The following is a 227,034-nucleotide window of genomic DNA, read 5'->3' as shown; positions in this document are numbered from 1 at the left end:
TGTTCGGTCTCTCCATCGGCCTTGGCAACGAGATCATCATCGGCCATCTGGCGGGGGCCCGTCGCTTCGAGCAGGCCTATCGCCAGCTCATCAAGAGCCTCAAGCTCGGCCTCATCGTCACCAGCCTGATTGCCATCGCCGCGGCCCTGAACGGACGCGCCATCATCAGCCTATTCACCGACGACGCCGACATCATCACCCAGGTGGCGCAGCTGTTCCTCATCAGCCTCATCCTCGAACCCGGCCGCACCTTCAACCTGGTGGTGATCAACGCCCTGCGCGCCACCGGGGATGCCCGTTTCCCGCTCTACATGGCGCTCGTCTCCATGTGGGGCATTGCCGTTCCCCTCGCCTATTTCCTTGGTATCATGCAGGGCTATGGCCTGGTAGGCATCTGGTTGGCGCTGGCCTGCGACGAGTGGGTTCGCGGTCTGGCCATGTTCTGGCGCTGGCGCAGTCGTCGCTGGCAAAACAAAATTCTTGTCGAAACATAAGCGGAATCACAATGAAGAAAATCGGACTCTTGTTGGCGGCCATCCTGCTCAGCCCGCTCGCCATGGCACAAACCGCTCCGGCGGCCCCCAAGGCGCAAGCCCCCCAGACCTGGTACGTGGCCCCCATCGTCATCGACCAGACCAGCGAGGCGCAGAAGGCCCTGACCAAGGACTTCATGGCCCAGATGATCAAGACCATCAAGATCAACGAGTACCAGACCGGCAAGGCGGTGGGCAAGCACAAGGATCCCAAGTGGCTGATCCGCACCAAGCTGGTGCCCGCAAGCACCGAACCCCTGGTCGGCAAGAAGCATGCCCAGGGCCTGACCTACGGCAAGGGCATCCCCACCCAGGAGATAGTCGGCGAACTCATCATGAACGGTACCCTGGTGGCCCATGTGGGCCAGGGCTGGCGTGAGCCCATAGTGCCGGGCACCCCGGTGGCCGAGAAGATCACCATAGCCAACTACCAGTACGCCATCGGCAACGAGGCCAAGGCCCCGGATCTGGAAGAGCTGGCGGCCCAGATAGGCTTCGAGGTGGGCAAGGTGATTGCCCGAGGCGGTCAGCCCCTGCCCGAGAAGAAAAAGAAAAAAGAGTAAACGCCACACCTGTTACCAAGAAGGGGCCCTGCGCCCCTTCTTGCTGCCCGCCTGCCGTCATCAAAGGGGCACAACTGTGAACGGGATCCCGATTCCCGCCTCTCTGCCCTCCTTATAAATCACTTATCTGCTTGTGATTCAATAAGTTAAAAATCATCCGCCAGATGCAGCAAACCCATTGCCCCAAATTGGATCGGGATCACATTTATCTCCCGGGGTAAGGGGTAGTTTGAAGGTCAAGGCACAATCAAACGACACCAAGGAGGCTTCATTACATGTTCCCGGAGTACAGAGATCTCATCTCGAAACTGAAGAGCAGTGATGTCCATTTCCAAAAGAAGTTTGACTTGCACAACGACCTGGATGCGGAGATCAGGAAGCTGGAAAAACATCACGCCAGCGATTACAGCTCCGAGGTGAAGGATCTGAAAAAACAGAAACTTAAACTGAAAGAGGAGATATACGACATCCTCAAACAACATCCACACTAGACGCCTCGACGAATACCCGGATAAGCAACTTATCCTGCCAGCCCGGCCCGACGCCGGGCTTTTTATTGCGCTTTTACGACGATGTAGTGTAGAAGTCTATAGATCCTGCGAATCGCAGGTTAAAATCGATATGACTCTGGAAAACTGTATAGATAATTACCATCCACGTTTCATTATTTCGTTGTCATTCATTAGTCATACTTTCCCTAACTCTATTTTTCCTAACACATCTAACCATATGCTATATGTACGCCAGTAGAATAAACATCACTGACCTTTCTCATGATGGAATAAACTTTAGCTAAGAGGAACTTAATACTTAATTATATGCCTCACTCATGAAACACTAATTATTCCAAGATAAGGATAACACCCCCTTACAAAAACAGAGAATTCCTTGCGTGCACAGAACTTGTTTGAAATCACATCACAATATAGACTTTAAATAATTAATAATTAAACCCATAAAATTTTTGTATTGACCGTAAAAAGTTAAAAATAGAATTGACAGTGCTAACACCCCTACCCCTTCAAAACGCGTTTTCATTTTCCATTTTTTTATATCTTCGATATACTCCGGCCTTTCATTTAGCCCTCCCCAATATAAATATTTTAGGCAAAATACGACCTCAATTAAAAACATTGCCGGATATATTGATATAATTATATATTTCAATGCTATGGACCAACCATCAAAAATAAGTGCCGGAAAAGAAATCCCTATCATTAACCCAAGCCATGCGATTGCGAGCAATGATCCAAAACTTACAAGGCTATATATCATTCCATTTTTATCTGGTCTACTATCGATTACTCCAAATAAAATTCTATGAAGTGCTGATAAGAAAAATGAAAAAACTAGGATTAGCGTTAATGAATTTGGAGCTAAGTGCTCCGAAAGTAAACTGCCACCAAAATCACTATAATCAACATTGATGTTGACGAATTTGAGATAGCTGCTTAGCCACTCACAACTTTCTAATGTACTTTTAGCACCAATAATAAAACCTGATAAAGAACCAATAATTATGAAAGCACCAATGTTCGACATCACCCTATCTAACTGCTCTTTCCATATTTCTTTCAAACTCATCTTCATCTCCTGTGGCATACATTAGTTCAAAAGTTGTTAAAAAACACTGGATTATCTACTAGTCATCTTAAAAATAATAAGTCGTCGATAAAGAAACACCTCGAAAAAATAATATAAATCTATTTTATTTCACTTTCACATTTAAAACCTCAGCAATAAAATGTAAATCATCTTCAGTGAAACCTGTGAATGCTCCATTGTTTTTAGAAAAAAGTGCATCCTTAGTAATTTCATGAGTACGTTCTATAAGCTTTTCTAGACACTCCTCGGCATTTTCACAGTTCAGATGAAACATACTCATAAGGTCAGTAGTAAATGCTAAAGATGTGTTCTTGCCAACTTTGAAATCATCTTTAATAGATACACTATCCAACCTATCAATTGGATTTACAGAAATCACAGGCTCATTGATATCCCCACACCATCTAACCTCCCCATAATACCCAGGGATTGGATTTTCCATAATTGACAAGAATAAACTCCCTACAAACTCCCTTGTAGGTTCTTGAGCTTTTAACTTCGCTAGCGCCCCGACTAGAAATGGAAAAGTCAGACCATAATGACCTCTGCCACTGTCCTTCCATTGCTTTATTAATCTGAACCAAGCCTCATTATTCAATTTTCACCTCAACATATAAATAGCACATTAGAGCCCCATGAAAACACTCACAATAAAAAATATCACATCCTATATATCACGCCAAATTTAATATGAAAAGGCATCTGTTTTTCACTTGCCCTTGCTGAATAAATCTGCATGTTAATTTTCTTAAATATAGGATTCCCCTTCTATACATACCTAAACAGAGAAGCGGGCCAATGGCCCGCTTTGTCTTACCTGTTTCATCCCATGATCACACCGGCGGATGGAAATGGCTGGCCTCGCGGGTCGCCATCTCCTCGTAGGTGCTCCACCTCTGCCAGACCACCTGCTGCGCCACCTGCATCAGCCGCTCCGCCTCCTCGGGATGACTCTGAGCCAGCACCTGGTAGCGGTTCTCCTCTTGGCGGTATGTCGCAAGGGGAATGGAGGGGCGCAGGCTGTCGAGGCTGAAGGGGTTCTGCCCCGCACTGCGCAGTACCGGGTTGTAGCGCATCAGCGGCCAGTGACCGGAGGCCACCGCCCGTTTCTGCTGGGTCAGCCCAAACTCCATATCGATGCCGTGGGCGATACAGTGGCTGTAGGCGATGATAAGCGATGGCCCCGGATAGGCCTCAGCCTCACGTAACGCTTGCAGCGCCTGCTGCGGGTTGGCACCAAAGGCGATGCGGGCAACATAGACGTTGCCGTAGGAGATGGCCTGCAAGGCCACATCCTTCTTGGCCAACGTCTTGCCCCCCGCCGCAAACTTGGCAACGGCACCGAGCGGCGTCGATTTCGACATCTGGCCGCCGGTGTTGGAGTAGACCTCGGTATCCATCACCAGCACGTTCACATCGCGCCCGGAGGCGAGCACGTGATCGAGCCCCGCCGAGCCGATGTCATAGGCCCAGCCATCGCCGCCGATGATCCAGACCGAGCGGCGCACCAGCTGATCGATGAGTGACAACAGCTCGCGAGCCTTGCCGGATTTCACCTCTTCCAACCGCTCGCGCACTTGTGCCACCCGGGTGCGCTGGGCGCGGATCTCCGACTCCAGCCGCTGCGGAGCATTGATCAGGGTATCGACCAGCGCCTCCCCCAGCTCCCCCTTCATCGCTTCGAGGGCCGCCACCGCCTGACCGTGATGCTGATCGGCGGTGAGACGAAAACCAAAGCCGAACTCGGCGTTGTCCTCGAACAAGGAGTTGGACCAGGCCGGCCCCTTCCCTTCGCCGTTCTTGGCCCAGGGGGTGGTCGGCAGGTTGCCGCCATAGATGGAGGAGCAGCCGGTGGCGTTGGCCACCAGCATGCGATCGCCAAACAGCTGGGTCAGCAGCTTGAGGTAGGGGGTCTCGCCACAGCCGGCGCAGGCACCGGAGAACTCGAACAGGGGTTCGAGGAACTGGGCACCGCGCACGGTGGAGAAATCCACCCGCTCGCGGGCCGGCCAGGGCAGGCTCTCGAACCAGCGCAGCGCCTGTTTCTGGCCAGCCAGGTGCGGTGCCTTGTCCATCATGGCGATGGCGCGCTCGCCCTCGTGTTCCTCATCAGCCCCGGCCCGCACCGGACAGGCCTGCACGCACTGGCCGCAGCCGGTGCAATCCTCCGGATAGAGTTGCAAGGTGTAGCGGCTGTCGGGGAAGCCCTTGGCGGTGACGGGCACCGACTGGGCCGCCTCGGGGGCGGTCGCCAGCCAGTCCTGATGGTAGAACTTGGCCCGCAGCGCCGCGTGGGGGCAGACGAAGACGCAGTTGCCGCACTGGATGCAGATATCGGAGTGCCAAATCGGGATCTCGCGGGCGATATCCCGCTTCTCGAAGCGGCTGGTGGCGGTGGGGTAAGTGCCATCCACCGGCAGCATGGAGACAGGGATCAAATCGCCGCGCCCTGCCAGCATCTCGCCAGTGACCCGCTGGACAAACTCGCTGCCGCCCGGCGCCAATGGCAGCGGATAGTCGCTGATCTGCTCGTCACCGGCCGGGATCGCCACCTTGCAGAGGTGAGCCAGGGTATCGTCCACCGCCGCGAAGTTGCGCGCCACCACCTCGGGCCCCTTGCGGGCATAACTCTTCTCGATGCTCTCCTTGATCAGCGCGATCGCCTCATCCCGTGGCAACACCCCGGCCAGCGCGAAGAAGCAGGTCTGCATAATGGTGTTGATGCGATTGCCCATGCCGTTTTGCACGGCCACCCGATCGCCGTCGATGCAGTAGAGCTGGATATCGAGGGCGCGGATGCGGGCGCGCAGCCGCTCGGGCAGCTGGTCCCACACCTTGTCTGCTTCATAGGGGGCATTGAGCAACAGGGTCGCCCCTTCCGCGGCGTGCTCCAGCAGATCGACCGATAGGGCAAAGCCCCACTGGTGACAGCCGATAAAGCTCGCCTGCTCGATAAGCCAGGGGGCGTCTATGGGCTCGGGGCCAAAGCGCAGGTGGGAGACGGTGCGCGAGCCCGACTTCTTGGAGTCGTAGACGAAGTAGCCCTGGGCGTGGAACCCCTCCAGCTCGCCGATGATCTTGATGCTGTTCTTATTGGCGCCCACCGTGCCGTCTGCACCCAGGCCGAAGAACAGCGCCCGCACCCGGCTAGGAGGCTCCAGATCGCCGATGGGGTGCCATGCCAGACTGAGGCCCGACACGTCATCAACAATCCCTATGGTAAAGCGCGGGCGCGGCGCATCGGATGAGAGCTCCTCAAACACGGCGGCGCACATGGCGGGGGTGAACTCCTTGGAGGAGAGACCGTAGCGACCGCCACTGAGCCAGGGCAGGCGCTTGATAAGACCGCGCTGCAAGCCGTCGATCAGCGCACTCTGCACATCCAGCAGCAGCGGCTCGCCGCCCGCCCCCGGCTCCTTGGTGCGATCCAGCACCGCCATGCGCCGCACGCTCGCGGGAAGCGCATCGAGCAGCGCCTGTACCGGGAAGGGGCGATAGAGGCGCACCACCAGCACCCCTGTCTTGCGATCCTGCCGGTTGAGCCAATCGACCGTGGCGCGGGCAGTGGCCGCTCCCGAGCCCATCAGCACGATGACATCGGTGGCATCGGGCGCGCCGTGGTACTCCACCAGCTGGTAGTGGCGACCGGTCAGCTTGCCGAGGCTCTCCATGCACTGCTGCACCCGCGCCGGCACCGCTTCGTAGAAGGGGTTGACGCTCTCGCGGGACTGGAAATAGGTATCCGGGTTCTGGGCGGTGCCACGCATCACGGGGTGATCCGGGTTGAGCGCCCGCGCACGGTGAGCCCGCACCCAGTCGTTGTCGATAAGAGCGCGGATCTCGTCCCTATGCAGGGCGGTGATCTTGTTCACCTCATGGGAGGTGCGAAAGCCGTCGAAGAAGTGGATAAAGGGCACCCGGCACTGCAGGGTGACGCTGTGGGCGACCAAGGCCAAGTCCTGCGCCTCCTGCACCGAGCCGGAGGCGAGCATGGCAAAGCCGGTGCTGCGCGCCGCCATCACGTCCTGATGGTCGCCAAAAATCGACAGCCCCTGGGCCGCCAGCGAACGGGCCGCCACATGGAACACCGCAGCGGTCAATTCCCCGGCGATCTTGTACATGTTGGGCAGCATCAGCATCAGCCCCTGACTGGCGGTGAAGGTGGTGGCGAGCGCCCCCGCCTGCAGGGCGCCGTGTACAGTACCGGCCGCCCCCCCTTCGCTCTGCATCTCCACCACTGTGGGGATATTGCCCCACAGGTTGGTCAGCCCCAGTGCCGCCCAGGCGTCGGCCAGCTCCGCCATGGTCGAGCTCGGGGTGATGGGGTAGATGGCACAGACTTCGCTCAGCTGGTACGCCACCCGGGCCGCGGCTTCGTTGCCATCGACCATGATCAGTTCATGTTTCATTGGGACACCTCCGGTTGGCGCAGCAGGATGGCGTGGCAGGGGCACTGGTCGTGGCAGGCACCGCAGCCGGTGCAGCGCTCTGCATCCACCTGATACCCCAGACCCGGCCCCAGCTTGGCGATGGCCTGCTCGGGGCAACTGCCATAGCAGCCGTCGCACTCGAAGCAGTTGCCGCAGGAGTAGCAGCGCGCCGCCTCGTAGCGGGCGGCCACCTCATCCAGCCCACCTATGATCTCGCCAAAGTCATCCCGCGCCCACGCCGGTTTGACCGGCTGACTGCTGGCCGGGGCGTGGGTCTGGAACCAGAGTTGCAACTGCTGTGGCCCCACCAGCGGGTAGGAGATCGGTTTGTGGTAGTGACGCCCGCGCAGCCAGGCATCCATATGGCGCGCCGCCTTCTTGCCATGGCCGGTGGCTATGGTGACTGTGCGCTCGGAGGGCACCATGTCGCCACCGGCAAACAGACCCGGTACATCCGTCATCAGGTTTTCGCCAACCTGCACCACCCCCTCCTTGTTGACCCGCACGCCGGGAATGCTCTCCAGCACCGAGAGGTCGACCTCCTGACCGAGCGCCAGGATGAGGGAGTCCGCTTCAAGGGTTTCAAACTGGCCGGTGGGCACCGGCTTGCCCTCTGCATCCAGCGCCATCACCTCCACTTCGATGCTGGTGTTGTCGAGCTGGCGGATGCTGCGCAGCCAGTTGATCTTGATCCCCTCCTCCTCGGCTTCAAGGGCTTCGAAGGCGTGGGCGGGCATATGGTCCCGGTCGCGGCGGTAGATGATCATCGCCTCTTCCACACCGAGGCGGCGGGCGGTGCGAGCCGCGTCCATGGCGGTGTTGCCGCCGCCGTAGATGGCCACCCGCCGTCCCAGTCTGGGGGGCGGCAGGCCCTGCTCTTCGGCGAGGCTCGCCTGCTCGAGAAAACTCACCGCATCGAGGATCTTGCCCGCCTCCCGGGCCGGAATATCGACCCGCTTGGCCAGATGGGCGCCGATGGCCATAAAGACGGCGTCAAAGCCCCCCTCGTCACGCTCGCGCAGCACATCCTCCACCTTGTGGTTGAGAGTCAGCGTCACCCCGGCCGCCAGGATGCGGGCCACCTCCCGATCCAGCACGTCGCGGGGCAGACGGTAGGCGGGAATACCGAAGCGCAGCATGCCGCCCGCCAGTGGCCCCGCCTCGCGGATCTCCACCCGATGGCCGAGCCGGTTGAGGTGCCAGGCGCAAGAGAGGCCGGAGGGCCCGGCGCCGATCACCAGCACCTTCTTGCCGCTGGCGGGCGCAGGTGGCGCAGGCTGCCAGCCACGGGCCAGCGCCTCGTCACCGAGGAAGCGTTCGATGGCGTGGATGGAGACGGCCTCGTCCACCTGGGCCCGGTTGCAGGCGCTCTCGCAGGGGTGATAGCAGACCCGGCCGTGGACGGCGGGCAGGGGATTTTCTTCGATGAGTCGCTGCCAGGCCGCCTCGAAGCGGCCCGCTTCGGCCAGGGCAAGCCAGGCCTGGATGTTCTCGCCGGCCGGGCAGGCGTGGTTGCAAGGTGGCAGGGCCGGCTGCCAGACGGGCAGCCGGGTGCGGACCGGGCCTGTTCCCGTCTTCTGGGAGAGATCCGGCTGTGGGGTCATATCCAGTTGTTTGCTCATACATTGCTTTCTTCTTGTTGGGTAACAGGCCCGCTCCGATGGCGCTTGATACCGTGTAGCCTGGGCAGACGGTGGCCGGAGAGGGAAGAAGCGAAAGCGTCAGAAACTGGAAGCTGGCTCGATGATGGGCCGTTTTTTGTACGACATGGTGGATCAGGATCAATAAATGTTGCGCTTTATGGGGTGTTTCCCCCGGGATACGACCCCGATCACATGGCGCCGTTGGCCTGCACCGATCAGGCGCCTCCTCGCCTGCCCCCCATGATGGGGGGCAAGAGAGGATTGCCGCACGGGGCAGGAATCGTTATCTTGCCCTCTTCACTGGAATCGCCACAGCACAAGGACCCTGACATGCCCAGCCTCGCCAGCATACATCTCTACCCCATCAAATCGACGGCGGGCATGCCGCTGACCCGTGCCCGGGTGACCGAGGAGGGGCTGCTGGGGGATCGCCGCTACATGGTGGTCAAGCCGGACGGCAGCTTCATCACAGCCCGCACCCATCCCCAGCTGCAACTGGTGACGGCCACCCCGGTGGAGGGCGGCCTGCAACTGCGTTACCCCGGAATGGCACAGCTCAGGCTGCAGGAAGCGGACTTCAGCCGCGCCCCCCAGGCCACAGGCGTCTGGGGCGACAGCTTCCATGCCCTGCACACCCAGTCCCAGGCCGATGAGTGGCTGAGCCGGGTGGCGGGGGAGCCGGTTCGCCTGCTCTGGCTCGGCGAAACCTCTGACCGCTTTCGGGAGAAGACCGGCACCCGGGTCAGCTTTGCCGACGGTTATCCCCTGCTGCTGATCAGCCAGAGTTCGCTGGATGACCTCAACCTGAGATCCGATGCCCTGCACCAGATGAGCCAGTTTCGCACCAACCTGGTGGCGAGCGGCACCCGCCCCTTCGAGGAGGATGGCTGGAAGCGGATCCGCATCGGCGAGGTGGAGTTTCTGGTGGCCAAGCCGTGCAGCCGCTGCATCATGACCACGGTGGAGGCGGGCACGGATCGCTTCAACGCGCTGAAAGAGCCGCTCGCCACCCTCACCCGCTACCGTCGTGGCGAGGATGGGGATGTCTATTTCGGCCAGAATCTGGTGGCGCTGAACGAAGGCTGGATTGAGGCAGGGAGCGAGATCCAGGTGCTGGAAACCGCCCGTCCCCCCGTCTACCCCAATGCGGCGCCGAAGAAGCGGGAGCTGGTCTGCGTCGCCCGCGAGCCCCTGGCACGGGATCTGGAGACCTTCTGGTTCGAGGCAGCCGACGGCGAGCCCCTGCCCGACTACCTGCCGGGTCAGCACCTGCCCATCAGCCTCGACATCAAGGGGGAACGGCAACAGCGCCGCTACACCCTGAGCTCCACCCCGGAGAGGCCCGAGCGTTACAGCATCAGCGTCAAGAAGCTGGCCGATGGCCGCATCTCCCCCTGGCTTCACCATGAGCTGCGCGTGGGCGATCACCTGCTGGCCGCCCCCCCGGCCGGCGAGTTTCACTTAGGCACAGAGCGCAAGCTGCTGCTGCTCTCGGCGGGCTCAGGCGTCACCCCCATGCTGTCCATTGCCCGCACTCTGGCCTTGCGCGGGGAGCTGGAAGATGTTCACTTTATGCACCTGTGCCGCAGCGAGGCGGACATTCCCGCCGCCAGCGAACTGCACGCCCTGGCGCAGCAGGGGATGACCCTCACCCTGATCCTGAGCCAGCCCGATACGCACTGGCAGGGGCTCAAGGGACGGCTCGGCGATGAGCACCTCAAACAGGTCAAGCAGCTTGCCGAACGGGAGGTGTTTATCTGCGGCCCTCACGGCTTTATGGCCGATGCGGTCACCAGACTGACCGCCCTTGGCGTGCCCGTCGAGCGGATCCGCCAGGAGAGCTTTGGCGGCGCCATCCTCTCGGTGGCGCGCCCCCACAAGGCGGTGCAACTGCGCATCGGCAAGCAGAGTTTTGCCGGCAACAATCAGGGCACCGTGCTGGATCAGGCCCACAAGCAAGGGGTGGAGCTGCCCTGGAGCTGCCGCGCCGGCATCTGCGGCAGCTGCAAGCAGACCCTGCTCGCGGGCGAGGTGGATCACCCCGATGCCCCGGCCATCACAGCCGCCGAGCGAGCCGCGGGCAAGATCCTCACCTGCTGCGCCGTGCCCCTCTCCGATCTGGTGATCAAATAGGATGATGGCGCCGCCACGGGTCGGCGCCATCATCGCAAAGCAAAACGGCTGCCCTGAGGCAGCCGTTTTCTTATCGTGTCTGGCAATCAGCCACGCAGGGCGGCGATGCGCTGCTCGATGGGCGGGTGGCTCATGAACAGCTCGCTCATGGAGCGCTTGCCGTTGATGCCGAAGGCCATCATGGTGCCTTCCATCTGCGGCTCGGCGCCACGGGAGAGGCGCTGCAGCGCGGCTATCATCTTGTCGCGACCGGCCAGCTTGGCGGCACCGGCATCGGCGCGGAACTCACGCTGACGGCTGAACCACATGACGATCATGGAGGCCAGCACGCCGAACAGCATCTCCAGCACGAACACGGTGATCATGTAGGCAAACCCACCCGAGCTGCTGCTCTCCTCGTCGTTGTTGGAGCTGAAGAAGTTGCTGATGACGCCGGCCACGATGCGGGCGAAGAACATCACGAAGGTGTTCACCACCCCCTGGATCAGGGTCAGGGTCACCATGTCGCCGTTGGCCACGTGGCTCACCTCGTGGGCCAGCACGGCTTCCGCCTCGTCGCGGCTCATGCTGTAGAGCAGGCCGGACGACACGGCAACGAGGGAGTCGTCGCGGCGGGCGCCGGTGGCGAAGGCGTTCATCTCGGGGGAGTCGTAGATCCCCACTTCCGGCATCTTGATGCCAGCCTCACGGGCCTGACGGGCGACTGTGCTCACCAGCCAGTGCTCTGTCTCGTTGCGGGGCTGCTCGATGACCTGGACGCCATAGCTGCGCTTGGCCATCCACTTGGACATCAGCAAGGAGATAAAGGAACCCCCAAAACCGAACACGGCACAGAACACCAACAGACCGGAAATGCTGGACTTGTTGATCCCCAGAACCGAGAACAGGATATTGAGTACCACCCCCAGCACCAGCATGACGGCCAGGTTGGTCACCAGGAATAGCATAATTCGCTTCATATTGACTCCTTGTGAGATATAGATGCATGGTTCGGGCCAATTCACAATCGACCCGATACCACACCTGCCCCCGATCATAGACAGACTCGATGAATGTTTGCTGAATGTTGGGCCTCAGAGCAGGGACGAGATGTCGAGACAATCGCGCAGATCCGCCTCGAGCGGCTGGTCTACGAAGGGGATCTCCCCCAGAAATGGGGCCGGCAACATGGCTTTCAAGGTGGCCAGGTTCTCTTGGTAGCGACTCATGTACGGATCCACCCGATTGACTACCCAGCCTGCCAGGGTCAGCCCCTGATGGCGGATGGCGGCGCAGGTGAGCAGGGCATGATTGAGGCAACCCAGCTTGGCCCCCACCACCAGGATCACCGGCAGGCGCTCAAGGGCAACCCAGTCGGAGAGCAGATGCTGGTGATCCAGCGGCAAAAACCAGCCCCCCGCCCCCTCGACGATCACCCGTTCGGCCCCCGCCCGCTCAATCTCCCGCAACCCGGCAGACAGGCCCGCCAGGGGAATGCTCGCCCCCACCTCCCGGGCGGCTATGTGGGGGGCTATGGGGGGTTCGAAGGCGTAGGGGTTGACCGAGTCGATGGGCAGCGGGAGGCTGGCGGCCGCTTGCAGCTGCTGGGCATCGAGGTTGCGAAGCCCCTCCGGGGTGCGGGCACAGCCGGCGGAGATCGGCTTGTAGCCGGCGCAGGGGATGCCCCGGGCGGCGAACGCCTGCAGCAGGGTACGGGCGACCAGGGTCTTGCCCACGTCGGTGTCGGTGCCCGTGATGAAATAGGATCTGACCATGATGATTCCTCAGCGCAGTTCAAGGTGGCGCTATGGCACCACCTGGGTATCAATGATGGGCTTGTGCCGGGCGGCTAACCTCGCCCGGCCCAAGGCAAAAACGCGTGTTCCCGCAGCCGGTCAGCGGCGGACAAGGCGCCCGAGACAGACCTCATAGCTGGCGGCCAGCAGGCCGTCGGGCTGGCGGTGGCGCTCATAGGCTTCCCCGAGACGCCTCAGGCGCTGGCGGTTGCCCAGCCCCGCGGCCCTGTCGTCATTGACCTGGCTGGCCCCTATGCCCTTGAGATCCCGCAGCAAGTCGTTGAGCTCCAGATAGGCGAGGGACCAGGTGACAGAGGTCAGCTCAGGCGCCTGAAAACCCGCGGCGCCAATGGCCTGCTGCAACTGGGGCAGGGCGAGGAAGCGGTTGACGTGGGCATGCCCGTCGACGGCGCCCCAGGCCTCGCGCAACTGCCAAAGCGACCCGGCCAGCAGGGTCGAGAAGAAGATCTGACCGCCGGGCTTGAGCACCCGGTGGATCTCGGCAAACGCCTGGGCCGGGCGCTCGCACCACTGCAGGGCCAGGCTGGAGAAGACCCAGTCCAGGCTCTGATCCGCGAAGGGCAGCGCCTCCGCATCGCCGCACACCAGCCGGGCGCCGCTGCCACGCAGGGCGGCCTGCGCCAGCATGCCGGGGGCGAGATCCAGCCCGTGCAACTGCTGGCAACGACCCGCCAGCGCGGGCAGGAAGAAGCCGGTGCCGCAGCCCAGATCCAGCCCGGCCCCCGGGCGCATCTCTGTCATACTCCCTTCGCCCATGCGCGCCAGCAGCGCCTGCCCCACCTCCTGCTGGAAGCGGGCGTGGGCGTCGTAGTGACGGGCGGCGGCCCCGAAGCGACGGGCGAGCTGGGCCTTGTCGACCTGCTGGAAACGCTCATGCAGCATGGGCGCCTCCTCTCTGATCACTGGATGGGCAGGGACCCAGGGCCTCGAGCAGGCGATCCACATCCTGCTCGCGGTGGGCGGCACAGAGGGTGATGCGAAGGCGCGCCGTGCCGACCGGCACAGTGGGCGGGCGAATGGCGCTCACCCAGACACCGCGCTCCCGCAGCCGCTCGGCCAGTTGCAGGGCGGCACTGCTCTCCCCCACCAGCAGGGGCTGGATCGGGGTCTCGCTTGCACCCAGCGTCCAGCCGAGCGCCTGTGCCCCCTGCCGGAACCGGGTGATCAGCTGACCAAGATGGGCACGGGCCTCGTCGGCGGCGCGCACCAGCTCGATACTCTGGCTCACCGCGCACGCCTGGGCGGCCGGCATATGGGTGCTGTAGACATAGTGGCGGGCAAAGTTGACCAGGTAGTCCACCAGCTCGCGGCTGCCCCCCACGAAGGCCCCGGCCACCCCGAGCGCCTTGCCAAAGGTGCCCATCTGGATATGCACGCTGGCGGGGGCAACCCCCTGCGCCGCCAGGGTCCCGCGCCCTTGTGGCCCCAGCACCCCGAGGCCGTGGGCATCGTCGATCATCAGCCAGTTGCCGCTCTGGGCTGCCAGGGCAGCAAGTTCAGCCCAGGGCGCCTGATCCCCGTCCATGCTGAACACCCCCTCCGAGACGATCAGGCCCCGTTTTGGCTCAAGTTGAGACGCGAGCGCGGCCATGTCGTTGTGGCCAAAGCGCTTCATCCTGCAGGGCAGCTGGCTGCCCATCTCCTGCAGGGAGGCGTGGTTGAGCCTGTCCTGCCACAGCAGGTGCTCCTTGCCGAGCAGGGCCTTGAGCACCGCCTGATTGGCAGAAAAACCGCAGTTGAACAGCAGCACGGCCTCCACCCCGAGCCACTCTGCCAGGGTCTCTTCCAGCTCTTGGTGGGCACGGCTGTAGCCTGTCACCAGGGGCGAGGCGCCGGCACCAGCGCCATAGCGGTCGATCCCCTCGCAGAAGGCGCCCTTGATGGCGGGATGATCGGCGAGCCCCAGGTAGTCGTTGGCAGAGAGGTTGAGGTAGTCGCGTCCCGCCACCCTGAGCCGCCCGCCACTCGCCACATCCACAGGGGTGCGTCGGCGCAGCAGGGCCGCCTGCTCACGTTCGGCCAGGGCCTCACCCAGCGCAAAGGGGCTGGTGACAACAGGGGAAGTCATGGACGGACGGCACCTGCGCGGGAACGGGTGGCATCGTAGAAGAGCTCGCTCGGCTCGCTCTGGCGGCTCACCTCGGCCAGCAGCTCCTCTTCCTGCACCTGATCCGGCTTCTGGGCCCGCTGGGCGGGGCGGATGCCGAGGCGCTTGAACAGCTGCATGTCGCTGTTCTCGTCCGGGTTCGGGGTGGTCAGCAGCTTGCAGCCGTAGAAGATGGAGTTGGCACCCGCCATAAAGCACATGGCCTGCATCTGCTCGTTCATCTTCTCCCGCCCGGCGGAGAGACGCACGTGGGAGGCGGGCATCATGATGCGCGCCACGGCTATGGTGCGGATAAATTCGAACGGGTCCAGATTCTCCTGGTTTTCCATGGGCGTCCCCTTCACCTTGACCAGCATGTTGATGGGCACGCTCTCCGGGTGGCGGGGCAGGTTGGCCAGCGCCATCAGGAGGCCCGCCCGATCCTTTGCCTGCTCCCCCATGCCGACGATGCCGCCGGAGCAGACCTTCATGCCAGCGCCGCGCACGTGCTCCAGGGTGTCCAGGCGGTCCTGATAGGTGCGGGTGGTGATGATGTCGCCGTAGAACTCCGGCGAGGTGTCGAGGTTGTGGTTGTAGTAATCAAGCCCGGCGGCCCCCAGGCGCGCCGCCTGATCGGCGGTCAGCATCCCTAGCGTCATGCAGGTCTCCATCCCCAGCCCGCGCACCTCCTCGACCATGCGCAGGATATAGGGCATGTCCCTCTCTTTGGGATTGCGCCAGGCGGCCCCCATGCAGAAGCGCGACGAGCCGTTGGCCTTGGCCTCGCGGGCCCGCTCCAGCACCTTTTCCACCTCCATCAGCCGCTCGGTCTCGAGCCCGGTGTGGTAGCGGGCGCTCTGGGGGCAGTATTTGCAATCCTCCGGGCAGGCGCCGGTCTTGATGGAGAGCAGGGTGCTCACCTGCACCTCGTTCGGGTCGAAATGGGCACGGTGTACCGTCTGGGCCTGGAACAGCAGATCGTTGAATGGCAGGGCAAACAGGGCCTGGACCTCGGCGAGGGTCCAGTCGTGACGAAGGGCGTGGCCGCCCAGGGTGAGAGCATTCATACATGGCTTCCAGTTGTTATAAGTGGGATCCTGCGCCGCCATCCTGGGATGAAGGACCGCAAAAGCCGCCACCGGCCGACCTACTCGCTGTGAGGACTGGCGCCAAGTGGCTGAAATTGTTGGCTAGTGTAGAGAGCGCGCGTAGACTGTCAACACCGACCAGATCAAACCAATTGACAACAGAACACAAAATGACCAACCAAGAATTCGACCTGCACCACATCTGGCACCCCTATACCTCCCTCACCCATCCCCTGCCCTGCTATGAAGTGGCCAGCGCCAGGGGGGTGACCCTCACCCTCAGCGACGGCCGCGAGCTGGTGGATGGCATGAGCTCCTGGTGGGCCTGCGTCCACGGTTATCAGGTGCCGGAGCTCGACGCGGCCGCCACCGCCCAACTCGGCAAGATGTCCCACGTGATGTTTGGCGGCCTGACCCACGCCCCTGCGGTGGCGCTGTGCCGCAAGCTGGTGGAGATCACCCCGGCCGGTCTGGATCGGGTCTTTCTGGCGGATTCCGGCTCGGTGGCGGTGGAGGTGGCGCTCAAGATGGCCCAGCAGTACTGGCACGCCAGGGGAACGCCCCGCGCCAGGTTCGTCTCCTTGCGGGGCGGCTATCACGGGGACACCTTCGGCGCCATGAGCGTCTGCGACCCGGACGGCGGCATGCACGAGCTCTACAAGGGCTTCCTGCCGGAGCACCATTTCGTGACCGCCCCCAGCTGCCGCTTCCACGCCGAGTGGGACGAGAGCTGCGTGGTGGAGCTGGCAACCCTGGTGGCGGACCACCATGAGGAAATCGCTGCCATCGTGCTGGAGCCCATAGTGCAGGGGGCGGGTGGCATGCGCTTCTATCACCCCCGCTACCTGCAGTGGGTACGCGCCCTGTGCGACGAGTTCGGTTTGCTGCTGATCGCCGACGAGATCGCCACCGGCTTTGGCCGCACCGGCCAGCTGTTTGCCTGCGACTGGGCGGGGATCAGCCCCGACATCATGTGCCTTGGCAAGGCGCTCACCGGCGGCTACCTGACGCTGTCGGCCACCCTGACTACCGAGCAGGTCGCCCGCACCATCTGTGACGGCAAGGCCGGCGTCTTTATGCACGGCCCCACCTTTATGGGCAATCCGCTGGCCTGCGCGGTGGCCAACGCCTCCATCGAACTGCTGCTGGCCTCACCCTGGCAGGAACGGGTGCGGGCCATCGAACACCAGCTGCGCACCGAACTGGTACAGCTGACCCTGCATCCGGCGGTGGCCGACGTGCGGGTACTCGGCGCCATCGGTGTGGTGGAGATGAAGGAGCGGGTGGACGTGGCGCGCATCCAGCGCAAGTTCGTGTCGCTGGGGGCCTGGATCCGCCCGTTCGGCAAGCTCATCTACCTGATGCCCCCCTTCGTCATCAGCCCCGAGGAGCTGCGGGTGCTGACCCGCGCCATCCATGAGGCCATCACCAGCGGCGAATTCTGAGTCTCGATGAATAGGCCCTGCATGAGAACGCAGGGCCTTTTGGCTCTTTTTCATCAGAATGTGAGCGAGACACCAGAACCCGCCAGGCGAGGGGAGTAGACTGCGCGGGTTTTACCCAACAGATGTACCTTTCCCATGCGCCTCTCCATCACTGCCAAGATCAATTTCTTCCTGCTCTTCATCTTCTCCATGGTATTGGTGTTTTCCGCGGCCTATCAGGCGGTGCGCGAGCGCGACCTCATCCTGACCCTCATCAAGGAGCAGAGCCGCGAGCAGACCGAGGCCTATTTCGACGGCCTCAACATGCTGATGCTGACCGGCAAGATGGAGGCCCGCGACACCCTGCGTGCCAAGTTTCTCGATCACGCCCACGTGGAAGATGCCCGCATAGTGCGCGGGGCGCCGGTCAACAAGCAGTATGGGCCTAGCCGCGACAGCGAGGCCCCCAAGGACAGATTCGATGCCCTGGCCCTGGCGGGCAAGGGGAGCCTGGAGGTGGTGCACGACGGCACCCACAGCAAGCTGGTGGTGACTCGCCCCCTGCTGGCCAAGAAGGATTTTCGCGGCACCGACTGCACCAGCTGTCACCAGGTGCCGGAGAACACTGTGCTGGGGGCGGTGCGCTTTGACTACTCCCTCGACACCCTCTTTACCCGGGTCGAGCAGAACATACTCACCTCGGCCCTGAGCCTCACCCTCATCTTCGGGCTGGGGCTGCTGCTCACCCTCTGGGTCATCCGTACCTGGATAGTCCGCCCCCTCAACCAGCTGACCCGCTCCATGGAGGAGGCCACCGATCTGCACGACTTCGGCCACCGGCTGGAGGGCGATGAAGGGGACGAGATAGGCCGGGTGGCCCTCGCCTACAACCAGATGCTCGACAGCGTGGAGCGCCAGCTCGGCAAGCGCCCTGCCCCCTCGTCCCAGGACGAGAAGCCGGCGGATCACGCCAGGTAATAAAACAGCAGGCTGGCGGCCAGGATCAGCAGCAGAAGGAACAGATTGACGTGCAGGGCATCCTCTTGCCGTCGGCTGCGCCTGTGCTCCAGCGCTCTCGTCCCAGGAGGAGAAGCCGGCGGATCACGCCAGGTAGTAAAACAGCAGGCTGGCGGCCAGGATCAGCAGCAGGATGAATAGATTGACTGCAGCCCATCCTCTTGCGGTCGGCTGCGCCAGCGCTCCAGCGCGCTCGTCCCAGGAGGAGAAGCCGGCGGATCACGCCAGGTAGTAAAACAGCAGGCTGACGGCCAGGATCAGCAGCAGGATGAATAGATTGACGTGCAGGGCATCCTCTTGCCGTCGGCTGCGCCTGTGCTCCAGCGCCAAGACCACCAGGGTCAGCAGGCAGCAACCCCAGAGTCCGTGCACCAGCCAGGGGGTGAGGGCGGGATCCCACTCCTGGCGTACCTTGACCCCGCCATAGACCAGAAAACCGTAGGCCGTCTGCGGCCTGGCGAAGTGGTAAAGGGAGAGCAGGACGATAAAGCCGCTCCAGCAGAGGATCACCAGCCCCTGGAGAACCCGTATCCAGCCATCCGGCCCCCGCCTGCGTTCCTTCACTCTCACCCCCTGCCCAACCGACCGGATCCATGCAAGATTCATGGGGAAAACCCCGCAAGGGTCCGACATTTTTGCTTGTTTATCAAACCCGCGCGGGTAAGATTAACGGCTTAGTCTGCCATGGTGGGCCACTCATGCCCGGGCCAGACCCCAAGTGTTGCAAATAGCGCTGCAAGAACAAGCTGGAGACAATATTTCGATGACGCACGCATCCGTAGTAGATGTGCTGACCGGTAAGTATGCGGTTGGCACCACCCAGACAGTGAAAGGGTGGATCCGGACCCGCCGCGATTCCAAGGCGGGGATCTCATTTTTGGCCATATCCGATGGCTCCTGTTTCCATCCGGTACAGGCCGTCGTTCCCAATACCCTGGCCAATTACGAGAATGAAGTGCTGCGTCTGACCACCGCCTGCTCAGTGGAAGTGACCGGTGTGGTCGTGGCTTCCCAGGGCAGCGGCCAGGCCTACGAGCTGCAGGCCTCCGACGTCAAGGTCGTGGGCTGGGTCGAAGACCCGGACACCTACCCCATGTCTGCCAAGCGCCACAGCATCGAATACCTGCGCGAGCAGGGTCACCTGCGTGCCCGTACCAACGTGGTCGGCGCCGTGACCCGGGTGCGCAACTGCCTGGCCCAGGCCATTCACCGCTTCTTCCATGAAGAGGGTTATCTGTGGATTGCCGCGCCGCTCATCACCGCCTCCGACACCGAAGGGGCTGGCGAGATGTTCCGCGTCTCCACCCTGGACATGGAAAACCTGCCGCGCACCCCCGAAGGCAAGGTGGATTACGACAAGGACTTCTTCGGCAAGGAGACCTTCCTGACCGTCTCCGGCCAGCTCAACGTCGAGACCTATGCCTGCGCGCTGTCCAAGGTCTACACCTTCGGCCCGACCTTCCGCGCCGAAAACTCCAACACCAGCCGCCATCTTGCCGAGTTCTGGATGGTGGAGCCGGAAGTGGCCTTCGCCAACCTGGAAGACAACGCCGCCCTAGCCGAAGCCATGCTGAAGTACGTCTTCAACGCCGTGCTGACCGAGCGCCGCGACGATCTGGAGTTCTTCGCCCAGCACATCGACAAGGATGCCATCGACCGTCTGGAGCGCTTCGTCGCCTCCGACTTCGCCCAGATTGACTACACCGACGCCATCGAAGTGCTGAAGAACTGCGGCAAGAAGTTCGAGTTCCCGGTCTCCTGGGGTATCGATCTCTCCTCCGAGCACGAGCGCTATCTGGCCGAAGAGCACTTCAAGTCCCCTGTGGTGGTGAAGAACTACCCGAAAGACATCAAGGCCTTCTACATGCGCCTCAACGACGACGGCAAGACTGTCGCCGCCATGGACGTGCTGGCCCCGGGGATCGGCGAGATCATCGGTGGCTCCCAGCGTGAGGAGCGTCTCGAGGTGCTGGATGCCCGTCTGGCCGAGATGGGTCTGAACAAGGAAGATTACTGGTGGTATCGCGACCTGCGTCGCTACGGCACAGTGCCGCACTCCGGCTTCGGCCTGGGCTTCGAGCGCCTGGTGGTCTATGTGACCGGCATGGGCAACGTGCGCGACGTCATCCCCTTCCCGCGCACCCCTCGCACCGCCGAGTTCTAATCGCGGACAGCACGCGAATCGCAAAAAGCCGACCCTTGGGTCGGCTTTTTTATTTCCTGCTCTCCCGGCAGGGATGATCTCCTCCTCTCATCCTGATCCTCGAATAAATCCCCCCCTTCCCCTGCCTGTCATTCCCCGATCCCCCCTGTTCAAGGGCATATCCATAGTTTTTATGCACTTAAATCGGAAAAGGGTCTGTTATTGAACCACCTCAATTTTTTACCCCTTTAGGGGTGCCAGAATACCCACTAACCCTTTAGGGGCAAATAACCACAACAGATGCTCCCGGGCCCCAGGGCCAGTGCGGACATGGATTCAATCACACGAGGTAATGGAATGATCTTGATGGAATTTTTGGTGGTGCTCGGCTGCTTGCTGCTGGGTACCCGCTTTGGGGGCATGGGACTGGGTCTCATCAGTGGCATAGGTCTGTTCCTGCTGACCTTCGTGTTCGGCCTGGTGCCAGGGGAGCCGCCGGTGCAGGTGATGCTGACCATACTGGCGGTGATCGGCTGCGCCGCCACCCTGCAGACCGCCGGTGGCCTCAACCTGATGATGCAGGTGGCCGAGCGCCTGCTGCGCCGTCACCCGCAATACATCACCATACTGGCGCCGCTCACCACCTGGACCCTCACCTTCCTGTGCGGTACCGGCCACGTGGTCTACACCATGTTCCCCATCATCGCCGACATAGCACTGCAGAAGAACATCCGTCCCGAGCGCCCGATGGCGGTGGCATCCGTTGCCTCCCAGATGGCGATCTGCGCCTCCCCGGTCTCCGTTGCCGTGGTCTCCATGGTCTCCATTCTGGCGGCCGGTCACGGTATAGGTCAGGCTTACGGCCTGCTCGACATCCTGATGATCGCCATCCCCTCCTCTCTCACGGGTGTGATCATGGCGGCCCTGTGGAGCCTGCGCCGCGGCAAGGATCTGGACAAGGACGAGGAGTTCCAGGCCAAGATCCAGGATCCGGAGCAGCGCGCCTTCGTCTACGGCGGCGGTGAAACCCTGCTCAACACCAAGTTCCCGAAAGAGGCCTACTGGTCTACCTGGATCTTCTTCGCCGCCATCGCCGCCGTGGTCTTGCTCGGTGCCAACGAAGGTCTGCGTCCTGTGTTCACCATCAAGGACAAGACGGGCCCCCTCTCCATGAACCTGGTGATCCAGATGATGATGCTGATCGCCGGCGCCATCATCCTGATGCGCTGCAAGGTCAAGCCGGGCGACATCTCCAACGGTGCCGTGTTCAAGGCGGGCATGGTCGCCATCTTCTCCGTGTTCGGGGTTGCCTGGATGAGCGAGACCTTCTTCCAGGCCCACATGCCGCTGCTCAAAGAGACCCTGGCCCACGTGGTACAGGCCCAGCCCTGGACCTATGCCCTGGTGCTCTTCCTCATCTCCAAGCTGGTGAACAGCCAGGCCGCCGCGCTCACCGCCATCGCCCCCATGGGTCTGGCGCTCGGGGTGGAGCCGAAACTGCTGATCGCCTTCCTGCCGGCGAGCTACGGCTACTTCGTGCTGCCGACCTACCCGAGCGATCTGGCCTGTATCGGTTTCGACCGCTCCGGCACCACCCGCATCGGCAAGTTCATCATCAACCACAGCTTCATCATTCCTGGGCTGATCGGGGTCAGCAGCTCCTGCGCCCTGGGGTATGTGCTGACCACCATCTTGCTGTGATCCAGACGGCGTTCGCCGCGTCATCCCCAACGGGCCCCTTCGCGGGCCCGTTGCCTTTCCCGCCCTCCCGCTTTGCCAAGCGCCCGCCGGCTCGGTAGCATGCCTCATCTTTCATGATTGGAATCAACCCCATGTCTCGCGTCATCCTGCTCTGGAGCGGTGGCAAAGATGCCATGCTGGCTCTCTGTCATGCCCGCGATGCGGGTCATCAGGTGGTGGCCCTGGCCACCTTCGCGCCCCCAGAGCCCCGCTTTCTCGCTCACCCCTTGCCGCTGGTGCGCCGTCAGGCGGCGGCTCTCGGGCTGCCCCATCTGCTGGTCACCATAGAGGCGCCGTTCGAGCAGAGCTATGAGACGGCGCTGAGCCGCCTGCGGCAGGAGTGGAAACTCGACGGAGTAGTGACCGGCGATATCGACAGCGTGGGGGGCGCACCGAACTGGATCCGCGAGCGCAGCCAGCCGCTCGGGCTCGCCGTCCACACCCCGCTCTGGCAGCAATCTCGCGAGGCGCTGCTGGCGGATATGCTGGCCCGTGGCATAGTCGCCCACCTCTCCTGCGTCGATACCCGGGTGCTGGCGCCGGATTGGGCCGGACGTATCCTGGATGCCGCCACCCTGACCGAGTTGCAGCAACTGGCCGAGCGTGAGGGCTTCGATGCCTGCGGCGAGCAGGGGGAGTACCACACCATGGTGACCGACGGCCCAGGCTTTGCCGCCCCGCTGCGCCTCGATGGCTGGCAGGTGGCGCACCAGGATCATCTGGCCTATCTGCTGGAGGACGAGGGGTGACGCCTCACTAAGGCGGCACATAAAAAACGGGAGGCGATGGCCTCCCGTTTTGCTTGCCTTTCACACCGACCTATCTGGCCAGCTTGCCCAGCACCCGCTGCAGCAGGCGGATGCGCGGTTCGATGCTGTCGAGCATCAGGAATTCGGCCTCCGAGTGGAAGCCGCCCCCCATGGGGCCGAAGCCATCCAGGGACGGCACGCCGGCGGCGGCGGTGAAGTTGGCGTCGGAGCCGCCCCCCGCCTCCAGCCAGTTGAAGGGGATCCCCTCCTGCGCTGCGGCCGCCTCCACCAGCGCCATCAGGCCCCGGGTGTCCTCACTCGGGCGCATCGCCGGCTTGAAGCTCTGGCGATCCACCTCGACCCGGCAACCGGCAAGGAAAGGATTCTTGGCCATGAAGCTGAGCCGGTTGTGCACCGCCTGCGCCTCCTCGTTACTCCAGAAGCGCAGGTCGACGATGGCCTCGGCGAAGTCCGGCACCACGTTGACGCCGGTGCCCCCCTGCACCACCCCCACGTTCATGGTGGTGCCCGTCTCCAGGTTCACCTGCTCGTTGATGGCCAGCACCCAATGGGCGAGCTCGGTAATGGCGGAGATACCCTCGGCCAGGGCCGAGCCCGCGTGGGAGGCCTTGCCGTGGAAGCGGATGCGGTACTTGGCGTTGCCCTTGCGGGCGCTGATGAGATCCCCGCTCGGACGGGCCGCCTCGGCCACCAGCACGCAGCCACTCTGCTTAGCTCGCTCGACCAGCCAATCCTTCGACCAGGGGGAGCCAATCTCCTCGTCGCAGTTGCAGCAGACCAGCACCTTGAGCTTGGCCAGCACGGCCGGGTCCATCCCCTTCAAGGCATACCAGGTGGAGAGCAGGCCGCTCTTCATGTCAGAGACGCCGGGGCCGAAGGCCTGATTGCCTTCGACTGTCAGCGGGCGTTTGGCCGCCGTCCCCTCGGGGAAGACGGTGTCCATGTGGCCCACCAGCATGACGTCGTAGTGATCCGCCCCCGGGGCATTGGTTGCCTCGAGGCAGGGGCCGCACTCGGCGGCAAACTGGTGGCGGCTCACCTGCCAGCCGATGGCCTCGTATTTTTCGGCCATGATGTCGGCCACCCGAGCCACCCCGGCCGGGGTACGGGTGCCGCAATCCAGGTTGATGAGGGGGGCCAGATCCGCCAGATAGGCGTCCAGGGAAAAAGCGTTGCGAGGATCTGTCATCATCGTCTCCAAAGGGCAAAAGGTCGGGCCTCGCCCTTGCGCAGAGTGAATGGAGCGGGCAGCCTGGCCACCCGCCCCGCCATTACATAAACAGCAGATAGTTGAGCAGCAGCGCCGTCACCAGGGCACCTGCCATGGGTACGCAGGTGCGCTTGACCACCACGAAGGGGGAGACCTTGGCGATCCCCGCGCAGGCGATGAGCACAGCCGCTATGGGGGAGACGGTGCGACCTATGCTGGAGGCGAGCTGCATCGGCAGCAGCATGGTCACCGCCGGCACGCCGAACTTGGCCGCCACCGCGGGGGCCAGGGTGGAGAAGCTCAGGAAGGCCGCGTTGCCGGAGCCCATGATGACGGCCGCCACCATGATGAGCCCCACCATCACCAGCGTCATCAGACCGCTGCCGATCCCGGCATTGCTGGCAGAGTGCAGCAGGGTGTCGATGGCGCCTATGGCCTTGAGGGACTCGGCAAACAGCTCGGCACAGACGATGAGCGCCACCACCGGGCCAAACACCTTGCCCATGCCGTCGAGGAAGCTCGACAGCCCGGCCATGGCGGTGCGCACCGAGCGGGTACGCAGCAGCTCGCACAGCATGCCGATGAAGACCGACAGCAGCATGGCCACCTCCACGCTGACGCTGATGGTGGTCACCAGGAGCTTGGAGAAGGTCATCATCAGCACGAAGGGGATGATGGGCAGCAGGGCATACCAGGTCGGCGCCGGCACCTCCTCCTTCCCCTGCTCGTCCAGCTCGGCCGGATCGCCCCGGTGCAGGGCGGGATCCCAGCCATCCTGGCGATCGCAGTGACGCTGCCAGAAGAAGTGCAGCACCATGGTCACCAGCAGCATGGGGGCCACCAGCCAGATCTGGTAGTCGACGAAGTAGCTGGTGGGATCCATGCCGGACTGACCGGCGGAGAAGATGGCGTTGGTCTGGGTCGGACCGATCTCAAACGCCTGGGAGGTGGCGATGACGCCGCAGGCCGACGCCGGGCTGATGCCGAGGTTGCGCATCACAGGGTACATGGTGACCATCAAGAGCAGGCCGAGGCCGGTGGCGGAGGTGACGAACAGCGACACGAACACCGCCACCAGGTAGCAGATGGCCAGCATCAGGTAGCTGGACCGGATGCCCGCCACCGGCTTGACCGCCACCCGCACCAGGGACTGGGAGGCGCCGATATGGGACATGTAGGTGGCAAAGCCCGCCACCGCCATGATGGTGAGGCCGAGCCCCGCCGCCCGGTAGGAGAAGATCCCCTTGAACACCTCGAACAGGTCGAACAGGGCGAACCCCGTGCTCTTGTCGGCAGGCAGAATGGGGTGCAACCCCAGCCAGTAGGCCACCGCGAAGATGGCCATGCCTGCCAGCGCCAGCACCGCCTGCGGGTTGTAATCCTTGACGATGCCGTAGACCACGGCCATCAGCACGAGCAAGACGAATAAGAGTTCCAAAGTGCGCTCCTGATAAGATTATCGAGGATCGAAATCTAGTGGCGAGCCCCTCCTTTCCCCTTGATCCCTATCAATAAAAGTGGCTTGAATGACAAAAAGCAGCATTAAATTTTGATAAATCAAATAAAATTGGTACATCAATCCAGTCCCGACGCACTAGAATGCCCTGCATGAGATCCTGGCCAACAACCTCCACTTTTTTTGCGTTGGATCAACGCCCGTCAGGGGTGAACTGGCCAAGATGCCCGTCGATACAGAGCGACCATTTCGCACCGGAGAGAGTTATGACAAGCCAAGCCACCGCAGGTGTCTCTACCTGCGACTACAAGCTGTGGGACATCCTCGTCGAGTCTGCAAAGGAACGCACCACCATTCGTTATTCCAAGCTGGCCAGGCAGGCCGGGCTGGAACAGTGCCAGGATGAGCTGCGCACCCTGCTGCAACGCATCCGCATGTACTGCACCGAAAACAACCTGCCGATCCTCTCCGCCATCGTGGTGGACGACGTGGGCAAATACACCGGCCTCTCCTCCAGCCTGCCGGATGCGCCCTGGGAGCGGGCCCGGGTCTTCGACCACGAATGGACCACCCTGCACTGATAGCCCCCTTCCCCCAAGACGCGCCCCAGGCGCGTTTTGGCTATCTGGCCCCTCGCTTTTTCTCCCCCTCCCCGCTGGTAAAACCAGCCAGCCCGGCCATGAGCGTTGCCATGGCTGGGCCACAATGCCAGAATCGGGCCCTTGCATGATTTCACGTTCGGATTTCAGGGCCCCGGGCCCGCAGACATAGGATCTCCCATGGCCACCACCCTCTATGGCATCAAGAACTGCGACACCATCAAGAAGGCCCGCAAGTGGCTGGACGAGGCTGGCATCGACTATCGCTTTCACGATCACAGGGCCGACGGCCTCGAGCCTGCCCGGCTGGACGGCTGGCTGGCCCAGCTGGGCTGGGAAGCCCTGCTCAACACCCGAGGCACCACCTTCCGCGCCCTGCCGGAGGAGGCCAAGCAAGGGCTGGACGGCGCCAAAGCCCGCGCCCTGCTGCTGGAGCACCCCGCCATGATCAAGCGCCCGTTGCTGGACCGCGATGGCGAGCTGACCCTGGGGTTCAAGGCAGACCACTACCAATCCCTCTTCTCTCGTTAAACATTTCTGTTAAGGAACGCCGATGTCGGATGTCATCGCACTGGCCAAGGATCTGATCCGCCGCCCCTCAGTTACCCCGCTGGACGAAGGGTGCCAGACCCTGATGGCGGAGCGCCTCGCGCGCCTCGGGTTCGTCATCGAGCCCATGGTGTTCGAAGACACCACCAACCTCTGGGCTCGCCGTGGCAGCGAGGGGCCGCTGTTCTGCTTCGCTGGCCACACCGACGTGGTGCCCGCCGGCCCGCTGGAGAAGTGGCACACGCCGCCATTCGAGCCGACCATCAAGGACGGCATGCTCCATGGCCGCGGCGCCGCCGACATGAAGGGGTCCCTCGCCGCCATGGTGGTGGCCACCGAGCGCTTCGTGGCCCAGCATCCGGACCACAAGGGCTCCATCGCCTTCCTCATCACCTCGGATGAAGAGGGTCCCTTCATCAACGGCACGGTGCGCGTCATCGACACCCTGGAGGCCCGCCACGAGAAGATCCGCTGGTGCATCGTCGGCGAGCCCTCCTCCACCAACCTGGTGGGGGACGTGGTGAAGAACGGCCGCCGCGGCTCCATCACTGGCGATCTGCTGGTGCGCGGGGTACAGGGTCACGTGGCTTACCCTCACCTGGCGGACAACCCCATCCACAAGGCGGCGCCGGCCCTGGCGGAACTCGCCGCCACCGTCTGGGACGAGGGCAACGCCTACTTCCCCCCCACCAGCTTCCAGATAGCCAACATCCAGGCCGGCACCGGTGCCTCCAACGTCATTCCGGGCGAGCTGCAGGTGCAGTTCAACTTCCGTTTCAGCACAGAGCTCACCGATCTCGACATCCGCGAGCGGGTCGAGGCGCTGCTGACCCGTCACGGTCTGGACTTCGAGCTGAAGTGGACCCTCTCAGGCCAGCCCTTCCTGACCGACACCGGCGCCCTGCTGGAGGCCACAGTCGCCGCCGTGGCGGCGGTCAACGGTCAGCAACCGGCCCTGCTCACCACGGGGGGAACGTCCGATGGGCGCTTTATCGCCCCCACCGGGGCCGAGGTGATCGAGCTGGGCCCGGTCAACGCCACCATCCACAAGGTGAACGAGTGCGTGAAGGCGGAGGATCTGGATCTGCTGGCGGACATGTACCAAGGGGTGCTGGAGCACTTGCTGGCATGACCCAGGATCAACTGCTTGGGCTCGACGAGAGCCACCTCATCCTGGTGGGGCGCGGGCCCCACCGTCTGACCGCCGCCACCGCGGCGGCCTTCAACGACATGCAGGTGGCGGCCGCCCATGAGGGGTTCAACCTGCAGGCCGCCTCCAGCTGGCGCAGCTTCGAGCGCCAGCTCGCCATCTGGAATGGCAAGTGGCGCGGGGAGCGGCCCCTGCTGGATGCGAACAACCAGCCTCTGGATGCGCTGCAACTGGGCGAGACCGAACGGTTGCACGCCATACTGCGCTGGAGCGCCCTGCCGGGCACCAGCCGCCACCACTGGGGCACGGATCTCGACATCTATGATCCCGACTGCCTGCCCGCAGGTACCAGGCTGGCGCTGGAGCCCTGGGAGTACGAGGCGGGCGGCTGGTTTGCCGATCTCGGCGAGTGGCTCGGGGATCACATGAACGACTTCGGCTTCTTCCTGCCCTATGCCAAACCACTGGAGGCGGCTCAGGGGGTCGCCTACGAGCCCTGGCACATCAGCTTCGCCCTGGAGTCCGCTGAACAGCGGCTGGATCCGGATGCGCTGGCGCTTTGCCTGCAACAGGCGGATATTGAAGGCAAGGCGTGCATACTGTCCCATCTCGACGAGATCCTGGCCCGTTATGTCACTGCCGGTCACACCGAAAGGAGAATCTGATGAGTCTGTGGTTATGGATAGGCCTGCCGCTGCTGTTTCTGCTCGGCCTGTTTCTCAATGCCATCAAGGACATGAAACAGCTCGAAAAGCAGTTGCCGAAATACAGGGACAAGATCCGGGAAGTCAAGGACGACGAGGACGACTGACCTCCCCCGCAGGAGCCCGATGGCGCTCCTGCTCCCCCTTGCCGGGCTCGATGCCAGCCAGCAGCCACCCCGGCCCCAGCCCCTGAAAATGGGCACCGATTGCCACTCCCGCCCCCCTCTTTCTCGCCCCTCTTTAGCCTCGCGCCTGCTGCTTAAAAACAGCACAACAACCGTAAAAAACTGCAAATCGATGCACAATTAAGCCACACAAAGGGGTGCAATCTGCATATAATGTGCCTGTTTTGCCGTCCGCTATAAGGAGTTCGCCATTGGATGCCACCACCATCAACAGTTTCTTTTTTATCGGTGCCTTGTTGGTGGGAGCCAGTGTCCTGTTAAGTGCGCTCTCGTCCCGGGTCGGCATCCCCATCCTGGTCATCTTCCTCGCCGTCGGCATGCTGGCCGGTGAGGATGGCCCCGGTGGCATCCACTTCGCCGACTACTCTGTCGCCTACCTGGTGGGCAACCTGGCGCTCGCCATCATATTGCTGGATGGCGGCATGCGCACCCGGGTCTCCTCCTTTCGGGTCGCACTCTGGCCCGCCCTGTCGCTCGCCACCGTCGGGGTGGCCATCACTACCGGCCTGACCGGGCTGGCCGCCGCCTGGCTGTTTGATCTGAACCTGATGCAGGGGATGCTGATCGGCGCCATCGTCGGCTCCACCGATGCGGCGGCTGTGTTCTCCCTGCTCGGCGGGCGCAGCCTCAACGAGCGGGTCAGCGCCACCCTGGAGATAGAGTCCGGCAGCAACGATCCCATGGCGGTCTTTCTCACCGTCACCCTGATAGAGGTGCTGGCCACCGCCCAGCAGGGGCTGGACGCCGGCTTCCTGCTGCTGCAACTCATCAAGCAGTTTGGCCTGGGCGCCGGCATAGGCCTAGCCGGGGGCTGGCTGCTGTGGCGGCTCATCAACACGGCCCGCCTGGCCCCCGGGCTCTATCCGCTGCTCACCGTCAGCGGCGGCCTGCTCATCTTCGCCCTCACCACGGCCGTGGGGGGCAGCGGCATCCTCGCCATCTACCTCACCGGCCTGTTGCTCGGCAACCTCTCCCTGCGCAGCCGCAGCACCACCTTGTCGGTGCTGGACGGCCTGACCTGGCTCAGCCAGATCGGCATGTTCCTGGTGCTGGGGCTGCTCGCCACCCCGAGCAATCTGCTGCCCATCGCCGTGCCGGCGCTGGCGCTGGCCATGTGGATGATACTCTTTGCCCGCCCGGTATCGGTCTGGATAGGCCTGCTGCCGTTCAAGAACTTCGCCCCCCGGGAGCGCTGGTTCATCTCCTGGGTCGGCCTGCGTGGCGCCGTGCCCATTATACTGGCGGTCTTCCCCATGATGGCGGGGCTGCCCAACGCCCAGCTCTACTTCAATGTCGCCTTCTTCGTGGTGCTGGTCTCCCTCATCCTGCAGGGCAGCTCGCTGCCGCTGGCCTCCAGGCTGGCGCGGGTGGAGGTGCCGGCGCCGCCGTCCCCCATCAACCGCTCCGGGCTCGAGATCGATCTCGACAGCCAGTGGGAGACCTTCGTCTATCGCCTGAGCGCCGAGAAGTGGTGCATCGGCTCGCCCCTGCGGGAGCTGCGCATGCCCCAGGGCACCCGCATCTGCGCCCTGTTCCGCGGTCAGGAGCTGCTGCACCCCTCGGGCAGTACCTGCCTGCAGTCGGACGACATCCTCTGCGTCATCGGCCACGAGCGCGATCTGCCCGCCCTCGGCCAGCTGTTCAGCCAGGCGCCTGAGCAGGATCTGGGCCCGCGCTTCTTCGGTGACTTCCTGCTGGAGGCGACCGCCAGGCTGGTGGATCTCGCCCCGCTCTACGGGCTGGATGTGAGCGAGGTGGCGGATCAGACTCTGGGCGATTTCATTGCCCATCAGTTGGGCGATAATCTGGTAGTGGGTGACCACGTCGCCTGGCAGGGCCTGCTCTGGACGGTGGCGGAGATGGAAGAGGGTGAGCCTCGCAAGATAGGGGTACGCTTCCTGGAAGAAGATCCGGTCTAGGACGCAAGCCGGACCCTGTTCAATACACATACTCGGCGCCCGTTCCCGCCAAGACGGTGAACCGGCGCCCGGCGAGAAGGGAGTGACCCATGCCTTATCAAACCCAGTTGTCTGGTCTCTATCCTCCCTCCCCCCGGCTGGGGCTGATCGAGGGCTTCTTCGGCAAGGGCTGGAGCTGGGAGGCCCGCGCCCGCTACGCCCAGTGGCTGCCCCGCCATGGCTACGGCTTCTACCTCTATGCCCCCAAGGAAGACGGCTACCTGCGCAAGCACTGGGCCGAGCCCTGGCCGAGGGAGCAGCTCGACCACCTGCGCCAGCTAGCCCGGCAGTGCCGGGAGAACGGCCTCGCCTTCGGTGTGGGGTTGAGCCCCATGGGCGCCCATCACGACTACGCCCACAAGCGCTCGGCCCTGCTCGAGAAGGTGCGCCTCATCGAGGAGGCGCTCCAGCCCGACATATTGGCGGTGCTGTTTGACGACATGAAGGGGGATACCCCGGATCTCGCCCACTGGCAGCTCACCATAGCCCACGACATCGCGGCCCACACCAGTGCCAGCCGTCTCATCTTCTGCCCCAGCTACTACTCGACGGATCCCGTGCTGGAGAAGGTGTTCGGCGCCATGCCCCCCCACTATCTGACGGATCTGGGTCAGGGGCTGGACAAGCGCTTCGACATCTTCTGGACCGGCCCCAGGGTCTGCTCCACCGAGTACCCGGCGGCCCACCTCAGGCAGGCCGCCGACTGGCTGCACCGCAAGCCGTTCCTGTGGGACAACTACCCGGTCAATGACGGCAGCAAGGCGAGCAGCTTCCTGCACCTGCGCGCCTTCGAGCACCGCCCGGCAGAGCTCGCGGATCTCACCGCCGGTCACGCGGTCAATCCCATGAAGCAGGCGGCGCTCTCTGTGCTGCCGCTCGCCACCCTGCCCATGAGTTACCGGCTCGGCCGCCAGTACGATCCGGATCAGGCGCTGCACGCCTCCCTCAACGCCACCTGCGGGCCGCAGATCTCCGCCATGATAGAGGCCGACCTGCCACTGTTTCAGGACATAGGGCTGGCCCAGCTGACACCTGAGCAGGTGACCCACCTCAAGGCCCGCTACCTGCCATTCCAGGATCAGGGCTGCGTCGCCGAGATCCTGCGCTGGCTGGACGGCGAATACGTGTTCGATCCCGACTGCCTCACCGACTGACCCCGGCCGTCAGCCGCCCACAAAAAAGGCCACCTCCCCGGCAGGGAGGTGGCCTTTTCATTCCGATCCCCTCAGCCGAAGGCCAGCCAGACGCCGACAAACAGCATGAGCGAGCCGGCGATGCGGTTCATCAGGGTGACGTTGCCGCTCTTGGCGAGGAAGTGGCGCAGGGTGCGGCCACCGCTCGCATAGAGCAGCAGGCAGGAGAACTCGATGACCAGGATGAGCACCACCAGGGCGCTGATCTGGGGGGCCATCGGCTTGGCCGCATTGATGAAGGGGGGCAGCAGGGAGACCATGAAGGCCCACCCCTTGGGATTGGCGATGGCGGTGACAAAACCCTGCAGCGCCAACCCGAACGGCTTGGTCTCCTGGCCGGCCGAGAGATCCGCCGGAATCGCCATCTTGCCCTTGGCCTGCCACATCTGGATGCCGAGCCAGACCAGATAGGCGCCGCCCACGTACTTGAAGGCCGAGAACAGGGCCGGATAGTTGAGCATGACGGCCGCCACCCCGACCACAGAGAGCACGGAGACCAGGCCGACGCCGATGAGCTCCCCCCACATCATGTGCAGGGTGCGGCGCACCCCCAGACTCATGCCCAGGGTCATCGCCAGCGTCATGCACATGCCGGGGGTCACGGAGACAAAGAAAAACGTGGGAATAAAGAGCGCCAAGATGGCGGGATCAATCCAGTGAGACACACTACACCTCCAGGTAACAAGCAGTCGATCTTGCCTATCACACTCTTTTAACACAAGAAAAACCTTTTCGTTCAGCAAGAATTCAGCATTAAAAACCCTGTGACAAGAGTTGTCGCGCCTGTGTAAGATGCCGCCTCACTCCTCTTTTGGGTTAGGATCTTTCATGTCTTTGAATAATCTGTCCATTCGTCTGCAAGTTCTCATTCCACTACTGCTCGCCAGCCTGCTGATGCTGCTCATGGCCGTGATCAGCAAGCAGGAGATAGACGGTGCCATCAAGGACATGAACGACACCACCGCCAGCGTCACCCGCCACAAGGACGACATCGCCGCCCTGATCCACGCCACCTACCGGCTGCGCACCAACGCCATCTACGGCCTCTACGATCAGGCGCGCTTCGCCCAGTTGCCGAGCCAGCTCTCCGCCGCCGAGCAGGAGATAGCCACCATATTGTCGCGGCTGGTGATCCCGGGGGCCGAGCAGGACAACGGCCAGGTGGCCGCGGCCCTGCAGGCCTATCTCGGCCATACCCGCAGCAACATGCTGCCGCTGCTGGCCGCCAAGCACGCAGGCAGTGGCGAGCCCGCCGGCTATGAGCAGTCCCGGCTGCGCTTTCGCGAGCTGGGGGAGCAGCTCATCAAGCAGATTGACACCCTCTCTGCCCACATCAATCAGCTGATCCAGCAGGAGATAGCCCAGGAGCAGGCCCACTACCATGCCACCCTGCTGCAGACCCTGCTGCTGATGGGGGCCACCCTGATCGCGGCGCTCTGCGGCGGCTGGTGGCTCTCCGGTCGCATCGTCCAGCCCATAGGCCAATTGCAGGAGGTGATGCACGCCGTCGCCCTCGGTCGCTTCAACGTGCGCGCCAAGGCCGAAGGCAACAACGAGCTGGGCCAGCTGGCCAAGGACATCAACCAGACCCTGAGCCAGCTTGGCAGCACTATCCATGCCCTGACCGGCATCAGCGGCAACGTGGCCTCCGCCGCCACCGAGCTGGCCGCCGTCATGACCCAGTCCGAGGCCAACGCCCAGCAGCAGCGCAGCGAGACCGAGCAGGTGGCCTCCGCCGTCACCGAGCTGGCCAGCACAGCGAACAATGTCAACCACAATGCCGCCCTGGCCGATGAGCTGGCGCGGGACGCCAACCGCCGGGTCGAGCAGGGACTGGCGCTGTTTGCCGAGAGCATCCAGGCCAACGGTCGCATGACGGGCAGCCTGGAGAACGCCGCCACCGTGGTCGCGCGGCTCAAGTCCCAGTCCGAGCAGATCGGCAAGGTGATAGAGGTGATCCAGAGCATCTCGGAGCAGACCAACCTGCTGGCGCTCAACGCCGCCATCGAGGCCGCCCGCGCCGGTGAAACCGGCCGAGGCTTTGCTGTGGTGGCCGACGAGGTGCGCCTGCTGGCGGCGCGGACCCAGGACTCCACCAAGGAGATCCAGGTCATCATAGAGCAGTTGCAGAGCCAGTCCCTCTCCGCCAACAGCGGCGTGCAGGAGACCCTGGAGATCCTCGGCCACAACCAGCGTCTCTCCGCCGAGGTGCAGGCGCTGCTGGGGGGCATCACGGAGGCGGTCAACCAGATCAATGGCGCCAATGCCCAGGTGGCCACCGCCGCCGAGGAGCAATCCTGTGTCACCGCCGACATCAGCCGCAACATCACCAACATCCACGAGATAGTGAACCAGAACGTGGCCGGCATCAGCCAGAGCGCCGCCGCCAGTCACGAACTGTCACAGCTCGCCGAGCAGCAGCGCAGGCAGCTCGCCCAGTTCCAGCTGTAATACTCCCCTCTCGTTGACAGACTCCGGGCCCCGTCCCGGGGTCTGTCCCCTCGTGTTTAAAACGGCTTTTTGCCCACAAGGCGCCATTAGGGGCTGGGCTGCATCCGCAAATATGGGTATGGTAGAGGCACGTCATTCCCCCTCACCCAGAGAACACCATGAGCCTGAAGTTCAAGAAACCCGCTTTTATCACGCTGGGCCTCGTCGCCCTGCTCTCCGCGCTCTGGCTCGATTTCTATCTGCCGGAACACACCATAGCCACCATCACGGGGGTCGAGGTGAAGCGAACCGACAAGGATGGTCCCATCAGCCAGAAGAACCCGGCCGACGGCCCCATCACCGACGTCTATTACATCTACACCGAGCGTCCCGGCGAGAAGATCCGGGTGTTCCGCAATGAAGATACCGGCTGGGGCTGGCCCTTCTACTTCAAGTTCAATGCCGCCGACGTCCAGGCCAAGGCCAAATCCATGGAGTTCGAGAAGCGCCTGGCCATCATCACCTCCTACGGCTGGCGGGTGAACATGTTCTCCCTCTTCCCCAACGTCACCAAGATAGAGAGCACCCAGCCCGATGCCTCCACCTGGAGCTTCTTCCGCTGGTTCTGGTTCGGCGTCTGGGCGCTGGTGATGGGCAAGGCCGCCATCGCCACCTGGCGCTACTTCGACCGTCTCGAGGACGAGATATGAGGAGCACACCGGCATCAGGCGGAGACGGGCAATGAGTGAACCGAGCAAGACCCGCACCAGCTTCTATCGCCGCCTCTACGTGGCTCACCTCATCAGCCAGGGCACGGATACGGTGCCCGCCATCATGGCCGCCACCGGCATGCCCAGGCGCACCGCCCAGGATACCCTGAGCGCCCTGGCCGAACTCGATATCAGCTGCGCCTTCGAGCAGACCGAGGGGGCTCGCCACCTGCAGGGTCACTACCGCATCAGCGACTGGGGGCCCATCAATCCTGACTGGATCAAGGCCCAATTGCCGGTCATCAAGGGGACGTTGGGATATCCCTGAACAGGGATACCCCCTCAGCGACCAGGGGATCAACCAATCCGGTGTGGATTGCCGCCCAGTTGGCTGTCATCAAGCAGACCCTGGGTTATCCCTGAGGGCTAGCCGGCAACAGATAAAAAGAGAGGGGAGCCCAGGCTCCCCTCTCTCATGGTCATCAGAATGTCCTTCCCTACTCCGGGAAGGACTCTTCCGGCAGCGGCTCCGCCGACTCTCCCCGGGTGCAGTCGATGATGGAGCGCTTGGGATTGCCCGGATCGCGCAGCAGCAGGGGGGCCTCCCCCCTGTCGTGCTTCTGCTCGTCGGCAAACTCGCTGCCGTAGGCGTTGTGGGTCAGCCTGCGCGCATTGGCGATGGGGGTATCCACAAACAGGGCGTGCACCTCGAAGGTCGAGGCAGGGATCAGAAAGCCCGTGATGGGCAGGCCATGAAGCTCCTGGTGGGTCTTGTACCAGGCAAAGCCGTCTGACGTCTTGTCGGGGGTGAAGCTCTTGAGCAGCGGGTGGGACGGCTCACCGCTCTCGCTGTCGAGATGGAGATCGTCCAGATCGCAGGTCGCCAGTCCCTGCCACATCCTCTCGAAGGGGGTGGCACAGGCCGTCAATTGCATACATGTCAGCAGTGCCAACGTCCCTTTCCACATGCCCAACCCCTTATCCGATGTCGAAGAACTTAGTCAAATGCCCTTAGGCGCCCCACCAGCAGATCGATGAAGCCGACCCTGTCCAGCCCCAGCAGCACCCGCGCATTGGCCGGTTTGCCGGTGAGCCCGTAGCGATCCACCACCGTCATCCCCACAGTATGCCTGCCCTGGGTCTCTATGCCGACCCAGCAATCCTGCCCATGGAACAGCGACGGCGCCAGCAACCAGGCGATGGTACAGGGGTCATGGAGCGGCGCGCCAGCAAATCCCCACTTGGGATCCCGATGGTAGATCATGAAGAAGTCGAGCAGGTCCGCCACGCACTGGGCCACCGGGTTGGGGATGGCACGCACCCGCGCTATATCCTCGTCCATCACCTGGGCCTCGTGGGTCACATCCAGCCCGCACAGGGTGATGGGAATGCCGGCGCTGAACACCATATCGGCGGCTTCCGGGTCCACATAAATATTGAATTCCGCCGCCGGGGTCCAGTTGCCCGCCCCCGCCGCGCCGCCCATCAAGACGATGCGGCCAATCCTGGATTTCAACTCGGGGTGGGCCGCCAGCAGCAGGGCGATATTGGTGAGGGGACCGGTCGGCACCAGGGTGACAGGCTCCGGGCTCTCGCGCAGGCACTTGGCCATCAGCTCGAGACCCGTCATGGCCTGGGGCGCAAAGGCGGGATCCGGCAGTGTGGGGCCGTCGAGGCCCGACTCCCCGTGCACGTTATCGGCGATGATAAGCTCGCGCATCAGCGGCTTGGGCGCCCCCGCCGCCACCGGAATGTCGTGGCGACCGAGCAGGGTGAGGATGCGCAGGGCGTTGTTGAGGGTCTTGTCCGGGGTCTGGTTGCCCGCGCTGGTGGTCACCGCCAGCACCTTGAGTTCTGGGCTCGCCAGCGCCAGGATGAGGGCGATGGCATCATCGTGGCCGGGATCGCAATCGAGAATAACGGGCAACGCCATGGAGAGGCTCCTTACGACATGACAGGGAGCCATACCTTAGCAAGCCAGCGCCGAATGAACTCGGGAAGGGGTCACAAAACGGCATCGTCCTGCATTATCAATCACTTGCCACCAGACACCCCAGGCAGGACCTGGCCAGCTCACGCCGATTCGCCCCGCGCCACCGCTTGGAGTATGATCGCCCCCCGTTTCCAGCCCGTGCGCCCCATGTCTGTTATCGTCGATACCTTTATCGCCCCCCCTTGCAATGCCCAAATAGAGGTCCTGTTCGAGGATGAACACCTGCTGCTCATCAACAAGCCGAGCGGCCTGCTCAGCCTCTCGGGCAAGAACCCGCAGAACCTCGACTCGGTGCATTATCGGCTGGTGCAGGATTACCCCGGCTGCACCCTGGTGCACCGCCTCGACTTTGGCACCTCGGGTCTCATGGTGGTGGCCAGAGACAAGGGCATCAACGGGATGCTCTGCCAGCAGTTCAGCCAGCGCACCGTGAGCAAGGCCTACAGCGCCCTGCTGTGCGGTCACCTGGCCAAAGAGGAAGGGGTGATCGACGCCCCCATCGCCAAGGATCCGGCGATCTTCCCGCTGATGAAGATCTGCGCCAGCGGCAAGCCCGCCCGCTCCCACTATCGGGTGGTGGAACGACTGGTGCGCGAGGGCGCGAGGGGCGAGCCCTTGCCATTGACCCGGGTCAGCCTGGTGCCGGAGACAGGCCGCACCCATCAGCTGCGCATCCACAGCCAGTGGCTGGGTCACCCCATACTCGGCTGCGATCTCTACGGCGGTCTGGTGCTGCCGGGTTGCGAGCAGGCACCACGGCTGATGCTGCATGCCAGCGCGCTGGATTTCGTGCATCCGGTGAGCGGCGAGCCGATGGCCGTCAAGTGTGCCGCCCCCTTCTAGGGACGTTGGCCGACATCAAACGCATTGGGAGTAAAAACAGAGAGGCAAAGGGGAACAGGGCAAACGGCGGATAAAGATAGGGGCCGCGCTTTCGCAACGGCCCCCACCCCCCACTCGTGGTGGTGCTATCAGATCAGCTTGCGGGCGGCGCCCAGCACGATCTTGATGGCATCAGATTCGGTTCTCGCCATGGTTTCGGCGTTCGGGATTTCCTGCTGGGTACGGTTCACGATGACACCGGCTACCATGCCGGCGCGCAGGCCCTGGCTGGAGCACATGGTCAGCAGGGTGGCGGACTCCATCTCGTAGTTCAGCACGCCCATGGCTTGCCACTCTTTCATGGAACCCTGGAAACGGCTCACTACGCGGCCGGATACGGTGTCGTAACGCTCCTGACCCGGATAGAAGGTATCGGAAGAGGCAGTCACACCCACGTGCAGGGTGGAGCCCAGCTCCTTGGCGGTGTTGACCAGCGCAGTGGTGCAGTCGAAGTCGGCCACGGCCGGGAACTCCATGGGTGCAAAGTGCAGGCTGGCACCGTCGAGGCGCACCGAGCCTGTGGTGACGATGACGTCGCCCACGTTCAGGTGCGGCTGGATGGCGCCTGTGGTGCCGATGCGCAGGAAGGTGCGGATACCCAGCTGGGCCAGCTCTTCCACCGCGATGGAGGTGGACGGGCCGCCGATGCCGGTGGAGCAGATGATCACGGCCTTGCCGTCCATCTCGCCGCGCCAGGTAGTGAACTCACGATGGCTGGCCAGGTGCACAGGGTTGTCCAACAGCTCTGCGATGCGCTTCACGCGCTCGGGGTCACCGGGAACGATCGCCAGGGTGGCGCCTTGCAGATCCGCTTTCTTCAAACCCAAGTGAAATACATCAGACATAGTGGACTCCTGGTTGCATCCCGCCGCCTCGCAGCCGAGCGCAGTTAAGGTGATTCTTTATGGTATTTTCGAGCCTGTTTCCCTCCATCGGGGAAGGCGCCAACTATGGTCGAAAGCGCTTTCCAATTCCTTGACGCGCTTCACACTTCCGCGCATCCGAGGCGCTAAAAAACCGGCAAAACGTTTGCTAACTTGATGAATTTCTTGAAAAACGTTTTTACATCGAACAAGAGGCAAGCGCCCTTGTCAATCCCCGTCTGGCCCCGGTTTTTCGGTCCGTGATCGAGTCCATAAAGTTGCCAATCAGATACCATTGACCCCTTTTCATCCCCTCTGACGCTGTTATGTTGACGCCCATATACCACTTAATGGCTAATCAAACGGAGTCCACCATGGCGACATTCAAGTTCTACATTCCCGCGGTCAACCTGATGGGGGCGGGCTGCCTGCAAGAAGCGGCGGCCGACATCCAGGGTCATGGCTTTCGCAAGGCGCTGATGTAGCCCGCCGCGAAAAATGAAAAATTCTTGCGGGGAAAATGACCATCGACTGGAACATGGGATTTATCATTCTCGGCGATGCAGATTCCGCCGAGAATGAAAGATGCTATTGGCAGATGAGTGCTTGGGTTTCTTGACGTGTACGACCGCCGGGAGGTATCACGAGGTTGACCTGTGCATTGCCTGGAGTGCAGAGACTGATGATATGGTCATCTTCGTCGTCTAGATTTCGAGTGCCATCTGGGCTGAAAGTGCTAGAGGTAATGCTGTTAACGGCAGTCAGTGAACTTGGAAAATCTGAACTTTTTAACAAGACCTGCTCCCCATTGTTCAGAACGTCATTTGTATTGTCGTCAATGAACACCAAGAAATGTGAGGGGTCCACTGTTACACAATTATCGTTGGCATCAGCCAGGCATACTGTCACTGGAACCTGATTATCAATTGCCTGATTACGAGCAAACCGCAGATTTTTTAGTATGTTACGAGACTCAAATCGCAGGGCGTTCTCACTGAGTAAGCTCGACATTGCTGGCGCTCCAATGCCGAGTAAAATGACACCCAAACTGACCGCAATCATCAGCTCAAGCAATGTGAATCCTTTCACATTATCAATCATGGCAATGCCCTCCGTGTTCAAATACAGCCTAATCACTGATTTCCATAACGCCAGAAAACACCGGCGATTAACAGAGGCTTAAACCTCGATTTCATAGGTCGGTAAATCAGGTGCAGACCCAATGATGGCGCCCCCCTGATAGAACGCCTTCTGGCCGATGGCCACCCCTCCCCCTCGCACAATCACTACGCCCCCGCCCGGGGTTTCCAGCGTGGTACTGGTGCCCGTCGTTGCGGTGACGGTACCGACCAGCAGCGGGTCGGCACCGGGGATCAGCGCCTGGAACTGCTTGAACAGGTTCATACAAATCGCTCCACACTCAGTTGCTGGCGTACCGTCATGGCCCGGCCCTGCAATTCAACCGCGACCCTGACGCCTCGGTTAAACCCTTTCCAGCCATCCACCGCGAGCAACGCCCCGGGCAGGATGAGACCCGTATCGGCAGACAACGGCAGTTGGATGGTCTGGGTGCGCCTCGGCATGGTCTTGGCCAGCCCCACCACACCCTGGGCATGGGCCGCCACCACATCACACACCAACGGGTGGGTGATGGCCGGTGCCTGTCGCTCCCCTGCTGTGCCTTGGCGCAGCACCCGGGCACTGATGCCCTGATGACCACCGCTGACATAGATGCCGTTCGCCGCCTGCCCCGGCTGGAAGTCGCTGCCCAGCGTCGTGATGATGGCGCGGGGGATGGCCACGTCGGCTAGCGCTCCGTCGAGCTGCCAGGGCACGGTCGGATAGCGCGGCTTGATGACCAGGTGCCGATCGCGCTGGTGCGGCAGCACGAACCCGCCCGCCGCCTCGGCCAGGTACTTGATCGCCTCGATGGGGGTCTGACTGTCCAGGCTGAAAAAGCCGCCAGGTACCAGCCAATCCGGCGCCTGCCAGTCCAGGGTCCAGCCGAACGGCAGCAGGGCCTGCGCCAACTGGGCCATGGTGGCCGCCGAGCTCTCGCTCACCGATTGCGCCAATACATGGGTTGGCGACAGGTAGGCGGTGCGAGAGCGCCCGGTGAGGGTGGCCGACTCGCGGGCGAAGCTCTGGCTCGACTGCCAGCCATCGCACACACAGTCCCACTGCTGGCCGTTGACATGGATGCTCACCTCCTCCTCGTCCGTCATTTCGGCCGCCGCGATGCGCGGGATCTGGGCCGTGAACTGCCAAGCCCAGGAGTCGGTATCGAGCTCGATGCTCAGCGAGGTGGCCGGAATGTCGATCCCGTCCCTGACCCGCACAATGCTTGCTGCGTTGCTCACCAGGTAAACCCTCCGGGTTGGAATAACGATATGGGCCTGCCCGAACCAGACAAACTCCAGGGAGGCATCCCCCCGGTGCCGGCCAAACACCAGCGCCTTGGTGCGCTTGTCCGGTCGCTCCGGCTTGATGGGCGGCTTGGGTGGCGGGCTGGTCCCCCAGGGGGGCTGCATCGCCTCCTCCCACCGCTCCAGCCAGCCCTTGTGCAGGGGCAGACCCAGCTGCCACTGCTGGCCGCTCAGGGTGGTCCCTTGCGGGGCGCCCTGCTGCCAGCGGTCGGCCTGCCACACCTTGTCCTGGCGCGGCGGGTTGCGATACCCGCTCACCTGCCATCGGCTGACCGGCGCTCCCTCTACCCAGAGCGAGCGGGTGACGGCATGACCTGGCGGCAGGCTGTCGAACCCCTGGCCATGGCTCGCGTTAAGCGGCAGGGCCTCGTCAAACAGCCCCCGCACCGGCTCATGGTGGCGGGGCAGCTGCTCACTGAGATCCACCACCACCGCCATCAAGGCACCGGCCTCCTGCCAGTCACCCTGGCAGGTCGCGGGGGTCAGGGCCGGGCGTTGCCAGTCGCTGGCCACCGCCGTGGTCACCAGAGCGGCCCTGTCCCAATCCCCGGCGCTGGTGTGGCTCGGCCCCCTGTACACGTTGATGTCATAACCGGCCTCGATGTCGTGCAGCACCGCCCTGGTGGTGCTGGCCAGGGTGGCCTCGATGACCACGGTGGCGCTGACGACGGCCACCGGCGCCGCCAGTTCGGCGCTCAGGTGACCGGGATGAACCAGCCCGGCAGAGGTAGCCAGCACCGGCACGGCGCTCTGCCCTTGCAGCAGGGCGGGCAACACCAGCCCAGGCGAACAGGCCAGGCTGGGCGGCTGGCTGGTGCCCTGCAATACGGCCTCATAGCGCACCACAAGGAGCGGGTTCAGCTCCAGGGCGGCGGTGGCCTTGCGGGCCTTGCGCAGTTCAAGCCGGGCATCTGTTCTGGCCATGCTGACCTCGGGGCTCAGGAGGAGCGGTTAGGGTTCGGTGCTTATGGTTCTGTGATAGTGGCGCTGTTGATGCGCACCATGGCGCCGGTAAACAGCTCGGTGGCGGGGATCTCGATGTCTGCACCGAGGCCAGGCGGCCCCACCTCCAGATCCGCCACAAAGTCGCCGTCCCGGTTAGCGATGCGCCCCCAGGCATGGATCCCGCTGGCGGTCGCCATCTGCTCGGCCAGGGGCTTGAGGGTCAGCACCCCACCCGTCACGCTCTGGGCGCAGGGGTGAGGGAACTGCAGCGCCACCAATAGCACCTGGGTGGTGATGGCCGCCCCGGGGGCGGGTCTGGGGCCGGTGTAGATCTTGAGGGTCGCGGCGCCCTCGCTGCCATCGTCGATGGCAGCCGCCAGCAGCTGGGCGCGGCTGGTGCGCAGGGCATCAGAGAAAACGAGCATATCAACCTCCGCAGGTCATGCAGCCCGGTCAGACCAGGCCGACCCCCTCACCGGGGGCGTAGGGGGTGGGGAGCTGGTAGTCAGCCGCCACGGCGTTGTAATCGGCGGGGCCGAAGGCGGGATCGTCCTGGGCGACCAGCATGTAACGGCGGTTGAGCCAGAGCAGATCGAACCGGTACTTGCCGTCACTGGCCCGGCTGTAGGTCTCGGCCACCAGGTCACCATCCTGGGTGAAGCAGAGCACCCGGCGGGCCACACCCTCACCGTCGATGGTCACCGTGCTCTCGATGTAGCCCTGCTCCACATTGCGCACCCCATCCCGCAGCCAGAAATAGTCCCGCCCTTTTATCATCGGGAACGGGGTCAGTTTCGGAGCCTGCACTGGCCCGGCAAACAATGGCGGACTGCCACGCCAGGCCACGTCCTGCGGCTCAAATAGGGCTCTGGGCTCTTGGTTAGCGGGGATGGGCTTGATGGGTTGCCGTTTGTACCCATAAGCCAATTGCGCATCCAGCGGGTATATCTGTGCCCAGATGGTGGCCAAACTCTCCCCCGGCTGCACTTCAATCCATGGGCGAAGAGTCGCCATCGTAATCCAACCTGTTGCAGTAAACCGCTCGGATTTAACCACCACACCTTGGATGTCGTAGGCAATGACTTGGCCGTTGATAGCTGTCAGGCAGAGAGCAGCTGAGGTGCTGGGGGCACTTGTGGTGACGCCATCCACGGTCAGGCTGGCGATGCCGCCAAGGTAGCTAAGGCGCGCCATCACCTGGTTGTTGCTGTCTAACAATACCCCGGTCTGCCCCGGCAAAACCCCGCGACTCAACACATAGCTGGGCGCCGTGCCCGAGGCTGTCAAGCCAACCCCCTCTTGGTGACCAATGGCAGCACCGCTTGGCAGGTAAAGGTCTGGGTTGAGGGCTGTGTACTGCGCGGCCGTCAGGGCGGCAAAGTCACCACTAAAACCGGGTGGGGCACTCAGGATGCTGAACTGAACTTTCGCACCTGAGCTGTTGTTGTTGGTGTAGTTGCTTTGTGCCCGCACATTGGTAAACCGCAGGCTGGCGATGTTGGCCGTATTACAGGGGATGCTGAATGAGTTGTTGCGGCCAACCACTGCCCCATCCCAAGTGTCAGAGGTATAGACGATGGCGCCAGCGGTAAAACTCAGGGTGCCCTGGGTCTGCGGGTAGGTTCCGACCGAACTGGTCAGGGTTAGGCTGGTCAAGCTGGGGCCATAGGATAAACCCTGGCTCAGTGACTTGGAATAACGGTTGCGGATAGCCCCGAGCACGGCGCCTCCGGCGTCCAGAAACTCCAGGTCAAAGTCACAGTAATCGGGGGTCCAGTTGTTGTTGTAACAGCTGACCTTGATTACGAAATCCTTGAGCTGGTTCAAGGTGATCGTCTTGGACAACAGCGGGGTGGTAAACACCCCGCCCGGGTTCATTACATGGTAAAACAGGCCAAGATCGCTGGTGACCCCAAAATTTTCAAACCACTTTGGTCCGTTTGCGGTTACATCTAAGTCCTGATTGTAATAACTAGGGGTCAGGGCCAACACCTGAACCAGAAAGCCGTGACCCGGAAGAAATGTCGCCATGATCTACCTCCAGGGTCCGGTCAGATCGAATCCCAACATGGTGGGGCCACCATTAACACTACTCTCCACGTAAGTAGCAGAGACAAAACGCACGATCTTGTCTGGCAAGGCGGGGAGATTGGAAAAATTCTTACGATACCAGGCGCTGACACTGGCGAAAGGACAAATTATCCCTGGCAGGAAACCACGCAAGTGGTTCCCTGTCTCCATCACCATGATGGGGTCAGCACTCATATAGAATGCGTTGTCGGCAGCATTAGGCACGCTCATTCCGGTGCCAAAACGGCTGAACAACCCCTTAAACCAGCACCCTGATGTTCCAAACAGCTGGCTATGAGGCCGAGCTAGATGACGATAGCTGGTGTCATCGAACGATAGGGCGAAGGTGCCATAGCTGGTGTTGGTTTGACCAGCGGTGAGAGACCAACGGCGGGATGCGTCATCTGCACTGTTCGAACTGTAATTCATCATGATCGCATGGTAGCGATCCCCCGGGCGCACTGACTTGATATAGCCAAAGGCAAACATCGACTGATAATTGGAGGCTGCATAGGCAGGCAGAAAATAGAACAACTGAGGATCACCGATCAGATCCCAGCGCTTGTCGCTATAACGGCCGGTAGCTGGCCAGCGCACATCCGAAATCAAGGTGTAGGTGTTGATGTCCACCACATCCTCGACCAGTTGCATCTTGGCGAGGTAGCCGAAATTGCTGGCTCCCGCCCAACCGCTGTATGCGGTGTTGTCGATGCGTAAGGAAACGTTCCCCGACTCGCTGACGTTGGCAGGCCGATAGATGGCCACCATGCCGTCACCGCTCTCAAAGGTCTGGGTCCAGCCGAGGGGGGCCACCTTCATGCTCATGGTGCCGCTGGCGGCACCGCCAGGATTGCCGCCATCCAGCATGAACCAGACCTCGGTGCTGCTCACCTTCTTGACCCTGTGCTCGCCGTTGTAGGCCGCAGGGCTGGCGCCGCCCACCTCGACCACGGAATCCTGCAGGTAGGCATGGCCGCCCGCGATGGTGGCCTTGGCGGCCCCCTCGGTGGCATCCCACACCAGGCTGTTGATGGTGAGGGTGCCGAACCCGGTCACCAGCACCGCCTTGAGCAGGGCCGCCAACGCCCCGGCGCTGGTATCCCCCAGACTGGGCGCACCCTGCATCGCATTGCTATACCATTTCACCGGAAAAGCCATGGTGTTCTCCTGATTGGTTTTGGCGGGGCAGATTGCCCCGCCCTGTTAACGGTTGACGTTGCCGCGCAGCTGCAGCTCGAACTTGTCAGTCTCTTGCGCCGCCACCGACTGCAGGATGGTGCGGATCACCCAGAGCGGATAGGCCGCCGCCTGGGTGGTGAAGCGCAGCACGTTGCCGCTCGACCAGCCCGCCCCCCAGCCCCGGTGATCCAGCCGGAAATAGGGCTGGCCGTTGTTGGGGTTGATGGGGGCCAGATCGGTGTTCACGTCCCCCACCGCAATCTGGCCCACATGCTCCCCGACCAGCACAAAGTTGGTGCTGGAGTTGAAGATGATGGCCCAGCGCTCCTGCATGCTGGCGCGGTTGGTGACCTGGATCGGGTAGTCGGTGTCGTTGTACTGCGCCGTGGACTGGTCGCCGATGAGGTAATCAGACCAGACATTGGTCCAACTCTTCTGATCGAACAGCCCGGTATAGCGCGCCCACAAGTCGCCGATGATGAGCGCGCTGGACACATAGGTGTCAGCGGCGTCATAGGCGTGAGACAGCGGTCTGGCCAGGGTGAGCCTGCCCGAGATCTCCACGTCGCTGACCAGGCTCATGTCCTCGATGCGGTGCACCACGTAGAGGGGTTCGGCGTAACCGGTCAGGTTCAGGGGGCTGGCCAAGGTGACCACGCCGCTGTCCAAGTTGACGCTGTAGAGCGCCTGGGCGAGCTGCTTGCCGTCCTTGTCCTCCACATGGGCATGGGCCAGCCGTTCGCGGCCGGTGTTGAGCTGCTGCCCGGCACTGACCCCCAGGGGGAAAGCGGACTTGCGGGTGCTGTGCACCACCACTATGTTGCCGGTGCGAATGAACGGCACCCGGCCATCGGACGGCAGCCGCACCGGATCCAGCCCTATGATGTCGGCATCGAGCGGCAGATAGCTGAACACCACGCAGTTAAAGCGGATGGTGTCGGCCACCACGCTGAGCGGGCGCCAGATCTTGCCATCCTCCCCCACTGCCTCAGCGTCATACCAGGGCTGCCCCTCGTTGCCGGCGGCCGTGACCTTGCGGCCAAAGCGCACCCACACCACCCCGGTCTGGTAGTTCACCCGGCCGTCCATGTCGGTGGTGGTGAAATAGCCGTCGCCGTCCGCCGTCGCCTCGATGCGGCGCCCGCTCGCGGTGTTGGCCGCGAGATAGAGGCTGCCCGGGGCCACCGGGGCGCCCGGGGTGCGGAAGGTGACCGCATCCACCGACTGGGCGCTGAACGAAGTGGCCAGGGACTGCAGCGCCGGCTGGGCAGCCTGTCCCGCTGCCCAGTCGGCCAGCACCGCCAGCCCGTTGCTGTAGTCGATGGTGCCCGCCTGAATGCCGGCGCCCGTCTCCGGGTCCGGGTTGCGGTAGAGCAGCCCTTGGCGGTCCACGTAGGTCGAACCGCCCAGGGTGAAGCGCATCGAGCCCTCCAGGATCGCCTCGGCAAACCCGGGGGTCACGTCGATACGCAGCGCCTGGGCAGTCAGGGTCGCGTTTTGCGCCTGGGCCGAGTTGTTGTTGCGGTAGGTCACATCGACCCAGCCCCCCTCGCCATCGGGGAAGGTGTAGGCGGTGTTGTGGTAGTGGATCCCGGTCATGGTCCAGCGCTGCACCGCGATCTGGTTGCTGCCCTCCCAGCGGGTGCCCACGGTCACCCAGGCGTAGGTCGGCTTGGGCAAGGGCGCGCTGCCGTCTGGCATGAAGTGCAGGGTGCCGGCGCTGTAGTCGATGGCCCCCAAGACGTTGCCGCTGGCGTCGATAAGCTGGCCCTGACCGTCATCGCGCAGGGTGATGATGGGGTCGCGGGTCTCGATCACCAGCTGTTGATCGTCCACATCAAACTTGTGGTAGAGCGCGTTGAACTTGACGTGCACCGAGCCCGGGGTGAGGTTGGTGGCCCCGCCCCCCGCCCCATCCAGGGTGATGGAGAGGTGCCCCACCTGACCAGGGGTGGAAAGGCGCCCCGGCTCAACGTGGCGCTCGGTCACCGGCTCCCCGTACTGGTACTGGGCCACGTACTCCTGGCCCAGTGCCGGCAGGGTGATGTGCTCCAGGTCGATGATGCCCTCGGCGTAATTGATGGTGCCGGTGATGTCGCCCCGGATCCGCCCATCCCCCACCGCATCGTTGGCGGTCAGGCCCGCGCCCCAGGTCAGGATCAGGCTCTTGGGGGTGATGCCGGTGTGGGGCAGTTGCCAGGCGCTCTTGCTGATGCTGATGGGCTGGTTGCTGCGGTTGGTGTAGTTGACCGGGGTGGCCCAGCTGAACAGGATGGAGGTGTCCACGTCAGGCAGCGCCCCCAGGGTCAGCATGACCGAGCCGGTGGCCAGATTGACCACACCGGACCCATAGGATCTGTCCGCCCCGAACAACTCGCCCTTGCCGTTGTCCTTCAAGTCGTACCATTTCCCTTGCGCCATGAACGACACCGTCAGGGTGCCCGGCGCCGGGGTCGGCATCAGGGTGATGGTGTAGGCATAGCCCCGGTTGTTGGCCTTGATCTCGATCTGGGCCGTGTCGGCGATGCGCGACGGGCGGGCCGCCGGCCAGAAACTGACGCTTTTGCTGGCGCCGCCGTAGTTCGGGCACTGGGCGTTGAACTCCAGCTGGCCACGGCCATAGTCGATGGAGCCGATGACCGACCCCGCCACCACCAACTCGCCCCCCTTGTCGGTGATGGTGGCGGCCCCGATGACGATGGTCAGGCTGCCCGGCTTGGCGCCGCTGCCGAGGAACAGGCCCCGGCTCGGGGCGATGCTGGCCACGGTCGAGAAGCTGACCAGACCCTGGCCGGAATCCACCAGGCTGGCCAGCTCACCGGCCGCCGTCAGATCCACCGCCGGGGTTTCGCTCCTGGCCGCTGGCACCAGCTGGGTGAAGATGGTCTTGGCCTTCACCTGCATGGCCCCAAAGGCCGCATTTTCCGCCAGCTTGGTGGTGGCGAAGTAGTTGGCGGCATCGGCCACCACTGTCTCGCGCAGGGCGGTCTTGGCGTTGGTCACCACGTCATAGGGGGTCGGCTGCTCCCCCTCGAAGGTGTAGCGCAGCGGATCCGCCAGTTTGCAGGTCACCACGTTGCGGGTGAACTCGGCCACCCCGGGGATCTGGAACTTGGCCAGTTGCTGGGTCACTTCCAGCACCCGCACATACTGCTCGAACTCCCCCGCCTTGCCCTCGTTGCCGACCAGCACCAGGGTCTCCCCCACTTCCGGCAGGCGCACCTCGACCCGCTGGAAGAAGCGGATCGCCCGCTGCCCTTCCAGCTGGGTGTCGTACAGAAAGCCGCGCCACTTGGGCCCACGGGCCAGGTAGCGCTCCAGCACATCGCGGGCAGCGTCCCGGGTATCGTGGTGGTCTTTGGTGCTCATCAGGCACAGGCCCACGTTGGGGTCGCTCGGCGGCAGCAGCACTGTGGTGTTGGCACCGTAATAGGTGTCGGTGTCGTCGGTCTGCACCGCCAGAAAGGCCTTGCGCAGGTTGACCACCCCATAGGCGCGGTCGAGATCGCTGACATCGGGAAACAGACTGTTGTGCTCGCCGCTGACGATCTCGTGGCCGGTGACCCGGCCGCCGCCATCGGGGGTATCCGTCAGCCGTTGGCTGGCCAGCAGCTTGATGTCGCCGGAAAGAATGGTCATCGGATCACCTCGGTGAAGTTAAGGGTCAAGGCATAGGGCTCACCCGCCTCGGGGTCGGCCATCTCGATCAACGGGGTGGCTACCACGCCGGGCCGGCGCCAGAACACCTCCCGCTGCAGCCCATCCAGCAAGGTCAGCGTCAGGAGTTGGGCCACCTGGGCCTCCAGCGCCTTGAGTGCGAGCACGGTGGCGCGGGGGCAATGACCCACCAGGGTGATGGGGCGTCCCTCCGGTTTGGGCGTCTCCTCGACCAGGAGGGCCCCCGTGAGGGTTGGCGTGACCACTTGCTCGACGGGGGCCCAGTCGAACTCGTCGCGCCAGATGAGATCATCGGGCAGGTGCAGCCCGTTTAAGGTGACGTTCATGAGCGCAGTCCCTGCTGTTTAAGGAGGTTGATAAAGGCGGCGGCATTGGCCTCATCGGCCTGCACCTCGGCCTTGGCACCGTTCGGTGTACGCAGCTCGATGATGATCCGCTGGGGTTGCCCCGGGTTGAACGAGGTTTGAGGGAGGCTGGATGGTTCGACTTGGCTTGAGGTCGATGCGGGGGCTTGCGCCTTCTCTGCCTCTTTCGCCTGGGCCTTGTTCAGCTCCTGCTGGAGCTTGGTGCGCATGGCCTCCATCTCTTTCTGGAACTTCTCACCGTAATACTTGCTCCACTCGCTATAGGCCGGAATGTCTTTGACCTTCTGGCTGTAGCGGGCCAGTTCTTCCTCCACGCCAGCGAGAGTGTTGGCCAGGGCATCGGCATTGCCACGCAAGTTGTTGATGTCCACTGTCTTGTAAAAGAAAGAGCCGCCACCCACGCTGCGGGTCACCTCTCCCCGGCCACTGCCGGCACCGCCCCCGCCTCCTGCTGATGCTACGGCGTTGCCGGTCTGCTGCGCCTCATCCTGTACGCCACGAAGGCCCGAGCGCATGGCATCGGTGGCACTCTTGGCCTTGGCGGCCGCCGTGTCGAAGCCATCGCCGATCGCCGCCACTGCGGTCTTGGCATCACCGCTGCCCCCCTTCACCTTGTCCATGGCAGCAGCGGCGATAGCCATGGAGCGGGTGATACCGTCCCCGGTAAGCTGGCCCTGCTTGGTCATCGCCTGCATCCGCTCGATCACCGCATCGATCTCGGCCTTGTTCTTTGCCTGGTTGAATGCGGCCGCCAGGTACTCTTCACAGGCCGCCGAGCTGGATCCGCTGTGCTGCACCAGGGTGTCGAGCGCCCCCAAGGTCTCCTTGAAACTCTCGCCGATACGGCCATTGGCCCGCTCGAAGTCCAGCCCCAGGGTCTCGGCTGCCTTGCCAAGGGTGGCGGGGATCTCTGCCGCCGTTTTCCTGGCCACGACATTGATTTCATCCATGTAATCGCGGGTCTGCTTGGCCTCGGTACCGATCTCCTTGACGGCGGCGGCCCCAGCTCGCCAGCTACCGGTCGCCTCGTCGTAATGCACCTTGCCCTCGGCGACCAGGCGGTCGAGATCCGCCATGCTGGTAATGGCCACACCCAGTTCGGCAGAGAGGGCTGCCAACTGGCCATTGAGCTGGGCCTGGGTTTGCGAGCGCAAGCCCTGCGCCTCTCTAAGGGCTAGCTCGGCTTGCACCAATTGACGCAGGGCGTTGGCGAACTGGGTGATCTGGATGATGGATTCCACCGTCACTGCGGCCAGCACAGCCTTGAGGGCCATGCCCAGCGCCCGCACTCCGATGGCAGCACCGGCCGCCGCCGTACCTGCTGTGGTCATGCCGCCAGCAGCGGTCGCCGTGGCCACTGGCAGCGCGACAAACTGGCCATAGAGGCCGCGCAGATCGGCAATCCAGCCCGCGATTTTCAGGCCATACCAGGCCTGTGCCATCACCAGCAGGGCATCCCGCCAGGCATAGACGGTCTGGATAAAGGCCTTGATGGACTCCCCAAGCCCGACGATGCCATCGGAGAGGCGCTTGGCCCACGCCTGCAGGCGGCCATCCTTGGCCATCGCGTCAAACTCGGCGTTGAGCTGGGCCAGCTGGTTCTTGAGCCAGGTCAGCGCCCCGTTCTCCGCCACCATGCGGTAGAACTTGGCCAGGTTGTCCTGGGCGTTGGAGATAAGCCCCGAGAGCAGGCTCATGTTGTTGGCGGCCGCCCCGCTCGACTGGGCCGCGATCTCGTTCATCAGGGCCTGGATGGTGTCACGGCCAAGCTTGCCGGCTTCCGAGAGCTTCTGCAGCTCGGCGGTGTTCTTGCCGGTGACTTGCTCCAGCAGTTGCCACACCGGCACCCCGCGCTCGATAAGCTGCAGGATCTCCTCCCCCTGCAGTTTCTGCTTGGCCCAGGCCTGGCCGAGGGCCAGGGAGATACCCTGCACCTCCTCAAATCCGCCGCCCAGTTTGAACGCCTGATCGACGATGCCCTGCATGGCACCATTCATGGGGTCGATGCCAAAGGCTTTCAGACGCACGAAGACCTGGGTCACCTCGTCAAGCTGCAGCGGGGTGTTCTTGGCAAAGTCCTGGATCCAGGCGCTGGCCTGCTGGCCTCCTTCAATGGAGCCCATCACCGCCTTGAGCTGAACGCTGAGGCGTTCGGCCTGATCGCCGGTCTGGAACATGGCCATCAGCTGGGTGGTAAGGGTCTGGATCCCGAACCAGGTACCGGCCATGGCCACCAGGCGGCCGGTCAGGCTACCGATGGCCCCCTGGAAGCCGCCAGCGCCTTGCGCTCCCTGCACCAGGGAACGCCCCAGCCGTTCGGTCTGGGCCGCACTCTCGCGCAGCTCCCGCTGCAGGCGTTGCTGTTCCTGGGCAAGGTTGCGGGTATCGAGCCCGGCTTGGGTGAGCCCGACGTGCAGGCGGGTATGGGCGGCGGATTGGGAAATCAGCTGGCGCTCCAGCTGCTTGACCTCGGATGCCAGCAGCCGTTCCTGGTCGGTGAGCACACGGGCCTGACCAGCACTGGTCTGCTGCTCGGCCCGTAATTGTGCCAGCTTGTCGCGGGACAGTACGCTGGCCTGCTCAAGCTGAGTCAGGGCCTCGGCGGATTGGTTGAACTGCGCGATCAGTTCTTGCTGCTGGCTCAGGGTTTCCAGCGTCTGCGCCAGCCGCTCGGTCTCGGCGGCCGTCTCGTCTGAGATAGGGCCCAGCTCCTGCACCTCACCCGCCAGCGCAGCCAGGTCCTCGCGGCCGGTGACCTTGGCCGCCAGCTCTAGGGCAAGTTTGAGGGTGGAAGAGGTGGACATGAGGCATTCCTGAGAGATTCAGATATGCCCCATGGTAAAGGGATGGCAAAATAGGTGGGTTTATGATGAGTTACAACTACAGGGGGGAATATGCACACGCTAGATCACTTTAAAGCATCATTTAATTCCGTGGGATGGTTTATTCCTCCATATGTAATGCTAGGTTTTCTTGGTCGCCTTGCTAATGACATTTCGGTAAAAGGTAGCAATTTTACTCAAGGTGACTTAGAAGCTTGGTTGTCGCAAGTCTATTCACCAGACCACCTTGCAGCAATGGTTTCTGAACGCTACTCAGTAACACCTTATATCAATGAATATCAGGGGATCATTGCCCAAGCTGTTGAGGCACATTTTCTTGGATTGGATCATGTGGCTGTATCAGGGTTGATGCCCGTTATCGAAGGTGCAGGAAAAAAACTTGCCAAGAGTAGAGGCGTGCCTTGGAACAAGTCAAGCGTCAACGTTTTCATTGGACTTGCTGACGATTGCAAAACTGATGCTATTAGAAATAACCTTGGGGCCGTTGGTGAGGTTGTTTCGATGATAGATTCTTTTTCTGACTTTGCAAAAAACCATTTATACATCAGCTCAGACAAATACCCATTGTCGGACAACACAAATAGACATGGAATTCTTCATGGTGCCTTTTCTGATGTTGACTACGGGAAACCTATAAACTTTTACAAAGCAATCTCGGCCATAGATTTCCTGTGTTTTCTATCAGCCTTCAGAGCTAATATTTCATGGCTATGCCCCAATTATACCGAACACGCACGCTCTATTAGCAGATACTATAATGCGTGTATCTCTCTATCTAAGAGAAAACTCTCAATTGTTAACACCCCCCTAAATTATCAACAGAAGCAATACTAATAACTCACGAATATTATGAAAACGGCGGGTTTCCCCGCCGTTTCTATTTCCCCATCATCACACCGTCTCCGGTCGATCCACATAGAAAGGCGCAGTCTCACCATCCAGGGCAAGCAGCTCCCCTTCCAGCTCGATCTCGATGGGCTTGTCGCTGAGGAAGTCCACCGCCTTCTTGGGGGCCAGCGAGGCGCGGGGCACCGTCAGGATGATGGACTCCCCACCGATCACGCTGCGTCCATCCAGGGTGAGTTTCGCCTTCACCTCCGGCTGCACGTTGCCGGCAATGCGCGAACCGGTGACGGCGTTATAGCTGGCGCTGACGGTCACGGGGCCGCCATCGGCCACCGCACCTGTCTTGGTGGCCCGCAGCAGCCCCAGGGCATAGTTGATCTCGAAGTCGGTACCGAGCACCAAGGAGGTGGCACCTTCCTTCACCACCAGGCCGGTGGCCGAGAGGTTGGTCTTGCCGAGCGACAACCATTTCGGATGGGCGGGCAGGGTCAGCGGCACCTCGGTCAGCGTCCCAGCCCCCTGGTTGATGGGGCTCTCCAGCCCCATAAAGGCGGCGGCCAGCAGCACCGGCGGGATCTCGCTGGTCTTGATGGTGACCGTGGCCGGCTTGGGCACGAAATAGGTCTCCCGCGCCTGACCCAGCTTGCCTTTGCGCTTGCTCGGGATGCTGATCTTATCGCTGTCCGGTTTGACCTCCAGGCTGTTGACGTCCACCGGGCCAATCACCCCGTTCGAGACGTTGTTGGTGAAGGTCTCGATATAGAGATCCCCTTCCAGGTGCAGTGTTTCGCTCATGACCGTTCTCCCTTGAATTTCACTGTCGTCTTGAAGGCAAGGGGCAGATAGACCACCCCACCCTTGTAACTCGGCTTGACCGGTGCGCTTTCACGCCGAAAGGTACTGTCACCGCAGGCCCGACCGGCCACAGCCTGCAACATGCGCCCCAACCACACCCCGGCGCTGACCTCCTTGGGGGTGGCACGGTGCACCAACACCAGCAGCCAAACCTGATCGAACGCGCTTTGCCGCCCGCTTTGGGTGGTCTCGTTCTCTCGTTCCCCCTGGTAAATCACATGAATGGCCGGGGTGTGCTGCCCCAGGTTGGCCATCGCCTCCAGATCGGTGGCCACAAACACCTCCTTGAGCCCCTGGGCTTTCAAGGGCAGCAGCAGCTCGCGCAGCCGCTCCCCCGCCGCCAGGTAGTCAAGTTCAGGCGTGGGCCCGTTCATAGGAAGCCCCCACTGCCCCGGCCAAAGACCCGGCCATCGGACTGCAGTTGGGCCAGGTTCTGGCTCTCCACCTGCTCCCCGTCAGCCGCCAGCCCCAGCGCCAGCTCCCCCTTGCCCACCGACTTGAGGAAGGCCAGGGCCGCCTCATTGCGCTTGGCTATCTGCTCCGGCGCCTGTTCGCCATAGAGGCGGTGACGGGCGATATCGGCGCAGATGGGCACCAGGGCGCTCGGGACATGGGCCAGCGGCAACGGGTAGCGCCCCGCCAGGTAGCCGTCGATCAAGGCGCCGGCGTCCTGCAGTGCGATGGTGATGGCCGCGCTATCCAGCTCGCCGGCCGGGTTCATGGCCAGGCGCAACAGCTCCGCCTCGCCAAAGCGGATCACCATGTCGTTGACGCTGGCGTAGCTCATTTGCCTTTGCCCTTGCTGCTGACGGGTGCTACCGCAGGCTCTGCCGCATCAGGGGCCGGGCTCAGGCCGCCCACTGCTGCGTCCAGATCCCGGTCCGTCTGCGGTGTATCAGCCGGCGCGAGGGCGACGCCTTCAAGCAGCAGGCGAGTGACCACCAGGCGCGGATCGGCCTCCAGGGTCTCGCACTGCACAGACGACACATCCAGCTCAGACTTGCCAGGTGCAATCGCCAGGCCCGCGCGAAAATAGACCTGACGAACCGTTGATGTGATGCCAACTCGAATAGCCTGTTCCATCTCGTGTTCCATCTCATGTTTCCCTCTGTCTCGTTCAATCCAGGATCCGGTTTAAACGGGGGTTAAACGCCCACACTGCGCTCGTTTAACCTCGCCGTTAAACAGCTCGGTGTCGCTTACAGGTAGTCAGCCACCACCAGTTCCAGCTTGCCCTTGAGCTCGTTGCTGGAGCTCTCGGAGAGCTCGCGCTCCAGCATCTGGGTCGCTAGCTTCTCAAGCGACGCCGGCACCACCAGCAGGGTCGGCTTGATGCCGAGCTTACGGCCGCCATCCGCCTCGAAGGCACGCATCCTGGAGAAGGCATCCCACAAGTTGTCAGGGGTCAGCGCCCGCTTGTTGGCAAAGGCCAGTTGCCAGAAGCCGAAGCCTGCGGCATCGCGGCAGTCCACCCCGTAGCGGAACTCCTTGCGGGTGAACACCGCCTCGTCGTCGATCTTGGTCATGGCGATCAGCTGCGGGGCCTTGCGATCCTGGAAAATCACAGGCTTGAGGGCGCGGCTGGTGTCGAGCAGGAACCAGGGCTCGCCACTGTAGCCAGCATCCACCACCAGGTTGGCCACCAGCGCCGGGGAGCCAGTGCCATCGACCTTGGGGTAGACCGGGTGATCGGTATCGAAGAAATACTGGGCGTCGTAGCAAGGGGTCGTGAAGCCAGCGCCGAGCAGGCCGAAACAAAGCTCGTCAGGATGTACCCCGGCCGAACGCCCCATCTCGGCAAACAGTGGGGCGTAGATGCCCAGCTCGTCGTCCTCGATATCGTTGCGATCGACCCCCACGGTGGCTTCGAAGTCTTCGTTGACGATCTGGTAACCGTGCGCCTTCATCGACTCGATCACCCGATCCCCTATCCACTTGCGCAGGGACGGGAACTTGCCGAGCCAGCCATAGGTGTTGGACTTGGTGGTTGATTTGATCACGGTGGCGATCTTGGTGTACTGACTCGGCGCCTCGCTCTTGGCGTCTTCAAAGTTCTTCTTGAAGCCGGTGAAGAGGGCCGTCAGCAGTGCGGGTGTAACAATGGCCATGGTCTATTCCTTCTCTGGTTAAATGGAACTACCTTCGCGTGAAACGGGGGGCTTGCTCAGTCCTTGGCCTTGGCAAAGTCCTCGTGGCTGATGCCGAGCTGGTCGGCGGCGTACTTGTCCTCGGCCGAGAGCACGGCCTCGCCTGATCGAGCCGGCAGGGTGACGGCGGCGGTCTGGCTCGCCGTGAGCGCGGCGATGGCCGGGCGCGGCTCCAGCAGCGCCTTGAGGGCGGCCACCCCCTTCTGAGCGGCGTAGGCGGTCAGGTACTCCTCTTCGGCCGCCACCACCTTGCCCGCGGTGCGGGCCTCCTTGATGAGGGTCGCGGCGTCGGTGGTGTCCACCTGGGCGGTCAATGCCGCCACCTGGGTGACCAGGGCGTTATAGGTCGCCACCGGCACGAATTGCGCCAGGTCAACCTGGCCACCCGGCTGCGCCTTGAGCGCGGCCAGCGAGGCCTTTTCAGCCGAGAGCGCAGCCTCCAGCTCCGGCGCCTTCTTGGCACTGGCCTGCAGGCTGTCGAGCTCGGTGAGCGCCTTCTGCAGTTGCTCGTCGGTCGGGTCACCGGTCAGCTCGATACCGAGCTTGGCCAGCAGCTTTTTCAGCAGTTCATTCATGGGAGTCTCCTTGTGTACCGCATGGGCGGGGGTGGCCGGCTGGCCGGGTTGAATCAGTTGGGCACTCAAGGCCGCCAGCGCCTGCATACCCACCACCCCGGGGTCGTTGGTGATGGCAGTCATGCGCAGCTCCAGGGGGCGGCCCTGAGCGTCATAGGGGAAGACGGCAGACAGGAAGCGATACTCTTTGGCAGCGACCAGGGCAGCGGCCCGCTCGGTCCAGCGAGGCTTGATAAAGAGGCCTTGGCCCTCGCGCCACTCAATTTCGTCGCCGTTGTACCAACCGGCCGCCGGGGCTTCCTTGCCCGTCTTTTCGACATTGAGGGTCTGGTGGTCGTAGTCGATCAGGATGTCTTGACCGAGCGCCTTGGCCCGGTTGATCAGGGTGGTGGCGATGGTCTTGTCGAGCTGCCAGTGGCCACCAGGCACATCGAAGGGGCGGCCATCACGGGCCTTGAAGGGGCCGACCGGCAGCAGTTGATACCAGCCATCCTCTTGCTGGGTCAGCTGCGCATCGAGCACGGCCAATCCCAGGGTGGTGGGTCTGGCATTCAAGATGGCCACGGCAATAGCAGATGGGGGCATCACTCTCACTCCGGCTGGACACAGCAAAAATCACTGGTGCCAGTGTCAGGGAGGAGAGCGAGGGGTGGGGTTTATGGTGGGTTACTGCAACAGCAGGGGGTGCCGGTACTGTTTAATGGTGTTTAAACACCGTGTTGCTGTGCGAAGAGTGGACGGGCCATGTCATCGCACCGGCCCTATCCCCGTAAACGCACTCAGAGGCTTAGGGCGCGTCCGCCGTCAGATAGCCTTCCAGCGTCTCCAGCACGCTCTGCTGGTCTGCTTCTGACAGCCCCAGATAGGGGCGCTCGGGCAGATTGATCTCGGGACGGCCAAACTGGTGGGCGGCACCGTATTCTAGCGGGGTGCCGAAGTAGAGGGTCTGGGGATCGGCCTGATAGTTGAGGGTGTCGCGCAGATCGTCGTTGAGGCGCAGCACCTCGTCGGCATGGCGTGGCTTGCGGGCGCGGTACTTGTCCGAGAGGGGGGCCCAGGGCTCCCCTTCCGGGGTCTCCTGCGCATCCCAGCGATCCCGGTGGGAGAGCGCCAGCCCCTCACCTATATCCGCCAGGGGCTCGCTCAAGTCGCCGGTGCGCTGATAGAGCCGGACCAGCAGCTCATGGGCATCGGCCACCCCGTGGTGGCTGATGGCGATAAAGCTGCCCGCCATCAGATCTCATCCTCAAAGGTGGTCATAAAGTGCAGGGCCTCCTCATCGGCCGACAACATAGCGGCCTCCCAGAGATCCCCCAACATATCCGCCTCTTCGCCCCGGGCTTGTTCGCACAAAGCATCCAGCGCCTTGGCCTGTGCCAGGGTAAAGGGGCCATCTTCTGCCAGCAGGGCGCTGGCTTGCTCCAACAGGGTCATCCTTTCTCTCCTTTGCGGCTGGCGGTCGTGGCCTGGGCCAGCATGGCCTCCACCCGTTTGGCCAGTTCGGGGAAATGCGCCACCATGGCATCCCTCGCCAAGACCCAGGCGGCAAACGCCTCGGCGGCGGCTTCCATCCTGGTCTTGCCGGCATACTCCGTCAGCAGCCCCACTCCCGTCAGGTCAGGCTCCCCGGCCCAGAAGTGAACCTGGTGACCGAGTTCGTGCAACCAGGTTGAGAGCCGCTGGGCTGATTCTCCCTGCTGGCCGCCGACGTTGGCGGAGATGCTCCAGTGACGGCGCAGTGACTCGCCGCTGGTGCCCCTTGGCTGCCACTGACGGGGCCCGGTGTTGGCATGGGCATCGGTCACCACCTCGGCCGCCGCCGCTTGCACCGCCTGCATATTCACCGCTTTGAGTGTATCACCCGCCTTGACCTTGATAACCAGATGGCCCCAGTTTTTAGCCGTAAAGCCATTGGTCGCGCTGGCACGGCGCGAGTGATAGAAGGCCCGCACCAGGTAAGGGTCTGCGCCCAGGTACTCGGCAATGGCCGGCGCGACCTTGAGCCCCGCAGCCCCCTTCCCCATCTCGGTTTGCTTGATAAACAGGGTCTTGACCGGGTGCGCCTTGAGGAAGGCCGCCAAGGGCTCGCGCTGGGGTGCGGGTAGCTGGGCCAGCAGATCGCTGACCCCCTGCGCCGTCACCCCCTTGGCCGTCGAAAACGCGCTCTCCACCATCCGTTCCGGCAGGCGCTCGGCCAGCGCGGGTTTCGCCGCCTCCCGCTTGGCCACGGCCTCGGTCAGGGCGGCCGGGGTCTTCGGCCGGTAGTCAAAACCGGGGTCGATGCCACGGGGGATCCTGTGTATCTCCCCGGTCGCCTTGTCCACCCACTCATAATCGCCGTCATCCGGTGCCTGGCCCACCATCAACCCCCGACGCTTGAGATCCGCCTCGGAGAGCAGGAACTTCTTGCACTTGCAGCCATAGCCGTTGCTGGGGCTGTGAGTATCCCACCAGGGATGGTCCACCGGCAGCACCAGGTTGTTCCACTTGAGGTGCAGTTCCCTGGGGTGCTCGGAGTCGCCGTGGCGATAGAGCGCATAGGGGCGCTTGTGCTTGATGCGCTCAATCTGGTCATCACGCCCGGCGTTGTAGCTCTGGCGCAGGTTGGTCTCGAAGATGACGCGAGAGCGCCAGGAGGCTGGGCCGGTGTGCTCCCAACCGTGGCGAGCCACGATCTCCTTGAACGCCTTCTGAAACGCACCGAGGGATTGCCCCTCGCTGATCGCCTTGTCCACCGCGCCGCGCAGGTCCGCCAGCAAGTCCGTCTTGGTCGCCCCCGCCACCATAAAGGCGCGGTTATGGGCATCCCGCCACACATCGGCCCAGCGCTCACTCGGCATATCGAGCTTCTGGCGGAAGAAGGCGATCGCCTCCTTGAACGGCAGACTGCCGTAACGAACGGGCATCAGTTGCCCTCCTCCATCTCCAGCATGCCGAGCAGTTCGCTGGCGGCGATGGCCTGGGCCAGCAGGGCCCCCAGCTCGTCATGACTGAGGTTGGGTTCCAGCGCCAGCAAGCCATCCCGGATCTCCTCCAGGGTGGTGGCCTGCATCACCAGTGCCTGGACGGCATCTGTCATGCTGGCAAGCAACGGGGCAACCTCCGCTTGCAGGCGGGCAAGCTGGGCGTCGTTGTTATCACCCTGGACAGGGGACTTTGCCGCCAGCGCCGCCAACCCTTGCGCCCTGAGAGCCGCCTCCCCGGCCCCTGCCTGCTTATCGACGATGACCAGCACCTCTTCCCCTTCCTTGGGCGCAGGGATCTGCAGTTTGTCCCGCACCCACTGCGCCGGGATCTGCATCCCCATGCCCACCAGGGCCCGCAGCGGATAGGCCAGATCGCGCATGTCCTCTGGCTCGGTCACGTCAAACTCCAGGCGCGGGCAGCGGTGCGGCCCCTGGAAGCTCTTGCCGTTCAAGGCAAACAGCGGATAGACCAGATCCCGGGTCAGGGTCGCGGCGAGCTGGCGAAGGTCCGCATCCCGCACCTCCTGGCGCACCTCGTTATGCACGTTGCCGAGCGCATTGGTCGAGCTCTTGCCGTCGGCCTGGCTGGTCAAGGTGCCCCCCAGGATGGCTTTGCTCATGGAGCGCTCGCACCAGTCCATCATCACAACAAAGGGATCGGCCTGGCCATTGGCCGCGTTCTGGAACTCGATCTCCATCCCCCGGGGGATGATGCCGCCCGCATTGTGGCCGATGGAGAGCACCGCCTGCAGCAGGGTCGCCTTCTCCTTCTCGGTGGCCCCTTCCGGGTATTTGCCCAGACGCACCGGCAAGCCATAGATCTCCAGGAACTCGGCCAAATCCCGCACGCTGTAGTTCTTGAACAGGAAGGGCCAGACCAGGGTGCGGATAAGGCCGGTGCGGGCCAGATAGCCGGATTTCGACTTGGCCTTGTGCATGATCCAGCCGAACGGATTGAGGGCAGCCCCCTCCTTGCTGCCGTCCCGCAGCCGTAACTGGTTCCAGTCATCCGGGTGGGTCTGGAACCAGGCGGGATCGCGCCAGACGATGCCCTTGGGGAGCTGCAGCCCCTCCACCATTTCCCAGCCGCTGAACTCCTGGGCACTGAACCCCTTGAGCACCGCATCGGTGGCGTCAAAGATGGCATCATCCAACCAGGTGAAGTCCTCCAGCAGCTCGCGGATCATCTCGCAGTCGCGCTGCTCGGCGGGGGTCGCATTGCGGGGCGGCTCTATGGTCCAGCTCACCCCGAGCAGGGACCGGCGCCGTTTGCCGAGCTCGCTCTGCAGGTGGGCGTCCTTCTCCTCCATGTCTTCGGCCAGCTCGCACTGGGCGATGAGGCTCCCCTCCTCCGCCTCTTTCAGCGCTGCTGCAGCCTTGCCCGGAGTGAGCCCCACCGTGGGGTGCTCGCTGTAGTGACGACGCAGTTGGGCCAGCTTGGCGTCGTTCTCGGTCTGCGGCTCCTTCTGCAGGCGCAGCGAGTTGCCATGAATGTCGATGAGTCCGGTCATTACCAACCCCCTCTCTCATATCGGTGATAGTCGTCGTTGCGGTCGCGCCCGTGTTTACCTGGTAAGGGGGTGAACTCGATGGCGCCCCCCTCCATCCAACTGGCTCGCACGGCCATGGCCAACGCCACCGCAAAGTCGCCGTGGCGCTGCTGGCCGCCTTGGCCGGTGTTCTTGCCCTTGTCGATCTTGGGCACCCCGTTGATGACCTGGATCTTGCCGAGGTCGTCCTGCACGTCCGCATGGCGCGGGATCACCAGGTTGTCGTCCTCGAACTCGGCCTTGAGCTTGGGCATCCACTCCCGGTACCAAGGGTCGCTCAGCATCACGCACTCGATCATGCTGGCGCCCCAGCGCAGCCGGGCAGCTTCAGCCAGATAGCCGCCGTTGCCGGTGGCATCGAAGGCCGCCGCCGTGAAGCGGTGTAGCCCCTGCAGCAGGTAGAACAGGATCTGGCGCTGGGTCTCATAGGGGGCATTGACCAGCTCAACCACGAAGGGCACGGTCTTGCGCAGGCTGGTCGCGATGGAAAGCGGGACAAACACCGAGAGATCCCCCTTGCGGGCGAAGTCCTCCCCCAGTACATGGCGGCAGGTGTGATCGAGTGCCTCCAGGCAGGGCTTGAGATTCTCCTCGCACCAGAGCTCCGCCACCGCCTTGCGGGTCTCCTCGCTTTGCAGCTCGAAGTCCTTGGGCGCCGTGAAGCGCAAGATGGGGATATCCGGCTGCATGGCCCGCTCTATCAGGGTGCGCTTGATGTAGACGCCGCTGCTTTGCTTGGGTACGCAGAAATACTCTTCCAGTGCGTCCTCTTCGGTGGCTGTGTCCTTGAGCAAGCCCGCCTTCCAAGCATCCTCTGCCTCTTGGGACCAGGACATACCTTTGACCTGGCAAATGCGGCGATAGAGCCCTTGGCGGCAGGCGTCATCGAGTGTGATGGTGTGGATGGAGTAGCGTTTCTTGCCCGCCCGGCTGTCGTTGATGAGCTGGTTAAACAGGTTATCGACGCCGTTATGGGTGCTGATAAGGCGCACCTTGGCGCCCCACATGGTCAGCGCCAGCGCCGCTTTCAGCACCTCGGCCAATCGGTCGTGGAAGGCGGCCTCGTCGATGGTCACATTACCCTGCATCCCCCGCAGGTTGGAGGGGTTGCTGGAGAGCGCCTGCACCTTGAAGCCCGAGGCGAAATAGACCACGAAGGTGAGGATCGCCTTGTCCTCGTCGTCGGTGAACACCTCCTCCTGGATCTCACCGGCAGCCTTATTGAACGCCTTGGCCCACATGGCTACGGCGTCGATAAACTCGCGGGCCATCTCCTTGTTGCTGCCCACATAGAAGTGATGGCCACCGCCAGCCGCCTTGGCCTTGGAGGCCGTCAGGGTAGCGTCGGCCGCCTCCGCCCAGGTGATACCGGTTCGGCGGCTCTTCTCGGCGATTTTGAGTGGCCTCTCGTCGGCAATCCAAATCTTCTGATACGGCAGCAGCACCTCGTCGGGGCTGTATTCGATACCGAGTGTCTGGGCCAACTGTTGGGCGATCGTGCTCATCAGGCGATCCCTAGGATTTCACGGCGGATAGCGGCGGCAGCTTCGCCACTCAGCCCGGCCTGGGTGACGATGGCCTCGGTCTTGGCAGCCACCTCCTCGGCAAACGCCTGGCGGATCTCCTTCTCCCGCTTGTGGCTCTGCATGGCCGTGGATTCAAGGCGCTGCGCCGCCAGCATGGCGTTTTTCAGCATGTCGATATCCACCGCCTCCTCCGGGTTCTGCACCTGGGCCAGCATCGCCTTGAACAACTGGGAGCGGCCCAGTTCCAGGATGAGCTTGGTGGTCTCCCCCATCGGCTTGTCACCAAGCTGGGAGGTCAGTGCCGCTGTAGTCTCCCGCAAGTCCCGCAGGTGCTGGCCCACCTGCTCCACCTGGCTGGCGTGGCGACTCAAGCCCGAGCGGGAGATCTTGAGGTCATCGGGTAACCCCGCCCCCTCGATAAGGCCGTTGATCTCGTCCAGGATGGCGGCCTGGCTGTTGGCCCGATCCCGCAGCATGGCGTTGAGGGCATCGCGGATAGTCTCGGGCAGCAGCCAGATCTTGTTGGGGCGGCCCCGGGTCGGTTTCTCGGCCATGGTCAATCCTCCGCCCTGGGCTTCTTGACGCCGGGCACGCTGGACCGCCCCTCGGCCACATCTTGACCCCGACCGGTGAGATGGGCCACCTGCACCTGGGCGAGGCGTTCGATGCGCACCAGCCCCTGCTCTTCCAGCCAGGCCAGCAGGGTCTTGACCTTGTCCCGGGACACCCGGCCGGTGCCCAACTGATCGAGGCAATCGTTGAGGATCGACTCGTTGGCCGCCCCACCGATATCGAGCAGCGAGCGCAGGATCACCAGGCGTTGCTGGGCGTCCAATATCCCTTGAATGCTCATGCCTTCTCCTTGAGTTCATTTTCCAGCAGCAGCTCGGCAAGGCGACGGTTTTGCCGCAGGTCCGGCTTCATCTCCCGCAGCTCGCCGCGAAGTTCGCTGATCTCCAGCTGCAGTTTGTGCAGCTCCCGCTCGCTCGGCAGATCGGTCAGCACCTGCTCCACCCGCTGCACCCGCTCTGTCAGACCGGTGAGGTCTTCGCGTTTGGCGTAGGTCTTGGAGAGCAGAATGATGACCACCAGGCCCACTAGGCTGGCCAACGCATAAAGCGGGCCCCAGTTCTTAACGATGAATTCCCACACGGACAGCCTCCTTGCGCTCGAATAGGGTCTGGCACTCGATGCAGCGCTCGGCACCAGGTTCTGCTGCAAGGCGCAAGGGCGGGATGGCGTCATCGCAATCGCAGCAGATGCCATCCCCATGGGGCCTTGCCCTTGTTTGATGGGACTGAATAAGGCGCCCGGTTCGCTCGGCATCGAGCTGCTGGGCGCGGTCTATGGGGTCGCTCAAGGGAGTCTCCTGGCCTACTTGATGACATGGGTCGCCTTGAGACGCCCCCAGATGGCCAGCAGGCCACCGATGGCACTGGCCAGATCCACGATGATGGTGGCCAGGCTGGCTTGGGTACCGGCATCGACCGGCACGCCGAACAGGCCGGCGATACCGGCCCCCACGGCGATGACGCCCCCGATGACGGCGCGGCTCCTGAGCGCAGGCTTTGCTTGGGGTAACAGGGAATCAGGCATGATGGGCTTCCTTCTGTTGAGATGGGGTAAGACGGGCACGGGCCCGCAGGCGATCCAGCTCCCCTACCGACCGCCAGCCCTGCTCGTACAGGGATTGGCGAGTGGCGTGATGGCTATAGAGCGGGATCGTCTCCAGGTCCGTGGGGGCGGGTTCGGTCAGATAGGCCTTCAGATGGGCGCGGCGCCCATCCTTGAAACAGGCGAGGTAACGGGGGTTCTTGAGTTCGGGGATGCCGAAATAGCCAGCGGCCTGGATCCCTTGCAACGCCTGACGACGCTTGTTGATAAGGCTAGGTTTGCTCATGCAGCCCCCTCCCTGAACCGGGTAGAGAGCAGGTAGCTCTGCAGGCGCAGCAGGCGGTTGCTCCAGCCATGGGCATTGGCCCACTGGCTCGGGTCTTTGCGCACTATGCCGAGCATGAAGCCGGCGCGGATCTCCAGCAGCGCAAGCAACAGGGCGCGGCCACCGTCTTGCCCCGTCTTGGCGGCCAGCACCCGCAGGGTCTGGGAGCCGAGTACCCCATCGGCCATGACGCCGAGCGCCTGCTGCAACTGGCGTACCGAGCGGCCAGGTCCGTGATGCACGGCGCCGTCGAACAGGGCGATGGCCATCAGCGGGCAGACGCTATCGACCCGGTCGCAACGGGCGGGCAGCCAGTAGTTCGCGCGGTAAAACAGCTTGGCGTGGGCAGGGGTCGCATCGCCGACGGCAATATCCGGCCGGCCATCGCGATCGAGATCGAGCATGCCGTCTTTATTGCCGTCGGCAGCATCAGCCATACCGAACTTGGTATGGCCGCCCCGGTCGGCCGGATGGTTGACTTCGCCCCCTTCCACATCGGGACGAAGCAACCAGGCGAGTGCAATAGGAAAGGTATCAGGCAACATAAAAGGCCCCTCGATTAACTGCGTTATCGCAGCGTACCGAGGGGCCTTATGGGCGGGGGTTTATGGTGGGTTAGTTATAAAATCAGAGGGTGACTCAAGCTACGTTCCAAAACATCCCACGCCCAGAGTGATTCTCTATGGACTTAACAACATTAGAGCTACCAATCGCATGCATATATGCATGGTGCACTGTCAAAACTAAATCCTGCAAAATTTGGTCATCTTCCAAACGCACAATTTTTAACCCCAACTCGAGGGCTTTATCCATATGGATATGCCTAGCGTGGGCAAAAGTATCCGTATGGTTGTTTAGCTCAGCAACAACCCTTGCGGCCGCAGCACTTGGGTTTTCCTCTGCAGCAAACATTCCAGACTCCAGCCAAGCCTGAACAATCTGGCCTGCCCACTGGATCGCCTTCTCGCATTGCCCGATAAAGGTTGGGTGGTACTTAGAAATAATGAATTGCCAATAGTTGGCGGCTCGAGGATCAGCCAGAATCTCAGCCTTGGCTTTTTCGAACTCCTCAAGCACACCATATGCAGGGATACCGCCAAACTGGGGGTCAAACGGACCAAGATTAGACTGCTTGCCCATGATTATTTCTTTGCAAGAGCAGGCAATCATTGTTCCTGCTGACATAGCTGATAGAGGGACAATTGCTCTTATGTTGGTGCCAAATTTTGCTCTTAAATAAGCAACTATTGACTCCGCAGCAGCAATGTCACCTCCAGGAGTGTGCAGAATGAGATCTAACCCAAGATCGGGGTTCATCTCGTGAATCACACTCATAAAACCATTCTTATCATCATCATTAACAGCACCCAAGGCGGCTGCTTCTGGTGATTTCTTCTGCATAAAACCAGAATAATAGGCAATTACGTTCCTACCAGTATGTTCATGCAACTGATTCAAATAGTTCCTACGAATCTGGTCAATTGGAGCGCGACGAGTTTCTTGATCAATTTCAGCTAAGACAGCATTCCAGTTTGGCATAGTCTTTTCGCCACAGCTTTTAGTAGGTATATAGGGAAGTTTGCTGGCCAGTGGCCAGTCGAGCCTGCTCTAAGTCTTGACCAGTTGAATATGAGTATCTCGCTTTAGCAGGCGCATGCAGAGTCACGATATCAAAGGTCACAACCTTCGCGTACTGCTCGGGGGTTACACCTTTTGGAAGTTCTTGGTGCTTGATGGCAAAAGTTTGATAGAGATCATGCGGCGTCATAACTCCTCTCCTTGCATCAACACTATATATGCCAAATAAAAGACAACAGGGCACTATATGTTGTGGTTTGTTAATTATTAGATACAACAAACCCCGCTAGGGCGGGGTTTTGGGGTGAGGTACATAAGCCAAAAGGTCCTCGTCCTCTGTTACCGACTATAGGCTAGTTCATCTTTTTTAAGCAAGACTTTTACCTTTTTCAGTATCCAAACAGGTCAGGCTGATTCCGGCGCCTCGTCAACACCCGCTGTTCAGCTACCACCGCATAGGTCTGGGGCACCGACAGACCGTGCTTGCGGGCCAGCTGGTCGATATTACGGCCGTTGAACTCATCCCAGATGGCCCGGTCACGCAAGGCTGCCTTAAGGTGCTCCCCGGTCGGTATGTAGTAGGCCCGCCCACCCATATAGTGAGCCTGCACCAGCGCCAGCTTACGGGCTTGGGCACGGGCCAACTCGGGCACCATACCACCTCGGCCCAGCTCGCAAGCCAGCACATCGACCAGCTCGGCCAGTGCTTTGGGCCATTTGGCAGTCAGCTCGGCCGCCGGGATCTGATCCAATCGGTCCACCAACTGCCCCAGCGACTCATGATCGTCGGCAAACAAGTCGAGGTTCTTATCCATGTGGCATCTCCGCTTGCATCTGCTCAAAGGCCCCGAGAACGGCCTGATAGCCTGCCACCCGCCCGGTCTTCTCATTAATGGGGATAGTTTTCTTGGCCGCCTGCAACGCCTTGACCATCTCCCGCTTATGCCAGTTCTTGAGGGGCTCCAGCACCGGATAAACCAGCGCCTCGCTAAGCCAGGCCACCTCGGCCACACCAACCCCGTTGTTGATCCGCACCGTCTGACGCTCCACATAGTGATTGAGCGCCGTTTCGCTGCCATCACGCAGCAGGCCATGGCGGTGCATGGTGATCCAGATAGCCCGGATCACGCCTATCTCGGCGGTCCGAACCGGGGTACCGCTGACCGGGCTTAAACGCTTCTGTTTACCCCCCTGTACAGGACGTTTAAGGGTCGGTTTAAACCCTGCTCCCTTCATGGCCAGCAGCACTTTGTCCAACTCCTGGAGCGTCAGTTCTGCCGCCGAGCGCTTGCCACTCTGCTGGGCTAGCAGCTCCCGATAGGTTTCGTCATCCAGCCCCAGGGAGCGGCGGCCCACCTGTACCAACCGGATCAAGCGGGTACGCTCATTGATTGCTGTCATGATTTCTCCCCACTTTTGTCACCCAGATCTGGCTGGCGGCCACGTCGCTCCCACTACGCCATTGCGGACAATGACGATCGAGCCACTGCTCGGCCCCTTGCTGGCTCAATGGGCCGAACTTCATCACATAGGCCAGCAGGCCCTGCCAATTAGACTCCGCCATGACTGACCTCTGCTGCTCTGGCTTGCTGCAGCTCTGCCACGAGTTGCCAGCGCATCTGGCTGGCCTCCCCTGCCAGGGCAAACAGCCCTTGGGCACGAGCTTCTCTATCAAACTGCTTGAGCTGTCTGCACACAGCCCGTTTATCAGGGGTCGCCTGTGCAATGGCGGCCGCGCTGAATATCTTGGTAAGCCGAATATCCATCTCTGTTTTGGTCATCGCCGTGCTCCTTATTCGAGGCGGTGAAGACCTGGGCCCAGGTCGGCTGCTCATCAGTATCCAGCCACCACGCTGGATAGACGGGGGCAAGCCCCCGTTTCGCTTAGTGGGATAGTGCTTTTCTCGCCTTGCTGACGATGGTGCGCAGCATGGCGCGGCGAGACTTGTGCACCGCCCCGGTGACTTCTTGCGAATCCATAAAATCCAGAGCGAGCTGCGCATCGCTCAGGGCAAGGCGCGGATTACTGCGCAGCTGGCACTCTAGGGAGCTCTTGGCATCGGCCACGCTGGTGTTCAATAGAGCCTTTACGTTTTCCATCTCGCATCTCTCCTTACAACTTGGCTAGATCCAGGCTCATCTGGACGTAACGGCCCTGACCGTCACGCTCGTAGAGCCGCAGGTATTGGCTGGTGCCGGTCACCTGGATGGCATCGGCGATCGCCTGCATGGCCTGCTCCCAGTCGGCGTCTTCGATGTTGAGCTGACGCAGGGAGAGCACCTGGTTGACGTCGATATGACCGGCCTTGGAAACCCGAAAGGCGTGGTCCACTAAGGCCCGCAACTTGGCGTCGGCACCGTCGCTCCAGCGCTCGATGCAGCTATCGATCAGCACCTTGGCCGCCTGGATCCGTTCATCAAATTTGCGGTGTTCCCCCACCGCTCGAATGAGCTTGTAGCGGCCGTCGAAGCTGAGCAGGGTGACGTTGCCCTTGGTGCCACCCCAGGCCACCCCGTACTGCTCAGCCGAGAGGTCCACAAAGTCGGCGATCTGCTGCATGGCGCCGATCTTGAAGGCGGCCAGGCGGGAGCGCTCTTCCTTGGCTGCCGCGATGATGCCCATCACCACCTCATCGCGCAGCTTGTCCGCTGGGGTGATTAAGGTTTCCGGTACCCAGTGCCCCTGGGCGTTCTGCCGCATCGGCGTCGTCTCTTTGGTCTGTGCTTCTTGCATAAGGCTCTCCTTGATTTATCCCGTTGTGGTTAGGTGGTCGCTTACTGACGCCAGTGCAGCAGGCAGCCACCGAAACGCACTATGGCGACATCCCGCACCACACCCGCGAGGCACTCCCGCCCCCACACAGCCCGCTTGGTCATCGCTTCAGGCAAGGGGCCAGTCACCGCCAGCAAGGGGGTGTGGCACACCCGGCTGGTACTCACTTTGCACCCCTTCGCCGTCAGCCAGATCCGCAACTGCTCGGCGGTCTTCTGCAGATTTCTGTTCATCCCGTTCTCCTTGTGATGTCAATCACTGGGCCCACTGCACACCCCGAGCCCGCTGGTTTACTGGCCGTGCTTCTCAACCTTGTCGAGCAGCCGGTTGTATTTGATGCCCAGGATCTTGAGCTCCTCGGCCAGCAGCTCAGCCAAGATGCGCAAGCTGCTGCTGGCGTTTTCGCCATCGCTTTTCGCTTGGCGGCGCAACCTGGAGAGGGTGGCCTCGGCGTCATAGCGGGCGCCCTTCTCCACGCCTCTGCCAACCTGTTCGACGGCCAGCCGCATCGGCCGACGCAGTTGCTGATCCTCACTGAGCTGGCTATGGGGGCAGCCGCTGTGACAGGCTTTCCAGAGCTTGATGTCCATCGGTCTGGTCCCGACCTCATCCGCTCTTCGGCGCTGAAACGCCAGGCACTGATGCACCGGGATCTCCCCCAAAATGGGACAGGTCACCTTGTGTCCCATCAGGTTGCCTTCCACCAGCTTCTGCACCCGGGCCAGATCTCCTGGGTACTTCTCGTTGCAGACCTGGCTTATCGTGGTGCGGGACAGACCGAGCTTCTCGGCCACCACGGACAACGAGCTGGCCCCGACCTCGGCTTGCAATACCTCAAGCCACGTGTCCATGTTTCTCCTCCTCAACTAGGAACGGATAGAGCCGCTGCTGATTCTGATCCCAGCAACCGTTTTGGCGGACAATGGGGGCAAAGCGACCTGTATCTCTCAGCAACTGGTACTTGGCGACCTCTCCACGATGTGGCATGGCTTTGGCCTGAACTTTTACGTAACCAGCCTTAGCCAACGCCTTTGCATAGACGCCTGCATGGTTACTGGTTGAATTCGAGGTCATCGCTAATTCCGTCAACGTGAACACCCGACTGATTTTCATGGTGTTCCACATCTTTTGTTGGCTGGTCTTGCGCCGGCTTTTCCGTTTCTTCCGAGAGATGCAAGTTCCTTGATTGGTGCCAAATTTGGGTGGTTCATTCACATCCGAAACTTGATACCGATTGCAGCCAAACACCTCTCTTTGGCGCAATGGCCCTTCTACAACGCAACTGAGATGACCGCTCGCTAACCAACGACGCATCAGCGCATATAAATTTGCTTGCTTAACGTCTGTCGCTGCGAGTAACTCACTCATATCGAACGAGTCCTGTTTACACATCCACAACCAAGCCTCTTCCGTCTTGGACTTATCGTTGATATCAACCACTGGTATCCCTCCCGTGCTTTGTTGTTATTTGCTAGTCCTCGCGGCTACCGGCTGCGGCGCACGTCATGCAGCAGTTCGCTGGCGTCCACGTCCTCCAGCCGGATAATCCGGGCATCAGAGGCCATGGCCATCTTCTCTATCTTGTCCAGGGCCGAGACGATGGTGCGCACCACCCCGTTGGAGCGTTTGCGAATGAGGTCCAGCAGGGCGTCGTCAATCTCCACGTCCACCTCCAGCATTTCGTTGGCGATGAGGGAGACGTCTTCCAGGTCGGCGGGTTTGAATTCGATCCACTGAGAGATGCGGTTAAACAGCTGCTTGCGCTGGCTGATGCGACGGGCAATCTCCTCCATCCCCACCAGGATCAGCGGCTGTTCGGTGGCGTCATAGATATCGCGCAGGGTCTCCATGATGCGGGCATTCCCGACCACGTAATCCGCCTCGTCCACGAAGATGGCCAGCTCCTCGGCCCGCACCGCTTCGACGATGCTATCGACCTGGGCCCGCAGGTTGTGGCGCTGGGGAATGCCGATCTCCTTGGCGATCTGCTCCAGCAAGCTGGTCACGGTGTCGGCCTTGTAGCAGCGCACATAGATGCCGTTCACCTCGTCCTGGTTGAACAGCCACTCCACGGCGGTGGTCTTGCCAAAGCCGGAAGGACCGTGGATCAACCCGATGCCCGGCACGATGCTGGAACGGTTGAGCAGGTTGTCGAGCAACTGCTCGGTCTTGATCATGTTTTTGACTTCGACGATCTTGTGTTTCATAGTCTTCTTGTCCTTATGTTCATGGTTCTACAGGGCCGCTCGTTAACCTTTTGCGTGGGTGCTACGAGTGGCCCTGATACTTTCCAGATGGCGGATAATCCGTTTCGCCATCAGCTTGTGGCTGTAGAGGTACTTGGTCAGCCACTCCTTCTCCCGCTCGCCGAGCGGGGTATCCAACTCCTTCTCGGCCAGATACATGGCCTGTTCGTACTCGGTCTTGAGCGCCCTGGATTCCTGCCCGGCAGTCGCCTGGGCACGGGCTGCTTTCTCTTCGCGGCGGGCTTCTATCGCAGCCAGCTCTGCCGCGCTGAATTGGGCCGGTTCACTGGGTGCGGCAATGCCTGAGAGCGCCGCCAATGCCGGGTTATCGAGCCCTATATCACTGCGTTGGAACTGGGCAACATCACGCGCCTGGTCAACGAAGTGGCGCACCACATCCTGATGCAGTTCGTTGATGCCGAAGGTCTTGGCGAGGCTGCGCATCTCACGGCGAAAACTCGCCAGCGCCTTGGCATCGGCACGCTTGGCGGCGCGGAAGGCATCCGGGCTCACCCCGTTCCCCAGCAGGTCGAGGTTCACGGCCTCGATCCGCTCGTTCCAGTCGCCAGTGCGATACAAGATGGCCCGGCCCACATCGCTCGGGTCGAGGAACACGCTGACCCGCTGGCTCTTCCAACTGTTCTCCAGTAACTCCGGGGCGCTGTACTTGAGGCCGCCGGCCTTGATGAAGCCCTTGGAGACAGTGGCCTCACCGATATGGTTGAGCAGCAGATCCAGCGCCGACTCATCGACGATGGCGCGGCGCTGATAGCGGGCGCTTTGGTACTTCTCGTTGGGGGTCATCCCGAGCGAACTGTGTTTGCGGTTGTGATAACGGGCATCGAGCCAGTCATCGAGCAGGGTCTGTAACTGGCCGGCTGTCATGGCAAGTTCGTAGATCTCTTTTTCCGCATCCGGCTTGCGCTTCTCCTCCAGCCGCTGGGCAAAGCTCTTGCGAGCCTCGATCACTTGGCGATCGGCCACACAGTGCCCGATATAGGCGGGCAGCAACTCGATCAGACCGTGGGAAAGAGTGCGGAAGAAGCGCTCGATATGCGGCTTCTCCCATCCCGAATAGGCGTTGGATCGGCTGACGTTCATGCCGAGCAGGGTGCAGATGGACATGACCCGCTGGCTCACGTAATCGGAACCGTTGTCGGTACGCATCACCCCGTTGTCGTTGAGAGTGCCCCAGGTCAGCAGGGTCTTGCGCAGCAGCAGGCAGATCCCCTCGCTCGATGAGGTCTTGGCCACCAGCAACCGCACCCGACGGGTGAACACATCGATCACCGCGATAATGCTGTGGCGGCCTTCCACCAACATGGCATCGACAGGGGTACTGTCGAACTCCCAGACGTCGTTGGGCTGGCCCATCCAGGGGTACATCTCCTCGATGGCGGTGCGGTACTTGTTGTTGTAGGCATCGGGGTTGGTGGCATAAGTGAAGGCCACCTTGTTGTCGCTCAGCCACTTGACCAGCCAACGGCGCAAGGAGGACTGGCTGGGGATCTGCCAGCCAAGCTGGTTCATCTCGCTGTACTGGGTCGCCAACTCATGCAGCGCCCCCCACTTGTTGGCCAAGTGCGGTTTGGCGGTGATTAATGCCGTGAGGAACCGGGCCAGATCCGGGCTTTGCTCGACGCTGGATGGCCGCTCCCGCTGGTAGTTGCCTGCCAGTGCCGCCGGGCCGGCATCGGCCAGGGTGCCTTGCCAGCGCCGCAAGGTGATCAGGCTGAACGGCTTTTGTTGCTCATAGACGCTCACAGGTAGTGACAGGCTGCGGGTGCGGTATGCCTCGATAAAAGCGCGGCGCCCCACCTCCCCTTGCTGGCATGCTTGATAAGGAGCCAGGAAGAGATCGGCGGCCTGCAGGATCAACAGCCGGGCATCTACCTTCTTGCGGGCGGCAGCGCCCAGGGTCAGCAATTTGCGGCCCGCATCCGGCTTCACTGGCACTTCACGAGCAAGCAGCTTGGCCATCGCCTTGCCGCCGGCCGCATGATCAGTCACCGCTTGTCCCTGCAGGGCAACAGCCTGCTCTGCCAGGTAGCGCCGGGTTTCTGCGGGTAATGAGCTGATGTGGTACTCGCTGCCTTTGCCATCCGAACATTTGCGCGAATTGAACTGCTCAGATCTTGCGCGGTATCGAACTCCCTGTACCGTAGTAGGCATGCCCGGCAAACTGACAAGTTCCATAGATGTGAACCACTCTTTCATTTGCCATCTCCATACAGAGCTACGCCAAGGGTTTCACTCAATCCCGCCATGATCCTCGATGAGACAGTGCCATCGGCTGGCTGCCGGTGCTTGCAAGGGGCATAAGTGTGAATACACTCCTGTACGGTGCGGGGGCTGAAACCACGTTCAATGGCCCAGTTCCTTACGGAGTAACCACGCTTCCTAAGCTCTCCGTAGATGTGGTTGGCTGTACTTATGCTCATGGGGTCACCGTGATACAATTTGAGAAATCTTTCGCGCATTGCGCGAACAATTGAGAGTATTGATCAACTCAAAAACTCTTGCAATGGAAAGATTCACTCTTTTCTTTTCCCACATTCACTCATTTGAGGTGATTTTATTTTTGTCTCATTTATCAATGAGTTAAACAATGGAAAGTGCTCATACCAAAAGAAAGCACGCTTTCCTTCTTGAGGGATTTTATGGAAAGTGAATTCAAGAACAGACTTGAATCGATTATCGGGACGGAAAGCGCGCGCTCATTTGCGTTAAGGGCAGGGATGGCTGATACCACTTTGCGCCAGTATCTGAATGGTCGTTCTGAGCCAAACATGAGTCAGCTCATCAAGATCGCAGACACCGCAGGGGTGAGAATTGATTGGCTCGCAACTGGCCGTGGCCCAAAGGAAGATGTACAAGATGAGAGCCTTAACCCTGATGGGTTGGATAAGGCTCTGTTCGAAGAGGAATATGCGCTAATCGACGGCTACCACATCGCAGTCAGTGCGGGGCACGGAGCGTTCAATGACCAGCATGAGGTTAAACGCAAGCTGGCCTTTCGACGCAAGTGGCTCAAGTTCCGCCAGTTGAACCCGGACAACCTGGCAGTCGTCTTCGCCAAGGGTGACAGCATGGAGCCAACGATTCATTCCGGCGATTCCATCCTGGTAGACCTAAGCCGCAACCAGATCCAGGATGGTGGCCTGTTCGTGCTGCGCCTGGGGGATGAGCTCTATGCCAAGCGGCTGCAGAAGCGGGTCGATGGTGGGGTAAACATCATCAGCGATAACAAGGCCGGGTATGAGACGCTTTCCGTGCTCCCCAATGAGCTGGAGTCATTGAGCATCATCGGCAAGGTAGTCTGGCTGGGGCACGATTTTTTTTAACCAGGAACATCCTAACCCCATTTTCTAACAGCCATTGTGATGGCTGTTTAACCCGCCATTAAACATCTAGGATTCCGTTCTGAAGAGGCCAATCTGATCTTTCATTCTTGGCGCATTCATTCCTGATTGGGTGCGCTGACTTTCATTTTGGCGCCGCCCGCACCTGGCACCTCCCGATCCCCCTCTGAGCCTTGTCAGCCTTGAGTTTGTCCCACGAGATCCCACTTACTTTCGGCTGCTCCCGGTTTTTTCATTCTCAGTGGTCGGTTACAGCTGATCGTCACCGACAAGATCCTGAGCCAGATAGGGGTGGTCGCCAGGCTCACCAGCCTGCTGGCAGAACATGGCATTGAGAGCGCTGTTTTCGACGACACCAGGCCGAACCCCACCATGAGCAACGTGGAATCGGGTCTGGCCATGATCAAGGCCCATGGCTGCGACTGCGTCATCTCGCTGGGTGGCGGCTCCCCCCATGACTGCGCCAAGGGCATCGCCCTGGTGGCCACCAACGGGGGCAGCATCCAGGATTACGAAGGGGTGGACTGCTCCACCAGGCCACAGCTGCCGCTCATCGCCATCAACACCACGGCCGGTACCGCCTCCGAGATGACCCGCTTCTGCATCATCACCGACGAGACCCGTCAGGTGAAGATGGCCATCATCGACAAGCACGTCACCCCACTGATGTCGGTCAACGATCCCGAGCTGATGCTGGCCAAACCCGCCGGTCTCACCGCCGCCACCGGCATGGATGCCCTGACCCACGCCATCGAGGCCTATGTCTCCACCGCCGCCACCCCGGTCACCGATGCCAGCGCCGTGATGGCCATCGAGCTGATTGCCAGACACCTGCGCACTGCCGTCAACCAGGGGGACGACCTGCAGGCCCGCGAGCAGATGGCCTACGCCCAGTTCCTGGCCGGCATGGCGTTCAACAACGCCAGCCTCGGCTATGTACACGCCATGGCCCACCAGCTCGGCGGTTTCTATGATCTGCCCCACGGGGTCTGCAACGCCGTGCTGCTGCCCCATGTGCAGGCCTACAACGCCCGGGTGAGCGCCGCTCGCCTCAAGGAGGTGGCCCGCCACATGGGGGTGGACGTGAGCGCCATGAGCGACGCGCAGGGGGCCGAGGCGGCGATTACTGCCATCAAGCAGCTGGCGCTGGATGTGAAGATCCCGGCCGGGCTGGAGCAGCTCGGGGTCAGGGCCGATGACTTCGACGTGCTGGCCAGCAACGCCCTGAAAGATGCCTGCGGCTTCACCAACCCCAGGCAGGCAAGCCACGAGGAGATAGTCGCCATCTTCCGCACCGCCATGTGAGACGCGCCGTTGTGTGTCAGGGCCGTCACGCGGCCCTTTTTATTGGCAGGAGGATCAATGGCTTTTTACTTCCGCACGGGGAGTGGGTATGATTTGCCGAGCTAAAAAAGACTGTATGGATGATCTGAACCCGATATGCGGATGAAACACCTGATTGCCGCGGCCCTGACCGCCCTCACCCTGTCCGGTTGCAGCCTGGTCTATCGCATCGATATTCCTCAGGGCAACTATGTGGAACAAAAGCAGGTCGACAAGCTGCGCCAGGGCATGACCCGCGAGCAGGTCGAGTTCGTGCTGGGTTCTCCCATGCTGCGCGACGGCTTTGACCCCAACACCTGGTACTATCTCTATGAGTTCCAGCCAGGTCGTGGTGACAAGGAGCGCAAGGAGCTGACCCTGAACTTCGTGGGCGACAGACTCGCCACCGCCACGGGTGACTTCCCCCTCCCCGCCGCCTTCACCACCCCGCTCTGACAGCATCATAAAACCGGCCAAGGCCGGTTTTCTCTTGTCTGGCCTCCGATCGGGTTTCGCAGGGGCGCTCCCTGAACCATGATCAAGGACGTCAACGCCCCTCATCATCCCCTAAAGGAGATCACATGAGCCAGATCCTGATCGCCGGGGCAACCGGCCTGGTCGGCCAGGCCCTCATCCGCCAGCTCGGCCCCGAGCACCAGCTGACCCTGCTCTGCCGCCAGCCGGGCGAGGCCGCCCCCAACCGGCACTGGCTGCCGGTGAACTTCGAACACCTCGACGAGGTGGCGCTGCCCGGCCCCGTCGAGATGGCCTTCTGCTGCCTCGGCACCACCCGCAAGGACGCCGGCTCTGATGAGGCCTTTCGCCGGGTCGATCTCGACTATGTGCTGGCCTTTGCCGCCCTCGCCCGCCGCCACGGCTGCCGGCGCCTGCTGGTCGTCTCCAGCCTGGGGGCCAATCCGCGCTCTCCCGCCCTCTATCCCCGCACCAAGGGCGAGATGGAGCAGGCCTTGCTGGCGCAGGCGTGGCAGCGACTCGTCATACTGCGCCCCGCCATGCTGCTCGGCCATCGCCAGCCTTCGCGCCGCTCCGAGCAGCTAGTTCAGGCCATCTATCCCTGCATAAAGCCCCTGCTGCAGGGGCCCCTCAGGCGCTGGCGTGCCATAGAGGCGAGCCAGGTGGCCCATGCCATGACGGTGCTCGCCAACCAGGCTCAGGGGGTAGAGATAGTGCAGAACGAGCGACTGCTCACCCTGTAAGGCCCAGGCCAGTGCAGCCCCTGTGGTAAAACATCCAATAGAAAAGAGGCGCCATGGCGCCTCTTTTCATTGCTCGTCTTCCCCGCATCAGGTCGATTCGCCGTCGTCCCGCTTGCGGTGCACGTCGGGGCGCCCGCCGGTGACCACATCGGCCCGACCCTCTTCCTTGGCCTTCTCGGCCCGCTTCTTGCGCATCTCCTTGGGATCGGCGATGAGGGGGCGGTAGATCTCGATGCGATCCCCGTCCTGCACCGGCTCGCTCCCCTTGACCGGACGGCTGTAGATGCCGAACTTGTTGACCGAGAGATCGATATCCGGGTGCTTCTGCACTATGCCGGACTGTTCGATGGCAGCCAGCACGCTGGTGCCCGGGGCAACCCGGATGCACAGCACGGTTTGTCGCTCGGGCAGCGCATAGGCGACTTCGATATTGAGCAGATCAGACACCGTAGACCACCTTGGCGCGGTTGGAGAAGGCGAGCACCATGGAACTCACCAGGTCACGGAAGATCTGGCCAAAGGCCAGCTCGATCAGCTTGGAGGTAAATTCAAAGTCGAGATCGAATTCCACCTTGCAGGCATCCACATCCAGCGGCGTGAAGGTCCACCAGCCCGCCAGCTTGCTGAAGGGGCCTTCCACCAGTTCCATCTTGATGGCGCGGTTGGCATCGAGCAGGTTGCGGGTGGTAAAAGTCTTGGCGATGCCCGCCTTGGCCACATCCACCGAGGCCGTCATGTAGTCCTCACCCGTCTCGTGAACGCGGCTGCCGACACAACCGGGCAGAAACTCGGGATAAGCGTGAACATCATTGACCAGACGGAACATCTGTTCCGCGCTGAACATCACCAGGGCACTGCGAGTAATACGGGGCATGGGCTTTCCTCATCCAATCAGGCCGATTTTATCACCTTGCCAGCCAAAATCACCGCCGAAACTGCTCACCTGGCCGCCACGCGCCCAATTGCCGCCCCTGATGACCAGCTTTACACCACCTTGCCAGCCAAAAACATCACCGAACTGCTCACAAAGCCGCCACTCGAGTGGTTGCGCGTTTTACAGCCGCCGCCACCCACGTATAATGCGCCTTCCTAAACATTGCCGAAGGCCCCCGTCATGAGCAAAAAGAACAGTAAAAACAAAGCCGGGTCCAGCACCATTGCACTCAACAGAACCGCCCGCCACGAGTACTTCATCGAAGAGCGCGTGGAAGCCGGTCTGTCCCTGCAAGGGTGGGAAGTCAAATCCCTGCGGGCGGGCAAGGCCAACATCAGCGAAGCCTATGTCATCTTCCTGCAGGGCGAAGCCTTCCTGTTCGGCTCCAGCTTCCTGCCGCTGAACGCCGCCTCCAGCCACGTGGTGTGTGACCCGACCCGCACCCGCAAGCTGCTGCTGAGCCGCCGTGAGCTCGACAAGCTCGAGAGCCTGGTTGCCCGCCAGGGCTACACCATAGTGCCGCTGGCGCTCTACTGGAAAGAGTGCTGGGTCAAGGTCGAGATCGGCCTGGTGAAGGGCAAGAAAGAGCACGACAAGCGGGAAGACACCAAGGCCCGGGAATGGGACCGGGAGAAGGCCCGCATCATGAAGAACAAGAACCGCGGTTGATTGTGCGCCGCCAGCCCCCGTGCGGCGACCAATAAACCAGCAATCGACCGGCCCGTGCCGGTCGATTGCCATCAACGCCTTGCCATGGCAGGATTTTTGCGTACAATCGCTTTTGACAACTTGGGGCTGATTCTGGATTCGACAAGATTCACGAAACCCAAGGTGCATGCCGAGGTGCGGTAGGCCTCGTTAACAAACCGCAAAAAAATAGTCGCAAACGACGAAAACTACGCACTCGCAGCTTAATAACCTGCGCTGAGCCCTTCTCCCCTAGCTTGCCTGTGTCCTAGGGAATTGGAAGGTCATCCTTCACAGGATCGTGTGGAAGTCCTGCTCGGGGCGGAAGCATTAAAACCAATCGAGCTAGTCAATGCGTGGCGTGTCTCTCCGCAGCGTGTTGGCGAATGTAAAGAGTGACTAAGCATGTAGTACCGAGGATGTAGTAATTTTGGACGGGGGTTCAAATCCCCCCAGCTCCACCAAATACCGGTCCAACAGTGACCAACGAAGTCCAAGAAACCCGCATAGCATAAGGCTTTGCGGGTTTTTTGTTGTCTTATGCTGTCCAATGGGGTGCGTTGCCATCCAGCCATTTTAGGCATATCGTTAGGCATATCGTTTTGTATGCCTTCCGGAGCGTATGCCTATGCCTCGTATCACCCGCCCATTGTCCCCAACCGAGATCAAAGCAGCCAAGCCCAAAGAGAAGGAATACACCCTCTGTGACGGGGCTGGTCTGGAGCTCGTCATCAAGCCCAATGGCTCCAAGTTGTGGCGCCTGCGTTACTACCGTCCCCTAACTAAACAGCGAAACATGATCAGCTTTGGCTCCTGGCCGGAGATGTCGTTGGCTGACGCGAGAGAGAAGCGCTCCGAAGCTAAAACGTTGCTGCAACAAAACATCGATCCCCAACACCATCGTGACGAGCAGGCATCCGCCGCGTTATCGCTGAGCGAGCATACTTTTGAGGCTGTCGCCAAGCGCTGGTTTGATGTCAAACGCCCTTCCGTCACCCCAGCCTATGCCGAAGATCTCTGGCGTTCGCTCGAAATGTATCTGTTCCCCGAGATCGGCACTGTACCCGTGATGGAGATAAAGGCGCAGAGAGCTATCAAGATCATCGAGCCAATCGCTGCTGCTGGAAAACTTGAAACAGTGCGTCGCCTCACCCAGCGGATGAACGAGATCATGACCTTTGCCGTTAACTCCGGCCTGATCGATGCCAACCCTTGCTCGGGGATCAGCAAGGTGTTTCAACGGCCAGCCAAACAGCACATGCCCAGTATTAACCCCAACCAGTTACCAGAGCTGATGAACCGACTTTCCAAGGCCAGCATCAATTTGCAGACCCGCTGCCTAATCGAATGGAGCCTGCACACCTTGGCTCGCCCCAGCGAGGCGGCCGGAGCAAGGTGGGCAGAGATCGATATAGAAAAGAAACTCTGGCGGATCCCACCAGAGCGAATGAAGAAGCGCAGGGGTCATGACGTGCCCTTGACGCCACAGACACTTTCCTACCTGGAGCTCATGCGCCCCATCAGCGGCCATCGTGAATTTATCTTCCCTGGTATCCGTAATCCTAAAACACACACCAACGAACAAACAGCCAATGCGGCCTTGAAACGAATGGGGTATGAAGGGACCTTGGTCGCTCACGGCCTGCGAGCCTTGGGCAGCACTACCCTTAACGAGAGAGGATTTGATCGAGACGTTATCGAAGCCGCTTTGGCGCACTCTGACAAAGATGAGGTGCGTAGCGCATATAACCGTACGGATTATCTGGAACGACGTAGGGAAATGATGATCTGGTGGTCAGAGCATATTGATGCAGCAGCGAAAACTGGCTCTGCACTGACCTGGTTGCCATCCACAAAAGCAGGTTGAGCATAATTCGGTGAGGTCTCGCAGGAAGTCCTCACCGCCCAATTGCGCGGGTGTGTCCTGAAATTACTGCCCTTTGGCTCTAACCTAAAGAAAAAGAATTAATTGTGAACATTTCCTATCAGGTTACTACGCCCGAAATTACGTTCACCTTCTACTTTCGAGCGTAATTTAAATAAATACCCGATCCTCTCCAAGAATTTATAAAATTTCTCATTGTGCAGGTCAGCATCTCGGCGATCAAATCGATACTCTGCGTCAGCAGGGAAATGCACCAAAGACGCATAATCAGGGTATGCAAGCCTCAATGCTCTGCACCAAGCTTTACGGATACGCGTTGCCATGTTATCCGCATCAAAATTAGAGTAATCACCAAGATAACCGTAGTCATCTCGGTTAAATAGTAGCACCACGTGATAATGAGGGTACTGGCTTGTTACTTGCTCCTTTACCCAGATATAACCCAAGAAGAATCGTTTACCAGTCTGACCCTTACGGTGACGTAACGCCTGTATCTGGCTTTTTAGTGAAGCAAAAAAGCGCGTAATAACCTCTTCCTCTTCTACCTCCGGTGGAAAGCCTGTCGGCATGTCCGGATCATCCATAACTGGTATATGAGGGAAACGTAGATCAACGCGTACAGCAAACACTCGCGGATGTTTACTCAAAAAGCCGGCAATCACCTCCACGGATGTTTTCAACTGCTCAAAGGATATTTCACCATACTTGGCCTCAGCCACAACTCGCAAGTTGTCTAGCTCGTTGCCTATTAAATAATATCCGCCATTTGATTTCATATACGGCCCTATGATTTACATGGAACACCCATACCAATTGGTTAGATGCTCAGGTGACAGTACTCATCGTCATTAATGAGGACCGCTGCGTAAAACTTTACGGTCAACTGATACCTTGCTCTCTTATCAAACCACTAGGTTGATATACCAACCTGCATTTAGCACTCTGTGCTTTGCATATGCTGCGCTATGTCGATGTATACGGCTAATTGCTTGTATCTGACGTACAAGCCCGATGTGTATCTGATTGGCATACACTTCGTGTGTATATCACATGCTCTCGTTGGTATACCCTGTGATACACTCTGACGGTGTATCACTCTCTCCCTCGATATATCTCCTACACCCTCTACCTTGTTATACACCTTGGTGTATATATTACTATTACCGAACTTAGCGACCGCCTAAATCACCGGGGAACACGTGATTATTTTAAATAAAACCCCAGTAATACCGGTTATTAAGGCAAGAAAATTACTCTGAACTTAGCTTGCCCTCTAATTTCTGGTTGCCATCATAAAACCACGCAGATTATTGCAAAGTGACCGTGATAGATATAGCTAGAGCTAGACCCTTATTTTAAGCTTAAATCCCGGTCACGATGCCGTTATTCTGGCTGATGTGGACGAACCAAGTTCTTTTGACTTTATAAACTTGTACCTTCCCCTTCATCTGCAAGCGCTCCAGCGTTCGAGTCAGACGCTGACTATCACGGAGTCGATTCGGGCCATGCTGGCGAATATAATTCTTAGGGATATCGAGATAATTAAAGCGGCGATGGTTTGCTTGCAGCCAGGTTTCCAATTTCACTTCATCTTCCATCTCTTCTGGCAAAGCGTCATCAGCCATCAGGTGAATAAATGAATCCAGATAGTAGCTAGCCAACTGAATCGCCGCGTGCATAGTGTGCTCAGATATGACTACATTACCCGTTACAAACGCCTCCAGCACTCCCGCGATCCTCGCCACGTGCTCAAGTTGCTTGGATGCGTAATCACGATATTCATACAAAGCGCCAGATGGACCACTCATCGATTCAATGCGGTTGTATTCAAGTGCCCATCTGTGGGCAGCCTCTGGAGAAAGCGTCAGGCAAACTCGTTCAGCATTTTTATCACGACGTTGAATGCTTTCGTTCAAACGCGTCATTACCCGTGTATGGAACCAGACTAAAGGATCGCTGGTCGCCGTTTTCGTTATCGCCCCACGTTCAAACCGCAAACCGATAGTGGAACTCGGCTGACACAACAGTGTTCTGGCAAAAAAACCGGAGGCCCGTGCTCGCAGCCCCTGACGGGCGACATATTCTTTGAACAGCGCAGGTTGTACCATTAGCATCGTGCCAAAACGTGCATCGGTGATGCGGAACATCTCCCCGTTCGCACGATCTACCTCGATTGGTTGAGCGCTCCATAGAGAGTTCAACAAAGGCGTATCATGGAGTAGCTCACCATTGAGGATGCTGCCAGCCTCGTCCGAGAGCAAAACAAGAGACGGATTGCTCTTCCCCAAAGCCTGCTTGACTGCTGCTCTGGTGACATCACTCACTAACAGACGCTTACGCTGCGGTGGGAGCGGTTGCTGAAGCAGGCAATTTTCCAATTGCTGTTTAGCCAACTTCGAAGGCTCTCCTTTGGTCACGGCCTGTTGGAAGGCTTTCTCCAATGCCTTCTGTTCACTTTGCCAGAGACGCTGCGCCACATTGTACTGCTTTTTTTCCTCTTGGTACTGCAACTCCAACTCAGCTTCGAGGTCACGAATAGGCTTCATGAGCAGCTTATCGACCGTGGACTTACGCTCCCCGGATTCCGCCAGCACAACCTGATACAGGGATATGGGAAAGCGCAGGGGGGCCTTAGGTGAGATGTCAAACAAGTCCTGACAGCACAGTGCCATCCCACCGAGCAACGAGGAAGCAAGCAAATCCGGCGATGCTTGTGTCTCCTGTTGCAGATAAGCAATGACCTCGCGTAACTCGTTAGGCAGTACGTAGACAGGGAAAGTGAGTAAAGGCAAGCGCAGTGGCTTTGCCTCAACTATCTGCTGAGGTATCTTCAGAGGGGCAATTTGCGGCGTAATGGGCCCTAGCGCTATGGGTTTAAAAGACAGCTGATTACTCATCATGCTTGGTCCTCCTGTGCCGACATCGGATTAGCTTGGGGGCGAGAATCAATCCAGGCCTGAACCGCGCGCGAGCTCCAGCCAACCGAGGCTGCGCCCAATCGGATTGCTCGAGGGAAGCTGGGGTCATAACGAGGCGACTTCACGTTCATCCAGTCGTAGAGGGTAGATGGGCTCACACCGGTGGTCTTGCTCAATTCCTTCATTCGCAAAATCCGGTCAATAAGCTCGGCATGGGAAATTACTTCTGATTTGTTCATTACATTGCGCATCTGTGACTCCAGTCGCTGGGGGTTGAGCGGCACAATGTATAAAATCATTATCAAATTAATGACGGCAATTTTGCAGAGGCAAGGGAGCTATGTCTTTAAAGGAAGTAAAAACAATAGGTTATGATTTTTTTTGTGGATCATTTGCTATGGGCGTTAGATCTGTACGATGGCGATAGAAATGCTCGGTTGAAGGAGAAGCGAAGCTACACCAGCAAACAAGATATCTACATTGATGAACTTCACGAGAAGCTCATGCAGGCCCTTTGCACCCAAGGCGAAAGCACCACCATACTCGTTAATGGTTTGTTGGATTTTAGTGAGGTGGCCGCCTCCTATATACTCTCGAAGCCCGTCATTGCGCCCTTAAGTAAAGAACAGATAAACCAGCGCTATGCCAAGCACATCTTGTGCCCACTACTGGTCGCCTATATGGAAATCTTCAGTGAGTTTCATGATGAGTCTCCGTTCATGCGGCATCTAGATGCTCTGCTGTCATCAACAAATGAGAAGGGAGTTGCCTTCGCTGCTCGCAAGATGTTGCTGTCTATCCTCGCGACTCCGGAATGCGAACATTATCGTGAAGAGTTGACGGAGTTTATCCGGGATATCCGGCCAGATAGGACACAACGACGTGCGACCATCGAGCAAAAAATTCGCTTAGCCAAAACCACTTGCAATGGCATCGACAAGCCAGAAGAAAAGCAAAAAAGCGTGATACGACTTACAACGCTTCAGGAAGCGTATACAGCATGCATGGCAGCAATTTATTTTGACATTAAGACTGGATTGGGTTGCCATCTCGCCAATCTGCATAAAATTTCATTAACTGAAAAAATGGCGATTTCTGACATCCGTGTTAGTTCATTAAGCAGTAGCATAATAACATTCATTGCGACCAAACAACATATCGATAGCGCACTACCAAAAGAAACCAAAGTGCATCTCGATAAATTATGGGAAACTGCTGTAAAAGGCGTTCCACTGATAACGAACCTGTACACAACACAAAACATCAACACAATATTTTACTTACTAGGAAAACCAAGTTCTTCAATAGGAATAATAACAGACCACAAAAAATCAGAAAAATTTTTTGACCGTGTCGTGACACAAGAAAAAATGTGCTATCTCAAGCCGTACGCGGTGATGCTACAGGTGCTATACCACATAAAAAATGAGCGAGTGCAAGAAGCACTGGATTTATTAGAAAGTGAAGGCACATCTTTACTTGATGGTTTGATAGGCTTCCCATCTTATTATGCCGCTGTTTTATATCTTGGTTTAAAAATAAAAACAAATCCTCTTAAACTGAAAAATGGAAACCTTAATGAATTAATAAAAATCATTCTCGACACACAGGCACTATATGCTGACATTCGGATCGATTCAGCATACCTGCTTGACATGGAGTTTGAATCATTTTTTTCTGACAGTTACACTCACACAATCCTTCGCAGCATAAAAGCATACAACTCAATTATATCAACTAACCTGGGGTCGCACCAAAACCGCTCTCGTTTATCGATTGTTGACACATGGGATGGCGTGGAAGCCTGGTTAGAAAAAACACACGTCAATTTAATTGATGTGCCCACTGAGGAGAGAGCAGATGTTATGAAGTCACTTTTCACAAAAGCGGACAAAGAAAAATCATTCATCACCTACCTGTCCAACTCTACTTTGTATCACTGTGTGAGAGAATTGGATGGTTTTCTCTTCTACCTACCAATTTCGGCTGAAAATCACCCTTACACTCATCGAGTTCGTCAGGATATAGAGTACAGAAAAGATTTACTGCTGGCACTCAACCCTGAGCAATATGCAAAAGATTCAATACACGAACTGGCATGATTTTCTGCTATCCCGCTACTAGTAGCAATTGTAGCGGGAATTATCGCATATCAAATGCATTGACTTTTTTTTCGTTCATGTGAGTGAAAGCCCTCCCCCTGTATGGTCAACTCCAAAACTTCTCACACCTATATTCCCTTATTGAATCGATACAATATAGGATGAAAATATGGCTCACTTAATTGACACAATGGCTTACACCGGCCAAACCCCTTGGCATGGCCTTGGCAATATATTGCCGCCACGGCAATCTTTGGATATCTGGCTACAGGCTGCCGGGATGAATTGGACTATCGAGCAGAGTGACGTAATGTTTAACATTGCCTCCGATGCACTCCATATTCGCCCTTATTCAGACAGCAAAGTTTTGTACCGCTCTGATAATCTGGAGCCTCTATCCGTCGTCTCTCGCCGATATAATGTGGTACAGCCTCATGAGGTGCTGCACTTTTATCAAGATCTGGTAGAAGTGGGCGGCTTTGAGTTGGAAACTGCAGGTTCGCTCAAGGGCGGCCGCAAATTATGGGCGCTGGCTAAAACAGGTCAAGATATGAAACTGAAAGGTGGCGACAGGGTAAAATCATACCTGCTGCTTGCCACCAGTTGTGATGGTACGCTGTGCACCACAGCACAATTTACCTCGCTACGAGTTGTCTGCAATAACACCTTGAAAATAGCACTACGGGATAATAATGGGGCGATCAAGGTTCCCCACTCAACCCAATTTAATGCTGCTGCCGTCAAAGAGGCATTGGGCCTTGGTATGGCAAATTGGGATCGTTTCCAACAAGAGATGACATCGTTGAGCAATCGTCCGGTATCACCCGTGGAAGCCCTTAATTTCTTCGGTGAGCGACTCAATGATCCGGCTGGCAATGATGAGAATATTATTCTCAGCCGTCCCGCCCAAAAACTGCACGAGCTGTATATGGGCGCAGGCATGGGCTCAGAACTTGCCAGTTCCCGCAATACCGCCTGGGGGCTGGTCAATGCGGTAACGGAATACGTGGATCACCACCGCCGTGCCCGCAGCCAAGATCACCGGCTCGATTCCGCCTGGTTTGGTCAGGGCGCCCAACTCAAATCCCAAGCCCTGAATCAGGCACTCACTCTGCTGCAGTAATTCCTCTTCCCTCTCTAAACCGCATAACGACCTCACCCGGACTGGCGCAAGCCAATCCGGGCGTTGCCATTTATGCCGTCAACAAGGAGTCGTCATGAAAGCAAAAGCCAAATACGGCCAAGCCCTGCGGCTGGCCTCCACTACCCAATTAACCCGCGAGCAGTGGCTCGCTATCCGCAAACTCGGCATTGGCTCCTCCGATGCCGCCGTGGCAGTGGGGCTCTCCCCCTACAAATGCCCGCTCAGCCTTTGGCTGGAGAAGACCGGCCGCAAGGAGCCGGAGGATATCTCACACAAGGAAGCGGTACTGTGGGGCATCGAGCTCGAACCTGTGCTGGCACAGGTCTATGCCAAACGCACCGGCTACAAGGTGCGCCGGGTCAATGCGGTGCTGCAACACCCCGAACAACCCTTCATGCTCGCCAACCTCGACCGGGAGGTGGTCGGGCATCCCGATGGGCCGGGCATTCTGGAGATCAAGACCGCCAGCTATCACAGCGCCCCCCAGTGGGAGGAAGGGGTGCCGGTGGCTTACCAGTGTCAGGTTCTGCATCAACTGGCCGTCACCGGTCATGCCTGGGCTGAGGTGGCTGTGCTGATCGGCGGCCAGGATTTTCGGATTTACCGCATCGAGCGCGATGAGGAGAAGATCCAGGAGCTCACCGAACGGGAAGCGCTGTTCTGGCAGATGGTGCAACAAGACCAGCAGCCCGAGCCTGACGGCTCCAGTGATGCCGCCAATGCCCTGAGCTGGCTCTTCCCCCGTGACGATGGCCAGACGGTGGATCTCTCCGATTCTCCCGAGTTCAACAAGCTGTTTGGCGAGCTATTGCAAGTGCGTCAGCAAAAGGAAGCTGTCGAGCTGCAAGAGTCACAACTCAAGCAGCGGCTGCAAGCCACTTTGGGTGAAGCGACAGCCGGGCTATTTGCCGATGGCAAGATCACCTGGAAGCGCAGTAAAGACCGGCTGGCACCGGATCTGGATAAGCTCGGTCAGGATCATCCCGACCTGCTCACCCGCTACGTCAAACCGGTGCCCGGCGTGCGCCGTTTCACCATTCAACCCTTGAGGCAAACATCATGATCAAAGGACTGGCAATAACCCCACCCGTGATCGGGCGGATCTGCATCGGCAAGCTGGTGCAAAAACAGGATAAGTGGGTACCGGAGAAGGACGACAGCTTCACCCTCACCACCCAGGTACAACAAAAAGGGGGATGGTTGCTCCATCCCCTGCATCAACACTACTCATCGCAAAAGAGTGCCCAAGGGCAAGAGCAAACCAAGATCCGCGCCATTCCGGTGCGGGTGCTGTTCAACGATAGCGACTTGAATCTGCGGGCGGAATACAGCGCCTTTGACCGACAAACCGGCAGGCCGCTCTGTGTCGGTAATGGGGAAGTGGCAAGACGCGTGGGGGCGCAAGGCATGGAAGAGGTCAGTTGCCCTGGACCAGAGCGCTGCGCCTTTGCCGGGCAACAGGGTTGCAAGCTGTACGGGCGACTGAACCTGTTTGTGGAAGGACAAGGGGATGAGCTGGGCAGCTTTATCTTCCGCACCACCGGCTACAACTCGGTACGCACCCTGGCGGCGCGACTGAAGTACCTGGAGGCAGTGAGCGGGGGCAATACCCGCTATCTGCCGCTCACCCTGCGGTTGCGGGCCAAGAGCACTACCCAGTCCTACCGCACACCGGTCTACTACGTGGATTTAACCTTGCGGGAGGAAACCAACCTGACCGAGGCAGTCAGGCTCGCACAGGAGGCGGCCCAGCGTGACCAAGAGGCAGGCTTGGCTATCGAGCAGATGGAGCAGGCCGCTCGTGAGTTGCTGCGTAACGGCCAGTTTGAGGATATCGATGAAGAGGTACCGATGCTGCTGGAGGAGTTCTATCCCGAAGCAAACAGCGACGATACGGCGAATGGAAACGTAGGGGCAGTGGAGGTTGCCTCGCATAACGCACCGCAAAGCCAAGCAACCAGAATGCCGCAGAGGCCACAACCAAGAAGGAGTCCGCTCACCAACAAATTGGGGAAAGGGAACCCATCCCCTCCCCAGTGAATGGCGGGTGATCAGCGGGGACGAGACAACCTCTCCACCAACCGTTCTACCGTTTCCAGCAACAGGGTTCGGTCGGCATCATCGAGCCGGGCCAGTTGCTGGCTCAGCACAATGCCCTGTTCGGTCGGGCGGTTACTGGTCTCGCGCAGAAAATCCGCCAGCTCACAGTCAAACAGCTGAGCGAGCTCCGCCAGCCGCACCACGGTCGGCACCACAATTCCCCGCTCCATTCGAGAGACGGCTTCCATCCCGATATTGAGGTGTTCAGCCACCAGCTCTTGCGTGAATCCGGCTTGGGTGCGCTTGTGGCTAATCGCCTTGCCGACGCTCTTGGCTAACAGCTTAAGGTTGATGTCTGTCATGGTTCCTCCAGTCAACCCGTATGGTTGACCATAGACCCATTGACGGCAAGGACTCAAAAAGGTGAGTATCGACCTAGTTGGTTGCAATCGGTTGTGAATCGACGATCGCTACGCTGACCGACTCACCGACAACGAACATCAATCCTCGTTTGTGGCATCCCCTCCCATCTCGGGTAAAGCGCTTTTACGCGAGCGGTTTGGGCGACTGCCATTGTTACTATTGCTCTGTTACATAAGGAAAAGTACATGGCTCGTTATCCCGTTATTGCCTCCCTCTTTTTTCTCGTCGTCACCATTTATTCACTCTGGACCGGTAGCTCCCCACAGCTCGGGTTCTGGGGCCATATCTGGCACTTTGTCTTTGGCTCGCTGTTTACCTCACTTGGCCTGATGGGAGGGGAATTGTTCCGCCGCTTTACCCAGCCAGACATGCTGTTTGCTGACGGCGCACAGGAGATGTTCAAGAAGAAGCTGTTTTGGAAAGTTGGTCCCCAGCTCATCGGGGGCGTGGTGGGCTACATCGCGGCAGGTGGCTTTTTACAAAATGTGTTGGGTTACTACGTTGGATAAGGAGAGTTAACCATGAACAAATGTTGGATCACGTTGACAGCCATCCTGCTATGCAACAACGCCCTGGCCTATGGCGAGGCTGGACGCTGGAGCAGTGGCTGGGGTCAGGGCACCAGCGAATACACGGCGGTGGTCGACGAACAGAACCATCTCTATATCGCCTGTAATGACACCCGCAAAGTCAGCATGACGGCCACCGTGCAGGGCAAGGAGTATGGCTCTTATGCTGGGCAGGCTTTCTCCATCATCGTCGATGGCAGCCAATACGATGCGCCCTATGAGACCGAGTCCCGTGTCGGTGAGAACAATTTCTTCGACATGTGGGGCAAGCTGCGCAAGGCCAAGTCGATCAGCATTTTAACGGCTGACGGCAAGCAACTCGCACTGCCAACCAAAGAGGTCGCATCTGTACTGCCCGCCACTAATACCCCTGAGTTTGACTGCTTGATGTGGGACGAATAGCTCACATCCATTCCCATCCAAGAGGAGGCATTTACCTCCTCTTTTTATTTCTGCAATTCACCCACCCGTGAAGGAGACGCACTATGCCACCCTGCATTCCCCCTGAATGCGAGCCGTTCGATCACACAGGCTTTTGGCACAAACTTTGGGCCTTTGCCAAACGGGCCGGTCGGCCCTTTATTGAGACCTGCCTTTTGCTCTACTACACCAGCCAGAAGGATGATCTGCCGCTTTGGGCCAAACTGCTGATCTACAGTGCGCTGGCTTACTTTATCTCACCGATCGATGCGATCCCAGACGTGTTGCCGATGGGACTCACCGATGACATCGCGGTACTCAGTGCGGCGCTCGCCAGCATTACCGCCTTTATCGATGAACAGATCCGTGCCCGTGTGGCCAGAAAAATGCGCGAGTTGTTCGGCCAAGATTAACCCCCACAAGGAGTACACCATGACCATTCCCTTTTTTCGGGACGGCTTTGCCCTGCCCGTTGACCAAGCATTGCTGGTTCTGCTCGACCAGGAAGTCACTAAAACTGAGCTCAATCTTGAGCGCTTAACCCAACTGACCTTCAACTTTCGCAACCCCGGCTACAGTGCCGAGCAAGGCGGCGTGCACCCGGTCGAGATCCGCCTGATCCGTGCGCTCGATGGCTGGCTATTCGATTACGTCACCGATTTCAGCTACCAGGGGCTGGGCCATGATGCTGATCTCTGCAAGGAGCTCGATTTCAACTTCCTCGATGGGGAACACACCATGTTGGGCTGGGGACCGCTGCGGCTGGCCGAAGCGCGGGAGTTGTTCGACATCTGGCAGAGCAACTTTATTGCCTACTGCCGGTTGGAATGCTTCAGCGTCACGGTCGCAGGAGATTAGGAGGACACGATGAGCCAAGAATTAGCGCTCTCCCACTACTCACGTCAGTGGCTGGGACAAGTCGCCGCCAACGCCAAGCCAACCCCCACCCACAGTGGTCAGCGTTGGCTGCTGCACCTGACCCCGGATAACCCAAAAGCCCGCACAGTCACCTTACAAGTGCGCTGGTCTGGGTCGCTATGGCAACTGATCTCCCTCACCAATGCCGAGGACTGGCACACCATGAGCCAGCCGGTGGATGAGATCTGCATCGACCCCAAGCGCCGTTGTTTTTGGCACTGCCAAGCAGGACCAGTCCCGCTCAACGAGCAACCCCGCGTGCTGGCCAACTTTCTGAGCGACCTGCAGCGCATCTGCATCCATCGCGGCTATGCCGTGGCGAGTGACCCCATCCCCGACAAGGAGATTGAAAATGATTAATGCTGTGCTCGCCATCGAGCTGGAGGCTTACCTTGAACGTAATGGCCAGGTTGAAGCAGTGCATGACCAAGGCCAGCCGGTGGACGGTTATGCCCTCTACCTACGCTATGAAAACGAACGGGGTGACGCACTGGCGCAATGGCTGTGCGATCACCCGGATCACTACTGGCTAACACGGGTAGGTAACTTGCTCGCCACCAGTTACCACATTCCGCTGCACGACTACACCCCGCACACCCTGGCGGCCTGAACACCGCCAGCCAATCCTGCTGTCACACCCCATTCAGTAACCCATTAACCAACTACCTCGCCTACCCTGCCGCATCCAACGCGGTGGGACGATGGTGTATGGAGCCTAATCATGTTGCATCAAAAACTCACCGCCGGGGAGCAACCCGGCACCTACCGGGTGACTGACCTTGTCACTGACGATGACCTGCTCACCATCGCCCAAGCTGTTGCCCGGCAGAAAATGGCCAAGGGAGAAGCTATTACCGATAAACACTTGGCCCATCAGGCCCTGCAAGGGCTGCTGCAAACACGGGATCGTGAAGTTTTTGCGGCACTGTTCCTCGATAACCAACACCGGATCCTGGCCTACGAGGAGTTGTTCCTTGGCACCCTATCCGCTGCGACCGTCTACCCCCGCGATGTCGTCAAGCGGGCACTGCACCACAATGTTGCCGCCCTGATGCTGGTGCATAACCACCCGTCGGGATACCCGGAACCCAGCCGGGCAGATATCGAGATCACCCTGCGCCTACAGGATGCCCTGGCACTGGTGGATATCCGGATTTTGGATCATCTGGTCGTCGGTACTGAGGGAGTGGTGTCGCTGGCAGAACGAGGGAATTTGTAACTGCCACGCCGGTCAAGAGGCCCGTTCATGGAGGAAGAAGGCATGGCCAGCAGTGAGCTCTACGACGACTTACCATCATTAGGAGTACACAGAAAATGGGAACCATAGGCAGTTGGGGATTACATACCCAAGTTCAACCACGTTTTGGCGCACGTGCCATTGTCGAGCGCTGCGGGGTCTCACTGCTATGGGATCGCAGCGGCGTCTATGGCAATGCTGACGAGCAGTGGCTTACCGATATCGACACCGTTTTACCGGGGTTTATTGAGCGTCTTAGCAAGCTCTTTCAACAAGGAGAACTGCTGAGCGACCAAGATAAATTGGTGACGTTGAGGCAGGGGGATTGGGTCTGCCTGGCCAATCCAAGGGCCAGCTATGGTTACCTCTATCTGGATGTCTACCGGCAAGTTTAGTGTTCAAGGCACGAAGGCATAAACCGACACAGAGGGTGAGCATGTAGCTCACCCTCTACCTGAGACTTATTTTCTTGGTTGACGACAAACCACAACAGCCACGATTCACCAGGCGGTACTGGTTGACCACTACAATTAATCGATATGAATATATTTGTGTACTTGTACTGAAAGCCTCCAGTTACGTTCGATACACACACTTATAGCCAGTTCTGTCGCTAGTTTTTTTTGACTGATTGGTTGTAGAGCAATTTGTACGTCCGGGCGCAGATCAGCAAATTGCAGTAAAGTATCAAGCTCCTCGATGTGGTGCTCAGTTGCAACCGGATGCTTTATCTCGTTGGCTCGTGACAAGGCCTGGGGCAAAACGGTAAGCCCACCCTTCATTCCGATCTTAGGGGAAACGGTCACCCAGGCCTCTTCATGAACCCGCACCTCCAGAGTACCACTGGTTTCGACTTGCACACTGAAACCCTCGGCTAGTAGCAGGGTAGAAAGTTCGCTCAGATCATACAGGCAAGGTTCACCACCTGTGATGACCACGTGGCGAGCCGAGTAGCCGAGACGTTTGAGGCTCTCACGGATCTCGACTGCACACATGGAACTCCAGGCATCCGACTCGCTGGAGAGATCGAGTATCTGACAACTCGGCACTCGACGCTCGGGATCAACCACCCAAGTATGACGGGTATCGCACCAGGAGCAGCCCACCGGACAGCCCTGCAGGCGCACGAAGATAGCGGGAAGTCCAGTATGAACCCCCTCTCCCTGTATAGTCTGGAAGATTTCGTTAATCGGGTAATGAATCATCAATGTCTGTCTGAAAGGGTGAAAATGACCGACTCAGGAAGCCGATACCAATTTGGCCGCGAGGCGGATACGAACTGCCGGCCCCTGCGCCATGTACTCTTCGAGACCCTTTGCTCGCAGTAGGCAGGCGGGGCACTCGCCGCAACCGTCCCCTTGAATGCCGTTATAGCAGGTCAATGTGTGACGACGAACCGTCTCAAGGTGGCCGCAGCGGTCGGCCAGCGCCCAGGTCTCTGCCTTGTCTAGCCACATCAGTGGCGTTTCGAAGCGCACCGGCCTATCCATTCCCAACACCACGGCTTGGTTGAGCGCCTTAACAAACTCATTACGGCAATCGGGGTAACCAGAAAAATCAGTTTCGCACACGCCGGTGATGACCGCTTCGGCCCCCACCTGATAGGCGTAGATGGCTGAAAGGGTGAGAAACAGGATGTTACGCCCTGGCACGAAGGTATTGGGCAAGCCGTTATGCTGCAGTTCACGACTGACTGGGATCTCATCCCGGGTCAAGGAGGAGAGAGCCAACTCCCCGAGCAGGCCTACATCCATGACCTTATGGGCCTTAACTCCCAGTTGTGCAGCCAAAGTACGGGCGACCTCGATCTCGGCCAAGTGACGTTGACCATAGTTGAAGGTGATAGCATGAACTTCATCATAAACTTGCTGGGCCTGTATCAGGCAAGTAGTACTATCCTGACCACCACTGAATACAACAACGGCAACTCTCATCTAAATCCCCCCCCCTATCTCAAGAAAACGAGCCGACAAAGGTCGCATGAGCAAATGTTTGCGTGCCTAAATGCTGTGCTGCAAATGTGGTTAACCATCTCTGTAATCTCTATCACTAGCGGTGGGTGTTGAATGGAATCGACAACCAAACCATGCAGCCTCCATTGAGACCCCATAAGTCATCGATAGAGTAAGAGAGCGTACCAAAAAATACTTGTAAAAACTACTTGATTCCAGTAGCTTCTGCGCCACTAGCCTACAGAATTTATATATATGCAGCGCATCAACCTGATTACAACATGCTCCAATTCCAAGGGAAAAACCAATAGCACTCTAAGGCTTCATTGCATCAAGCATAAATATGATAATTTACATGAACTTGCGCTTTCATGGTCAAAGCGTATAACAGAATGCATGCAAAATAATGAGCCAATTGATGCCATCAATTTATATAAAGGTAGTCATTGGGCCAATGCCTTAAAGGCAAAAAATAATAAATATGTCGATTTGTGGGTTGTCTCTGCTGGTCTAGGCCTTCTCAACGCTAATGACAATGCAATCAACTATCAGGCCACATTTACACCTGACAGTGATGATTCCATCCCCGCGTATGGAATGACAAATAAAGAATCTTCTAGATTGTGGTGGTCTTATCTTTGTAATATTAAAAATAACTATTCAAGATGCAAATCAATTGCATCATTGATGGAAAGTAAAAACAATGAATTTTTCATCATTGCTGGATCAAATATATATATCAATGCAATTTTAGATGATCTTATTAAAGGTGCAAATTTTCTATCAAACCCACAAAAACAATTAGTTATTATTACTTCCTCAGCAGAGTTGCTTAATGAAAACAACATAATAACGGATTGTTTTCTTTCAAGCAGTAAATTAATGCTGCCTTGGCTTCAATGCAATGCTACATCATTAAATATCTCTTTAGCCAATAAGTTTATTGAATTATTAAAGGAGCATGAATTTGACTATTGCTCCACAAAACAATTGATCAATGAGATGCATAATGCGATTCCCGTCACCGCCAAAGCAGATAAAATAAAATGCACAGATGAGCATTTGCGTATTTATATACTAAATGAATTAAAATGTAACTCTAATATTAGCGCCACGAAATGTCTTGTTAAATTAAGAAATAGTGGGCGATGTGCGGAAGAGCGCAGGTTCAGGAAAGTTTTTTTGGATATAAAAAACAGTTACAAGCAAACTGTTGCATGATATAATTGCCAGCTGTCAACTGATAATTGTTGGAGGTCCAATTGCCACGACTTAAGTACTTCTTCCCTGATAGCCAAGACTTCATTGATCCTAGCTTTAATTTCTTTAAAGAAACCAGGAACGAACATCGAATTAGACAGCGTGATGACTTGTATCCACACGAAGTCTTCTCTCGGCCGTATGATGGCATGCTTGTCTCTAAGGCAGTTGTTGATGGGCTTGGTACTGGTGAGTCAAAATACTCAAGACCCCAGCGTTTACGATTCTTCAGAGAAGGAATGTCGCGGTTCTTTAGGCTACCAGAAAACATGGAGAGTATGGGGGATTGTGGTGCATTTACTTATGTGACTCAATATGAGCCTCCATATAGAGTTGAAGATGTAATTAATTTTTATGATGCATCTCAGTTTGACTATGGCGTATCACTAGACCACATTGTTTTTGGCTACGAAAAAGTAGGTCGTAGTTTTTCTGAAGCAGAACTTTTTGAATTCAATCGGCGAAAAGAGCTTACACTTTCCTTAGCGGATGAATTTTTAATTAAATCTAAAAATTCAAAATTCATTCCATTTGGTGTTGCTCATGGATGGGATAAGGTTTCTTATGCCGACTCAGTCAAGCAATTAATTTCAATGGGTTATGAATACATTACGATGGGAGGCATGGTTCCCCTAAAGACTGAGCAAATAATTGAAACTTTAGAAGAAGTCAGCCTGGTAAGAAAAAGTAATACAAAACTCCATTTATTGGGCATCGCAAGACCTCAAGAGTTAGCACGGTTTTCAAATTTAGGGGTTGTAAGCATCGACTCCACGACCCCGTTGCAACAGGCTTTCAAGGATAGAAAAAACAATTATCATACAATATCTGGCAAAAATTATGTCGCCATAAGAGTCCCCCAGTTGGATGGGAATGTATCTCTTGGAAGAAAAATAAAATCCGGAGCCATTAATCAAGATGTAGCTCGAGAGTTGGAGAAAGCGACCCTTAAAGCACTTTTTGAATATAGCGAAAAAAGAGTCACATTAAATTACACCTTAGACATATTGTTAGCATATGAACGCCTTCACTCTGGTGAAAAAAATGCAATATCAATAAAAGATGATTACGAAAAAACGCTGGCAGATAGACCCTGGGAAAGTTGCTCATGTGAAATCTGTCGCGAAATTGGGATTAATGTTGTGATATTTCGTGGGGCCGAGAGAAATAGACGCAGAGGCTTTCACAATATTCAAGTTTTTTACGAAAAACTAATATCTGTTTTGGACTAATTTAAGGCTTTAAAATGACCAAAAAGACTGCACTTCGAGTTCCTGCTCTGAAAATTAAGCAAGGTAACAACAGATACCTGTACAGTCTTGCTATTAATGGCAAATTAATTCCTGAAGTGGCAAGCATTTCACGGATTAGCCGTAATAACAATGAACTAAAAGGCTATCAACGACCAGAAGTTCAATCTCATATTAAAGAAATTCAACGATATATTGAAAGCAACAATCCATTAATTCCTAATCCAATCATTATCGCATTTAATGATAGTGTTAGATTTGAAGCAACGGATGATTCAGACTGCTTTGGGTATCTACATATCCCATTAAATATTGAAGGTTTAAAGCCAGGCTTTATTGTCGACGGGCAACAGAGAACTGCAGCTCTGAGAGAAGCGGATGTGGATGGTTTTGTTATGCCTGTATCCGCGTTTATAACAAAAACAGATGAAGAACAGCGTGAACAATTTATGCTAGTAAATTCGACAAAGCCGCTGCCAAAATCATTACTAAATGAATTATCCCCATATACAAATGGTCGACTTCCTTCAGAGTTACAAGCTAAAAAATTTGCATCCTATCTGACTTTGTGTATGAATTTTGAAGATGGTCCTTTAAATGGTCGGATAAAGACGGCAACTAATCCTAGCGGTACAATTGCAGACACATCCATCATTAAAATGATAGATGCCAGTTTAAAAGAGGGTGCATTGTATAGATTCCGTGATCATCAAAATGGTACTGGTAATCCCGAAATGATGCTGTCACTGTTAAATAATTTCTGGGCTGCTGTTAAAATTGTTTTTAATGAAGATTGGGATAAGAAACCACGACATTCCAGGTTATTACATGGTGTTGGCATCCTTTCACTTGGCAGCTTTATGGATCATATTGATGAACAGCATATGCTGTTCAAAACAATTGAAAAAGGATGGGAACCTATTCCAACAATTGATTTCTATATAGAGCAACTAGATTTTATTAAACATAGTTGTCACTGGAGTCATGGATTATGGGAATTCGGAATGGACTCTGATGGTATAGCAATTACCAGAAAATGGAATCAGTTGCAAAATGTACAAAAAGATATAGTACTTGTCAGTGACTATCTCATAAGTGCTTATGATAAGGCCTGATATGTCATGTTCGTGGCGGTTGATAAGCCGCCACGAACTTATTTTGACTTATATAAATACATGTTTTTACCAATTTTTTCTAACTTGCCAGCATCATAAAACTCTTCGCAGCAAGTTGTGACCCTTGAATGTAACTCTAAATAATCCCCTCTGTGATTCACCTTGACTAAATATGCATGAACCAGTGTGGCACAATCAAATGTTCCATGACTGGTCTCTATTATCTTGAACAAATCAGACTCTAAAGAATCCACCCATCCCTCCTTGAAAATCAAGCATTTAAAAAATAGTAGAACACTAATAATGTTAATTATCAAGCCAATTAGCTAAACATTGCAGAATGTAAATGTGAATTTTTTATAATCCATAAAGGATTGACTGTCAATTTTTATCAGCGTAACGTCCTACTTTCGATACCTGAAACTGAGCTCGCCGAAAAATGAATGCAACTATTTATAAAGAATTTTCATTTGAAAGTGCACATCGACTACCTTATGTACCTCAAGGGCATAAGTGTGGCAGACTGCATGGTCATTCTTTTATTGTGGGATTAGAAATTACAGGTGAGGTTGGTTGCCATTCAGGATGGGTGATGGATTTCGCTGATATAAAGGCCATTTTTAAACCAATACTAGAACAACTTGACCATCATTACCTTAATGAGATCCCAGGTTTAGAAAACCCAACCAGCGAGGTTTTGTCTGGCTGGATCTGGCATAAACTCAAACCTATCTTACCCTCTTTAAGTGCAGTCATTGTAAAAGAGACTTGCACAGCTAGATGTACATATAGGGGAGAGTAGTCCAGCCATTCCTAGACCTTTAATATTAATTAATGTGATCATTTTTAGGCGCTACTATTTATAGTGTCTATAAATGCATGCACCAGTGATGCAGACCCCTTCCCCAATGGATAAATTATTTTTTTCGTCGACTAGTAACTGCATAAAAAGCTTGGTGTTTTGCACTTGCAGAGGAAAAATGAAATAATCAGCTTTCTCTGCTAAGTGTACAAGACGGTTCGTACTCGTACGGTCATTATTTATTTCAACCTTCACTCCGTTAAAGAGTTCTTCCAACATAATTTTGGTTCGCCTCGCAACACCTTCTGTTAATGTGTATATTGCTACCAATTTACCTACCAAGCTTGACGTATTTTCTATGTTTTCAATACTAGATGTTTTGCATCTCACCAGGAAATACCTGTTCTGCGCCTTCCCCCATCACGTCTTTCGCAAGGTTTCGCATTAACATTCTGGTCTGGTAATCTAACCTCAACCAAAGGGTTCCTACGATTGTCTGAATATCCATCCACAATGCTTTGCGCATAGAAATTGAAAGACAGGGACCATCAAGAAAAATCTCCATCAACTCAGAAAGTGAAGGTAAATTTTTGAGTGAACTTGATCGCTCAATTATTAATTGTAGCGTAGCAATAAAATTTTCGTATTCTAATTGATTAAATGAACTCTGTAGAAAATAATTTGACGCTATCACTACAAGTTTAATATCAGACTGACTGACGCTTTGCTCCATAGCAAGGACATCAATCCATTTCAGCCATGTACTACTATTTAATACAATTTGATGCAACTCGAGCCATTCAACGAATGAAGGCATTATATTACGTAATACTGAGCATGCCCCTTCCGGTAGGTCAACTGACAGCACACGGATTAATGTCTTTTCATAAAAAGTTTGGGTTGGCCAATGTTCACTCTCAAGAGCGACCAATTGCACCAAACTGTTGATATCAGCATTTGGTTGGCAAAATTGAACAAACCACATATCCCAACCTACAATTTGTGGAGCAGAAAGTTGGTATATTCCATCAATCAGATTTTTCAACAATGGCACTCTATATGCTCGCTCGAGCAATGATGCGTCTAGTGAATTTAGCATCGCTTCATAGCGCGGAAGTTCCTCTTGCGTAGCAGTCAGAGAATACTTCAATTGTTCTGCGAGTATCTGTAATGAGTTCGGGGGTGCCACAGGTAAGAGAGTCGAATTCCTCTGCATTGCAGTAGAAAATCTCCCCCCCCATGAAAGCAATGCAGGGATGTAGTTGGTCTTGAGACTTTCAGGAACAGCGTCCAGTAGGCTAACCTCACCAACTAAAACTGTACCAATTGCCCAAGTTTTCCAGTAACGCAAGCATGACTCATCATTGAGGAGCAAGGGTACTTGCGTAAATAGTGGATAAAGGGAAAGACAGGGAGCGCGCAATTGTGTTGGTGTGTATTGGGTATAATTACTGCTATTCGCATTAAAATAGCATTGCTGATAAGCATTAAGCAGCATTTTGACTAGCGATGAAGTGATACGTCCGCGGATAAGATCAGGTAATTTTTCATGGTTGAGTAGGATATCCCATTTCCGCAGTTTACCGGCTTGCTGAAGTTCCAGCAGCACAATATTACGCTGGGAAAGACCTCCAGAGTCCCTGAGTTCCTGTAGGTAACCGTTACTTGCAATTTCATCCCTATCTTTATTAGCAAGAATAAAGTCACTGAGGATACGGCCAAACGGCCGTTTAATCGTTCTAACAAGCGACGGGCGCAAGCGAAAAAGATCTATAACCTCTTTCAGGGCATCAAATACACGTCTTTTGGCTGATTTATCTGTACGTTTTTCCGGTAATAACTCAATACGGATCATTCCAGCAGGGCAATGCTTTAGCATTACGGCCTCTGCTTCAGCTGTCGGCCCCTCGCTTGGAGCAAGCACAACTCGCTGGTCTGGTATGACATCAGCAGATCCAAACCTGGCTTTGAGCACATTACTTAGTTCCAGCATAGCGCGTTCATTCTCACTTGCAGCGAAGAAGACCCAATGCTGTTTATCACACCACGGGAGGATTATCGGCCACTGACCGTCCAGGGCACTCTCAAGTAGTGGAAGTAAAACAATCTTTAGATCATCAGGATAAGAATTTTCATTCTCGCCCAACAATTTATCTATGCAAAGAAGGTTTCCAGCGCCAAAGAACATCGTTAACCAGTGAGGAACGTTAATCATTGGTATCTCCAAAGGCATAATTCCCGCTGAATTCAATCAAAGCATCAGATATCGCTGCCTTATTTATCGTAAACAGTAAATGCTCGTCATTGAGGTTCGCGCCACTCCAGGTGTAGTTCATTGAACCTTTCAGGAAGAAATTTGCCGTCAGCATGCCTTTAGCATGCAAGTTTTCATGATATTTGTACTGCATATCGTGATCTGGTGAGAGTCGTGCCCGCATACGCTCTATGAATACTTTGCTTATGTTATCAGGACGAGTGACAATCCGCAGTGGGCAACCATTATTTACTGCGGTGGCTAGAACCTCCTGAAAACTGATCATCCTAGCCCCCCAAGAAGGGTCAAGAAAGTTCCATTGCCCCCCCCGATTATCAATGACATCGAAATCGCTCATCCATGGTGAAATCAACCAGATAATTTCTGGATACAAAATAAGCCCACAAAACTGCGCGCTCAGAACCTCACGTAGTTGCCGTTGTCCGAGAGGCCCATGGAGAAATATTTGTCGTTGTTCTTCCATTCCATATGCTCCTTACTGCAGGGCTTCCGCAAGTTCAATTCGCAAGACGATATTGCCGCTCTGATAGTCAATCGATCCAAGTCGTGGATAAAGATGCAGGCCGAAATACTCCACCGGGTTCGTCTGTAGCGTAGAGATAGTCTGTACAATTTGATGGCGGCCTTCTCGAGGGATCAGCAGTTCAGCGAATCCTTCGCGGGCTATCGTTGCGTGGATTTGCTGCAACCAATCGCTGTCGGTCACCTTAATTTGAGTCGCTGACTGCTGGAAAAGCGTGCTGAGCAGCAGCCTTTCCGTCAGTTTCGGTCCATTATCGAACGGATTGTAGTAGCTGAGTATTGACTGGCGAAGCGTATTACCCCGTTGCCAGAGCCTGCCCTGAATCTGGCAAAAACGGTTAAATATTTTGGTGACGTTTGCGCTAGGCAACTCCTGTGTGGCCTGCGTATGAGCGAAGATATTGAGGCTGATTTCATAGCCTGCTTTCGCCTCCAGTTCCCGCCATTTGCGAAGATGCTCGAGCAGTTGTTCGTCATGAGACGCCTGGCTTCCTGGTCGTAGGATTCGGGTGTGTAGCACGGACATAAAGCTATGGGAAAGGGCAAACCCTTGCTTTTTAAGTTGCGCACGCAATTGCCCGTTTGCCGCCCTGCGCGCCTGATGACTGCCAGCATTGCGCAAGTCACTCAGCGCCAGTCGTAGAACTTCGTTTGATGGAAGTTGTGAAAGCAACTCGAAGAGATCGTCATCAATCTGTTCATAGTCACTGGCCGCAAAACTGCGGATGAACAGATTCAGTACGGCGACCGGATCGTTATGGAATGCCTCTTCGAAGCGAGTGATGATCCCGCAACCACCAGGCTCAGATTCGGTCAGCCAGACCTCGAGTTGCTCTCCGTGGAGCACGGCATCGACGAGTAGTCCCCGCTCGTCCACGTCAGGAAGCAGCAGTTGGCTGGTGTGTTTGACTGCGCCGGATAAAGTATTGATCAGCAGTGTCTGCAACCACTGACAAAAATGGGGATTTTCGCTGAGTTCGTCGGTGAAAACTGCGCTATGCCTATCAAGCATCCCTATCAGTTTTGGCTCTTTAAACAAGCTTATCAGTTGCTGCTGCAACTCTTGGCGCTCTGCATTGTTGTCACATTCATCATTATTTTCAAAAATGTTCTCCGCCTGAAACAGCGAATCAGCAATGCTCGCCAGCGACTCTCTACCCTCATGTGTTTGCAGCGCCTGAAGTGCGTCTGATACTGTGTGGTGGTTGGCAATCTCTTTCGTCAACGCTGCCAGATAGCATTCAAAGACCCAGTCAGCGGTGAAACTGTCGTTTTCGAATTTTGCCTCACGACGAATACAGTGGTGAAAATATAGCGTCCTCAGTGAGCCTGATAACCGAGCATCTCTCATCGCCTCTTTATTCAACATTTCAGACAGTGTGAAGCACAGTTTCATGCCATCGACCCACTGGCGAGCGCCCACGCCCACATGCTGACCATTATCAACCCATCTGAAGTTCACCCATGCTCTTTGTTTTCTTTTACTGCGAAGCGAAGCGCTTGCTGTGGTGGTATAACGCGTTAACTCAAGCGGCGTCATATGCTGGTGGGTATAAAAAGTCACTGACTGCAACGCTGACGCCCATGGCCCGGAGGGAATCGCCATCGCTTCAGCCTGGGCGTCAGCGGCAAAGTGGGTGTGCCATTGCAACTGCGAGTTGCTTTTCTCGGTCAGATTTTGTTTGAAATCAAGAGCTCGGGTGTGAACCTGTAAAGGCCGAATCACCCTCAGCGGTGGTGCATCCGGCCGTCCAATCAGACACTCTGGTTGCCAGGTTTCGCCAAATGCTTCATTGATGTCGAAATCGACTTCCGATACCTCGTCCATCAATGGAACAAAATTTTTCGGCACCAGCCAGTCGGCTTCCAGATCGGAATAAGTGGCGTAGCGTTTGGAGATACGGCCCGGAGCAAACTCCTTCAATCCCTGAATGAACGGTAAGTATTCATGTTTTGTAAAACGACGCTCGAGCTGGATGCCCAACTCAGGTAAGTTCAGTTCACTGAAGAGGGCTGCCGGAATAAATGAAGGTAGCGGAGAGCGACCCGCTGTTCTGTCTGCACCGGGGATGCCCATCAGCGACCACTGGGTCGTCAATTGGCGTTTCAGAGTCGGTAGCAATTCCATCATAATGGAACGCGGCGGCGACCACATGACGCGCTGAAGTTGCGACTCGGTGATTTTGAGCGCGTAGAATAAGTACTGCTCCAACTCTTGTTGCCAAGTATTTTGTTCCAGCACGGCGGAAATCAGGTTGAGCATGCGTTCCAGTTGCCCGTGCTGCGCTGCGCTTTTGGGCGGATTGTTCAGCAGTGACCAGATATTACTTTTGGCGATCTTGATGCTCAGCCAGTCCAGCGTCGCCATTGCCGCCTGCATTTTCTGAATATGGATATTGCCAAGTGGCAGCGACTGGCTCTTTATTTCTGGCGCCACCAATTCTTCATAGCGCTGATACACCACGCGGTCACGACCGAATTCCGACAGTACCACGATCATCCAGGGGCGCATCGTTCTGGAACGACCGGCGCGGCCTTTGCGCTGAAGATAAGAGGCGACATTGCGCGGTGCTTTGTGCTGAATGACAACGCCGACGGAGGGATCGTTAAAACCGACTTCCAGCGAGGCTGTAGCGACGACCACTTCGGCTTTGGGATTCACCCCAGCATCCTGGCTTGAAGTTCTCGCCACAATGGCTCTATCGAGATTATCAAGAGGGTGCCCAATATCGATAGGCATTCGCCAGTTTTGACCAGCGAGAGTTAGCTCATCGGCAACCCCATTGCTTTCGTTACGCTGCGCTGCCAAAGGGGTTTCATTAGACACCAACTGATGCCCGCGTGTACGCCACCCCTCGGCGTCGCAAAGTTGATGATACAGGCGGTTATTGATATCCAGATCGTCGGTAAAGACAAATGTTTTGCGTCCCCAGGTACCCTGCGATCTGGCTTTACGGGTATCCATGATCCGACGTGCCAGCATGCTGGTCTGGATAGTGGTAGAAAGCAGCGCCGTTTGCGAAACAGGATCGCCACGCAGTGCCAGCAGGTACTCAGCCCCTTCATCCACCATCTCTTGGAAAGCGGGCTCAATCAGCATGACATGTTTTTTGCTGGCACCCACAAGATCTGCGAAGAAACGTTCTGCATCACTAAGGGTTGCAGATAGGCCGACAAAGTGCGGGCGACAGCGCGCCAGTTGCATCCAGCGTCGCAACAGATAGGCAGTTTGTGCTCCGCTATTGCCAGAGTAAGTATGAACCTCATCGAGCAGCACCACTGGCGGCGCAATCACATTTATGCCTACGCCAAACAGGTGGTTGGCTTTGTTGTTGCCGAGGTGCTGGTTAAGCATTTCAGTGGTGGTGAACAAAATATCTGGCGGACTGCTCATCAGAGAGACTCTAGTGAGAGCCACCTCATCTTCACCCACGCTGTGTGTACAGTGCGTACAGCGCAGTATCTCTTTGCCATGGCGGATATCCTCGGCTTTCCAGCGCATTTCGCCTTGGCATTTGGGCGTGTTACAGCGCAGAAAGCCGAAAGGAAGATCCTGATCTTTTTTATCGGTAGCCACTTTTTGAGCACTGTAAGGCGTATCGCCAAAGTAAGCTCCAATGCGGATTTTACGCCCGGAAAGTTTAACCGCCTGATTGTCCACTTCACGGCATTTTCCCCAAGTCTCCATAAACTGATCTTTGAGCAGTTCATTACGGGGATACAGAGCCAGCGTGCGGACTCGCGTCGAGCGATCGCGCTGCAGGTCATTGATGAGTGAAGTCAGCGCTGGCAGATAAAATGCCAGCGTTTTACCGCTGCCTGTGCCTGCACAAACGATGGTGGCCGTAGGTTCTTTGATGTGCGTATGGCCGCTGTGATAATCCCACGCGCGCAGGATGCGAGCAGTCGCCCGGGACTGAAAACCTGCGATGGAGAAATCACCTATCAGCGCCCGTACGGCCTGACGCTTGATGTCGTTCATCCACTCAACGTCGGACCACTGGTTCAGCACCTCTTCAGCCGGATGTATCCTTGCGGGATAGCTGCGCGGGCGGCGGATAAAGCGATAGTCGGCCACCAGCGTCCGGGTGCGACTCAGTTGCTGGCCGCGAAACCACTGGCGCTGATGGCGAAACAGATGGACGGATTCCGCCATACGCGTGCGATAAAGCCTCGTTCCCTGAGTATTGGGGATGTTAAACAACATCGCGGCGTCTTGTAGATCCTGCATCAGCACTTTGCCATTCTCATCGGGAAAATGGTGGGCGAACAGGGACAGAATATCTGCATCCGTAAAGGCGCCTTCCGTGTCTCCCCAGACCAGTAGTTCGGCTTCTCGCCCTTCGAGTACGTCCAGCGCCGCATGTAGACGGGTTAAATCCTCTGCAGTCATGCCACTATTTCCTTGTGATAACAAAGTCTTCCAACATATCTTCATCATGCAGCCAATTCAGCACTTCCGGCGTCAGCGCGCTGAGAGTTGGTTTGCCGTGCAGCGGGCCGTTAATACGGTCAAAGAAAAGTTTCACCGCCTCTGGCCAGTCATCGGTATTCATTGTTTCACGTAGAGAATGCAGTTGATCTGACATGGCAGTGATTTGCAGAATGCGTTCACCGCTTTCGGGTAAGGATTGAATCAGCAGGTCGTACTTGCTGCGTAAGGCTGAATACTCATCGGCAATGGCTTTGTATTTGTCGACCTTTTGCTGAGCATCGAGGGTTTTGCTATCAACATGAATCTGTTGATGCATCACCTGTAACCACTCTTCCCACGCGCTGCTCAACTGAGCACTAAGCGCACGATACAGACTCAGTGACAGGCTCACGCAGTGAGTCAAGGAGTCATTCTGAATGATGTCATACGCTGTGGGCTCCAGTACTGACACTTCTTCACCCAAGGGTTCATCAGGATTTTGTGCATCGATGACGATAGCGGACTGGGTCTGATTACTCAGCCAACGACCCCACTGGGGCAGCAGGTTATTGACGCTGTTTGCCGCGTTTTTGAGTTCATTACGTTGTTCATGACTCCAATTGACCCTCAGTTCCTGCGGCAAGCATTGTAGCGCCGGATACTGGGATTTCAGGCGAGCATAATGCGTAGCTATCGTGTCAGTTTTCGATAGTACCACGGCACATTTCTCAATAATCAGCGTGGCCTTTCTCGCCTGAACGCTCAGATCCAGTTGCTGTTGCATCTCTGCAAGCTGTTGGCGTAACGTACTCATTCATTGACTCCACAGGCGCTGATATCAGCCGCCAGATTTTTCAGTCGCTCTTCAACCTGCTTACGGGCATTCTCCAGTTTTGGCACGTCGCCCTTACTGTTTATCTGCTGCAGCGTAAAACTGATTTTCGATTGAATACTCTGCCATTGTGCAAGAAGGTTGCCGATACGGCTGACGTAATCACCATCCAAATGGGAGATGTCATGCCACAACATGTAGGTATTTTTCTGTCTGACAAGGGAATTGAGCGTTAGCAGGGTGTTCAGACTGGCTTCGGCATCCACTTTCAAGGCTTCAATTTCACCTAACAGCCAGGTTGAGTTTCTGTTCTGGTCGGTTTCCGCTGGATAATATTGGGTACGAACCGCTTCGATAAATGCTTGCCAGTCATCGAGCAGGGCAATGAATTCATCCTGATTTTTCACATTTTCAAAGAGTTGTGCATTTTCGATCGTCGATGCAATTTCTTTGCGGGCCGTCTCGGCTGCGCGCTGCACTTCCGCGCCAAGCGGCTCTTTCTGGATCTCTTTCAATGCGAGGGTGACATCATCTGCTTCCAGGGCGCGGGTGGAAGGTAAACCGAATTTCAACTCCGTTACTGCAACCTGAGAGAGCCACGCGTCACGTGCTTCGTCCCAGCCCTGAAGGGCCATTTGCCGCGCCTCAGCCACTTTCATACTGGTGTGCGGTTTCTGATGGGCTTTGAGCCCGTAGAAACAGAGATCTGAAGGGTTGGTGTCTGCGGTACGTCCACGGTTTTTCCCCTCGGTTCTGCCGACCCCTTTCAGGGTGAGGCAAAGCGCATCAACTAACTCCGCCGGATTTTCTTTTCCCGTTAATAAGCCCAGCAGCAGCGCTTTTTGGTAATGATTGCGCAGCGCAGGCTTCAGTTTCCGCGCACGCGCATGGTTAACCGCAATCTCTGTGGCCTGCGGCACCCACCAACTGACAAAGTTTTCATAGTGGGCGTAGTCTTCTATCGCCTCAGGGTAACTCAACCCCTCCTCGAGGCCGGTGTAATGCTGAATCCGTAGTACTGCAAGGGACACGTTGAAAATTTCGATCCTGCGCAACGGATCGTCTAGGTCTTTACGATCGTAGAACTTCACAATGGCGTTCGAAGGATCTGACGCAGACAGCGGAAGACTGATCAACGGGATGCGCTCGAGCAGCGACGGTCTGTCAACCATGCCGAAAAACTCCGCCTGAGCATAGAGTTCATAACAATTGTTAAGCCCGGCGCGAAGATTGCGGGCAACGTCCTGAGGTAAAACGACTTTGTCGTTGACCCAGGCTTTGAGGTGTCTGACAAAAGGCAGCCCTGGGTTTTGCACGGGAGAAGGTGGAGGAGATACTGGAGATACAGGCGTTACAGAATCTTGAGTTGTGGTCCTATTGGCCCCATTACCTCCGGCAGAGGATTCAGGAATCTTGTCGTTCAGGCACTCAGCTAATTCATTCAAACCGAAGGCTTTGGCGACGCCCGATGGCAATTGCTTGCTGACTTCATCCCAGGAGTAGCAGCCATAGCCCCATAGTGCCGCTAGCGACGCCGCACTGGAAATTCGAACTGTGGTTAACTGGCTGATTTTGTTTTGAACTTCAGCGTCAGCAGTTATCCCGGCAAGGTTTGGCGGCGGGAATAACCCACGCTCTGCTTCAACACGACAATCACGCAGAATATCCAACAAGATACGGTTAATCACCATTCGCGGGTTAAAAGTGAGTTGGCCGCTGCTGTCACGACAGTTTTTATTTACCAGCGCCCGGATAGCATTGCGGTTAAACGGGAACAGTGGAACGCTTTGTTTAGGTGTAATGCCAAAATCGGCCAGCCATTCCGGCGTTTCTTCATCCAGCCATACCGGCGGCCAGTCGGCTAAACCCTGTGCCCTTGACTGTTTCAGGGCCGCTACGCCATGGCGCGCCGCATTAAGGTAACGACCGCACAGTGAGACAATCCGCTCTTCGTTGTTTTCTCTGTCAGTGCTTTCAATGATCCATTCATAGCCCGCGCGCGTCATCAGTGTTTCCTGACGGCGTTTATAGCCCGGATAGTTATCGGTGACTGCGATGACGGAATGCACTGGGCAGAGTGTTTTCACTCCATCGCGCATACCTTCTTCGATCAGGCTGTCGATCAACACGTCTTCAATCGCAGAAATAGCTGCCATGTCTTCCACCAGGATCACCAGGCGGCGATCTTGTCTCAGCAACTCTCGGCGGATCTGCTGAAACAACTCCTGGAAATTTCCGCCATTGAGGTTAAATAACTTTGAAAACAGTGATTTAAGTGTGGAATGCATTGCTTCATTCAGAACACCTACTGCCTGAACGCGGGCTCTCTCATTCCCCTCTTCATCAATACGCGAATGGCGAATGTATTCACGGGCGGGTGATGACAGATCGTCGATGTTTTTCTGGAAGAAGAGATCGCCTGGTACCAGTTCGTAGTTATCGTGATCCTCATCGCCGTCCTTAAGCCCATCGCTCATACGGCTGGCACGTTTGTAGATGCAATGCTCAGGTTGAAGTATGTCCTCTTTGAATTTCGGATCGGTAATGAGTTTGCTAATGCCATTGCTAACTTCTTCGATAATCGCATCGAGACGGTTGCCGATCTCTGTTGGAATCTCCTTCCCTTGTGATTCGTATTCTCTGCCAAGTACCATCGCCTCGTTGTACATGCTTTCCAACTGATGTGACATCATCGTCAGCATCAGATCGGCGAGATCTTTAGCGGAGTGCTTCTCAGCCACGTCGTCAACGTTTTTACGCACCTCATCAAAAAAGCCGCCGTGCAGGTTTTTCAGGATCAGCATCAGAACCTGACGCAGGCTGGCGTTTTTCGGAATACGAACAATTTCCCATTGTTCAAACTCGCCTTTTGCTTGAAGGTGGCTTTTGAGACGACAGTCCAGCCAGCGCACCAGGTGTGATTTCCCCATTCCAGAACGGCCAATCAGCGGGATTGCGCGTTCGGTGGTGAGCAGTTGCGTAAACAGGTCTTCATCGCGGAGGATAGCTTGATTGTTATTGACGTCGCGACGGGTAAGAACCATCGGCTCATGCACCGCCAGCAGCACATCATCCTGTAGCTCTTCGGCTTCGTTACGGATGCAGTGCACGATGTTCTCTAAGGACGGCCAGTAATTCATGATGCTCATTGTGCGCTCTCCCTTAGGCTGACCTGGCTGACTGGGCGGATTTCACCACCGGGTAGTTGCAGCGATAAGGATGCAGCATCATCACTTCCGGTGATCAGTTGAATCTGCTGGCTGACTTCAAGTCGACGTAGCGCCAGTGACGTGCTGGTGCTGAGATTTTTGCCCTCCGGTGCGGACCATCCCTGTTCTGCCATCATCTCTTGAACTTTCACTCTGAATTCACCGCCGTCCATCATCGGCATGACTTCGGCCATATTAGCCATAAAGGTTTTGATGGGCAGAACTTTCTGCTCTCCAAAAATCTGCGGCAAAAAGCACTGAATCGCCCTGGTTGGATCGGTGTAATAGTTTTGGTCCGGGGCCAACTCTAGAAAGCCGAGATAGCGCCCATACTCCCTGACCAGCTTTTCGGTATTGGTGTTAATGGTTTCGGTCGGAAGCCATATCTGCAGTTTTTCTGTGATGATATTCGGTGCCAGCGGCTCCTTGCCGCCTAACGAATGCTGCTGAAGATTCATCAGACAGGCCAGCACCCGCCACAAGGGTTCGCACTCCTTGCCTTCGGCGATGCCTTTTTCTTTGCAGGCGGCAATGGTGCATTGCAGCACGCGTTGATAGAGGGGGCGAGACTCCTCCGGTTGCGGCATGAGCATTCCCTCTTCCATCGGCCAAAGTCTCTGGCGGCACCAGAAAGCTAGGTTCTCTCTGATTTTCCCCCAGGCGTTATCGTTAGCGGGCAGGCTATTGGGACGATAGCGAGTCACAACTGCCTCCTGGGAAAGCGGTGCAGAGGCGTTTTGTACTATGCGATCAAACAGGGGGATCAGCACCAGGCTGCTTCCAGGGTTGGCGTTATTGATGATTGACATGCTGTAGTTGCCTGATAAAAGTGTCGAGGGGGTGCGCGTTTCCTGCGCTGTCCCACCATGTTCTGTAAGGATGCTGCGGGTCCACCAGGTTCTGTGGGGCGATGATAATGCGCTCATAGCGTGATGCTGGTAATACCGGTAGCGCCGTAGCGGTGTTAGCCACAATTACAATTTCTGCACCGTCTGTAGTGGGCGCGGACAGCTTTTGCACGCTCCAGAAGCGCGAAACGGAAGCCAGAGCGCGTTCCAGATGGTGAAAATCGGCTTTTTCTGCCCGGATAGTCTCGTATTCGCCGGAACCGATCAGTTGACGAAGCGGCACGCGAAGTTCAGACAGCAGAGCCCTAATATCCAGCTCTTCTCTGTAATACACTTTCTTTTCAGCGCCAACGAAGCGTGCTCGTTTCTTCGGCGTCGCTCGTAAAATTTCCACATCGGCCCCGACGGTGGGGGAGAATGAGCCTTTACCCTGTTCCCGGCAGCCCGGGCATCCGCCGCAGGTCAGCTCTGGCGCATGGTGTTGATAAATATAGAATTCTCTTAATATCTGGCACAAAGATGGGCGAGGATCGAGGATCCATGTTTTCAGCAGGGTAAATGCAGCACGGCGCTTAGTCAGTTCTTCCCGGCGAGCCTTATCAACAAAGGTGTTCCAGTACTCTTCAGAGTGGTGAGAATCGTTACAGTGGCGGATGTGCACCTTGCTGTAGAAGTTGGCAAACCAGTCGCGAATTGCCTGATCGTTTTCTTCTTCACCTTTCCGGAGGCTTTCCGGCATTTCAGGTGCTGCAAACACCAGTTCGATCAGCCCTGTGCGCTGCATCAGCAACAGCGTTCTGCGATTCCAGGCCTGGTTTCGATCGCCCTGATAGTCGATATGATCAGGTTTGGTATCCAGCGAGATACAGTAACTGGCGATGTCGCTGGGTTGGTGTTGCTCAAACATCGCCTTCCAACGCTGGTAGCCTTTTTCGACACTGATCAGTTTTTCGACTGAGAGGCTTTCTGCTGTCTCCATTTGTGCGCTGTGCCAGACCAGATGCGCCTGACAGGCTTTGCCATCGCGCCCGGCACGCCCGCACTCCTGATAATAGCGATCAATATTTTCCGGAATGGCAGCATGAATGACCGTGCGGACGTTGCTCTTGTTCATGCCTACACCAAATGCCGAGGTGGCAATCATGATGTCCAGTTGATCGCTTGCCCATTGTGAAATCAGTTTTTTGCGAACTAGGGTTTCCGTGTCGCCATGGAACAGACCAACACGCTGATAATGCTGTTGCTGAAGTCGGTGATGCCAGTTTTCCGCTTCTTCCTGAGTGGTGCAATAGAGAATGAGCGGACGTGGGAGCGTCATCAGCAACCGCTCAACGCGCTGCTGGTGTGCAGTTGGATTGGGTTCGGCATGAACGAAATATTCGGGTTCGGGACGCAGGAAGTTCGCCGTAATCTCAATGAGCTCGCTGTCATCTACGCGGAACTGCTCAACGATCACATCACGGGTGTTCTGGCTCCAGGTGGCAGAGAGCAGTAGGGTGCGAAAACGGCATCCGGATTGTGCTTTCAATGAGCGAATAAGTGGCGCGATCAGCTGAAAATCAGGGCGGAATTCAGCGCCCCATTGGTCGATAAGATGCGCTTCGTCGATAACGACTGCACCAATCAGGTTATTTTTCGCTAACTCAAACAGCACCGGAACCAACGACGATTTTGCTGCCTCAGGTGAGCAAAACAGAACCCGCTGTGAGCCGTTTTTCAACCGTTCCTTCAGCGTCTGGCGCGTTGTCTGATCCTGGCCGCCTACCCATGCGTAGCTCCCGCCGTGATCCTGCTCGGCCTGACGTAGCATATCTCGCATAAAATCCGCCTGTTCAATTGCGAGAGCGACCGTTGGGACAATCACCAGCGTTAACGAACCGAACGGTGCACTGATAGCCTGGATTTGCGTGATAAGACTCTTGCCGCAACTGGTGGGAAGATTAACCACCAGGGTGCTGTTGATGTCTGAGGTGAGCAGCGTGCGGATCGCCGCCTGCTGTCCGAAGCCACGATAGTGCGTATGGGGCGTGTCGACCAGCAGGTTCTTGAGGGCAGGATCCATTTCCGGCTGCAATAAATTACGTCGAGTTCTGAGCTGGTAGGTAGCTTTGGTACTCGTCAAGTCAGCTTCAACAGAGAGTGACAGCGTCTGCCCCACGGCGGTTTTTTCCAGCCCCCAGCGCGAATCTGGCTGCTCCGTCAATGAAGGGGGAGAGGGAAGCCAAGGGTTGTCGATGCCGCTTGCCTGTGCCGTGCGGAGAGCATCGGCATAACCAGCAAAAATATCACTTGTCTTTGCTGAGGCGTCGGTAACGATATTCATTAACCGCAACAAAAAGGGATTCTCAATGCCATCCTTGAAAGTGACATCGTCAGTAAAACATGTTGCTAATGCCTGCTGCAGGCGCGACCATTGTTCTTCCATCAAGCAACTCCGGCTAAAATATTTCTGCTACAAACGATAACGCTTTTCATCGCCATTAATTGCAGGAAGCTTTCGCTGCCAGTTTGTTCCCGAAGTTTTTCCAACGATTTCCCGTATACCCGTTCTACCATTTCCTTCCAGTTATCCGGGGAGACCAATTCCTCAATTTCTTGCCACAAGCTAGGCCGTAGATTGAGGTCGACATAATTTTTTTGAGGCGATTCGTTGTTACTGTATTCTTTGTTAAGCAACTCAATAATCTGTGAATTGGTAACTACGGTTCCATCAATCGTCAACCACTCCTGCAAAATGTAGGGCGGATGATTCTCATCACCTTTTCGGATTTGTGCGTAATCGCTGAGTGGATTGCAATGGGTGACCAACCAACTCAGTTGGAAGAAATAGCGAGGCTCATTCAGTGAAGCGGGAACAACGCGCAGGATGGCCATTGAACTGCCTCGCGCGTCCTGATTCAATAGACTCCATATGGAATCAACAAAAGGTTGGCCGTAACGCAACGGATAAACTGTTGTTCCGTTGATCGCAGGGATGCGCCCCGCGCTCATCAGATACGTTGATGGCGGGTTACCTCCATCCTTATCGAAACTGAGCATGCAGGTTGTCAGGAAAGTTTTAAAGTCCACCAAGGTGCCCGAGTTACGCTCGCCGAGTTCAAAACGGAACCGCATCCCCTCTTCAGCATTCCCCACATGGCGAAAACGCAATCCTTGAGTAATCCAAGGTGTCAGCGCCTTACACTGCTCTACGGCGAGAAGGTCTTCATTACTTAGACGCTGAGCAAAGAGTGCAGCTTGTGCAACCTCCTCATCCATGGCTAGCAGCTTTTCCTGCATGTTGATTTTATTGGCTTCTCTGGTCAGCACGCCGTGCTCACCGGGCAGTTCGGCAGCAAGGTTCTCCAGAACCTGCGGCCCTTCCTGATACAGTCGGCCCCAAGCGCCCCCAATATACTCATCCAGCACGAATTGTAGGCTGGCAATGGTGTTGTTAAAGACGCCGATGCTCTGCACCAGAATCTCAGCCCAGCGATTACGTAATCCATGAGTCGCATTGTTTTTCAGGATCAGGCTTTGAATGGGCTTGATGCCCCGTAGGTTGGCGCTATAGCGATTCAGCCGGCCAAGACGTTGCTCGATGCGACTGCAGGAACGCGGTAAGCCATAGTGAACGGCCAGGCGACGCCCGCCGTGAAGATTCAGACCATCCTCGCCGCTTTTATCGCACAAAAGAACCCGCACAGGGTTTTGCTGTTGGGTAAATTGCAATGGCTGGCCAGGCTGGTAGCACTCAATCGGGTGATCCAGCATGATGCTCAGCTTGACCAAAAGGTGCTGCGCAAGTTCCGGGCGGTCGCAGAACACAATTGCTTTGCCCTCCGGGAACTTCTGCAACCAGTCATTGAGGGCTGTAACTAGCGTGTTGTCGATGACCCGCAGTTCGTTTTTGGCCGTCGCAACGATGTGCTCCAGTAAAGCCTGTTCATCGGGAGTCGGTGAACTAGAGGTGAGCAAGGCTTTGGCATGCTGCATTACGCAAAGGGGGCTGGAAAAAAGATCGTCAATCCAGGTGATATAGTTCGCTTCTTTCAGCAACCAGTGTTTATTCTGCGGCAGTGAAGCAAGGGCACGATATTCTTCCAGTAGTTCATCCAGCGTCAACCCTTCAGTGTGCCAATGGCACTCGATCACACCGTTCAGGCCGGGAAAGAGAAGGTCCAGGTTGAGGTTTTTACTTTCGTCCTGACTCAGGGAAACCTGACGACGGTTTCTTAGTAAGCGATGGTGGATACGGTAGCGTTCGCCTAGATGCAATCGAATAGACCGAATGCCTGCCTCACGTTCAGGCGAGGGCGGAGTAAAGCGGCCAATTAGGGGAAACAGGTTTTGACACAGAACTGATAAATCGCAGTCATCTGGAAATAGCGCAAGCAGTTCATCAAGATTGCGACGAAGGCTGATGTTGGAAACGGAGGGAACCAAGGCTGAGAACACTCCTCCAAGACTTTCGCGGTTTTTCACCAGTTCGGTAAACGCCAGCAAATGTGTTTCGTCAACCTGGTATGCATCCGGATTGATACAGTGAAGCATCGACAAGAAATTTCGTTCATGGCCGTGTAAAGGTGTACCAGTTAGTAGCAACACGTAGGTGGAAAACTTACACGCATCTGAAATCAAATGAAAATTACTAACTTCATCGGTATCGTCAGACCAAGGCCATGAAGCAATTTGGTGAACTTCATCAATTGTTACTAATGAGGGCTTAAATCCTTTATCTAAAAGGAAGCAAGCCTCATCGTAACTACAAATAACAATTCCCTCAGCACATTTATTTTTAATAATTGATTCAAACGCTGCGGTAACAGAGGTAATTATTTGTTTTAACTGGAAGCGTTCACCTAGTTCCTTGGTCCACTGTTCAACCAGTGATGAAGGTACTGCAACGAGCATACTCGCGTGTCCTTCTTTCTCTAAAGCATGTTCACGAATAATCATTCCAGCTTCAATTGTTTTCCCCAAGCCAACTTCATCAGCAAGGATGTATTTGGGTATATCATCTTGTAAGACACGTTTTACGACGGCTAATTGATGAGGCTCAAGTTCTACAGCACTACTTGAAAGTGATGCAATACCTAGGCATGCGGCACGCTGCTGAATATATGAGTCAATGAAATCTTGCCTGCGGGGAAAGAAAAATGGCGCATCGTTAGCCTGATAGGCTAGGAAATGTGCAGGGTTTAACGGCTCAATGGGATTTTTATTCAAAACATGAATATGATTGATTGGAATAGTCGCATGCTCATCATCCCGGAAAATGACTAAGAAATCCCCATTAGGTCGCGCCCCACCAAAACGAGCTCTTGTCCACCGAGTATTTTGGGGATGTTGACAGTAAATGACTGTTTCCTCATGCAGGGCCGTAATCACCAGCGTATCAACGTTAATTTCAATCTGACGTGCATATGGATTTGCTGGTGATTCAAAGAAAGCAACTGTTGCAGAGTATTTATCAAAGTCAGTACTGACAACCTTGCCAACACCGTAAAAACTTTCAGAGCGAACTAATGAACCAATCGTAAGCATATGTATCAACCACATTTATCTATGACTTGCCGCTGCTGTAAAATTTTTGCGGCGGGAGAGCATTATGTTGCGTGCATTGTTTTTTGTACAACTAATCTCCACCACGCATATTTATCACCTGCGTTGTATAAAGGCCTGATTGTGATTTATACGCGGGATACTTATTCCAATACATAATTCGCCTAAATTGTTCTAGATGGCAGTTGTATTCTTTCTTCTTGATAAACATGAAAAATATATGATATACGCTATGAAATTTTAATACGGGCCAGTTTACACTGTCACTCCCACTGGTTCTATGCCTTGAGTCACATCATTACTAATGTTCTAGGCTGGAGTCACTTGGCCTGTAGTACGGTAGGCGGAGTGCTATTGCCATCACAACACAGCCTACCCAGCGAGTCTGTGTGACAGACAGATCCATCAGAAGCGCGCCGGTTCCCGAGGCTATCCTTACGCCAGGTGACCGTATCGCCGGTACCGGGATTGCTGACGCGCACATTGCCCAGACTGTCTTTGCGGTAGGTGGTGCCTTCGCTGCTGCGAACATTGCCGAGGGAGTCTTTGCGCCAGGTGGTGCCGCTCTGTGAGTCCCTGACGTTACCGAGGCTGTCTTTGCGCAGGGTGCCGCTCCTGCCATCGTCACATTGGTAGCGGGTATTGCCGAGGCTGTCTTTGCGGTAGGTGCAGTCGGTGGCCTGCACTGTTTGAAACAATAACCCAAGCATCAAAAAAGCCACTAAGGTACAGGATGGGGAACGGGCGGCCTTGATGCGATAACGCTTAGGACCTTCGCTATCACAGCTAGTATTTTGAGTGCTATAGGTCATATCTCCCCCCTGACCGTTGGCAGTTAGACTGCCGATTTCTTTAGGCTGACTATACCCATCCCGCCTGACCATCTCGATACTGTGGTTTTTCACATGTCGTGTTTTCAGGCAGATGAATTAAATAGAAGATGAGGGGTTCGCAGAAATGATTGCCGTATCTGCATGATAGAAGGCCCCGTACAGCATACCGTAGACCAAGCGCACCCGGCTATCTGACCCCAGCAACACACCTAACAGAGCCTCCCCACCTTTCAGATCATCCAGATCATCGCTGTGCCAAAAACACCAGAGCGCGGCTTCTACCACATCGAGCCAATTGGCGTGACCGAGTTGATTGCGCGCCTTGCGCCGCCAACTGCCTCGCATCACGGCGCCCGTATTGAGGGACTCAGGCGCCAGGGCGCGGATCTCCATTGCCGTCATAGTGAGACCACCCAGCTTGGCCTGCTGGCTACCATGGTTTCCCCGCAGCAGTTTGTCGAGCAGCAGCGCCAGCCATCGCATGGCATCTTGGCATTCGAGGCTGGCATCCTCCTCCAGTAGGGCGGCAGCACCGGACATCAGTTGCTCTCTCCCCTGGTAGACAGGCAGGTCTGTGCGATCCAGCCGGTTTTGCTCGATATGCATAGCCAACCGTGCCAACCTGTACACTTCAGACTCTGCTCTGACATGCGCCATCTTGGGCAAACAGGTTACCGGCATAGCACCTTCCCTAACGACCACAGCGATTAGCTCGTGAGCTTGCTCGGCAGATGCCAGGCAAAAAAGTCCTTTGACCAGGGGTCTCTCCTGAAGGTTTGCCTCAGCGACCAAGGCCAGTTGCTGCATCTGGCACAATACGGAATGGTCATCGTCAGTATCCTGATAGCGGCTCATAAGCAGGCTCCTTTGGCACGGACTTCAGATGCGAGCAGTATATGTAGCTTGTATACTCATGCCGATACTGGGTACATACACATGTCGCATTTTGGAGCACACATGACACTCAAGGATCTCACCTGGGATCAGACCCTGCGCTTTCGCCTGCTGGAAATCGTGTTGCAGTGGGAGGGACGGCTGACCACCAATCACCTCTGCACCGCCTTCAACATCGGCCGCCAGCAGGCATCGAGGGACATCAACCTCTACCTCAACGACTATTCGCCAGAGGGGCTGGTGTATGACAAAAGTTTGAAAGGATATAAGCCTACCGCCCAGTTCGTGCCCCGCTTTAGCGAGGGCACGGTGGATGAGTACCTGATGTTGCTGCACCGGGAGAAACAGCATCAGCGCCAACACGAGGCCGGGGTATTGACCCTCCCGCTGATGGATCTGCGTTACGGCCATATCGAGATCCTGGATGTGCCTAACCGCCATATCGACCCCGTCATCGTGCGGGGTTTGGTGCAAGCAGCCCGCCATCAACTTCGGGTAGATGTGGACTATGTGTCGCTGAGTTCGGCTGAGCAGAGCGGGCGCAATATTGTGCCGCACACCTTGGTCTATGACGGCATCCGCTGGCATGTGCGGGCCTATTGCGAGAAAAAAAGGGACTATCTGGACTTTGTGATGAGCCGTTTCCGGGGGACTCCCGAACTACTCAATGGGTCGGAACATGGCCGCAAACAAGATCGGGAATGGAATACTCAGGTCACTGCAGTAGTTGTGCCCAACCCCGAGCTCAGCACCACTCAGCAAGCCATCATCGCCAGCGATTACGCCATGGTGGAAGGCAAGCTGTTAATCACCCAGCGTATACCTCTGTTGCATTATGCCCTGGAGCGATTACAGGTGAGCTATGACGGCGAACATCGTGATCAGCCCCTGCAACACCCCCTGGTGCTGGCCAACCGGACCGAGTTGATTGAGCAAGGATGCCGTTTCAAGCTTAAGTGAACCGATGTGCTGTCATGAACTGGCTGAAATAATGAGACATCACCGGTTTGGTTATCGGCTCCACCGGCCTCAAGATGTTTGGTGAAGGTGAGTAGAAAGTCCGGGAACATGGGCCGGACAGCGATGTTTCGCTTCAAGCACTTGATGACAGGGAAAATCAGTCTGTGCCCCTACAACGGTCAGAGCCATCGACCCCGAAGTATTCCACCAGTACTGTTTTTGTCGTCGGGATGTAGTTGATGTGCATGGGCTGCACTGAAGACCAGGGGATTACCGTTCGACCTAATCAGTGCTTGCCAGAAGACTAATTTTGGACGGGAAATTTTTTTCCAAACGAGGAACTGATACAACAGAGACCATCGCCTCTAGTAAGGGTTGGTTACCTTTAGAAGGTAGGGGTTGAAAAAACCTCCACCGCCAGCTAGTCACTACGGGCCATTCCAGCCCAAATAAGCACTTTTCTGCAGCAGTTCTGATGTTAGGCATACATTTAGGCATATACAAATTTTCTGAATTGGTAATTTCACTTTTAAATCAATTAAATAACCTCTAGATTCAACATCTCCCAGCCCAAACGTTTGGAAAAGGCCACTTCGCAGGAAGTGGCCTTTTTTTATGGATTGCGGTCATGTCTGAGCCGGCGCTGGCGGCCTGTCCGGGGGCTGTGGAGGGTGAAATGGCCCTGATGCCGCCCTCTGCCACGGCAAAGGGCGGGTCTCGCGAGGGAGACTAGTCGCCGGATGTCAGGACCAGTCTGCGCCAGGGGCCCGTGATGTCACAGTGCCCCGTTTCATCGGTATTTTCCCAACCCAGCCGGTGATAGAACGCCAGCGCCGTGGTGTTGCGGGTGGCCACCTTGAGGGATGCCGGGGGCTTGTGTCCGGCCAGCCCGGCGGCCAGCAAGGCCCGCCCCATTCCCTGCCCATGCCAGTCGGCCACCACATAGAGGTGATGCACGAAACTGTCTTGACCCCAGATGGAGACAAATCCGCAGGGGGTACCGCCCTTCTCCGCCACCCAGATCTGCTCACCCCGGGTCTGCTCGGCAAAATCCTCCAGCCTAAACAGAGAGGGCTCGACCCAATGAAAGGCCTGCCGCCTCCCCTTGAGGAACAGTTGCGCCAGCATGGGTTCATCTGCATCTCGCATCATTCTGATCATGAAGACATCCTTGATTTGCCTGCTCACTGCCTCCCACTCTCGATGGATCCCGCCGCGCTGTCAAATCGACAATATGGACCCTCTTGAATACGTGATGCTGTGACGCAGGGCTGCCTATTTTATCGCCTTAGGGGCTATACTGCCTGGGTCCCGTCCATGACTGGTTTGAGGTTCACTGATTTATGGATAACAAGCAAATAGAAGGCAGCATTCTGGTACCCGCCCATATCGACGATGTTTGGCGGGCCTGGACCACGGAGAGCGGTCTGCGCAGCTTCCTGGCGCCGGAGTGTCTGATGGTGCCGGAACCCAACGGTCCTTTCGAAATCTATTTCAGGCCAGAAGCCCCGCTGGGGGAGCGCGGCAGTGAAGGGTGCCGGGTGATGGCGGTCATGCCCCATGACTTGCTCAGCTTCAGCTGGAATTTCCCGCCCCAGTTTCCCCATATCCGCCAGCAGAAGACCCAGGTCAGCCTGCGCTTCGTGCCCGAAGGTCAGGGCACCCGGCTCTATTTCCTGCAAACCGGCTGGGCCAATGACCCGGATTGGGACCTGGGCTATGCCTACTTCAGGGAGGAGTGGCTGGAGCTCAGTCTGCCAAGGTTGCAGTATCGCTTCACCCACGGCCCCATCGACTGGAACAACCCCCCGGGCAAACAGCAGTTGAAATCCCTGGCCCAGTGAGGGGGATTGAAATGAAAAAGGACCCTGTACGGGTCCTTTTTCTATGGCATTCAGGCGGTTATTCCACCGGCTCTTCGTCGAACAGGGGGTGGTAGAGCACCTCGCCCCGCAGGCCGGCCAGTCCCCCGGGCTGCAGCTCCATCGCCATGAAGCAGTCGGCGGGCACCTCGTAGATGCAGTGCAGGCCGAAGTCGCTGGCGGGCCTGAAGCCGAAGCGGCCATAGTAAGCCGGATCGCCGAGCACCACCACCGCCTTCCAGTCCATCTCCAGCGCCGTATCCAGCCCTTCCCGCACCAGATCCGAGCCTATGCCCTGCCCCTGCCAGTCCGGATGGACGGCCACCGGCGCCAGCCCGAGCCAGGGACCTTCCTGGCCGTCAATGGTGATCGGGCTCAGCATCAGGTGCCCCATGAACTCGTACTCTTCCTCCTCGACCATGGTGACCACGGCGGCCCCACACTCGCGCAGGCGATTGACCAGTTCGGCCTCGTCGGGACGACCAAAGGCGGCGCTCACCAGCTCGTAGACTGGCAGCATATCGCCGGGACGCTCGGTTCTCAACATACAGGGTTACTCCTCGTACAGCAGGGCGGCCATTATTTCACAGAAGTGGCCCCTGACTTGAGTGCCTTTATCCGAAAATGGGAGGGCTGACTCAGGAAAACGAATGGCCATTCGTGCACAAAGCCTCGCAATGCACCTTCCTCCCACCGGCTTCGCCAGCATCAAGCACCAGGCTCCCCCAGCAATCGCAGCAGATACCCGAGGCCAAGCTCGCCCCTGTCCTTGAGCAGGACGCCGCCACCATGGGCCTGCACTCCGGGAGCCTCAGGCGCCAGCAAGGCGAGTGGATGGCACCTGACCGTCAGCCCTGCGGGGAGGCGCCGCTCGCCACCCACCCCGGCCCCTTCCATGAAGAGCGCCACCTCCTGCCCCCCGATCTCGTCCTCATGAAGGATGGCCACCGCCACCCGATCGTCTTCGAGCCAGGGGGCCAGCGCCCCCTTGAGGCCGTCCGGCAGGTGAGGCGGGCGATCCAGCCGCCAGTGATCCAGTTCAGCGGGTTGGCGCGCCGACCCGGGCCGCCGACCGCAATGGTGCATGCCGAGTTTGGCCATCACCCGGCCGGAAGCCAGGTTGCCCGGCATATGGCGGGCGGTCAGGGCGGGCAGACGCAGTTGCTCGAAGGCAAAGGCCCTGACCAGCCGCGCCGCCCGGGTGGCCAGCCCGCGGTTTTGCCAAGGGACCCCCACCCACCAGGCCAGCTCGCCGTGCCAGTGCAGGGAGATGACCCCGAGCAGGGGGGCCGGCTCATCACCCATGGGAAATGTCAGGGCCCAGGTCCGCCCCAGCCCGAGGGCGGCCTTGCGCCCGCTCATGGCGAGCCAGTCGCGGGCCGCCTCCGCTGGATAGGGGTGAGGAATATTGAGGGTGTAGCGGGCGAGCGCCTCATCCGAGCAGTAGCGCAGGACGGCTGGCTCGTCGGCGGCTTGCAGCGGCCGCAGTACCAGGGTCGCTGTCCCCTGTTCGCCAGACTCGCACAACACGGGGGTCATCAGCCGCCGGGCCAGCAGGCGTTGCAGTGCGGCGGCCAGATCCCCATCGGCGCCGAGGCGCATGTCCGCCCCATTGGGCCCCAGGGTGAGCAGGCCACTCTCCTTGGCCAGGGTCAGGAGGACGCTGGAGGCCGAGATCAGGATCTGGCGGCTAGGATCCGCCGTCATGAGGGGCGACTCATCCTCCCCCAGCCAGGCGGCGAGCAAGCCGCTGGCCGAGAGGATGCCGTCGGGCGGGCAGCTGGCCCAGGGCGCAGGGGTCACTGCCCCTTGCTCGCCGCCCCTGCCGCGCAGCAACTGCCAACGGTTGCCCTGCCCCTGCCACCCCTGCAGCGCCCCCTGCCAGCGAGGCTGCCAGAGCGCCTCTTCTATCAACAGTTCCATGCTTCCCCCTGCGACCGCCGAACGGCGCAGCATAACCGGCTGCTAATGGTTTGTTAACCCATATCTTTAGCGTGGTTAAACGGCATACCCCATGAAAAAATGCCATATGGCCAGCTTGATGGCGGTCACATTAATGCCCCCCTGCCCTTCCTATCATGCCCCCATCTCGCTGCGGCCGGCGCCGCTCGTGAATGACAACGCATAACAAGAGAACACACTATGCAGCAAACCAGCCCACTCAAAACGGTGTTAGTCAGTACCCTGGCGACCGCCCTGCTGATCTTCGTGGCCCAGTACCTCATCGGGAAACAGGAGATCAGAATAGGCATCGCCATCATCCCCATACTGCCCATGCTCTTTGCCGTCATCATCGGCATGATAGTCTCCGCCAAGCCCGTCAAGGATCGCATCCCCGGCTGGAAGCGCCTCTTTGGCGAGAAGGAAGAGGGCTTCTGCGGCAAGATGGTGGGCTTCAGCCTGCTGATCCTGGGCACCCAGTATGCGGGCATGATCATCCCCAACCTCAAGATGATCCTGAGCGTCGGCGTGCCGCTCTTCCTGCAGGAGATAGGCAACCTGCTGCCCATCCTCATCGCCATTCCGCTGGCGGTGAAGTTCGGCTTCGGTCGCCGCGCCATCGGGGCCTGCTCCTCCATCAGCCGCGAGCCCTCGGTCGCGGTGATCCAGGGCAGGTTCGGTACCGGCTCCCAGGAGTACATAGGTGTGCTCGCCATCTACCTGTGCGGCTCCGTCATCGGCACCCTCTGGTTCAGCGTGCTCGGCAGCATAGCCCCCCTCACAGGTCTGCACCCGCTGGCGCTGGCCGCCGGCTCCGGGGTCGGCTCCGGCTCCATGCTGAGTGCCGCCTCCGGCGCCCTCATCAACGGCCTCGACGAGGCGATGGCCCAGCAGGTGCTGAGCATAGCCGCCGCCTCCAACCTGCTCTCCTCCGCCTTGGGCGCGCTCTCCCTCACCTATCTGGGGCTGCCGCTTGCCGAGAAGATCTTCGCCATCTCTACCAAAGGAGAGAAAGCATGAAAAGCATCGTGATGGATATGCGCTTCGTCTTCCTGGCGATCCTGCTGGCCATGTTCACCCAGACCCTGACCACGGGCACCCCGCTCTGGCTCATGGGTGACAGCTTCGTCGCCATGTCCCTGGTGGTGTTCGCCTCCCTGGTGGCCAAGCGCTATCTGCCCTCGTCCTTGCCGGCCTTTGCCTATGCCACCATCATCGGCATCCTCATCTGCCTGCCCGAGACCCCGGTGCGCGGCCTCTTCATCGACGCCGTGGCCAGGATCTCCTTCCTCTCCTGCTGCGTGCCCCTGCTGGCCTTTGCCGGTCTCTCGGTGGGCGGTCAGCTCGAGGAGCTCAAGAAGATGTCGTGGAAGGTGATCCTCATCTTCATGATCGTCTCCACCTGCTGCTTCTTCGGCGCCTCCCTGGTTGCCCAGCTCGGTTTCTCCATTCAAGGGATCATCTGATGAACCACTACCATATCGAACCTGACCTGCTTGCCCTGCGCGACTTCAGCCACGAGGTGCGCCACCACCTGCACCGCATCCCGGAATACTCCGGGGCCGAGTTCAAGACCTCCGCCTACTGCCGGGGATTGATGGAAGAGTTCGGCTACCAGATCACCCTGTATCCCGGCTTCACCGGTTTTCACGGGGATCTGCACATAGACCCTGCGCTGCCCACCATAGCGTTTCGGGCCGACATGGATGGCCTGGAGATGCACGACATGAGCGAGGTGGCGTTCAAGTCCACCCATGAGGGGATGGCCCACAACTGCGGCCACGACTCCCACATGGCGATCGCCCTGACCACGGCAAAATTCCTGGCAGGGCACAAAGAGCGGCTGCGCTACAACGTACGCGTCATCTTCCAGATGGCGGAGGAGGACATGCGGGTACCCGGGGCCGAGAAGATGGTGGAGCTCGGCTGCATGAAGGGGGTGGACGAGGTCTATGCCCTGCACAACGACGGCGCCATGGAGACGGGCACCATCAAGTTCAACCCGGGGGTCATGTCCTCCTGGGGCTCGGCCTGGACCCTGGATGTACACGGCATCTCCGCCCACGGCTCCACCCCCCACAAGGGGCTGGATGCCATCCGCGAGGCGGTGCGGATCATCGAGGACATGGACTACATAGTCGCCAAGCGCACCAGCCCGTTCAGCCCGGCGGTCTTTGGCTGCGGCATGATCAACGGTGGCACCATTCCCAACGCCGTCGCCGATCATGTGCAGGCCCGTGGCACCATCCGCGCCATGGACGCCGAAACCGACCAGATCCTGAAAAACAGCTTCAGGGACATCATCGCCCAGAGCGAGCTGCGCGGCTTCAAGACCACCATGGTCCATGCCGGCTACCCGGCGGTGGAGAACCATGCCGAGGCCTGCGAGCGCCTGCTGCAAGCCGCCGCCGAGGTGCTGCCCGCCGAGGGCATCAATGCACAGGGCCAGCCCATGACCGGCAGCGAGGACTTCAGCTACATGATCAACGCCACCCCGGATCGCAAGGGGGCCATGTTCTTCCTCGGCAGCGGCTGCCAGGCCAAGGGGATCTGCAACTACCTGCATGCCAATCCCTATTACCTGGATGATGACTGCCTGCTGGTGGGAGCCCAGATCTTTGTCAATCTGGCGACCAGGGCAGCCTGAGGGGCAACAGGGGCTCTGCAACTACCTGCATGGGAACCCCTGCTACCTGGACGATGGCTGACTGCTGATCGGCGGCCAGACGCGATTAATCCTGCATACCGATAAACAGAAGAGAGGCCAATGGCCTCTCTTTTTTTACCTCTGCCATCTCGCGCTGCATCGCAGCCCCGGCTAGTTGTCTCTGCCGTTCAGGGCCGCGGCACAGGTTCGGCGCTACAACCAGGGCAGGGTCGTCGACGGGGCTGGCGTCCCCTGGTTGAGCCGCGCCAGCTGCACCGTCTCCCGGCTCACGTGGGGGGCATAGAGGTGGATGAAGTCGTACATGTAGTCCCGCAGGTGGGCGTGCCTGCGCAGGCAGACATGGGCCACGCTCGAGGCAATCAGGTGATCGATATTGAGGCAGACCAGGCTCTCCCTGTCCCCCTCGTCGAACGCCGAGGTGGCGATCACCCCCACCCCCATGCCGAGGCGCACATAGTGCTTGATGATGTCGCTGTCGGTGGCGGTCAGCACTATGCGGGGGCTGAGGCCATGACGACCGAACGCCTTGTCCATCTTGGAGCGACCGGTGAAGCCGAACACATAGGTGATGAGGGGATAACGGGCCAGATCCGCCATGGCCAGGGGCTGGCAGTCGAGCAGCGGATGGCCGTGGGGCACCACAACGCCGCGTCCCCAGCGGTAACAGGGCACGGTCGCCAGCTCGTCGAACAGGTGCATGGACTCGGTGGCGATGGCCATCTCCACATCCCCGTTTTGCACCATCTGCGCCAGCTGTGCCGGCGCCCCCTGATGCAGCTGTATGCTGACCTCGGGGTAGCGGCGGGAGAAGGCGGTGATCACCGACGGCAACTTGTAGCGGGCCATGGTGTGGGTGGTGGCGATGCGCAGCACCCCGCTGGTGGCCAGCTGATCCCCAAGGGAGAGCTGGCCAATCTGCTCCACCTGGGCCACCACCCCCTTGGCCAGCTCCATCACCTGCTCCCCCATGGGGGTCAGGCCCACCAGGTTCTTGCCCTTGCGGGTGAACAGCGCCAGCCCCAGCTCGTCTTCCAGCATCTTCATCTGCTTGCTGAGGGTCGGCTGGGAGGTGTAGAGCTTCTCTGCCGTCGCCGAGATGTTGAAGTTGTTCTTCACTATCTCGGTGAAGTTCTTGAGCCTGGCTATGTTCATCAGGGGGCCAGTCGCTCTATGTGCCAGCCATCCCCCTCGCGGCTGTAGTAGAAGCGATCGTGCAGGCGATGCTCGCCCCCCTGCCAGAACTCGACGGTGTCGATGCGCACCCGGAAACCGCCCCAGAAGCTCGGCAGCGGCACCTCGCCATTGGCAAACTTCTGCTTGAGCTCCAGGAACTTGGCCTCCAGCACGCCGCGGGCCGAGATGCGGGTCGACTGCTTGGAGACCCAGGCGGCTATCTGGCTATCCTTGGGACGGCTGTGGAAGTACTTCATCACCTCGAAGGTGCTCATCTTCTCCACCCGGCCGGTCACGTGCACCTGGCGGTCCAGGGGGTGCCAGGGGAAGAGCAGGCTGATGCGGGGGTTGCCCTCCAGCTGATGCGCCTTGCGGCTGCCCATGTTGGTGTAGAACACCATGCCTTCGGCATCGTAGTGCTTGAGCAGCACGGTGCGCTGCCAGGGCTGGCCGTCGGCATCCACTGTGCCCACCACCATGGCGGTGGGGTCAGTCAGCCTGGCCTCGCACGCCTGGGCCAGCCACTTCTCGAACAGGGCGAGAGGCTCGGCCGGCAGATCGGCCCGGTGCAGTCCGCCCCTGGTGTATTCACGACGCAGATCAGCCACATCCATCATCTTGATTTTCCTTCTCTCTTTCTTTGCCGCCCGTGCGGCTATGAGTGCAGGCATTGTGCGACGAGCACGCCATGGGTACAAGCCTGGGGGCGGCCAAATGCCGGCACCAGCAACACAAAGGGAGGCCTGTGCCTCCCTTTTTCTGCCGGCAGCTTGCCGCCTGCCTATGGTTTGCCGTCAACCGGCGGGCAATGGGCCAGCATTTGCCGGTTATATTCCGCCGCATAGGCGCTCAGCCTGGCGTGGGCCTCCTTCTGATCCGGCTTGATGACATCGCCGAGCCCCTCCAGATAGCGCACGCCGCAGCGGGCCTTGGCCGCAGCCTGCTGATCCGCCGCGATGCCGGGTGCCACCTCGCCACGACCGGCCCGCACTATCAGCCGGTAGTCCTGCCTGGCCAGGCTGGCACTGACCGCCTGATCCAGGGTGTCGGCATCGGCCTGACAGCCGCCGAGCAGGGCGAGCAGCAGCACGCCGGCCAGCCTCATGCCCGCCTCCGTTGCCAGCCCAGCAGCGCCAGGGCCAGGGTCCAGACGCCGAGGGCGCCACCGCCACCACCGCCACCCTCTTCCCCACGCTGGGTCACCGACAGCTTGAGCGGGCTGATGGCGAAGAAGAGGTTGTCACTGCAGGCCACCTTCAGCCTGGCGGTACCGTCGTTGCCTGCGGGTATGGTGACGCTGGCCGAGCCGGAGTTGGGCTGGCCGCTGGCGAGCAGGGTCCAGCTCACCCCCTCGTCCCGGGTCAGGGAGAGCTCCACCTTGCTGCAGTTGATGGGGGCCGCGTTGGTGCCGGCCACGTCCCAGCTGATGGTCTGGCTGGCGCCGGCTCCGAGCGGGGTCACCAGCGGGCTGGTCAGAGCAAAGGCCTTGCCGGTGTTGACCACCTGGATCTTCATGTCGTCACTGGCGACACCGCCCTCGCCATCCCGCACCGTTAGGCGGAAGTTGAGATCCCGGTTGGTGGCAGGCCAGGCCTCCCCCTTCGCCAGGGTGTTGGTGAGCAGGGAGGGCAGGCTTGGCAGGGTGCGCTCCGGCAACGCGGTCGGCACCACGAAGCGAAACAGCGGGCGACTGCCGTCGTCAACCATGCTGGCGACGCTGAAGGACTCGGTGCCGAGATCGATCTGCTCCCAGGTGTAACTCAGGGGATCCTGATCCAGATCCGCCCCGGCGCCCTTGAGCACGAAGGGGGTGTTGGCCGGGATCACATAGTCGTTGCCGGCGGCGACCTGGGGCGCGTTGTTGGTCAGGCGCTGGGGAGTGCCGCAGCTCGCGACCGTGGCCATGTGGGCCCGCATCTGCTCGATGGACTTGCTGTGGAAGTAGGGCAGGCTGTTGGCCTGCAGGTTCTCCTCCCCGCAGATCCCCGCGTAGGCCATGATGGAGCTGCCGCTGCCGGGTTCCCAGGCCTGGCTGGCCTCCCGGTTGCCGCCGCCACAGCTGCCTGTGGTGCCGTTGAAGGTGTGGTCGGCGCCGAACTGGTGACCGATCTCGTGGGCCACGTAGTCGATGAAGAAGGCATCCCCCACCGGATCCGGGGAGCCCGTCATGCCCGCCGATTTCTCCGCGGTGCAGAGCACCCCCAGCCCCGCCAGGCCGCCGCCCCCGGTGTTGACCACGTGACCTATGTCGAAGGGGCCAAGCTTGGTGCCTGCCTGGCTCTGTGCCTGCTGCTGCACCGTGACGTTGGCATCTATGTCACCGTCATCGTTGTTGAAGGGATCGGTGGCAGTGTCGGTGAAGATGATGGTGTCGTTGCCACTGGCGAGCTGGAACTCGGCGGCGACGTCACGCTGGTACACCTCGTTGACCCGGTTGAGCAGGGTGGCGATGGCGCCGAGACCCGCCTCTACGGTGCCGCCGTGATACTGGGTGTACTCCCCCGCCGCCGAGATGGCGATGACGTAGCGCTTGCGCTCGTTGCCATCCACCAGGACCTGACGGGCCAGCGCCTTGGCCTGGGAGCCGATGACCCTGTCCGCCTCTTCCTCCAGCCGGCTGTGGGCATCCTGCTGGTAATAGATGGCGTAGCCTTCACCGTTTCTGAGCGGGTCCACGAACACCATGCGGCCCTGGTGGCTGAACATGGCGTGGAACCCCTGGGGACCGAGATCGAAGCGCCCCGTCTCCATCGGGTTGGACTCGTCATACCCCTTGAATGCCAGAATGCCGGGATACCTGGCGGCGAGATCCGATGGCAGCAGATCATAGGCCTGCAGGTTGAAGGTGACCTCCTTGCCATCCGGCAGCGGCAGGGTCAGTCGGGGCTCCCCTCCCTGCAAACCGGCGAAGTGATCGGCCGGCACAGTGGCAATGCGATATTGGCTGGCCCGCACCTCATAGCCATCGGCGGCGGTGGCCCGCGCCGCCACCGTATTCCACTCACTGGCGGCCAGGCCGGTGGCGTTCATCAGACCGGCCACCAGCAACGCCAGCGGAGAGTATTTCATCAACTGCATCTTTGTAATTCCTTTTTCCATGCGTTCGCCTGAACTGCCTCAGCATCATTTTCCTGCCAGGGTGAGAAGTCCAGCCCCATCCTCTGTACATTCCCCGAATGGGGACGGTTGCACCAATGCAGTCTAGCCCCTATCATGGCGCGGATTTGTCCGTTTCAGAACCCTCCTGTGTCACGGGCCGGTTCATCCTTTTTTGGCCAAGGTTAATCTCATGCTCAAATCCCCACTGTTGCCCCGTTTCGGGGATCTGGTCGTTGCCATTGTTGACGATGTACTCGGTCAGGGTCTCACCCTGGACCGCGCTTATGCCCGTCACTTCTCCGGCATCGAACTCAAACCGCAAGAACAGGCAAGGATTGCCCTGGTCACCGGCGACCTGCTGCGTCGTCTCAGCCTCTATTGCTTCCTGACCGGCATCCAGGTCCGTCAGGCCGAAAAGAATGTCTGGCCGCTGCTGCACAGCTGGCACGCCTTCCACAAGATTGCCCAGCCCAACAACCCGACCCTGGATCGCTTCAATGAAGAGGCATTCCGTCGCCGTCTGACCGAGGCCAAAAAGAACCCGGTGCTGATGGATGGTTGCCCGAGCTGGCTGGAGAAGCTGGGCAGCGAGCAGCTGGGGGAGTCCTGGCCTGCCGAGCGTGCCGCCCTGGCCTGGATGCCCAAGCGCTACCTGCGGGTCAACACCCTCAAGTGCACCCGGGAAGAGCTGCAGGCCATTCTGGCCAAAGAGCATGTCACCACCATTCCGGTTGACGGGGTGGAGACTGCCCTGCAGGTCACCTCGGACGCCGCCCTGTTCCGCACCAAGGCCTTTGCCGATGGCTGCTTCGAGCAGCAGGATGCCGGCTCCCAGCTGGTCGCCGCCGCCTTGGAAGTGACCCCGGGCATGCGGGTCATCGACGCCTGCGCCGGTGCCGGTGGCAAGACACTGCACATCGCCGCCATGATGGAAGGCAAGGGCCGCCTGCTGGCGATGGACGTGGAAGAGTGGAAGCTGGAGAACCTCAAGCAGCGCGCCCGCCGCGCCGGTGCCCACAACGTGGAGACCCGGGTCATCACCAGCAGCAAGACCGTCAAGCGCCTCAAGGAGAGCGCCGATCGCGTGCTGCTGGACGTGCCCTGCTCCGGTCTTGGCGTGCTCAAGCGCAATCCGGATGCCAAGTGGCGCGACACCGCCGAGCGCCTGCCGGTGTTGGTCGCCCTGCAAGAAGAGATACTGCAGCGTTACAGCCAGATGGTGAAGGTGGGCGGCCTGCTGGTCTATGCAACCTGCTCCATCCTGCCAGAGGAGAACCGCCAGCAGGTGGACAAGTTCCTCGCGGCCAACGAGAACTATCGCCTGCGGGATGACCACACCGTCAGCCCCTCCGAGACCGGCTTCGACGGTTTCTACATGGCCCGTATCGAACGGATCGCCTAAGGTCCTGCGCACCCATAGAAAAGGGGAGCCAATGGCTCCCCTTTTTGCATGATGCGGATGCGACCTTATTCGGCGGCGGCATCATCCTGCTTGTGCTTGGCGGCGACTTCCTTGATGAGGGTCTGCAGCTCGCCAGCCTGGAACATCTCGATCATGATGTCGCAACCACCGACCAGCTCACCTTCCACCCACAGCTGCGGGAAGGTCGGCCAGTTGGCAAATTTCGGCAGCTCGGCACGGATGTCCGGGTTTTGCAGGATGTCGACGTAAGCAAAGGGCTCGCCACAGGACATCAGGGCCTGGGAGGCCTGGGCAGAGAAACCGCAGCTGGGTAGCTTGGGGGATCCCTTCATGTACAGGATGATGGGATTCTCAGCCAGTTGCTGTTTGATCTTTTCAATAGTTTCCATAAATGCCTCACTAGAGCGATTTCGGCGGCCATTCTACTGCAAACCGGGCAGACCACAAACTGGCAAACCGTCCCGAATGCAAGAAGTGATGAATCAATACGCCGCAGCTTGATCCGGATCATGGCGAGAATCAAGAGTTGTTCGCCCATCTTTGATGCTGCTACAATCGACGGGCTTTGGGCCGTCCGGCCCCATCATTTCAAGAACAATTCTTTTCAACATAGAAAAGAGTACGCAATGTCTTGCAACCGTCGCCTTCGCACGGCCCAGCCAATGGAGAGTAGAAAATGGCTTTCGAACTTCCCGCTCTGCCCTATGCAATCAATGCTCTGGAACCGCACATCTCCCAGGAAACCCTGGAATATCACCACGGCAAGCACCACAACACCTACGTGGTCAACCTGAACAACCTGGTGCCGGGTACCGAGTTTGAAGGCAAGTCTCTGGAAGAGATCATCAAGACCTCCACTGGCGGTGTCTTCAACAACGCCGCCCAGATCTGGAACCACACCTTCTACTGGCACTGCCTCTCCCCGAACGGCGGTGGCGAGCCCACCGGCGCCCTGGCCGATGCCATCAACAAGGCGTTCGGCTCCTTCGCCGAGTTCAAGGATGCGTTCACCAAGTCTGCCATCGGCAACTTCGGTTCCAGCTGGACCTGGCTGGTGAAAAAAGCCGACGGCTCCCTGGCCATCGTCAACACCTCCAACGCCGGCTGCCCGCTGACCGAAGCCGGGACCACCCCGCTGCTGACCGTCGACCTGTGGGAGCACGCCTACTACATCGATTTCCGCAACCTGCGTCCGAAGTACATGGAAACCTTCTGGGCCCTGGTCAACTGGGAATTCGTGGCCAAGAACCTGGCTGCCTGATAGCCTCTTTCTTGCCAAAGCGCCCCGCACTGCGGGGCGTTTTTTTATGGCGAACAGGCAACGAAAAAGGCGCCATGGGCGCCTTTCTGATAACCATGGGTCGTTACTGGTCTATCTCGTCCAGATACTCGTCCAGGTTGCTGTCATCCTCCTGCTGGCCCTGCTGCTTGAGCTCAGGCTGGCGACCCGTCACCTTGCCGTCGTTGTACTGCAGGTAGAAGTCCTTGGTCAGGGCATAGGGATCGAGCGCATTGTCGATGATCCGCTCCTGATCGATCAGCTTGGAGCGCGTGCCCAGGCCATCCAGCGCCCAGTGCACCACCCGCAGCGGGAAGGTCAGCAGGGCGTAGGGGAAGTACACGGTATCGATGGTATCCCCCACCAGCTCGCGGGTGGTGGTCGGGCCATAGACGGGCACCATGATGTAGGCGCCATCCCCGATGTCCGCCTTGCCGAGCACAGTATCCATCTCCAGCATGTTGCGCTCGAGGCCGGCATGCTTGGCCACGTCGAAGATCCCCAGCAGACCTATGGTGGTGTTGAGGGTGAAGCGGCCCAGGTTGGTCCCCGCCCCCTTCAGATCACCGACCAGCAGGTGGTTGATCATGCTGCTTGGCTCGTCGAAATTCTCCACCAGGTTGTCGATGCCGTCCTTCATCCCCTGCGGCACGTAGCGGGCGTAGCCATGGACCACGGGCCGGGCCACATAGGGCTCCAGCACGTCGTAGTTGATGGCCCACATGGCCCGGTTCGCCCCCTGGAAGGGATCACGGGGATCGCTGGCCGTGCTGGTCGCTTCGGGACGGCTGGGGGTTTCGTTGAGATCCAGGCTCTCTGGGCCCGGCTTGGGAGGGCCACCGGCACAGCCCCCCAACAGCAGTGCCACTGCCAATGCTCCTGAACGCAGATACATATGAAAGTCCTAAGCTTTTTTGGGAATCTTTATGGATTATAGGTAGGCCCGCCCCGTCCCGGGGTCGGGCCAAGGGGGTATTAGAGTGCGTGATCGATGCGGATGTCAATCGGCGCTGTGGGGATGGTGGTGGTCGGCACTGTGACCGAGACCCCCTCGAAGGCGCCTTCCTTGTTCATGACGTTGCCGCCCCGGGAGAGGCGAGCCTTGAACTGCAGCTCGGGATAGGCCGCCAGCTTGCTCCCCTCTATCATGGCATCCCCATCTCCCAGTGACAGGGTGAGGGGCAACTGCGGACCCGGGATGCGCTTGACCGCGATGGGCATGGGCGGGCCATTGGGGATCACCGCAAAGACGAACAGGTGGGCATCCTCCGGCAGCTGGATGCCCGGCGCCAGAGTGATGTGCAGGGGATACTCTCCCTCCTTCACCGCCACTACCTGGGCATTGCCCTGCTCGGCCTGGGCGGCGGGTGCGGCTGTCACGGCGATGCCGCGCTGACGCAGTTGCTGCTCGGCATACTCGATGGAGCGCTCCACCATGGCGTGACGGGTCGAGCCCTTCTCCAGCAGCGGCAACATGGCTCGCCAGCGCACCAGCGCGGTCTGGAAGTCCTCTTTCTGCAGCGCCATGAAGGCATGGACCGAGCGCGCCTCTATGTTGGCCGGATCCTGGGCGATGGCCGCCTGCAGCAGCTGATCCGCCCTGGCCTCCTCCCCCGTCATCATCAGGGCCTGGGCATAGGGCACCGCCACCATGGCCTTCTGCGGGGCCAGGGAGTAGGCCCGCTCCAGCGCCTCGCGGGCCATCTCGGGGTCGTTGCCATCCAGGGTCAGACGCCCCAGCAGCAGCCAACCGCGGTAGTCGTTCGGTTCATCCTTGAGGCGGGTACGCAGGCCTAAGGTGAAATCCAGCAGATCCTGCTCTGTCACCTCGGCATCCCGCTCCACCAAGATGCGGTTGCTCAGCTCACCAAGACGGCTGCTGGCATCCTGCCAACGGCTCACCTCCTGCCAGGCCCCCAGCTTGTAATAAAGCCCCAGACTCACCACCACCAGCACCAGCACACCCGGGATCCAGGTCAGGCTCTTGCCGCCGCGGGCGCTCTGCTCCACGTCGGGGATGTCGTCCAGCAGGCTGCGTTGCAGCTCCACCAGAGACTCGGACTCCTCGGCCAGTATCCCCTGCTCACGCTCCTCGCCTATCTCCCGCAGACGCTGACGGTAGAGCTGCTTGTTGAGGGCCGAACGGCTGATGCTCTGGCGACCCTCGCCGCGCCACAGCGGCAGGATCAGCGCCAGGCTCGCCAGCACCAGCAGGGCCGCGATCACTATCCAAAATGCGGTCATTGTTTCTCTTCCTCTTTGAGCAGCTCGGCCAGACGGCACCGCTCTTCTTCGCTCAGGGCGTTATCCATTCGTTTTGTCGCCGCCGGGGCACGGCGGCTGCGCACCACCACAGTGGCGGCACCGATGACGATGACCAGCAGGGGGCCAAGCCAGAGGATCAGGGTGGAGGCCATCAGGGGGGGATCATAGAGGATGAAGTTGCCGTAACGGGCCACCATGTAATCCACCACCTCCTGCTTGTCCTTGCCGTCCCGCACCATCTGGTAGGTCTTGTCCCTCAGATCCTTGGCGAGCCCCGCATTGGAGTCGGCGATGTCCTGGTTCTGGCACTTGGGGCAGCGCAGCTCCTTGGTCAGCTCGCGGAAGGTCTGCTCCTGGGCATCGCTGTCGAAGGTGTAGACGTCGATGGCGGCGCGAGCCTGGCCGGCACCCAGCAGGCCTGCCAGCAGCAACAGGGATGCAATAAGCGTTTTCATCAGAGTTGCCCTCACTTCATGGCCTCGAAGATGGGTTTGAGGGTCGAGGCCCAGACCTCGGGATTGACGTCCCCCACGTGGCGATAACGGATGATGCCCTGGCTGTCGATGAAGAAGGTCTCGGGGGCGCCGTAGACCCCCAGATCCAGCCCCAGCATGCCGTCCGGATCATAGAGGTTGACCTCATAGGGGTTGCCGAGCTCCGCCAGCCACTTGATGGCCTTGTCCCGCTCATCCTTGTAGTTCATGCCGACGATGGGAATTCCCTGCCCCGCCAGCTGCTTGAGGTAGGTGTGCTCCCCATAGCAGGTCGGGCACCAGGTGGCCCAGACGTTGAGCAGCATGGGACGCCCCTTGAAGATGCTCCTGTCATGCTGCTTGTCGAGGTCGTAGATGTCCTGCAGGGTGAACACGGGCACCTCCTTGTCCACCATCACGGATTCCAGCTTGGTGGGGTCCGAGTAGAGCCCCTTGAACAGGAACACGGCTCCCATCAGGAAGATGATGAAGGGCAGCAGAAACAGCCAGGTCTTCTTGCTCATGCCTTGGTCTCCTCATCACGACGGCCGAACCGGTAGCGCTTGTCCAGCATGGCCAGCACGCCGCCGATGGCCATGAAGACGCCGCCGAACCAGATCCAGCGCACGAAGGGCTTGTAGTAGATCCGCACCGCCCAGGCGCCGTTGTCGAGCTGCTCGCCAAGCGCCGCATAGAGATCCCGGGTGAAGCCGGCATCGATGGCGGCTTCGGTCATCGGCATGCGACTGACCTTGTACATCCGCTTCTCGGGCTTGAGCAGGGCCACCTGCTTGCCGTTCCTGTGCACCTCCAGCACCCCCTTGAAGCCGTCGTAGTTGGGGCCGTTCTTTTCGCTGATGCCGGCAAACACGAATTCGTAATCGGCGAAGTGCACCCGATCGCCGGCCTGCATCCGCAAGTCCTTCTCGATGCTGTAGTTCTGGGTGCAGGCGATGCCGATGATGCTGACCGCGAGCCCCACGTGGCCGAGGATCATGGCCCAGTGGCTGTTGCCGAGTTTGCGCACCCCGGTGGCAAAGCCGTGCTTGTGGGTGGCGCGCACCCAGGTCTCCTGGATGCTGGTGATGATGATCCAGCTGCCCAGGCCTATGCCGAGCGCGGCCCAGGGCTTGAACTCCCCGGCGAAGAGCTGCGGCAGCAGCAGGGCGGCGGCCAGGCTCAGCCCCAGGGCCAGCACCACCTTGCCCTTGAGCTCACCGAGCTCCTGACGGCGCCAGCGGAACAGCGGCCCCACTCCCAGCAGCAGGGCGAACGGGATGATCAGCCAGCTGTAGATGTGGTTGAAGAAGGGGGTGCCGATGGAGATGCTGCCAAGCCCCAGCTCCTTGTGCACCAGGGGCAGCAGGGTGCCAAGCAGCACCGTCAGCAGGCCCGCCACCAAGAGGATATTGTTGCCAAGCAGCAGGGTCTCGCGACTCCAGAGCTCGTGCTTGCCGTGGCTCTTCACCTGGGAGCCCTTGAAGGCGAACAGCAGCAAGGAGCTGCCGATCACCGCCAGCAGGAAGCCCAGGATGAAGAGGCCGCGGGTCGGGTCGGAGGCAAAGGCGTGGACCGACACCAGCACGCCGGAGCGCACCAGGAAGGTCCCCAGCAGGCTCAGGGAGAAGGCCGAGAGCGCCAGCAGCACAGTCCAGGCCTTGAAGGTGGCGCGCTTCTCGCTCACCGCCAGGGAATGGAGCAGGGCCGTGCCCGCCAGCCAGGGCATGAAGGAGGCGTTTTCCACCGGATCCCAGAACCACCAGCCGCCCCAGCCGAGCTCGTAATAGGCCCACCAGGAGCCGAGCACTATGCCAAGGGTCAGGAAGACCCAGGCCGCCATGGTCCAGGGACGGGACCAGCGCGCCCAGGTGGCGTCGAGGCGCCCCGTCATCAGGGAGGCGATGGCAAAGGCGAAGGCCACCGAGAAGCCCACGTAGCCCATATAGAGCATCGGCGGGTGGAAGATGAGGCCCGGATCCTGCAGCAGGGGGTTGAGGTCACGCCCATCCACCGGGAAGTACGGCAGGGTGCGGGTGAAGGGGTCAGAGGTGAACAGCACGAAGGCGGTGAAGCCCACCGAGATGAGGCCGAGCACCCCCAGCACCCGCGCCACCGCATCCAGCGGCAGGCTGCGGCTGAACAGGGCCACGGCCGCTGTCCAGCCCCCCAGGGTCAGCACCCAGAGCAGCAGGGAACCCTCGTGGGCCCCCCACACCGCCGAGATGCGGTACTGCAACGGCAACAGGCTGTTGGAGTTGGTGGCCACGTACTGCACGGTGAAGTCGTTGTCGACGAAGGCCCAGGTGAGGCAGAGGAAGGAGAGCAACAGCAGCAGGAACTGGCTGTAGGCGAGCGGACGGGCCGCCGACATCATGCCGAGACGCCCCAGTCGGGCGCCGATCAGCGGGTAGCTCCCCAGCAGCAGGGCGGTGGCAAAGGCCAGGATCAGTGCGAATTGCCCCAGTTCAGGGATCATGGCTGGCTTCCTTTCAATTGCGCCGCGACCAGAACCGGTGCACAGGCATGAGACGGTGAGAACTGCCCTACTTCGGGGATCATTGACTATTTCCTTTCGATGGCGCTGTGAGACATACCGATCCGGCGGCGAAACGAGGTGAACACAAGGTCAAGGCTGCCGGCGTCATTGCTTGGCCCCCTGCAATTGCGCCTCGGTATATTCGGGCTTGAAGTGCATGCCATTGGTGGCGTCCGCCACTTCCGGCGGCATGTAGTTCTCGTCGTGCTTGGCCAGCACCTCGAAGGCAGCCACCGTGGTCGCATCCTTGAGGGTGCCCTGGGCGACTATGCCCTGCCCTTCCCGGAAGAGATCCGGCAGTATGCCGTCAAACTCTACCGTCACCAGATGGCCGCCGTTGTCCACCAGCTTGAAGGCCACCTTGAGGCTCTGGGGATCCCGCTGCACCGAGCCCGGCACCACCAGGCCGCCGATGCGCAGGCGCTGACCCTCTTCCGGCTTGATCTTGTCCGGCCCCTTGCCCTCCACCAATTCGCTCGGGGTATAGAAGAGATCGATGTTCTGGCTGAGGGCATAGAGCACCAGACCAGTCACGCTGGCGAGGCCCAGGCTGATGGCCAGAATGATGGTGAGGCGTTTCTTGCGTCTCGGGTTCATAGGGTGTTCTCCATCTGCTGGGCCGCCTTGCGACGGGCCTCGCGGGCCTGCTTGTTGCGCAATTCGCCGAGCAGGCTACGGGTTTTCAACCGGGTGGAAATGACGATGCCGACCAGGCAGATCGCGGTCAGGCCGAAGGAGAGCCAGACGTAGAAGGCGTAACCGCCCATGGCCATGAAGTCGCTGAATGAGGCAAAGTGCATGCTTACTTCTCCTGTCTGGCGATGTCGGCAACCCAGGGGCGGTGCCACTCCCGCATCAGCAGCTCGTTCCTGAACCGCATCAGGGTCAGGGCCCCGAGGAAGGTCGCAAACGCCAGTATCATGATGAGCAGCGGCCACAGCATCTCGGGGGAGATGGAGGGCTTGTCAAACTTGGTGATGGAGGCGCCCTGGTGCAGGGTGTTCCACCACTCCACCGAGTAGTGAATGATGGGCAGGTTGATCACCCCCACCAGCGCCAGTATGCCGGCGGCGCGCCCCGCCACTACCTTGTCGCTGAAGGCGTTGTAGAGGGCGATGACGCCAAGATAGAGAAACAGCAGGATAAGCTCGGAGGTGAGGCGCGCGTCCCACACCCACCAGGTGCCCCACATGGGCTTGCCCCAGGCGGCGCCGGTGAAGAGGGCGATGAAGGTGAAGACGGCGCCCACCGGGGCGATGGCCGCTACCGTCATGTCCGCCATGCGCAGTTGCCACACCAGGCCGATGAAGGCCGCCACCGCCATGGTGGAGTAGGCCCCCATGGAGAGGATGGCGGCAGGCACGTGGATGTAGATGATCCTGAAAGAGTCTCCCTGCTGATAATCGGCGGGGGCAAAGGCCAGCCCCCAGACGGTGCCTATGATGAAGGCGAGCAGGCTTGTCACGACAAACCAGGGCAGCAGGGTGCCGGCCAGCCCATAGGCGCGCTCGGGTTTGGCATAAGGGTGCAACCATTTCCACATAGCTCACAGAACCTTTCAGTTATTAATTTTTAAGTGGCGAGGCCTACCATACCCACCGCCGGGAAACATCATATCCCCCCAAAGCAATAAGCAGCCATCCCCTTGATCTATCTCAATTATATTTTTCAAAAAACAGCCTCAAAAGAGGCTTTTTTGATAATTAATCAGTTGACGCTGACCCGCAGTGCCGCCGAGATGGCCAGGGGCGTCAGGGTCAGGGCCCCCACCAGCATGGCCCCCAGGATCGCCAGCTGCCCCCCGTAGGGCAACCCCATGCTCGCCGCATCGATGGCGGAGGTGGCGAAGATCAGCACCGGGATATAGAGCGGCAGCAGCAGCAGGCTGAGCAGCACACCCCCCTTGCGCAGTCCCGCCGTCAGCGCCACCCCGACGGCCCCGAGCAGGCTCAGCACAGGGGTGCCGAGGGCCAGGGTGGCCACCACGGCCAGATAGCTCTTCATGTCCAGGGAGAGCAGGATGGCGAGCAGCGGGGAGATCAGCAGCAGCGGCAGGCCGGTCAGCAACCAGTGAGCGATCACTTTCGCCAGCGCCAGCAGCCCGAGGGGATGAGGCATCAGCATCATCTGCTCCAGGGCGCCGTCGCTGAAGTCATCGCGAAACAGCCGCTCCAGGGAGAGCATGGCCGCCAGCAGGGCCGCCACCCAGATGATGCCGGGGGCGATGCGGGCCAGCAGCTGGGGCTCGGGCCCGATGCCCAGCGGAAAGAGGGTGATGACGATGAGGAAGAACCAGAGCGGGTTGAAGATGTCGGCGCGCTGGCGCAGGGCCATCAGCAACTCGCGGTGAATAAGGTGTATGACGGCGCGCAGCATGGCTACTCCTGCAACAGCGAGGTCAGGGAGAGGGTCTTGAGCCGCCCCTGCATCAGGGTCAGATCCTGGTGGGTGGTGAGCACCACCATGCCCCCCCGATCCGCGTGGGCGAGGAACAGTTGCTCCAGCACCCTGACCCCCTGCTTGTCGATGGCGGTGAAGGGCTCGTCCAGGATCCAGAGCGCCGGGCGCTCAGACAGCCAGAGCCTCGCCAGCGCCACCCGCCGCTGCTGCCCGGCGGAGAGCTGGCCCGCGGGATAATCCTCGAAGCCGGCGAGGCCGACCTGGGCCAGCACCTGCCAGAGATCCACGGAAGCCTCGGCCGTGCCGTGCAGCTTCTGATAGAAGGAGAGGTTCTCCAGGGGGGTCAGGGTCGCCTTGACGCCGGGCTGATGGCCCAGGTAGAGCAGGCTGGCATGGTACTCATCCCGGCAGTGGCGGATGTTCTCCCCGTTCCAGCACACCTCCCCCGCGAAGGGTTGGGAGAGGCCGGTCAGCAACCGCAGCAGGCTGGTCTTGCCCACCCCGTTGGGGCCTTCAATCTGCATCAGATCGCCCGAGCGCACCGCGAAGGAGAGATGTTCAAACAGGGTGCGATCTTCACGCACGCAGCTCAGATTGTTGGCTTGAAGCAGCATGAGGGTGTAATCGTTGAAAATGAGGCGGCCTGCATCTTAACACAGGATCCGGAGGCGTCTTTTCAAAGATGCCAATAATCAACAGGATTTGTGGGGGAGATCGCGCACCGGCAGAAGAAGATGTGGCAGGGAAAAGAGGGGTGGCACATGCCTCCCCTATCGATCTGAAGCAGGGGTCAGGTGCGACCCTTGCGCAGGGAGATCAGCAACTCGGCTTCAGCCTGGGGCAACTCGCATTCGCTCATCACCTCGTCGAGATCGGCGCCGAGCTCCACCATCTTGGCGGCGCGGCTGTAGAGGCGGCGCTCCGGATCCTGCAGGGTCAACTCCTGCTGGCTATCCTGGATCTTCTGCATGGCCCCTTCGGCGGATTGCAGGCGCTGACCCATGCCGATGGCTCCGGTATGCAGCTCCATCATCTGCTTACGCAGACTCTCGAGCTGCCCCTGCAGCGTCTCCATCCTGGCCTCGGACTCTCCCTGACGGCGGCGGTGACCCAATAGACCGTAGAGGGCCATCACCAGCGCCAACAAGGACAACCCCAAGGCTGCGAATTCAATCATCAAACTGTCACCTTCCTCATCACAGGGTCCCGCTCGGCATCAGGGTGCCACGGGCAGATCCGGGACCGCTGTTGTATCACTTTTTGACGCGCCGTTACAGGGAGCCGATATCGTCCCACTCTTCGTCGGAGAGCAGCTTGTTGAGATCCACCAGGATCAGCAGCTGACCGTCGCGGTTGCTGACACCCTGGATGAACTTGGCGCTCTCCTCGGTGCCCACTGCCGGGGCGGCGTCGATCTCGGAGGAGCGCAGATAGACCACCTCGGCCACGCTGTCCACCATGATGCCGATCACCTGCTTCTCCGCCTCTATGATGACGATGCGCGAATTCTCGCTCACATCACCGGCCGGCAGGCCGAAGCGGGAGCGGGTGTCGATGACGGTCACCACGTTGCCACGCAGGTTGATGATGCCCAGCACATAGTCGGGCGCACCCGGTACCGGGGCTATCTCGGTGTAGCGCAACACTTCCTGGACCTGCATCACGTTGATGCCATAGGTCTCGTTTTCCAACTGGAAGGTCACCCACTGCAGCACTTCGTCCTCGGCCAGATTTTGTGCAATATTGCGCTTCTCTGTCATCTTCTTGATCCTTGTATGAACCCGTCAACGGGTAAAATTAGCAATAAAACCATGGCAGTGCCGATGTTGTCAGCGGCCTTCGATGTTCACGCCTCGGCCAAGGAGCACCAAGAGCTCCCTGACGTGCAGCAGGGCACACATCTTCTCCTTGACCATGCCCGCCAGCCAGGGGCGTTTCCCCTCCTGATGGCGCCACTTCACCTGATCCCGATGCAGCAGTTCGGTGCCCTTCAACTGATGACAGGCCAGCCCCCAGGGGGATTCCCCCAGCATAATCAGATATTTGTACTCGTCTATCTCCAGATGCTGGCCCGGCATGACCCACTGGGCCGTGTCGACCACGTTCATCTTCTGCTCCCGGGAGGTCATGATCCCCTTGTACCAGCCCGGCTGGCCGAACAGGGAAGTCACCTCCCCCAGCTGGTGAATGCCGCCGAGCTCGGTCAGGGGCACGGCGAAGGTCACTCCGGCCACGTCGAAGAAGAGCGCCTGAAACTCGTTGCCGGTATCCAGGTTTTCCCAGGGCGCAGGAGCAGGCTCAGGTTCCGCCGCCAGCACGGGTTCGGCCAGTGCCAGGGCGACGGGCTCGGCGATCACCGGGATCACCTCGGGCGTCACCAGGGCCACCTCGACTGGCTCGGGCTCTGCCTCGACCTCGAGCTGGAAGGGCTCGACATGCAGCTCTTCATGGCTCAGGACATCCATCTCATCCTGCACCTGGCTCACCTGGGCGAGCAGCTCGCTCAGTTGCGCCAGCCGGCTGTCGGCTTCGAGATAGGGGGCCGCAGCCACCTCGGGCAAGGGGGCGGGCTGAGGCTGCAACTGCAGCACAGGGGCCGGCGCCTCGTCGTCCGGATCGTCCCGCAGCAGGAGATCATCGAGCAGCAGGGAGTGGAAATAGTCATCCATGGCCCGAACCTGGGTGGTCTCTCTCATGGCTTCACCTCCTGGGTCCGTTGACGCTCAAGCGCATCGAGATTGTTGAGCAGGGTCTCGTAGGCATAGGTGCCACGGCTGCCCGGTGCATAGATGGAGGGCGGAACGTGCAGCAGGCTGGCATCCCGGAATTTGGTGTCGATGGGAATGACCGCATTCCACACCGCCTCCCCATACTGCTCCTTGATGGACTGCAGCGTCATCAGGGAGGCCCGGGTACGCTTGTCGAACATGGTCGGGATCACGGTATAGCGGAACTTGTCCCGCTTGGATCGCTGCATGATCTCGAAGGTCTTCATCATCCGCTCCAGCCCCTTCAAGGCCAAAAATTCGGTCTGCACCGGCACCAGGATGCGATCGCAGGCCGCCAGCGCATTGACCATCATCACCCCCAGCACGGGCGGGCAGTCGATGAGCACATAGTCATACTGATCCTGCACCCGCAACAGGGCACGCTTGAGCACCAGTCCCATGCCTTCCCGGTTGCCCATGACCCTGTCCAGGGTCGCCAGCGTGATGGAGGCGGGCAGCAGGTGGATGTTCTCGAACTTGGTCTTCAGGGTCATGCGGTTGACCAGCTCGGCACTGGGCTTGGCCGCCTGGAACAGCTCGTAGAGGGTGCCTTCCAGCCGGTCCGAGTCAAAATCGAAATACGAGGTCAGGGAGGCGTGGGGATCGGTGTCGATCAGCAGCACCCGCTGGCCACGCTGGGCCAGAATGCCCGCCAGGGAGACGACCGTGGTGGTTTTACCGACTCCACCCTTCTGATTGGCAACCGTCCAAACAATCACTGTATCAATCCTGCCTTGTTGTTATGCGTATGCCACCACCGGGCAGCGTCACCACTCTGACGTTCTCGCTGTCGACGCTCTGTGGCGCGGCCGGAGCCGGCGTCACCGTCAGGGAGTTGACGGGGAGTCGCGGCACCCAGGCGAATCTGGATATGGCGACCACGACCTTGCGATTCTGTAACCGCCCCTGCTCGCTGCCATTGTCGGCGAAGGGGGAGAACTCCCCATAGGCCTCGTAGGCGAGCCGCTCGGGGGCTATCCCCTTGGCCACCAGGGCACCGAGCACAGCCTCGGCGCGGGCGGCAGACAGGGTCCAGTTGGAGCGAAACATTTCGTTGTTGATCGGCTGGTTATCCGTGTAACCCCGCACCCTGACATAGTTATCGACCGGTTTCAGAATACCTGAAAGCGTATCGAGCACAGGGGCCGCATTGCTCCCCAGAAAGGCGCTGCCGCTGCGAAACAGCAGGCCGGAACTCAGCTCCACCGTCAGCCAGTTGTCATCCTTCGCCAGCTTGACCACGCCGGCATCCACCAGGGCACCCATGGCCTCCTGCAGCTGCAGGTCTATGGTCGCAAGGGCCGTGCCGTCTTGCTGGATCGGGGTCCCCGTGATGGGGGCGCGCGAAGGCGACGGTGAGGCCTGGCTCTCCAGCAGGGAAGGCGCGGCCGACACCGGGTTGTTGAGCAGGGAGTTGCCCTGCCCTTCCAGCAGGCCATCGCTGCGCGGCACCTGGTTGAAGGCCTGGGTCATGCCCTCGATGACGGCGCGGTACTGCTCCTTGTTGACGATGGCCACCGAGTAGAGCACCACGAAGAGGGCGAAGATGAGCGTCATGTAATCGGCATAGGAGACCAGCCAGCGATCGAGATGTTCTCGCCCCTGCAGGTGCAAACGATAGCGCTTGCGCATGGCTATTCCCCTTTCAGATAAGCCCGTAGCCGCCGTTCAACCTGCTGGCCGTTCTCCCCGTGGGCGATGGCCAGCAACCCTTCCAGCGTCATCTCCTGATAGAGACCGTAGTGGTAGTGGAATGCCCGCAGGCGATTCGCTATCGGCAGATAGAGGAGGTTGGCAAAGCCCACCCCGTAGATGGTCGCGACGAAGGCGATGGCGATGCCGGCGCCCAGGGTGCCCGGCTCCTCCAGGTGAAACATGGCCTGGATGAGGCCTATCACGGCCCCTATGATGCCGATGGTCGGGCTGTAGCCCCCCATGGCCTCGAACACCCTGGCCGCGTGCTCGTTGCGCTCCTGCTCGATGTCGATGTCCGCCTCCAGCAGGCGACGGATATCCTCGATGGAGACGCCGTCCACTATCATGGTGAGCCCCTGGCGGGTGAAGGGATCGCTCTCCTGTTCGGCCTGGTTCTCCAGCGCCAGCAACCCCTGCTGGCGCGCAAACTGGGCCCAGGCCTGCAGGCGCTCGGCCTGCTGCACCAGATCCAGTTGCGGCGGGAACAGCATCCAGCGCGCTTGGGCGAGGGCGGACAGCATGTATTTGCGGGGCGTCTGCAGGATGACGGCGCCCCAGGTGCCCCCGACCACGATGACGAAGGCAGGGCCATCCAGCAGGGTCAGCAGGCTGCCGCCGTGCCACCATTGGGCGACGGCCACGGCGACCAGCGCCAGCACCAGGCCGAACATGCCCATGGTCAGCGACCCAACTCGACCAGGATGCGCTGGGCCACCCTGTCCAGCGGCAGGGATTCGCTGGCTATGCCCGCCTTGGCAACCGCCTGGGGCATGCCGTAGACCACGCAGGAGGCTTCATCCTGCGCCCAGATGGTGGCGCCCTGCTCCTTGAGCAGACGCGCCCCGTCCCGGCCATCGGCGCCCATGCCGGTCAGCACGATGGCGAGCACCTTGTCGCCGTAGATCTTGGCGGCGGAGGCGAAGGTGATGTCGACGCAGGGCTTGTAGTTGACCTTGTCATTGCCCTCTATGATGCGAAGGCGAGCACCTGGCCCGCGCCCTTCCAGCAGCATCTGCTTGCCACCCGGGGCCAGATAGGCGTGACCCGGCCTTAGCACGTCACCGTCTTCAGCCTCCTTTACCCCGATCTGGCACAGGCCGTTGAGACGGGCGGCGAAGGCCGCGGTGAAGGTGGCCGGCATATGTTGGATCAGCAATATGGGGTGAGGGAAATCTCCCGGCAGCTTGGTCAGCACGTTCTGCAGCGCCACCGGGCCACCGGTGGAGGTGCCGATGGCCACCAGCTGATAGCTCTTGCCGCTGCGCTTGAAGCTGGCGGGCGCCGCGGCGCGAACCGGCTCGGGCTGGCGCTCAAGAGGACGTGCCGAGGCAGCGCCGAGGGCGGGGCGCACCGCAGGCTCCGGCGTCCGGGGTCTGGCGGCCGCCATCAGGAAGCGCTTGCGGGCAATCTCCCTGACGCGCTGTTGCAGCAGCTTGACGGCCTCATCCTTGTCCCGGGCTATGTCTTCGAACTTCTTGGGCAGGAAATCCAGGGCACCGGCATCCAGTGCATCCAGGGTCGCCTTGGCCCCCTCGTGGGTCAGCGAGGAGAACATCAGTATGGGGGTCGGACACTTGGCCATGATCTCGCGCACGGCGCTGATGCCGTCGAGCACCGGCATTTCGATGTCCATGGTGATGACATCAGGCCGCAACTGCAGCGCCTTGTCTACCGCCTCCCGGCCGTTCTGGGCCGTGTCGATCACCGTCATCAGGGGGTCCTGATTGATGATCTCGCTGACCCGACGACGGAAGAAACTCGAATCGTCGACCACTAATACCTTGACTGCCATTGTTATTCTTTTAACTCCTTGGGCCAGACGCTCAGTGGCGGCGGGCATAGGCCTTGAGCAGGCTGGGCACGTCCAGGATGAGGGCGATGCCGCCATCGCTGGTGATGGTGGCGCCGGCCATGCCGGGGGTCCCTTGCAGCAGATTGTCCAGGGGCTTGATCACCACCTCTTCCTGACCGATGAGGTTGTCCACCACGAAGCCCACCTGCTGGGTGCCGATCTGGACGATGACCACGTGGCCTGTGTCCTGGCGCGCCGTTCTGCCGGCACCGCGTACCAGCCACTTGTGCAGGTAGAACAGCGGGATCGCCTTGTCACGGACTATGATGGTGAGCTGGCCGTCCACCACGTTGGCCTTCTTCAGATCCAGGTGGAAAATTTCGTTCACGCAGCCAAGCGGCAGGGCGAAGGTCTGTTCACCCACTTCCACCATCAGGGTCGGCAGTATGGCCAGGGTCAGGGGGACCTTGATCTCGAGTCGGGTGCCCTTGCCCCAGGTCGAATCGATGTGCACCGAGCCATTGAGGCTGACGATGCTGGTCTTCACCACATCCATGCCGACGCCACGGCCCGAGATGTCTGAGATCTCGGACTTGGTGGAGAAGCCGGGGGCGAAGATCAGGTTGTAGGCGTCGTTGTCGCTCATGCGCGCCGCGCTGTCGGCATCGAGCACGCCACGGCTGATGGCGATGGCTTTGAGCTTCTCCGGATCCATGCCGGCGCCGTCATCCTCGATGCAGAGCAGGATATGGTCTCCCTGCTGGGAGGCGCTCAGGGTGATGGTGCCCTGACGGGGCTTGCCCGCCTTCTCCCGCACGTCCGGCATCTCGACCCCGTGGTCGCAGGAGTTGCGCACCAGGTGAACCAGGGGATCGGCCAGGGCCTCCACCAGGTTCTTGTCGAGATCCGTCTCTTCACCCACCATCACCAGCTCGATCTCTTTCTTGAGGGTACGGGCGAGATCGCGCACAACGCGGGGGAAGCGACCGAAGACTTTCTTGATAGGTTGCATGCGGGTCTTCATGACCGCGCCCTGCAGATCGGCGGTCACCACATCCAGGTTGGCCACCGCCTTGGACATCTCTTCGTCGTTGCTGGCGATGCCGAGGCTCACCAGGCGGTTTCGCACCAGCACCAGCTCGCCCACCATGTTCATGATGACGTCCAGGGTCTTGGTATCCACCCGCACCGTAGTGTCGTTTTGCACCGCACTGCTCTCGGCGGGGGCCGTCTGCTTGGCAGGGGCGGGTGCCGGGGCCGGTTTGGCCGGGGCAGGGGCGGGTTTGGCGGGGGCCGCGCTGGCCGCGACCGGCGCCTTGGGGGTCACGGGCGCGGCGGGAGCCTTGGGCTCGGGAGCCGGTGCAGCCGCCATGCTGTGCTGGGGCGCCTGGCCACGGCCATGCAATTCATCCAGCAGGCGTTCGAACTCGTCGTCGTCGATGAGCTCGTCCACCTCTTTTTGTACCGATTGCAGTGGGGAGAGATCCGGGGCGCCGCCGTGCTGGCCCTGGCCATGCAGCTGATCGAGCAGGGCCTCGAACTCGTCGTCCGTGATGTCGCCCGAACCGCTCAACACGGGGGCGGCAGACACCGTCGGCGCCTTGCCGGCACCGTGCAGTTCATCCAGCAGGCGCTCGAATTCGTCGGCGGAGATCTCGTCGATGGAGCCGCCACCGTTGACGGCCACAGGGGCGCTCTCGACGACGATGACGGGTTCAGGTTCTGGCTGCTGCGGGGCGGCAACACTGGCGGTACGCAGCTGCTCCTGCCCTTCGGGTTTGCACAATTCGTGCAGATCGTGCAGCAGATCCGCAGAGGCCGGGCTGGTCGGCTCCCGGTTCTGCACCTGGGCAAACATGACGTTGATGGCATCAAGGGCCTGCAAAATGACATCCATCAGCTCGGCACTGAGGGTTCGCTTGCCGTTGCGCAGCATGTCGAACAGGTTCTCGGCACCGTGGCAGACGTCCACCAGCTCGGTCAGGGAGAGGAAACCCGCTCCCCCTTTGACGGTATGGAAGCCGCGAAAGATGGCATTCAACAGATTCTTGTCATCGGGCCGCTTTTCCAAGTCGACCAGTTGTTCAGACAACTGTTCCAATATTTCTGATGCTTCGACCAAAAAGTCTTGCAGTATGTCTTCATCAACTTCGAAGGCCATGCGTCACTCCATTAGAATCCCAGGCTAGACAGCAGATCGTCCACATCATCTTGACCATTGACCACATCGGACCTTGTCTGCGGGTTCATGATGGGGCCTTCTGCCTCGATGCCGCTCACTGGCAGGCTGCGCGCCGAATTCTCGATGACGGCCTCACCAAACATGGTCAGCATCTCTATCAACTTTGTTTCAACTTCCTGCACCAGCTTGATCACCTTGCGGATCATCTGACCGGTCAAGTCCTGGAAATCCTGAGCCATCAGGATTTCAGTCAGCAGTTGTCGTAACTTATCGGCATCCGTCTCCGAAGCCTTAATAAAATCATTCAGTTGATGGCAGAGTGCCTTGAACTGGCCCAGTTCAAGATCCCGGCTCATCAAGGCATTCCAATTGGGCATCACCAGCTGAATGTTGTCATTGAGCCGATCGGCGATGGGAAGGCTGGCCTCGACCGCATCCATGGTGCGATTGGCCGCCTTGTCCGTCATGTCGATGACATAGCTGAGCCGCTCCCGGGCATCCGGGATCTCATGGGTGGCCAGGTCGGGGATCCTGGGATCCAGGCGAAAATCTTGCAGTGAGTTGTGCAACTGGCGGGTCAGCTGCCCCACCTTGTCAAACAGGGCCGCCGCATTGGGGGCGCACACATCGGCGAGGATGGTATCGGCCTGTTCAAACTCTTCTCGCTCCAGGTGGGCAACCAGCATCCTTGCCTGTTCAAGCGAGATCATGGCACTCGTTTTGGCCTTCATCCCTGCCGCTCCTTAGCCGATTCGTTCAAAGATTTTGTCGAGCTTCTCTTTGAGGGTGGCGGCAGTGAACGGCTTGACGATATAGCCATTGACCCCGGCCTGGGCGGCTTCGATGATCTGCTCGCGCTTGGCTTCCGCAGTCACCATCAGTACCGGCAGGTGCTTGAGCTTGTCATCGAGACGGATCGCCTTGAGCAGGTCTATGCCCTGCATGCCGGGCATGTTCCAGTCGGTGACCACGAACTGATAATCGCCGTTTTTCAACATCGGCAGGGCCGTGTTGCCATCGTCTGCTTCATGGGTATTGTTATATCCCAGGTCACGCAGCAAGTTCTTGATAATCCGGCGCATCGTTGAAAAATCGTCGACGATGAGGATTTTCATGTTCTTGTCCAAAATTCCCTCCTAAATAGCCGCCAAAACGGCTCACTTACATGATGCAGATCGCAGGTTTTATGGTGCGGATTATGCCTTAGAGTTGCGTTCCAGTGTAGCCAGTACAACCACTTATAAATTCCAATCTCTCAAACGGGCCCGCAGCCTGTGCATGGCCTGGCTGTGGATCTGGCTCACCCGAGACTCGCTCACGCTCAGGACTTCCCCGATTTCACGCAAGTTCAGCTCTTCGTCGTAATACAGCGACAGCACCAGGGCTTCCCGTTCGGGCAGGCGTGCGATGTGTTCGGCCAGGGCGCCCTGAAAGCGCTCGGCCGCCAGATCGTCGAAGCCGCCGTGACCGCTGGCGTCATCGGGATGCCCTATCACATCCTCGCTGACCCCGAGATCCTCGATGCCGATGATCTTGCCGCAGGAGACATCCTGCAGCATGGCATGGTATTCGCCAAGGGAGACCCCCATGTTGGCGGCCACCTCGGTGTCTCTGGCATCCCGGCCATGGGCCTGCTCCACGTTCTCGATCGCCTCTGCGATGGCACGGCTGTTGCGGTGCACCGAGCGGGGCACCCAGTCCCCGCGGCGGATCTCGTCGAGCATGGCGCCGCGGATGCGGATGCCGGCATAGGTTTCAAAGCTGGCGCCCTTGCTGCCGTCAAAGTTGCGGGAGGCTTCGAGCAGCCCAATCATACCTGCCTGGATCAGGTCATCCAGCAAGACACTGCTTGGCAGGCGAGCCAATAAATGCTGGGCAATCCGCTTGACCAGCGGAGCATGACGCTCGACCAGCACGTAGGAATCCTGATGACGCAAGTATGCTTGGGCTTTATTCACGGGAGTCTTCCTGTGCTATGACCGGCTTTTGCAATAAGTTTTCCAGGAAAAATTCGAGGTGTCCCCCCGGCTGGTTCGGGATGGGCCAGCTCGCCGCCTTGTTCGCCAGGGCACGGAATGCCAGGGAGGCGGGGGACTTGGGAAACGCCTCGACGATCAGCTTCTGCTTGCGCACCGCGGCCCGCAGGTTGGTGTCGTAAGGCACGCAGGCCACCAGCTCCAGGGAGGTGTCCAGGAAGCGGTCGGTGACCCGGGTCAGCTTGGCGAACAGCTCCTGCCCCTCGCGCAGGGAGCGGACCATGTTGGCCACCACCTTGAAGCGGAACACCCCGTGATCCTTGGAGAGGATCTTGATGAGGGCATAGGCATCCGTGATGGAGGTGGGCTCGTCGCACACCACCACCATGATGTCCTGGGCCGCACGGGTGAAGCTCAGCACCATGTCGGAGATCCCCGCCGCCGTGTCCACCAGCAGCACGTCCACCTGGGTCTTCATCTCGCTGAAGGCGCGGATGAGCTCGGCGTGTTGTACCGGCGACAGCTCCACCATGGACTGGGTGCCCGAGGTGGCCGGCACTATCATCATGCCGTAGGGCCCCTCGACGATGATGTCGTCTATGGTGCACTCCCCCGCCAGCACATGGGAGAGGTTGCGGTGCACCCGCAGCCCCAGCATGACGTCGACGTTGGCCAGACCCAGGTCGGCATCCAGCACCAACACCCGCTTGCCCTGGGCGGCCATGGCTCCCGCCACGTTCAGGGTCACGTTGGTCTTGCCAACGCCCCCCTTGCCTCCGGACACGGCGATCACTTTCACTCGATTGTTTTGACGCATTTTGCGCAGACCACTCGCCTGATCCATATACATGTTACTCATAAAACTCCGAATCTTCGGCCTCGCCAAAACCTGAACCCCAGAAGTAAGGGTCTTCTGTTTCCCGCTCCAGCGAGCCCATGGCCGCGCCGACCAGCAGCGCCGCATTGGCAACTTGAATATCTTCCGGCACCCGCTGTCCATCCGTGATGTAGCTGATGGGCAGGGCGTTCTGAATGCATACGTTAATCACTTCACCCAGATTCAGGCTCTCGTCGAGCTTGGTCAGGATGCAGCCGGAGAGCGGAATGCGCCGGAAGTGATCCACCGCCTCCTGCATCACCCGGCGCTGGGAGGTGGCCGACATGACCAGATAGCTGCGAATGCGCACCTTGGCATTCTTGACCAGGGTGTCGAGCTGCTCGGTCAGGCGGATATCCCGCTGCCCTACCCCGGCGGTGTCGATGAGCACCAGCCGGCGGTGACGGAACTGATAGAGCGCATTGGCCAGCTCCTCGGCATCGCGCACCTGACGCACCGGGCACCCCATGATGCGACCATAGGTCTGCAGCTGTTCGTGGGCCCCGATCCTGTAGTTGTCCGTGGTGATGAGGGCCACCTGCTCGGCGCCATACTTCATGGCAAAGCGGGCCGCCAGCTTGGCGATGGTGGTGGTCTTGCCCACCCCGGTCGGGCCGAGCAGCGCCACGGCACCGCCCTGGCGCAGGATGTCGTCTTCGCTGATCTTGAGCTGGGCCGTCAGTACCTCGGCCAGCTGGGCCATGGCCTGATGGATGGGCATGTCTTCCGGGATAAGCCCGGCCAGCTGATCGGCGAAGGCATCATCGAACCCCATCTTCTTGAGTTCCTTGATGAGCAGCGCCCGCATCGGCTCGCGGCGCTCTACTTCCTGCCACATCAGACCGGAGATCTGGTGCTCCAGCAGCTTGCGGATGCTGGCCATCTCCTTGCGCATCCCCTCCATCTCCTGATCCCGCGGGGCAGGTTGCGCTGCACGGGGGCCGGGGGCCGGGCGCGCCTTGGGCTTGGCGGGCTCGGGGGCCGCGCCCCACTGGCCCTGTTCGGCCAGGGTTCTGGGTGCGCTGGCGGCAGACGCCAGCCCGGCGGACTGGGTGCCGGCGCCGCCATTGGCGGGCCAGGAGGCCGGCGCAGCATTGCCGTTGCCCGCCCCATTCGCAGGCCATGACCCCTGAGCGGCGTTGCCGCCCGCCGGATTGGCCGGGTTGAGCTTCTGCTGGCGCGCCAGCAGGGCCGCCAGGGTATCGGCATAGTATTCGTTCTGCTCCTTGGGGGGAGCCGAGCGCGTCATCTGCTTGCCCGCAGACGAGATATTGACGCTCTCATCGTTCAACTGACGGCGAACCGGCGCATCTTTAGGTCCAGGCACCTGGGATTGATAATCGACGGCCGCGACTATCTCCACCCCACCGGTGACCTTTTTGTTGGACATGATGACGGCATCCGGCCCGAGAGTCTCCTTGACCTCGGCCAGCGCCGTGCGCATGTCTTTGGCAAAAAATCGCTTAATCTTCACCCGTCATCTCCGCTAACTAGCCCTGTCCCACCGCACTGACGATGCGGATCTGCTTGTCATCAGGCACTTCCTGATAAGACAGGACGCGTAATCCAGGAATGGCATTCTTGACAAATTTCGCCAGGGTATTGCGCAATATCCCCGATGTCAGAAGCACGGCCGGCTGGCCTTCCAGTTCTTGTCGTTGAGTGGCTTCCACCAGGGAGCGCTGCATCCGCTCCGCCAGTCCCGGTTCTATACCGGCGCCATCTCCCCCACCTGCTTGCAGGGATTGATGCAATATGCGTTCCAGTTCTGGTGAAAGGGTGATCACCGGCAGCTCGGGCTCGGGGCCGGCAATCTCCTGCACGATCAGCCTGCGCAGGGCGATACGGCAGGCGGCGGTCAGCACTTCCGGGTCAGGACTGCGTGGCGCATATTCCACGAGGGTCTGCAGGATAGTGCGCATATCGCGAATTGGCACGCCTTCATTGAGGAGATTTTGCAATACCTTGACCAGGTTGCCCATGCTGATCACCTCGGGAACCAGCCCTTCCACCAGCTTGCTCTGATGCTTCCCTATCATGTCCAGCAGTTGCTGCACCTCGTCGTGACCCAGCAGCAGGGCGGCATGGTTGGAGAGGATCTGGCTGAGGTGAGTGGCCACCACGGTGGCCGCATCCACCACTGTGTAGCCAAGGGTCTGGGCCTGGGAGACCTGCTCCTTGGCGACCCAGACAGCTTCCAGCCCGAACGCGGGATCCTGGGTCGCTATGCCCTGGATCTGGCCGAACACCTGGCCCGGGTTGATGGCCATCTCCTTGTCGTGATAGACGGTGGCCTCGCCTGTGCTCACCCCCATCAGGGTGATGCGGTACTGGTTGGGGGCGAGATCCAGGTTGTCGCGGATGTGCACCGCAGGCACCAGGAAGCCGAACTCCTGGGAGAGCTTCTTGCGCACCCCCTTGATCCGGTTGAGCAGCTCGCCCCCCTGGTTCTTGTCCACCAGCGGGATGAGCTGATAGCCCACCTCCAGGCCTATGATGTCAACCGGCATGACGTCGTCCCAGCTCAGGTCCTTCTGCTCCACCGGGGCATCACCCAGGGCCGGCAAGAGTTCACCGCTCGCCGCCCTCGCCTTGTTCAGTTTCTCCCGGCGCAGCAGCCACCAGGCGCCTGCTGCCGCCACGGCCCCCAGACTCAGGAAGGCCAGGTGCGGCATGCCGGGCACGCTGCCCATCATCAGCAGTATGCCGGCGGAGATCACCAGCGCCTTGGGGTTCTCGAACAGTTGGCCGAGCACGGCCGTGCCCATGTCCTGATCGGTATTCTGGCGGGTGACTATGATGGCGGCGGCGATGGAGAGCAGCAGGGAGGGGATCTGCGCCACCAGGCCGTCACCTATGGCGAGCAGGGTGTAGATCTCGGCCGCTTCGCCGAAGCTGAGCTGGTGCTGCATCATGCCGATGATGAAGCCACCGATGATGTTGATGAAGAGGATCATGATGCCGGCGACGGCATCCCCCTTCACGAATTTGGAGGCACCGTCCATGGAGCCGTAGAAGTCAGCTTCCTGGGTCACGTCCTGACGGCGCTTCTTGGCCTCTTCCTGGTTGATGAGACCGGCGTTCAGGTCCGCATCTATGGCCATCTGCTTGCCGGGCATGGCATCCAGGGTGAAGCGGGCGCTCACCTCGGAGATCCGGCCCGCACCCTTGGTGACCACCACGAAGTTGATGATCACCAGGATCATGAAGACGATGATGCCCACCGCATAGTTGCCGCCGATCACCACGTTGCCGAAGGCCTCGATCACATGGCCCGCCGCCGCGCTGCCGTTGTGCCCTTCCAGCAGCACCACCCGGGTGGAGGCGACGTTGAGCGCGAGCCGCAGCAGGGTCGCTATCAGCAGGACTGTGGGGAAGGCGGCAAACTCCAGCGGCCGACGGGTATAGACGGCCACCAGCAGCACCACTATGGAGAGGGCGATGTTGAAGGAGAAGAGGATATCCAGCATCAGGGGCGGTATGGGGAGCACCACCATGCCGAGGGAGGCGAGCACCAGCAACGGGGTCCCTATCCCCTTGCTGAGCAACCATCTGTACTCTTTGAAACGGCTCACTCCAGCCTTGAATCCCATCGCTCTTCTCGATTTACCACTGCCGATGGCGAATTAAAGCAAATATCAAGCCAATTACCCAATGGCTTGATCTATATGGATTTTATTTTGATGCTGTCAGAAGTCCGTCGGAGGACACGTTCGGGTAGCTTGATGGGTAGCGAGGTGTTGCCCGCAAATCCCGCTGGAACGGGCAGCGCCATGATGATCAGTGTGGGGAATAGCGAGCCGATCCATGCAAACGAGGCGGGAGCGAGGCTAGATGCAATATTTCGGTGGCACAGTGGGTTGATCCATGGCGCTCAGGGCAGCCAGCCTCCGCTGAACACCAGACTACCTGCGATAGTCCGGTGCCATAGTGGACAGACCCTTAAGGATGGAGACAACCAGCGCCTCCCAAAATAGGGATTACTTGCGATATTCCGGCGGAATGGGGAGATCCCTGGCGACCGGGGTCGGACGGCGGCCACGGCCACGGCGGAACTTCTTGAGCTGATAGACGTAGGCCAGCACCTGGGCCACGGCGGCAAAGAGCCCCTCGGGGATCTCCTGGCCAATCTCGGTGGCATGGTAGATGGCCCGGGTCAGGGGCGGCGAGGACATCACGGGGATGTCGTATTCCCGCGCTATCTCCCGGATCTTCATCGCCACCTCGTCCACCCCCTTGGCCAGCACCTTGGGGGCTGCGCCCGGCTTGCCCGCGTCGTACTTCAGGGCCACCGAGTAGTGGGTCGGGTTGGTGATGATGACGTCCGCCTTGGGCACATCCCCCATCATGCGGCGCATCGCCATCTGCATCTGCAACTGGCGTATCCGCCCCTTGACCTCGGGCTTGCCCTCGCTGTCCTTGAACTCGTCCTTGATCTCCTGCTTGGTCATCTTGAGCTGGCGATTGTGGTTCCAGGTCTGGAAGGGCACGTCTATGGCGACGATGGGGATCAGGGCGCAGCAGAGGATGATCAGCATCCACAGCAGCAGATCCAGGGCGTCTATGATGCCGCCGGGGAACCCCTCCAGGGAGAGGTTGAGCAGGTGATTGAACTGGCTCGACAGCATCCACCAGGCGAACAGGCTGATGAACACCACCTTGGCGATGGACTTGACGAGCTCCACCAGGGATTGCACCCCGAACATCCTCTTCAAACCACTCAAGGGGCTCAACTTGCTCCATTTGGGCAACATGGCCTCGGAGGAGAAGTTCATCCCCCCCAGCAATGTGTTGCCCACGAAGGCGGCTATGGTCACCAGCAGGAACAGCAGGCCGAGGGGTTGCAGCAACTCCCACAGCAGGGTGGGCAGCATGACCCCCATGGCGTTGGGATCGAAGGCCTGATCCCGGTCCAGGGTAAAGCCCATGGTGAGTACCTTGACCATGGCCCCCGCCAGGATCTCCTTGATCATCAGCAAGCCGAACACAGTCGCCAGCAGGACGCTGGCGGTTCCCAGCTCCTTGGAGCGTGCAATCTGCCCTTTTTCCCGGGCCTGTTGCAGTCGTTTGCCCGTGGGTTGTTCTGTGCGTTCCTGATCGGTATCAGCCATGCTGAACCCCGACTGACCGGCCGCTGTCGATCAGCCAGCCGATAGCATGGCCTGGTTGTTCGGTGCCATTGACCCGATCGGTATCAATGAGATGCAGTCCCCCGACTGACTGGCCGTTGTCGATCAGCCAGCCGATGGCATGGCCTGGTTGTTCGGTGCCGTTGACCCGATCGGTATCAATGGCATGCAGTCCCCCGACTGACTGGCCGCTGTAAGTCAGCCAGCCGATAGCATGGCCTGGTTGTTCGATGCCGTTGACCGGATCGGTATCAATGAGATGCAGTCCCCCGACTGACTGGCCGCTGTAAGTCAGCCAGCCGATAGCATGGCCTGGTTGTTCGGTGCCATTGACCCGATCGGTATCAATGAGATGCAGTCTCCCGACTGGCTGGCAACTGTCGAGCAGACCTGTATCAACCATTCTGCCCCCCCAGGCACTGGACCTTGATAAGCTCGCAGCTGGTCTCCTGCACCCGCTCCCAGAGGGAATCGAAGTGCCCCATGAAACCCCCTATGGTGAGCCAGAGGATGAAGAGGCCCGACATCATGCTGACCGCAAAGCCGATGCTGAAGATGTTGAGCTGGGGGGCTGCCCGGGTCATGACCCCGAACGCGAAGTTGATGAGCAGCAGGGCTATGATGGCCGACAGGGCCATCACCAGGGAGGCCTGGTACATGACCCCGAGGAAGCTCACCAGGCTGCGGATGGCGGGCAGGCTGAGCCCGCTGTCCGAGACCGGCAGGGTTTCGAAGCTCAGTACCACCATCCTGATCATCAGGAGATGGCCATCCACCGCCAGGAACACCAGGGTCGCCAGCATCAGGTAGAACTGGCCCACCACGGGGGCCGACTGGCCGTTCATGGGATCCACCAGGGTGGCGAAGCCCAGACTGGTCTGCATGGCGATGATCTGGCCCGCCATCACGAAGCTTTCCAGCAGAAACTGGGTCATGAGGCCGAGCGCTATGCCGATGAGCAGCTGCTGCCCCAGCACCAGGAAACTGCCGACGGAGAACAGCTCCACCTTGGGCATGGGGGGCAGCAGGGGGGCGATGATGAAGGTGATGGCGAGCGCCAGCCCCATGCGAACGTTGGCAGGAGCCAGCCGGCTGCCGAACACCGCCATCACCATCAGCAGGCTGCTCACCCGGGCAAGCGGCCAGAGCACGGACGCCAGCCACTCCATGATCACCGCAGTGGTATAGCTCACGCCGCCGCTCCGAAAGCCGTGGGACGGGTCGTCATCGGCAGCCTGACGGTCGCAAATGCCGACACTGGCATCAGCCGACCACCTCGGGGATCTGGCTCACCATCAGCTGGAAGAAGTCCATCAGGCTCTGCAAGCCCCAGTGGGCACCGGCCCCCAGGGCCAGCAGGGTGACCACGAGACGGGGCAGGAAGCTCAGGGTCTGTTCGTTGATGGAGGTGGCGGCCTGGAAGATGGCGACCACCAGCCCCACCATCAGGCTCGGCAGGATCACGGCGCACACCATGATGGTCACCAGCCAGAGCGCCTCGCGGAATACGTCGACAAAGGTTTCAGGACTCATGTTCGTGCTCCTTGCGCGGCTTAACCGCCCGTCCCGGCCAGCCTGGCCAGGGACACCGGGATGAGCTTGAGGGACGGCATCACCCCGCCCCCAACCCGAAGCTGGTCGCCAGGGACCCCAGGATCAGGTTCCAGCCATCCACCATGACGAACAGCATCAGCTTGAACGGCAGGGAGACCTGGATTGGAGGACAGCACCATCACCCCGCCCCCAGCCCGAAGCTGGTCGCGAGCGACCCCAGGATCAGGTTCCAGCCATCCACCATGACGAACAGCATCAGCTTGAACGGCAGGGAAACCAGCATGGGGGACAGCATCATCATCCCCATGGCCATCAGTATGCTCGCCACCACCAGATCGATGACCAGGAAGGGCAGAAACAGCATAAAGCCTATCTGGAAGGCGGTCTTGAGCTCGCTGGTGACGAAGGCCGGGATCAGCACCCGCAGCGGCACATCGGCAGGTTTCTCCACCTGCACGTTCGCTATCTCCATGAAGGTGTTGAGATCCTTGACCCGGGTCTGGGCCAGCATGAACTGGTGAATGGGCAGCTCGGCCTTCTCCAGCGCCTCCTTGGGCCCTATGGTCTCCGCCAGATAGGGCTGCAGCGCCTCCTCGTTGATGCGATCCAGCACCGGGGACATGATGAAGAAGGACATGAAGAGGGCGATGCCGATCAGCACCTGGTTGGACGGGCTCTGCTGCAGGCCTATGGCCTGTCTGAGGATGCCGAGCACCACTATGATCCGGGTGAAGGAGGTCATCATGATGACAATGGCCGGCAGGAAGGAGAGCGCGGTCATCAGCGCCAGCACCTGCAGGGTCAGGCTGTACTCCTGACTGCCATCCGCCATGGTCTTGACCGTCAGCGCCGACATACCGTCCTGGGCCATCGCCAGGGGCGACAGCAGCACGCAGAGCAGGCCCAGGCCCCCGATCCAGTTAACTTTTTTCATGCTTGCCCATCAATTTGCCGAGCTGCTGGGAGAAGGCCTGGGGCTGACGCTCGTCCAGGGGCTCTTCCAGGCGATAGAGGAAGTTGACCTGCTGCGGCGTCACCCCGATGAGCAGCTGTTGCTCGCCCACCTTGACCACCATCAGCTTCTCCTTGTAGCCGAGCGGCAGGGTGGCGATGACCTTCATCTGACCGCCCCCCATCACCTGGGTGAGCTTGCTCTTCTTGAGCAGGAAGCCCAGCACCAGGATAAGGCCGATCACCATCAGGCTGGAGAGCAGCCAGGAGGTGATGCTGGGGGGAGTGGCGCCCGCCCCCGGGTTGCCAGGGTTGGCCAGTGCGGGGGCGGCAAACAGTATCAGAGCGAGAGCACGGATCATTTGAGTTTCTTAATGCGCTCTATCTGGCTGATGACATCGGTCAGGCGAATGCCGAACTTGTCGTTCACCACCACCACCTCGCCGTGGGCGATCAGGGTGCCGTTGACCAGCACGTCCAGGGGCTCGCCCGCCACCCGATCCAGCTCCACGACAGAGCCCTGGTTCAGCTGCAACAGGTTGCGGATGCTGATCTGGCTGCGCCCCACTTCCATGGCGATGGTCACCGGGATGTCCAGAATGGTGTCCAGCTTGCGCCGCTCCTCGGCGCTGATGGGGGCGTCGTCCTTCAGCTCTTCCAGGGGGGCGGGCTTGGCCTCGGCCGTCACCTGCTCTTCCAGCGCGGCAGCCCAGGCGTCAGCCATCAGATCCTGCTCGTCATCGGTTCCGCTCATCTTCACTTCCTCATGCTGCTTCTTGACCCAGGTCGCTGGCGACGGGTCTGTTAGGGCTGTTTATCGGCGATGCTGCGCTCGAGCTCTTCCAGCTCGGCCTCGCCATCGATGCGCACGCCCCCCCGGGTCACCAGATGCATCTCTGTCTTGACTCCGTCAGGGCGCTTGATTTTGTCCACTATCTTGAGCGCCACGTTCTCCTTGGTGCGCCCCATCTTGGCGTGGAAGGTGGGCAGGTCCTCCACGAAGACCAGCAGGTTCTCCGGCATCTCCACCGGGATGATGTCGCCAGGTTGCAGCTCCATCAGCTCGCGCAGGGTCAGCTCTGTCTCCAGCAGCTTGGCCTTGAGCTCCACCTTGACGTCCATGATCTCGTCGCGCAGGGCCTTGCTCCAGCGCACGTCGGTGTCACCCTTGTCGCTCTGCACCCCGGCATCCAGCAACTCGCGGATGGGTTCGAGCATGGAGTAGGGCATGGCCACGTGGAAGTCGCCGCCACCGCCATCCAACTCGATGTGGAAGGAGCTTACCACGATGACCTCGGTGGGGCTGACGATGTTCGCCATGGCCGGGTTCACTTCCGAGTCGAGGTATTCGAAGCCGACGTCCATCACGGGCGCCCAGGCATCCTTGTAGTCCTCGAACACCAGCTTGAGCAGCATCTGGATGATGCGCCGCTCCGTGGGGGTGAACTCGCGCCCCTCTATCTTGGCGTGATAGCGGCCGTCGCCGCCGAAGAAGTTCTCCACCAGGATGAAGACGAGACGCGCCTCCATGGTGATGAGCGCCGTCCCCTTGAGGGGGCGGAAGCGCACCATGTTCAGGCTGGTCGGCACGAACAGGGTGTGCACGTACTCGCCGAACTTGAGCATCTGCACGCCGTTGATCGACACCTCGGCGGTGCGCCGCATCATGTTGAACAGGCTGATGCGCATGTGACGGGCGAACCGCTCGTTCACCAGCTCCAGGGTCGGCATGCGGCCACGGACGATGCGGTCCTGGGAGGAGAAGTCAAACTGGGCGATACCGGGATCCCCGGCCGCCCCTAGCTCTTCCTCTTCGACATCATCGACACCGTGCAGCAGGGCATCAATCTCGTCCTGACTTAACAGATCGCTCACGCTTCACCTTTCATTGCATGACAAAGCCGGTAAACAGCACTTGTTCTATTACGGGGGAAGAGACCAGATCCTTCAGGACCCGGCGACACTCTTCCAATGAATCCTGACGCAGCTTCTCCTTGCCCTCGAAGGTCATCAGCTGCTCGGCGGTGGCCGCGCTGAAGACCCGCAGCAGGGTCCCTTCGATCAGGGGAATGTTCTGTTTCGCCAGGGTCTCGTCAGCGGCCCCGCGCACCATCAGCTGGATCTTGATCTGCACCAGCCGATCCCGCTGCCCGCCCGCCACGTTGAACACGAAGGGGCGCGGCATGCCCACATAGAGGGAGGGCTGGGGCGCACTGGCTTCGGGCTTGGCCTCGGCGGTGTCGGCCGCCGGCTCGTCCGACCCGGCAAACATGAACCAGGCACCGGCCCCGCCGCCACCCAGGAGGATGACGACCAGGGCGACTATCATGATCAGCTTCTTTTTCTTGGCCGCCGCCGGGTCCTTCAGCGTCAGTTCGTTATCGTCTGCCATCCCTTGTCCACCCTAGTCTCAAACTTGTTCGGTATCATAAACTTACTCGGGCAGGCATCAAGCATAGAAATCAATTCCGGCATCGTTTGTCGATTCCACCAGCAGACTCAGGGTACGGGCCCTGCCCTCCCCCTCCGACTGGTCGCCACCGGCAAAGCCTCCCCCTTGCTGACCCTGACCGCCGAAGCCAGACTGGCCCTGTGATGGCGGCTGTCCCTGCTGCTGTTGCCCCTGCTGCTGTGCCTGTTGTTGCACCACAGTCTGACCGAGCTGGATCCCCTGCCCCGCCAGCATGTCCCGCAGCCTGGGCATGGCCTGCTCCAGCATCTCCCGGGTCTGGCCATGCTGCACCACGAAGTGGACGCTGGCCTGGCTGGAGGCATCCAGCTGGATCTGGATCTTCATCTTGCCAAGGCCCAGGGGGTCTAGCTGGATCTCCGCCTGTTGCAGCTTGTCCGCCAGCATCAGGTTCACCTTCTGGTGCAACTGGGCTGGCGCCTCCGGGGTGGCCAGCTTTAGGTGCGGCAGGCTCTGGGGCTCCCGCCGCGCGCTCACCTCGGCCGCCGGCTTGCCATCGCTGCTCTGAGCATGCTGCAGCGGCTGGCTTCCCTCGCTCGATTCGGTGCCCTTGACCTCCAGCCCGAGCTGCTTGCCCAGCTCATCGAGCCTGGATTTCTGCGCCGCCGGCTTGAGGTCCACGGCGGCTCCGACGGCCACAGCGGGTTCGGCCTCCATCTGCTGGATGCCGGCCGAGAGCGCCGTCAGCGAGGCTTGCGGCCCCTGGGACTCGTGACGCGCCAGCGTCTGCTGGGGCGCCGTCAGCACGGGGTCCGGGCTGGATGGAGCGGGCTGGGGAGTGGTGCCACTGGCCGCCGTCTCGGCTCTGGGGGCCGCGCCTGGCTTGGCCTCCCGGGCGTCACCAGCCGAGCTCGCCTTGTCGCCCTCGCCACCGGCAGTGCCAGGTTCTGGCGTGGCCTGGGCCGCGCCCTGGGGTTCCACCCTGACCACGCCGGCGTCGAAGGCCCTGGCGGTGGTTGCGGAGGCCGCGGTGATCTGTTCGTCATGGGAAACTGGCCCGGATGGCTGCCCGCCCGCCACCGAGCCCTGACTCGCCTGCACAGGGGCAGCCTCACCGGCCACCACCGAGCCCTGGTTCGCCTGCACAGGGGCGGCCTCACCGGCCACCACCTTGGCAAGCAGGGCCGCTCGCGCCTCGCCGGACAAGGGTTCAGTCGCCACCGCGGCCGCCGGCTGACCGGCCTTGGGCGCCGCCGTGCTGTGTTCGGCAGTGGCCTGCTCGCTCTGCTGCGGCTCCGAGGGCTGGCCCTTGCCTGCGGCGACGGGTGCCTTGTCAGCGGCGAGCCCGCTCTCTTCATTTTCAAGGGGGAGCGCCTCTGCGCCCTGCCCATCAACCGCCACCGGCAAAGCAGGCGCCGCCCCCGCCATCACAGGCCCTGCAGCCTGTGCCACGGGATGCGACTCGGGCGGCAAGTCATTGCCGTCTACGGTCGCCGTCACCTCCTGGGGGGGCAAGGCAGGGGGCACCACCAGGCTGACATCCTGCCTGAGGGAGGCCTGCAGCTGCTGCAGAAAATCCTCGGGGGGAAGCTCGGTCTCCTCAGAGGGCGCCTTGCTGGCCCCCTCCTGACTGCCCGTTGCCTCGGCAGACGCCAAAGATTTGGCATCCGGGGTGGTCACTACCTGGGCGTCGTCACCCCCTTGACTGGCCGATGGCTCCTGGCCCACCAGCTGGGCCCTGGCCATGGCATCGGCAAATGCGGCCTTGCCGTCCGCCAGCGACAGATCCTTTCCTTCCCCCCCGGCGAGGAGCGAGGGCGACAGGGCGCCGTCGGCAGGGACTGCCTGACTGGGCGCTAGGTTTAACTGGGTCTGTATCATGCTGGGATCCCTGACGACAATCCTGTGATGACCGCACATCCAGGGACGGAGGCGGCGTCTTAGCCTGTGTTGGCAATAGAAAGCAAGTTACAGGCCAGAATGATGATAGCGTCGCAGTATGGCGTAATCGTCCAGCATCTTCTGCTCCTGACGCTGGGCCTTCAGCTGCGCTCGTCCCGCCTGCTTCTCGAGCAGCAGTTCGACGGCCTTGCGCCGCTGCTGGGCTTCGAGCCACTGGGTACGGCACTGGGCCAGCGCCTCGCGCACCTGCAGCACCCCTTGGTACTGCTGGGTCGCCGCATTTTCCAGCTTGTTGATGAAGGCGTGATACTGGCTGTTCTGCTGGGGCGTGATCCCCTGCAGGCCGCGATCCGTCCACTGCTGGTGATAGATCTGGCGGTACTGGTTGAGGGCGTTTTGCTGATCCATGAACAGCTTGAGATCCTGCTGGGCCTTGGCCAGCGCCATGGCGGCCTGCTGTTCGGCCTCCAGCAGCCGGCCCGCCAGCAACGTCAATCCTTTACTCATAAGGGCTCTCCACCGGTTAACGCATCAGCGGCATGGCCACCAGCTGCAGGGATTGCAGGCCTTCGTCGTAGTGAATGACCTCGCGCATCTTCTGCTGCAAGAACTGATCCAGATAGGGTTTCTGAATGATGGCCCTGTCGATGCGCGGATCCGATCCCTGGCTGTAGGCGCCTATGGTGATGAGATCCCGGTTCTGCTGATAGAGGGAGTAGAACTGCTTGAAGGCGCGCGCCAGCTCCATGTGCTCAGGTGAGGTCACCATGGGCATGACCCGGCTGATGGACTTTTCGATGTCGATGGCCGGGTAGTGGCCCGCATCCGCCAGCTCCCGTGCCAGCACTATGTGGCCATCCAGGATGGCCCTCGCCGCGTCGGCGATGGGATCCTGCAGGTCGTCCCCCTCCGTCAGCACGGTGAAAAAGGCCGTGATGGAGCCCTGGCCGTCGCTGCCGTTGCCGGCCCGCTCCACCAGCGCCGGCAATTTGGCAAACACCGAGGGCGGGTAGCCCTTGGTGGCCGGCGGCTCCCCCACCGCCAGGGCGATCTCGCGCTGAGCCTGGGCGTAGCGGGTGAGGGAGTCCATCAGCAGCAGCACGTTGAGCCCCTGCTCGCGGAAATACTCGGCGATGGCGAGCGCCGTCTCGCACCCCTTGAGCCGCATCAGCGGCGAGGCATCGGCCGGCGCCGCCACCACCACGGCGCGCTCGCGCCCCTCGGCGCCGAGGATCTCCTCGATGAACTCCTTCACCTCCCGGCCCCGCTCGCCGATGAGGCCCACCACCACCACGTCCGCCACCGAGCCACGGGTCATCATGCCGAGCAGCACCGACTTGCCGACCCCGGAGCCGGCGAACAGCCCCATCCGCTGACCCCGTCCCACGGTGAGCACGGCGTTGATGGCGCGTACCCCCACATCCATGGGCTCATGGATGGGACGACGGGCCAGGGGGTTGATGCGATGCTGGGCGAACTGCACCGTCTGGGAGGAGATGATGGGCCCCAGCCCGTCCAGGGGCTGACCTATGCCATCTATGACCCGGCCGAGCAGGTTCATGCCCACGGGGATGCCGTGATCCTCGGTGATGGGCACCACACGGGCGCCGGGAATGACCCCCTTGAGCTGCTCGCTCGGCATCAGAAACAGCCGATCGCCGGAGAAGCCCACCACTTCGGCCTCCAGCACGCCGTCCTGGGTGTCGATGCGGCAGAGGGCCCCGATGGCGGCGCGGCAGCCGATGGCTTCCAGGGTCAGCCCCACCACCCGGGTGAGTTTGCCCGCCACCGGCGGTATGGGAGCGAGATCGCGGACCCGGTAGCCTTGCAGTCGACTGAGCAGGGATGCGGTCATCGCGCCTCCAGAGAGAAAGGGGAAAGAGTGTCAGCCGGCATTACCGCGAAGGGAGAGAGTGCGCAGCAGCCTGGCTCCCCTGTGCCAGAGCGGGACAATATGTCAGCCTGCATTGTCACGAAGGAAGTTTCGCAGCAGTTGCTCGATGCGCCCCGTGAGGGTCAGATCGATGCTGGAGAGTTCGGTGGCCAGCTGCAGATCCCCCGGGGAGAGGGTGGGATCGCTTTGCAGCCGCCAGTGGCGCCGGGCACACTCCTCGGCGCCGAAGGCCTGCTCGACCCGGGCCACATCGTCCGGGTGCAGCATCAGGGTGACCCCCTGCTCGGCGGCGGGCAGCAGGGCAAGGCCCTGCTTGAGGGCCTCGAGCAGCAGTCTTGGGGAGGTCTCGGCCTCGTGGCGAATGAGGGCGCGGGCGAGCTGCTGGACCAGCGTGATGAGCTGCTGCTCCACGGCGCCATCCAGCTCCTGGAGCGGATTGGCGAGGCGGGCGGCGAGCCCCTGCCAGTGGGCAATCTCCTGCTCCACCTGGTCGCGGCCCAGGGCCAGCCCCTCTTCGCGGCCCTGCTCCAGGCCCGCCTGATGGCCCTGCTGCAAGCCTTCCAGCTTGCCCTCTTCGAGCCCCTTGGCAAAGCCGGCCTCTCGCCCCTCGGCCAGCCCCTCTTCCCAGGCGGCCTGGCGAATCGCCTCCACCTCTTCGGCGGTGATGCTGGGGGTGGGCTCCTCCGGCTGCTCCTCCGGCGGCATCTCGTCCGCCTGCTCCTGGCGATACCAGTCAGGGCCGAGCCCCAGGGCATTGCTCTGGATCTCGGATTCGACCTCCATCTCGGGCCAGCCCCAGGCCTCTACCCGGGTCTCGTCCGTCTCGGGTCTGACATAACCCCGCAGCTTGCTGTTCTTGTTATTCATGTGCGAAAGACACTCCTGGCGTGCCGGACGAAGGGGGCGACATCATCGCACATTCCATTGCCCATGGCTTAGAGGAACTCTTCGCCACCACCGGCCCCCAGCATGATCTCGCCCGCGTCCGCCAGACGGCGCGCCGTGGAGAGGATCTCCTTCTGGGCGGCTTCCACCTCGGAGACCCGGATCGGCCCCATGGCCTCCAGATCGTCCGCCAGCATCTCGGCGGCCCGCTTGGACATGTTCTTGAACACCTTCTCGCGCATCTGGTCGTCCGACCCCTTGAGGGCCCGTTGCAGCAGATCCCCAGGCACTTCCCGCAGCAGGGTCTGGATACCCCGATCGTCCACGTCGATGAGGTTCTCGAACACGAACATCAAGTCCTGGATCTGCTGGCTCATCTCCTCGTCCGACTCGCGGATGGAGTCCATCAGCTGGCCTTCGATGTTGGTGTCCAGGTAGTTCATGATGTTGGCGGCCGCCTTGAGGCCACCCATCTTGGCCGCCTGGGCACCGGCCGCACCGGCGAACTGCTTCTCCATGATGTCGTTGAGCTCTTGCAGCGCCGCCGGTTGCACCTCTTCGAGGTTGGCGATACGCATCACCAGATCCAGCCGCACCTGCTCCGGGAACTGGCTCAATATTTCGGCGGACTGCTCCGGCTCCAGATAGGAGAGCACTATGGTCTGGATCTGCGGGTGCTCGTTCTGGATGATGCTGGCCACCTGGCGGGCATCCATCCACTTGAGGGAGTCGAGGCCGCGGGCGCCGGATCCCAGGATGATCTGATCCACCAGGTTGCTGGCCTTGTCCTCCCCGAGCGCCGCCACTAGGGCCTTGCGCACGAAGTCTTCGCTGCCGATACCGATGTTGGTGTATTTCTGGATGTCGTCGATAAATTGACGATGCACCGCCGCCACCCGGTCGTGACTGAAATCCGACATGGAGGCCATGGACATGCCGAGCCGCTGCACCTGCTTGGGCTCGAGGTGGCGGAAGATCTGGGCGGCATCCTCCTCGTTGAGGCTCAGCATCAAGACCGCCGCCATCTCCATCCCGCCCATCTGATCCAGGATCTGGCGCTGGCTTTCGGTGATGTCGTTACCGGTGACTTGGTTTTTCTTCTCTTCAGGCATCTCGGTTCGTTACCCATTCTTTGATGACCTGAGCGGCCAGGTCTGGTTCATTCGCTACCAAGGCGCGTACGGCCTTGAGCAGGTCCTCGTCACGGTGCAGATCAGGCAGCTTGAGCTGGCCATCCCGCAGGCCGAACACCGGCTCGGCCTCGGCCTGGGCCGCCAGCAGGCTCAGCTCGTCGTCGCCACCTAGCACGGTGTGGTTGTCGAAGTCCAGCTCCCCTTCCGGCTTGGCATCCGGGTAGAGCAGGCGCTTGAGCATGGGCCGCACCACGGTGACGATGAGCACTATGATGACCAGCACCGAGGCGGCGATGCGCACCGCGCGCCAGAACCAGGGCTGCTCGTAGATAGGCATGTCGGCCACGGCTTCCAGCTCGGGGCGGTTGAACGGAATGGCAACCACCTCCAGGGTATCTCCCCGGGTCACGTCAAAGCCGAGGCCGCCGCTCAGCAGACGGCGCAGGGTATCGAGCTCGGCCTGGCTGCGGGGATCGCGAGTGACGGCCCCCTCAGCACCGGGAGTGGCCTTGTAATCCACCGCCACCGACACCGTCATGCGGCGGATGCCGCCCTGCTGGCGCCGGATGTGGCTGACGGTAGTGTCCAGTTCGAAGTTGCGGGTCGCCTCCTTGCGGGAGCGGCCGGAAGAGCCGGTTCCCCCTTCAGCGCCGGCGGCCTGTTCGGGAATGCTGGAGGCGGCAGGGGGCTGATTGGTGAGTGCACCAGGCACGCCGCCATTGCTGCCATTGGCGCTGTTCTCTTCCACCGTCATCTCGGAGCGCACCGCAGGCAAGTCCGGATTGTAGGTCTTGCGGGTCTGCTCCTGCTGGGAGAAGTCGAGGGAGAGATCCACCTCGGCCGTATAGTTGTCGGCTCCCAGCACCGGGATCAGGATGGCGTCAATTTTTTGTTTGTATTCGAGCTCCTGCTTCTGCTGCATCGCAAACTCCTTGCGAGTCTGGGCAGAGAGCGGGTCTTGCGAGCCGGAGTTGAGCAGGCGACCGTTCTGATCGGTCACGGTAACGCGGGTCGGCTCCAGACCGTGCACGGCGGAGGCCACCATGTCGACGATGGAGTCCACTTCTCCCTGACCGAGGGCGCTGCCTCTCAGGCTCAGCACCACGGTGGCGCTCGGCTTGCGCTCGTTGCGGGCGAACACGTTGTCCTTGGGAATGGCCAGCAGCACCTGGGCCTTGGCCACGTTCTGGAACTGTTCGATGGCGCTGGCCAGCTGGCGCTCGCGGCTGAGCTTGAGGCGCTCGTTCTCCATGCGCTGGCTGACGCCGAAGCTGGAGTCCTTGAGCAGGATGGACTCGCCATCGTTGCTGACATCATTGTTGCCGGCCAGACCGGCACGGGTCAGGCCCAGCCGGATGTCCGCATATTTCTCGGCGCTGACCAGCACGCTCTTGCCCTCGACCTGATAGGGGATCTTCTGTTGATCCAGATAGTCGAGGGTGGAGACCAGCTCCTGGGTGCTGAAGGTGCCGAGCGGACGCATCTCCGGCTCCTTGCCCCACAAGAGGATGAAGACGGCGATGGCCAGACAGATGGTCAACCCCAGGATCAGGGTGATCTGCCGCAGCACGTCGGTGTTGGACAGGAAGCCCAGCGCCGAGCTCTTCTGCTCGTGCTCATCGAGGGCTGCCGCCCCGTCGTTGTTGATCAGCAGATCGCCGTTTTGATCAGTAGCCACGGTTTATGTCCTTATTGCTGACATCTTCATGATGCTCAGTCGCCATGGGTTTCTTATACCGGCATGTTCATGATGGTCTTGTAGGCATCGACCATCTTGTTACGCACCTGCACCGTCGCCTCGAAGGCGATGGAGGATTTCTGCCCGGCGATCATCACCTCGGACAGGTCCACCGACTTGTCACCCATGTCGAACCGGGTGCGCAGATCGTTGGCGCCACCCTGCAGCTCGTTGACGTTGTTGAGTGCCTGCTGCAGCATCTGACCAAAATCCGAATTGACCTGACGACCGGGCTGGGTCAGCGGCGTGGCACCGGCTTCGACCTTGAGTGCCTGCATCTCTTGCATCAGGCTGCTTGCGCTAATTTCCATCTTCCCTTCCCAGACAAATCATTGACACTGGCAAGCCTTAAGCAATTAGAGTGCCAAAAGGGAAGAGGGACTGGCCGCCAGCGCCAAGGGGCAGCCACAAGCAGGCCCCCTGGCCCCGGCTCATGTCACCCCAGCACCAGCTTCAGATAACCGAGATGCAGATCTCGGTGCTCGTCCGCTGGCAGCTTGACCAGCACCTCGTCGTGCAGGAAGCGCGCCTTCTCGGTGGCCTGCTCAGGGGCCACCAGGCCCACCTCCACCAGCCTGGCGACGATGGCCAGCGCCAGAGCCATGGTCGCCTCGTCCGCCCGTCCCCAGCCGAAGACGACCCCCTCAGCCGCCCCTTCCGCCAGGGGTGCGACCTCATCGCCATTGACCCAGAGGACCATGGGACTGCCCTCCTGCAGCCGCAGATAGATGCTCTGCCGCTCCCACTCCCGGCGCCGGTCCACGGCAGATTCAGATGCTTGGGTCATGCCACTCTCCTTGTTCAACGACTGTGTCTTGCTTTCGCCCATGAAAAAGAGGGCCGAAGGCCCCCTTTTTACTGCAAGTCACGTCATTTAAACAGGCAGTATTTCAACATGATAAAAGAAAAATACCGGATCGCTGCCAGGGACCTTCGTCACTTGTTCAGATCCTCATCAAGCCAGTATTTGGAACCCGAGATATTGGCATCGAGCAGCAGCCCCTTCTCCCCGATCTGGTAGATGGCCATGCCGCCATTGTACTTGGCGGTCAGCTCGGCACTCTCCTTGCCGGCCACGGCCCCCACTTCGGAGGTGGCCTCCCAGCCCTTGTTGACGAAGGCATCGAATCTGGCCTTGTCTTCAAACAGCACCACCTGCTGGTAGAACTTGCCCCCCATGCCAGCGGCCAGCCCGGCGCCAAACATCTTCATATAGGTGTGCTTGCCCGTCTTGCGATTGATGGCAACCCCGGAGCCCTGGTTGGTGTGCACCATCAGGGAGAACTTGCGCGAGTCGAACACCGCATAGCCATAGGCCTTGTCAAACAGCAGCTTGGCGGAGGGTTGCTCGTTGAACAGCCGTACCAGGGCGGTATCGGCCATGGTATCCAGGGCGGTTCTGGCCTCGGCGGGGGTCTTGGGCTCCAGCATGGTGTCGAGCTTCTTGTCGGCGGCCGTCAACCACTCCTTGCCGGTGGCGGCACTCTCTTCTGTCCAGGCGCCCGCCTTGTTGTAGGCATCGGCTCCCCAGGTGGAGACAGACTCCCAGGTCGCCTTGGAGAAGTCGGTGATCCCCTGCCAGGCTTCCTTGCTGGTGTCGCTCACCGCGGTGCCAAGCTCGGAGGCCGCTTCCTTCAATTTCGCCCAGTCGGCATGGCTGGGGCCAGATGCAAGTGCCAGGACGGCGGCAATCAACCAGGATCGGCTCTTCATTGTGTGCTCCTTTAATATCCCATCAGCGGACATGTCACCCTATCAGATTTAAGACTACTCAAAGAAGTCCTGAGTGCCTGTCCCCTCCAGCGGGTCAACCAGGGCCAGGCTTCCCCGGCGGCGAGGAGACGGCGGCTGTGCCCTCATGAGCGGGCACAGCCTCCCTGACGGCAAGGGACAAAAGCTGACCGTAAATATTGTTCGGCCTGACAACCTCGGTTGTATAGTTTTTGGTTAGCCATTCCGGTAAAATCCGCGCCCTTGAATAAGAGCCACCTAAGAGTGATTGAGCGATGTCCAACACAAAACAGGCCCCCAAAGTAGGATTCGTCTCCTTGGGTTGCCCCAAAAATCTGGTCGATTCCGAGCGTATCCTGACCCAGCTGCGTACCGAAGGGTACGATGTGGTGCCCAGCTATGACGATGCGGAGCTGGTGGTGGTCAACACCTGCGGCTTCATCGACAGCGCGGTACAGGAGTCGCTGGAAGCCATCGGCGAGGCCCTGGCCGAAAACGGCAAGGTGATAGTCACCGGCTGCCTCGGCGCCAAAGAGAACCAGATCCGCGAGATCCACCCCAAGGTGCTCGAGATCACCGGCCCCCACGCCTATGAAGAGGTGCTGGGCCACGTTCACAAGTACGTGGAGAAGCCGACCCACAACCCCTTCACCAGCCTGGTGCCGGCCCACGGCGTCAAGCTGACTCCCCGTCACTACGCCTATCTCAAGATCTCCGAGGGCTGCAACCACCGCTGCACCTTCTGCATCATCCCCTCCATGCGCGGGGATCTGGTGAGCCGCCCCATCGGCGAGGTACTGGCCGAGGCCAAGCGCCTGAAAGAGGCCGGCGTCAAAGAGATACTGGTGATCTCCCAGGACACCTCCGCCTACGGCGTGGACGTCAAGCACCGCACCGGTTTCTACGACGGCATGCCGGTCAAGACCAGCATGGTCGCCCTGTGCGAAGAGCTGGCCAAGCTCGACATCTGGGTGCGCCTGCACTACGTCTACCCCTATCCCCACGTGGATGACGTCATCCCGCTGATGCGCGACGGCAAGGTACTGCCCTACCTGGACATTCCGCTGCAACACGCCAGCCCGCGCATCCTCAAGCTGATGAAGCGCCCGGGTACCGTCGAGCGCACCCTGGAGCGCATCCAGAAGTGGCGCGAGATCTGCCCCGAGATCACCCTGCGCTCCACCTTCATCGTCGGCTTCCCCGGCGAGACCGAAGAAGAGTTCCAGATGCTGCTGGACTTCATCGACAAGGCTGAACTGGACAGGGTTGGCTGCTTCAAATACAGCCCGGTCGAGGGCGCCAAGGCCAACGAGCTGCCGGATCCTGTGCCGGAAGAGGTCCAGGAAGAGCGTTTCCAGCGCTTCATGGAGCTGCAGCAACAGGTCTCCGTTCGCAAGCTGGCCCGCAAGGTCGGCAAGGAGATGACAGTGCTGATCGACGAAGTGGACGAAGAGGGCGCCACCGGCCGCTCCTTCGCCGACGCCCCCGAGATCGACGGTCTGGTCTACCTGAACGGTGAAACCGGCCTCAAACCCGGCGACATGGTCAAGGTCCGCATAGACGAAGCGGACGAGTACGACCTGTGGGCCAGCCTGATAGGTTAAGTCCGCAGTTCATGATGGCGCCTGCCCGGCAGGCGCCAATAAAAAAGCCAGTCAGTGGCCCTGACTGGCTTTTTTATTGGTAGCACCGATAGGTTTTGCGCGCTGAAGCGGGGCGCACGCTGCTGCGCCTGGCGTCACCGGGTCAGCGCTTCTGACGAGGGCGAGAGGCCGGTATCCGCCACCATCACCAGAACATGAAGGCCTTTATAATGGACCTCCTCAAGGGCCTTGAAACCATGGCGGCAATAAACGCCACCGCTCAGGTTCTCGGTTTGCAAGTACAGCTTGCTGATCCCCGCCCCGCGGGCACGGCTGAGGATCTCTGTTACCAGCAAGGAGGCGACCCCCTGCCCGCGTGCTTTTTCAACGACATAGACCCCACCTAACCAATACTCGTACTCGGGAAACATCGCCATTTCGCGGATCTTGAGCTCGGCAGCCCCCACCCATTCACCGGCCAGGCGGGCCAGTACCATCAGCGGAGCCCGGTCGACCTGGGTGGCCGCCGTGACCTTGGCCAGCACCTGCTCTTGAGTGCAGCGACCACTGTCGCGGCACCATTCGTCAAAATACCATGAGGCAACCACGCCTGCGGCAGATGGCTCATCAGCCAGTAACAACAACTCCATAAAGCCTCTTTTGCGTATGACCCCTGACCGGCTGGGGAAGGATGAACACGGCGAGGCGAAACCCAGGGTCGCACCCGCGAGCGGCGGCCTCGCCAGCAGCTAGGCTCCGAGACCGGCATGCTCTAGACAAGGTTATCGAATGGATATCATAACCAGCCAGGGAGTGGAAGGGGTCGGGAGCCAAGGCGCACTTTCCCGCCATGACCCAGCAACCGGTCTGCAGCTGGCGTGGCAGACTGGTCGGGGGGAAGGTGGTCTTGGCCTGCGGCTTCGTCGACAAGGTGGAGCTGGACTGCGTTGGCTGCTTCAAATACAGCCCGGTCGAGGGCGCCACCGGCCGCTCCTTCGCCGACGCCCCCGAGATCGACGGCCTGGTCTACCTGAACGGTGAAACCGATCTGAAGCCCGGCGATCTCGTCAAGGTCCGCATCGACGAGGCGGACAAGTACGACCTGTGGGCCAGCCTGGTCAACTAATCCGCCAACGGATGTGACACCCGAAGCCAGTCAGTGACTGCTGACTGGCTTTTTTATTGCCAGCAAGCCACCTGCGCGCCCCCCCTCGGCAGCCTGCACCGGCTCCTTCTGCAAGAGGGAGGCCGCTAGCCATCACCCGACTCACCGGGAGATGCCCCCTTAGTGAGCCAGCGCACAGTTCTGCCCCGCCCCCAGGTTCGCTTGTTTCAAGCTCAAAAAAAAGCCACTGAAGGGGCGCAAAAACGAGCACGATCCACTTCACACTATCGTCTTTGAATTGTCATAAAGGGTGACTTGGTACTTTGTGAGAATTAATGCAACTGTATAATTTAAAAGGATTAAAAATAGAGTTTGACGATAATGACGAGAGAGTGCGAGTTTTTACGATATCGACGAAATGAAGAGTTGTTGTTTTCCTGTTAACTCTGCTTTTCTAAGGGCGTTGGATGACACAACTACAAGGGTGCAAAACCTGACCAACATTGAGGGCCGGCATCCAAGCATGGGATCCGGTGCTCCATTCCAAAACCATGGAAGACCAATAAGAAAGGAAAAAATATGCTTGCCAAAGTATCCAAAATCGCTACCTCAGTCATGCTGGGAACCCTGATGCTCGCCGGCACCGCCGGCACTGCCATGGCCGCCGAGAACAAGACGGTGCTGACCCTGGTCGCGCAACAGGAGACCGCATGGGTCAAGAACTTCAACCCCTTCCTGCAGGCCGGTCTGCTGCACACCACCCGTCACTTCATCTACGAGCCGCTGGTGATCTTCAACGATATGCAGGGTGGCAAACCCGTCTATCGTCTGGCCACCAACTATGCCTTCAGCGATGACCTGAAGTCGGTCACCTTTGACCTGCGCGAAGGGGTCAAGTGGTCCGATGGTGAAGCCTTCACCGCCGACGACATCCTCTTCTCCTTCAACCTGGTCAAGGCCAACAAGGCGCTGGACGAGCGCTCCATCTGGACTCAGATCAAGGGTGTCGAGAAGCTGGGTGAGCACAAGGTCAAATTCGACCTGGCCGAGGTCAACACCAACGTGGTGAACGACCTGGTGCTGGTGCCTATCGTCCCCGAGCATCAGTGGAAGTCAGTGAAAGACCCGGTTGCCTTCACCAACGACAAGCCGGTCGGCACTGGTCCCTTCACCGAAGTGGACAACTTCTCCGCCCAGCTCTATACCCAGTGCCGCAACCCGCACTACTGGGACAACGCCAACCTCGCCATCGACTGCCTGCGCATGCCGCAGATGGCCACCAACGACCAGGTACTGGCTGCCGTCATGAAGGGTGACGTGGACTGGTTCGGTTCCTTCGTGCCGGACATCGAGCGCCTCTACGTCGGCAACGATCCCAAGAACAACAAGTACTGGTTCCCGGCCTCCGGTACCGTGGCGTTCAACGTCAACTTCCAGAGCAAGAACCCGGGCAATAACGAAGCCTTCAACGACATCAACTTCCGCCGCGCCTTCTCCATGGCGATGGACCGCCAGTCCATGGTGGACATCGCAGGCTACGGCTATCCGACCGTCAACGAATACCCGTCGGGTCTGGGCAAGGCATTCGCCTCCTGGGACAACCCGGAAGTCGAGAAGAAATACGGCAAATACAACAAGTTCGATCTGGAAGGTGCCAAGGCACTGCTGAAGGAAGCGGGCTACAAGGACTGTGACGGCGACAAGTTCCTCGACACCCCGAGCTGCAAGAAGATCGAGTTCAAGGTGCTGGTACCGAACGGCTGGACCGACTGGGTCAACACAGTCCAGATCGGGGTCGAAGGCCTGCAGGCCCTGGGCCTGAACGCCAAGACCTCCACCCCGGAAGCCACCGTCTGGACCGAGAACCTGATCACAGGTGACTTCGACGTCGCCCTGCAGGGTTACTTTGCCGGTGCCAACCCGCACAAGTACTTCGAGACCGCCTTCCACTCCCGCAACATGGGTGAGCGCGGCAACCGCTTCGCGGCGCCCCGTTACAAGGATCCCGAACTCGACAAGCTGATCGATGACTTCACCCAGACCGCCGATGCGGCCAAGCAGAAGGAGATCATGTTTGCCATCCAGGAGCGCGTCGGGGCCAACCAGACCATCATCCCGGTGTTCAACAACCCGACCTGGTACGAATACAGCACCAAGCGCTTCAATGGCTGGTTCAGTGCCGACAACCCGGTCGCCAAGCCGCAGGTACACCCGGACACCCCGGAGCGTCTGCTGCACGTGTTGTCACTCAAGCCAAACAGCTAATCACCTCGGCCCCCTGCGGGGGGCCTCTTTCCCCGCCATGTCTTCCATCCCCCGTCTTTGTCGGGGTTGGGGGAGCTTTGCCCGGCGCGGGGCAGGCTTGCAGTAAAAGGTATCACCATGGGATTTATACTAAGACGCTTCTCCTTCTATCTGGTCGCCTTCCTGGTGGCCGCCACCATCAACTTCCTGCTGCCCAGAGCCATGCCCGGAGATCCCGTCTCCGTCATGTTCGCCCGGGCCGGCGCCATGATGGAACCTGCCGCCCTCGAGGCCCTCAAGGCCACCTTCGGGTTCGTTGACGGTCCCATCACCACCCAGTTTCTCGCCTATGTGAAGAGTGTCTTCACCTGGGATCTCGGCACCTCGGTGCGCTACTACCCCCAACCGGTCGCCGACGTGCTCGGTCGCGCCATCGGCTGGACCCTGTTCCTGGTGGGCACCTCCACCATTCTGAGCTTCTCCATCGGCTCCATCGTCGGCATCTTCGCCGCCTGGTACCGGGGGGGACGCATGGACAGCATCCTCTCCCCGCTCACCCTGGTGATGCAGGCCATTCCCCCCGTGGTGGTCTCCCTGCTCGCCCTGTTCCTGTTCGGGGTCAGCCTCGGCTGGCTGCCCATCGGCTACGCCTACAGCCCGGAGATCACCGCCGACTTCGGCTGGGAACACATCAAGAGCATCATGCTGCACGCCATCATGCCGGTGGGCACCCTGGCCATGGTGCAGGTGGGGGGCTTCCTCATCACCATGCGCAACAACATGATCAACCTGCTCGGCGAGGACTACATCACCATGGCCAAGGCCAAGGGGCTCTCCAGCAACAGGGTCATCTTCAACTACGGCGCCCGCAACGCCGTGCTGCCCAGCGTCACCGCCCTCTCCATGGCACTCGGCTTCGTCATCGGCGGCTCCCTCATCACAGAGGTGATCTTCAACTACCCCGGCCTGGGACTGACCCTCTATCAGGGCATCCTGGCCCGCGACTACCCGCTCATTCAGGGGCAACTGCTCATCATGACCATCACCATGCTCAGCTTCAACTTCCTGGCGGACGTGCTCTATGTCTTCCTGGATCCCCGTCTGCGTACAGGAGGCAAATAAGATGCGTATGCCGACTATTCTGAAAATCCTGCTGGGCAACAAGAAGGCGGCCTTCGGCCTCGCCATCGTGGTCACCTTCGTGCTGATGGCCCTGTTTGCCCCGCTGCTCGCCAGCAACGAGCCCACCAAGCGGGTCGCCCGCCCCCACCAGCCCCCCAGCGTGGAGCTGGTGATGGGATCCAACCGCATGGGCCACGATCTCTGGGCCCAGTTCACCAGCGGCGCCCGCATCTCCCTGATGGTGGGCTTCGGGGCAGGCCTGCTGGTCTGCGCCCTCGCCATCGGCATCGGCATCACAGCCGGTTACTTCGGCGGCGTAGTGGACGAGTGCCTCACCTTCCTGATGAACGTGGTGCTGGTGATCCCCAACCTCCCTTTATTACTGGTGCTCGCGAGCTTTATCGGGGAGGCGTCACCGACGGTGATTGCGCTCATCATAGGCTTTACCTCCTGGGCCTATGGCGCCCGGGTGATCCGTGCCCAGACCCTGGCGCTGCGGGAGAAAGAGTTCGTCATCGCCGCCGAGGTGCTGGGGGAGCCGGCCTGGCGCATCATCCTGGTGGAGATACTGCCCAACCTCATCTCCATCATAGGGGTGAGCTTCATCGGCTCCATCATCTACGCCATCGTCACCGAGGCGACCCTGGAGTTCCTGGGACTGGGTGATCCCACCGTGGTCAGCTGGGGCATCATGCTCTACAACGCCCAGACCTCCAGCGCCATCCTGGTCGGCGCCTGGTGGGAGATCCTGGCCCCCTGCTTCGCCATCGCCACTCTGGGGGCGGGCCTGGCCATGCTCAACTTCGCCATCGACGAGATAGCGAACCCGCAACTGCGCTCTCACAAGGGCCTGCGCCGCTGGAAACAGCTCGCCGCCCCCGTCACCCCCATTGCCGCCCAGGAGAAGACAGCATGAGCTTGCAACAACCCCTGCTGTCGGTGCGCAACCTCTGCGTCGACTACATCACAGAGAGCGGCGACGTGCGCGCCGTCAACTCCGTCAGCTTTGACATCGCCCCCGGCGAAGTCTTCGGCCTAGCCGGCGAGTCCGGCTGCGGCAAGTCCACGGTCGCCTTCTCGGTGGCCCGGCTGCACAAGCCGCCCGCCTACATCAGTGGCGGCGAGATCCTGTTCAAGGGGGAGAACATCCTCGGCTTTGACGACGAGCGGCTGCGCAGCTACCGCTGGCGCCAGGCGAGCGTGGTGTTCCAGTCCGCCATGAATGCGCTCAACCCCGTGCTGCGCATGGAGGAGCAGTTCTGCGACGTGCTGCTGGCCCACAACCCCGGCATGACCCGCTACGAGGCGATCAAGCGCGCCCAGGAGCTGCTGGAGATAGTCGACATCCACCCGAGCCGGCTCAAGGACTACCCGCACCAGTTCTCCGGCGGCATGCGCCAGCGACTGGTGATCGCCATCGCCATGGCGCTCAACCCCGAGCTGCTCATCATGGATGAGCCCACCACGGCGCTGGATGTGGTGGTGCAGCGGGAGATACTGCAGAAGGTCTACGCCCTCAAGGCGAAGTTCAACTTCTCCATTCTCTTCATCACCCACGATCTCTCCCTCATGGTCGAGTTCTGCGATCGCATCGGCATCATGTATGCGGGGGAGCTGGTGGAGGTGGCGCCGTCCAAGTCAATTCTGACCGCCCCATTGCACCCCTACACCCGGGGGCTCGGCAACTCCTTCCCCCCCCTGCACGGCCCGAAAACCGTGCTGGAGGGGATCCCCGGCACCCCGCTCAACCTGCTGGAGGTGCCGGTCGGCTGCCGCTTCCAGGCCCGCTGCGGCAAGGTGCACGAACGCTGCCGCCAGGAATATACCCAGCTGGCCGAGATCCGGCCCGGGCAGCAGGCCGCCTGCCACCTCTATGACTCGGCCGAGGAATCCCTGAACCACCCCATCTATCTGGACAAGGCCGCTGGCTGTTAAGGATGTCTGTCATGCAAATCGCCCAAACCGACGCGCCCATCATCGAAGTCCAGCATCTCTACAAGGACTTCGCCGTCAACTCCAATGCCATCAAGAGCGGCAAGATGCGGGCCCTCTCCGACATCACCTTCAACCTGCACCGGGGCCGCGCCCTGGCGGTGGTGGGGGAGTCGGGCTCCGGCAAGAGCACCATCGCCAAGATCATCGCCAAGATGTACAAGCTCTCCAACGGCCGCATCCTCTACCGGGGCCGGGATCTGGAGGAGTTCAACAAGGGTACCGCCCTGCTGGACTATCGCCAGAGCGTGCAGATGGTGTGGCAGGATCCGTTCGGTTCATTGAATCCGACCCACACCATCTACCACCACATCGCCCGCCCCCTGCTGCTGCACAGCAAGGTGAGCGACAAGCGGGAGCTGCCCGACATGGTCTATGCCCTGCTGGAGAAAGTGGGGCTGACCCCGGCCAAGGCGACGGCGGCCAAGTATCCCCACCAGCTCTCCGGCGGCCAGCGCCAGCGGGTCAATATCGCCCGCAACCTGGCGGTGGAGGCGGAAGTGGTGCTGGCGGACGAGCCCACCTCCATGCTCGACGTCTCCATTCGCATCGGCATCCTCAACCTGATGGAGCAGATGAAGAACGAGCTCGGCGTCTCCATGCTTTACATCACCCACGACATCGCCACCGCCCGCTACGTGGCCGAAGACTTGGCGGTGATGTACGTGGGGCACATGGTGGAGTGGGGGGAGGTGGACGAGATACTGCACCACCCCCAGCACCCCTACACCCAGCTGCTCATCTCGGCGGTGCCCGATCCCGAGAAGAGCATCCACGCCGAGCTGGAGGGGGGCCGCAAGGGGGAGATACCGCTCTGGACCCCAGAATCCCGGGGCTGCCCCTTCGCCGGTCGCTGCCATCAGGCCATGGCGCGCTGCAAGGAGAGCCTGCCTCCCGTGACCCGGCTTGCCGACAACCACTTCGTGCGCTGCTACCTGCACGAATAAGCCAGCCCCCATGCCGGGGCGGCCTTACCGGCCCGCGACACCTTCACCCGGGCCTCTTCGCGAGGCCCCTTCATTGCCCCAGACCAGGGAGTAAAGCTGGATGGAACTCTTGATCAATCAGGTGGGTTACGAGTGTGACGGACACAAGATTGCCCTGCTGCAGACCGCCGCCGACGTGGAGATAAGCGGCCTGGTGCGACTGCGCCGCCTCCATGATGACCGCCTCCTGCTGGAGCTTCCTCTCCAGGCCGCAGGCCAGGTGCCCGGCTGGCAGGGGCGCGCTTACTGGCGCGCCGACTTCTCCGCATTCAAGGAGTCCGGCCACTACCGGCTGGAGGCGATAACAGCCCAGGGCATAGTCCGCTCCACCCGCTTCGCCATCGGTCAGGATCTGCTGGCCAGCCGCTGCCTCTCCGATGTCATTCACTACTTCAAGGGGCAGCGCGCCAGCGGCTCCTTCGATCGAGCCGACCGCAGCGCCCGCCTGTTTGGCACCGACCGGCACAAGGATGTGCACGGGGGCTGGTTCGATGCCAGCGGCGACATGAGCAAGTACCTGAGCCACCTATCCTACGCCAACTACCTCAATCCCCAGCAGACTCCATTGGTGGTGTGGAGTCTGCTCAAGAGCCGGGCGCTCCTGGCGACGCGCCGGGACATCGACGGGCTGAACCTCTGCAAGCGGCTCAGTGACGAGGGGCTGCACGGGGCGGATTTTCTCTGCCGGATGCAAGATGAGAGCGGCTTCTTCTACATGACACTGTTCGACAAGTGGAGCAAGGATCCCGAGCAGCGCGAGCTGTGCGCCTACGCCACCCAGCAGGGGCTCAAATCCGCCAACTGGCAGGCGGGCTTTCGCCAGGGGGGCGGCATGGCCATCGCCGCCCTGGCCCGGGCAGCCCGCGAGCAGACCGGCGGCGACTTTGATACCAGCCACTATGCCGGGGCGGCCAGGCGCGGCTACCTGCACCTGCGCGAACACAACCTCGCCTACCTGGACGACGGTTGCGAGAACATCATAGACGACTACTGCGCCCTGCTGGCGGCGGTGGAGCTGACCCAGACCCTTGGCCGCGACTGGCTCGGGGAGGCAAGGGACAGGGCCGGCAGGCTCTGCGCCCGCCAGCGCCCCCACCCCGAGCTCGGCCACTACTGGAGTGCCAACGACAACGGCTCGCGCCCTTACTACCACGCCGCCGAGGCGGGTCTGCCGGTGCTGGCCCTGCTGGAATACCTGGGGGTCGAGCCGGATCAGGAGCGCCGCGCCCGGGTGAGTGCCGTGGTGCAGCAGGCGCTGGCCGCCGAGCTGGCCCTCGCCGCCCGGACGGGCAACCCCTTCGCCCTGGCCCGCCAATATGTGAAGGGGGTCGACGAAGCCCCCCGCATCAGCTTCTTTATGCCCCACCACAACGAGTCCGGTTACTGGTGGCAGGGGGAGAACGCCCGGCTGGCCTCCCTGGCCGCCATGGCCTTCGCCGCGGCTCGCCACTTCCCCCAGCAGAGCGCACTCCTGATGACGTTCGGCCAGCGCCAGCTCGACTGGATCCTCGGACAAAACCCGTTCAACGCCTGCATGCTGGCGGGTCACGGCATCAACAACCCGAGCTACACCGCCGGTTATCCCAATGCACCCGGGGGGATCTGCAACGGCATCACCGCCGGGTTCGATGACGAGAATGATGTGACCTTTATCCCGGAGGCGTACAAGGAAAGGCTGGATCAGAACTGGCGCTGGGGGGAGCAGTGGATCCCCCACGGCGCCTGGTTTGCCCTGGCCATCAGCTGGCAGAGTGCGCCGGAGGCCCGTCATGATTGAGTATTGGGTCGGGGTCGATGGCGGGGGGACTCACACCCGCGCCCGCATTCGGGACAAGGGGGGAAGAGTGCTGGGAGAGGGGCGCGCCGCGGGCTCCAACCTGGAGCTCGGCATCCCCCTCGCCCACGCCAACGTGCTGGCGGCCATCGCCAGCGCCCGCCTTGCCGCCGGGCTTGGCATCGAGTGCGAACAGCGGATGGGGGTGGGGCTGGCGCTCGCCTCCGCCGAGCTGGCCGACTGCTACCACGCCCTGCTTAAGATGCCCTTCCCCTTCGCGAGCGTCAGGCTCACCTCCGACGCCTTCGGCGCCTGCCTCGGCGCCTTTGGTGGCCGCGAGGGAGCCATCCTCATCGCCGGCACAGGGTCCGCCGGGCTCATCTACCGCCATGGTCAGCTGCATAGCTGCTCAGGGCGCGGCTTTCCCATCTCGGATCTCGGCAGCGGCGCCTGGCTCGGGCTGCGCGCCATCCAGCAATCCCTGCTCTGCCACGACGGCATCCTGCCTCCCAGCCTGCTCGCCGTGCGCCTGCTCGATCACTTCAAGCGGGATCAGGCCGAGGTGGTGCGCTGGGCCGCCCGCGCCATTCCCGCCGACTATGGCCGCTTCTCCCCCTGGGTGTTCGACGCCGCCAGCGACGGAGACGAGCTCGCCAACCAGCTGCTGGATGAAACCTGCGCCCAGTTGCAGACCCTGCTGGAGGGCATGAGGCTGCTGGGAGCCGACCGCATCGCCCTGCTGGGCGGCGTCGGCATGCGCCTGGCCCCTCGCCTGGGGCACCTCAACCTGGTTCACCCGCAAGCCGATGCGCTGGAAGGCGCCATCCTGTTTGCCCAATCGGAGGCCTACCCATGTCTGCATCCCTGAACCTGCCCCCATCCACCCCACCCCAAAGTGCGGGCCTGACCCCGGTCTGCCCGCTGCGGGGGATGCCCATGTCAGCCCTGCGGCTCCCGGCCGGGGTTGACCAATACCACAAGGACGCTGTCTGGCTGTTCGTCCCCTTCACTCCATCAGAGGAATTTTCATGTCTGCACCCCTGATCCATACCCAGATCGACCGTCGCGACGGTGAAGACGTCTGGTTCCGCTTCACCCTGAGCCAGCTCCCGGCCAGCCCCTGGAAGCTGCACTTCTGCCTGACCCGCCAGATAGATCCCCAGTCGGTGGAGGGGGGCTCCCTGGCGCGCCAGAGCGGCAGCTACAAGGTACTGGTGCCCCATGAGGGGGTCAGCGAGCTGCGTTTTTGCTGCCGCAACACCCCCATCAAACGCTACTCCGATCTGCCCCAGGGCTTCTTCCTCAGCCTGACGGACCAAGGCGCCCAGGCCCAGCTGCAACCCGTGGTGCAGGCGGGCCAGGATCTCGGCCTGCCGCCGAGCCCGGCGGCGGCCCCCGATCTGCCCGAGGTGGAGCCCGCCAACGGCATAGTGCCCCAGCCGGCTCAGCTGCGGCTGCCGGAGGGCAACTTCCGCCTGGCCGAGCGGGCCCATGTCAGCGGCCCTGTCTCCCTCGCTCCCCTGCTGGCCCATTTCAACGAGCTGACGGGGCTGGCCCTGACTCAGGATCACGACGCCGAGATCCACCTGGTCGAGGCCCAGCTCCCGCCGGAGGCATACCAGCTCGTCATCACCCCCGAGGAGATCCGCATCCGAGCCGCCGGCGAGGCGGGCTGGCGCCACGGTCTGGTGACCCTGGCCCAGTGGGCCCTGCAACACGGGGAGAGCCTGCCCTGCCTCGAGGTGGAGGATGCACCGCGCTTCGGTTTTCGCGGCATCTTCCTCGACTGCGCCCGCCACTTCCACTCCATCGCCACCCTCAAGCGCCTGCTCAAGCAGATGAGCCTCTACAAGTTCAACCGCTTCCACTGGCACCTGACCGATGACGAGGGGTGGCGCCTCGAGATCAAGGCCTTCCCCCAGCTGACCGAGGTGGCGGCCTGGCGGGGACATGACCTGGCGGTCGGTCCCCAGCTCAGCGGCGGCCCCGAGCCCTATGGCGGTTACTACACCCAGAGCGAGGTGCGCGAACTGGTGGCCTACGGCGCCGGGCTCGGCATCACCATCATCCCGGAGATAGACATCCCGGGTCACTGCCACGCGGCCATCAAGGCGCTGCCCGAGCTGCTGCGGGAAGAGGCGGACCACTCCCGCTACCTCTCGGTGCAATATTTTGACGACAACGTGCTCAACCCTGCCCTGCCCGGCACCTATCGCTTCCTGGAGGCGGTGATCGACGAGGTGTGCGCGCTCTTCCCCGGCACTCAGGTGCACATGGGGGGGGACGAGGTACCGACCGGGGTCTGGACCGACAGCCCCGCCTGTCAGCAGTTGATGGCCGAGCAGGGCTACTCCGATTGCCGGGAGCTGCAGGGCCACCTGCTGCGCCACTGCCAGCAATACCTGGCGGCCAGGGGCAAGCAGATGCTGGGGTGGGAGGAGATACTGCACGGGGACAAGGTGAGCCGGGACGCCACCATCTTCGCCTGGACCAGCTTCCAGGCGGGGCTGGATGCCGCCTCCGCGGGCTACCCCGTGGTGATGGCCCCGGCCCAGTCTCTCTATCTGGATCTCGCCTGGAGCCCGGACATCCATGAACCCGGGCTCTACTGGGCGGGAACCCTCAATCTGGAGCAGGTCTACCGATGTGATCCTGCGCCGACCGATTTCCATGCCAACGATAACATCCTGGGGGTGCTGAGCCCCTTGTGGTCGGAACTGATCACTTCTCGCGATCGTCTCGACTACATGTTGTTCCCGCGCATGCTCGCCACGGCCGAGGTGGCCTGGAGCGACCCCGCCCGCAAGTCCTGGGATCACTTCGCCGCCCGTCTGCCCGGCCAGCTGCAGATCCTCGATCAGTTACAGGTGCGTTACCGGGTGCCACAGAGGTAGTGTTGTCTTTCTCTTTTTGGCGACCTTTTGGTCGCCATTTTTTTACCACCAAACAACAGAAATCCAACCTGGCCCCTACTTTTACTCCGCCTTTGTTGGCAAAATAAGGCCCCCGATGAGGCCGGGCAAGACGCACTGCGCCCGGGCCAGCATCCGGCTCAACCACAATAACAACCAGCAACGCATCGGAGCTTATCCCTATGGCCCGCAAACACGTCCAGATCCAGGACAGTGAAGTTGAGTTCCCCGCCGACGTGCAACTCGTCTCCACCACGGATCTGCGCGGCGTCATCACCTACGCCAACCCCGCCTTCTGCCGCATCGCTGGCTACCATGTCGATGAACTGGTCGGACACAACCACAACCTGGTGCGTCACCCCGACATGCCCAAGGCCGCCTTCGCCGACCTCTGGGATCGCCTCAAGGAGGGCAACCCCTGGCGCGGCATGGTCAAGAACCGCTGCAAGGATGGCCGCTATTACTGGGTCGACGCCTATGTGACCCCCATCTACGAGAACGGCAAGATAAGCGGCTACCAGTCGGTACGCTGCAAGCCGGAGCCCCAGCTCAAGCGGGTCGCCGCCCAGGCCTATCAGGCCCTGCTCAAGGCCGAACAGGGCGGCGCCAGCAAGCTGCCCTCCCTGCACGGTGCCAGACCCCTGCTGCTCGGCCTGCTGATGCTGGTGCTCTTTGGCTGGGCGGCCTTCTCCCAGGGGGCCCTGACGGTGCTGCTGATGCTGTTGCCCCTGCTGGCCGTCGCCGGCACTTACTGGCGTGAACTCATCTCGCTGCCACGTTACCTCAAGCGGCTCGGCCAGCAATATGACAGTCTGACCCGGCTGGTCTACTCGGGGGACGCCCCCGGCGCCATCGCCGATTTCCATCTCAAGATGCTGCAGGCCCGCATTCGTACCGTGCTGGGTCGGGTCAACGACGCCACCCATCCCCTGCAGACCCTGGCGACCGACCTGCAGGACTCTTCCCATCAAGCCTTCCTCGACATCAACGAGCAGGATGCCCAGACCCAGCAGATGGCCGCCGCCATGACCCAGATGGCCAGCACGGCCCACGAAATCGCGCGCAACATCCAGGACACCAACAGCCAGGTGACAGAGGCACGCAGCAGTTGCCAGCACACGGTGCAGCAGCTGGATCAGACCGAGCAGCAGATGGAGCTGCTGGCCAGGCAGGCGGAGCATGCCTTCCACTCCGCCGTCGAGCTGGCGAACGAATCCGAGCGGATCGGCAGCGTCATGGGCGAGATCCAGGGCATCGCCGAGCAGACCAACCTGCTGGCGCTGAACGCCGCCATCGAGGCGGCCCGGGCCGGTGAGCAGGGACGCGGCTTTGCGGTGGTGGCGGACGAGGTGCGCACCCTCTCCACCCGCACCCACAAGGCGACCGAGCAGATCCAGGGCAGCATTCGCCAGATCCAGCAGACCCTGGGCCGCTGGCAGGGGATGATGCAGGACAACCTGGCCCAGACCCGCGAGTGCGCCCTGATGACGCGCCAGGGCTCCGGCAACCTGCATCTGGTGCTGGGGGAGATAGATCAGGTGACCGAGTTCTCCACCCAGATAGCCGCCGCGGCCGAACAGCAGCAGGCGGTGGTGGAGGAGATCAGCCGCAACATCCACCAGATCTCCCAGTACTCCCGCGCCAACAGCCAGAAGATCCAGGCGGTGGACAACTCCAGCCAGGAGCTGCTCAAACGCGCCAGCGAGCTCAGGGGGCTGAGCCAGACCTTCGGCTGAGCCGGATCCCCTGTTGCCCCCCAGACCACGGAAGCGCCACAATGATGGCACTTTTGTTTCACGCCGAGTAACGCACCATGATGATGACCCCTCCCCCTTCCCCCTTGAACAAGGTGGCGCGCATCGAGGCTATCCTGGCCCTGATCCCGGTCGGCCGCGTGGTGAGCTACGGCCAGGTCGCCGATCTCGCGGGCCTGCCCGGGCGGGCACGGCTGGTGGGAAAAGTGTTGCGGGAGACGGACAAGACGCTGCCCTGGCATCGCGTGCTGGGCGCAGGCGGTACCATCTCCTTGCCCAAGGGCTCGGCGGGTTTTGATGAACAGGTAGGAAGATTGCAGGAAGAGGGGGTGCCAGTGATCAAGGGGCGGGTCAGGATGCGAGAGTGGCAGTGGCAGCCCGACCTCGCCGAGCTGCTCTTTCTGATCCCGTTCTAGCGCCTGTCAGGGCGCCGTCGCTAGTCGCTGGCAAGGGGGCCCAGGATGTCGTCGCAACGTACCTGCACCGGTATGGTCTCGTCTTCCCGCTGCAGCAATACCAGCAGACTCTGCCTGTCCACTTCCAGCACATAGGCCGTTCCTTCCCGCGTCAGGCAGGTCATGCCTGGCCGGATTTCATGTATCTCCATGACAACCTCCCTGTCTTGTGCTGCCATCCATGCAGCCCTCTCAGTATACCGCCATCTCCCAATAAAAAGGCCCCTGTACGGGGCCTCTTTCATCATGATGTGAGCAATGGCGCGTCAGGATTTCTTCGCCTTGGCCAGACTTTCCTGCCACTTTCCATTGTCGTAATGGGCGGTCCAGCCCGTTGCCTTGCCGTTGACCTCCGTCATCACGTACTGCTCCTTGCTCTTGCGGCTGAAGCGCACCACGGATGCGTTACCGTCAGGATCTGACGCCGGGGCGTCGGCCAGGTACTGATGCTTGGGCGACAACCGATCGCGGAAGCGCTTGAGCTCCTCAACCAGAGGCGCACGAGTCTCACGGGATTTCGGGAAGTTGCTGGCGGCGAGGAACAGACCGGCCGCCCCGTCACGGAGCACGAAGTGGGCGTCGGACTGGGTGCACTTGAGCTCGGGCAGCGGCACCGGATCTTCCTTCGGCGGCGCTATGTCACCGTTTTTCAGGATCTTGCGGGTGTTCTTGCAGGTCTCGTTGGTGCAACCCATGTACTTGCCGAAACGGCCGTTCTTGAGCTGCATCTCGGAGCCGCAGCGATCGCACTCGATGCTCGGCCCTTCATAGCCCTTGAGCTTGAACTGGCCCTGCTCGATTTCGTAACCGTCGCAGTCCGGGTTGCGACCACAGACGTGCAGCTTGCGGCTGTCGTCGATGATGTAGGCATCCATGGCGGTGCCGCAGACGCCGCAGCGGTGCTTGGCGCGCAGCGCCTCGGTCTCGGCCTCGTCCCCGTCGGTGGCGGAGACGAACTCGTCCGCACTGACCAGGTTGATGGTCTTCTTGCAGCGCTCTTTCGGCGGCAGGGCATAGCCGGAGCAGCCGAGGAAGACGCCTGTGGTGGCGGTGCGAATGCCCATCTTGCGGCCGCAGTCCGGGCAGTCGATGTCGGTCAGCACCATCTGGTTGGCGCGCATGCCCCCCTCTTCCGCTGGCTTGTCGGCCTGCTCCAGCTCCTGGGTAAACTCGGCGTAGAAGGCGTCCAGCACCTTCTTCCACTCCAGGCTGCCTTCGGCGATGCCATCGAGCTTGTCTTCCATCTTGGCGGTGAACTCGTAGTTCATCAGCTCGACGAAGTTCTCCACCAGACGATCGGTGACGATCTCCCCCATCTTCTCGGCGAAGAAGCGACGGCTCTCGACCCGCACATAGCCGCGATCGACGATGGTGGAGATGATGGAGGCGTAGGTGGACGGACGGCCGATGCCGCGCTTCTCCAGCTCGCGCACCAGGGCCGCTTCGGTGAAGCGGGCGGGCGGCTTGGTGAAGTGCTGACGGGGATCCAGCTTGACCAGTTTGAGGATCTCGCCGACGGTCACCGCCGGCAGCTGGTTGTCTTCTCCCTTGCGACCCATGGGCGGCAGGGCCTTGGTCCAACCGGCGAAGCGCAGGGTGCGACCGCGGGCCTTGAGCTCGAACTCGCCTGCCTTGACGGTCAGGGTGGAGGAGTCGTACTGGGCCGGGGTCATCTGGCACGCCACAAACTGGCGCCAGATGAGGTCATAGAGCCGCATGGCATCCGGCTCCATCCCTTCCAGCATCTCGGCAGTCACCTGCACGTTGGAGGGACGGATCGCCTCGTGGGCCTCCTGGGCGCCAGCCTTGGAACCATAGAGAGTCGGCTCGGCCGGCAGGTAGGCGGCGCCATACTGCTCGCCGATATATTCCCGCACCGCCTCGACCGCCTCTTTGCTGAGGTTGGTGGAGTCGGTACGCATATAGGTGATGTAACCCGCTTCATAGAGACGCTGGGCCATCATCATGGTCTTCTTGACCCCGAAGCTCAGCCGGGTGGAGGCCGCCTGCTGCAGGGTGGAGGTGATGAAGGGGGCGGACGGCTTGGAGCCGGTCGGCTTGTCTTCCCGGTTCACCACCTTGTAGTCGACCCCTTCGAGGGCGGCCACGGCGGCGAAGGTCTCGGCCTGGGTCACCGGCTTGAAGTCGGCGCCGTTGCGGCTGACCACTTCCATCCGCAGCTCGCTCTTCTCGGCGGTGAGCAGGTCGGCGTTGAGATCCCAGAACTCCACCGGCACGAAGGCCTTGATCTCGCGCTCTTTGTCGACGATGAGGCGCACCGCGACGGACTGCACCCGGCCGGCGGAGAGACCGCGGGCCAGCTTCTTCCAGAGCAGCGGGGAGACCATGTAGCCCACCACCCGGTCGAGGAAACGGCGGGCCTGCTGGGCGTTGACGCGGTGGATGTTCAGCTCGGACGGCTGGGCGAACGCTTCCTGGATCGCGGTCTTGGTGATCTCGTTGAACACCACCCGCTTGTAGCGGCTGTCGTCGCCGCCGATGATCTCCCGCAGGTGCCAGGCGATCGCTTCCCCTTCTCTATCCAAGTCGGTTGCGAGATAGATGGTGTCGGCCTTGGCGGCCAGACTTTGCAACTCGCTGACCACTTTTTCCTTGCCGGGCAAAATCTGGTAGTTGGCCTGCCAGCCTGCGGTCGGGTTGATCCCCATCCTGGAGAACAGGGCGTTGCGATCCTTGGCCGCCTTCTCGGATTCGCTGAGCTTGATGCCGCGAATGACAGGTTTTTTGGGCTCTGTGCTGGCGCTGCCGCTGGTCGGCAGATCGCGCACGTGACCGACGCTGGATTTCACCACGTAGTCCTTGCCCAAATATTTGTTGATGGTCTTGGCCTTGGCCGGAGACTCCACTATGACCAGTGATTTGCCCATGCTGTAACTATTATCCTCATTGCACCCGACGGGGTTGGCGTGCGGTTTTGTGGGGCTGTATAAGAGATTTGACGGGAAAAAGCAATCTTGTGAACAAATTTGCCATGCAGCCCGAACCGCCTTGCTTCTTTATTTATTAATGCGAAGGGGAGGCGCGGGAAGCAACCGCTTTTTTGTTTTTATGCTATATCCCCCCCTTTTTTAGATTGGAAATGACATATCCAGCCACCCCCGTCACATAAAAAACCATCTTGGTTATCAGCTTGTTACAAAGGATGAAATCTCTTTATAATGGCCGCACGCCGCAGCTTTGTGCGCGGAAGGAACCGCTCCCCATATAAAAATCGAAAGGATGTAGTCATGAAGCACTTCGAGGTCAACTTCGACGGCCTGGTCGGCCCCACCCACAACTATGCCGGTCTCTCCTATGGCAACGTGGCGTCCCAAAGCAACGCCAAGGAGGCGTCCAATCCGAAGGAGGCCGCCAAGCAGGGGCTGCGCAAGATGAAGGCGCTGACCGAGCTCGGCATGACGCAAGGGGTGCTGGCGCCACAGGAGCGGCCGGATCTCGCCACCCTGCGCCGCCTCGGCTTCACCGGCAACGATGCCAGCGTCCTGGCCCAGGCCGCGAAACAGGCCCCCGCCGTGCTGGCCGCCTGTTACTCCGCCTCCAGCATGTGGACCGCCAACGCCGCCACCGTCTCGCCGAGCGCCGACACCCAGGATGGCCGCATCCATTTCACCCCCGCCAACCTGACCAACAAGTTCCACCGCTCCCTGGAGCCCGAAGTGACCGGTCGCATCCTGCGCGCCGTGTTCAACAACGACCGTCACTTCAGCCACCACCAGCACCTGCCGGAGAACGACCACTTCGGTGACGAGGGGGCAGCCAACCACACCCGGCTGTGCCGCGCCTATGGCGAGGCCGGGGTCGAGCTGTTCGTCTATGGCCGCAGCGCCTTCGACGTCTCCCAGCCGGCTCCCAAGCGCTACCCGGCCCGCCAGACCCTGGAGGCGAGCCAGGCCATCGCCCGCCTGCACGGCCTGGGGGAAGAGAGCGCCGTCTTTATCCAGCAGAACCCGGACGTGATCGATCAGGGGGTGTTCCACAACGACGTGATCGCGGTGGGCAACCAGAACGTGCTCTTCTTCCACCAGCAGGCCTTCCTCAACACCGCCTCGGCCCTGGCCGAGGTGCGCACCAAGTTCGGCGAGGGGGAGCTGCACTTCATCGAGGTGCCGACTGCCGAGGTGTCGGTGCAGGATGCGGTGAAATCCTATCTGTTCAACACCCAGATCCTGACCCTGCCCTCCGGCGAGATGGCGATCATCGCCCCCACCGAGTGCCGTGACAATCCGGCGGTATCCGCTTATCTGGCCAGGCTGGTGACCCTGGGCACCCCCATCAAGGGGGTACATTTCATGGACGTGAAGCAGAGCATGCGCAACGGCGGCGGCCCCGCCTGCCTGCGCCTGCGGGTCGCCATGAACGACGCCGAGCTCGCGGCGGTCAACCCGGCCTGCCTCATCAACGACAGCCAGTTTGCCCGTCTGGACAACTGGGTCGAGCGTCACTACCGCGACAGCCTGTCGCTGGACGATCTGCGCGATCCGGCCCTGGTGCTGGAGACCCGTACCGCTCTGGACGAGCTGACCCAGATCCTCAAACTCGGCTCCGTCTACCCCTTCCAGCGCTGAGCACAGGCTCGCAGCGAAGCCGCGACATCAGCATAAACAGAGAGCCGGGCAATGCCCGGCTCTCTTGTTAGTCCTTTGCACTGAGCTATAAAACCTGTTCACGAGCTGTAGCGAGAGATCGTCAGCAAGGTGAAGAGCAGCACAGGAACCGGAGTGTGTAGATACACATGAGGATTCCGAGCAGCACATGAGCCTTGATCACGACCTCGCAGTAAGCTCGAAACAGGTTCTCAGCGCCAGGGGCTCTGCTGCCACAGGCGACCGAGGGCGCCTTCCAGCGCCTGGGCCCCCTGCTGACCCAGCCGCTGGGTCAGGCTTTTGGGCTTGCGGTAGCTGATGCCGACCACCTTGTGGTGGCTGGCCTGGGCCAGCAGGTAGTCATCGCTGGTACAGAGTGCATCCACCAGACCGAGCTGCTTGGCCTGGCTCGCCAGCCAGTGCTCCCCCGTGGTGACCTTGTCGATGTCGAGGCCGGGTCTGTGCTCGGCCACAAACCCCTTGAAGCGCTCGTGGATAGCCCCCAGCTCCTCGCGAAACTTCTCCCGCCCCAGATCGTCGTTCTCGCCGAACATGGTGATGGTGCGCTTGTACTGGCCGGCGGTGTGCATCTCGAACTCGATGTCATGCTTTTTCAGGAGTTTGTTGAAGTTCGGCAACTGGGCTATCACCCCGATGGAGCCGACGATGGCGAAGGGCGCCGCCAGTATCTTGTCCGCCACGCAGGCCATCATGTAGCCGCCGCTCGCCGCCACCTTGTCGATGGCCACCGTCAGCGTGATGTCCTTGTCCCGCAGACGCTGCAACTGGGAGGCTGCCAGACCATAGCCGTGCACCACGCCGCCGCCGGACTCGAGGCGCAGCAGCACCTCGTCCCCTGGCCGGGCGACCCCAATCACGGCGCTCACCTCTTCCCGCAGGGAGGCCACCTCCCTGGCGTCCATGCTGCCGTGGAAATCGAGCACAAAGAGCCGGCTGCGCTCGTCCTCTGTCTTGGCGCGCGCCTTCTCCTCGGCCTTGCGCGCCTTGTCCATCTGCTTGCGCTCGGCCTTGCCTGCCAGGGCCGATTGCAGCTGATGACGCCCCTGATCCAGCTCCCGGGAGAGATCGGTCACCACCAGCTCCCCCTTGCGGGCCCTGGGCTGACGGCTGCTCACCACCATCAGGACGACGGCGCCTATGGCCAGCAGTAAGGTGAGGGTCTTGGCCAGAAACAGGCCGTATTCGGTCAAAAATGCCACTTGATGCTCCGCGCTATGTTCGGTTTTTTCACATAGTAAGGAGTTTGGCTGCATGGTGCAAAAACTCTGCCATGGGCCAGGGGCAGGCAGCGCCAATTCAGGCTAGCGCCCTGTTTTCTTCACATTTTTGCCGTCTCATACTGGTCAACGGCAGGGCCGGATCAGTACACTTGCCTCCTCTATTGTCGCGCCCATCCGTCACGGATTTGTTAACAGGAGTGCACATGCTCGATTATCAGGCCCCCCGGGATCTGCTCAAGGACAAGGTCATTCTGGTAACGGGTGCCGGTGACGGCATCGGCCGCGAAGCGGCGCTCACCTATGCGGCCCACGGCGCTACCGTGGTGCTGCTCGGGCGCACCAGCGCCAAGCTCGAGGCGGTCTACGACCAGATAGAGGCGGCCGGTCACCCCCTGCCCGCCATAGTTCCTGTGGACCTGAAAGGGGCCACCGCCGCTCACTACCGCGGCATGGCCGAGACCTTCGCCCAGCAGTTCGGCCGCCTCGACGGCGTGCTGTTCAATGCCGGCCTGCTCGGCACCCTCTCCCCCTTCGAGCACATCCAGGAGAAGGAGTGGGACGAGGTGATGCAGGTCAACGTCAAATCCGAATTCCTGCTGACCCAGGCCCTGCTGCCCCTCATTCGCCAGACCGCCAAGGAGCACGGCGAGGCCTCCATCGTCTACACCTCCTCCAGCGTGGGGCGAAAAGGGCGCGCCTACTGGGGCACCTATGCCATCTCCAAGTTCGCCGTCGAGGGCATGATGGAAGTGCTGGCGGACGAGCTGGAGAATACCGGGGTGCGGGTCAACACCCTGAACCCGGGCGGCACCCGCACCAGGATGCGGGCCAGCGCCTTCCCGGCGGAAGATCCCCAGTTGCTGAAGACCCCGGCCGATCTGATGCCGCTCTATCTCTATCTGATGGGGCCGGACAGCCGGGGCAAGACAGGCCAGACCTTCGTGGCCCAGCCCAAATAAATCAACAAACTAACCAGATGGGGTTAAAGTGAAGAGGGGTGCCAGTCGCGCCCTGTTGAATCCCATCGGCCCCTGACAGGTTGCACTATGTTTCGTCCCAAGAGCACGTTTGAGCAATGGCGGATCTTCCAGGCCGTGGTGGACTGTGGCGGTTACGCCCAGGCCGCAGAGGCGCTGAACAAGAGCCAATCCTCCCTCAATCATGCGGTCGCCAAGCTGCAACAGAGCCTGGGGCTTGCCCTGCTGGAGGTGAGGGGGCGCAAGGCGGTGCTGACACCGGCGGGGGAGATCTTCCTCAAGCGGGCTCGTCAGCTCAGCCAGCAGGTGGAAGAGCTGGAGAACCTGGCCAACAACCTGGAGCGCCAGTGGGAGCCGCAGATCAACCTCTATGTCTCCGCGCTGCAGCCCAGAGACCGGCTCTACCGGGCGCTGGCCCACTTCCATCCCCGCAGCCGGGGTTGCCGCATCAATCTGCACGAGCGGATCCATTGCCACTTCAATGCGCTCCAGGTGGGGGATCTGATGCTCTCCGAGCACCTGCCCCACGACCGCACCGGCCTGCCGCTGGACGAGGTCTGCCTGCTGCCGCTGTGCGCGGCCGGGCATCCCCTCGCCGGGCAGGAGGAGCCCATCACGGCGGAGCTGCTCGCCAGCCATAACCAGATAAGCCTGCACCCGCCCATCCACCGCTCGGTGGACTGGAACGATGCGGACGACACCGGCTGGAAGGCGACCCACTATCACGAGGTGCTCAGCATGGTGCACCTCGGCCTCGGCTACGCCTGGGTACCTGGCCACCTGGTGCGGGAGGAGCTCGCCAGCGGCGCCCTGGTGCAGCTCGATCTGGCCGGCGGCAGCGAGCGCTACCTCTACACCTACCTGCTTACCCCCTCCACCGATGCCCTGGGCCCGGCGGCCGAGCTGCTGCTGCGCTGCCTGCGCAACGAATACCAGGACGACAACGGCAAGTAATGCTCCGCCGGCCACCGCGGCCGGCCTCTTCTTACCCCGCCGGCGTCAATGCCGCTGTGTCCGCCAGGGGCGCCTCACACATTGGGCACCCGCCAGCAGGCGGCCAGCGCAGCCAGCGCCAATGCGGTGGCCACCATGAAGACCCCGTGAAAACTCCAGATCTCCGCCACTGTCCCCGCGATGGCACCCGCCATGATGGAGCCGGTGCGGATGCTGTTGGCAAACAACGTGGTCGCCACCCCGGCCCGACCCGGCATCAGATCCTGGAAATAGGACATGCCGATGCCGGCGACGATGCCGATGAAGATGGCGTTGAGCAATTGCAGCGCGATGAGGGCTCCCTGGCTCGACAGCGTCACCAGGCCGGCGTAGAAACCGACCCCGGCCAGCACCGCCAGCAGCATCATGGGCCGCTTGCCAAAGCGCCGGGTGTAGTAACCTGCCAGCAGCATGAAGGGGATCTCCAGGGCCGCCGCCGTGCCCATCAGGATGCCGGCCAGCTTCTCCTCCAGCCCCAGCTCGCGGGTGATGTAGAGCGGCATGTTGATGAGGTACATGCTGTTGCAGGTCCACATCAGGGTGGAGGCGATGAAGAGCGCCCGCACCGAAGGATCTCGCCAGCTGCTGACCCGCTCCCCCCCGCCCTGGCTGCTCGGCAGCGGCAGGGAGGGCAACCAGCGCCAGACCACCAGGGCGCAGATCAGATAGGCCAGGGCGGAAGCCAGATACATCACCTCGAAGCCGTAGCCGATGGCGAGCGCGAAGGCGGCCGGTGGCCCGATGACCCAGGCCAGGGAGAACTGGGCCCGCAGCACAGAGCTGAACATGTCCGCCCGCTTGTTGCGGCTGTCGGCGTATTCCCGCGCCAGGGCAAACAGCTGGGGGCTGGCGGTGGCGGTCAGGCTCGCCAGCACCACCCCCAGGCTCACCAGCAGCCAGTATTGCCGGTTCCAGGCAAACAGCAGGGAGAGCACTATGCCGGCAAGGCAGCAGCGCAGGATCAGCTGCTTGCGATCCCCCCCGTTGTCGGAGCGATGGCCGAGCCACTGGCTGATGAGGATGCCGATCACCGCGTTGACGGTGTAGAAGAGCCCCACCAGGAAGGGGCGCACCTGTACCTCTTCGGCCAGAAACAGGCTCAAGGTGGGCACCTGGAGTGCCACCGCCACCCCGGTCATGAAGGTCACGGCGAGGAAAGAGAGAGAGACGGGATCCGGCCTCTTGCGGGCAGCACTCAGCAAACTCATAGAGATACCATTGATATGGAAGAGAAAAGGAAGCCAGAAGCCGGCGGATGTACAGCATGACGGCGATTATTTTATGCGATTATCAACAGCCACCTCAAGGCTTGCGAGGCCACGTCCAAGTCCGTACATTGGTAAACCCTCTGGCCAGTACAAGGATTTCACATGTTTGATTTTGATCGGGAGATAGATCGCAGCGGCACCATGAGCCTGAAGTGGGATAAGTACAAGGGTCAGGATGTCGTGCCCATGTGGGTGGCCGACACCGATTTCGCCTCGCCCCCCGCCGTCATCGAGGCCCTCACCGCACGGGTGGCCCACGGCGTCTTCGGCTATTCCCGCCCCTCCCCCCGGCTGATCGAACTCATCATCACCCGTCTGCAGCAGCGCTATGGTTGGACCATATCCCCGGAGTGGTTGGTCTTCCTGCCGGGAGTGGTGCCCGGTCTGAACCTCGCCTGCAAGGCCTGGAGCCAGCACGGCCGTGGCATCATCACCCCCAAGCCGGTCTATTACCCCTTCCTGCAGGCGCCGGGCTTCAACGATCGCCCCCTGCTGACCGTCCCCATGATGGAGGAGGCCGGACGCTGGGTGCTGGATCTGGAAGAGCTGGAGCGCCAGGCTCCCTCCGCCGACCTGCTGCTGCTGTGCAACCCGCAGAATCCGGGGGGCACCGTCTTCACCCGCGAGGAGCTGCTCGCCATCGACGCCATCGCCGAGCGCCACAATCTGGTGGTCTGCTCGGACGAGATCCACTGCGATCTGCTGCTGGACAAGGATGCCCGCCACATTCCCTACGGTGCTCTGAGCCCGTCGGCCGCCGAGCGCTCTGCGGTCATGATGGCGCCGAGCAAGACCTTCAACATCGCCGGCCTGTGCTGCTCCTTTGCCGTGATCCCCAACGCCCGCCTGCGGCTCAAGCTGCAACAGGCGATGCGCGGCATCAGTGCCGACGTCAACCTGCTGGGCTTCGTCGCCGCCGAGGCGGCCTACGAGGGCGGCGAGCAGTGGCTCAGCGAACAGCTCGACTATCTGAGGGCCAACCTGACGCTGATCGAGCAGGCGGTGGCCCGCTGGCCCGGCGTCAAGCTGGCAAAGAATCAGGCGACCTATCTCGCCTGGATCGATGTGAGCGCCCTCGGGCTGGATGATCCCGTCGCCTTCTTCGAACAGGCGGGGGTCGGTCTCTCCCCGGGCGCCCAGTTTGGCGACGGCCAGTTCGTGCGCCTCAACTTTGGCTGCACCCGGGCTCGCCTCACCCAAGCCTTGGCGCGCATGGAGAAGGCCATTCTCCAGCGCACGATCTGACATGGAGTCCCCTTGACGGGAATGGTGAAAGCCATTCAGGTTCACATCTGATATAGATAAGATGTGACACATGACGGGATGAGCCTGCCTCATCCTTTTTTCAGCCATTGTTCCGGTTCACTATGCACCCACGAGCCCTGCGTCACCTGCCGCGCCTGTCACTTGCCGCCCTGCCCTGGCTGGCGGCCATGCTGGCACAGCCCCTCTCGGCCACCCCCGCCTATGTCACCATAGGCACGGGGGCGCTCAACGGCGTCTACTACCCCACGGGGGGCGCCATCTGCCGTCTGCTCAACGACGACAGCAGCAACCACGGGCTGCACTGCACCGTGCAGAGCACCTCGGGCTCCATCGCCAACCTGGCCGCGCTGGCCAAGGGCGACATCCAGCTGGCGCTGGTGCAGTCGGATGTCCTGTACCATGCGGCCCACGGCAGCGGCCCCTTCGCGGGCCAGAGCCCGAACGCGCAGCTGCGCAGCCTGCTGCGGCTCCACAAGGAGTCCCTGACCCTGCTCGCCAGCGCCACCAGCAACATCACCACCCTGGCGGACATCGAAGGCAAGCGGGTCGATCTCGGCGCCCCCAACTCCGGGGACAAGGTCACCAGCCGGGCACTGCTCGACGCCATGGGCTGGCAGGAGAGCCAGTTCGCCGTGCCCCCCGTCGCCTCGGCAGGCAACCGGCTGGAGGGGCTCTGCAACGGCACCCTGGATGCCGCCTTCCTGGTCGCCGGCCACCCCAACCAGGGAATAGGCGATCTGACCGGTCGCTGCCAGGCCCGCCTCATTCCCATCGAGGGGGAGCAGGTCGACAAGCTGCTCAATCAGTATCCCTACTATGAGCGCAGCCGCATCGGCGCCAACCTCTACCCGGGGCAGACCAGCTCCGTCGCCACCTTTGCGGTGACCGCCGAGCTGGTGGCCGAGGCCAGCCTGCCTGAAGATCAGGTGCGCACCCTGCGCGACGTGCTGAGCCGCAATCTCAAGCAGTTTACTCGTCTGCACCCGGCGCTCACCACGCTCACCCCCGAATCCATGCAGGCGGGAGACATACTCCCGCTCCACCCCGGCATGCTGGATGCCGCGCCGACCCTGTTGCCCGATGCTCCCTCCGGGGCCGAGGCCACCTCGGGAGCGCTCCCCACGGCGCCGTCCGCCCCCACCAGTGCGGCCACCCCGCTGGAAGGGGCTGAGGTGCTGCCGGAGCAACCCGCCGGCGCCACCCTGCCGGCCAGTTCGGATGCGGTGACGACCGAACAAGCTCCGGCGCTGACCACGCTGCCGACGCCGACAGAGGCAAGGTCGGCGCAGGGCAGCGAGCCGGACGCGGCCGGGGTCACCCCCCCCTCGGCGGCAAAGGGCACAGCGCAAGCACCGACCGAGGCACCCGCACCGGGCAGCCCAAGCGGTGCCTCGCCGCTCACCGGCGAGACGCCCGCCCCCGCCCAATGACGGGGAGAGCACAGTGCAAGAGGCCACCCCAGGGTGGCCTCTTGTCATCCGGATGTGCGCCGACGAGCGGCGCCGGGCCTATCCCTTGGGGAGCGGCAGCGAGTCCGGGCGCAGGATCTCCTCCTCCACCCAGTGCAGCAACTGCTTGATGGCCCGCGACAGCACCTGGTTCTGGCGCACCACATACCCCAGGCTGGTGCCGGGGAAGTCGGTGAGCCGGGTCACCGGGGCAGTGAGCTTGAGCCGCGGGTGGAGGGAGAAGTCCGGCACTATGGCGACGCCAAAGCCCGCCTCCGCCCAGTCGAGCTGGGCATCCACGCTGCCCACCTCCATGATGCGGCAGCTCGGCAGCCCGAGCAGGGGCAAGGAGGGGTCGATCAGTGCCCGGGTGCGGGTGTCGTGCCCCAGCAGGATCAGGGTGGGCTCGTCGAGGGGATCGCTCTCCCCGGCCTTGGCACGGGCCTGCCAGCGGGTGAGCCCCTGCCCCAGCGCGCACCAGGTCACCTGCTGCAATTCGGTGTAGAAGAGCGGCTCGCTGCGCTTTTGCGCCATCACGAAGCCGAGATCCGCCTTGCCCGCCCTGACCAGATCCGCCGCCTGATCCGAGGTGGTGTTGAACAGGGTGAGATCGATGCCGGGAAAGGCCTGCTTGAAGCGCTGGAACGGCTGGATCAGCAGCAGCCGCGAGATGATGTCGCTGGCGGCGATGGCGAGCGTCCCCTGGCTCAGCTGGCTGAGGGCGTTGAGATCGGACTGGCAGAGCTGCAACTCGTTGATGGCGCGCTCGGCGCTTTGCAGCAATCGCTCCCCCGCCTGGGTCAGCCGAAACGGGCTGCGTTCAATCAGCTTGACCCGGGTGGCCTGCTCCAGGTTCTTGAGGTGCAGGCTGACGTTGGGCTGGGTCATGTGCAGTTCGGTGGCGGTCTGGCCGAAGTGCTGCAGGCGGGCCAGGGTGACGAAGGTATTTAACCAGTGAATATCCAACATGAGGTAACTCTCACCCACGGCCGGCGCGGGGTGGCGCGTCATGGCGGGGCTTTGCCGATAAATTGGTCACAATTATATGACTTACTTATCGGAATTATAAAGATAATTAATTTTTCTAATCCGCACAGGGCTCCTAGGATGGACGCCTAACGTCTTAGGAGAAAGAGTCATGTCGTCTATCGTAGTCGTAGGTGCTAACTGGGGTGATGAAGGCAAAGGCCGCATCGTCGATTATCTGGCAGGCCAGTCCGCCGCCAGCATCCGTTTCCAGGGCGGCAACAACGCCGGCCACACCGTGGTCAACGATCTTGGCACCTTCAAGCTGCACCAGCTGCCAAGCGGCGTCTTCAACCCGGATTGCCTGGTCGTGCTCGGCCCTGGCATGGTCATCAGCCCGGAGCCGCTGACCAAGGAACTGGCCGAAGTGAAGGCCGCCGGCGTGACTCCCAAACTCGCCATCTCTGACAGAGCCACCTTCTGCCTGCCGATCCACGCCCTGGAAGACACCCTGGAAGAAGTCCGTCTGGGTGATGGCGCCTATGGCTCCACCCGTCAGGGCATTGCCCCGGCTTACGGTGATCGGGTCATGAAAAAGGCGATCCTGGTGGGCTGGCTGAAACAGCCGGACGTGCTGGTCGAGCGCATCCAGTTCTTCCTCGACTGGAAACTGCCGCAGCTCAAGGCCCTCTACCCCAGCTTCGAATTCAAGCAGACCGCCCAGGAGATGGCCGACTGGCTGCTGGAAGTGTCCGCCCCCTGGATCGACGCCGTCTGCAACGTCAGCGAGCCGCTCAAGGCCATCCAGGCCCAGAACGGCACCCTGCTGTTCGAAGCCCAGCTGGGCGCCGGCCGTGACCTCATCTACGGTGAGTACCCCTGGGTGACCTCCTCCCACGTCTCCGGCGCCTACGCCGGCATCGGTGGCGGCCTGCCGGCCCTGCGCCCCGAGCGCGTGATTGCCGTGGCCAAGGCGTTCAGTACCTCTGTGGGTACCGGCACCCTGATCACCGCCATGGAGAACCAGGAAGAGTTCCGCAAGTTCGCCAACGAGTTCGGTGCCACCACCGGCCGTCCCCGTGACATCGGTTACTTCGATGCGGTCGCCACCAAGCAGGGTCTGGAGATCCAGGCCGCCAACGAGATCGCCCTGACCAAGCTGGACTGCCTCTCCGGCATGCCGGATCTGAAGATCTGCGTGGCCTACGAAGGTGCCAACACCGAGAACCCGATCTGGCCGCAAACCGCCGGTCTGAAGCCGGTGTACGAGTCCATGGAAGCCTGGAGCGAAGACATCTCCCACATCCGCAAGTTCGAAGACTTGCCCAAGGCTGCCCAGCACTATGTGCTGCGCATCGAAGCCCTGCTGGGTGTGCCGGTTCCCATGGTCTCCGTCGGCCCGGGCCGCGAGCAGATGATACTGCGCTAAGCCGCCTCGCGGCTGTCAGCAAGATGTCAAAACCGGCCTCATGGGGCCGGTTTTTTTATGGCCGGTCCGCTCCCCGCCGAGTGGCTGACTGACGCCCAGGCCACGCCGCAGAGGAAGCCGCGCCTTGAGATAAGCCGGGCGCTGACATTCTGCTTCGAGCGGGTTTGCTCCATGACCAGCCGCACGCTGAGTCAGACCACCCAAACCCAGGTGCGCATGAGCCACGCCCTCACCCTGCTGCAACAGGGACTGAACCCGCTGGAGGCGGCCCTCGCCTGCGGTTACGACTCCCCCAGCCGCTTCGCCGCCCGCTTCACGCAGGCGTTCGGCCTGACCCCCTACCAATATCTGCGCACCTGCCCCGCAACTGTCCCGCAACGCCAAGTAAATAGTTACTAAAAACAACTCCTATGTAACCTCATGTAACCCGGTGATCCCGATCACACAGCTCCCCGCCCGTACTGTGACGCAGCGCCAACCTTTCCGCTTTCTTTCCCCTAGAATGGCCATGAAAACGTTTTTACTAAAATAAACACAAAAAAAGCACCTTCCTTAACCTACAAAATCGTCATTGGAGCGAGATATGTTTCGTAAAAGTTTACTTTCCGTCGCCCTGGGTGTCGCCCTGTTTGGCCTGGCCGCCTGCAACGGCAATGACTCGAATGCCCCGACCCCGCCCGGCGCCACCCTGGCGAACCAGTACAGGAACGTGATCGATCGCACCGGCACCCCGCTCCAGTTCCGTGACTTTGACAGCTACTCCAACCTCAAATACAACCCCCTGCTCGATCTCGGGGCCTGGCACGGCTTCCTGCTGCCCAAAAGCGACACCGAGTGGGGGGGCTTCACCGGCCCCATGGTGATCGCCGAAGAGTACAGCCTCTTCTTCGCCAGCGAGCTGGACAGGCTGACCCTGAGCGATGAGAGCGGCCGTCAGTACCCGCTCACCAGCGCCAGCAAGCATGAGATCTACGCCATCCCCGGCGCCCTGGTGCAGCGCTTCGAGTTCGCGCCCTTCACCCTGGAGCTGGAGCTGCGCTACGGCGATGCCCGCACGGCGCTTGTCCGCACCCGTCTGGTGAACAATCAGGATGCGCCCCTCACCCTGACCCTCAACTGGCAGGGGGAGCTGCTCCAGCAGTGGGATGCCAACAAGACGGTCGCCGAGCAGTATCCCGACTGGAGCCGCACCATCAGCCAGAGCGAGCAGGGGATCGCCTTCCAGTTCGGCAAGCTGCGCAGCACCTGGAACATCATGCAAAGCGGCAGCGCCAGCTATCGCATCGACCGCACCCTGCCAAGCCGCACCACCCTGGACGAGAAGGGGCTCGGCTATGTGAGCGAGGCCAGCCTCACCCTGGCCGCCAAGGGTCAGCAGGATATCTACACCCTGCAGAGCTATGTTCACAACAGCGAGGAGGCCGATCGCTATCAGCAGAGCCGCCAGGCGCTGCTGGCCGACCCGGCCGACGCCTTCGAGGCCTCCATCCGCCGCTGGGAGGGCTACCTCGAGCGCGGCCTCTCCAACCAGGGCATCCCTGAGTCGGAGCGCCGCATCGCGGTCAAGGCGATGGAGACCCTCAACGGCAACTGGCGCTCGCCGGCTGGCGCCATCCTTCACGACGGCGTCACCCCCTCCAACACCGCCCGCTGGTTCGATGGCGTCTGGGCCTGGGACAGCTGGAAGCACGCCTACGCCATGGCCCACTTCAACCCCGAGGTGGCCAAGAACAACGTGCGCGCCATGTATGACTACCAGGTTCAGCCGGACGATCCGGTGCGGCCGCAGGACGCCGGCATGGTGATCGACGCCGTCTTCTACAACAAGCTCGCCGATCGCGGTGGCGACGGCGGCAACTGGAACGAGCGCGACACCAAGCCGCCCCTCTCCGCCTGGGCCATCTGGGAGATCTACAGCGCCACCAAGGATAAGGCCTTCATCGCCGAGATGTATCCGAAGATCCAGGCCTATCACGACTGGTGGTATCGGGCGCGGGACAACAACCGCAACGGCATCATCGAATATGGCGCCACCCGCCACGTCGAGCACAACGACGAGTTCGGCAACATCACCTTCAAGGTACGATATGAGAGTAGCCTGCCCGCCGGGCTGGATCTCACCCGCTGTACCGACGAGGGAGACGGCTGGTACGGCTGCGCCGGCATGCCGCTCTACCAGCAGGTGCTGAGCACAGGCGGTTACGACGAGATGGACATAGGTGCCCAGCACGGCGCTGGCTGGGAGTCCGGCATGGACAACGCCGCCCGCTTCGGCTTTATCGAGCAAGACCAGTTACAACGCTACGCCGACAAGGCCTATGGCGGCGACATCGACAAAGCCCGCCAGGACTGGAACGTCGCCTTCTTCGAGAACCATGAAGGCAGCGGTGAGCTGATCGGTTTCTCCATCGATCAGGAGTCGGTGGAGCTCAACGCCTTCCTCGCCAAGGAGAAGCGCATCCTGGCCGACATGGCCGAGCTGCTCGGCAAGCCGGACGAGGCGAGCCGCTATCGCGAAGGGGCCAGCCTTCTGGCCGGCTACATCAACAGCTGCCTGTTCGATGAGGCCTCCGGCTTCTATTACGACCGCCAGATTGCCCAGGGGGATCTGCCCGACGGCAACGGCTGCGTCGGCAAGCTGTTGACCGCCCGCGGCCGCGGCCCGGAAGGGTGGAGCCCGCTCTGGGCCGAGGTGGCGGACAAGGAGAAGGCGGCGCGGGTACGCGAGGTGATGCTCAATGCCCGGGAGTTCAACACCAAGGTGCCGCTCGGCACCGCGGCGCTGACCAACCCGGCCTACGACCCCGACATCTACTGGCGCGGCCGGGTCTGGCTGGATCAGTTCTACTTCGGGGTGAAGGGGCTGGAGAACTACGGCTATCGCGACGACGCCCAGCAGCTGGTCAACAAGCTGTTTGCCAACGCCGAGGGGCTGGCGGGCAGCGGCCCCATCCGCGAGAACTACAACCCGGAGACCGGCGCCATGCAGGGGGCCAGCAACTTCAGCTGGAGCTCGGCCCACCTCTATATGCTCTATCGCAACTTCCTGAAGCAGGAGTGACACTGCCGGGTGCCCAGCCCAAAACAGAAAGGCCTCCGCAAGGGAGGCCTTTCTTATGGCGGCGCCAGGGGCTGGCGACTTACTTGACGGTCACCCGGGCAAACTTGCGCTTGCCGACCTGATAGACGGCGGTGCCGGCGCCGACCAGCGCCTTGCCATCCTCCAGCTTGTCGCCATCACGCTTGACCGCGCCCTGCTTGATCATCCGCAGCGCCTCGGAGGTGGTCTCCACCAGACCGGCGTCTTTGAGCAGGTTGGCAATCGCCAGCCCTTCCCCTTCCAGGGCTAGTTCGACCTCCGGCATCTCGTCCGGGATGGCGTTCTTGGAGAAGCGCTGGGTGAAGTCTTCGTGGGCCGCTTCGGCCGCCGCTTCGTCGTGGTAGCGGGTGATGATCTCCTTGGCCAGCCAGATCTTCACGTCGCGCGGGTTCAGGGTACCGGCTTCGATGCCGGCTTTGAAACCTTCGATGTCCGCCAGCGGGCGGGAGGAGAGCAGCTCGTAGTAGTTCCACATCAGGGTGTCGGTGATGGACATGATCTTGCCGAACATCTCCCCCGGGGCATCGTGCACGCCTATGTAGTTGGCGGCGGACTTGGACATCTTCTTGACGCCGTCCAGACCCACCAGGAGCGGCATCATCAGCACGCACTGGGCGGCCATGCCGGCATCTTTTTGCAGCTCGCGGCCCATCAGCAGGTTGAACTTCTGATCGGTACCACCGAGCTCCACGTCCGCCTTCAGCGCAACCGAGTCATAGCCTTGCAGCAGCGGATAGAGGAATTCGTGAATGGCGATGGACTGGCCGCCGCTGTAGCGCTTCTTGAAGTCGTCGCGCTCCATCATGCGGGCCACGGTCTGCTTGGCCGCCAGCTTGATCATGCCGGTCGCGCCGAGCTCGCCGAGCCAGCTGGAGTTGTACTCGATGCGGGTCTTGGCGGGATCCAGGATCTTGAACGCCTGCTCCGCATAGGTGAGGGCGTTGTGCTTGATGGCCTCTTCGGAGAGCGGCGGGCGAGTGCTGTTCTTGCCGGAGGGATCCCCCACCATGGCGGTGAAGTCGCCGATCAGCAGGATGATCTCGTGGCCCAGATCCTGGAAGGTCTTCAGCTTGTTGAGGATCACGGTATGACCCAGGTGAATGTCCGGAGCCGTCGGGTCCATCCCCAGCTTGATGCGCAGCGGGCGCCCTTCCTTCAACTTGGCGATAAGTTCTTCTTCAACCAGAATTTCTTCCGCTCCGCGCTTGATCTCGGCTAGCGCCACCTCGAGCTGGGACATTTTTTGACTCTCCAATCACGATTCCACAGGGCCAGACATATTACTGGAATGGCAGGCCAATTGGAAAGGCGGTAAACTCCGACCTTCTTCTGGGTTCAACTTCGTCAGCTTCTCATGGTCATTTGGCACGCCTTCAACTCTCTTCCTACCTGGCACCGCAAGATGGTGCTTATTCTGAGCATCCTGGTGATGATGCTGGCGGCCTGGCCAAGCGAACAGGCGGTCGCCACCCGGGTCGATGACAACGGCAACGAGCTTGCCCTGCGCCAGCCCGCCGACGCGGCCGCCGCGACCGATGAACTCGAGGCCGCGCAGCCCCTCACCCCGCCCAAGCCGCGCTACATCACCAAGCAGGTGAAGGTGCGCCGGGGCGACAACATGGGGGTCATCTTCCAGCGCATCGGGCTCAATACCACGGATCTGCACCTCATCGATCAGCTCGACGGCAGCGATCCCCTGCGCATGCTGCAGCCGGGGCAGGAGCTCACCTTCAAGCTCACCGAACAGGGCGAGCTGCACAGCCTCTATTACCCCCACAGCCTGGAGCAGGCGCTCAAGGTGAGCCGCAAGGACGACGGCTTCGTCGCCAGGCCGGTGCGCCTCGAGCTCGACACCCGCGAGCAGGTGGCGAAGGGGGAGATCCGATCCAGCTTCTGGGGCGCCGCCAGCGAGGCGGGCATGACGGAGGATCAGATCATGGATCTCGCCGCCATCTTCGGCTGGGACATCGATTTTGCCCAGGACCTGCAGCCGGGGGACAGCTTTCGGGTGGTCTACGAAGACAAGTATCAGGATGACGAGCGGGTGGCCTCCGGCGACATCCTGGCCGCCGAGTTCATCAACCAGGGGGCCATCTATCGCGCCGTGCTGAACCAGGATGGCAACTACTACACCCCGGAAGGCAAGGCGATGCGCAAGAGCTTCCTGCGCGCCCCGGTCAACTTCAAATACATCAGCTCCAACTTCAACCCGCGTCGCCTGCACCCGGTCACCGGCAAGGTGCGCCCCCACAACGGCATCGACTACGTGGCCCCCGTGGGCACCCCCATCATGGCGGCGGGCTCAGGCAGCGTGGTGGCCGCCGGTTACAACCAGTTCAACGGCAACTATGTCTTCATCAAGCACGCCGGCAACTACGTGACCAAGTACCTGCACCTCTCCAAGCGCACCGTGAACAAGGGGCAGCGGGTGAAACAGGGGCAGACCATAGGCCTCTTGGGAGGCACGGGCCGGGTCACAGGCCCGCACCTGCACTATGAATTCGTGGTGGGCGGCGTGCACAAGAACCCGCGCACCCTCACCCTGCCCCAGGCCGAGACCCTCACCGGGCGGGCGCTGGCCAGCTTCAAGGCCGAGGCCAGACCGCAACTGGCCAAGCTCGACAGTAACGAGCTGCAGCTGGCCCAGAACAAGCGGGACAGCAACGGCAGCTAAGGCCAGAGGGGCTGGCGGGATAATGCCCCGCCAGCCCTTTTTATTCAGCCCACTCTTGGCAACCAGATTGAGGAGAGCTCATGGCTGAGCGTTATATCGGATTAAGGTCGGGCACCAGAATATGGCATGGCATTGAGGCCATGACCCTATTCCCCAATCTCCTGCTCTCTATCACGACCCGCAATTGAGGAGACACCATGGCTGAGCGCTATATCGGATTGATGTCGGGTACCAGCATGGATGGCATCGATGCCGTGCTGGTCACTCTGGATGGGGAAACCCTGCGGGTGGAGGAGGCACTGTGCCATCCCTGGCCAGAGGCAACGGCCCGCGAGCTGCACGCCCTCTGCACCCCGGGCGACAACGAAATCGACCGCATGGGGGTGGCCGACAATCGCGTGGCGCAGGAATTTGCCGCCGCCACCCTGGCGCTGCTTGCCAAGGCAGGGCTTGAGCCCAAGGATATCCGCGCCATCGGCAGCCACGGCCAGACAGTGCGCCACCGTCCCGCCCTCGGCTTTACTCTGCAGATCGGCAATGCGGCCCTCTTGGCTGCCTTGACCGGCATCGACGTCATCGCCGATTTTCGCACCCTGGACATGGCCCTCGGCGGTCAGGGGGCGCCCCTGGTACCCGCCTTCCATCAGGCGATTTTTGCCAAACCCCATGCCCTGCGGGTGGTGCTGAACCTCGGCGGCATCGCCAACATCTCTGTGCTGCCGGGCCAGGCCGACGGGGGCTCTGGTTCAGGGGGATATGGCTTCGATACCGGCCCCGCCAACACCCTGCTCGATGGCTGGTATCGCCGCCATCAGCCCGACGGCGGCAGCTATGACGCCGGTGGCCAGTGGGCGGCCAGCGGCCAGCTTGTTCCCGAACTGCTCGATAAACTGCTGGCTCACCCCTACTTCGCCGCCCCCGCCCCCAAGAGCACGGGGCGGGAGATGTTCACCCTGGAGTGGCTAGACCACGAGCTGGCAGGCACGGCATACGCCCCGGTGGATGTACAGCGCACCCTGCAGGCGCTGACCTGCCACAGCATAGCCCGCCAGCTGCCTGCGGTGGATGAGACGCAAACCAGGCCAGAGCTGTTCGTCTGCGGCGGCGGCGCCCACAATGGCCCCCTGCTGGGGGAACTCGCCGCCCTGCTGCCCCGCTGGCGCCTTGCCAGCACGGCCGAGCTGGGGCTCGCCCCCGACTGGGTGGAAGGAGCCGCGTTTGCCTGGCTGGCACAGCGCTTCGTGACGCGCCAGCCCGGCAACCTGCCCGCCGTCACCGGCGCCAGCCGACCGGCGGTGCTGGGCGCACTCTACCCCGCCTGAGCGGGCAACCTGCACACACGAACAGAGAGGGCGGCATATGCCGCCCTCTCTGTCATTGTCCGGCTCTGCCGGCAGACGTTATCGACCTTGTTCATTCCCCCTCTATTTTCCGCTCTATTTCCCGCTGCAATTTCATTGCATAAATCTGGAGGTCATATGCAGCCCGTATTGGTTGATTACGGCGGCTCGCTTGCGTCAATGACGTCGTCGCCATGCAGCCTGGGTGAATGATATTTCCCGCCGCTGTTTCAAGGGGCGAAAACGGACACCGGCTAGCATATTTTTAAGGTTGCTGACAGCCCCGTCCATGGGCATAAAATGCATAGCCATTCATATTTGAATGCATGAACAGCAAAACATTGCCGATGATTAACCCTTTATTCACAGAGTTGATCAACGTCGACCCGGCACAAACCCACGCACTGCGGCTATTTCCCTTATAAGGCGCGTTATGACACCCGGCCAGCCGTTATATATGGTGAATTGAACCGCATTTTAGCTATATTTCAGAGCATTGAGCCACCTCATAGAAATGCGATCCCGGTTTGCATCCCCTGGTCGGCCCCCCATAGAATCCCCCTGTCTGAATCATCAACCCGACCCATTTCTTCATCAGCCGCTCGCCCACGCAGGCGACGTCGAAGCAAGACTCGAAACAGCGATGACTGTTTTCCGTATCACCCGTCGTCATTCGTCGGGAACGGGCAACTGTTGCCGAAATAAAGCGAGACGTGCGGCAATCGAGGAAGGAAGGCGTTGACCCTACATCAATAAAGAGAAAGGAGTATCGCCATGAGTGGTACCATCATCAAATCCGCCAGAAATACCCCCAATGCCCCCCAGGATCTGGGCCCCAGCACCCAGAGCGTGGCCTTCTCCCACTACAACAATATTGCCGCCCAGCTGCCGGTCGATCCCAGGACAGGCAAGCTGGTGAGTGGCGATATCCAGTCCCAGGCCAGACAGTGCCTGACCAATATCCAGGCCATAGTCGAGAGCATCGGCCACGTCATGGACGACATGGTGAAAGTCACCCTCTTCCTCAAGAACATGGGGGATCTGGAGGCGGTCAACGCCGTTTATCGGGAATTCTTCCCCCGCAACCTGCCGACCCGTACCGTGCTGGCCGTGGCCGCTCTGCCGCTAGGCGCCGCTATTCAGATGGACGCCCTGCTCTCCAACGGGGAAGGCACCTTCCCCCAGGCCCTCTGCCCCCTGATCAAGCTCGCCCGAAACAGCTGCCGGGCGCCGACCGACCCGCTCTCGACCCATACGGTGGCCTTCTCCCACTACAACAATATCGGTGCCCAGCTGCCGGTGGATGCCGCCACCGGCCAGCTGGTTGCCGGTGGCATCCAGGAGCAGGCGGCCCAGTGCCTGCGCAATATCAAAAACGTGCTGGAGAGCATAGATGTGCCCTTTGACGATATCGTCAAGGTGACCCTCTATCTGACCAGCCTCGCGGATCTGGAGGCCGTCAACGACGTCTACCGCACCTTCTTCCCGGACTCCGCCATCGCCCGCGCCGTCGCCTATCTGCCCGCCCGCAGCGTGATCGCGGCCTCCGCCCTGCCCATGGGCGCCCGGGTGCAGATGGATGCGGTCATCTCCCACGGTGACGGCACCCCGCCCCAACTGGTGGAAGACAGACACAACCTGGTGATCCGCGCCCGCAACACCGACCAGGCACCACGCAGCCCGCTCCATAGCCAGAGCGTCGCCTTCTCCCACTACAACCATATCGCCGGCCAGCTGCCGCTCGACATGGCCACCGGCAAGGTGCTGACTGGCTGCATCCGTGAGCAGACCGCCCAGTGCCTCGGCCATATCAAGGCCATAGTGGAGAGCATCGGCCATGTGATGGACGATATAGTCAAGGTGAATATCCAGGTGAAGAACATCGAGGATCTGGACGCAGTAAACGCCATCTATACCAAATACTTCCCGAGCTATCTGCCCGCCCGCACCGTATTTGGGGTGAGCGAGCTGCCCGCTGGCGCCCTGATCCAGATGGATGCCGTGATGTCCAATGCGGAAAGCACCCCGCCGCAGGTGTAAGGTTTACGTTCAATAATAAAAAGAGACCGGCTGATGGCCGGTCTCTTTTTATGTAACATGTGGGGCATTATTTTTATGGCATCGTCTTAAAGAACGCGAACGTCCGATTACGCTTCGCTAATCGAACCTACGAGCTCATGCATATAATTGATGTCACTACAGATACTTTGGGATGGTTAGTGATGAGTAAAATTTCAGAAAGAGTAAGACATGTAAAAATCAGAGATGGATATTGTTTAATTTGTGGAGAATTTGGCACACTCTCGATAGATCATGTTCCTCCGCAGGGTTCAATTACTGTAACTAAGGTTGAACAACGTCATATTATGGAAATGATGGGAGCAGGTGCCAAATCAATAAAAGGTGTACCATCAACCAATGGAAGCAAATTCAGAACGATCTGCAGCAACTGTAACAGTAATATCTTAGGAGGCAATGATGGCGAGGTTGCGGATGCAAATAAAAAGCTGACAAGTAAAATTCGAAATTATTTTCAGAATCCAATCTCCCCATATAATACCGTATCTATTGACATAAACTCTATCAAATATGCCAGAGCGATGATAGGCCATATTCTATCTGCGACATCAGTTAACGAGTGTAAAGAGCCACCACAAAAATCTCCGTACTTTGACCCACTAAAGAAATTTGTACTAGGGGATGACCATGCCATTACAAAAACCCATGATATATATTATTGGTTTTATCCTTACGATCGTCACTTGAGCGCAAAGTGTGTGAGCTTTTTCAATCAAGGGCATTCTACAGTACTAAGTTTATTGTCATTTTTTCCAATCGCATTTCTCGTAACCCCAAAAGATGAAGGTATATACCCAACGCATGCCGCGCGATTTAATTTCAGTTCTAGTAAATTAGTTCTAGATTTATCCAGTTACAACATTCATTTTTCTGACTTTCCTTTTTCAGAACTAAAAGGAAATCAGATGTGTTTACTAAACGATTGTCAGACAATAATAAGTTATCCAATTAAGAACCAAGATATATAGTATATTTTCCGTAACTATTTTTATTACAATAAAAAAGCGCCTCCCAAGGGAGGCGCTTTTCAATTCAGTATCAAGCAATCAGCTATTACAGGGACTCTGCGGTCGCAACCACGTTTTCCACGGTAAAGCCGAATTCCTTGAACAGCAGCTCGGCCGGGGCGGACTCACCGAAGGTGGTCATGCCGATGATCTTGCCGCCGAAGCCCACGTACTTGTACCAGTAGTCGGCGATGCCCGCTTCGATGGCGACACGCTTGGTGACGCTGGACGGCAGGACGGACTCCTTGTACTCGGCAGATTGGGCGTCGAACACGTCGGTGGCAGGCAGGGAGACCACACGCACGGCGCGGCCCTTGGCAGTCAGCTGCTCGTAAGCTGCAACGGCCAGCTCCACTTCGGAACCGGTGGCGATCAGGAGAAGCTCCGGGGTACCGGCGCAATCCTTCAGCACGTAGCCACCCTTGGCCACATCGGCCAGTTGCTGGGCGGTGCGGTCCATCTGGGGCAGGTTCTGACGGGAGAAGATCAGGGAGGTCGGGCCGTCGGTACGCTCGATGGCGTGCTTCCAGGCGATGGCAGACTCTACCTGGTCACAGGGGCGCCAGGTGCTCATGTTCGGGGTCAGACGCAGGGAGGCGATCTGCTCGACCGGCTGGTGAGTCGGGCCATCTTCACCCAGACCGATGGAGTCGTGGGTGTAGACGAAGATGGCGCGCTGCTTCATCAGGGCGGCCATGCGCAGGGCGTTGCGGGCGTACTCCATGAACATCAGGAAGGTGGCGCCGTAGGGGATGAAACCACCGTGCAGGGCGATGCCGTTCATGATGGCGGACATGGCGAACTCGCGCACACCGTAGTGGATGTAGTTGCCCGCCGCGCTCTCGGGAGTCAGGGACTTGGAGCCGGACCACATGGTCAGGTTGGACGGGGCCAGGTCGGCGGAACCACCCATGAACTCAGGCAGCAGCTTGCCGAAGGCTTCCAGGGCGTTCTGGGAGGCCTTGCGAGTCGCGATCTTGGCCGGGTTGGCTTGCAGGGTCTCGATGACCTTGGCGGATTCAGCGGCCCAGTTGGCTGGCAGCTCGCCAGTGGTGCGGCGCTTGAACTCGGCAGCCAGGGTCGGGTGCGCGGCTTCATAGGCGGCAAACTTGGCAGCCCAGTCGGATTCGAGCTTGGTGCCCTTTTCTTGCGCATTCCACTCGGCGGCGATCTCGGACGGGATGACGAAGGGCGCGTGATCCCACTTCAGGAAGGCACGGGCGGCGGCGATCTCGTCGTTGCCCAGCGGTGAGCCGTGGCAGTCGTGGGAGCCGGACTTGTTCGGTGAACCGTAGCCGATGATGGTGCGGCAGCAGATCAGGGTCGGCTTGCCGGTCTCGGCCTTGGCGGCTTCGATGGCGGCGTTGATGGCTTCCGGGTTGTGACCGTCAACGGCCGGGATGACGTGCCAGCCGTAGGCTTCGAAACGCTTGGGGGTGTCGTCGGTGAACCAGCCTTCCACGTGACCGTCGATGGAGATGCCGTTGTCATCCCAGAACGCGATCAGTTTGCCCAGGCCCAGGGTGCCGGCCAGGGAGCAAGCCTCGTGGGAGATACCTTCCATCAGGCAGCCGTCGCCCATGAAGGCGTAGGTGTAGTGGTCGACGATGTCGTGACCCGGCTGGTTGAACTGCTCGGCCATGGCCTTCTCGGCGATCGCCATGCCCACGGCATTGGTGATGCCCTGACCCAGCGGGCCAGTGGTAGTTTCGATGCCAGGGGCATAACCGTACTCCGGGTGGCCCGGGGTGCGAGAGTGCAGTTGGCGGAAGTTTTTCAGATCATCGATGGAGAGGTCGTAACCGGAGAGATGCAGCAGGGAGTACAGCAGCATGGAGCCGTGGCCGTTGGACAGCACGAAGCGGTCACGGTCGGCCCACTTGGGGTTGTTCGGGTTGTGCTTGAGGTGGCCACGCCACAGCACTTCGGCGATATCTGCCATTCCCATGGGGGCGCCCGGGTGACCGGAGTTGGCTTTTTGAACGGCATCCATACTCAATGCGCGAATGGCATTGGCAAGCTCTTTACGAGAAGGCATCTGTATCTCCTGCGATTGCTTCATTTGATGGCCAAGATTAAGGCGCGTTATTGTCCCAGCAGGGCGGGCGCGGTGCAAATATTATCTGGGCGAATAAAGTGGCTTTGGGAGCACAATCGCTTTTCTGGCCCGGGAAAACGATTCAATCCGCCCCCTCCCTTACCCCCATCGGAGTGGTTGCCCCCTCAGCCTTGGCCCGGGCGGGTCCAACCCCAAATAGTGCTGGCAATCACCCAGTGACCTAATTAAAATAGACGTCCAGATGTAGATACCTCTACAGTCATACTGTCATTTTCCGGTTATGGCCAAGGCGATAACCCCATACGAATCGAGAACCAATCATGGCAAAGCTGTTTACTTCCGAGTCGGTCTCCGAAGGCCATCCCGATAAAATCGCCGACCAGATCTCCGATGCGGTGCTGGACGCCATCCTGGTGCAAGACACCAAGGCGCGCGTCGCCTGCGAGACCCTGGTCAAGACCGGCATGGTGATGGTGGCCGGCGAAGTAACCACCTCTGCCTGGGTCGACATCGAGCAGATCGTGCGCGACACCGTGCGCGAGATAGGTTACACCCACTCCGACATGGGCTTCGATGCCGACTCCTGCGCCGTGCTGAACGCCATCGGCAAGCAGTCCCCGGACATCAACCAGGGTGTGGATCGTACCGATCCGCTGGAGCAGGGTGCCGGTGACCAGGGCCTGATGTTCGGCTATGCCACCAACGAAACCGACGTGCTGATGCCCGCCCCCATCACCTACTCCCACCTGCTGGTGAAGCGTCAGGCCGAGGTGCGCAAGAACGGCACCCTGCCGTGGCTGCGCCCGGATGCCAAGAGCCAGCTCACCTTCGCCTACGACAGCGAAGGCAAGATCCTGGGGGTGGATGCCGTGGTGCTCTCTACCCAGCATTGCGACTCCATCAGCCACAAGGATCTGGTGGAAGCGGTGCGCGAGGAGATCATCAAGCCGGTGCTGCCGGCCGAGTGGATCAACAAGGACACCAAGTACTTCATCAACCCGACCGGCCGTTTCGTCATCGGCGGCCCCATGGGTGACTGCGGTCTGACCGGTCGCAAGATCATCGTCGACACCTACGGCGGCATGGCCCGTCACGGTGGTGGCGCCTTCTCCGGCAAGGATCCGTCCAAGGTGGACCGCTCTGCCGCCTACGCCGCCCGCTACGTGGCCAAGAACATAGTCGCCGCCGGCCTGGCTGCCCGCTGTGAAGTCCAGGTCTCCTACGCCATCGGCGTGGCCGAGCCGACCTCCATCAGCGTCGAGACCTTCGGCACCGGCAAGGTAGCCGAGGAGCTGCTGGTCAAGCTGGTGCGCGAGTTCTTCGAGCTGCGTCCCTACGGCCTCATCGAGATGCTGGATCTCAAGCGTCCCATCTACCAGGCGACCGCCGCCTACGGCCACTTCGGCCGTGACGAGTTCCCCTGGGAGAAGACCGACAAGGCCGCTCTGCTGCGCGACGCCGCCGGTCTGTAAGGCTGGCCGCTGTGATAAAAGGGGAGCCTGGCTCCCCTTTTGCTTATCCGCTACCCGACGAGACCTCGATGTCTGCCACCAGAGTCCAACTCGACGCATCCCTGCTCCAGCTGCTGCACCAGCGGGTCGACGCCTGCTTAGTGCAGGCGGAGGCACGCCTCGGCCGCCCCTTCCCGCGCCCGCAGATCCACTGCAACATGCGGGGCCGGGCGGCGGGGTCGGCGCGGCTGCAAACCTGGGAGCTGCGCTTCAACCCGGCGCTCTATCAGGCCAACCAGCAGGCCTTTCTGGCCGAGGTGGTGCCCCATGAGGTGGCGCACCTGCTGGTCTATGCGCTCTGGGGGGAAGGGCGCGGCAAGTCGCGGGTGCTGCCCCACGGCCGCCAGTGGCAGTCGGTGATGCGGGAGGTGTTCGGCCTCGCCCCCAACACCACCCACAGCTTCGATCTCGCCGTGCTGGCCCAGCGCACCCATGCCTACGCCTGTGCCTGCCAGCAGCATCAGCTCTCGGTGCGTCGGCACAACAAGGTGGTGCGCGGCGAGGCCCGCTATCACTGCCGCCGCTGTCGTCAGCCCCTGGTATTGACAGCGGATTGAGTCAACCCGTGTCGCGCCCCTGTGTTAGGGTGCGCAGCTTCTTCATTCACTCGTTTCATTGCCAAGGATCTTCATGTTTCGCCCTCTGATTTCCCTCTGCCTGGCCCTGCTGGTCAGTGCCCCGGCCCATGCCGAGGCCCCCCAGACCTTTCGCGCCGCCAAGCAGGATCTGAACAAGCTCTACCAGAGCCACCCCACCACCTTCTATTGCGGCTGCAACATCAAGTTCAGCGGCAAGCAGATGGCCCCGGACTGGGAGAGCTGCGGCTACCTGCCGCGCAAGCAGGCCAATCGCGCCTCTCGCATCGAGTGGGAGCACGTGGTCCCCGCCTGGGAGTTCGGCCACCAGCTCCAGTGCTGGCAGGAGGGCGGGCGCAAGAACTGCGGCAAGAGCGACGAGTTCAACAAGATGGAGGGGGACATGCACAACCTCTTCCCCGCCATCGGCGAGGTGAACGGCGATCGGGCCAACTACCGCTTCTCCGACTGGAACGGCAAGCCGAACCAGTACGGCAAGTGCCAGATGCTGGTGGACTTCAAGGATCGCCGGGTGCAGCCGCCCAAGGGGCCGGTGCGTGGCCAGATAGCCCGCGCCTACCTCTACATGGGCCAGCAGTATGGGCTGCGCCTGGCCGCCCAACAGCGTAAACTGTTCGAGGCCTGGGACAGGCAGTACCCGGCCGACCGCTGGGAGTGCGAGCGCAACAGCCGCATCGGCAAACTGCAGGGCAATACCAACCCCTTCATTGAAAAGCAGTGCCAATAGCCCCATTTGACAGGGAGGGTCACCCCTCCCATCACCCAACGCGTTCAAGCCAAGAGATTGTGATCAGCCATGCGCATTCCACGTATCTATGAACCGGCCGCCCTGCAGGTGGACCAGACTCTCGCCCTGTCGGAAGACGGTGCCAACCACATAGGCCGGGTGCTGCGCATGCAGCCGGGTCAGCAGCTCGAGCTGTTCAACGGCGACGGCAACCAATATGCCGCCACCATCACAGGCGTCGGCAAGAAGTCGGTGGAGGTGCGCATCGACAGCTGCGAGGCCCGCTCGGTGGAATCCCCCTTCGCCATCCATCTGGGCCAGGTGATCAGCCGTGGCGACAAGATGGACTTCACCATCCAGAAATCCGTGGAGCTCGGCGTCACCTGCATCACCCCGCTCTTCTCCGAGCGCTGCGGCGTCAAGCTGCCGGCCGATCGGCTGGAGAAGAAGCGCGAGCAGTGGCAGAAGGTGGTGATCAGCGCCTGCGAGCAGTGCGGCCGCAATGTGGTGCCACAAGTGCGCATGCCCATGGAGCTGGAGGCCTGGCTGGCGGAAGAGACCCAGGAGCTCAAGCTCAACCTGCACCCGCGCGCCCCGTACAGCATCAACACCCTGCCGGTCCCCGAGCACGGGGTGCGGCTGCTGATCGGCCCGGAAGGGGGCTTGTCCAGCGACGAGATCGCCCGTACCGTGCAAGAGGATTTCAAGGAGATGCTGCTGGGGCCACGGGTGCTGCGCACCGAAACCGCCGCCCTGACCGCCATCACGGCGCTGCAGTGCCGCTTCGGCGATCTCGCTTAATACCAGAGGGCAGCGTCGACAAGCCGCGTGGCGGCATCGAATGATTGCAGCCTCAAACGGCCGATTAGGCTTCGCTAATCGCCCCTACCACCCAATCGAGCCACCAGAAGGAATCTCGGATGACCATCAAACTCGGCATAGTGATGGACCCCATCTCGGCCATCAACATCAAGAAGGACTCCAGCTTCGCCATGCTCGAAGAGGCGCAAAAGCGCGGCTACGAGCTCTTCTATCTGGAGATGAAGGATCTTTACATGCAGGCCGGACGGGCGTTTGGCACCATGCGTCCGCTCACCGTCAAGCATGACTACGCCCACTGGTTCAGCCTGGGGGAGGTGGTGGATCAGCCGCTCTCCAGCCTGGACGTGATCCTGATGCGCAAGGATCCCCCCTTCGACACCGAGTTCATCTACGCCACCTATATGCTGGAGCGGGCCGAGGACGAGGGTTGCCTCATCGTCAACAAGCCCCAGAGCCTGCGCGACGCCAACGAGAAGCTCTACACCGCCTGGTTTGCCGAGCACACCCCGACCACCCTGGTCACTCGCCGTGCCGACAAGCTGCGCGCCTTCCACGCCGAGCACAAGGACGTGATCCTGAAGCCCCTGGACGGCATGGGCGGCGCCTCCATCTTCCGCATGAAGGAAGATGACGCCAACGTGGGGGTCATCATCGAGACCCTCACCGCCCACGGCAGCCAGTACTGCATGGCCCAGACCTTCCTGCCCGCCATCAAGGACGGCGACAAGCGGGTGCTGGTGGTGGACGGCGAGCCCGTGCCCTATTGCCTGGCCCGCATTCCGGCCCAGGGAGAGACCCGTGGCAACCTGGCGGCCGGCGGCCGCGGCGAGGCGCGCCCCCTGAGCGAGGCGGACTGGGCCATCGCCCGTGCGGTGGGCCCCACCCTGAAAGAGAAGGGGCTGATCTTCGTCGGGCTCGACATCATAGGCGACCGCCTGACCGAGATTAACGTCACCAGCCCGACCTGCATCCGCGAAATCGAGGCGGCCTTCCCGGTGCATATCACCGGCATGCTGATGGATGCCATCGAGCGCCGACTGGGAAAATAACCCAGGGTGACGCCCCTTGAGGCCATCAACCAGACAGTGACACCACAGGGGCCGACGCGGCCCCTGCTCTTTTCTGTTGCGTGACGATGTGAGCCAGCCCCCGGACTTCCGGGTTTTCTGCGCGAAAAAGCGGTTTTGCCCGCCGCCGTCAACTGCCATAATCACCCCAAATACCTTTGCACTCTTTGATATCTATGCAAACACTGCAAAACCATTTTCTGCTCGCCATGCCGAGCCTCACGGACGCCTACTTCGAACGCTCCCTGGTCTATCTGTGCGAGCACAGCAGCGAGGGAGCCATGGGACTGGTGGTCAACATCCCGGTGGACATGTCCCTGGACGCCATGCTGACCAAGCTCAAGCTGAGCCCGCCCGCCACCGCCGAGATGAAACAGCCGGTGCTGCAGGGGGGCCCGGTCCATGCCGATCGCGGCTTCGTGCTGCACAGCTTCAGGCCCGGCTTCAACTCCACCCTGCAGGTGAGCGACGAGATGATGGTTACCACCTCCAAGGACATCCTCGAGACCCTGGGCACGGACGAGGCGCCAGACCACTGGCTGGTGGCGCTGGGTTACGCCGGCTGGAGCGCAGGGCAGCTCGAGCAGGAGCTGGTGGATGGCGCCTGGCTGGTGATCCCCCCCAACCCCAGGCTGGTGTTCGACACCCCCATTCACCAGCGCTGGCAGCAGGCCGCCGCCAGTATAGGCGTCAACCCCCTGCATCTCTCCAGCCAGGTGGGGCACAGCTGATGATGTTTGACACACAGATTCACCAGCGCTGGCAGCAGGCCATTGTCGTCATCAGCATAGGCGTCAACCCCCTGCATCTCTCCAGCCAGGTGGGGCACAGTTAGATCCCTTGTCACGCTCTTTAGTTGATGCAGTTCCCATTTAGTGCCCCTCATCCCCAGCCCTTCTCCCGCGAGGGGAGAAGGGGGTAAATCGGCACGTTTCGGATATATCTACGGCAACCTGTCAGCTAAAACGGAGTTAGCCAGATTCGAGCGAGCATAACCTCGATCGGTTCCCTCTCCCTTCGGGAGAGGGCTAGGGTGAGGGGATACGACATCTTTTTATTCATCTTTTTTCGAGGACATCCATGTCATCACGCAGCATCATGGGCTTTGACTACGGCACCAAGAGCATCGGCGTCGCCATCGGCCAGGAGCTCACGGGCACGGCCCAACCCCTTCGTTCCCTCAAGGCCAACGACGGCATTCCCAACTGGGACGAGATTGAAAAGTTGCTCAAGGAGTGGCAGCCGGATCTGCTCATCGTCGGCCTGCCGCTGAACATGGATGGCACGGATCAGGAGATCACGGTGCGGGCCCGCAAGTTCGGCAACCGCCTCCATGGCCGCTTCGGCAAGCCGGTGGAGTTCAAGGACGAGCGGCTCACCACCACGGATGCCCGTGCCCGCCTGTTCGAGCGCGGCGGCTACAAGGCGCTGGACAAGGGCAGCGTGGATGGGGTCTCTGCCCAGCTTATCGTCGAAGCCTGGATGGAAGAGCAATACGGTTGAACCCGGGGGGCCGGCCAGGCCCCCTGCATCAGGCATCTCCCGCCGCCTCTCCTCCATCCCACGGGAACAGGGCCAGTCCCTGCGCCGCCTGGCCATAGAGCCGCTTCGTCTCATTGCGCAGCCACATCACCTTGGCATCCTGGTTATGGCGTTTGTGCCACAGCAGGATGAAGGCTATCTCCAGTTGTACATAGAGTGCCTTGGGGAGCGGCAGGGGCATGGCGATCAGGTTGCCGTGGTGACTGGCGGCATAGCCAGCGCAATAGGAGGGTGCCACGGCGATCAGTTCGTGACTCGACTGGGAGGCGATGTGCAGGGCCTGCTCGAAGCTCGCGACCATGATGGGCACCTCCCGCCTCTGCCCCTCATCCTCCAGCAGATCGTCCAGCGCCCAGCTGTCGCTGGCCTCCCACACCACGCTTATCTGGGGACAGGCCAGAAAGTTTTCCAGCGACCACGTCCGCCCGAGCAGAGGGTGATCCTTGCGCAGGAACACCACGGGGCGATCGGTGAACAGCACCTCGTGATCGATGTAATAGGGCAGCCGGTTGACCCTGGCCTGGGAGCGACCATGGGTCTCCCGGGCGCAGAAGCCGAGATCCGCATCCCCGTTGACTATGTCGTTGAGGGAGTGGTGATCCCACCCCAGCATCCTGACCACAGAGTGGGGGTACTTCTGGTAGATGGTCATGGGCAGCTCGCTCAGGAAGCTGATGCCAAAGGGGGACTCCATCACCAGACTGAAGCGGGCCCCCTCGGGGATCGCCTCGCTGTTGAGAGCAGTGATGCTACCTGTCAGCAGGAACCAGGCCTTGAGCTCCTCCTCCAGGGTCAGGGAGAGCTGGGTCGGCTGCAGCCCCTGCCGCACCCGCACCAGGAGAGGATCGTCAAACCAGTCCCGCAGCTTGGCGAGCGCCTTGCTCACCGTCGAGGGGGTGACGCAGAGCTTCTTGGCCGCCCCTGACACGCTGCGCTCCTGCATCAGGTGCTTGAAGACCACCAGCAGGTTCAAATCCAGTTCACCCAGGTTGCGCATCTTTCCTCTCCCCTTATCCCCGCGACCGCGCTTCGCGCAGCGCGAGCCATGGTAACAGCCCTTTGACGGCCAGGTAACTGAGCAGGGTCAACAGCAGGGCAGAGATCAGCATCCCGGATGGGGTAACGCCAAGCTGGCCCAGCAGCCAGATATAGAGGCCGGAGAGGCTGATCTGCATGATGCAGAGCAAGGCGCTGGCAAATGCCGCCTGGTGCCGACACTCCCCCAGCGCCTCCCCCATCGCCACCCCGAAGCCGCAGGAGAAGCCGATACAGACCAGGGCAAAGCCCGGCAGCAGCAAGCGGACATCGTCCCCCAGCTGCCAGTGGCCGAGCAGGAGGCAGGCCGCCAGCAGGTAGGCCAGATGGGAGAGCGCCAGCACCCTCTGCTTGCCCTGCCAGCGCAGCAGCAACGGTGTCAGGAAGGAGGCGGACATGCTCACCCCGGCCATCACCATCATCACCAGGGCGTACTGCTCGGTGGTGAAGCCAAGCCCCTGCATCAGGATCAGCGGCGAGACGCTCACATAGACCAGGATGGCGGTGACGCTGGCACTGGTCAGCAGCGAGTGCAGCATGAAGTGCGGGGAGCCCAGCAGAGCAAAGGGCTGAGCCCCGCCACTTCCCGGTTGACGGGCCGGACGGGTCTCCCTGAGCAGCAGCAGGTTGACCAGGCCGCTGACGGCGGCCACCAGCGCCATCGCCACGAAGATCCCGCGCCAATCAAAATGCGACAGGATGAGATAACCCAGCACCGGCGCCAGCACCGGGATGACGCAGATCACCCCGTTGATCATGGAGAGCGCCATCGCCAGCCGCCCCTGGCTCAGCACATCCCGCAGCACGGTAAAGGTCATGATGTAGAGCGCCCCCGCCCCGGCCCCCTGCCAGAAGCGGCCGAGGTAGAACTGACTGATCCCCGTCGCATTGGCCGCCACCAGGGAGGCGATGACAAAGATGAGGGCGCCCCCCAGCACTACCCAGCGCCGGCCATGGCGATCCGCAATGATCCCCCCCAGCAGCACTGTGGCCGCCATGCCGAACAGGTAGATGGAGAAGGCGGTGTGGATCTGCCCCTCGCTCGCCTGCAGGGTGTCGGCAATCTGGGGCACGGCCACCAGATAGAGATCGATCCCGAGCGGGTAGAGGATGATCATCAGGAAAGTGCACAGCAGGAAAATGCCCATGGATGCTCCATTGCGAAGGGCCCGCCCACTCAGACCGTCGACGGCATGAGCATGGGGGGACTGGATGAATATGGGCAGCACTATAGGAGGGGGCACCGCTCGCATCGAGTGAAGAGATGGCGATCGGTAGATTCCAGTTTGGAAATCCAGTGGCGAGGGGCAGGCCATTGGAGCCATTCGCCTAGGCGTGACAGTGCCGGGCAGCACCAAAAAGTACGCCGGGCTGTCCCGGCGTACTCACCTCAATCAACGGGGCCGAACCCTCACTCCCTCAGCTTGCTCAGGATGGCGTGGGCCGCCTTGACACGGGCCTCGTTCGGATAGTTTCGATTGGCCAGCATGACGATGCCGACGCCCTTCGCGGGCACGAAGGCCACGTAGGCACCGAAGCCGTTGGTCGCGCCTGTCTTGTTGTAGAGCCGCGCCTCCCCCGTCTTCCGGGACCCGGCAACGGGGCTGACCGGATTGGCCTTGAAGCTCACCGCCGGGGAGTTGCCCGCCAGCAGCGCCGCTTCGCTGACGGGATAGGGATAGCTCTCCCAGCCGAGCCCCTGGGTCATGGCGCCCACCGAGTAAAGCCCCTTGTGGGTCAGGGCAATCGCCTGCTGCATCGCCTCGTCGCCACCGCCTGTGATGTTGGCGCCGACAAAGGCCAGCAGATCCGCCGAGCTGGTCTTGATGCCATAGGCCTCGTCCGCCAGGACGCCCGGGTTGACCCGGATGGGCTTGTCCTCTTTCGAGTAGCCATAGGCGTAGTGCCCCATGGCCGCGGCGGGCACCTTGAGATAGGTGTGTTCGAGACCGAGCCTGGGCAGCAGGGTCTGGCTCATCAGCTGCTCAAAGGGTTGCTCCAGGCTCTGGGCCGCGAGATGGCCGAACAGGCCGATGCTGGGGTTGGAGTACTGGCGATGGGTGCCCGCCGGGTAGGCCGGCGCCCACTGGCGATAGTAGGCGCGCATCTTGTCGGTGGAATCCACCTCGTCGGGGAATTGCAGCGGCAGGCCCCCGGCGCTGTAGGTGGCGAGCTCGGCCATGGTGATGCCGTCGAAGGCGGAACCTTTGAGCCAGGGAGCGTGCTGGCTCACCTTGTCATCGAGCTGGAAGCCGCCCTTGACCACGGCGTAGGCACCAAGCGTTGCCGTAAAGGTCTTGCTGACCGAACCTATCTCGAACAGGGTCTGCTCGCTGACACGGGCCCCGCTCTCCCGGTTCGCCACCCCGTAGTTGAAGTAGTGGGCCTTGCCATCCTTCAGCACGGCCACCGCCATGCCCGGGATCCTGTGCTCCTTGAGCACGGGCCGGATGCTGGCATCCACCAGGGGGCGCAGGGGATCGCCCTGGGGGGCCGCCGTGGCCTGCGCCAGACCGGTCCAGAGCAGCGTGCCCGCCGTCAGCAATGTCATCCGCACCTGTTGTTGCATGGTTATTTCATCCTCTCGGTTGTTTGGGATCGCCGCACCAGCGACGAGCTGTGGGGCCAGCATAACGGGCCAAGGTGTGCTGGATGTGAAGTGGTGTGAAGTCTCGTCGTTGTTGCCAAGGAGGCAGTCCAGCCATCCCATGCCACCGCCTCGGGCAGGCACAAGCCCATATAGAAGAGGGGAGCCCATGGCTCCCCTCTTTCATTATCCAACCGGATCAACCCAGGACTCAGGCCTGCTTGCTCTTGGGCGGGTTGTCCCAGATCCCCTCTTCCAGCTGACTGCGCAGCTCGGGGTACTTGTTGGCATCGAAGGTGGGGACGCGACCCACCTTGAGCTGGTCGTTGTAGTCCTTGGCCAGCTTGATGGCGACACCGGAGAGCAGCAGTATGGCGATCAGGTTGACGATGGCCATCAGCCCCATGGAGACATCCGCCAGGGCCCACACGGTCGGCAGCTCGCCCACGGAGCCGAACATCACCATGCCCAGCACGAACATCCGGAACAGCATCAGGCCGCCCTTGTGGTTGTGCTCCAGGAACACCAGGTTGGTCTCGGCGTAGGAGTAGTTCGCCACTATGGAGGTGAAGGCGAAGAAGAAGATGGCCGCCGCGATGAAGATGTTGCCACCGCCACCGACCTGGGAGGAGAGCGCACGCTGGGTCAGCTCGACCCCGGTCACGCCGGAGCCCGGCTCGAACTGGCCTGACATCAGTATGATGGCGGCAGTACAGGTACAGATGACGATGGTGTCGAGGAAGACACCCAGCATCTGCACATAGCCCTGGGACGCCGGGTGCGGCGGATAGGGGGTCGCGGTCGCGGCGGCGTTGGGGGCAGAGCCCATGCCGGCTTCGTTGGAGAAGAGGCCGCGCTTGATACCGTTGATCATCGCCTGGGAGATGGCGTAACCCATGGCGCCGGAACCGGCCTGCTCGATGCCGAAGGCAGACTTGATGATGAGGACAAAGACCCCGGGCAGCTCGCTGATGTTCATGGCCACCACGAACAGCGCCATCAATATGTAGGCCAGCGCCATGAAGGGCACCACCAGTTCGGCGAAGCGGGCGATGCCACGGATGCCGCCGAAGATGATGAGACCGGACAGCACCACCAGGGCCAGGCCGCTGACCCAGTCAGGGATGCCGAAGGCGACGTTCATGGCCAGGCTGATGGAGTTGGCCTGCACCGCATTGAACACCAGACCGAAGGCCAGCAGCAGACAGAGGGAGAAGACCACCCCCATCCAGCGCATGCCGAGACCGCGTTCCATGTAGTAGGCGGGGCCGCCACGGTAGTTGCCGTCTTCGTCCTTGACCTTGTAGAGCTGGGCCAGGGTACTCTCGACGAAGGCGGTGGCCATGCCGATAAAGGCGATCAGCCACATCCAGAAGATGGCGCCCGGGCCACCCAGATAGATGGCGACGGCCACGCCGGCCAGGTTGCCGGTGCCCACACGGGCGGCCAGGCTGGTACACAGGGCCTGGAAGGAGGAGATGCCGGCACTGTCGGATTTGCGGCTATTGCGCAGTACCGAGAACATGTGGCCGAAGTGGCGGATCTGGATAAACCCCAGGCGGAAAGTAAAGAAGAGTCCGACCCCGATCAGCAGGTAAATGAGCACGGCTCCCCACATCAGGTCGTTAATCATTGCAATCAAGGTGTCCATAATTCTCTCGTTGTTATCACATCCATGGTCAGTCTGCGCTGACCGCTCTCTGTCAATTTCCGAATTAGCATTGCGCCGAAGGGGCGGAATCTAGCATAGGGAGGGGATTCAGAATAGTGATTAGGCTCACTGGAAAGACAAAAAACGAGCGATTTGATGCAAAAAAGCTTCATTTAGCACGCAAATAATCAACAAAACTTGATGTGCGCTGCTACAGCCGACAAATAAGACCCGAAAGGGGCTCATCAGTCGATATGCCCATGGCGGCAAAAACAGATGCCTTGACGGGCCGCGGGAAGACAAGCGTTTGCCTTTGATGCCGCCCAGCCAGGGGCTTGTCGCGCCAAACGTTTTACACGTAATTAAATTTCAAGTAGCTGACAAGAGTATTTGTGTGACCTACTGCACAAATTGAAGAATCAACTAAAAAAGTTGCTTTTGTGCCGGCCGGCGGGCGTTGCCAAAAGATAAGTAAAAGTCGTTTTTTATCAGACACTTTCCTCCTGTCGCTCCCCCCCTTCCCGCCACCTGGATGATTCACGTACAAGGCTCCCTATTGCAGGAAGCGCCACATCCGTATTAATTAGGCAGGCAGTGGCGATGGGCCACCCCCATCGTGCTTTTCTGAGCCTGAGTCGCCGGGATTTTGTAATTTTATTTCAGAACGGCCGTCTCACGCCCGCAACCCCTGGGATTGCTCCCTCATATAGAGATGATATTTGCTATGGCCGATAAATTAACCCAGCTGAAAGCCCTGACCACGGTAGTTGCCGACACCGGCGACATCGAAGCCATCAAGCGCTACCAGCCCATCGATGCCACCACCAACCCCTCCCTGGTGTTGAAGGCATCCGAGATCCCCGAGTACGCGGCTCTGATCGAAGACGCCATCAACTGGGCCAAGTCCCAGAGCCAGGACAAGGCACAGCAAATCATCGACGCGGGCGACAAGCTGGCGGTCAACATAGGTCTGGAAATCCTGAAAATCGTCCCGGGCCGCATCTCCACCGAGGTGGATGCCCGTCTCTCCTTCGACACCGACGCCAGCATCGCCAAGGCACGCAAGCTGATCCGCCTCTACAACGAAGCCGGCATCAGCAACGATCGCATCCTGATCAAGCTGGCCTCCACCTGGGAAGGGATCCGTGCCGCCGAAGTGCTGGAGAAAGAGGGCATCCAGTGCAACCTGACCCTGCTGTTCTCCTTCGCCCAGGCCCGTGCCTGTGCCGAAGCCGGTGCCTTCCTGATCTCCCCGTTCGTGGGCCGCATCCTCGACTGGTACAAGGCCAAGCACAACCGTGACTACACCGCGAGCGAAGATCCGGGCGTGGTCTCCGTCACCGCCATCTACAACTACTACAAGCAGCACGACTACCCGACCGTGGTGATGGGTGCGAGCTTCCGCAACACCGGCGAGATCCTGGAGCTGGCCGGCTGCGACCGCCTGACCATAGGCCCTGCCCTGCTGGAAGAGCTGAGCAAGACCGAAGGCGCCGTGGTTCGCAAGCTGGACTACACCGGCGAGCGCAAGGCCAAACCTACCCCGATGACCGAAGCGCAGTTCCGCTGGGAGCTGAACCAGGACGCCATGGCTCACGAGAAGCTGGGCGAAGGCATCCGCATGTTCGCCATCGACCAGGGCAAGCTGGAAACCATGCTGGCCAGCCGCCTGTAAAAAGACGACCTAAGCCATCTCGGCCAGCCCCTCCACAGGAGGGGTTGCGCCGATAAAACCGGGCTCCCGACAGGGCAGCCCGGTTTTTTTTATCCACCCTCCCGATTGTCACAACCTGGTCATAAAAACGTTTTATTTTCAAATGCGTCGTGTTATACGAATGGTGAAAACCATAAAACCAAGGAGGGAGCCATGGACATGTTCAACTTCGATTTTGACGAGGTCGTTGAGCTGGGTTCACGTAGCCGCGGGACAACGGGAAAGAAACGCAAATGGCGTGAGATAGAGGCGCTTAAAGACAAGCACCGCCTGCAGAAGGAGCTGCAAGCCATCGACATCGCCTATGAAGGTTCGGAAGAACTGGAGCTGTAGCGTCGCCGGTGTCGCCGATGGCGGCACAGACCCGCCGACACAGTAAAACAAGACGCCCCGGCCAAGCCGGGGCGTCGGTTTTTTGG

The 227,034-nt window shown here is 60.3% G+C and carries 216 protein-coding genes, 2 other RNA genes and 3 pseudogenes (1 of these 221 only partly in view); 84 read left to right on the top strand and 137 right to left on the bottom strand.

Going from position 1 to position 227,034, the window contains the following annotated elements:
• The 3 genes from AAHB08_RS01110 to AAHB08_RS01100 form a co-directional block, all read left to right on the top strand.
• A protein-coding gene (locus tag AAHB08_RS01110; RefSeq protein WP_319912845.1) for an MATE family efflux transporter crosses the window boundary here: on the top strand, positions 1-494 show its end. 853 nt of this gene lie to the left of the window's left edge; only the last 494 of its 1,347 coding nucleotides appear in the window; its start codon lies off the left edge, out of view; its stop codon occupies positions 492-494.
• 11 nt (positions 495-505) lie between these two features.
• On the top strand, positions 506-1,096 hold the full coding sequence (locus AAHB08_RS01105; protein ID WP_247626876.1) for a hypothetical protein: 591 nt from the start codon (positions 506-508) through the stop codon (positions 1,094-1,096).
• A gap of 275 nt (positions 1,097-1,371) precedes the next feature.
• Positions 1,372-1,587 (top strand): YdcH family protein, encoded by a 216-nt coding sequence (locus tag AAHB08_RS01100; protein WP_005313020.1) that lies wholly within the window; start codon positions 1,372-1,374, stop codon positions 1,585-1,587.
• Between the two features lie 427 nt (positions 1,588-2,014).
• Here the strand turns inward: AAHB08_RS01100 and AAHB08_RS01095 are convergent, their stop codons facing one another.
• The 4 genes from AAHB08_RS01095 to AAHB08_RS01080 all read right to left on the bottom strand — a co-directional run bounded on the left by AAHB08_RS01095 (position 2,015) and on the right by AAHB08_RS01080 (position 8,753).
• Entirely contained in the window at positions 2,015-2,680 is a 666-nt protein-coding gene (locus tag AAHB08_RS01095) for a hypothetical protein (RefSeq protein ID WP_342057852.1), read from the bottom strand.
• A gap of 124 nt (positions 2,681-2,804) precedes the next feature.
• Positions 2,805-3,152, bottom strand: coding sequence for a hypothetical protein (locus tag AAHB08_RS01090; RefSeq protein ID WP_342057851.1), 348 nt, complete (start codon positions 3,150-3,152; stop codon positions 2,805-2,807).
• A gap of 382 nt (positions 3,153-3,534) precedes the next feature.
• A complete protein-coding gene (nifJ, locus tag AAHB08_RS01085) occupies positions 3,535-7,110 on the bottom strand; it encodes a pyruvate:ferredoxin (flavodoxin) oxidoreductase (protein ID WP_342057850.1) in 3,576 nt (1,191 codons plus the stop codon).
• Positions 7,107-8,753 (bottom strand): NAD(P)-binding protein, encoded by a 1,647-nt coding sequence (locus tag AAHB08_RS01080; protein ID WP_342057849.1) that lies wholly within the window; start codon positions 8,751-8,753, stop codon positions 7,107-7,109. Before AAHB08_RS01080 ends, nifJ begins: the two co-directional genes overlap by 4 nt.
• 351 nt (positions 8,754-9,104) lie before the next feature.
• On the opposite strand from AAHB08_RS01080, the gene AAHB08_RS01075 reads away from it, so the two are divergent.
• A complete protein-coding gene (locus tag AAHB08_RS01075; protein ID WP_342057848.1) occupies positions 9,105-10,907 on the top strand; it encodes an MOSC N-terminal beta barrel domain-containing protein in 1,803 nt (600 codons plus the stop codon).
• An 86-nt stretch (positions 10,908-10,993) separates the two neighbouring features.
• Here the strand turns inward: AAHB08_RS01075 and htpX are convergent, their stop codons facing one another.
• From htpX to bioB, 5 genes are all read right to left on the bottom strand, one after another.
• Positions 10,994-11,866, bottom strand: a complete 873-nt coding sequence (htpX, locus tag AAHB08_RS01070) for a protease HtpX (protein WP_171269207.1) — start codon at positions 11,864-11,866, stop codon at positions 10,994-10,996.
• Positions 11,867-11,980: 114 nt separating this feature from the next.
• Complete coding sequence (bioD, locus tag AAHB08_RS01065; RefSeq protein ID WP_342057847.1) at positions 11,981-12,661, bottom strand: dethiobiotin synthase; 681 nt, start codon at positions 12,659-12,661, stop codon at positions 11,981-11,983.
• Between the two features lie 120 nt (positions 12,662-12,781).
• The gene (bioC, locus tag AAHB08_RS01060; RefSeq protein ID WP_342057846.1) at positions 12,782-13,585 is read right to left on the bottom strand and encodes a malonyl-ACP O-methyltransferase BioC; all 804 of its coding nucleotides are present in this window, start codon (positions 13,583-13,585) and stop codon (positions 12,782-12,784) included.
• Complete coding sequence (bioF, locus tag AAHB08_RS01055; RefSeq protein WP_342057845.1) at positions 13,575-14,771, bottom strand: 8-amino-7-oxononanoate synthase; 1,197 nt, start codon at positions 14,769-14,771, stop codon at positions 13,575-13,577. The genes bioC and bioF overlap by 11 nt, the downstream gene beginning before the upstream one ends.
• Entirely contained in the window at positions 14,768-15,856 is a 1,089-nt protein-coding gene (gene bioB / locus AAHB08_RS01050) for a biotin synthase BioB (RefSeq protein WP_043131627.1), read from the bottom strand. The genes bioF and bioB overlap by 4 nt, the downstream gene beginning before the upstream one ends.
• A gap of 191 nt (positions 15,857-16,047) precedes the next feature.
• On the opposite strand from bioB, the gene bioA reads away from it, so the two are divergent.
• Together bioA and AAHB08_RS01040 are read left to right on the top strand one after the other, a co-directional pair.
• Positions 16,048-17,322: an adenosylmethionine--8-amino-7-oxononanoate transaminase gene (bioA, locus tag AAHB08_RS01045; RefSeq protein WP_342057844.1), complete on the top strand. Its 1,275-nt coding sequence runs from the start codon at positions 16,048-16,050 to the stop codon at positions 17,320-17,322.
• 135 nt (positions 17,323-17,457) lie between these two features.
• Entirely contained in the window at positions 17,458-18,279 is an 822-nt protein-coding gene (locus tag AAHB08_RS01040) for a HAMP domain-containing protein (RefSeq protein ID WP_342057843.1), read from the top strand.
• Between the two features lie 258 nt (positions 18,280-18,537).
• Here AAHB08_RS01040 and AAHB08_RS01035 read toward each other — a convergent pair whose 3' ends face one another.
• The gene (locus tag AAHB08_RS01035) at positions 18,538-18,882 is read right to left on the bottom strand and encodes a hypothetical protein (protein ID WP_342057842.1); all 345 of its coding nucleotides are present in this window, start codon (positions 18,880-18,882) and stop codon (positions 18,538-18,540) included.
• 199 nt (positions 18,883-19,081) lie between these two features.
• Here AAHB08_RS01035 and asnS point away from each other — a divergent pair, with 199 nt between their 5' ends.
• From asnS to AAHB08_RS01020, 3 genes are all read left to right on the top strand, one after another.
• Positions 19,082-20,482 carry an asparagine--tRNA ligase gene (gene asnS, locus AAHB08_RS01030; protein ID WP_342057841.1) on the top strand — a complete coding sequence of 467 codons (1,401 nt, stop codon included), beginning with the start codon at positions 19,082-19,084 and terminating at the stop codon, positions 20,480-20,482.
• Between the two features lie 336 nt (positions 20,483-20,818).
• Positions 20,819-22,162, top strand: a complete 1,344-nt coding sequence (locus tag AAHB08_RS01025) for an anaerobic C4-dicarboxylate transporter (protein ID WP_319912830.1) — start codon at positions 20,819-20,821, stop codon at positions 22,160-22,162.
• 131 nt (positions 22,163-22,293) lie between these two features.
• Positions 22,294-22,950 (top strand): Dph6-related ATP pyrophosphatase, encoded by a 657-nt coding sequence (locus AAHB08_RS01020; RefSeq protein WP_342057840.1) that lies wholly within the window; start codon positions 22,294-22,296, stop codon positions 22,948-22,950.
• A 70-nt stretch (positions 22,951-23,020) separates the two neighbouring features.
• Here the strand turns inward: AAHB08_RS01020 and AAHB08_RS01015 are convergent, their stop codons facing one another.
• The gene (locus AAHB08_RS01015) at positions 23,021-24,160 is read right to left on the bottom strand and encodes a M20 family metallopeptidase (RefSeq protein ID WP_342057839.1); all 1,140 of its coding nucleotides are present in this window, start codon (positions 24,158-24,160) and stop codon (positions 23,021-23,023) included.
• Between the two features lie 82 nt (positions 24,161-24,242).
• Positions 24,243-25,619 carry a C4-dicarboxylate transporter DcuC gene (gene dcuC / locus AAHB08_RS01010; RefSeq protein WP_139435179.1) on the bottom strand — a complete coding sequence of 459 codons (1,377 nt, stop codon included), beginning with the start codon at positions 25,617-25,619 and terminating at the stop codon, positions 24,243-24,245.
• A gap of 284 nt (positions 25,620-25,903) precedes the next feature.
• On the opposite strand from dcuC, the gene AAHB08_RS01005 reads away from it, so the two are divergent.
• The 7 genes from AAHB08_RS01005 (at position 25,904) to AAHB08_RS00975 (ending at position 31,936) form a co-directional block, all read left to right on the top strand.
• Complete coding sequence (locus tag AAHB08_RS01005; protein ID WP_202046368.1) at positions 25,904-26,218, top strand: hypothetical protein; 315 nt, start codon at positions 25,904-25,906, stop codon at positions 26,216-26,218.
• 198 nt (positions 26,219-26,416) lie between these two features.
• A complete protein-coding gene (locus AAHB08_RS01000) occupies positions 26,417-26,767 on the top strand; it encodes an ArsC family reductase (RefSeq protein WP_202046369.1) in 351 nt (116 codons plus the stop codon).
• 22 nt (positions 26,768-26,789) lie between these two features.
• Positions 26,790-27,917 carry a succinyl-diaminopimelate desuccinylase gene (gene dapE, locus AAHB08_RS00995; RefSeq protein ID WP_202046370.1) on the top strand — a complete coding sequence of 376 codons (1,128 nt, stop codon included), beginning with the start codon at positions 26,790-26,792 and terminating at the stop codon, positions 27,915-27,917.
• Entirely contained in the window at positions 27,914-28,600 is a 687-nt protein-coding gene (locus tag AAHB08_RS00990) for a M15 family metallopeptidase (RefSeq protein ID WP_202046371.1), read from the top strand. Before dapE ends, AAHB08_RS00990 begins: the two co-directional genes overlap by 4 nt.
• Positions 28,600-28,746 carry a hypothetical protein gene (locus AAHB08_RS00985; protein ID WP_005325762.1) on the top strand — a complete coding sequence of 49 codons (147 nt, stop codon included), beginning with the start codon at positions 28,600-28,602 and terminating at the stop codon, positions 28,744-28,746. Before AAHB08_RS00990 ends, AAHB08_RS00985 begins: the two co-directional genes overlap by 1 nt.
• Before the next feature lie 269 nt (positions 28,747-29,015).
• Positions 29,016-30,743, top strand: coding sequence for a potassium/proton antiporter (locus AAHB08_RS00980; RefSeq protein ID WP_139435189.1), 1,728 nt, complete (start codon positions 29,016-29,018; stop codon positions 30,741-30,743).
• 89 nt (positions 30,744-30,832) lie between these two features.
• Positions 30,833-31,936 (top strand): beta-N-acetylglucosaminidase domain-containing protein, encoded by a 1,104-nt coding sequence (locus tag AAHB08_RS00975; protein WP_342057838.1) that lies wholly within the window; start codon positions 30,833-30,835, stop codon positions 31,934-31,936.
• 71 nt (positions 31,937-32,007) lie between these two features.
• Here the strand turns inward: AAHB08_RS00975 and AAHB08_RS00970 are convergent, their stop codons facing one another.
• Positions 32,008-32,640 carry a LysE family translocator gene (locus tag AAHB08_RS00970; protein WP_342057837.1) on the bottom strand — a complete coding sequence of 211 codons (633 nt, stop codon included), beginning with the start codon at positions 32,638-32,640 and terminating at the stop codon, positions 32,008-32,010.
• Positions 32,641-32,803: 163 nt separating this feature from the next.
• Here AAHB08_RS00970 and AAHB08_RS00965 point away from each other — a divergent pair, with 163 nt between their 5' ends.
• The 3 genes from AAHB08_RS00965 to AAHB08_RS00955 all read left to right on the top strand — a co-directional run bounded on the left by AAHB08_RS00965 (position 32,804) and on the right by AAHB08_RS00955 (position 35,443).
• Positions 32,804-34,426 carry a methyl-accepting chemotaxis protein gene (locus AAHB08_RS00965; RefSeq protein WP_342057836.1) on the top strand — a complete coding sequence of 541 codons (1,623 nt, stop codon included), beginning with the start codon at positions 32,804-32,806 and terminating at the stop codon, positions 34,424-34,426.
• Positions 34,427-34,584: 158 nt separating this feature from the next.
• Complete coding sequence (locus AAHB08_RS00960) at positions 34,585-35,115, top strand: DUF1523 family protein (RefSeq protein ID WP_139435198.1); 531 nt, start codon at positions 34,585-34,587, stop codon at positions 35,113-35,115.
• A 31-nt stretch (positions 35,116-35,146) separates the two neighbouring features.
• Complete coding sequence (locus AAHB08_RS00955) at positions 35,147-35,443, top strand: winged helix-turn-helix domain-containing protein (RefSeq protein ID WP_202046376.1); 297 nt, start codon at positions 35,147-35,149, stop codon at positions 35,441-35,443.
• 169 nt (positions 35,444-35,612) lie between these two features.
• Here AAHB08_RS00955 and AAHB08_RS00950 read toward each other — a convergent pair whose 3' ends face one another.
• Both AAHB08_RS00950 and rihA read right to left on the bottom strand, forming a co-directional pair.
• Positions 35,613-36,083 carry a hypothetical protein gene (locus AAHB08_RS00950; protein WP_139435202.1) on the bottom strand — a complete coding sequence of 157 codons (471 nt, stop codon included), beginning with the start codon at positions 36,081-36,083 and terminating at the stop codon, positions 35,613-35,615.
• 29 nt (positions 36,084-36,112) lie between these two features.
• A complete protein-coding gene (rihA, locus tag AAHB08_RS00945; RefSeq protein WP_342057835.1) occupies positions 36,113-37,048 on the bottom strand; it encodes a pyrimidine-specific ribonucleoside hydrolase RihA in 936 nt (311 codons plus the stop codon).
• Positions 37,049-37,222: 174 nt separating this feature from the next.
• Between rihA and AAHB08_RS00940 the strand changes: the two genes are divergently transcribed.
• A complete protein-coding gene (locus tag AAHB08_RS00940) occupies positions 37,223-37,951 on the top strand; it encodes an RluA family pseudouridine synthase (protein ID WP_342057834.1) in 729 nt (242 codons plus the stop codon).
• A gap of 128 nt (positions 37,952-38,079) precedes the next feature.
• Here the strand turns inward: AAHB08_RS00940 and udp are convergent, their stop codons facing one another.
• The 10 genes from udp to AAHB08_RS00890 form a co-directional block, all read right to left on the bottom strand.
• Complete coding sequence (gene udp, locus AAHB08_RS00935) at positions 38,080-38,835, bottom strand: uridine phosphorylase (RefSeq protein ID WP_025326293.1); 756 nt, start codon at positions 38,833-38,835, stop codon at positions 38,080-38,082.
• Between the two features lie 606 nt (positions 38,836-39,441).
• A complete protein-coding gene (locus tag AAHB08_RS00930; RefSeq protein ID WP_290028882.1) occupies positions 39,442-39,954 on the bottom strand; it encodes a GspH/FimT family pseudopilin in 513 nt (170 codons plus the stop codon).
• 78 nt (positions 39,955-40,032) lie between these two features.
• Positions 40,033-40,257, bottom strand: a complete 225-nt coding sequence (locus tag AAHB08_RS00925) for a hypothetical protein (RefSeq protein ID WP_290028883.1) — start codon at positions 40,255-40,257, stop codon at positions 40,033-40,035.
• Positions 40,254-42,203: a hypothetical protein gene (locus AAHB08_RS00920; RefSeq protein WP_342057833.1), complete on the bottom strand. Its 1,950-nt coding sequence runs from the start codon at positions 42,201-42,203 to the stop codon at positions 40,254-40,256. Before AAHB08_RS00920 ends, AAHB08_RS00925 begins: the two co-directional genes overlap by 4 nt.
• A 41-nt stretch (positions 42,204-42,244) precedes the next feature.
• Positions 42,245-42,649: a hypothetical protein gene (locus AAHB08_RS00915; RefSeq protein WP_342057832.1), complete on the bottom strand. Its 405-nt coding sequence runs from the start codon at positions 42,647-42,649 to the stop codon at positions 42,245-42,247.
• A 28-nt stretch (positions 42,650-42,677) separates the two neighbouring features.
• Positions 42,678-44,255, bottom strand: a complete 1,578-nt coding sequence (locus AAHB08_RS00910) for a hypothetical protein (RefSeq protein ID WP_342057831.1) — start codon at positions 44,253-44,255, stop codon at positions 42,678-42,680.
• A gap of 3 nt (positions 44,256-44,258) precedes the next feature.
• Positions 44,259-45,452 carry a hypothetical protein gene (locus tag AAHB08_RS00905; RefSeq protein ID WP_342057830.1) on the bottom strand — a complete coding sequence of 398 codons (1,194 nt, stop codon included), beginning with the start codon at positions 45,450-45,452 and terminating at the stop codon, positions 44,259-44,261.
• A 45-nt stretch (positions 45,453-45,497) separates the two neighbouring features.
• Positions 45,498-49,112 carry a curculin (mannose-binding) lectin protein gene (locus AAHB08_RS00900; RefSeq protein WP_342057829.1) on the bottom strand — a complete coding sequence of 1,205 codons (3,615 nt, stop codon included), beginning with the start codon at positions 49,110-49,112 and terminating at the stop codon, positions 45,498-45,500.
• A complete protein-coding gene (locus tag AAHB08_RS00895; RefSeq protein WP_342057828.1) occupies positions 49,109-49,477 on the bottom strand; it encodes a hypothetical protein in 369 nt (122 codons plus the stop codon). The genes AAHB08_RS00900 and AAHB08_RS00895 overlap by 4 nt, the downstream gene beginning before the upstream one ends.
• On the bottom strand, positions 49,474-52,320 hold the full coding sequence (locus AAHB08_RS00890) for a tape measure protein (RefSeq protein ID WP_342057827.1): 2,847 nt from the start codon (positions 52,318-52,320) through the stop codon (positions 49,474-49,476). Before AAHB08_RS00890 ends, AAHB08_RS00895 begins: the two co-directional genes overlap by 4 nt.
• Positions 52,321-52,410: 90 nt before the next feature.
• Between AAHB08_RS00890 and AAHB08_RS00885 the strand changes: the two genes are divergently transcribed.
• On the top strand, positions 52,411-53,193 hold the full coding sequence (locus tag AAHB08_RS00885; protein ID WP_342057826.1) for a hypothetical protein: 783 nt from the start codon (positions 52,411-52,413) through the stop codon (positions 53,191-53,193).
• 57 nt (positions 53,194-53,250) lie between these two features.
• Here the strand turns inward: AAHB08_RS00885 and AAHB08_RS00880 are convergent, their stop codons facing one another.
• The 32 genes from AAHB08_RS00880 to AAHB08_RS00725 form a co-directional block, all read right to left on the bottom strand.
• Positions 53,251-54,000, bottom strand: a complete 750-nt coding sequence (locus AAHB08_RS00880) for a phage tail tube protein (RefSeq protein WP_342057825.1) — start codon at positions 53,998-54,000, stop codon at positions 53,251-53,253.
• Positions 53,997-54,434 carry a phage tail terminator protein gene (locus tag AAHB08_RS00875; RefSeq protein WP_342057824.1) on the bottom strand — a complete coding sequence of 146 codons (438 nt, stop codon included), beginning with the start codon at positions 54,432-54,434 and terminating at the stop codon, positions 53,997-53,999. The genes AAHB08_RS00880 and AAHB08_RS00875 overlap by 4 nt, the downstream gene beginning before the upstream one ends.
• Positions 54,431-54,847, bottom strand: a complete 417-nt coding sequence (locus AAHB08_RS00870) for a gp436 family protein (RefSeq protein ID WP_342057823.1) — start codon at positions 54,845-54,847, stop codon at positions 54,431-54,433. Before AAHB08_RS00870 ends, AAHB08_RS00875 begins: the two co-directional genes overlap by 4 nt.
• Positions 54,844-55,155 carry an HI1506-related protein gene (locus AAHB08_RS00865; protein ID WP_342057822.1) on the bottom strand — a complete coding sequence of 104 codons (312 nt, stop codon included), beginning with the start codon at positions 55,153-55,155 and terminating at the stop codon, positions 54,844-54,846. The genes AAHB08_RS00870 and AAHB08_RS00865 overlap by 4 nt, the downstream gene beginning before the upstream one ends.
• A gap of 104 nt (positions 55,156-55,259) precedes the next feature.
• A complete protein-coding gene (locus AAHB08_RS00860; protein ID WP_342057821.1) occupies positions 55,260-56,168 on the bottom strand; it encodes a Mu-like prophage major head subunit gpT family protein in 909 nt (302 codons plus the stop codon).
• A 56-nt stretch (positions 56,169-56,224) separates the two neighbouring features.
• On the bottom strand, positions 56,225-57,367 hold the full coding sequence (locus AAHB08_RS00855) for a phage protease (protein ID WP_342057820.1): 1,143 nt from the start codon (positions 57,365-57,367) through the stop codon (positions 56,225-56,227).
• A 202-nt stretch (positions 57,368-57,569) separates the two neighbouring features.
• Positions 57,570-58,016, bottom strand: coding sequence for a phage virion morphogenesis protein (locus AAHB08_RS00850; RefSeq protein WP_342057819.1), 447 nt, complete (start codon positions 58,014-58,016; stop codon positions 57,570-57,572).
• Positions 58,016-58,216, bottom strand: coding sequence for a hypothetical protein (locus tag AAHB08_RS00845; RefSeq protein WP_069652681.1), 201 nt, complete (start codon positions 58,214-58,216; stop codon positions 58,016-58,018). The genes AAHB08_RS00850 and AAHB08_RS00845 overlap by 1 nt, the downstream gene beginning before the upstream one ends.
• Entirely contained in the window at positions 58,213-59,688 is a 1,476-nt protein-coding gene (locus AAHB08_RS00840) for a phage head morphogenesis protein (RefSeq protein WP_342057818.1), read from the bottom strand. The genes AAHB08_RS00845 and AAHB08_RS00840 overlap by 4 nt, the downstream gene beginning before the upstream one ends.
• A complete protein-coding gene (locus AAHB08_RS00835; RefSeq protein WP_342057817.1) occupies positions 59,688-61,259 on the bottom strand; it encodes a DUF935 domain-containing protein in 1,572 nt (523 codons plus the stop codon). The genes AAHB08_RS00840 and AAHB08_RS00835 overlap by 1 nt, the downstream gene beginning before the upstream one ends.
• Positions 61,259-62,803, bottom strand: coding sequence for a hypothetical protein (locus AAHB08_RS00830; RefSeq protein ID WP_342057816.1), 1,545 nt, complete (start codon positions 62,801-62,803; stop codon positions 61,259-61,261). Before AAHB08_RS00830 ends, AAHB08_RS00835 begins: the two co-directional genes overlap by 1 nt.
• Entirely contained in the window at positions 62,803-63,378 is a 576-nt protein-coding gene (locus tag AAHB08_RS00825) for a DUF3486 family protein (RefSeq protein WP_323583739.1), read from the bottom strand. Before AAHB08_RS00825 ends, AAHB08_RS00830 begins: the two co-directional genes overlap by 1 nt.
• 2 nt (positions 63,379-63,380) lie before the next feature.
• A complete protein-coding gene (locus tag AAHB08_RS00820; protein ID WP_124813749.1) occupies positions 63,381-63,677 on the bottom strand; it encodes a VpaChn25_0724 family phage protein in 297 nt (98 codons plus the stop codon).
• Positions 63,674-63,976, bottom strand: coding sequence for a DUF2730 family protein (locus AAHB08_RS00815; protein WP_124813751.1), 303 nt, complete (start codon positions 63,974-63,976; stop codon positions 63,674-63,676). The genes AAHB08_RS00820 and AAHB08_RS00815 overlap by 4 nt, the downstream gene beginning before the upstream one ends.
• The gene (locus AAHB08_RS00810) at positions 63,957-64,184 is read right to left on the bottom strand and encodes a TraR/DksA C4-type zinc finger protein (protein WP_124813752.1); all 228 of its coding nucleotides are present in this window, start codon (positions 64,182-64,184) and stop codon (positions 63,957-63,959) included. Before AAHB08_RS00810 ends, AAHB08_RS00815 begins: the two co-directional genes overlap by 20 nt.
• Positions 64,185-64,198: 14 nt before the next feature.
• Complete coding sequence (locus AAHB08_RS00805) at positions 64,199-64,420, bottom strand: hypothetical protein (RefSeq protein WP_342057815.1); 222 nt, start codon at positions 64,418-64,420, stop codon at positions 64,199-64,201.
• The gene (locus AAHB08_RS00800) at positions 64,413-64,724 is read right to left on the bottom strand and encodes a hypothetical protein (protein ID WP_342057814.1); all 312 of its coding nucleotides are present in this window, start codon (positions 64,722-64,724) and stop codon (positions 64,413-64,415) included. The genes AAHB08_RS00805 and AAHB08_RS00800 overlap by 8 nt, the downstream gene beginning before the upstream one ends.
• Positions 64,721-65,308: a glycoside hydrolase family 108 protein gene (locus AAHB08_RS00795; RefSeq protein ID WP_342057813.1), complete on the bottom strand. Its 588-nt coding sequence runs from the start codon at positions 65,306-65,308 to the stop codon at positions 64,721-64,723. The genes AAHB08_RS00800 and AAHB08_RS00795 overlap by 4 nt, the downstream gene beginning before the upstream one ends.
• A gap of 94 nt (positions 65,309-65,402) precedes the next feature.
• A complete protein-coding gene (locus AAHB08_RS00790) occupies positions 65,403-66,302 on the bottom strand; it encodes an SDH family Clp fold serine proteinase (protein WP_323583742.1) in 900 nt (299 codons plus the stop codon).
• 19 nt (positions 66,303-66,321) lie between these two features.
• Positions 66,322-66,531 carry a hypothetical protein gene (locus tag AAHB08_RS00785; protein WP_323583743.1) on the bottom strand — a complete coding sequence of 70 codons (210 nt, stop codon included), beginning with the start codon at positions 66,529-66,531 and terminating at the stop codon, positions 66,322-66,324.
• Positions 66,532-66,730: 199 nt separating this feature from the next.
• Positions 66,731-67,156: a Mor transcription activator family protein gene (locus tag AAHB08_RS00780; RefSeq protein ID WP_323583744.1), complete on the bottom strand. Its 426-nt coding sequence runs from the start codon at positions 67,154-67,156 to the stop codon at positions 66,731-66,733.
• Positions 67,149-67,742: a gp16 family protein gene (locus tag AAHB08_RS00775; protein WP_323583745.1), complete on the bottom strand. Its 594-nt coding sequence runs from the start codon at positions 67,740-67,742 to the stop codon at positions 67,149-67,151. Before AAHB08_RS00775 ends, AAHB08_RS00780 begins: the two co-directional genes overlap by 8 nt.
• Complete coding sequence (locus AAHB08_RS00770) at positions 67,726-67,905, bottom strand: hypothetical protein (RefSeq protein ID WP_323583746.1); 180 nt, start codon at positions 67,903-67,905, stop codon at positions 67,726-67,728. The genes AAHB08_RS00775 and AAHB08_RS00770 overlap by 17 nt, the downstream gene beginning before the upstream one ends.
• Entirely contained in the window at positions 67,892-68,122 is a 231-nt protein-coding gene (locus tag AAHB08_RS00765) for a hypothetical protein (RefSeq protein ID WP_042074588.1), read from the bottom strand. Before AAHB08_RS00765 ends, AAHB08_RS00770 begins: the two co-directional genes overlap by 14 nt.
• A gap of 40 nt (positions 68,123-68,162) precedes the next feature.
• An RNA gene (locus tag AAHB08_RS00760) (hammerhead ribozyme type II) lies at positions 68,163-68,227 on the bottom strand.
• Positions 68,226-68,441 carry a hypothetical protein gene (locus tag AAHB08_RS00755; RefSeq protein WP_323583747.1) on the bottom strand — a complete coding sequence of 72 codons (216 nt, stop codon included), beginning with the start codon at positions 68,439-68,441 and terminating at the stop codon, positions 68,226-68,228. Before AAHB08_RS00755 ends, AAHB08_RS00760 begins: the two co-directional genes overlap by 2 nt.
• A gap of 13 nt (positions 68,442-68,454) precedes the next feature.
• Positions 68,455-69,075 carry a DUF3164 family protein gene (locus tag AAHB08_RS00750; RefSeq protein WP_323583748.1) on the bottom strand — a complete coding sequence of 207 codons (621 nt, stop codon included), beginning with the start codon at positions 69,073-69,075 and terminating at the stop codon, positions 68,455-68,457.
• Between the two features lie 41 nt (positions 69,076-69,116).
• On the bottom strand, positions 69,117-69,347 hold the full coding sequence (locus AAHB08_RS00745) for a hypothetical protein (protein WP_010673991.1): 231 nt from the start codon (positions 69,345-69,347) through the stop codon (positions 69,117-69,119).
• A 57-nt stretch (positions 69,348-69,404) separates the two neighbouring features.
• Entirely contained in the window at positions 69,405-69,965 is a 561-nt protein-coding gene (locus tag AAHB08_RS00740; RefSeq protein ID WP_043133132.1) for a hypothetical protein, read from the bottom strand.
• Positions 69,949-70,554, bottom strand: coding sequence for a hypothetical protein (locus tag AAHB08_RS00735; protein WP_043133130.1), 606 nt, complete (start codon positions 70,552-70,554; stop codon positions 69,949-69,951). Before AAHB08_RS00735 ends, AAHB08_RS00740 begins: the two co-directional genes overlap by 17 nt.
• 44 nt (positions 70,555-70,598) lie before the next feature.
• A complete protein-coding gene (locus AAHB08_RS00730; protein ID WP_010673988.1) occupies positions 70,599-71,321 on the bottom strand; it encodes an AAA family ATPase in 723 nt (240 codons plus the stop codon).
• A gap of 42 nt (positions 71,322-71,363) precedes the next feature.
• On the bottom strand, positions 71,364-73,577 hold the full coding sequence (locus tag AAHB08_RS00725) for a DNA-binding protein (protein WP_342057812.1): 2,214 nt from the start codon (positions 73,575-73,577) through the stop codon (positions 71,364-71,366).
• A 443-nt stretch (positions 73,578-74,020) separates the two neighbouring features.
• Between AAHB08_RS00725 and AAHB08_RS00720 the strand changes: the two genes are divergently transcribed.
• The 4 genes and pseudogenes from AAHB08_RS00720 to AAHB08_RS00705 all read left to right on the top strand — a co-directional run bounded on the left by AAHB08_RS00720 (position 74,021) and on the right by AAHB08_RS00705 (position 77,262).
• Positions 74,021-74,704, top strand: coding sequence for a S24 family peptidase (locus AAHB08_RS00720; protein WP_163156100.1), 684 nt, complete (start codon positions 74,021-74,023; stop codon positions 74,702-74,704).
• Positions 74,705-74,968: 264 nt separating this feature from the next.
• Positions 74,969-76,027: pseudogene (yiaY, locus tag AAHB08_RS00715) on the top strand (L-threonine dehydrogenase); the annotation flags it as partial.
• Positions 76,028-76,162: 135 nt separating this feature from the next.
• Positions 76,163-76,501 (top strand): outer membrane protein assembly factor BamE, encoded by a 339-nt coding sequence (locus tag AAHB08_RS00710; protein WP_005325779.1) that lies wholly within the window; start codon positions 76,163-76,165, stop codon positions 76,499-76,501.
• Positions 76,502-76,626: 125 nt separating this feature from the next.
• Positions 76,627-77,262 (top strand): NAD(P)H-binding protein, encoded by a 636-nt coding sequence (locus tag AAHB08_RS00705; RefSeq protein WP_342057811.1) that lies wholly within the window; start codon positions 76,627-76,629, stop codon positions 77,260-77,262.
• 87 nt (positions 77,263-77,349) lie between these two features.
• Here AAHB08_RS00705 and AAHB08_RS00700 read toward each other — a convergent pair whose 3' ends face one another.
• Positions 77,350-77,709 carry an RnfH family protein gene (locus AAHB08_RS00700; RefSeq protein ID WP_319912818.1) on the bottom strand — a complete coding sequence of 120 codons (360 nt, stop codon included), beginning with the start codon at positions 77,707-77,709 and terminating at the stop codon, positions 77,350-77,352.
• Positions 77,702-78,136: an SRPBCC family protein gene (locus AAHB08_RS00695; RefSeq protein WP_342057810.1), complete on the bottom strand. Its 435-nt coding sequence runs from the start codon at positions 78,134-78,136 to the stop codon at positions 77,702-77,704. Before AAHB08_RS00695 ends, AAHB08_RS00700 begins: the two co-directional genes overlap by 8 nt.
• Before the next feature lie 240 nt (positions 78,137-78,376).
• Here AAHB08_RS00695 and smpB point away from each other — a divergent pair, with 240 nt between their 5' ends.
• From smpB to AAHB08_RS00680, 3 genes are all read left to right on the top strand, one after another.
• Positions 78,377-78,865 (top strand): SsrA-binding protein SmpB, encoded by a 489-nt coding sequence (gene smpB, locus AAHB08_RS00690; protein WP_041206169.1) that lies wholly within the window; start codon positions 78,377-78,379, stop codon positions 78,863-78,865.
• A gap of 122 nt (positions 78,866-78,987) precedes the next feature.
• Positions 78,988-79,347: a transfer-messenger RNA gene (gene ssrA, locus AAHB08_RS00685) on the top strand.
• 164 nt (positions 79,348-79,511) lie between these two features.
• Positions 79,512-80,750 (top strand): integrase domain-containing protein, encoded by a 1,239-nt coding sequence (locus AAHB08_RS00680; protein ID WP_342057809.1) that lies wholly within the window; start codon positions 79,512-79,514, stop codon positions 80,748-80,750.
• A 98-nt stretch (positions 80,751-80,848) separates the two neighbouring features.
• On the opposite strand, the gene AAHB08_RS00675 is transcribed toward AAHB08_RS00680, so the two are convergent.
• The 3 genes from AAHB08_RS00675 to AAHB08_RS00665 all read right to left on the bottom strand — a co-directional run bounded on the left by AAHB08_RS00675 (position 80,849) and on the right by AAHB08_RS00665 (position 83,937).
• On the bottom strand, positions 80,849-81,544 hold the full coding sequence (locus AAHB08_RS00675) for an inovirus Gp2 family protein (RefSeq protein ID WP_342057808.1): 696 nt from the start codon (positions 81,542-81,544) through the stop codon (positions 80,849-80,851).
• 585 nt (positions 81,545-82,129) lie between these two features.
• Entirely contained in the window at positions 82,130-83,668 is a 1,539-nt protein-coding gene (locus AAHB08_RS00670; RefSeq protein ID WP_342057807.1) for a YfjI family protein, read from the bottom strand.
• A complete protein-coding gene (locus tag AAHB08_RS00665; RefSeq protein WP_265455049.1) occupies positions 83,665-83,937 on the bottom strand; it encodes a helix-turn-helix transcriptional regulator in 273 nt (90 codons plus the stop codon). Before AAHB08_RS00665 ends, AAHB08_RS00670 begins: the two co-directional genes overlap by 4 nt.
• A gap of 132 nt (positions 83,938-84,069) precedes the next feature.
• Between AAHB08_RS00665 and AAHB08_RS00660 the strand changes: the two genes are divergently transcribed.
• The 4 genes from AAHB08_RS00660 (at position 84,070) to AAHB08_RS00645 (ending at position 88,972) form a co-directional block, all read left to right on the top strand.
• Positions 84,070-85,788: a hypothetical protein gene (locus tag AAHB08_RS00660; RefSeq protein WP_342057806.1), complete on the top strand. Its 1,719-nt coding sequence runs from the start codon at positions 84,070-84,072 to the stop codon at positions 85,786-85,788.
• 169 nt (positions 85,789-85,957) lie between these two features.
• Positions 85,958-86,911: a DUF932 domain-containing protein gene (locus tag AAHB08_RS00655; RefSeq protein WP_342057805.1), complete on the top strand. Its 954-nt coding sequence runs from the start codon at positions 85,958-85,960 to the stop codon at positions 86,909-86,911.
• A gap of 94 nt (positions 86,912-87,005) precedes the next feature.
• Positions 87,006-87,995 carry a YqaJ viral recombinase family nuclease gene (locus tag AAHB08_RS00650; RefSeq protein WP_342057804.1) on the top strand — a complete coding sequence of 330 codons (990 nt, stop codon included), beginning with the start codon at positions 87,006-87,008 and terminating at the stop codon, positions 87,993-87,995.
• The gene (locus AAHB08_RS00645; protein WP_342010048.1) at positions 87,992-88,972 is read left to right on the top strand and encodes a recombination directionality factor; all 981 of its coding nucleotides are present in this window, start codon (positions 87,992-87,994) and stop codon (positions 88,970-88,972) included. The genes AAHB08_RS00650 and AAHB08_RS00645 overlap by 4 nt, the downstream gene beginning before the upstream one ends.
• A gap of 11 nt (positions 88,973-88,983) precedes the next feature.
• Here the strand turns inward: AAHB08_RS00645 and AAHB08_RS00640 are convergent, their stop codons facing one another.
• The gene (locus AAHB08_RS00640; RefSeq protein WP_342057803.1) at positions 88,984-89,334 is read right to left on the bottom strand and encodes a helix-turn-helix domain-containing protein; all 351 of its coding nucleotides are present in this window, start codon (positions 89,332-89,334) and stop codon (positions 88,984-88,986) included.
• 246 nt (positions 89,335-89,580) lie between these two features.
• On the opposite strand from AAHB08_RS00640, the gene AAHB08_RS00635 reads away from it, so the two are divergent.
• From AAHB08_RS00635 to AAHB08_RS00600, 8 genes are all read left to right on the top strand, one after another.
• Positions 89,581-89,904, top strand: coding sequence for a hypothetical protein (locus AAHB08_RS00635; RefSeq protein WP_123173866.1), 324 nt, complete (start codon positions 89,581-89,583; stop codon positions 89,902-89,904).
• A gap of 12 nt (positions 89,905-89,916) precedes the next feature.
• The gene (locus AAHB08_RS00630) at positions 89,917-90,366 is read left to right on the top strand and encodes a hypothetical protein (protein ID WP_257700172.1); all 450 of its coding nucleotides are present in this window, start codon (positions 89,917-89,919) and stop codon (positions 90,364-90,366) included.
• A gap of 83 nt (positions 90,367-90,449) precedes the next feature.
• On the top strand, positions 90,450-90,797 hold the full coding sequence (locus tag AAHB08_RS00625) for a YkvA family protein (protein ID WP_257700174.1): 348 nt from the start codon (positions 90,450-90,452) through the stop codon (positions 90,795-90,797).
• A 19-nt stretch (positions 90,798-90,816) separates the two neighbouring features.
• Positions 90,817-91,242 (top strand): DUF2787 domain-containing protein, encoded by a 426-nt coding sequence (locus tag AAHB08_RS00620; protein ID WP_342057802.1) that lies wholly within the window; start codon positions 90,817-90,819, stop codon positions 91,240-91,242.
• A gap of 9 nt (positions 91,243-91,251) precedes the next feature.
• On the top strand, positions 91,252-91,662 hold the full coding sequence (locus AAHB08_RS00615) for a hypothetical protein (protein ID WP_342057801.1): 411 nt from the start codon (positions 91,252-91,254) through the stop codon (positions 91,660-91,662).
• Entirely contained in the window at positions 91,655-91,912 is a 258-nt protein-coding gene (locus AAHB08_RS00610; protein WP_342057800.1) for a hypothetical protein, read from the top strand. Before AAHB08_RS00615 ends, AAHB08_RS00610 begins: the two co-directional genes overlap by 8 nt.
• 111 nt (positions 91,913-92,023) lie before the next feature.
• A complete protein-coding gene (radC, locus tag AAHB08_RS00605) occupies positions 92,024-92,521 on the top strand; it encodes a RadC family protein (protein ID WP_342057799.1) in 498 nt (165 codons plus the stop codon).
• 95 nt (positions 92,522-92,616) lie between these two features.
• The gene (locus AAHB08_RS00600; RefSeq protein ID WP_342057798.1) at positions 92,617-92,934 is read left to right on the top strand and encodes a type IV toxin-antitoxin system YeeU family antitoxin; all 318 of its coding nucleotides are present in this window, start codon (positions 92,617-92,619) and stop codon (positions 92,932-92,934) included.
• A gap of 135 nt (positions 92,935-93,069) precedes the next feature.
• On the opposite strand, the gene queE is transcribed toward AAHB08_RS00600, so the two are convergent.
• On the bottom strand, positions 93,070-93,744 hold the full coding sequence (gene queE / locus AAHB08_RS00595) for a 7-carboxy-7-deazaguanine synthase QueE (protein ID WP_446699492.1): 675 nt from the start codon (positions 93,742-93,744) through the stop codon (positions 93,070-93,072).
• 33 nt (positions 93,745-93,777) lie between these two features.
• Positions 93,778-94,473 (bottom strand): 7-cyano-7-deazaguanine synthase QueC, encoded by a 696-nt coding sequence (gene queC / locus AAHB08_RS00590; protein WP_274439455.1) that lies wholly within the window; start codon positions 94,471-94,473, stop codon positions 93,778-93,780.
• A 273-nt stretch (positions 94,474-94,746) separates the two neighbouring features.
• Between queC and AAHB08_RS00585 the strand changes: the two genes are divergently transcribed.
• The 4 genes from AAHB08_RS00585 to queD all read left to right on the top strand — a co-directional run bounded on the left by AAHB08_RS00585 (position 94,747) and on the right by queD (position 98,918).
• Positions 94,747-95,712, top strand: a complete 966-nt coding sequence (locus tag AAHB08_RS00585; RefSeq protein ID WP_342057797.1) for a hypothetical protein — start codon at positions 94,747-94,749, stop codon at positions 95,710-95,712.
• Between the two features lie 41 nt (positions 95,713-95,753).
• Positions 95,754-96,983, top strand: a complete 1,230-nt coding sequence (dpdA, locus tag AAHB08_RS00580; protein ID WP_342057796.1) for a tRNA-guanine transglycosylase DpdA — start codon at positions 95,754-95,756, stop codon at positions 96,981-96,983.
• A 14-nt stretch (positions 96,984-96,997) separates the two neighbouring features.
• A complete protein-coding gene (gene dbpB / locus AAHB08_RS00575) occupies positions 96,998-98,116 on the top strand; it encodes a DGQHR domain-containing protein DpdB (RefSeq protein ID WP_274439458.1) in 1,119 nt (372 codons plus the stop codon).
• 439 nt (positions 98,117-98,555) lie between these two features.
• The gene (queD, locus tag AAHB08_RS00570; protein WP_274439460.1) at positions 98,556-98,918 is read left to right on the top strand and encodes a 6-carboxytetrahydropterin synthase QueD; all 363 of its coding nucleotides are present in this window, start codon (positions 98,556-98,558) and stop codon (positions 98,916-98,918) included.
• A gap of 370 nt (positions 98,919-99,288) precedes the next feature.
• On the opposite strand, the gene dpdD is transcribed toward queD, so the two are convergent.
• From dpdD to AAHB08_RS00520, 10 genes are all read right to left on the bottom strand, one after another.
• A complete protein-coding gene (gene dpdD, locus AAHB08_RS00565; RefSeq protein WP_342057795.1) occupies positions 99,289-101,133 on the bottom strand; it encodes a protein DpdD in 1,845 nt (614 codons plus the stop codon).
• On the bottom strand, positions 101,126-101,656 hold the full coding sequence (gene dpdK, locus AAHB08_RS00560; RefSeq protein ID WP_274439462.1) for a phospholipase D-like domain-containing protein DpdK: 531 nt from the start codon (positions 101,654-101,656) through the stop codon (positions 101,126-101,128). Before dpdK ends, dpdD begins: the two co-directional genes overlap by 8 nt.
• 12 nt (positions 101,657-101,668) lie before the next feature.
• The gene (gene dpdJ, locus AAHB08_RS00555) at positions 101,669-106,108 is read right to left on the bottom strand and encodes a protein DpdJ (RefSeq protein WP_342057794.1); all 4,440 of its coding nucleotides are present in this window, start codon (positions 106,106-106,108) and stop codon (positions 101,669-101,671) included.
• A gap of 4 nt (positions 106,109-106,112) precedes the next feature.
• Positions 106,113-106,943 carry a hypothetical protein gene (locus AAHB08_RS00550; protein WP_342057793.1) on the bottom strand — a complete coding sequence of 277 codons (831 nt, stop codon included), beginning with the start codon at positions 106,941-106,943 and terminating at the stop codon, positions 106,113-106,115.
• On the bottom strand, positions 106,940-110,110 hold the full coding sequence (dpdH, locus tag AAHB08_RS00545) for a protein DpdH (RefSeq protein ID WP_342057792.1): 3,171 nt from the start codon (positions 110,108-110,110) through the stop codon (positions 106,940-106,942). The genes AAHB08_RS00550 and dpdH overlap by 4 nt, the downstream gene beginning before the upstream one ends.
• Positions 110,107-110,979, bottom strand: coding sequence for a protein DpdG (gene dpdG, locus AAHB08_RS00540; protein ID WP_196298542.1), 873 nt, complete (start codon positions 110,977-110,979; stop codon positions 110,107-110,109). The genes dpdH and dpdG overlap by 4 nt, the downstream gene beginning before the upstream one ends.
• On the bottom strand, positions 110,963-113,443 hold the full coding sequence (gene dpdF / locus AAHB08_RS00535) for a protein DpdF (RefSeq protein ID WP_342057791.1): 2,481 nt from the start codon (positions 113,441-113,443) through the stop codon (positions 110,963-110,965). The genes dpdG and dpdF overlap by 17 nt, the downstream gene beginning before the upstream one ends.
• Positions 113,443-116,544: a protein DpdE gene (dpdE, locus tag AAHB08_RS00530; protein ID WP_342057790.1), complete on the bottom strand. Its 3,102-nt coding sequence runs from the start codon at positions 116,542-116,544 to the stop codon at positions 113,443-113,445. The genes dpdF and dpdE overlap by 1 nt, the downstream gene beginning before the upstream one ends.
• Positions 116,545-116,882: 338 nt before the next feature.
• Positions 116,883-117,374, bottom strand: a complete 492-nt coding sequence (locus AAHB08_RS00525; protein WP_342057789.1) for a hypothetical protein — start codon at positions 117,372-117,374, stop codon at positions 116,883-116,885.
• A gap of 117 nt (positions 117,375-117,491) precedes the next feature.
• On the bottom strand, positions 117,492-118,250 hold the full coding sequence (locus AAHB08_RS00520) for an ADP-ribosylglycohydrolase family protein (RefSeq protein ID WP_342057788.1): 759 nt from the start codon (positions 118,248-118,250) through the stop codon (positions 117,492-117,494).
• Positions 118,251-118,352: 102 nt separating this feature from the next.
• Between AAHB08_RS00520 and AAHB08_RS00515 the strand changes: the two genes are divergently transcribed.
• On the top strand, positions 118,353-119,249 hold the full coding sequence (locus AAHB08_RS00515; protein ID WP_342057787.1) for a WYL domain-containing protein: 897 nt from the start codon (positions 118,353-118,355) through the stop codon (positions 119,247-119,249).
• Between the two features lie 729 nt (positions 119,250-119,978).
• Here the strand turns inward: AAHB08_RS00515 and AAHB08_RS00510 are convergent.
• On the bottom strand, positions 119,979-120,410 hold the full coding sequence (locus tag AAHB08_RS00510) for a GNAT family N-acetyltransferase (RefSeq protein WP_171269249.1): 432 nt from the start codon (positions 120,408-120,410) through the stop codon (positions 119,979-119,981).
• A gap of 182 nt (positions 120,411-120,592) precedes the next feature.
• Here AAHB08_RS00510 and AAHB08_RS00505 point away from each other — a divergent pair, with 182 nt between their 5' ends.
• The gene (locus AAHB08_RS00505; protein WP_202046392.1) at positions 120,593-121,093 is read left to right on the top strand and encodes an SRPBCC family protein; all 501 of its coding nucleotides are present in this window, start codon (positions 120,593-120,595) and stop codon (positions 121,091-121,093) included.
• Positions 121,094-121,151: 58 nt separating this feature from the next.
• Here the strand turns inward: AAHB08_RS00505 and AAHB08_RS00500 are convergent, their stop codons facing one another.
• Positions 121,152-121,658, bottom strand: coding sequence for a GNAT family N-acetyltransferase (locus tag AAHB08_RS00500; RefSeq protein WP_139435242.1), 507 nt, complete (start codon positions 121,656-121,658; stop codon positions 121,152-121,154).
• 161 nt (positions 121,659-121,819) lie between these two features.
• Positions 121,820-123,034 (bottom strand): GNAT family N-acetyltransferase, encoded by a 1,215-nt coding sequence (locus tag AAHB08_RS00495; RefSeq protein WP_342057786.1) that lies wholly within the window; start codon positions 123,032-123,034, stop codon positions 121,820-121,822.
• A 219-nt stretch (positions 123,035-123,253) separates the two neighbouring features.
• Between AAHB08_RS00495 and AAHB08_RS00490 the strand changes: the two genes are divergently transcribed.
• From AAHB08_RS00490 to AAHB08_RS00480, 3 genes are read left to right on the top strand one after another with little or no spacing between them, the layout of a single operon-like run.
• Complete coding sequence (locus tag AAHB08_RS00490; protein WP_342057785.1) at positions 123,254-124,072, top strand: DUF3100 domain-containing protein; 819 nt, start codon at positions 123,254-123,256, stop codon at positions 124,070-124,072.
• Positions 124,069-124,518, top strand: coding sequence for a hypothetical protein (locus AAHB08_RS00485; protein WP_139435248.1), 450 nt, complete (start codon positions 124,069-124,071; stop codon positions 124,516-124,518). Before AAHB08_RS00490 ends, AAHB08_RS00485 begins: the two co-directional genes overlap by 4 nt.
• Positions 124,518-125,699, top strand: a complete 1,182-nt coding sequence (locus AAHB08_RS00480) for a M20 metallopeptidase family protein (RefSeq protein WP_342057784.1) — start codon at positions 124,518-124,520, stop codon at positions 125,697-125,699. The genes AAHB08_RS00485 and AAHB08_RS00480 overlap by 1 nt, the downstream gene beginning before the upstream one ends.
• Positions 125,700-125,912: 213 nt before the next feature.
• On the opposite strand, the gene AAHB08_RS00475 is transcribed toward AAHB08_RS00480, so the two are convergent.
• The 4 genes from AAHB08_RS00475 to AAHB08_RS00460 form a co-directional block, all read right to left on the bottom strand.
• Positions 125,913-126,872: a LysR substrate-binding domain-containing protein gene (locus AAHB08_RS00475; protein WP_342057783.1), complete on the bottom strand. Its 960-nt coding sequence runs from the start codon at positions 126,870-126,872 to the stop codon at positions 125,913-125,915.
• Entirely contained in the window at positions 126,872-127,510 is a 639-nt protein-coding gene (gene pdxH, locus AAHB08_RS00470; protein WP_342057782.1) for a pyridoxamine 5'-phosphate oxidase, read from the bottom strand. The genes AAHB08_RS00475 and pdxH overlap by 1 nt, the downstream gene beginning before the upstream one ends.
• Before the next feature lie 164 nt (positions 127,511-127,674).
• Complete coding sequence (locus AAHB08_RS00465) at positions 127,675-127,998, bottom strand: hypothetical protein (protein ID WP_139435256.1); 324 nt, start codon at positions 127,996-127,998, stop codon at positions 127,675-127,677.
• A complete protein-coding gene (locus tag AAHB08_RS00460; protein WP_342057781.1) occupies positions 127,995-129,971 on the bottom strand; it encodes a reprolysin-like metallopeptidase in 1,977 nt (658 codons plus the stop codon). The genes AAHB08_RS00465 and AAHB08_RS00460 overlap by 4 nt, the downstream gene beginning before the upstream one ends.
• A gap of 211 nt (positions 129,972-130,182) precedes the next feature.
• Here AAHB08_RS00460 and AAHB08_RS00455 point away from each other — a divergent pair, with 211 nt between their 5' ends.
• Positions 130,183-131,394 carry an RsmB/NOP family class I SAM-dependent RNA methyltransferase gene (locus tag AAHB08_RS00455; RefSeq protein WP_342057780.1) on the top strand — a complete coding sequence of 404 codons (1,212 nt, stop codon included), beginning with the start codon at positions 130,183-130,185 and terminating at the stop codon, positions 131,392-131,394.
• A gap of 65 nt (positions 131,395-131,459) precedes the next feature.
• Here the strand turns inward: AAHB08_RS00455 and AAHB08_RS00450 are convergent, their stop codons facing one another.
• On the bottom strand, positions 131,460-131,804 hold the full coding sequence (locus tag AAHB08_RS00450; protein ID WP_139435261.1) for a Grx4 family monothiol glutaredoxin: 345 nt from the start codon (positions 131,802-131,804) through the stop codon (positions 131,460-131,462).
• Between the two features lie 287 nt (positions 131,805-132,091).
• Between AAHB08_RS00450 and sodB the strand changes: the two genes are divergently transcribed.
• Positions 132,092-132,676, top strand: a complete 585-nt coding sequence (gene sodB / locus AAHB08_RS00445; protein WP_005331469.1) for a superoxide dismutase [Fe] — start codon at positions 132,092-132,094, stop codon at positions 132,674-132,676.
• A 103-nt stretch (positions 132,677-132,779) separates the two neighbouring features.
• Here the strand turns inward: sodB and AAHB08_RS00440 are convergent, their stop codons facing one another.
• From AAHB08_RS00440 to befA, 42 genes and pseudogenes are all read right to left on the bottom strand, one after another.
• Positions 132,780-133,589, bottom strand: a complete 810-nt coding sequence (locus AAHB08_RS00440) for an MlaA family lipoprotein (protein ID WP_342057779.1) — start codon at positions 133,587-133,589, stop codon at positions 132,780-132,782.
• Between the two features lie 80 nt (positions 133,590-133,669).
• The gene (ccmI, locus tag AAHB08_RS00435) at positions 133,670-134,938 is read right to left on the bottom strand and encodes a c-type cytochrome biogenesis protein CcmI (RefSeq protein WP_342057778.1); all 1,269 of its coding nucleotides are present in this window, start codon (positions 134,936-134,938) and stop codon (positions 133,670-133,672) included.
• Complete coding sequence (locus tag AAHB08_RS00430) at positions 134,935-135,414, bottom strand: cytochrome c-type biogenesis protein (RefSeq protein WP_342057777.1); 480 nt, start codon at positions 135,412-135,414, stop codon at positions 134,935-134,937. Before AAHB08_RS00430 ends, ccmI begins: the two co-directional genes overlap by 4 nt.
• Positions 135,415-135,425: 11 nt before the next feature.
• On the bottom strand, positions 135,426-135,956 hold the full coding sequence (locus AAHB08_RS00425; protein WP_139435269.1) for a DsbE family thiol:disulfide interchange protein: 531 nt from the start codon (positions 135,954-135,956) through the stop codon (positions 135,426-135,428).
• Positions 135,953-137,908, bottom strand: a complete 1,956-nt coding sequence (locus tag AAHB08_RS00420; RefSeq protein WP_202046402.1) for a heme lyase CcmF/NrfE family subunit — start codon at positions 137,906-137,908, stop codon at positions 135,953-135,955. Before AAHB08_RS00420 ends, AAHB08_RS00425 begins: the two co-directional genes overlap by 4 nt.
• Before the next feature lie 165 nt (positions 137,909-138,073).
• On the bottom strand, positions 138,074-138,565 hold the full coding sequence (gene ccmE, locus AAHB08_RS00415) for a cytochrome c maturation protein CcmE (RefSeq protein ID WP_025326269.1): 492 nt from the start codon (positions 138,563-138,565) through the stop codon (positions 138,074-138,076).
• Positions 138,562-138,768: a heme exporter protein CcmD gene (gene ccmD / locus AAHB08_RS00410; protein ID WP_202046403.1), complete on the bottom strand. Its 207-nt coding sequence runs from the start codon at positions 138,766-138,768 to the stop codon at positions 138,562-138,564. The genes ccmE and ccmD overlap by 4 nt, the downstream gene beginning before the upstream one ends.
• 2 nt (positions 138,769-138,770) lie before the next feature.
• Entirely contained in the window at positions 138,771-139,511 is a 741-nt protein-coding gene (locus tag AAHB08_RS00405) for a heme ABC transporter permease (protein ID WP_025326267.1), read from the bottom strand.
• Between the two features lie 164 nt (positions 139,512-139,675).
• On the bottom strand, positions 139,676-140,344 hold the full coding sequence (ccmB, locus tag AAHB08_RS00400; protein WP_202046404.1) for a heme exporter protein CcmB: 669 nt from the start codon (positions 140,342-140,344) through the stop codon (positions 139,676-139,678).
• Positions 140,345-140,346: 2 nt separating this feature from the next.
• Positions 140,347-140,982 carry a cytochrome c biogenesis heme-transporting ATPase CcmA gene (gene ccmA, locus AAHB08_RS00395; protein WP_319916493.1) on the bottom strand — a complete coding sequence of 212 codons (636 nt, stop codon included), beginning with the start codon at positions 140,980-140,982 and terminating at the stop codon, positions 140,347-140,349.
• A gap of 176 nt (positions 140,983-141,158) precedes the next feature.
• Complete coding sequence (locus AAHB08_RS00390; RefSeq protein ID WP_342057776.1) at positions 141,159-141,545, bottom strand: DUF2802 domain-containing protein; 387 nt, start codon at positions 141,543-141,545, stop codon at positions 141,159-141,161.
• Between the two features lie 94 nt (positions 141,546-141,639).
• On the bottom strand, positions 141,640-142,128 hold the full coding sequence (locus AAHB08_RS00385) for a chemotaxis protein CheW (RefSeq protein ID WP_005333026.1): 489 nt from the start codon (positions 142,126-142,128) through the stop codon (positions 141,640-141,642).
• A 69-nt stretch (positions 142,129-142,197) separates the two neighbouring features.
• The gene (locus AAHB08_RS00380; protein WP_342057775.1) at positions 142,198-143,064 is read right to left on the bottom strand and encodes a chemotaxis protein CheW; all 867 of its coding nucleotides are present in this window, start codon (positions 143,062-143,064) and stop codon (positions 142,198-142,200) included.
• Positions 143,061-143,855: a ParA family protein gene (locus AAHB08_RS00375; RefSeq protein ID WP_342057774.1), complete on the bottom strand. Its 795-nt coding sequence runs from the start codon at positions 143,853-143,855 to the stop codon at positions 143,061-143,063. The genes AAHB08_RS00380 and AAHB08_RS00375 overlap by 4 nt, the downstream gene beginning before the upstream one ends.
• A gap of 4 nt (positions 143,856-143,859) precedes the next feature.
• On the bottom strand, positions 143,860-144,768 hold the full coding sequence (locus tag AAHB08_RS00370; RefSeq protein ID WP_202046406.1) for a flagellar motor protein MotB: 909 nt from the start codon (positions 144,766-144,768) through the stop codon (positions 143,860-143,862).
• Between the two features lie 2 nt (positions 144,769-144,770).
• Positions 144,771-145,508, bottom strand: a complete 738-nt coding sequence (locus AAHB08_RS00365) for a flagellar motor protein (protein WP_162519155.1) — start codon at positions 145,506-145,508, stop codon at positions 144,771-144,773.
• A gap of 2 nt (positions 145,509-145,510) precedes the next feature.
• On the bottom strand, positions 145,511-146,623 hold the full coding sequence (locus AAHB08_RS00360) for a protein-glutamate methylesterase/protein-glutamine glutaminase (RefSeq protein WP_342057773.1): 1,113 nt from the start codon (positions 146,621-146,623) through the stop codon (positions 145,511-145,513).
• Between the two features lie 31 nt (positions 146,624-146,654).
• Complete coding sequence (locus AAHB08_RS00355) at positions 146,655-148,784, bottom strand: chemotaxis protein CheA (protein ID WP_342057772.1); 2,130 nt, start codon at positions 148,782-148,784, stop codon at positions 146,655-146,657.
• A gap of 11 nt (positions 148,785-148,795) precedes the next feature.
• Positions 148,796-149,536 carry a protein phosphatase CheZ gene (locus AAHB08_RS00350; RefSeq protein ID WP_342057771.1) on the bottom strand — a complete coding sequence of 247 codons (741 nt, stop codon included), beginning with the start codon at positions 149,534-149,536 and terminating at the stop codon, positions 148,796-148,798.
• Positions 149,537-149,548: 12 nt separating this feature from the next.
• On the bottom strand, positions 149,549-149,920 hold the full coding sequence (gene cheY / locus AAHB08_RS00345; RefSeq protein WP_425266319.1) for a chemotaxis response regulator CheY: 372 nt from the start codon (positions 149,918-149,920) through the stop codon (positions 149,549-149,551).
• A gap of 123 nt (positions 149,921-150,043) precedes the next feature.
• Complete coding sequence (locus AAHB08_RS00340; protein WP_025326255.1) at positions 150,044-150,763, bottom strand: RNA polymerase sigma factor FliA; 720 nt, start codon at positions 150,761-150,763, stop codon at positions 150,044-150,046.
• Entirely contained in the window at positions 150,756-151,631 is an 876-nt protein-coding gene (locus tag AAHB08_RS00335; RefSeq protein WP_025326254.1) for a MinD/ParA family protein, read from the bottom strand. Before AAHB08_RS00335 ends, AAHB08_RS00340 begins: the two co-directional genes overlap by 8 nt.
• Position 151,632: 1 nt before the next feature.
• A complete protein-coding gene (flhF, locus tag AAHB08_RS00330) occupies positions 151,633-153,132 on the bottom strand; it encodes a flagellar biosynthesis protein FlhF (protein WP_342057770.1) in 1,500 nt (499 codons plus the stop codon).
• Positions 153,133-153,148: 16 nt separating this feature from the next.
• The gene (gene flhA, locus AAHB08_RS00325; protein WP_342057769.1) at positions 153,149-155,251 is read right to left on the bottom strand and encodes a flagellar biosynthesis protein FlhA; all 2,103 of its coding nucleotides are present in this window, start codon (positions 155,249-155,251) and stop codon (positions 153,149-153,151) included.
• Positions 155,252-155,638: 387 nt separating this feature from the next.
• Positions 155,639-156,769, bottom strand: coding sequence for a flagellar biosynthesis protein FlhB (gene flhB / locus AAHB08_RS00320; RefSeq protein ID WP_342057768.1), 1,131 nt, complete (start codon positions 156,767-156,769; stop codon positions 155,639-155,641).
• Positions 156,762-157,190: a hypothetical protein gene (locus tag AAHB08_RS00315; protein ID WP_342057767.1), complete on the bottom strand. Its 429-nt coding sequence runs from the start codon at positions 157,188-157,190 to the stop codon at positions 156,762-156,764. Before AAHB08_RS00315 ends, flhB begins: the two co-directional genes overlap by 8 nt.
• The gene (fliR, locus tag AAHB08_RS00310; RefSeq protein ID WP_202046411.1) at positions 157,183-157,980 is read right to left on the bottom strand and encodes a flagellar biosynthetic protein FliR; all 798 of its coding nucleotides are present in this window, start codon (positions 157,978-157,980) and stop codon (positions 157,183-157,185) included. The genes AAHB08_RS00315 and fliR overlap by 8 nt, the downstream gene beginning before the upstream one ends.
• Positions 157,981-158,050: 70 nt before the next feature.
• Positions 158,051-158,320, bottom strand: coding sequence for a flagellar biosynthesis protein FliQ (gene fliQ, locus AAHB08_RS00305; protein ID WP_010673927.1), 270 nt, complete (start codon positions 158,318-158,320; stop codon positions 158,051-158,053).
• Between the two features lie 79 nt (positions 158,321-158,399).
• Positions 158,400-159,275: pseudogene (gene fliP, locus AAHB08_RS00300) on the bottom strand (flagellar type III secretion system pore protein FliP).
• Positions 159,262-159,654 (bottom strand): flagellar biosynthetic protein FliO, encoded by a 393-nt coding sequence (fliO, locus tag AAHB08_RS00295; RefSeq protein WP_342057766.1) that lies wholly within the window; start codon positions 159,652-159,654, stop codon positions 159,262-159,264. Before fliO ends, fliP begins: the two are co-directional and overlap by 14 nt.
• Positions 159,651-160,046, bottom strand: a complete 396-nt coding sequence (fliN, locus tag AAHB08_RS00290) for a flagellar motor switch protein FliN (protein ID WP_025326247.1) — start codon at positions 160,044-160,046, stop codon at positions 159,651-159,653. The genes fliO and fliN overlap by 4 nt, the downstream gene beginning before the upstream one ends.
• 50 nt (positions 160,047-160,096) lie before the next feature.
• Positions 160,097-161,167, bottom strand: a complete 1,071-nt coding sequence (fliM, locus tag AAHB08_RS00285; protein WP_042650084.1) for a flagellar motor switch protein FliM — start codon at positions 161,165-161,167, stop codon at positions 160,097-160,099.
• Between the two features lie 10 nt (positions 161,168-161,177).
• On the bottom strand, positions 161,178-161,684 hold the full coding sequence (gene fliL, locus AAHB08_RS00280; protein WP_171268714.1) for a flagellar basal body-associated protein FliL: 507 nt from the start codon (positions 161,682-161,684) through the stop codon (positions 161,178-161,180).
• A gap of 57 nt (positions 161,685-161,741) precedes the next feature.
• A complete protein-coding gene (locus AAHB08_RS00275; protein ID WP_342057765.1) occupies positions 161,742-163,583 on the bottom strand; it encodes a flagellar hook-length control protein FliK in 1,842 nt (613 codons plus the stop codon).
• A gap of 87 nt (positions 163,584-163,670) precedes the next feature.
• A complete protein-coding gene (fliJ, locus tag AAHB08_RS00270) occupies positions 163,671-164,111 on the bottom strand; it encodes a flagellar export protein FliJ (protein ID WP_139435529.1) in 441 nt (146 codons plus the stop codon).
• Positions 164,112-164,127: 16 nt separating this feature from the next.
• A complete protein-coding gene (fliI, locus tag AAHB08_RS00265) occupies positions 164,128-165,459 on the bottom strand; it encodes a flagellar protein export ATPase FliI (protein WP_139435531.1) in 1,332 nt (443 codons plus the stop codon).
• A 102-nt stretch (positions 165,460-165,561) separates the two neighbouring features.
• Positions 165,562-166,365 carry a flagellar assembly protein FliH gene (gene fliH, locus AAHB08_RS00260; RefSeq protein WP_247625809.1) on the bottom strand — a complete coding sequence of 268 codons (804 nt, stop codon included), beginning with the start codon at positions 166,363-166,365 and terminating at the stop codon, positions 165,562-165,564.
• 68 nt (positions 166,366-166,433) lie between these two features.
• Positions 166,434-167,495, bottom strand: a complete 1,062-nt coding sequence (gene fliG / locus AAHB08_RS00255) for a flagellar motor switch protein FliG (RefSeq protein WP_139435536.1) — start codon at positions 167,493-167,495, stop codon at positions 166,434-166,436.
• A complete protein-coding gene (gene fliF, locus AAHB08_RS00250) occupies positions 167,488-169,194 on the bottom strand; it encodes a flagellar basal-body MS-ring/collar protein FliF (RefSeq protein ID WP_342057764.1) in 1,707 nt (568 codons plus the stop codon). The genes fliG and fliF overlap by 8 nt, the downstream gene beginning before the upstream one ends.
• Before the next feature lie 53 nt (positions 169,195-169,247).
• Positions 169,248-169,565 (bottom strand): flagellar hook-basal body complex protein FliE, encoded by a 318-nt coding sequence (gene fliE, locus AAHB08_RS00245; protein ID WP_342057763.1) that lies wholly within the window; start codon positions 169,563-169,565, stop codon positions 169,248-169,250.
• A 125-nt stretch (positions 169,566-169,690) separates the two neighbouring features.
• On the bottom strand, positions 169,691-170,041 hold the full coding sequence (locus tag AAHB08_RS00240; protein WP_342057762.1) for a hypothetical protein: 351 nt from the start codon (positions 170,039-170,041) through the stop codon (positions 169,691-169,693).
• A gap of 149 nt (positions 170,042-170,190) precedes the next feature.
• The gene (befA, locus tag AAHB08_RS00235; RefSeq protein WP_139435540.1) at positions 170,191-170,967 is read right to left on the bottom strand and encodes a beta cell expansion factor BefA; all 777 of its coding nucleotides are present in this window, start codon (positions 170,965-170,967) and stop codon (positions 170,191-170,193) included.
• Between the two features lie 293 nt (positions 170,968-171,260).
• On the opposite strand from befA, the gene rimO (AAHB08_RS00230) reads away from it, so the two are divergent.
• Positions 171,261-172,589, top strand: coding sequence for a 30S ribosomal protein S12 methylthiotransferase RimO (gene rimO / locus AAHB08_RS00230; protein WP_247625806.1), 1,329 nt, complete (start codon positions 171,261-171,263; stop codon positions 172,587-172,589).
• A 134-nt stretch (positions 172,590-172,723) separates the two neighbouring features.
• Here rimO (AAHB08_RS00230) and AAHB08_RS00225 read toward each other — a convergent pair whose 3' ends face one another.
• Entirely contained in the window at positions 172,724-173,218 is a 495-nt protein-coding gene (locus tag AAHB08_RS00225) for a GNAT family N-acetyltransferase (protein WP_342057761.1), read from the bottom strand.
• A 269-nt stretch (positions 173,219-173,487) separates the two neighbouring features.
• Between AAHB08_RS00225 and rimO (AAHB08_RS00220) the strand changes: the two are divergent.
• From rimO (AAHB08_RS00220) to AAHB08_RS00170, 11 genes and pseudogenes are all read left to right on the top strand, one after another.
• Positions 173,488-173,694 (top strand): annotated as a pseudogene (gene rimO, locus AAHB08_RS00220) (30S ribosomal protein S12 methylthiotransferase RimO); the annotation flags it as partial.
• Between the two features lie 558 nt (positions 173,695-174,252).
• A complete protein-coding gene (locus AAHB08_RS00215; RefSeq protein ID WP_139435547.1) occupies positions 174,253-175,938 on the top strand; it encodes an ABC transporter substrate-binding protein in 1,686 nt (561 codons plus the stop codon).
• Between the two features lie 117 nt (positions 175,939-176,055).
• A complete protein-coding gene (locus AAHB08_RS00210; RefSeq protein ID WP_005331240.1) occupies positions 176,056-177,039 on the top strand; it encodes an ABC transporter permease in 984 nt (327 codons plus the stop codon).
• 1 nt (position 177,040) lies between these two features.
• A complete protein-coding gene (locus tag AAHB08_RS00205; protein ID WP_111910280.1) occupies positions 177,041-177,955 on the top strand; it encodes an ABC transporter permease in 915 nt (304 codons plus the stop codon).
• Positions 177,952-178,974 carry an ABC transporter ATP-binding protein gene (locus AAHB08_RS00200; RefSeq protein WP_342057760.1) on the top strand — a complete coding sequence of 341 codons (1,023 nt, stop codon included), beginning with the start codon at positions 177,952-177,954 and terminating at the stop codon, positions 178,972-178,974. Before AAHB08_RS00205 ends, AAHB08_RS00200 begins: the two co-directional genes overlap by 4 nt.
• Before the next feature lie 11 nt (positions 178,975-178,985).
• Entirely contained in the window at positions 178,986-179,978 is a 993-nt protein-coding gene (locus AAHB08_RS00195) for an ABC transporter ATP-binding protein (protein ID WP_139435555.1), read from the top strand.
• Positions 179,979-180,078: 100 nt separating this feature from the next.
• Positions 180,079-181,794, top strand: a complete 1,716-nt coding sequence (locus AAHB08_RS00190) for a glycoside hydrolase family 9 protein (protein ID WP_342057759.1) — start codon at positions 180,079-180,081, stop codon at positions 181,792-181,794.
• The gene (locus tag AAHB08_RS00185) at positions 181,787-182,659 is read left to right on the top strand and encodes a BadF/BadG/BcrA/BcrD ATPase family protein (RefSeq protein ID WP_342057758.1); all 873 of its coding nucleotides are present in this window, start codon (positions 181,787-181,789) and stop codon (positions 182,657-182,659) included. Before AAHB08_RS00190 ends, AAHB08_RS00185 begins: the two co-directional genes overlap by 8 nt.
• A 160-nt stretch (positions 182,660-182,819) precedes the next feature.
• Positions 182,820-184,685, top strand: coding sequence for a beta-N-acetylhexosaminidase (locus AAHB08_RS00180; RefSeq protein ID WP_342057757.1), 1,866 nt, complete (start codon positions 182,820-182,822; stop codon positions 184,683-184,685).
• A gap of 200 nt (positions 184,686-184,885) precedes the next feature.
• Positions 184,886-186,439 carry a methyl-accepting chemotaxis protein gene (locus AAHB08_RS00175; RefSeq protein WP_342057756.1) on the top strand — a complete coding sequence of 518 codons (1,554 nt, stop codon included), beginning with the start codon at positions 184,886-184,888 and terminating at the stop codon, positions 186,437-186,439.
• A gap of 77 nt (positions 186,440-186,516) precedes the next feature.
• Positions 186,517-186,873, top strand: a complete 357-nt coding sequence (locus AAHB08_RS00170) for an MGMT family protein (protein ID WP_342057755.1) — start codon at positions 186,517-186,519, stop codon at positions 186,871-186,873.
• Between the two features lie 20 nt (positions 186,874-186,893).
• Here the strand turns inward: AAHB08_RS00170 and AAHB08_RS00165 are convergent, their stop codons facing one another.
• Complete coding sequence (locus AAHB08_RS00165; protein ID WP_162852227.1) at positions 186,894-187,064, bottom strand: hypothetical protein; 171 nt, start codon at positions 187,062-187,064, stop codon at positions 186,894-186,896.
• Between the two features lie 114 nt (positions 187,065-187,178).
• Positions 187,179-189,800 carry a type I DNA topoisomerase gene (gene topA, locus AAHB08_RS00160; protein ID WP_342057754.1) on the bottom strand — a complete coding sequence of 874 codons (2,622 nt, stop codon included), beginning with the start codon at positions 189,798-189,800 and terminating at the stop codon, positions 187,179-187,181.
• A gap of 360 nt (positions 189,801-190,160) precedes the next feature.
• Between topA and astB the strand changes: the two genes are divergently transcribed.
• Positions 190,161-191,498 carry an N-succinylarginine dihydrolase gene (astB, locus tag AAHB08_RS00155; protein ID WP_202046423.1) on the top strand — a complete coding sequence of 446 codons (1,338 nt, stop codon included), beginning with the start codon at positions 190,161-190,163 and terminating at the stop codon, positions 191,496-191,498.
• Positions 191,499-191,728: 230 nt separating this feature from the next.
• Here astB and sohB read toward each other — a convergent pair whose 3' ends face one another.
• Positions 191,729-192,736 (bottom strand): protease SohB, encoded by a 1,008-nt coding sequence (sohB, locus tag AAHB08_RS00150; RefSeq protein WP_319912788.1) that lies wholly within the window; start codon positions 192,734-192,736, stop codon positions 191,729-191,731.
• Between the two features lie 224 nt (positions 192,737-192,960).
• Here sohB and AAHB08_RS00145 point away from each other — a divergent pair, with 224 nt between their 5' ends.
• Both AAHB08_RS00145 and AAHB08_RS00140 read left to right on the top strand, forming a co-directional pair.
• Positions 192,961-193,716: a YciK family oxidoreductase gene (locus AAHB08_RS00145; RefSeq protein WP_139435573.1), complete on the top strand. Its 756-nt coding sequence runs from the start codon at positions 192,961-192,963 to the stop codon at positions 193,714-193,716.
• Positions 193,717-193,803: 87 nt separating this feature from the next.
• Positions 193,804-194,688 (top strand): LysR family transcriptional regulator, encoded by an 885-nt coding sequence (locus tag AAHB08_RS00140; RefSeq protein WP_342057753.1) that lies wholly within the window; start codon positions 193,804-193,806, stop codon positions 194,686-194,688.
• 74 nt (positions 194,689-194,762) lie between these two features.
• Here AAHB08_RS00140 and AAHB08_RS00135 read toward each other — a convergent pair whose 3' ends face one another.
• Positions 194,763-195,935 carry an MFS transporter gene (locus AAHB08_RS00135; RefSeq protein WP_043128994.1) on the bottom strand — a complete coding sequence of 391 codons (1,173 nt, stop codon included), beginning with the start codon at positions 195,933-195,935 and terminating at the stop codon, positions 194,763-194,765.
• A gap of 162 nt (positions 195,936-196,097) precedes the next feature.
• Between AAHB08_RS00135 and AAHB08_RS00130 the strand changes: the two genes are divergently transcribed.
• A complete protein-coding gene (locus AAHB08_RS00130; RefSeq protein ID WP_342057752.1) occupies positions 196,098-197,240 on the top strand; it encodes a MalY/PatB family protein in 1,143 nt (380 codons plus the stop codon).
• Positions 197,241-197,362: 122 nt separating this feature from the next.
• A complete protein-coding gene (locus AAHB08_RS00125; protein ID WP_342057751.1) occupies positions 197,363-198,691 on the top strand; it encodes a TAXI family TRAP transporter solute-binding subunit in 1,329 nt (442 codons plus the stop codon).
• A gap of 78 nt (positions 198,692-198,769) precedes the next feature.
• Here the strand turns inward: AAHB08_RS00125 and AAHB08_RS00120 are convergent, their stop codons facing one another.
• On the bottom strand, positions 198,770-199,678 hold the full coding sequence (locus tag AAHB08_RS00120; RefSeq protein ID WP_202046428.1) for a LysR family transcriptional regulator: 909 nt from the start codon (positions 199,676-199,678) through the stop codon (positions 198,770-198,772).
• Positions 199,679-199,847: 169 nt separating this feature from the next.
• Between AAHB08_RS00120 and AAHB08_RS00115 the strand changes: the two genes are divergently transcribed.
• From AAHB08_RS00115 to ygjK, 3 genes are all read left to right on the top strand, one after another.
• Complete coding sequence (locus tag AAHB08_RS00115) at positions 199,848-201,104, top strand: adenylosuccinate synthetase (RefSeq protein WP_139435583.1); 1,257 nt, start codon at positions 199,848-199,850, stop codon at positions 201,102-201,104.
• A gap of 171 nt (positions 201,105-201,275) precedes the next feature.
• On the top strand, positions 201,276-201,503 hold the full coding sequence (locus tag AAHB08_RS00110) for a helix-turn-helix domain-containing protein (RefSeq protein WP_429109440.1): 228 nt from the start codon (positions 201,276-201,278) through the stop codon (positions 201,501-201,503).
• A 184-nt stretch (positions 201,504-201,687) separates the two neighbouring features.
• Complete coding sequence (gene ygjK / locus AAHB08_RS00105; RefSeq protein WP_342057750.1) at positions 201,688-204,165, top strand: alpha-glucosidase; 2,478 nt, start codon at positions 201,688-201,690, stop codon at positions 204,163-204,165.
• A 79-nt stretch (positions 204,166-204,244) separates the two neighbouring features.
• On the opposite strand, the gene tyrS is transcribed toward ygjK, so the two are convergent.
• Positions 204,245-205,444, bottom strand: a complete 1,200-nt coding sequence (gene tyrS / locus AAHB08_RS00100) for a tyrosine--tRNA ligase (RefSeq protein WP_342057749.1) — start codon at positions 205,442-205,444, stop codon at positions 204,245-204,247.
• A gap of 114 nt (positions 205,445-205,558) precedes the next feature.
• Here tyrS and AAHB08_RS00095 point away from each other — a divergent pair, with 114 nt between their 5' ends.
• The 4 genes from AAHB08_RS00095 to AAHB08_RS00080 all read left to right on the top strand — a co-directional run bounded on the left by AAHB08_RS00095 (position 205,559) and on the right by AAHB08_RS00080 (position 211,265).
• A complete protein-coding gene (locus tag AAHB08_RS00095; protein WP_342057748.1) occupies positions 205,559-206,878 on the top strand; it encodes a peptidoglycan DD-metalloendopeptidase family protein in 1,320 nt (439 codons plus the stop codon).
• A gap of 197 nt (positions 206,879-207,075) precedes the next feature.
• Positions 207,076-208,200 carry an anhydro-N-acetylmuramic acid kinase gene (locus tag AAHB08_RS00090; protein ID WP_342057747.1) on the top strand — a complete coding sequence of 375 codons (1,125 nt, stop codon included), beginning with the start codon at positions 207,076-207,078 and terminating at the stop codon, positions 208,198-208,200.
• A gap of 792 nt (positions 208,201-208,992) precedes the next feature.
• Positions 208,993-210,258: a RidA family protein gene (locus tag AAHB08_RS00085; protein ID WP_342057746.1), complete on the top strand. Its 1,266-nt coding sequence runs from the start codon at positions 208,993-208,995 to the stop codon at positions 210,256-210,258.
• Positions 210,259-210,440: 182 nt separating this feature from the next.
• Complete coding sequence (locus tag AAHB08_RS00080; RefSeq protein WP_342057745.1) at positions 210,441-211,265, top strand: hypothetical protein; 825 nt, start codon at positions 210,441-210,443, stop codon at positions 211,263-211,265.
• 85 nt (positions 211,266-211,350) lie between these two features.
• Here the strand turns inward: AAHB08_RS00080 and tkt are convergent, their stop codons facing one another.
• A complete protein-coding gene (gene tkt / locus AAHB08_RS00075; protein ID WP_139435601.1) occupies positions 211,351-213,342 on the bottom strand; it encodes a transketolase in 1,992 nt (663 codons plus the stop codon).
• A gap of 341 nt (positions 213,343-213,683) precedes the next feature.
• On the opposite strand from tkt, the gene metK reads away from it, so the two are divergent.
• The 7 genes from metK (at position 213,684) to ruvX (ending at position 219,589) form a co-directional block, all read left to right on the top strand.
• Positions 213,684-214,835, top strand: a complete 1,152-nt coding sequence (gene metK / locus AAHB08_RS00070; protein ID WP_005330558.1) for a methionine adenosyltransferase — start codon at positions 213,684-213,686, stop codon at positions 214,833-214,835.
• Positions 214,836-214,903: 68 nt separating this feature from the next.
• Positions 214,904-215,431, top strand: a complete 528-nt coding sequence (locus tag AAHB08_RS00065; RefSeq protein WP_342057744.1) for a SprT family zinc-dependent metalloprotease — start codon at positions 214,904-214,906, stop codon at positions 215,429-215,431.
• 73 nt (positions 215,432-215,504) lie between these two features.
• Positions 215,505-216,197, top strand: a complete 693-nt coding sequence (locus AAHB08_RS00060; protein ID WP_162519165.1) for an endonuclease — start codon at positions 215,505-215,507, stop codon at positions 216,195-216,197.
• Between the two features lie 69 nt (positions 216,198-216,266).
• Positions 216,267-216,998: a 16S rRNA (uracil(1498)-N(3))-methyltransferase gene (gene rsmE / locus AAHB08_RS00055; RefSeq protein ID WP_342057743.1), complete on the top strand. Its 732-nt coding sequence runs from the start codon at positions 216,267-216,269 to the stop codon at positions 216,996-216,998.
• A 119-nt stretch (positions 216,999-217,117) separates the two neighbouring features.
• On the top strand, positions 217,118-218,068 hold the full coding sequence (gene gshB / locus AAHB08_RS00050) for a glutathione synthase (RefSeq protein ID WP_025326198.1): 951 nt from the start codon (positions 217,118-217,120) through the stop codon (positions 218,066-218,068).
• Between the two features lie 194 nt (positions 218,069-218,262).
• Positions 218,263-218,817 carry a YqgE/AlgH family protein gene (locus tag AAHB08_RS00045; RefSeq protein ID WP_139435608.1) on the top strand — a complete coding sequence of 185 codons (555 nt, stop codon included), beginning with the start codon at positions 218,263-218,265 and terminating at the stop codon, positions 218,815-218,817.
• A gap of 349 nt (positions 218,818-219,166) precedes the next feature.
• Positions 219,167-219,589: a Holliday junction resolvase RuvX gene (gene ruvX, locus AAHB08_RS00035; protein ID WP_025326196.1), complete on the top strand. Its 423-nt coding sequence runs from the start codon at positions 219,167-219,169 to the stop codon at positions 219,587-219,589.
• A 28-nt stretch (positions 219,590-219,617) separates the two neighbouring features.
• Here ruvX and yidZ read toward each other — a convergent pair whose 3' ends face one another.
• The 4 genes from yidZ to AAHB08_RS00015 all read right to left on the bottom strand — a co-directional run bounded on the left by yidZ (position 219,618) and on the right by AAHB08_RS00015 (position 224,901).
• Positions 219,618-220,625, bottom strand: a complete 1,008-nt coding sequence (gene yidZ / locus AAHB08_RS00030; protein WP_342057742.1) for an HTH-type transcriptional regulator YidZ — start codon at positions 220,623-220,625, stop codon at positions 219,618-219,620.
• Positions 220,626-220,638: 13 nt separating this feature from the next.
• Positions 220,639-221,811, bottom strand: coding sequence for an MdtL family multidrug efflux MFS transporter (locus AAHB08_RS00025; RefSeq protein WP_342057741.1), 1,173 nt, complete (start codon positions 221,809-221,811; stop codon positions 220,639-220,641).
• Between the two features lie 263 nt (positions 221,812-222,074).
• Entirely contained in the window at positions 222,075-223,232 is a 1,158-nt protein-coding gene (gene ampC / locus AAHB08_RS00020; protein ID WP_342057740.1) for an FOX/MOX family class C beta-lactamase, read from the bottom strand.
• Positions 223,233-223,461: 229 nt separating this feature from the next.
• A complete protein-coding gene (locus AAHB08_RS00015) occupies positions 223,462-224,901 on the bottom strand; it encodes an alanine/glycine:cation symporter family protein (RefSeq protein WP_139435616.1) in 1,440 nt (479 codons plus the stop codon).
• A 724-nt stretch (positions 224,902-225,625) separates the two neighbouring features.
• Here AAHB08_RS00015 and tal point away from each other — a divergent pair.
• Together tal and AAHB08_RS00005 are read left to right on the top strand one after the other, a co-directional pair.
• Positions 225,626-226,576, top strand: a complete 951-nt coding sequence (gene tal, locus AAHB08_RS00010) for a transaldolase (protein WP_139435618.1) — start codon at positions 225,626-225,628, stop codon at positions 226,574-226,576.
• Between the two features lie 192 nt (positions 226,577-226,768).
• Complete coding sequence (locus tag AAHB08_RS00005; RefSeq protein ID WP_025326190.1) at positions 226,769-226,948, top strand: DUF3545 family protein; 180 nt, start codon at positions 226,769-226,771, stop codon at positions 226,946-226,948.
• Positions 226,949-227,034 lie beyond the last annotated feature (86 nt).

Origin of the sequence: Aeromonas sp. OTU364 (assembly GCF_038440395.1) — a bacterium.
Taxonomy (GTDB): domain Bacteria; phylum Pseudomonadota; class Gammaproteobacteria; order Enterobacterales; family Aeromonadaceae; genus Aeromonas.
Note: the sequence above shows the minus strand (reverse complement) of the source record. Positions and strands in the feature narration are given on the sequence as shown.

What these genes read in the sequence shown, in the direction of transcription:
- AAHB08_RS01105 (WP_247626876.1), top strand. Translation starts at nt 506, where the DNA reads ATGAAGAAAATCGGACTCTTGTTGGCGGCCATCCTGCTCAGCCCGCTC.
- AAHB08_RS01100 (WP_005313020.1), top strand. Translation starts at nt 1,372, where the DNA reads ATGTTCCCGGAGTACAGAGATCTCATCTCGAAACTGAAGAGCAGTGAT.
- AAHB08_RS01095 (WP_342057852.1), bottom strand. Translation starts at nt 2,680, where the DNA reads ATGAGTTTGAAAGAAATATGGAAAGAGCAGTTAGATAGGGTGATGTCG.
- nifJ (WP_342057850.1), bottom strand. Translation starts at nt 7,110, where the DNA reads ATGAAACATGAACTGATCATGGTCGATGGCAACGAAGCCGCGGCCCGG.
- AAHB08_RS01080 (WP_342057849.1), bottom strand. Translation starts at nt 8,753, where the DNA reads ATGAGCAAACAACTGGATATGACCCCACAGCCGGATCTCTCCCAGAAG.
- AAHB08_RS01075 (WP_342057848.1), top strand. Translation starts at nt 9,105, where the DNA reads ATGCCCAGCCTCGCCAGCATACATCTCTACCCCATCAAATCGACGGCG.
- htpX (WP_171269207.1), bottom strand. Translation starts at nt 11,866, where the DNA reads ATGAAGCGAATTATGCTATTCCTGGTGACCAACCTGGCCGTCATGCTG.
- bioD (WP_342057847.1), bottom strand. Translation starts at nt 12,661, where the DNA reads ATGGTCAGATCCTATTTCATCACGGGCACCGACACCGACGTGGGCAAG.
- bioC (WP_342057846.1), bottom strand. Translation starts at nt 13,585, where the DNA reads ATGCTGCATGAGCGTTTCCAGCAGGTCGACAAGGCCCAGCTCGCCCGT.
- bioF (WP_342057845.1), bottom strand. Translation starts at nt 14,771, where the DNA reads ATGACTTCCCCTGTTGTCACCAGCCCCTTTGCGCTGGGTGAGGCCCTG.
- bioB (WP_043131627.1), bottom strand. Translation starts at nt 15,856, where the DNA reads ATGAATGCTCTCACCCTGGGCGGCCACGCCCTTCGTCACGACTGGACC.
- bioA (WP_342057844.1), top strand. Translation starts at nt 16,048, where the DNA reads ATGACCAACCAAGAATTCGACCTGCACCACATCTGGCACCCCTATACC.
- AAHB08_RS01040 (WP_342057843.1), top strand. Translation starts at nt 17,458, where the DNA reads ATGCGCCTCTCCATCACTGCCAAGATCAATTTCTTCCTGCTCTTCATC.
- asnS (WP_342057841.1), top strand. Translation starts at nt 19,082, where the DNA reads ATGACGCACGCATCCGTAGTAGATGTGCTGACCGGTAAGTATGCGGTT.
- AAHB08_RS01025 (WP_319912830.1), top strand. Translation starts at nt 20,819, where the DNA reads ATGATCTTGATGGAATTTTTGGTGGTGCTCGGCTGCTTGCTGCTGGGT.
- AAHB08_RS01020 (WP_342057840.1), top strand. Translation starts at nt 22,294, where the DNA reads ATGTCTCGCGTCATCCTGCTCTGGAGCGGTGGCAAAGATGCCATGCTG.
- AAHB08_RS01015 (WP_342057839.1), bottom strand. Translation starts at nt 24,160, where the DNA reads ATGACAGATCCTCGCAACGCTTTTTCCCTGGACGCCTATCTGGCGGAT.
- AAHB08_RS01005 (WP_202046368.1), top strand. Translation starts at nt 25,904, where the DNA reads ATGACAAGCCAAGCCACCGCAGGTGTCTCTACCTGCGACTACAAGCTG.
- AAHB08_RS01000 (WP_202046369.1), top strand. Translation starts at nt 26,417, where the DNA reads ATGGCCACCACCCTCTATGGCATCAAGAACTGCGACACCATCAAGAAG.
- dapE (WP_202046370.1), top strand. Translation starts at nt 26,790, where the DNA reads ATGTCGGATGTCATCGCACTGGCCAAGGATCTGATCCGCCGCCCCTCA.
- AAHB08_RS00990 (WP_202046371.1), top strand. Translation starts at nt 27,914, where the DNA reads ATGACCCAGGATCAACTGCTTGGGCTCGACGAGAGCCACCTCATCCTG.
- AAHB08_RS00985 (WP_005325762.1), top strand. Translation starts at nt 28,600, where the DNA reads ATGAGTCTGTGGTTATGGATAGGCCTGCCGCTGCTGTTTCTGCTCGGC.
- AAHB08_RS00975 (WP_342057838.1), top strand. Translation starts at nt 30,833, where the DNA reads ATGCCTTATCAAACCCAGTTGTCTGGTCTCTATCCTCCCTCCCCCCGG.
- AAHB08_RS00965 (WP_342057836.1), top strand. Translation starts at nt 32,804, where the DNA reads ATGTCTTTGAATAATCTGTCCATTCGTCTGCAAGTTCTCATTCCACTA.
- AAHB08_RS00960 (WP_139435198.1), top strand. Translation starts at nt 34,585, where the DNA reads ATGAGCCTGAAGTTCAAGAAACCCGCTTTTATCACGCTGGGCCTCGTC.
- AAHB08_RS00955 (WP_202046376.1), top strand. Translation starts at nt 35,147, where the DNA reads ATGAGTGAACCGAGCAAGACCCGCACCAGCTTCTATCGCCGCCTCTAC.
- AAHB08_RS00950 (WP_139435202.1), bottom strand. Translation starts at nt 36,083, where the DNA reads ATGTGGAAAGGGACGTTGGCACTGCTGACATGTATGCAATTGACGGCC.
- rihA (WP_342057835.1), bottom strand. Translation starts at nt 37,048, where the DNA reads ATGGCGTTGCCCGTTATTCTCGATTGCGATCCCGGCCACGATGATGCC.
- AAHB08_RS00940 (WP_342057834.1), top strand. Translation starts at nt 37,223, where the DNA reads ATGATCGCCCCCCGTTTCCAGCCCGTGCGCCCCATGTCTGTTATCGTC.
- udp (WP_025326293.1), bottom strand. Translation starts at nt 38,835, where the DNA reads ATGTCTGATGTATTTCACTTGGGTTTGAAGAAAGCGGATCTGCAAGGC.
- AAHB08_RS00930 (WP_290028882.1), bottom strand. Translation starts at nt 39,954, where the DNA reads ATGATTGATAATGTGAAAGGATTCACATTGCTTGAGCTGATGATTGCG.
- AAHB08_RS00925 (WP_290028883.1), bottom strand. Translation starts at nt 40,257, where the DNA reads ATGAACCTGTTCAAGCAGTTCCAGGCGCTGATCCCCGGTGCCGACCCG.
- AAHB08_RS00920 (WP_342057833.1), bottom strand. Translation starts at nt 42,203, where the DNA reads ATGGCCAGAACAGATGCCCGGCTTGAACTGCGCAAGGCCCGCAAGGCC.
- AAHB08_RS00915 (WP_342057832.1), bottom strand. Translation starts at nt 42,649, where the DNA reads ATGCTCGTTTTCTCTGATGCCCTGCGCACCAGCCGCGCCCAGCTGCTG.
- AAHB08_RS00910 (WP_342057831.1), bottom strand. Translation starts at nt 44,255, where the DNA reads ATGGCGACATTTCTTCCGGGTCACGGCTTTCTGGTTCAGGTGTTGGCC.
- AAHB08_RS00905 (WP_342057830.1), bottom strand. Translation starts at nt 45,452, where the DNA reads ATGGCTTTTCCGGTGAAATGGTATAGCAATGCGATGCAGGGTGCGCCC.
- AAHB08_RS00900 (WP_342057829.1), bottom strand. Translation starts at nt 49,112, where the DNA reads ATGACCATTCTTTCCGGCGACATCAAGCTGCTGGCCAGCCAACGGCTG.
- AAHB08_RS00895 (WP_342057828.1), bottom strand. Translation starts at nt 49,477, where the DNA reads ATGAACGTCACCTTAAACGGGCTGCACCTGCCCGATGATCTCATCTGG.
- AAHB08_RS00890 (WP_342057827.1), bottom strand. Translation starts at nt 52,320, where the DNA reads ATGTCCACCTCTTCCACCCTCAAACTTGCCCTAGAGCTGGCGGCCAAG.
- AAHB08_RS00885 (WP_342057826.1), top strand. Translation starts at nt 52,411, where the DNA reads ATGCACACGCTAGATCACTTTAAAGCATCATTTAATTCCGTGGGATGG.
- AAHB08_RS00880 (WP_342057825.1), bottom strand. Translation starts at nt 54,000, where the DNA reads ATGAGCGAAACACTGCACCTGGAAGGGGATCTCTATATCGAGACCTTC.
- AAHB08_RS00875 (WP_342057824.1), bottom strand. Translation starts at nt 54,434, where the DNA reads ATGAACGGGCCCACGCCTGAACTTGACTACCTGGCGGCGGGGGAGCGG.
- AAHB08_RS00870 (WP_342057823.1), bottom strand. Translation starts at nt 54,847, where the DNA reads ATGAGCTACGCCAGCGTCAACGACATGGTGATCCGCTTTGGCGAGGCG.
- AAHB08_RS00865 (WP_342057822.1), bottom strand. Translation starts at nt 55,155, where the DNA reads ATGGAACACGAGATGGAACAGGCTATTCGAGTTGGCATCACATCAACG.
- AAHB08_RS00860 (WP_342057821.1), bottom strand. Translation starts at nt 56,168, where the DNA reads ATGGCCATTGTTACACCCGCACTGCTGACGGCCCTCTTCACCGGCTTC.
- AAHB08_RS00855 (WP_342057820.1), bottom strand. Translation starts at nt 57,367, where the DNA reads ATGCCCCCATCTGCTATTGCCGTGGCCATCTTGAATGCCAGACCCACC.
- AAHB08_RS00850 (WP_342057819.1), bottom strand. Translation starts at nt 58,016, where the DNA reads ATGGCGGGCAGCTTTATCGCCATCAGCCACCACGGGGTGGCCGATGCC.
- AAHB08_RS00845 (WP_069652681.1), bottom strand. Translation starts at nt 58,216, where the DNA reads ATGACCCTGTTGGAGCAAGCCAGCGCCCTGCTGGCAGAAGATGGCCCC.
- AAHB08_RS00840 (WP_342057818.1), bottom strand. Translation starts at nt 59,688, where the DNA reads ATGCCCGTTCGTTACGGCAGTCTGCCGTTCAAGGAGGCGATCGCCTTC.
- AAHB08_RS00835 (WP_342057817.1), bottom strand. Translation starts at nt 61,259, where the DNA reads ATGACCGGACTCATCGACATTCATGGCAACTCGCTGCGCCTGCAGAAG.
- AAHB08_RS00830 (WP_342057816.1), bottom strand. Translation starts at nt 62,803, where the DNA reads ATGAGCACGATCGCCCAACAGTTGGCCCAGACACTCGGTATCGAATAC.
- AAHB08_RS00825 (WP_323583739.1), bottom strand. Translation starts at nt 63,378, where the DNA reads ATGGCCGAGAAACCGACCCGGGGCCGCCCCAACAAGATCTGGCTGCTG.
- AAHB08_RS00820 (WP_124813749.1), bottom strand. Translation starts at nt 63,677, where the DNA reads ATGAGCATTCAAGGGATATTGGACGCCCAGCAACGCCTGGTGATCCTG.
- AAHB08_RS00805 (WP_342057815.1), bottom strand. Translation starts at nt 64,420, where the DNA reads ATGCCTGATTCCCTGTTACCCCAAGCAAAGCCTGCGCTCAGGAGCCGC.
- AAHB08_RS00800 (WP_342057814.1), bottom strand. Translation starts at nt 64,724, where the DNA reads ATGAGCAAACCTAGCCTTATCAACAAGCGTCGTCAGGCGTTGCAAGGG.
- AAHB08_RS00795 (WP_342057813.1), bottom strand. Translation starts at nt 65,308, where the DNA reads ATGTTGCCTGATACCTTTCCTATTGCACTCGCCTGGTTGCTTCGTCCC.
- AAHB08_RS00790 (WP_323583742.1), bottom strand. Translation starts at nt 66,302, where the DNA reads ATGCCAAACTGGAATGCTGTCTTAGCTGAAATTGATCAAGAAACTCGT.
- AAHB08_RS00785 (WP_323583743.1), bottom strand. Translation starts at nt 66,531, where the DNA reads ATGACGCCGCATGATCTCTATCAAACTTTTGCCATCAAGCACCAAGAA.
- AAHB08_RS00780 (WP_323583744.1), bottom strand. Translation starts at nt 67,156, where the DNA reads ATGGATAAGAACCTCGACTTGTTTGCCGACGATCATGAGTCGCTGGGG.
- AAHB08_RS00775 (WP_323583745.1), bottom strand. Translation starts at nt 67,742, where the DNA reads ATGACAGCAATCAATGAGCGTACCCGCTTGATCCGGTTGGTACAGGTG.
- AAHB08_RS00770 (WP_323583746.1), bottom strand. Translation starts at nt 67,905, where the DNA reads ATGGCGGAGTCTAATTGGCAGGGCCTGCTGGCCTATGTGATGAAGTTC.
- AAHB08_RS00765 (WP_042074588.1), bottom strand. Translation starts at nt 68,122, where the DNA reads ATGACCAAAACAGAGATGGATATTCGGCTTACCAAGATATTCAGCGCG.
- AAHB08_RS00755 (WP_323583747.1), bottom strand. Translation starts at nt 68,441, where the DNA reads ATGGAAAACGTAAAGGCTCTATTGAACACCAGCGTGGCCGATGCCAAG.
- AAHB08_RS00750 (WP_323583748.1), bottom strand. Translation starts at nt 69,075, where the DNA reads ATGCAAGAAGCACAGACCAAAGAGACGACGCCGATGCGGCAGAACGCC.
- AAHB08_RS00745 (WP_010673991.1), bottom strand. Translation starts at nt 69,347, where the DNA reads ATGAACAGAAATCTGCAGAAGACCGCCGAGCAGTTGCGGATCTGGCTG.
- AAHB08_RS00740 (WP_043133132.1), bottom strand. Translation starts at nt 69,965, where the DNA reads ATGGACACGTGGCTTGAGGTATTGCAAGCCGAGGTCGGGGCCAGCTCG.
- AAHB08_RS00730 (WP_010673988.1), bottom strand. Translation starts at nt 71,321, where the DNA reads ATGAAACACAAGATCGTCGAAGTCAAAAACATGATCAAGACCGAGCAG.
- AAHB08_RS00725 (WP_342057812.1), bottom strand. Translation starts at nt 73,577, where the DNA reads ATGAAAGAGTGGTTCACATCTATGGAACTTGTCAGTTTGCCGGGCATG.
- AAHB08_RS00720 (WP_163156100.1), top strand. Translation starts at nt 74,021, where the DNA reads ATGGAAAGTGAATTCAAGAACAGACTTGAATCGATTATCGGGACGGAA.
- AAHB08_RS00710 (WP_005325779.1), top strand. Translation starts at nt 76,163, where the DNA reads ATGCGGATGAAACACCTGATTGCCGCGGCCCTGACCGCCCTCACCCTG.
- AAHB08_RS00705 (WP_342057811.1), top strand. Translation starts at nt 76,627, where the DNA reads ATGAGCCAGATCCTGATCGCCGGGGCAACCGGCCTGGTCGGCCAGGCC.
- AAHB08_RS00695 (WP_342057810.1), bottom strand. Translation starts at nt 78,136, where the DNA reads ATGCCCCGTATTACTCGCAGTGCCCTGGTGATGTTCAGCGCGGAACAG.
- smpB (WP_041206169.1), top strand. Translation starts at nt 78,377, where the DNA reads ATGAGCAAAAAGAACAGTAAAAACAAAGCCGGGTCCAGCACCATTGCA.
- AAHB08_RS00680 (WP_342057809.1), top strand. Translation starts at nt 79,512, where the DNA reads ATGCCTCGTATCACCCGCCCATTGTCCCCAACCGAGATCAAAGCAGCC.
- AAHB08_RS00675 (WP_342057808.1), bottom strand. Translation starts at nt 81,544, where the DNA reads ATGAAATCAAATGGCGGATATTATTTAATAGGCAACGAGCTAGACAAC.
- AAHB08_RS00670 (WP_342057807.1), bottom strand. Translation starts at nt 83,668, where the DNA reads ATGATGAGTAATCAGCTGTCTTTTAAACCCATAGCGCTAGGGCCCATT.
- AAHB08_RS00665 (WP_265455049.1), bottom strand. Translation starts at nt 83,937, where the DNA reads ATGCGCAATGTAATGAACAAATCAGAAGTAATTTCCCATGCCGAGCTT.
- AAHB08_RS00655 (WP_342057805.1), top strand. Translation starts at nt 85,958, where the DNA reads ATGGCTCACTTAATTGACACAATGGCTTACACCGGCCAAACCCCTTGG.
- AAHB08_RS00650 (WP_342057804.1), top strand. Translation starts at nt 87,006, where the DNA reads ATGAAAGCAAAAGCCAAATACGGCCAAGCCCTGCGGCTGGCCTCCACT.
- AAHB08_RS00645 (WP_342010048.1), top strand. Translation starts at nt 87,992, where the DNA reads ATGATCAAAGGACTGGCAATAACCCCACCCGTGATCGGGCGGATCTGC.
- AAHB08_RS00640 (WP_342057803.1), bottom strand. Translation starts at nt 89,334, where the DNA reads ATGACAGACATCAACCTTAAGCTGTTAGCCAAGAGCGTCGGCAAGGCG.
- AAHB08_RS00635 (WP_123173866.1), top strand. Translation starts at nt 89,581, where the DNA reads ATGGCTCGTTATCCCGTTATTGCCTCCCTCTTTTTTCTCGTCGTCACC.
- AAHB08_RS00630 (WP_257700172.1), top strand. Translation starts at nt 89,917, where the DNA reads ATGAACAAATGTTGGATCACGTTGACAGCCATCCTGCTATGCAACAAC.
- AAHB08_RS00625 (WP_257700174.1), top strand. Translation starts at nt 90,450, where the DNA reads ATGCCACCCTGCATTCCCCCTGAATGCGAGCCGTTCGATCACACAGGC.
- AAHB08_RS00620 (WP_342057802.1), top strand. Translation starts at nt 90,817, where the DNA reads ATGACCATTCCCTTTTTTCGGGACGGCTTTGCCCTGCCCGTTGACCAA.
- AAHB08_RS00615 (WP_342057801.1), top strand. Translation starts at nt 91,252, where the DNA reads ATGAGCCAAGAATTAGCGCTCTCCCACTACTCACGTCAGTGGCTGGGA.
- AAHB08_RS00610 (WP_342057800.1), top strand. Translation starts at nt 91,655, where the DNA reads ATGATTAATGCTGTGCTCGCCATCGAGCTGGAGGCTTACCTTGAACGT.
- radC (WP_342057799.1), top strand. Translation starts at nt 92,024, where the DNA reads ATGTTGCATCAAAAACTCACCGCCGGGGAGCAACCCGGCACCTACCGG.
- AAHB08_RS00600 (WP_342057798.1), top strand. Translation starts at nt 92,617, where the DNA reads ATGGGAACCATAGGCAGTTGGGGATTACATACCCAAGTTCAACCACGT.
- queE (WP_446699492.1), bottom strand. Translation starts at nt 93,744, where the DNA reads ATGATTCATTACCCGATTAACGAAATCTTCCAGACTATACAGGGAGAG.
- queC (WP_274439455.1), bottom strand. Translation starts at nt 94,473, where the DNA reads ATGAGAGTTGCCGTTGTTGTATTCAGTGGTGGTCAGGATAGTACTACT.
- AAHB08_RS00585 (WP_342057797.1), top strand. Translation starts at nt 94,747, where the DNA reads ATGCAGCGCATCAACCTGATTACAACATGCTCCAATTCCAAGGGAAAA.
- dbpB (WP_274439458.1), top strand. Translation starts at nt 96,998, where the DNA reads ATGACCAAAAAGACTGCACTTCGAGTTCCTGCTCTGAAAATTAAGCAA.
- queD (WP_274439460.1), top strand. Translation starts at nt 98,556, where the DNA reads ATGAATGCAACTATTTATAAAGAATTTTCATTTGAAAGTGCACATCGA.
- dpdD (WP_342057795.1), bottom strand. Translation starts at nt 101,133, where the DNA reads ATGATTAACGTTCCTCACTGGTTAACGATGTTCTTTGGCGCTGGAAAC.
- dpdK (WP_274439462.1), bottom strand. Translation starts at nt 101,656, where the DNA reads ATGGAAGAACAACGACAAATATTTCTCCATGGGCCTCTCGGACAACGG.
- dpdJ (WP_342057794.1), bottom strand. Translation starts at nt 106,108, where the DNA reads ATGACTGCAGAGGATTTAACCCGTCTACATGCGGCGCTGGACGTACTC.
- AAHB08_RS00550 (WP_342057793.1), bottom strand. Translation starts at nt 106,943, where the DNA reads ATGAGTACGTTACGCCAACAGCTTGCAGAGATGCAACAGCAACTGGAT.
- dpdH (WP_342057792.1), bottom strand. Translation starts at nt 110,110, where the DNA reads ATGAGCATCATGAATTACTGGCCGTCCTTAGAGAACATCGTGCACTGC.
- dpdG (WP_196298542.1), bottom strand. Translation starts at nt 110,979, where the DNA reads ATGTCAATCATCAATAACGCCAACCCTGGAAGCAGCCTGGTGCTGATC.
- dpdF (WP_342057791.1), bottom strand. Translation starts at nt 113,443, where the DNA reads ATGGAAGAACAATGGTCGCGCCTGCAGCAGGCATTAGCAACATGTTTT.
- dpdE (WP_342057790.1), bottom strand. Translation starts at nt 116,544, where the DNA reads ATGCTTACGATTGGTTCATTAGTTCGCTCTGAAAGTTTTTACGGTGTT.
- AAHB08_RS00525 (WP_342057789.1), bottom strand. Translation starts at nt 117,374, where the DNA reads ATGACCTATAGCACTCAAAATACTAGCTGTGATAGCGAAGGTCCTAAG.
- AAHB08_RS00520 (WP_342057788.1), bottom strand. Translation starts at nt 118,250, where the DNA reads ATGAGCCGCTATCAGGATACTGACGATGACCATTCCGTATTGTGCCAG.
- AAHB08_RS00515 (WP_342057787.1), top strand. Translation starts at nt 118,353, where the DNA reads ATGACACTCAAGGATCTCACCTGGGATCAGACCCTGCGCTTTCGCCTG.
- AAHB08_RS00510 (WP_171269249.1), bottom strand. Translation starts at nt 120,410, where the DNA reads ATGATCAGAATGATGCGAGATGCAGATGAACCCATGCTGGCGCAACTG.
- AAHB08_RS00505 (WP_202046392.1), top strand. Translation starts at nt 120,593, where the DNA reads ATGGATAACAAGCAAATAGAAGGCAGCATTCTGGTACCCGCCCATATC.
- AAHB08_RS00500 (WP_139435242.1), bottom strand. Translation starts at nt 121,658, where the DNA reads ATGTTGAGAACCGAGCGTCCCGGCGATATGCTGCCAGTCTACGAGCTG.
- AAHB08_RS00495 (WP_342057786.1), bottom strand. Translation starts at nt 123,034, where the DNA reads ATGGAACTGTTGATAGAAGAGGCGCTCTGGCAGCCTCGCTGGCAGGGG.
- AAHB08_RS00490 (WP_342057785.1), top strand. Translation starts at nt 123,254, where the DNA reads ATGCAGCAAACCAGCCCACTCAAAACGGTGTTAGTCAGTACCCTGGCG.
- AAHB08_RS00485 (WP_139435248.1), top strand. Translation starts at nt 124,069, where the DNA reads ATGAAAAGCATCGTGATGGATATGCGCTTCGTCTTCCTGGCGATCCTG.
- AAHB08_RS00480 (WP_342057784.1), top strand. Translation starts at nt 124,518, where the DNA reads ATGAACCACTACCATATCGAACCTGACCTGCTTGCCCTGCGCGACTTC.
- AAHB08_RS00475 (WP_342057783.1), bottom strand. Translation starts at nt 126,872, where the DNA reads ATGAACATAGCCAGGCTCAAGAACTTCACCGAGATAGTGAAGAACAAC.
- pdxH (WP_342057782.1), bottom strand. Translation starts at nt 127,510, where the DNA reads ATGATGGATGTGGCTGATCTGCGTCGTGAATACACCAGGGGCGGACTG.
- AAHB08_RS00465 (WP_139435256.1), bottom strand. Translation starts at nt 127,998, where the DNA reads ATGAGGCTGGCCGGCGTGCTGCTGCTCGCCCTGCTCGGCGGCTGTCAG.
- AAHB08_RS00460 (WP_342057781.1), bottom strand. Translation starts at nt 129,971, where the DNA reads ATGCAGTTGATGAAATACTCTCCGCTGGCGTTGCTGGTGGCCGGTCTG.
- AAHB08_RS00455 (WP_342057780.1), top strand. Translation starts at nt 130,183, where the DNA reads ATGCTCAAATCCCCACTGTTGCCCCGTTTCGGGGATCTGGTCGTTGCC.
- AAHB08_RS00450 (WP_139435261.1), bottom strand. Translation starts at nt 131,804, where the DNA reads ATGGAAACTATTGAAAAGATCAAACAGCAACTGGCTGAGAATCCCATC.
- sodB (WP_005331469.1), top strand. Translation starts at nt 132,092, where the DNA reads ATGGCTTTCGAACTTCCCGCTCTGCCCTATGCAATCAATGCTCTGGAA.
- AAHB08_RS00440 (WP_342057779.1), bottom strand. Translation starts at nt 133,589, where the DNA reads ATGTATCTGCGTTCAGGAGCATTGGCAGTGGCACTGCTGTTGGGGGGC.
- ccmI (WP_342057778.1), bottom strand. Translation starts at nt 134,938, where the DNA reads ATGACCGCATTTTGGATAGTGATCGCGGCCCTGCTGGTGCTGGCGAGC.
- AAHB08_RS00430 (WP_342057777.1), bottom strand. Translation starts at nt 135,414, where the DNA reads ATGAAAACGCTTATTGCATCCCTGTTGCTGCTGGCAGGCCTGCTGGGT.
- AAHB08_RS00425 (WP_139435269.1), bottom strand. Translation starts at nt 135,956, where the DNA reads ATGAGCAAGAAGACCTGGCTGTTTCTGCTGCCCTTCATCATCTTCCTG.
- AAHB08_RS00420 (WP_202046402.1), bottom strand. Translation starts at nt 137,908, where the DNA reads ATGATCCCTGAACTGGGGCAATTCGCACTGATCCTGGCCTTTGCCACC.
- ccmE (WP_025326269.1), bottom strand. Translation starts at nt 138,565, where the DNA reads ATGAACCCGAGACGCAAGAAACGCCTCACCATCATTCTGGCCATCAGC.
- ccmD (WP_202046403.1), bottom strand. Translation starts at nt 138,768, where the DNA reads ATGCACTTTGCCTCATTCAGCGACTTCATGGCCATGGGCGGTTACGCC.
- AAHB08_RS00405 (WP_025326267.1), bottom strand. Translation starts at nt 139,511, where the DNA reads ATGTGGAAATGGTTGCACCCTTATGCCAAACCCGAGCGCGCCTATGGG.
- ccmB (WP_202046404.1), bottom strand. Translation starts at nt 140,344, where the DNA reads ATGCTGCGCGCCGTCATACACCTTATTCACCGCGAGTTGCTGATGGCC.
- ccmA (WP_319916493.1), bottom strand. Translation starts at nt 140,982, where the DNA reads ATGCTGCTTCAAGCCAACAATCTGAGCTGCGTGCGTGAAGATCGCACC.
- AAHB08_RS00390 (WP_342057776.1), bottom strand. Translation starts at nt 141,545, where the DNA reads ATGATTGAATTCGCAGCCTTGGGGTTGTCCTTGTTGGCGCTGGTGATG.
- AAHB08_RS00385 (WP_005333026.1), bottom strand. Translation starts at nt 142,128, where the DNA reads ATGACAGAGAAGCGCAATATTGCACAAAATCTGGCCGAGGACGAAGTG.
- AAHB08_RS00380 (WP_342057775.1), bottom strand. Translation starts at nt 143,064, where the DNA reads ATGAGAGAGACCACCCAGGTTCGGGCCATGGATGACTATTTCCACTCC.
- AAHB08_RS00370 (WP_202046406.1), bottom strand. Translation starts at nt 144,768, where the DNA reads ATGCGCAAGCGCTATCGTTTGCACCTGCAGGGGCGAGAACATCTCGAT.
- AAHB08_RS00365 (WP_162519155.1), bottom strand. Translation starts at nt 145,508, where the DNA reads ATGGGCATGTTCGGCCTGGTGCTGGCGCTGGTCGCCGTGGCCGTCGCC.
- AAHB08_RS00360 (WP_342057773.1), bottom strand. Translation starts at nt 146,623, where the DNA reads ATGGCAGTCAAGGTATTAGTGGTCGACGATTCGAGTTTCTTCCGTCGT.
- AAHB08_RS00355 (WP_342057772.1), bottom strand. Translation starts at nt 148,784, where the DNA reads ATGGCCTTCGAAGTTGATGAAGACATACTGCAAGACTTTTTGGTCGAA.
- AAHB08_RS00350 (WP_342057771.1), bottom strand. Translation starts at nt 149,536, where the DNA reads ATGAAGGCCAAAACGAGTGCCATGATCTCGCTTGAACAGGCAAGGATG.
- cheY (WP_425266319.1), bottom strand. Translation starts at nt 149,920, where the DNA reads ATGAAAATCCTCATCGTCGACGATTTTTCAACGATGCGCCGGATTATC.
- AAHB08_RS00335 (WP_025326254.1), bottom strand. Translation starts at nt 151,631, where the DNA reads ATGTATATGGATCAGGCGAGTGGTCTGCGCAAAATGCGTCAAAACAAT.
- flhA (WP_342057769.1), bottom strand. Translation starts at nt 155,251, where the DNA reads ATGGGATTCAAGGCTGGAGTGAGCCGTTTCAAAGAGTACAGATGGTTG.
- flhB (WP_342057768.1), bottom strand. Translation starts at nt 156,769, where the DNA reads ATGGCTGATACCGATCAGGAACGCACAGAACAACCCACGGGCAAACGA.
- AAHB08_RS00315 (WP_342057767.1), bottom strand. Translation starts at nt 157,190, where the DNA reads ATGGTTGATACAGGTCTGCTCGACAGTTGCCAGCCAGTCGGGAGACTG.
- fliQ (WP_010673927.1), bottom strand. Translation starts at nt 158,320, where the DNA reads ATGAGTCCTGAAACCTTTGTCGACGTATTCCGCGAGGCGCTCTGGCTG.
- fliO (WP_342057766.1), bottom strand. Translation starts at nt 159,654, where the DNA reads ATGATCCGTGCTCTCGCTCTGATACTGTTTGCCGCCCCCGCACTGGCC.
- fliN (WP_025326247.1), bottom strand. Translation starts at nt 160,046, where the DNA reads ATGAGCGGAACCGATGACGAGCAGGATCTGATGGCTGACGCCTGGGCT.
- fliL (WP_171268714.1), bottom strand. Translation starts at nt 161,684, where the DNA reads ATGGCAGACGATAACGAACTGACGCTGAAGGACCCGGCGGCGGCCAAG.
- AAHB08_RS00275 (WP_342057765.1), bottom strand. Translation starts at nt 163,583, where the DNA reads ATGATACAGACCCAGTTAAACCTAGCGCCCAGTCAGGCAGTCCCTGCC.
- fliJ (WP_139435529.1), bottom strand. Translation starts at nt 164,111, where the DNA reads ATGAGTAAAGGATTGACGTTGCTGGCGGGCCGGCTGCTGGAGGCCGAA.
- fliI (WP_139435531.1), bottom strand. Translation starts at nt 165,459, where the DNA reads ATGACCGCATCCCTGCTCAGTCGACTGCAAGGCTACCGGGTCCGCGAT.
- fliH (WP_247625809.1), bottom strand. Translation starts at nt 166,365, where the DNA reads ATGAATAACAAGAACAGCAAGCTGCGGGGTTATGTCAGACCCGAGACG.
- fliG (WP_139435536.1), bottom strand. Translation starts at nt 167,495, where the DNA reads ATGCCTGAAGAGAAGAAAAACCAAGTCACCGGTAACGACATCACCGAA.
- fliE (WP_342057763.1), bottom strand. Translation starts at nt 169,565, where the DNA reads ATGGAAATTAGCGCAAGCAGCCTGATGCAAGAGATGCAGGCACTCAAG.
- AAHB08_RS00240 (WP_342057762.1), bottom strand. Translation starts at nt 170,041, where the DNA reads ATGACCCAAGCATCTGAATCTGCCGTGGACCGGCGCCGGGAGTGGGAG.
- befA (WP_139435540.1), bottom strand. Translation starts at nt 170,967, where the DNA reads ATGAAGAGCCGATCCTGGTTGATTGCCGCCGTCCTGGCACTTGCATCT.
- rimO (WP_247625806.1), top strand. Translation starts at nt 171,261, where the DNA reads ATGTCCAACACAAAACAGGCCCCCAAAGTAGGATTCGTCTCCTTGGGT.
- AAHB08_RS00225 (WP_342057761.1), bottom strand. Translation starts at nt 173,218, where the DNA reads ATGGAGTTGTTGTTACTGGCTGATGAGCCATCTGCCGCAGGCGTGGTT.
- AAHB08_RS00215 (WP_139435547.1), top strand. Translation starts at nt 174,253, where the DNA reads ATGCTTGCCAAAGTATCCAAAATCGCTACCTCAGTCATGCTGGGAACC.
- AAHB08_RS00210 (WP_005331240.1), top strand. Translation starts at nt 176,056, where the DNA reads ATGGGATTTATACTAAGACGCTTCTCCTTCTATCTGGTCGCCTTCCTG.
- AAHB08_RS00205 (WP_111910280.1), top strand. Translation starts at nt 177,041, where the DNA reads ATGCGTATGCCGACTATTCTGAAAATCCTGCTGGGCAACAAGAAGGCG.
- AAHB08_RS00200 (WP_342057760.1), top strand. Translation starts at nt 177,952, where the DNA reads ATGAGCTTGCAACAACCCCTGCTGTCGGTGCGCAACCTCTGCGTCGAC.
- AAHB08_RS00195 (WP_139435555.1), top strand. Translation starts at nt 178,986, where the DNA reads ATGCAAATCGCCCAAACCGACGCGCCCATCATCGAAGTCCAGCATCTC.
- AAHB08_RS00190 (WP_342057759.1), top strand. Translation starts at nt 180,079, where the DNA reads ATGGAACTCTTGATCAATCAGGTGGGTTACGAGTGTGACGGACACAAG.
- AAHB08_RS00185 (WP_342057758.1), top strand. Translation starts at nt 181,787, where the DNA reads ATGATTGAGTATTGGGTCGGGGTCGATGGCGGGGGGACTCACACCCGC.
- AAHB08_RS00180 (WP_342057757.1), top strand. Translation starts at nt 182,820, where the DNA reads ATGTCTGCACCCCTGATCCATACCCAGATCGACCGTCGCGACGGTGAA.
- AAHB08_RS00175 (WP_342057756.1), top strand. Translation starts at nt 184,886, where the DNA reads ATGGCCCGCAAACACGTCCAGATCCAGGACAGTGAAGTTGAGTTCCCC.
- AAHB08_RS00170 (WP_342057755.1), top strand. Translation starts at nt 186,517, where the DNA reads ATGATGATGACCCCTCCCCCTTCCCCCTTGAACAAGGTGGCGCGCATC.
- AAHB08_RS00165 (WP_162852227.1), bottom strand. Translation starts at nt 187,064, where the DNA reads ATGGAGATACATGAAATCCGGCCAGGCATGACCTGCCTGACGCGGGAA.
- topA (WP_342057754.1), bottom strand. Translation starts at nt 189,800, where the DNA reads ATGGGCAAATCACTGGTCATAGTGGAGTCTCCGGCCAAGGCCAAGACC.
- astB (WP_202046423.1), top strand. Translation starts at nt 190,161, where the DNA reads ATGAAGCACTTCGAGGTCAACTTCGACGGCCTGGTCGGCCCCACCCAC.
- AAHB08_RS00145 (WP_139435573.1), top strand. Translation starts at nt 192,961, where the DNA reads ATGCTCGATTATCAGGCCCCCCGGGATCTGCTCAAGGACAAGGTCATT.
- AAHB08_RS00140 (WP_342057753.1), top strand. Translation starts at nt 193,804, where the DNA reads ATGTTTCGTCCCAAGAGCACGTTTGAGCAATGGCGGATCTTCCAGGCC.
- AAHB08_RS00135 (WP_043128994.1), bottom strand. Translation starts at nt 195,935, where the DNA reads ATGAGTTTGCTGAGTGCTGCCCGCAAGAGGCCGGATCCCGTCTCTCTC.
- AAHB08_RS00130 (WP_342057752.1), top strand. Translation starts at nt 196,098, where the DNA reads ATGTTTGATTTTGATCGGGAGATAGATCGCAGCGGCACCATGAGCCTG.
- AAHB08_RS00125 (WP_342057751.1), top strand. Translation starts at nt 197,363, where the DNA reads ATGCACCCACGAGCCCTGCGTCACCTGCCGCGCCTGTCACTTGCCGCC.
- AAHB08_RS00120 (WP_202046428.1), bottom strand. Translation starts at nt 199,678, where the DNA reads ATGTTGGATATTCACTGGTTAAATACCTTCGTCACCCTGGCCCGCCTG.
- AAHB08_RS00115 (WP_139435583.1), top strand. Translation starts at nt 199,848, where the DNA reads ATGTCGTCTATCGTAGTCGTAGGTGCTAACTGGGGTGATGAAGGCAAA.
- AAHB08_RS00110 (WP_429109440.1), top strand. Translation starts at nt 201,276, where the DNA reads ATGACCAGCCGCACGCTGAGTCAGACCACCCAAACCCAGGTGCGCATG.
- ygjK (WP_342057750.1), top strand. Translation starts at nt 201,688, where the DNA reads ATGTTTCGTAAAAGTTTACTTTCCGTCGCCCTGGGTGTCGCCCTGTTT.
- tyrS (WP_342057749.1), bottom strand. Translation starts at nt 205,444, where the DNA reads ATGTCCCAGCTCGAGGTGGCGCTAGCCGAGATCAAGCGCGGAGCGGAA.
- AAHB08_RS00095 (WP_342057748.1), top strand. Translation starts at nt 205,559, where the DNA reads ATGGTCATTTGGCACGCCTTCAACTCTCTTCCTACCTGGCACCGCAAG.
- AAHB08_RS00090 (WP_342057747.1), top strand. Translation starts at nt 207,076, where the DNA reads ATGGCTGAGCGCTATATCGGATTGATGTCGGGTACCAGCATGGATGGC.
- AAHB08_RS00085 (WP_342057746.1), top strand. Translation starts at nt 208,993, where the DNA reads ATGAGTGGTACCATCATCAAATCCGCCAGAAATACCCCCAATGCCCCC.
- AAHB08_RS00080 (WP_342057745.1), top strand. Translation starts at nt 210,441, where the DNA reads ATGAGTAAAATTTCAGAAAGAGTAAGACATGTAAAAATCAGAGATGGA.
- tkt (WP_139435601.1), bottom strand. Translation starts at nt 213,342, where the DNA reads ATGCCTTCTCGTAAAGAGCTTGCCAATGCCATTCGCGCATTGAGTATG.
- metK (WP_005330558.1), top strand. Translation starts at nt 213,684, where the DNA reads ATGGCAAAGCTGTTTACTTCCGAGTCGGTCTCCGAAGGCCATCCCGAT.
- AAHB08_RS00065 (WP_342057744.1), top strand. Translation starts at nt 214,904, where the DNA reads ATGTCTGCCACCAGAGTCCAACTCGACGCATCCCTGCTCCAGCTGCTG.
- AAHB08_RS00060 (WP_162519165.1), top strand. Translation starts at nt 215,505, where the DNA reads ATGTTTCGCCCTCTGATTTCCCTCTGCCTGGCCCTGCTGGTCAGTGCC.
- rsmE (WP_342057743.1), top strand. Translation starts at nt 216,267, where the DNA reads ATGCGCATTCCACGTATCTATGAACCGGCCGCCCTGCAGGTGGACCAG.
- gshB (WP_025326198.1), top strand. Translation starts at nt 217,118, where the DNA reads ATGACCATCAAACTCGGCATAGTGATGGACCCCATCTCGGCCATCAAC.
- AAHB08_RS00045 (WP_139435608.1), top strand. Translation starts at nt 218,263, where the DNA reads ATGCAAACACTGCAAAACCATTTTCTGCTCGCCATGCCGAGCCTCACG.
- ruvX (WP_025326196.1), top strand. Translation starts at nt 219,167, where the DNA reads ATGTCATCACGCAGCATCATGGGCTTTGACTACGGCACCAAGAGCATC.
- yidZ (WP_342057742.1), bottom strand. Translation starts at nt 220,625, where the DNA reads ATGCGCAACCTGGGTGAACTGGATTTGAACCTGCTGGTGGTCTTCAAG.
- AAHB08_RS00025 (WP_342057741.1), bottom strand. Translation starts at nt 221,811, where the DNA reads ATGGGCATTTTCCTGCTGTGCACTTTCCTGATGATCATCCTCTACCCG.
- ampC (WP_342057740.1), bottom strand. Translation starts at nt 223,232, where the DNA reads ATGCAACAACAGGTGCGGATGACATTGCTGACGGCGGGCACGCTGCTC.
- AAHB08_RS00015 (WP_139435616.1), bottom strand. Translation starts at nt 224,901, where the DNA reads ATGGACACCTTGATTGCAATGATTAACGACCTGATGTGGGGAGCCGTG.
- tal (WP_139435618.1), top strand. Translation starts at nt 225,626, where the DNA reads ATGGCCGATAAATTAACCCAGCTGAAAGCCCTGACCACGGTAGTTGCC.
- AAHB08_RS00005 (WP_025326190.1), top strand. Translation starts at nt 226,769, where the DNA reads ATGGACATGTTCAACTTCGATTTTGACGAGGTCGTTGAGCTGGGTTCA.